Origin of the sequence: Saccharopolyspora shandongensis, from assembly GCF_900106995.1 — a bacterium.
GTDB classification, from domain to species: Bacteria; Actinomycetota; Actinomycetes; order Mycobacteriales; family Pseudonocardiaceae; genus Saccharopolyspora; species Saccharopolyspora shandongensis.
Genome location: NZ_FNOK01000002.1, coordinates 1 through 230686, shown reverse-complemented (window position 1 = coordinate 230686; position 230686 = coordinate 1). Strand labels below are relative to the sequence as shown.

At 70.2% G+C, this 230686-nt stretch carries 206 protein-coding genes, 4 tRNA genes and 4 pseudogenes; 115 read left to right on the top strand and 99 right to left on the bottom strand.

The features are described from left to right. Nucleotides 1–123 precede the first annotated feature (123 nt). Entirely contained in the window at nt 124–2049 is a 1926-nt protein-coding gene (locus BLW84_RS02805; RefSeq protein WP_093260880.1) for an acyl-CoA dehydrogenase family protein, read from the bottom strand. A 231-nt stretch (nt 2050–2280) separates the two neighbouring features. On the opposite strand from BLW84_RS02805, the gene BLW84_RS02800 reads away from it, so the two are divergent. After that, nucleotides 2281–2817: an ester cyclase gene (locus BLW84_RS02800; protein WP_093260879.1), complete on the top strand. Its 537-nt coding sequence runs from the start codon at nt 2281–2283 to the stop codon at nt 2815–2817. A 57-nt stretch (nt 2818–2874) separates the two neighbouring features. Here the strand turns inward: BLW84_RS02800 and leuS are convergent, their stop codons facing one another. Both leuS and BLW84_RS02790 read right to left on the bottom strand, forming a co-directional pair. Further along, nucleotides 2875–5763 (bottom strand): leucine--tRNA ligase, encoded by a 2889-nt coding sequence (gene leuS, locus BLW84_RS02795; RefSeq protein ID WP_093260877.1) that lies wholly within the window; start codon nt 5761–5763, stop codon nt 2875–2877. Nucleotides 5764–5956: 193 nt separating this feature from the next. Beyond that, on the bottom strand, nt 5957–7021 hold the full coding sequence (locus tag BLW84_RS02790) for an esterase-like activity of phytase family protein (protein ID WP_093260875.1): 1065 nt from the start codon (nt 7019–7021) through the stop codon (nt 5957–5959). A gap of 66 nt (nt 7022–7087) precedes the next feature. On the opposite strand from BLW84_RS02790, the gene BLW84_RS02785 reads away from it, so the two are divergent. Next, nucleotides 7088–7501: an SdpI family protein gene (locus tag BLW84_RS02785; RefSeq protein ID WP_245760887.1), complete on the top strand. Its 414-nt coding sequence runs from the start codon at nt 7088–7090 to the stop codon at nt 7499–7501. A 64-nt stretch (nt 7502–7565) separates the two neighbouring features. Next, complete coding sequence (locus BLW84_RS02780) at nt 7566–8531, top strand: magnesium and cobalt transport protein CorA (protein WP_143060844.1); 966 nt, start codon at nt 7566–7568, stop codon at nt 8529–8531. A 177-nt stretch (nt 8532–8708) separates the two neighbouring features. On the opposite strand, the gene BLW84_RS02775 is transcribed toward BLW84_RS02780, so the two are convergent. Further along, nucleotides 8709–9284 (bottom strand): YqgE/AlgH family protein, encoded by a 576-nt coding sequence (locus BLW84_RS02775; RefSeq protein ID WP_177226237.1) that lies wholly within the window; start codon nt 9282–9284, stop codon nt 8709–8711. A 206-nt stretch (nt 9285–9490) separates the two neighbouring features. Beyond that, nucleotides 9491–10939, bottom strand: coding sequence for a CCA tRNA nucleotidyltransferase (locus BLW84_RS02770; protein ID WP_093261118.1), 1449 nt, complete (start codon nt 10937–10939; stop codon nt 9491–9493). Nucleotides 10940–11200: 261 nt separating this feature from the next. On the opposite strand from BLW84_RS02770, the gene BLW84_RS02765 reads away from it, so the two are divergent. The 9 genes from BLW84_RS02765 (at nt 11201) to BLW84_RS02725 (ending at nt 22354) form a co-directional block, all read left to right on the top strand. Next, entirely contained in the window at nt 11201–11758 is a 558-nt protein-coding gene (locus BLW84_RS02765; RefSeq protein WP_093260869.1) for an NUDIX hydrolase, read from the top strand. Further along, nucleotides 11755–14016, top strand: coding sequence for a DUF6049 family protein (locus BLW84_RS02760; RefSeq protein WP_093260867.1), 2262 nt, complete (start codon nt 11755–11757; stop codon nt 14014–14016). Before BLW84_RS02765 ends, BLW84_RS02760 begins: the two co-directional genes overlap by 4 nt. Before the next feature lie 224 nt (nt 14017–14240). Continuing rightward, nucleotides 14241–15986, top strand: coding sequence for a murein biosynthesis integral membrane protein MurJ (gene murJ / locus BLW84_RS02755; RefSeq protein ID WP_093260865.1), 1746 nt, complete (start codon nt 14241–14243; stop codon nt 15984–15986). Nucleotides 15987–16083: 97 nt separating this feature from the next. Further along, on the top strand, nt 16084–17661 hold the full coding sequence (locus tag BLW84_RS02750) for a protein kinase family protein (protein ID WP_093260863.1): 1578 nt from the start codon (nt 16084–16086) through the stop codon (nt 17659–17661). A 350-nt stretch (nt 17662–18011) separates the two neighbouring features. Then, nucleotides 18012–18620, top strand: coding sequence for an RNA polymerase sigma factor SigM (gene sigM, locus BLW84_RS02745; RefSeq protein ID WP_093260861.1), 609 nt, complete (start codon nt 18012–18014; stop codon nt 18618–18620). Further along, nucleotides 18617–19417: an anti-sigma factor gene (locus BLW84_RS02740; RefSeq protein WP_177226236.1), complete on the top strand. Its 801-nt coding sequence runs from the start codon at nt 18617–18619 to the stop codon at nt 19415–19417. Before sigM ends, BLW84_RS02740 begins: the two co-directional genes overlap by 4 nt. Nucleotides 19418–19587: 170 nt before the next feature. After that, nucleotides 19588–20553 carry a thioredoxin-disulfide reductase gene (gene trxB / locus BLW84_RS02735; protein ID WP_093260859.1) on the top strand — a complete coding sequence of 322 codons (966 nt, stop codon included), beginning with the start codon at nt 19588–19590 and terminating at the stop codon, nt 20551–20553. A 34-nt stretch (nt 20554–20587) separates the two neighbouring features. Next, the gene (trxA, locus tag BLW84_RS02730) at nt 20588–20917 is read left to right on the top strand and encodes a thioredoxin (RefSeq protein WP_093260857.1); all 330 of its coding nucleotides are present in this window, start codon (nt 20588–20590) and stop codon (nt 20915–20917) included. 288 nt (nt 20918–21205) lie between these two features. Then, nucleotides 21206–22354: an N-acetylmuramoyl-L-alanine amidase gene (locus BLW84_RS02725; protein ID WP_093260854.1), complete on the top strand. Its 1149-nt coding sequence runs from the start codon at nt 21206–21208 to the stop codon at nt 22352–22354. Between the two features lie 313 nt (nt 22355–22667). On the opposite strand, the gene BLW84_RS02720 is transcribed toward BLW84_RS02725, so the two are convergent. Beyond that, the gene (locus BLW84_RS02720; RefSeq protein ID WP_093260852.1) at nt 22668–23294 is read right to left on the bottom strand and encodes a GNAT family N-acetyltransferase; all 627 of its coding nucleotides are present in this window, start codon (nt 23292–23294) and stop codon (nt 22668–22670) included. A 329-nt stretch (nt 23295–23623) separates the two neighbouring features. On the opposite strand from BLW84_RS02720, the gene BLW84_RS02715 reads away from it, so the two are divergent. Together BLW84_RS02715 and BLW84_RS02710 are read left to right on the top strand one after the other, a co-directional pair. Then, entirely contained in the window at nt 23624–24967 is a 1344-nt protein-coding gene (locus tag BLW84_RS02715; RefSeq protein WP_093260850.1) for an aminotransferase-like domain-containing protein, read from the top strand. 97 nt (nt 24968–25064) lie between these two features. Next, nucleotides 25065–26015, top strand: a complete 951-nt coding sequence (locus tag BLW84_RS02710; RefSeq protein ID WP_093260848.1) for a D-alanine--D-alanine ligase family protein — start codon at nt 25065–25067, stop codon at nt 26013–26015. Nucleotides 26016–26136: 121 nt separating this feature from the next. Here the strand turns inward: BLW84_RS02710 and BLW84_RS02705 are convergent, their stop codons facing one another. The 8 genes from BLW84_RS02705 to rpmH all read right to left on the bottom strand — a co-directional run bounded on the left by BLW84_RS02705 (nt 26137) and on the right by rpmH (nt 31528). Then, nucleotides 26137–27138, bottom strand: a complete 1002-nt coding sequence (locus tag BLW84_RS02705; protein ID WP_093260846.1) for a ParB/RepB/Spo0J family partition protein — start codon at nt 27136–27138, stop codon at nt 26137–26139. Further along, entirely contained in the window at nt 27135–28079 is a 945-nt protein-coding gene (locus tag BLW84_RS02700) for a ParA family protein (protein ID WP_425441664.1), read from the bottom strand. Before BLW84_RS02700 ends, BLW84_RS02705 begins: the two co-directional genes overlap by 4 nt. 53 nt (nt 28080–28132) lie before the next feature. Further along, complete coding sequence (gene rsmG / locus BLW84_RS02695; RefSeq protein ID WP_093260844.1) at nt 28133–28831, bottom strand: 16S rRNA (guanine(527)-N(7))-methyltransferase RsmG; 699 nt, start codon at nt 28829–28831, stop codon at nt 28133–28135. Nucleotides 28832–29080: 249 nt separating this feature from the next. Then, entirely contained in the window at nt 29081–29554 is a 474-nt protein-coding gene (locus BLW84_RS02690) for a Jag family protein (RefSeq protein ID WP_245760907.1), read from the bottom strand. Between the two features lie 107 nt (nt 29555–29661). Further along, a complete protein-coding gene (yidC, locus tag BLW84_RS02685) occupies nt 29662–30594 on the bottom strand; it encodes a membrane protein insertase YidC (RefSeq protein ID WP_093260840.1) in 933 nt (310 codons plus the stop codon). A 5-nt stretch (nt 30595–30599) separates the two neighbouring features. Next, nucleotides 30600–30926, bottom strand: a complete 327-nt coding sequence (gene yidD, locus BLW84_RS02680) for a membrane protein insertion efficiency factor YidD (protein ID WP_093260838.1) — start codon at nt 30924–30926, stop codon at nt 30600–30602. After that, on the bottom strand, nt 30926–31372 hold the full coding sequence (gene rnpA / locus BLW84_RS02675) for a ribonuclease P protein component (RefSeq protein WP_093260836.1): 447 nt from the start codon (nt 31370–31372) through the stop codon (nt 30926–30928). Before rnpA ends, yidD begins: the two co-directional genes overlap by 1 nt. Before the next feature lie 12 nt (nt 31373–31384). Next, on the bottom strand, nt 31385–31528 hold the full coding sequence (gene rpmH, locus BLW84_RS02670; RefSeq protein WP_083822226.1) for a 50S ribosomal protein L34: 144 nt from the start codon (nt 31526–31528) through the stop codon (nt 31385–31387). 608 nt (nt 31529–32136) lie between these two features. Between rpmH and dnaA the strand changes: the two genes are divergently transcribed. The 12 genes and pseudogenes from dnaA (at nt 32137) to BLW84_RS02615 (ending at nt 48106) form a co-directional block, all read left to right on the top strand. Beyond that, entirely contained in the window at nt 32137–33843 is a 1707-nt protein-coding gene (dnaA, locus tag BLW84_RS02665; RefSeq protein ID WP_093260834.1) for a chromosomal replication initiator protein DnaA, read from the top strand. A gap of 1486 nt (nt 33844–35329) precedes the next feature. After that, nucleotides 35330–36454 (top strand): DNA polymerase III subunit beta, encoded by a 1125-nt coding sequence (dnaN, locus tag BLW84_RS02660; protein ID WP_093260832.1) that lies wholly within the window; start codon nt 35330–35332, stop codon nt 36452–36454. 153 nt (nt 36455–36607) lie between these two features. Then, nucleotides 36608–37495 carry a phosphogluconate dehydrogenase (NAD(+)-dependent, decarboxylating) gene (gene gnd, locus BLW84_RS02655; protein ID WP_093261111.1) on the top strand — a complete coding sequence of 296 codons (888 nt, stop codon included), beginning with the start codon at nt 36608–36610 and terminating at the stop codon, nt 37493–37495. A gap of 403 nt (nt 37496–37898) precedes the next feature. Continuing rightward, entirely contained in the window at nt 37899–39071 is a 1173-nt protein-coding gene (gene recF, locus BLW84_RS02650; RefSeq protein ID WP_093260830.1) for a DNA replication/repair protein RecF, read from the top strand. Between the two features lie 94 nt (nt 39072–39165). Then, a complete protein-coding gene (locus tag BLW84_RS02645) occupies nt 39166–39714 on the top strand; it encodes a DciA family protein (RefSeq protein WP_093260828.1) in 549 nt (182 codons plus the stop codon). A 360-nt stretch (nt 39715–40074) separates the two neighbouring features. Then, nucleotides 40075–42048: a DNA topoisomerase (ATP-hydrolyzing) subunit B gene (gene gyrB, locus BLW84_RS02640; RefSeq protein ID WP_093260826.1), complete on the top strand. Its 1974-nt coding sequence runs from the start codon at nt 40075–40077 to the stop codon at nt 42046–42048. A gap of 49 nt (nt 42049–42097) precedes the next feature. Beyond that, nucleotides 42098–44593, top strand: a complete 2496-nt coding sequence (gene gyrA / locus BLW84_RS02635; RefSeq protein ID WP_093260824.1) for a DNA gyrase subunit A — start codon at nt 42098–42100, stop codon at nt 44591–44593. 54 nt (nt 44594–44647) lie between these two features. Then, nucleotides 44648–45427, top strand: a complete 780-nt coding sequence (locus BLW84_RS02630; RefSeq protein WP_093260822.1) for a DUF3566 domain-containing protein — start codon at nt 44648–44650, stop codon at nt 45425–45427. A gap of 116 nt (nt 45428–45543) precedes the next feature. After that, a tRNA-Ile gene (locus BLW84_RS02625) sits at nt 45544–45617 on the top strand. Between the two features lie 65 nt (nt 45618–45682). Then, nucleotides 45683–45790: pseudogene (locus BLW84_RS48305) on the top strand (DLW-39 family protein); the annotation flags it as partial. Between the two features lie 96 nt (nt 45791–45886). Beyond that, a tRNA-Ala gene (locus BLW84_RS02620) sits at nt 45887–45959 on the top strand. An 899-nt stretch (nt 45960–46858) separates the two neighbouring features. Then, nucleotides 46859–48106 (top strand): MFS transporter, encoded by a 1248-nt coding sequence (locus tag BLW84_RS02615; RefSeq protein WP_093260820.1) that lies wholly within the window; start codon nt 46859–46861, stop codon nt 48104–48106. Nucleotides 48107–48113: 7 nt separating this feature from the next. Here the strand turns inward: BLW84_RS02615 and BLW84_RS02610 are convergent, their stop codons facing one another. The 4 genes from BLW84_RS02610 to BLW84_RS02595 form a co-directional block, all read right to left on the bottom strand. After that, a complete protein-coding gene (locus BLW84_RS02610; RefSeq protein WP_143060843.1) occupies nt 48114–48659 on the bottom strand; it encodes a Clp protease N-terminal domain-containing protein in 546 nt (181 codons plus the stop codon). 2 nt (nt 48660–48661) lie between these two features. Beyond that, nucleotides 48662–48871: an HTH domain-containing protein gene (locus BLW84_RS02605; RefSeq protein ID WP_093260818.1), complete on the bottom strand. Its 210-nt coding sequence runs from the start codon at nt 48869–48871 to the stop codon at nt 48662–48664. 47 nt (nt 48872–48918) lie between these two features. Beyond that, nucleotides 48919–49413, bottom strand: coding sequence for an SRPBCC family protein (locus BLW84_RS02600; protein ID WP_093260816.1), 495 nt, complete (start codon nt 49411–49413; stop codon nt 48919–48921). Between the two features lie 104 nt (nt 49414–49517). Next, nucleotides 49518–50093 (bottom strand): hypothetical protein, encoded by a 576-nt coding sequence (locus BLW84_RS02595; protein WP_093260814.1) that lies wholly within the window; start codon nt 50091–50093, stop codon nt 49518–49520. 139 nt (nt 50094–50232) lie between these two features. Between BLW84_RS02595 and BLW84_RS02590 the strand changes: the two genes are divergently transcribed. Then, nucleotides 50233–50781 carry a peptidylprolyl isomerase gene (locus tag BLW84_RS02590; protein ID WP_177226235.1) on the top strand — a complete coding sequence of 183 codons (549 nt, stop codon included), beginning with the start codon at nt 50233–50235 and terminating at the stop codon, nt 50779–50781. A 387-nt stretch (nt 50782–51168) separates the two neighbouring features. Next, complete coding sequence (locus BLW84_RS02585) at nt 51169–51906, top strand: rhomboid family intramembrane serine protease (RefSeq protein WP_093260812.1); 738 nt, start codon at nt 51169–51171, stop codon at nt 51904–51906. A 4-nt stretch (nt 51907–51910) separates the two neighbouring features. Here BLW84_RS02585 and BLW84_RS02580 read toward each other — a convergent pair whose 3' ends face one another. Both BLW84_RS02580 and crgA read right to left on the bottom strand, forming a co-directional pair. Beyond that, nucleotides 51911–52318 carry a PH domain-containing protein gene (locus BLW84_RS02580; protein WP_093260810.1) on the bottom strand — a complete coding sequence of 136 codons (408 nt, stop codon included), beginning with the start codon at nt 52316–52318 and terminating at the stop codon, nt 51911–51913. Between the two features lie 167 nt (nt 52319–52485). After that, a complete protein-coding gene (gene crgA / locus BLW84_RS02575; RefSeq protein WP_093260808.1) occupies nt 52486–52752 on the bottom strand; it encodes a cell division protein CrgA in 267 nt (88 codons plus the stop codon). A 183-nt stretch (nt 52753–52935) separates the two neighbouring features. Between crgA and BLW84_RS02570 the strand changes: the two genes are divergently transcribed. Continuing rightward, a complete protein-coding gene (locus BLW84_RS02570) occupies nt 52936–53763 on the top strand; it encodes a class E sortase (RefSeq protein WP_093260806.1) in 828 nt (275 codons plus the stop codon). A gap of 231 nt (nt 53764–53994) precedes the next feature. Next, nucleotides 53995–54636 (top strand): aminodeoxychorismate/anthranilate synthase component II, encoded by a 642-nt coding sequence (locus tag BLW84_RS02565; RefSeq protein WP_093260805.1) that lies wholly within the window; start codon nt 53995–53997, stop codon nt 54634–54636. A gap of 6 nt (nt 54637–54642) precedes the next feature. Here BLW84_RS02565 and BLW84_RS47190 read toward each other — a convergent pair whose 3' ends face one another. Genes BLW84_RS47190 through BLW84_RS02530 form a run of 8 tightly spaced genes read right to left on the bottom strand, consistent with a single transcriptional unit; the run spans nt 54643 to nt 64266 of the window. Beyond that, the gene (locus tag BLW84_RS47190; protein ID WP_177226234.1) at nt 54643–54798 is read right to left on the bottom strand and encodes a hypothetical protein; all 156 of its coding nucleotides are present in this window, start codon (nt 54796–54798) and stop codon (nt 54643–54645) included. A gap of 41 nt (nt 54799–54839) precedes the next feature. Next, nucleotides 54840–56795 carry a Stk1 family PASTA domain-containing Ser/Thr kinase gene (gene pknB, locus BLW84_RS02560; RefSeq protein WP_093260803.1) on the bottom strand — a complete coding sequence of 652 codons (1956 nt, stop codon included), beginning with the start codon at nt 56793–56795 and terminating at the stop codon, nt 54840–54842. 37 nt (nt 56796–56832) lie between these two features. After that, the gene (locus BLW84_RS02555) at nt 56833–58140 is read right to left on the bottom strand and encodes a protein kinase domain-containing protein (RefSeq protein WP_093260801.1); all 1308 of its coding nucleotides are present in this window, start codon (nt 58138–58140) and stop codon (nt 56833–56835) included. 3 nt (nt 58141–58143) lie between these two features. Further along, a complete protein-coding gene (locus tag BLW84_RS02550) occupies nt 58144–59598 on the bottom strand; it encodes a peptidoglycan D,D-transpeptidase FtsI family protein (protein ID WP_093260799.1) in 1455 nt (484 codons plus the stop codon). Next, the gene (locus BLW84_RS02545; protein WP_093260797.1) at nt 59595–61004 is read right to left on the bottom strand and encodes an FtsW/RodA/SpoVE family cell cycle protein; all 1410 of its coding nucleotides are present in this window, start codon (nt 61002–61004) and stop codon (nt 59595–59597) included. Before BLW84_RS02545 ends, BLW84_RS02550 begins: the two co-directional genes overlap by 4 nt. Beyond that, complete coding sequence (locus BLW84_RS02540; protein WP_093260795.1) at nt 61004–62383, bottom strand: PP2C family protein-serine/threonine phosphatase; 1380 nt, start codon at nt 62381–62383, stop codon at nt 61004–61006. Before BLW84_RS02540 ends, BLW84_RS02545 begins: the two co-directional genes overlap by 1 nt. Further along, nucleotides 62380–62844, bottom strand: a complete 465-nt coding sequence (locus tag BLW84_RS02535; RefSeq protein WP_093260794.1) for an FHA domain-containing protein FhaB/FipA — start codon at nt 62842–62844, stop codon at nt 62380–62382. The genes BLW84_RS02540 and BLW84_RS02535 overlap by 4 nt, the downstream gene beginning before the upstream one ends. Nucleotides 62845–62889: 45 nt before the next feature. Further along, nucleotides 62890–64266: an FHA domain-containing protein gene (locus BLW84_RS02530; protein WP_093260793.1), complete on the bottom strand. Its 1377-nt coding sequence runs from the start codon at nt 64264–64266 to the stop codon at nt 62890–62892. A gap of 212 nt (nt 64267–64478) precedes the next feature. Between BLW84_RS02530 and BLW84_RS02525 the strand changes: the two genes are divergently transcribed. From BLW84_RS02525 to BLW84_RS02500, 6 genes are all read left to right on the top strand, one after another. Continuing rightward, nucleotides 64479–64561 (top strand) — tRNA-Leu (locus BLW84_RS02525). Between the two features lie 617 nt (nt 64562–65178). After that, nucleotides 65179–65625 carry an HD domain-containing protein gene (locus BLW84_RS02520; RefSeq protein ID WP_245760885.1) on the top strand — a complete coding sequence of 149 codons (447 nt, stop codon included), beginning with the start codon at nt 65179–65181 and terminating at the stop codon, nt 65623–65625. A gap of 16 nt (nt 65626–65641) precedes the next feature. Next, nucleotides 65642–66409, top strand: coding sequence for a 3-oxoadipate enol-lactonase (gene pcaD / locus BLW84_RS02515; RefSeq protein ID WP_245760884.1), 768 nt, complete (start codon nt 65642–65644; stop codon nt 66407–66409). A 211-nt stretch (nt 66410–66620) separates the two neighbouring features. Next, on the top strand, nt 66621–67409 hold the full coding sequence (locus BLW84_RS02510; protein WP_093260791.1) for an IclR family transcriptional regulator: 789 nt from the start codon (nt 66621–66623) through the stop codon (nt 67407–67409). 290 nt (nt 67410–67699) lie between these two features. Further along, nucleotides 67700–68332: a hypothetical protein gene (locus BLW84_RS02505; protein WP_177226233.1), complete on the top strand. Its 633-nt coding sequence runs from the start codon at nt 67700–67702 to the stop codon at nt 68330–68332. Between the two features lie 154 nt (nt 68333–68486). Then, a complete protein-coding gene (locus BLW84_RS02500; RefSeq protein WP_093260788.1) occupies nt 68487–69143 on the top strand; it encodes an SDR family oxidoreductase in 657 nt (218 codons plus the stop codon). A 59-nt stretch (nt 69144–69202) separates the two neighbouring features. Here BLW84_RS02500 and BLW84_RS02495 read toward each other — a convergent pair whose 3' ends face one another. After that, nucleotides 69203–70513: a D-arabinono-1,4-lactone oxidase gene (locus tag BLW84_RS02495; protein WP_093260786.1), complete on the bottom strand. Its 1311-nt coding sequence runs from the start codon at nt 70511–70513 to the stop codon at nt 69203–69205. An 85-nt stretch (nt 70514–70598) separates the two neighbouring features. Between BLW84_RS02495 and BLW84_RS02490 the strand changes: the two genes are divergently transcribed. Then, the gene (locus BLW84_RS02490; RefSeq protein WP_093260784.1) at nt 70599–71777 is read left to right on the top strand and encodes an amino acid deaminase/aldolase; all 1179 of its coding nucleotides are present in this window, start codon (nt 70599–70601) and stop codon (nt 71775–71777) included. On the opposite strand, the gene BLW84_RS02485 is transcribed toward BLW84_RS02490, so the two are convergent. After that, nucleotides 71747–72325 carry a TetR/AcrR family transcriptional regulator gene (locus BLW84_RS02485; RefSeq protein WP_093261101.1) on the bottom strand — a complete coding sequence of 193 codons (579 nt, stop codon included), beginning with the start codon at nt 72323–72325 and terminating at the stop codon, nt 71747–71749. The two genes, BLW84_RS02490 and BLW84_RS02485, sit on opposite strands and share 31 nt — an antisense overlap. 532 nt (nt 72326–72857) lie before the next feature. Between BLW84_RS02485 and BLW84_RS02480 the strand changes: the two genes are divergently transcribed. After that, entirely contained in the window at nt 72858–76331 is a 3474-nt protein-coding gene (locus BLW84_RS02480) for an L-tyrosine/L-tryptophan isonitrile synthase family protein (RefSeq protein WP_245760883.1), read from the top strand. 312 nt (nt 76332–76643) lie between these two features. On the opposite strand, the gene BLW84_RS02475 is transcribed toward BLW84_RS02480, so the two are convergent. Beyond that, the gene (locus BLW84_RS02475; RefSeq protein WP_093260782.1) at nt 76644–77066 is read right to left on the bottom strand and encodes a MarR family winged helix-turn-helix transcriptional regulator; all 423 of its coding nucleotides are present in this window, start codon (nt 77064–77066) and stop codon (nt 76644–76646) included. A 93-nt stretch (nt 77067–77159) separates the two neighbouring features. Between BLW84_RS02475 and BLW84_RS02470 the strand changes: the two genes are divergently transcribed. Continuing rightward, nucleotides 77160–77555 (top strand): RidA family protein, encoded by a 396-nt coding sequence (locus BLW84_RS02470; RefSeq protein ID WP_177226232.1) that lies wholly within the window; start codon nt 77160–77162, stop codon nt 77553–77555. 17 nt (nt 77556–77572) lie between these two features. Continuing rightward, entirely contained in the window at nt 77573–78670 is a 1098-nt protein-coding gene (locus BLW84_RS02465) for an alkene reductase (RefSeq protein WP_093260778.1), read from the top strand. 380 nt (nt 78671–79050) lie between these two features. Here BLW84_RS02465 and BLW84_RS02460 read toward each other — a convergent pair whose 3' ends face one another. Together BLW84_RS02460 and BLW84_RS02455 are read right to left on the bottom strand one after the other, a co-directional pair. Continuing rightward, nucleotides 79051–79389 carry a hypothetical protein gene (locus BLW84_RS02460; protein WP_093260776.1) on the bottom strand — a complete coding sequence of 113 codons (339 nt, stop codon included), beginning with the start codon at nt 79387–79389 and terminating at the stop codon, nt 79051–79053. A gap of 13 nt (nt 79390–79402) precedes the next feature. After that, nucleotides 79403–79648 (bottom strand): hypothetical protein, encoded by a 246-nt coding sequence (locus BLW84_RS02455; protein WP_093260774.1) that lies wholly within the window; start codon nt 79646–79648, stop codon nt 79403–79405. 221 nt (nt 79649–79869) lie between these two features. Here BLW84_RS02455 and BLW84_RS02450 point away from each other — a divergent pair, with 221 nt between their 5' ends. The 4 genes from BLW84_RS02450 to BLW84_RS02435 all read left to right on the top strand — a co-directional run bounded on the left by BLW84_RS02450 (nt 79870) and on the right by BLW84_RS02435 (nt 85592). Continuing rightward, complete coding sequence (locus BLW84_RS02450) at nt 79870–81240, top strand: helix-turn-helix domain-containing protein (RefSeq protein ID WP_093260772.1); 1371 nt, start codon at nt 79870–79872, stop codon at nt 81238–81240. Nucleotides 81241–81286: 46 nt separating this feature from the next. After that, nucleotides 81287–82192 carry a phosphotransferase enzyme family protein gene (locus BLW84_RS02445; protein ID WP_245760881.1) on the top strand — a complete coding sequence of 302 codons (906 nt, stop codon included), beginning with the start codon at nt 81287–81289 and terminating at the stop codon, nt 82190–82192. A gap of 144 nt (nt 82193–82336) precedes the next feature. Beyond that, a complete protein-coding gene (locus BLW84_RS02440) occupies nt 82337–82639 on the top strand; it encodes a hypothetical protein (protein WP_093260770.1) in 303 nt (100 codons plus the stop codon). A 301-nt stretch (nt 82640–82940) separates the two neighbouring features. Beyond that, on the top strand, nt 82941–85592 hold the full coding sequence (locus tag BLW84_RS02435; RefSeq protein WP_093260768.1) for an HAD family hydrolase: 2652 nt from the start codon (nt 82941–82943) through the stop codon (nt 85590–85592). Between the two features lie 364 nt (nt 85593–85956). On the opposite strand, the gene BLW84_RS02430 is transcribed toward BLW84_RS02435, so the two are convergent. The 3 genes from BLW84_RS02430 to BLW84_RS02420 form a co-directional block, all read right to left on the bottom strand. Beyond that, nucleotides 85957–86493 (bottom strand): copper resistance CopC family protein, encoded by a 537-nt coding sequence (locus tag BLW84_RS02430; protein ID WP_093260766.1) that lies wholly within the window; start codon nt 86491–86493, stop codon nt 85957–85959. Continuing rightward, on the bottom strand, nt 86490–87179 hold the full coding sequence (locus BLW84_RS02425) for a YcnI family copper-binding membrane protein (protein ID WP_093260764.1): 690 nt from the start codon (nt 87177–87179) through the stop codon (nt 86490–86492). Before BLW84_RS02425 ends, BLW84_RS02430 begins: the two co-directional genes overlap by 4 nt. Before the next feature lie 137 nt (nt 87180–87316). Then, nucleotides 87317–87901 (bottom strand): hypothetical protein, encoded by a 585-nt coding sequence (locus BLW84_RS02420; protein WP_143060841.1) that lies wholly within the window; start codon nt 87899–87901, stop codon nt 87317–87319. Nucleotides 87902–88153: 252 nt separating this feature from the next. Between BLW84_RS02420 and BLW84_RS02415 the strand changes: the two genes are divergently transcribed. Genes BLW84_RS02415 through BLW84_RS02395 form a run of 5 tightly spaced genes read left to right on the top strand, consistent with a single transcriptional unit; the run spans nt 88154 to nt 93455 of the window. Beyond that, entirely contained in the window at nt 88154–89851 is a 1698-nt protein-coding gene (locus tag BLW84_RS02415) for a BCCT family transporter (protein WP_093260760.1), read from the top strand. Between the two features lie 5 nt (nt 89852–89856). Next, the gene (locus tag BLW84_RS02410; protein WP_093260758.1) at nt 89857–90504 is read left to right on the top strand and encodes an ABC transporter permease; all 648 of its coding nucleotides are present in this window, start codon (nt 89857–89859) and stop codon (nt 90502–90504) included. Further along, nucleotides 90497–91681 carry an ABC transporter ATP-binding protein gene (locus tag BLW84_RS02405; protein ID WP_093260756.1) on the top strand — a complete coding sequence of 395 codons (1185 nt, stop codon included), beginning with the start codon at nt 90497–90499 and terminating at the stop codon, nt 91679–91681. The genes BLW84_RS02410 and BLW84_RS02405 overlap by 8 nt, the downstream gene beginning before the upstream one ends. Continuing rightward, entirely contained in the window at nt 91678–92445 is a 768-nt protein-coding gene (locus BLW84_RS02400; protein ID WP_093260755.1) for an ABC transporter permease, read from the top strand. The genes BLW84_RS02405 and BLW84_RS02400 overlap by 4 nt, the downstream gene beginning before the upstream one ends. After that, complete coding sequence (locus BLW84_RS02395) at nt 92442–93455, top strand: glycine betaine ABC transporter substrate-binding protein (protein ID WP_218157188.1); 1014 nt, start codon at nt 92442–92444, stop codon at nt 93453–93455. The genes BLW84_RS02400 and BLW84_RS02395 overlap by 4 nt, the downstream gene beginning before the upstream one ends. Before the next feature lie 384 nt (nt 93456–93839). Here the strand turns inward: BLW84_RS02395 and BLW84_RS02390 are convergent, their stop codons facing one another. After that, the gene (locus tag BLW84_RS02390; protein ID WP_245760880.1) at nt 93840–94409 is read right to left on the bottom strand and encodes a DUF6474 family protein; all 570 of its coding nucleotides are present in this window, start codon (nt 94407–94409) and stop codon (nt 93840–93842) included. A gap of 170 nt (nt 94410–94579) precedes the next feature. Here BLW84_RS02390 and BLW84_RS02385 point away from each other — a divergent pair, with 170 nt between their 5' ends. Further along, nucleotides 94580–96208: a TM0106 family RecB-like putative nuclease gene (locus tag BLW84_RS02385; protein ID WP_093260753.1), complete on the top strand. Its 1629-nt coding sequence runs from the start codon at nt 94580–94582 to the stop codon at nt 96206–96208. A gap of 159 nt (nt 96209–96367) precedes the next feature. Then, nucleotides 96368–98116 carry an N-acetylmuramoyl-L-alanine amidase gene (locus BLW84_RS02380; protein WP_245760879.1) on the top strand — a complete coding sequence of 583 codons (1749 nt, stop codon included), beginning with the start codon at nt 96368–96370 and terminating at the stop codon, nt 98114–98116. A 221-nt stretch (nt 98117–98337) separates the two neighbouring features. On the opposite strand, the gene BLW84_RS02375 is transcribed toward BLW84_RS02380, so the two are convergent. The 4 genes from BLW84_RS02375 to BLW84_RS02360 all read right to left on the bottom strand — a co-directional run bounded on the left by BLW84_RS02375 (nt 98338) and on the right by BLW84_RS02360 (nt 101748). Next, nucleotides 98338–99372, bottom strand: a complete 1035-nt coding sequence (locus BLW84_RS02375) for an NAD(P)-dependent alcohol dehydrogenase (RefSeq protein ID WP_093261091.1) — start codon at nt 99370–99372, stop codon at nt 98338–98340. A 180-nt stretch (nt 99373–99552) separates the two neighbouring features. Then, entirely contained in the window at nt 99553–100311 is a 759-nt protein-coding gene (locus BLW84_RS02370; RefSeq protein ID WP_093260749.1) for an SDR family NAD(P)-dependent oxidoreductase, read from the bottom strand. 104 nt (nt 100312–100415) lie between these two features. Continuing rightward, on the bottom strand, nt 100416–100538 hold the full coding sequence (locus BLW84_RS49795; protein ID WP_268951781.1) for a hypothetical protein: 123 nt from the start codon (nt 100536–100538) through the stop codon (nt 100416–100418). A gap of 247 nt (nt 100539–100785) precedes the next feature. Then, entirely contained in the window at nt 100786–101748 is a 963-nt protein-coding gene (locus tag BLW84_RS02360; protein ID WP_093260745.1) for an aldo/keto reductase, read from the bottom strand. A gap of 156 nt (nt 101749–101904) precedes the next feature. Between BLW84_RS02360 and BLW84_RS02355 the strand changes: the two genes are divergently transcribed. Then, the gene (locus BLW84_RS02355) at nt 101905–103230 is read left to right on the top strand and encodes a UDP-glucose dehydrogenase family protein (RefSeq protein WP_093260743.1); all 1326 of its coding nucleotides are present in this window, start codon (nt 101905–101907) and stop codon (nt 103228–103230) included. On the opposite strand, the gene ccsB is transcribed toward BLW84_RS02355, so the two are convergent. Continuing rightward, nucleotides 103212–104159, bottom strand: coding sequence for a c-type cytochrome biogenesis protein CcsB (ccsB, locus tag BLW84_RS02350; protein ID WP_093260741.1), 948 nt, complete (start codon nt 104157–104159; stop codon nt 103212–103214). The genes BLW84_RS02355 and ccsB overlap by 19 nt on opposite strands. A gap of 204 nt (nt 104160–104363) precedes the next feature. Between ccsB and BLW84_RS02345 the strand changes: the two genes are divergently transcribed. Next, nucleotides 104364–106172 (top strand): gamma-glutamyltransferase family protein, encoded by a 1809-nt coding sequence (locus BLW84_RS02345; protein WP_093260740.1) that lies wholly within the window; start codon nt 104364–104366, stop codon nt 106170–106172. A 319-nt stretch (nt 106173–106491) separates the two neighbouring features. On the opposite strand, the gene BLW84_RS02340 is transcribed toward BLW84_RS02345, so the two are convergent. The 3 genes from BLW84_RS02340 to BLW84_RS02330 all read right to left on the bottom strand — a co-directional run bounded on the left by BLW84_RS02340 (nt 106492) and on the right by BLW84_RS02330 (nt 110257). Next, nucleotides 106492–107637, bottom strand: coding sequence for a glycerate kinase family protein (locus tag BLW84_RS02340; RefSeq protein ID WP_177226229.1), 1146 nt, complete (start codon nt 107635–107637; stop codon nt 106492–106494). A gap of 25 nt (nt 107638–107662) precedes the next feature. Then, complete coding sequence (locus BLW84_RS02335) at nt 107663–109165, bottom strand: SLC13 family permease (RefSeq protein ID WP_245760877.1); 1503 nt, start codon at nt 109163–109165, stop codon at nt 107663–107665. Between the two features lie 192 nt (nt 109166–109357). Next, nucleotides 109358–110257, bottom strand: a complete 900-nt coding sequence (locus BLW84_RS02330; RefSeq protein WP_093260738.1) for a DMT family transporter — start codon at nt 110255–110257, stop codon at nt 109358–109360. A 324-nt stretch (nt 110258–110581) separates the two neighbouring features. Between BLW84_RS02330 and BLW84_RS02325 the strand changes: the two genes are divergently transcribed. Further along, a complete protein-coding gene (locus BLW84_RS02325; RefSeq protein ID WP_093260736.1) occupies nt 110582–111700 on the top strand; it encodes a baeRF11 domain-containing protein in 1119 nt (372 codons plus the stop codon). A gap of 231 nt (nt 111701–111931) precedes the next feature. Here BLW84_RS02325 and BLW84_RS02320 read toward each other — a convergent pair whose 3' ends face one another. From BLW84_RS02320 to BLW84_RS02310, 3 genes are read right to left on the bottom strand one after another with little or no spacing between them, the layout of a single operon-like run. Continuing rightward, nucleotides 111932–112594 carry a response regulator transcription factor gene (locus tag BLW84_RS02320; RefSeq protein ID WP_093260734.1) on the bottom strand — a complete coding sequence of 221 codons (663 nt, stop codon included), beginning with the start codon at nt 112592–112594 and terminating at the stop codon, nt 111932–111934. Then, nucleotides 112591–114081, bottom strand: a complete 1491-nt coding sequence (locus tag BLW84_RS02315; protein ID WP_093260732.1) for a sensor histidine kinase — start codon at nt 114079–114081, stop codon at nt 112591–112593. Before BLW84_RS02315 ends, BLW84_RS02320 begins: the two co-directional genes overlap by 4 nt. Next, nucleotides 114059–114307, bottom strand: a complete 249-nt coding sequence (locus BLW84_RS02310) for a hypothetical protein (protein ID WP_093260730.1) — start codon at nt 114305–114307, stop codon at nt 114059–114061. The genes BLW84_RS02315 and BLW84_RS02310 overlap by 23 nt, the downstream gene beginning before the upstream one ends. A gap of 462 nt (nt 114308–114769) precedes the next feature. On the opposite strand from BLW84_RS02310, the gene BLW84_RS02305 reads away from it, so the two are divergent. Beyond that, a complete protein-coding gene (locus tag BLW84_RS02305; RefSeq protein ID WP_093260728.1) occupies nt 114770–118012 on the top strand; it encodes a glycosyltransferase in 3243 nt (1080 codons plus the stop codon). A gap of 272 nt (nt 118013–118284) precedes the next feature. Here BLW84_RS02305 and BLW84_RS02300 read toward each other — a convergent pair whose 3' ends face one another. Continuing rightward, nucleotides 118285–119688: a hypothetical protein gene (locus BLW84_RS02300; RefSeq protein WP_093261085.1), complete on the bottom strand. Its 1404-nt coding sequence runs from the start codon at nt 119686–119688 to the stop codon at nt 118285–118287. Nucleotides 119689–119913: 225 nt separating this feature from the next. Here BLW84_RS02300 and BLW84_RS49790 point away from each other — a divergent pair, with 225 nt between their 5' ends. After that, nucleotides 119914–121707, top strand: coding sequence for an acyltransferase family protein (locus BLW84_RS49790; protein ID WP_281247352.1), 1794 nt, complete (start codon nt 119914–119916; stop codon nt 121705–121707). A 21-nt stretch (nt 121708–121728) separates the two neighbouring features. Then, complete coding sequence (msrA, locus tag BLW84_RS02290; RefSeq protein ID WP_093260723.1) at nt 121729–122397, top strand: peptide-methionine (S)-S-oxide reductase MsrA; 669 nt, start codon at nt 121729–121731, stop codon at nt 122395–122397. A gap of 50 nt (nt 122398–122447) precedes the next feature. Here the strand turns inward: msrA and BLW84_RS02285 are convergent, their stop codons facing one another. Further along, on the bottom strand, nt 122448–123494 hold the full coding sequence (locus tag BLW84_RS02285) for an alpha-hydroxy acid oxidase (protein WP_177226228.1): 1047 nt from the start codon (nt 123492–123494) through the stop codon (nt 122448–122450). A gap of 337 nt (nt 123495–123831) precedes the next feature. On the opposite strand from BLW84_RS02285, the gene BLW84_RS02280 reads away from it, so the two are divergent. Beyond that, the gene (locus tag BLW84_RS02280; RefSeq protein WP_093260719.1) at nt 123832–124041 is read left to right on the top strand and encodes a dodecin; all 210 of its coding nucleotides are present in this window, start codon (nt 123832–123834) and stop codon (nt 124039–124041) included. A 255-nt stretch (nt 124042–124296) separates the two neighbouring features. Here the strand turns inward: BLW84_RS02280 and BLW84_RS02275 are convergent. After that, a tRNA-Gly gene (locus BLW84_RS02275) sits at nt 124297–124369 on the bottom strand. Between the two features lie 71 nt (nt 124370–124440). Beyond that, complete coding sequence (locus BLW84_RS02270) at nt 124441–124851, bottom strand: PPOX class F420-dependent oxidoreductase (protein WP_093260717.1); 411 nt, start codon at nt 124849–124851, stop codon at nt 124441–124443. A 112-nt stretch (nt 124852–124963) separates the two neighbouring features. Between BLW84_RS02270 and BLW84_RS02265 the strand changes: the two genes are divergently transcribed. Together BLW84_RS02265 and BLW84_RS02260 are read left to right on the top strand one after the other, a co-directional pair. Then, nucleotides 124964–125563 carry an RNA polymerase sigma factor gene (locus BLW84_RS02265; protein ID WP_093261083.1) on the top strand — a complete coding sequence of 200 codons (600 nt, stop codon included), beginning with the start codon at nt 124964–124966 and terminating at the stop codon, nt 125561–125563. 184 nt (nt 125564–125747) lie between these two features. After that, nucleotides 125748–126185, top strand: coding sequence for a DUF983 domain-containing protein (locus BLW84_RS02260; protein WP_177226227.1), 438 nt, complete (start codon nt 125748–125750; stop codon nt 126183–126185). 130 nt (nt 126186–126315) lie between these two features. On the opposite strand, the gene BLW84_RS02255 is transcribed toward BLW84_RS02260, so the two are convergent. After that, on the bottom strand, nt 126316–126831 hold the full coding sequence (locus tag BLW84_RS02255) for a putative immunity protein (protein ID WP_093260712.1): 516 nt from the start codon (nt 126829–126831) through the stop codon (nt 126316–126318). Continuing rightward, a complete protein-coding gene (locus BLW84_RS02250) occupies nt 126828–127397 on the bottom strand; it encodes a putative immunity protein (RefSeq protein ID WP_093261081.1) in 570 nt (189 codons plus the stop codon). Before BLW84_RS02250 ends, BLW84_RS02255 begins: the two co-directional genes overlap by 4 nt. Nucleotides 127398–127709: 312 nt before the next feature. Between BLW84_RS02250 and BLW84_RS02245 the strand changes: the two genes are divergently transcribed. From BLW84_RS02245 to BLW84_RS02210, 8 genes and pseudogenes are all read left to right on the top strand, one after another. Next, complete coding sequence (locus BLW84_RS02245) at nt 127710–128561, top strand: Fpg/Nei family DNA glycosylase (RefSeq protein WP_093260710.1); 852 nt, start codon at nt 127710–127712, stop codon at nt 128559–128561. Nucleotides 128562–128719: 158 nt separating this feature from the next. Beyond that, nucleotides 128720–129985: a GAF domain-containing sensor histidine kinase gene (locus tag BLW84_RS02240; protein ID WP_425441671.1), complete on the top strand. Its 1266-nt coding sequence runs from the start codon at nt 128720–128722 to the stop codon at nt 129983–129985. A 9-nt stretch (nt 129986–129994) separates the two neighbouring features. Next, the gene (locus BLW84_RS02235) at nt 129995–130903 is read left to right on the top strand and encodes a S49 family peptidase (protein ID WP_093260708.1); all 909 of its coding nucleotides are present in this window, start codon (nt 129995–129997) and stop codon (nt 130901–130903) included. A gap of 389 nt (nt 130904–131292) precedes the next feature. Beyond that, nucleotides 131293–132120 carry a LytR/AlgR family response regulator transcription factor gene (locus BLW84_RS02230; RefSeq protein WP_093260706.1) on the top strand — a complete coding sequence of 276 codons (828 nt, stop codon included), beginning with the start codon at nt 131293–131295 and terminating at the stop codon, nt 132118–132120. A gap of 16 nt (nt 132121–132136) precedes the next feature. After that, nucleotides 132137–132544 carry a hypothetical protein gene (locus tag BLW84_RS02225; protein WP_093260704.1) on the top strand — a complete coding sequence of 136 codons (408 nt, stop codon included), beginning with the start codon at nt 132137–132139 and terminating at the stop codon, nt 132542–132544. A gap of 48 nt (nt 132545–132592) precedes the next feature. Beyond that, nucleotides 132593–134335 carry a sodium/solute symporter gene (locus BLW84_RS02220; RefSeq protein ID WP_093260702.1) on the top strand — a complete coding sequence of 581 codons (1743 nt, stop codon included), beginning with the start codon at nt 132593–132595 and terminating at the stop codon, nt 134333–134335. Between the two features lie 324 nt (nt 134336–134659). After that, nucleotides 134660–134986 (top strand): annotated as a pseudogene (locus tag BLW84_RS48845) (DUF485 domain-containing protein); the annotation flags it as partial. Nucleotides 134987–135402: 416 nt separating this feature from the next. Next, nucleotides 135403–136926, top strand: a complete 1524-nt coding sequence (locus BLW84_RS02210; RefSeq protein WP_245760903.1) for a solute symporter family protein — start codon at nt 135403–135405, stop codon at nt 136924–136926. A 79-nt stretch (nt 136927–137005) separates the two neighbouring features. Here the strand turns inward: BLW84_RS02210 and BLW84_RS02205 are convergent, their stop codons facing one another. Next, nucleotides 137006–137224 (bottom strand): hypothetical protein, encoded by a 219-nt coding sequence (locus tag BLW84_RS02205; RefSeq protein WP_093260698.1) that lies wholly within the window; start codon nt 137222–137224, stop codon nt 137006–137008. 276 nt (nt 137225–137500) lie between these two features. Between BLW84_RS02205 and BLW84_RS02200 the strand changes: the two genes are divergently transcribed. The 7 genes from BLW84_RS02200 to BLW84_RS02165 all read left to right on the top strand — a co-directional run bounded on the left by BLW84_RS02200 (nt 137501) and on the right by BLW84_RS02165 (nt 142509). Beyond that, a complete protein-coding gene (locus BLW84_RS02200) occupies nt 137501–137824 on the top strand; it encodes a rhodanese-like domain-containing protein (RefSeq protein ID WP_093260696.1) in 324 nt (107 codons plus the stop codon). Next, complete coding sequence (locus BLW84_RS02195) at nt 137821–138741, top strand: DUF4328 domain-containing protein (protein WP_245760876.1); 921 nt, start codon at nt 137821–137823, stop codon at nt 138739–138741. The genes BLW84_RS02200 and BLW84_RS02195 overlap by 4 nt, the downstream gene beginning before the upstream one ends. A 366-nt stretch (nt 138742–139107) precedes the next feature. After that, on the top strand, nt 139108–139959 hold the full coding sequence (locus tag BLW84_RS02190; RefSeq protein ID WP_177226226.1) for a glycerophosphodiester phosphodiesterase: 852 nt from the start codon (nt 139108–139110) through the stop codon (nt 139957–139959). Nucleotides 139960–139980: 21 nt separating this feature from the next. After that, a complete protein-coding gene (locus tag BLW84_RS02185; RefSeq protein ID WP_093260692.1) occupies nt 139981–140931 on the top strand; it encodes a DUF5926 family protein in 951 nt (316 codons plus the stop codon). 104 nt (nt 140932–141035) lie between these two features. After that, nucleotides 141036–141317 carry a hypothetical protein gene (locus tag BLW84_RS47185; RefSeq protein ID WP_177226225.1) on the top strand — a complete coding sequence of 94 codons (282 nt, stop codon included), beginning with the start codon at nt 141036–141038 and terminating at the stop codon, nt 141315–141317. Nucleotides 141318–141433: 116 nt separating this feature from the next. Then, nucleotides 141434–142012: a SigE family RNA polymerase sigma factor gene (locus BLW84_RS02170; protein WP_093260688.1), complete on the top strand. Its 579-nt coding sequence runs from the start codon at nt 141434–141436 to the stop codon at nt 142010–142012. After that, on the top strand, nt 142009–142509 hold the full coding sequence (locus BLW84_RS02165) for a hypothetical protein (RefSeq protein ID WP_143060840.1): 501 nt from the start codon (nt 142009–142011) through the stop codon (nt 142507–142509). The genes BLW84_RS02170 and BLW84_RS02165 overlap by 4 nt, the downstream gene beginning before the upstream one ends. Before the next feature lie 366 nt (nt 142510–142875). On the opposite strand, the gene BLW84_RS02155 is transcribed toward BLW84_RS02165, so the two are convergent. Next, nucleotides 142876–143079 (bottom strand): DUF397 domain-containing protein, encoded by a 204-nt coding sequence (locus BLW84_RS02155; protein WP_093260682.1) that lies wholly within the window; start codon nt 143077–143079, stop codon nt 142876–142878. Nucleotides 143080–143100: 21 nt separating this feature from the next. Continuing rightward, nucleotides 143101–143964: a helix-turn-helix domain-containing protein gene (locus tag BLW84_RS02150; RefSeq protein ID WP_093260680.1), complete on the bottom strand. Its 864-nt coding sequence runs from the start codon at nt 143962–143964 to the stop codon at nt 143101–143103. A 189-nt stretch (nt 143965–144153) separates the two neighbouring features. Here BLW84_RS02150 and BLW84_RS02145 point away from each other — a divergent pair, with 189 nt between their 5' ends. The 5 genes from BLW84_RS02145 (at nt 144154) to BLW84_RS02140 (ending at nt 146666) form a co-directional block, all read left to right on the top strand. After that, nucleotides 144154–144393, top strand: a complete 240-nt coding sequence (locus BLW84_RS02145) for an HC3 family zinc finger protein (protein WP_093260678.1) — start codon at nt 144154–144156, stop codon at nt 144391–144393. After that, nucleotides 144383–144703, top strand: a complete 321-nt coding sequence (locus BLW84_RS45980; protein WP_143060839.1) for a hypothetical protein — start codon at nt 144383–144385, stop codon at nt 144701–144703. Before BLW84_RS02145 ends, BLW84_RS45980 begins: the two co-directional genes overlap by 11 nt. 13 nt (nt 144704–144716) lie before the next feature. Continuing rightward, nucleotides 144717–144884, top strand: coding sequence for a hypothetical protein (locus BLW84_RS47180; RefSeq protein ID WP_177226224.1), 168 nt, complete (start codon nt 144717–144719; stop codon nt 144882–144884). Nucleotides 144885–144940: 56 nt separating this feature from the next. Further along, nucleotides 144941–145594, top strand: coding sequence for a hypothetical protein (locus BLW84_RS45975; protein WP_143060838.1), 654 nt, complete (start codon nt 144941–144943; stop codon nt 145592–145594). Nucleotides 145595–146000: 406 nt separating this feature from the next. Next, a complete protein-coding gene (locus tag BLW84_RS02140) occupies nt 146001–146666 on the top strand; it encodes a 3'-5' exonuclease (protein WP_143060837.1) in 666 nt (221 codons plus the stop codon). A 1-nt stretch (nt 146667) separates the two neighbouring features. Here the strand turns inward: BLW84_RS02140 and BLW84_RS02135 are convergent, their stop codons facing one another. The 4 genes from BLW84_RS02135 to BLW84_RS02120 form a co-directional block, all read right to left on the bottom strand. After that, entirely contained in the window at nt 146668–147228 is a 561-nt protein-coding gene (locus BLW84_RS02135; protein WP_093260674.1) for a ferritin, read from the bottom strand. A gap of 296 nt (nt 147229–147524) precedes the next feature. Continuing rightward, entirely contained in the window at nt 147525–148727 is a 1203-nt protein-coding gene (gene arcA / locus BLW84_RS02130; RefSeq protein ID WP_177226223.1) for an arginine deiminase, read from the bottom strand. A gap of 237 nt (nt 148728–148964) precedes the next feature. Continuing rightward, nucleotides 148965–150185, bottom strand: a complete 1221-nt coding sequence (locus tag BLW84_RS02125; protein ID WP_093260670.1) for a GNAT family N-acetyltransferase — start codon at nt 150183–150185, stop codon at nt 148965–148967. Between the two features lie 196 nt (nt 150186–150381). After that, nucleotides 150382–151305 carry a CPBP family intramembrane glutamic endopeptidase gene (locus tag BLW84_RS02120; protein WP_093260668.1) on the bottom strand — a complete coding sequence of 308 codons (924 nt, stop codon included), beginning with the start codon at nt 151303–151305 and terminating at the stop codon, nt 150382–150384. On the opposite strand from BLW84_RS02120, the gene BLW84_RS02115 reads away from it, so the two are divergent. Further along, nucleotides 151304–151663, top strand: coding sequence for a hypothetical protein (locus BLW84_RS02115; RefSeq protein ID WP_143060836.1), 360 nt, complete (start codon nt 151304–151306; stop codon nt 151661–151663). The two genes, BLW84_RS02120 and BLW84_RS02115, sit on opposite strands and share 2 nt — an antisense overlap. 75 nt (nt 151664–151738) lie before the next feature. Here the strand turns inward: BLW84_RS02115 and BLW84_RS02110 are convergent, their stop codons facing one another. Then, on the bottom strand, nt 151739–152518 hold the full coding sequence (locus BLW84_RS02110; RefSeq protein WP_093260664.1) for a DUF2470 domain-containing protein: 780 nt from the start codon (nt 152516–152518) through the stop codon (nt 151739–151741). Nucleotides 152519–152813: 295 nt separating this feature from the next. On the opposite strand from BLW84_RS02110, the gene BLW84_RS02105 reads away from it, so the two are divergent. From BLW84_RS02105 to BLW84_RS02090, 4 genes are all read left to right on the top strand, one after another. Beyond that, a complete protein-coding gene (locus BLW84_RS02105; protein ID WP_281247351.1) occupies nt 152814–153680 on the top strand; it encodes a hypothetical protein in 867 nt (288 codons plus the stop codon). Next, nucleotides 153677–154882 carry a fumarylacetoacetate hydrolase family protein gene (locus tag BLW84_RS02100; RefSeq protein ID WP_093260662.1) on the top strand — a complete coding sequence of 402 codons (1206 nt, stop codon included), beginning with the start codon at nt 153677–153679 and terminating at the stop codon, nt 154880–154882. Before BLW84_RS02105 ends, BLW84_RS02100 begins: the two co-directional genes overlap by 4 nt. Nucleotides 154883–154922: 40 nt before the next feature. Continuing rightward, nucleotides 154923–155579, top strand: a complete 657-nt coding sequence (locus BLW84_RS02095; protein WP_218157192.1) for an IclR family transcriptional regulator — start codon at nt 154923–154925, stop codon at nt 155577–155579. Nucleotides 155580–155953: 374 nt separating this feature from the next. Continuing rightward, nucleotides 155954–156658, top strand: coding sequence for a hypothetical protein (locus BLW84_RS02090; RefSeq protein ID WP_093260658.1), 705 nt, complete (start codon nt 155954–155956; stop codon nt 156656–156658). Between the two features lie 180 nt (nt 156659–156838). On the opposite strand, the gene BLW84_RS02085 is transcribed toward BLW84_RS02090, so the two are convergent. Next, nucleotides 156839–157999, bottom strand: coding sequence for a trans-sulfuration enzyme family protein (locus tag BLW84_RS02085; RefSeq protein WP_093260656.1), 1161 nt, complete (start codon nt 157997–157999; stop codon nt 156839–156841). A gap of 63 nt (nt 158000–158062) precedes the next feature. Between BLW84_RS02085 and BLW84_RS02080 the strand changes: the two genes are divergently transcribed. Then, nucleotides 158063–159499, top strand: a complete 1437-nt coding sequence (locus tag BLW84_RS02080; protein WP_093260654.1) for an aminotransferase-like domain-containing protein — start codon at nt 158063–158065, stop codon at nt 159497–159499. Here the strand turns inward: BLW84_RS02080 and BLW84_RS02075 are convergent. The 5 genes from BLW84_RS02075 to BLW84_RS02055 all read right to left on the bottom strand — a co-directional run bounded on the left by BLW84_RS02075 (nt 159451) and on the right by BLW84_RS02055 (nt 164473). Beyond that, nucleotides 159451–161004 carry an ArnT family glycosyltransferase gene (locus tag BLW84_RS02075; protein ID WP_245760875.1) on the bottom strand — a complete coding sequence of 518 codons (1554 nt, stop codon included), beginning with the start codon at nt 161002–161004 and terminating at the stop codon, nt 159451–159453. The two genes, BLW84_RS02080 and BLW84_RS02075, sit on opposite strands and share 49 nt — an antisense overlap. Before the next feature lie 197 nt (nt 161005–161201). After that, nucleotides 161202–162407, bottom strand: coding sequence for a hypothetical protein (locus BLW84_RS02070; protein ID WP_093260652.1), 1206 nt, complete (start codon nt 162405–162407; stop codon nt 161202–161204). Then, nucleotides 162404–163129 carry an ABC transporter ATP-binding protein gene (locus BLW84_RS02065; protein WP_093260650.1) on the bottom strand — a complete coding sequence of 242 codons (726 nt, stop codon included), beginning with the start codon at nt 163127–163129 and terminating at the stop codon, nt 162404–162406. Before BLW84_RS02065 ends, BLW84_RS02070 begins: the two co-directional genes overlap by 4 nt. A gap of 4 nt (nt 163130–163133) precedes the next feature. Then, the gene (locus tag BLW84_RS02060; RefSeq protein WP_093260648.1) at nt 163134–163937 is read right to left on the bottom strand and encodes a hypothetical protein; all 804 of its coding nucleotides are present in this window, start codon (nt 163935–163937) and stop codon (nt 163134–163136) included. Further along, entirely contained in the window at nt 163934–164473 is a 540-nt protein-coding gene (locus BLW84_RS02055) for an RNA polymerase sigma factor (RefSeq protein WP_093260646.1), read from the bottom strand. Before BLW84_RS02055 ends, BLW84_RS02060 begins: the two co-directional genes overlap by 4 nt. A 219-nt stretch (nt 164474–164692) precedes the next feature. Between BLW84_RS02055 and BLW84_RS02050 the strand changes: the two genes are divergently transcribed. The 4 genes from BLW84_RS02050 to BLW84_RS02035 all read left to right on the top strand — a co-directional run bounded on the left by BLW84_RS02050 (nt 164693) and on the right by BLW84_RS02035 (nt 172339). Then, on the top strand, nt 164693–166198 hold the full coding sequence (locus BLW84_RS02050) for a cytochrome ubiquinol oxidase subunit I (RefSeq protein ID WP_093260644.1): 1506 nt from the start codon (nt 164693–164695) through the stop codon (nt 166196–166198). 15 nt (nt 166199–166213) lie between these two features. Further along, nucleotides 166214–167227, top strand: a complete 1014-nt coding sequence (gene cydB, locus BLW84_RS02045; RefSeq protein WP_093260642.1) for a cytochrome d ubiquinol oxidase subunit II — start codon at nt 166214–166216, stop codon at nt 167225–167227. Nucleotides 167228–167324: 97 nt separating this feature from the next. Beyond that, nucleotides 167325–170894: a thiol reductant ABC exporter subunit CydD gene (cydD, locus tag BLW84_RS02040; protein WP_093260640.1), complete on the top strand. Its 3570-nt coding sequence runs from the start codon at nt 167325–167327 to the stop codon at nt 170892–170894. 287 nt (nt 170895–171181) lie between these two features. Beyond that, nucleotides 171182–172339: a GAF domain-containing sensor histidine kinase gene (locus tag BLW84_RS02035; RefSeq protein ID WP_093260638.1), complete on the top strand. Its 1158-nt coding sequence runs from the start codon at nt 171182–171184 to the stop codon at nt 172337–172339. 3 nt (nt 172340–172342) lie between these two features. Here BLW84_RS02035 and BLW84_RS02030 read toward each other — a convergent pair whose 3' ends face one another. The 5 genes from BLW84_RS02030 to BLW84_RS02010 form a co-directional block, all read right to left on the bottom strand. Beyond that, nucleotides 172343–173122: an NAD(P)-binding domain-containing protein gene (locus tag BLW84_RS02030; protein ID WP_093260636.1), complete on the bottom strand. Its 780-nt coding sequence runs from the start codon at nt 173120–173122 to the stop codon at nt 172343–172345. A gap of 52 nt (nt 173123–173174) precedes the next feature. Then, complete coding sequence (locus BLW84_RS02025; protein WP_093260634.1) at nt 173175–173393, bottom strand: hypothetical protein; 219 nt, start codon at nt 173391–173393, stop codon at nt 173175–173177. Between the two features lie 32 nt (nt 173394–173425). Beyond that, nucleotides 173426–174067 (bottom strand): response regulator, encoded by a 642-nt coding sequence (locus BLW84_RS02020; RefSeq protein WP_177226222.1) that lies wholly within the window; start codon nt 174065–174067, stop codon nt 173426–173428. Nucleotides 174068–174137: 70 nt separating this feature from the next. Beyond that, nucleotides 174138–174650, bottom strand: a complete 513-nt coding sequence (locus tag BLW84_RS02015) for a DoxX family protein (RefSeq protein WP_093260630.1) — start codon at nt 174648–174650, stop codon at nt 174138–174140. A gap of 104 nt (nt 174651–174754) precedes the next feature. Beyond that, complete coding sequence (locus BLW84_RS02010) at nt 174755–175366, bottom strand: macro domain-containing protein (RefSeq protein WP_093260628.1); 612 nt, start codon at nt 175364–175366, stop codon at nt 174755–174757. 217 nt (nt 175367–175583) lie between these two features. Between BLW84_RS02010 and pheA the strand changes: the two genes are divergently transcribed. Continuing rightward, the gene (gene pheA / locus BLW84_RS02005; RefSeq protein ID WP_093260626.1) at nt 175584–176507 is read left to right on the top strand and encodes a prephenate dehydratase; all 924 of its coding nucleotides are present in this window, start codon (nt 175584–175586) and stop codon (nt 176505–176507) included. Next, nucleotides 176504–177151: a histidine phosphatase family protein gene (locus BLW84_RS02000; protein WP_093260624.1), complete on the top strand. Its 648-nt coding sequence runs from the start codon at nt 176504–176506 to the stop codon at nt 177149–177151. Before pheA ends, BLW84_RS02000 begins: the two co-directional genes overlap by 4 nt. Before the next feature lie 81 nt (nt 177152–177232). Here BLW84_RS02000 and BLW84_RS01995 read toward each other — a convergent pair whose 3' ends face one another. Together BLW84_RS01995 and BLW84_RS01990 are read right to left on the bottom strand one after the other, a co-directional pair. After that, nucleotides 177233–177583: a metallopeptidase family protein gene (locus tag BLW84_RS01995; RefSeq protein WP_093260622.1), complete on the bottom strand. Its 351-nt coding sequence runs from the start codon at nt 177581–177583 to the stop codon at nt 177233–177235. Nucleotides 177584–177608: 25 nt separating this feature from the next. Further along, on the bottom strand, nt 177609–178610 hold the full coding sequence (locus BLW84_RS01990) for a septum formation family protein (protein WP_093260620.1): 1002 nt from the start codon (nt 178608–178610) through the stop codon (nt 177609–177611). 138 nt (nt 178611–178748) lie between these two features. Here BLW84_RS01990 and BLW84_RS01985 point away from each other — a divergent pair, with 138 nt between their 5' ends. The 3 genes from BLW84_RS01985 to serS all read left to right on the top strand — a co-directional run bounded on the left by BLW84_RS01985 (nt 178749) and on the right by serS (nt 182028). Further along, nucleotides 178749–179426, top strand: coding sequence for a hypothetical protein (locus BLW84_RS01985; protein WP_245760874.1), 678 nt, complete (start codon nt 178749–178751; stop codon nt 179424–179426). Nucleotides 179427–179429: 3 nt separating this feature from the next. Then, on the top strand, nt 179430–180599 hold the full coding sequence (locus tag BLW84_RS01980) for a glutathionylspermidine synthase family protein (protein ID WP_093260616.1): 1170 nt from the start codon (nt 179430–179432) through the stop codon (nt 180597–180599). Nucleotides 180600–180765: 166 nt separating this feature from the next. Next, the gene (serS, locus tag BLW84_RS01975; protein ID WP_093260614.1) at nt 180766–182028 is read left to right on the top strand and encodes a serine--tRNA ligase; all 1263 of its coding nucleotides are present in this window, start codon (nt 180766–180768) and stop codon (nt 182026–182028) included. A gap of 100 nt (nt 182029–182128) precedes the next feature. Here serS and BLW84_RS01970 read toward each other — a convergent pair whose 3' ends face one another. The 3 genes from BLW84_RS01970 to BLW84_RS01965 all read right to left on the bottom strand — a co-directional run bounded on the left by BLW84_RS01970 (nt 182129) and on the right by BLW84_RS01965 (nt 184138). After that, on the bottom strand, nt 182129–182764 hold the full coding sequence (locus tag BLW84_RS01970) for an endonuclease (protein ID WP_093261069.1): 636 nt from the start codon (nt 182762–182764) through the stop codon (nt 182129–182131). Nucleotides 182765–182790: 26 nt separating this feature from the next. Next, entirely contained in the window at nt 182791–182961 is a 171-nt protein-coding gene (locus BLW84_RS47175; RefSeq protein ID WP_177226221.1) for a hypothetical protein, read from the bottom strand. A 304-nt stretch (nt 182962–183265) separates the two neighbouring features. Beyond that, entirely contained in the window at nt 183266–184138 is an 873-nt protein-coding gene (locus BLW84_RS01965) for an LLM class flavin-dependent oxidoreductase (protein WP_093260612.1), read from the bottom strand. Nucleotides 184139–184264: 126 nt separating this feature from the next. Here BLW84_RS01965 and BLW84_RS01960 point away from each other — a divergent pair, with 126 nt between their 5' ends. Then, a complete protein-coding gene (locus BLW84_RS01960; protein WP_093260610.1) occupies nt 184265–185077 on the top strand; it encodes an HAD family hydrolase in 813 nt (270 codons plus the stop codon). Between the two features lie 55 nt (nt 185078–185132). Here BLW84_RS01960 and BLW84_RS01955 read toward each other — a convergent pair whose 3' ends face one another. Continuing rightward, nucleotides 185133–186176, bottom strand: a complete 1044-nt coding sequence (locus BLW84_RS01955) for a peptidoglycan recognition protein family protein (RefSeq protein WP_093260608.1) — start codon at nt 186174–186176, stop codon at nt 185133–185135. 305 nt (nt 186177–186481) lie between these two features. Beyond that, nucleotides 186482–187720, bottom strand: a complete 1239-nt coding sequence (locus BLW84_RS01950) for a glycosyltransferase 87 family protein (protein ID WP_177226220.1) — start codon at nt 187718–187720, stop codon at nt 186482–186484. Between the two features lie 284 nt (nt 187721–188004). Between BLW84_RS01950 and glf the strand changes: the two genes are divergently transcribed. The 6 genes from glf to BLW84_RS01920 all read left to right on the top strand — a co-directional run bounded on the left by glf (nt 188005) and on the right by BLW84_RS01920 (nt 195297). After that, nucleotides 188005–189195: a UDP-galactopyranose mutase gene (glf, locus tag BLW84_RS01945; protein ID WP_093260606.1), complete on the top strand. Its 1191-nt coding sequence runs from the start codon at nt 188005–188007 to the stop codon at nt 189193–189195. Between the two features lie 64 nt (nt 189196–189259). Then, on the top strand, nt 189260–191149 hold the full coding sequence (locus tag BLW84_RS01940) for a glycosyltransferase (RefSeq protein WP_177226251.1): 1890 nt from the start codon (nt 189260–189262) through the stop codon (nt 191147–191149). Between the two features lie 22 nt (nt 191150–191171). After that, nucleotides 191172–191741, top strand: coding sequence for a phosphatase PAP2 family protein (locus BLW84_RS01935; protein ID WP_177226219.1), 570 nt, complete (start codon nt 191172–191174; stop codon nt 191739–191741). Then, entirely contained in the window at nt 191734–192927 is a 1194-nt protein-coding gene (locus BLW84_RS01930) for a decaprenyl-phosphate phosphoribosyltransferase (protein WP_245760873.1), read from the top strand. The genes BLW84_RS01935 and BLW84_RS01930 overlap by 8 nt, the downstream gene beginning before the upstream one ends. A gap of 142 nt (nt 192928–193069) precedes the next feature. Then, nucleotides 193070–193627, top strand: coding sequence for a Uma2 family endonuclease (locus BLW84_RS01925; RefSeq protein ID WP_093260601.1), 558 nt, complete (start codon nt 193070–193072; stop codon nt 193625–193627). 83 nt (nt 193628–193710) lie between these two features. Beyond that, nucleotides 193711–195297, top strand: a complete 1587-nt coding sequence (locus tag BLW84_RS01920) for an alkaline phosphatase D family protein (RefSeq protein ID WP_177226218.1) — start codon at nt 193711–193713, stop codon at nt 195295–195297. Between the two features lie 44 nt (nt 195298–195341). Here the strand turns inward: BLW84_RS01920 and BLW84_RS01915 are convergent. Continuing rightward, nucleotides 195342–195527: pseudogene (locus BLW84_RS01915) on the bottom strand (MmyB family transcriptional regulator); the annotation flags it as partial. On the opposite strand from BLW84_RS01915, the pseudogene BLW84_RS48840 reads away from it, so the two are divergent. Next, nucleotides 195521–195610: pseudogene (locus tag BLW84_RS48840) on the top strand (oxidoreductase); the annotation flags it as partial. The pseudogenes BLW84_RS01915 and BLW84_RS48840 overlap by 7 nt on opposite strands. A 99-nt stretch (nt 195611–195709) precedes the next feature. Here BLW84_RS48840 and BLW84_RS01910 read toward each other — a convergent pair. The 4 genes from BLW84_RS01910 to BLW84_RS01895 all read right to left on the bottom strand — a co-directional run bounded on the left by BLW84_RS01910 (nt 195710) and on the right by BLW84_RS01895 (nt 201911). After that, the gene (locus tag BLW84_RS01910) at nt 195710–196978 is read right to left on the bottom strand and encodes an NAD(P)/FAD-dependent oxidoreductase (RefSeq protein WP_093260599.1); all 1269 of its coding nucleotides are present in this window, start codon (nt 196976–196978) and stop codon (nt 195710–195712) included. Continuing rightward, entirely contained in the window at nt 196975–197382 is a 408-nt protein-coding gene (locus BLW84_RS01905; protein WP_093260597.1) for a GtrA family protein, read from the bottom strand. The genes BLW84_RS01910 and BLW84_RS01905 overlap by 4 nt, the downstream gene beginning before the upstream one ends. Next, entirely contained in the window at nt 197369–198382 is a 1014-nt protein-coding gene (locus BLW84_RS01900; RefSeq protein ID WP_093260595.1) for a glycosyltransferase family 2 protein, read from the bottom strand. The genes BLW84_RS01905 and BLW84_RS01900 overlap by 14 nt, the downstream gene beginning before the upstream one ends. Nucleotides 198383–198737: 355 nt before the next feature. Further along, on the bottom strand, nt 198738–201911 hold the full coding sequence (locus BLW84_RS01895; RefSeq protein WP_093260593.1) for an arabinosyltransferase domain-containing protein: 3174 nt from the start codon (nt 201909–201911) through the stop codon (nt 198738–198740). A gap of 187 nt (nt 201912–202098) precedes the next feature. On the opposite strand from BLW84_RS01895, the gene BLW84_RS01890 reads away from it, so the two are divergent. After that, nucleotides 202099–203574, top strand: coding sequence for a hypothetical protein (locus BLW84_RS01890; protein WP_245760872.1), 1476 nt, complete (start codon nt 202099–202101; stop codon nt 203572–203574). Nucleotides 203575–203822: 248 nt separating this feature from the next. Then, nucleotides 203823–205940, top strand: a complete 2118-nt coding sequence (locus tag BLW84_RS01885; RefSeq protein WP_177226216.1) for an ATP-binding protein — start codon at nt 203823–203825, stop codon at nt 205938–205940. Nucleotides 205941–206011: 71 nt separating this feature from the next. Here BLW84_RS01885 and BLW84_RS01880 read toward each other — a convergent pair whose 3' ends face one another. Both BLW84_RS01880 and BLW84_RS01875 read right to left on the bottom strand, forming a co-directional pair. Continuing rightward, nucleotides 206012–206206 carry a DUF397 domain-containing protein gene (locus BLW84_RS01880; protein WP_093260590.1) on the bottom strand — a complete coding sequence of 65 codons (195 nt, stop codon included), beginning with the start codon at nt 206204–206206 and terminating at the stop codon, nt 206012–206014. Nucleotides 206207–206223: 17 nt separating this feature from the next. Further along, nucleotides 206224–207063, bottom strand: coding sequence for a helix-turn-helix domain-containing protein (locus tag BLW84_RS01875; RefSeq protein WP_093260588.1), 840 nt, complete (start codon nt 207061–207063; stop codon nt 206224–206226). A gap of 72 nt (nt 207064–207135) precedes the next feature. Between BLW84_RS01875 and BLW84_RS50255 the strand changes: the two genes are divergently transcribed. Further along, the gene (locus BLW84_RS50255; protein WP_425441662.1) at nt 207136–207516 is read left to right on the top strand and encodes an HC3 family zinc finger protein; all 381 of its coding nucleotides are present in this window, start codon (nt 207136–207138) and stop codon (nt 207514–207516) included. Then, nucleotides 207513–207854, top strand: a complete 342-nt coding sequence (locus BLW84_RS01870) for a hypothetical protein (protein WP_093260586.1) — start codon at nt 207513–207515, stop codon at nt 207852–207854. The genes BLW84_RS50255 and BLW84_RS01870 overlap by 4 nt, the downstream gene beginning before the upstream one ends. A gap of 44 nt (nt 207855–207898) precedes the next feature. On the opposite strand, the gene BLW84_RS01865 is transcribed toward BLW84_RS01870, so the two are convergent. The 4 genes from BLW84_RS01865 to dprE1 (BLW84_RS01850) form a co-directional block, all read right to left on the bottom strand. Further along, the gene (locus tag BLW84_RS01865; RefSeq protein ID WP_093260584.1) at nt 207899–209200 is read right to left on the bottom strand and encodes a hypothetical protein; all 1302 of its coding nucleotides are present in this window, start codon (nt 209198–209200) and stop codon (nt 207899–207901) included. Between the two features lie 418 nt (nt 209201–209618). Continuing rightward, the gene (gene dprE2 / locus BLW84_RS01860) at nt 209619–210380 is read right to left on the bottom strand and encodes a decaprenylphospho-beta-D-erythro-pentofuranosid-2-ulose 2-reductase (RefSeq protein WP_093260582.1); all 762 of its coding nucleotides are present in this window, start codon (nt 210378–210380) and stop codon (nt 209619–209621) included. Beyond that, entirely contained in the window at nt 210377–211738 is a 1362-nt protein-coding gene (gene dprE1, locus BLW84_RS01855) for a decaprenylphosphoryl-beta-D-ribose oxidase (RefSeq protein WP_093260580.1), read from the bottom strand. The genes dprE2 and dprE1 (BLW84_RS01855) overlap by 4 nt, the downstream gene beginning before the upstream one ends. Continuing rightward, nucleotides 211738–213102 (bottom strand): decaprenylphosphoryl-beta-D-ribose oxidase, encoded by a 1365-nt coding sequence (gene dprE1 / locus BLW84_RS01850; RefSeq protein ID WP_093260578.1) that lies wholly within the window; start codon nt 213100–213102, stop codon nt 211738–211740. The genes dprE1 (BLW84_RS01855) and dprE1 (BLW84_RS01850) overlap by 1 nt, the downstream gene beginning before the upstream one ends. A gap of 183 nt (nt 213103–213285) precedes the next feature. On the opposite strand from dprE1 (BLW84_RS01850), the gene BLW84_RS01845 reads away from it, so the two are divergent. Then, nucleotides 213286–213726: a GtrA family protein gene (locus tag BLW84_RS01845; RefSeq protein WP_093260576.1), complete on the top strand. Its 441-nt coding sequence runs from the start codon at nt 213286–213288 to the stop codon at nt 213724–213726. A gap of 188 nt (nt 213727–213914) precedes the next feature. Here BLW84_RS01845 and BLW84_RS01840 read toward each other — a convergent pair whose 3' ends face one another. Continuing rightward, entirely contained in the window at nt 213915–214175 is a 261-nt protein-coding gene (locus tag BLW84_RS01840) for a hypothetical protein (protein ID WP_093260574.1), read from the bottom strand. A 263-nt stretch (nt 214176–214438) separates the two neighbouring features. Between BLW84_RS01840 and BLW84_RS01835 the strand changes: the two genes are divergently transcribed. Further along, the gene (locus BLW84_RS01835; RefSeq protein WP_093260572.1) at nt 214439–214951 is read left to right on the top strand and encodes an LppP/LprE family lipoprotein; all 513 of its coding nucleotides are present in this window, start codon (nt 214439–214441) and stop codon (nt 214949–214951) included. 108 nt (nt 214952–215059) lie between these two features. Here the strand turns inward: BLW84_RS01835 and BLW84_RS01830 are convergent, their stop codons facing one another. From BLW84_RS01830 to BLW84_RS01810, 5 genes are all read right to left on the bottom strand, one after another. Next, nucleotides 215060–218362: an arabinosyltransferase domain-containing protein gene (locus tag BLW84_RS01830; protein ID WP_093260570.1), complete on the bottom strand. Its 3303-nt coding sequence runs from the start codon at nt 218360–218362 to the stop codon at nt 215060–215062. Nucleotides 218363–218529: 167 nt separating this feature from the next. Then, on the bottom strand, nt 218530–219444 hold the full coding sequence (gene glfT1 / locus BLW84_RS01825) for a galactofuranosyltransferase GlfT1 (protein WP_093260568.1): 915 nt from the start codon (nt 219442–219444) through the stop codon (nt 218530–218532). Continuing rightward, complete coding sequence (gene wzt, locus BLW84_RS01820) at nt 219441–220259, bottom strand: galactan export ABC transporter ATP-binding subunit Wzt/RfbE (protein WP_093260566.1); 819 nt, start codon at nt 220257–220259, stop codon at nt 219441–219443. Before wzt ends, glfT1 begins: the two co-directional genes overlap by 4 nt. A gap of 17 nt (nt 220260–220276) precedes the next feature. Beyond that, nucleotides 220277–221137 (bottom strand): galactan export ABC transporter permease subunit Wzm/RfbD, encoded by an 861-nt coding sequence (wzm, locus tag BLW84_RS01815; protein ID WP_093260564.1) that lies wholly within the window; start codon nt 221135–221137, stop codon nt 220277–220279. 100 nt (nt 221138–221237) lie between these two features. After that, entirely contained in the window at nt 221238–221768 is a 531-nt protein-coding gene (locus BLW84_RS01810) for a bacterial proteasome activator family protein (RefSeq protein WP_093260562.1), read from the bottom strand. 192 nt (nt 221769–221960) lie between these two features. On the opposite strand from BLW84_RS01810, the gene BLW84_RS01805 reads away from it, so the two are divergent. After that, the gene (locus tag BLW84_RS01805) at nt 221961–223160 is read left to right on the top strand and encodes a cysteine desulfurase-like protein (RefSeq protein WP_093260560.1); all 1200 of its coding nucleotides are present in this window, start codon (nt 221961–221963) and stop codon (nt 223158–223160) included. Between the two features lie 156 nt (nt 223161–223316). Here the strand turns inward: BLW84_RS01805 and BLW84_RS01800 are convergent, their stop codons facing one another. Beyond that, nucleotides 223317–224294, bottom strand: coding sequence for an NAD(P)H-quinone oxidoreductase (locus BLW84_RS01800; protein WP_093260558.1), 978 nt, complete (start codon nt 224292–224294; stop codon nt 223317–223319). Nucleotides 224295–224481: 187 nt separating this feature from the next. Here BLW84_RS01800 and BLW84_RS01795 point away from each other — a divergent pair, with 187 nt between their 5' ends. The 4 genes from BLW84_RS01795 to BLW84_RS01780 all read left to right on the top strand — a co-directional run bounded on the left by BLW84_RS01795 (nt 224482) and on the right by BLW84_RS01780 (nt 229520). Beyond that, nucleotides 224482–225993: a M28 family metallopeptidase gene (locus BLW84_RS01795; protein WP_093261055.1), complete on the top strand. Its 1512-nt coding sequence runs from the start codon at nt 224482–224484 to the stop codon at nt 225991–225993. 427 nt (nt 225994–226420) lie between these two features. Then, entirely contained in the window at nt 226421–227581 is a 1161-nt protein-coding gene (locus BLW84_RS01790) for an endonuclease/exonuclease/phosphatase family protein (RefSeq protein WP_093260556.1), read from the top strand. A 337-nt stretch (nt 227582–227918) separates the two neighbouring features. Continuing rightward, a complete protein-coding gene (locus BLW84_RS01785) occupies nt 227919–228716 on the top strand; it encodes an alpha/beta hydrolase family protein (RefSeq protein ID WP_342743084.1) in 798 nt (265 codons plus the stop codon). 273 nt (nt 228717–228989) lie between these two features. Next, nucleotides 228990–229520: an NADPH-dependent FMN reductase gene (locus BLW84_RS01780; protein WP_245760871.1), complete on the top strand. Its 531-nt coding sequence runs from the start codon at nt 228990–228992 to the stop codon at nt 229518–229520. A 61-nt stretch (nt 229521–229581) separates the two neighbouring features. Here the strand turns inward: BLW84_RS01780 and BLW84_RS01775 are convergent, their stop codons facing one another. Then, the gene (locus BLW84_RS01775; RefSeq protein ID WP_093260552.1) at nt 229582–230118 is read right to left on the bottom strand and encodes a DUF4352 domain-containing protein; all 537 of its coding nucleotides are present in this window, start codon (nt 230116–230118) and stop codon (nt 229582–229584) included. A 224-nt stretch (nt 230119–230342) separates the two neighbouring features. On the opposite strand from BLW84_RS01775, the gene BLW84_RS01770 reads away from it, so the two are divergent. Then, a partial coding sequence (locus BLW84_RS01770) for a helix-turn-helix domain-containing protein (protein WP_177226215.1) occupies nt 230343–230686 on the top strand: 344 nt, incomplete at its 3' end.

The window sequence follows — 230686 nt, the reverse complement described above, 5'->3', positions numbered from 1 at the left end:
CACATCGGACATTTGCCGGTCGATGTGTGAGGATCCCGGTCCCGCAGTGGGTGAAGGGCTCCCAATTTTAGGCAAAATTGGGAGCCCTCCGAGTGCCTGGCGGAGCCGGTCAGATCCGGGTGGTCATCGCGCGTCGTGGGCGCGCTGGGCGTCTTGGCGGTCGGCTTCCGCGCCCGTGGCGATCGGGGCCGTCAGCCACTGGCGCGGGATGCCGAAGGCCGCCACCAGGTCCACCGCGTGCGGGCGGATCTGGCCGCACAGCACGTTGACCGCCTCCGTGATCGCCTTCGACCGGCGCGGCGAGATCCGCTCGTGCTCCAGGAACCAGGCGCGGTCCGCCTCGATGTTGGACAGCACGTACAGGTCGCAGAGCTTGTTCAGCAGCGCGGCGGTGCGCCGGTCGCGGCAGCGCTCGATCGCCGCGACGAACGTCTCCAGCACGATGCGGTCCACGTGCACCTGAGCGGCGCGCAGCACGTGGTCCTGCGCGTTGTTGAAGACCTCGAACGCGTTGTCGCGGTTGGCCTTCCGCAGGCGGCGGCCCAGGCCGTCGAGCACGTGCCGCTCGCGGTCGTCGAACATCTTCAGCTGCCAGCCGCGGTCGAGGATGTCGTCCTTGCCGGAGCCGTCGATGATCCGCTGCACCAGGGAACGCGTCGCGGTCCGCTCGATCACCGCGCCCACGAACTGGTCGGCGACGAACCTGGCCATGCCGAGCGTGCCCAGGTCGTCGAACTGGTCCTTGTAGTTCGTCAGCAGGCCCTTGGCGACCAGCTGCAGCAGCACCGTGTTGTCGCCCTCGAACGTGGTGAACACGTCGGTGTCGGCCTTGAGCTGCGCCAGCTGGTTCTCCGCCAGGTAGCCCGCGCCGCCGCAGGCCTCGCGGCAGGTCTGGATGGTCTGCGTCGCGTGCCAGGTCGTGACCGCCTTCAGCCCCGCGGCGCGGGATTCCAGTTCGCGCTGCGCGCGCTCGCCGGTGGGCGCGTCGTGCAGGGTGGCCACCAGCTCTTCCTGCGCGAAGTGCAGGGCGAACGTCTTCGCCAGCGCGGGCAGGAGCTTCCGCTGGTGCGCCAGGTAGTCCAGCACCACGGCCTCCTCGCCGGTGCCGGGCCGCTCGAACTGGCGGCGGGCGTCGCCGTAGCGCAAGGCGATCTCCAGCGCCAGCTTGGTCGCGCCGCCCGCGGTGCCGGCGACCGAGATCCGGCCGCGGATCAGGGTGCCGAGCATGGTGAAGAACCGCTTGCCCTTGCTGCTGATCGGGCTGCGGTAGGTGCCGTCCGCTTCGACGTCGCCGTAGCGGTTGAGCAGCGCCTCGCGCTGCACCCGCACGTGGTCGAAGTACAGCCGGCCGTTGTCGACGCCGTTGAGCCCGGCCTTGCGGCCGCAGTCCTCGATCCGCACGCCGGGCGCGGGCTGCCCGGCCTCGTCCCGGATCGGCACCAGCAGCGCGTGCACGCCGTGGCTCTCGCCGCCGGTGATCAGCTGCGCGAAGACCACCGCCAGCCGCCCGTCCCGCGCGGCGTTGCCGATGTACTCCTTGCGCGCCGCCTCGTGCGGGGTGTGCACGACGAATTCCTGCGCCGCCGGGTCGTACGTGGCGATGGTGCGCAGGTTCTGCACGTCGGAGCCGTGGCCGGTCTCGGTCATCGCGAAGCAGCCCGGCAGGTCCAGGCTCATGATGTCGCGCAGGTAGCGCTCGTGGTGGCGCTCGGTGCCCAGCGCGACGACCGCGCCGCCGAACAGTCCCCATTGGACACCGGCCTTGACCATCAGGGACAGGTTGCCGGGCAGCATCTCCAGCGACACCACGGAACCGCCGGTGTCGCCGCGGCCGCCGTAGGCGACCGGGAAGCCGAGGTCGGTGATGCCGGACTTGGCCAGCAGGCGCAGCTGTTCGAGGGTCTGCGCGCGGTGGCTCTCGGTGTCGAGGCCGTCGGCCGGCTGCAGCGGGACGCCGTCGAGGGTGTCGCGGACCTGCTTGCGGACGTCGGCCCAGCGGCCGTCCAGCAGCGTCGCGAGCTCGCGTGCGTCGAATCCGGAGCAACACATCACGGCCTCCACTCCTCAGTACCGGCTACTCCGAGCGTAGTTACTGGTCAGTAACACCGCCATGTGAGCTAGCTCGCCGCGCCACCGAACCCGGTGAGCGTCTCGTTGGGGGAGTGCGGATCGGCCGGACGCGGCAGAAGATCACATGGGCGCCGGCACCGGCGGCCACCGCAATCACCCCGTTGCAGTACGACACCCGCTGTTCTCACGAGGTTCAGGAGGTGCAGTTGCATGAGCTCGTACCCCGGCAACACCGATCTCGGCGCGATCTTCGACGAGCACTTGGCCGACGAGTTCGTCATGAAGGACGTCGCCGCGACGATGGCGACGATGACCAAGAAACCCGTGGTCAACCACGTGCCCACCACGGCAGGTGGCGTCGGCCGGGCCGCCGTTTCCCGGTTCTACCGCGACCACTTCATCGGCCAGTGGCCCGACGACATCAACATCACCCGGTTGTCGCGGACCGCCGACGACGAGCGCGTGGTCGACGAAATGATCATCACCTTCACCCACGACCGGGTCATCGACGCGCTGCTGCCCGGCATCGCCCCGACCGGCCGCCGGGTGGAGATCGCCGCGGTGGCGGTGATCGGGTGCGCGAACGGCAAGGTGGCCTACGAGCACGTCTACTGGGACCAGGCATCGCTGCTGGTCCAGGTCGGGCTCCTCGACCGCGACGGCTTGCCGGTCACCGGTGCGGAGCAGGTCAAGGCCCTGCTCAACGACGGACCCCTGAACGTCCTGCAACCCGCGAAGAGCAGGTGAGCTCCGGCCGGCGGGCGCCCTCCCAGGTGCGGGCGGGCGCCCTCCGGCCGGGCGGGATCAGGCGACGACGTTGACCAGGCGGCCCGGAACGACGATGACCTTCCGCGGGTCCTTGCCGTCCAGCGCCGCGACGATCTTCTCGTCCGCCAGCGCCGCCGCCTTGACGGCGTCCTGGTCGGCCGACGCCGGCACCACGACGCGGGACCGCACCTTGCCGTTGACCTGGATCGGGTACTCCAGGGTGTCCTCGACCAGGTACTGCTCGTCGGCCACCGGGAACGGGCCGTGCGCCAGGCCGTCGCCGTGCCCCAACCGGGTCCACAGCTCCTCGGCCAGGTGCGGCGTCAGCGGCGCGACCATCAGCACCAGCGGCTCCACCACCGACCGCGGCGTGCCCGCCGCCGACGAGTACGCCTTGGTGATCCGGTTGTTGAACTCGATCAGCTTCGCCACCGCGGTGTTGAACCGCAGCGCCGAGTAGTCCTCCCGGACCCCGGCGATGGTCTTGTGCAGCGCGCGCAGCATCTCGGCGTCCGGCTGCTCGTCGGTCAGCCGCAGCTCACCGCTGTTCTCGTCGACGACGTTGCGCCACAGCCGCTGCAGGAACCGGTGTGAGCCGATGACGTCCTTGGTCGCCCACGGCCGCGACGCATCCAGCGGACCCATCGCCATCTCGTACAGCCGCAGCGTGTCCGCGCCGTAGGAGTCGGCCATCTCGTCCGGGGAGACGGAGTTCTTCAGGCTCTTGCCCATCTTCCCGAACTCGCGGTTGACCTCCTGGCCGTTGTGGAAGAACTTGCCGTCACGCTCCTCCACCTCCTCGGCCTGGACGTACACACCGCGCGAGTCGGTGTACGCGTAGGCCTGGATGTAGCCCTGGTTGTACAACCGCCGGTACGGCTCCTCGGACTGCAGGTAGCCCAGGTCGTGCAGCACCTTGTGCCAGAAGCGGGAGTACAGCAGGTGCAGCACCGCGTGCTCCATGCCGCCGATGTACAGGTCCACGCCGCCCGGGTCGTTGGGGCCGTGCAGCTCCGGGCGCTTGCCCATCCAGTACTGCTCGTTGGCCGGGTCGACGAACCGCTCCGAGTTGTCCGGGTCGATGTAGCGCAGCTGGTACCAGCAGGAACCGGCCCACTGCGGCATCACGTTGGTGTCCCGCTTGTAGTGCTTCAGGCCGTCGCCCAGGTCCAGCTCCACCTCGGCCCAGTCGGTGGCCTTGGCCAGCGGCGGCGCCGGCTCGCTGTCGGCGTCCTCCGGTTCGAAGGTGCGCGGTGAGTAGTCCTCCACCTCGGGCAGCTCGACCGGCAGCTGGTCCTCCGGCAGCCCGCGCGGGATGCCGTCCTCGCCGTAGACGATCGGGAACGGCTCGCCCCAGTAGCGCTGCCGCGCGAACAGCCAGTCGCGCAGCTTGTACTGGACGGTGCCCCGGCCGTGGCCGTGGTCCTCCAGCCAGGCGATGACCGTCTTCTTCGCATCGGCGATGTCCAGGCCGTCCAGGCTCAGCCCGGTGGTCTCCGAGGACGAGTTGATCGCCGGGCCGTCGCCGGTGAACGCGTCGCCGTCGAAGCCGTCCGACGGCTGCACTGTGCGGACGATCGGCAGGCCGAAAACGGACGCGAAGTCCCAGTCGCGCTGGTCCTGGCCGGGCACCGCCATGATCGCGCCGGTGCCGTAGCCCATCAGCACGTAGTCGGCGATGAACACCGGGATCTGGGTGCCGTTGACCGGGTTCGTCGCCCAGGCACCGGTGAAGACGCCAGTCTTCTCCTTGTTCTCCTGGCGGTCCAGGTCGGACTTCATCGACGCCGCGCGCCGGTACTGCGCGACCGCCTCCGCCGGGGTCGCCGCGCCGCCGGTCCAGCGGTCGTCGACCTCCGCGGGCCACGCGGTCGCGGTCAGCTCGTCGACCAGCGGGTGCTCCGGCGCCAGCACCATGTAGGTCACGCCGAACAGGGTGTCCGGGCGGGTGGTGAACACCTCGATGTGGTCGGCCGAGCCGTCCAGCGGGAACCGCACGTTGGCGCCCTGCGAGCGGCCGATCCAGTTCCGCTGCATGGTCTTGACCTTGTCCGACCAGTCCAGCCGGTCCAGGTCGTCGACCAGGCGGTCGGCGTAGGCGGTGATCCGCATCATCCACTGCTTGAGGTTGCGGCGGAACACCGGGAAGTTGCCGCGCTCGGTCAGCCCGTCGGCGGTGACCTCCTCGTTCGCGACCACGGTGCCCAGGCCGGGCGCCCAGTTCACCGGCGCCTCGGACAGGTAGGCCAGCCGGTACGAGTCGACGACCTGGCGCTGCTCACCGTCGGTCAGCTCGCCCCACGGGCGGCCGTCCGGGGTGGCGCGCTCACCGGTGGCGAACTGCTCGACCAGCTCGCCGATCGGCCGGGCGCGGCCCTTGCCGCCGTTCGCCTCGGTGTCGTACCAGGAGTTGAAGACCTGCAGGAAGATCCACTGCGTCCAGCGGTAGAACTCGATGTCGGTGGTCGCGACGCGGCGGCGCTCGTCGTGGCCCAGGCCCAGCCGGCGGATCTGCCCCAGGTAGCGCTCGATGTTCTGCTCGGTCGTGGTCCGCGGGTGCGTGCCGGTCTGCACCGCGTACTGCTCGGCGGGCAGGCCGAACGAGTCGAAGCCCATCGTGTGCAGCACGTTGCGGCCCAGCATCCGGTGGTAGCGGGCGTAGACGTCGGTGCCGATGAAGCCCAGCGGGTGGCCGACGTGCAGCCCGGCGCCGGAGGGGTAGGGGAACATGTCCTGGACGAACAGCTTGTCCTCGGGGACGTCGCCCTTGAGCGAGCCGACGGGGTTCGGCGCGTGGAACGTGCCGCGCTCCTCCCAGAGCCGCTGCCAACGCCGCTCGATCTCGGTCGCCGTGTCCGCCGTGTAGCGGAACTGCGGGACCTCTTCGGCAACCCCGGTCGTCGAGCCCTCTGCCTGGCCACTCATCGTGTTGCGTCCTTCCCTGCCTTCTCGCCCGAACGCGCGGGTCATGCGCTCTTAGTGTGCCGCCTCCCGAAAATGGAAAACCCCCCAGGCCCTGGTGGGCATGAGGGGTTGCCGCGTCGAAGCGTCGCTACCGGACGTTCAACGCGGCCTCGCAAGAAGCAGACGTGTGCTCACGAACCCAGGGTAACGCACCTCACCGCACGGACAGCGTGATGATCTGCGTGGTCTGGTTCGGGGCGAAGTTGTCGTCGCTGACCAGGACCAGGCTGCGGCGGCCGTCTGGCAGCCGCGGGCCCCAGGTCATGCCCTCGACGTTGTCGATCGTGCTCAGCCCCAGGTCGGCGAGGTCGGCCACCAGCTCCTTGCGGACCGGGCGCACCTTCGCGTCCTGCAGCGACGAGACGTGCTGCACGTCCGTCGCGCCGCGGGTGGTGATCCGGTAGATCCGGATCGAGTTGCCGACGCCCGTCACGAACGAGCGCTCCATCACCAGGTACCCGTCGCGGTCGGCCAGCAGCGCGGAGACGCCGTTGTTGGCGAAACCGCCGGTGGGGGACTCGGCGAACACCGGGTCCAGCGGGTAGGCGTACTGGCCCTGCACCCAGCCGGACCGGGACTGCACGGTGATCCGGGACAGCGCGCCGTGCTCGACGGTCGGCGACTCGCCGTCCTGCAGCAGCGGCCCCTCCATCGCGGTGACCACCCGGCTGCCGCCGGCGGCGAACGTCAGGCCCTCCAGCACCTCGTTCTGCTTCGGCCCGGCGGTCGGCTCCATCCGCAGGTTCGCCGGCAGCGGCAGCTCGTTGGAGAAGTGGCCGCCCGCGCCGACGCTGGAGATCGACGGGTCGATCAGCTGCGCGGCCCGCTCGCCCTCGCTGGTCCACCAGATCGTGCCGGACCACGGATCCCAGCGGACGTCCTCCGGATCCACGGTGCCCTTCGGGTAGGTCGTGCCGTCCGGCCGCAGCAGCGGCAAGGTGGCGGTCAGCTCGAACTCGCCGCCGTCGAAGCGCGCGGTGTAGAACCGCGCGGGCTGCCGATCGGAGCGGTCGTCGCTGATCAGCACCCATTCGCCGGTGCGCGGGTTGTAGTCGATGCCGGAGAGGCCGCCGACCGTGGTGCCGTCGAACTCCATCGCGTGCGGCAGGGTCAGCTCGCCCACCAGGGCGACCTCGTCGGTCTTCGCCGCCGCCGGTGCCGCAGCGGCGACCAGCAGTGCGACGGCCAGCAGACCGGCCGGGACAATCTTCTTCGCCATGTGGGTCAGCACACCTGACCCGGGTGTCCGGCAGGTAGCGATGAGATGGCGGCTTACGCTGTCGGGGTGTTCGCTGTTCAGGTGATCCTCTGCGCGCTCCTGGTCCTCGGCGGGGCGGCGCTGCTGTTCCTCGGTTTCCGCGGACTGCGGGGCCAACTGGTCCGCAACCGCTACGTCGGTGTCCGCACCCCTGCCGCCATGCGCAGCGAGGACGCTTTCGAGCTCGCCAACCGGGCCGCCGGGCCCGCGATGCTGGCGGGCGGCGCGATCGCGGTGCTCGCCGGTGCCTCGATGCCGATGCTGGCCGCCACTTCCAGCGTCGTGATGGTCGCGGTGTTCGGGCTGGTCGGCGCCTTCGCGCTGATGACCGTCGGCGGTGTGGTCGGCAACCGCGCCGCCGAGGCGATGCCCGCGCCGGCGGCTGTCGGCGGCTGCGGTGGCTGCGCGGGCGGCTGCTGCGGCGTGCCCAAGCAGAGCTGAATCGCCGGCGAGCACGGGCCACGGCTGTGCCGCGTCACGGCGAAGCCGTGGCAACGTGACCGGCATGCTGAGGTGCACCCGCTTCCGCAACGGCCGCCCCGAGGACATCCCGGGCGGCGAAACTCTCGACGCGCTCCGCGACATTCCGGAGGACGCCTTCGTCTGGCTTGAGGTGCCACCGGAGCGGTTCGACCTGCTGCACGAGGCGGCGCGGCTGCTGGAGCTGCCCGCGCTGGCCGTCGAGGACGCGGGGCGCCCCCACCATCGCGCCAAGCTCGAGCGGTACCCGGGCTGCGAGTTCATCGTCCTCAAGGTCCTCGGCTACGCCGAGGAGCGCTCGGCGGTCAGCACCTCGGAGCTGTTGATGTTCCTGACCGAGCGGGTGCTGATCACGGTGCGGCACGGCGGTCAAGATCCGGCCGCCGAGGCCCGTCGGCGAGCCGCCGACCGGCCGGACCTCGTCGCCCTGGGCACGCGGGCGATGGTGTACCTGCTCGCGGATTCGGTCGTGGACTCCTACCTGGTCATCGCGGCACAGCTCGGCGAGGACCTCGTCGAGCTGGAGCAGCGGGTGTTCGCCCCGAACCGGGACGACCCGACCGAGGACCTGTACTCGCTGAAGCGCGAGGTGCTGGAGTTCCGCGACGCCATCGAGCCGCTGCTGCCGGTGGCGCACCAGATGATCCGCCAGGACAACGGCGTGCCCGGACTGCTCGGCCAGCACTTCCGCAACGTGGCCGACCACGTGATCCGGGCCGAACGCCAGATCGTCTCCTGCGACGAGCTGCTCAACTCGGTGCTCGCCGCCCAGTTCTCCCGGGCCGGGCTGTGGCAGAACGAGGACATGCGCAAGATCTCCGCGTGGGCGGCGATCGCACTGATCCCGACCATCGTCGGCGCGATCTACGGGATGAACTTCGAGAACATGCCGGAGCTGCACTGGGCCTTCGGCTACCCGCTGGCGCTGCTGGTGATCATCGTCCTCTGCTGCGTCGTCTACGCGATGCTCCGCCGGAACCGCTGGCTCTGACTTGTCCACAGGAAGTTGTCCACAACTCTGTGGATAACTCCCAGTTCTGGGGATAACTCGCCCACCAGTCCACAACCCAAGTCCCCACCCGCGCCATTTGAGTGCGGCAGGCGGGTTGTCGTCTTTGAAGCGGCGCAGCCCACCCTCCACCACCCGAGGTGAGCCGGGACACCGAAGTCAGTTCAGCTTGACGTCGCCGGGGTGGGTGGCGAGGAAGGCCAGGGGTGGGCCTTGGCGGCGGAGGACCCGGCCCCAGAGCTCGGTGCCCGGGTCGGCGATGACGTCGTCCGGCAGGGCCGGGACGACGATCCAGTCGCCGCGGTCGATCTCCCCGGCGAGCTGGCCGGGCTCCCAGCCCGCGTAGCCGGCGAAGAACCGGAGGCCGCGAGCGCGGGGGACGAGTTCGGCGGGATCACCGTCGAGGTCGACCAGGCCGACCGGCCCGCGGACGCCGACCATGCCCGCGATCGCCCCGACGTCCTGGCCCGCGTGGAGCGTGGCCAGGCAGATCGCCGTGCGCTGCTCCACCGGCCCGCCGACGAACAGCGACTGCGGTTCGCTCGCGTGGTCGGCCCACTTCGGCAGCACGTCGTGCACCGCCACCTCACTCGGCCGGTTCAGCACGACGCCCAGGGTGCCCTCGGCGCGGTGGTGGATCACGTAGACCACCGTCCGCCGGAAGTTCCGGTCCAGCAGCTGTGGGGCAGCGACGAGCAGCGTCCCCGGTTCCACGTCCGCGTCTGATCCCACCATCGCATGATCTCACTGGTTGCCCGTGCACGAACCACCCTGACCGAAACCAGGCCCGCCAGCACCGCCCGGCGAGCCCGGATCCCGGCGCCGACGACTGATCAGCAGTCAGCGATCACAGGGAGATGTACTCTTCACTAATATTAAAACTCTCTGACCTGCGGAAATCTCTCCGCCTCCAGGCGAGCGGGGCCTGAGCCCCCGACGACTCAGGGAACCTCGATGCCCTGTTCGCGGGCCCAGTTCAGCAGCTCCTCGACGGCCTCGTCGTGGGACATCGGGCCGCGGTCCAGGCGTAGCTCTTTCAGGTGCTTCCAGGCCTGGCCCACGACCGGGCCGGGCTCGACGCCGAGCAGCCGGATGATCTCGTTGCCGTCCAGATCCGGGCGGACCTTCGCCAGGTCCTCCGCCGCGGCGATCCGGTCGATCCGCTCCTCCAGGTCGTCGTACGCCCGCTGCAGCGCCGACGCCTTGCGCTTGTTCCGGGTCGTGCAGTCCGCGCGCACCAGCTTGTGCAGCCGGGGCAGCAGCGGGCCGGCGTCGTTGACGTAGCGGCGCACCGCCGAGTCGGTCCACTGGCCGTCGCTGTAGCCGTGGAAGCGCAGGTGCAGGAACACCAGGTCGGCGACGTCCTTGATGACGTCCTTCGGGTACCGCAGCGCGCGCAGCCGCTTGCGGACCATCTTCGCGCCGACGACCTCGTGGTGGTGGAAGCTCACGCCGCCGCCCGACTCGAACCGGCGGGTGGCCGGCTTGCCGATGTCGTGCAGCAGCGCCGCCAGCCGCAGCACCAGGTCCGGCTCGCCGCCTGGGTCGGCCGCCTGCTCCAGGTCGATCGCCTGGTCCAGCACGGTCAGCGAGTGCCGGTAGACGTCCTTGTGCTGGTGGTGCTCGTCGATCTCCAGCTTCATGGCCGGCACCTCGGGCAGCACGTGGTCGGCCAGCCCGGTCTCCACCAGCAGCTCGATGCCGCGCCGCGGGTTCTCGCCGCACAGCAGCTTGGACAGCTCGACATGCACCCGCTCCGGGGTGATCCGGGTGATCTGGGTGGCCATGTCGGTCATCGCCGTCACCACCCGGTCGGCCGCGGTGAAGCCGAGCTGGGAGACGAAGCGGGCGGCGCGCAGCATTCGCAGCGGATCGTCGGCGAAGGAGTCCTCCGGCGCGGCCGGGGTGTCCAGTCGCCGCTCCGCCAGGTCGGCCATGCCGCCGTGCAGGTCGACGAACGTGCGCGCCGGCAGCTCGATGGCCATCGCGTTCACGGTGAAGTCGCGGCGCACCAGGTCGCCCTCGATGGTGTCGCCGAAGGTGACGTCGGGCTTGCGGCCGACCCCGTCGTAGGTGTCGGCGCGGAACGTCGTGATCTCCACGGTCGTGCCGTGCCGGTACGCGCCGAGCGTGCCGAACTGGATCCCGGTATCCCAGATCGTCTCCGCCCAGCCGGTCAGCAGCTCGCGGACCTGCTCCGGGTGCGCGTCGGTGGTGAAGTCCAGGTCGGTGCCCAGCCGGCCCAGCAGCGCATCCCGCACGCTGCCGCCGACCAGGTACAGCCGGTGACCCGCGGCGGCGAAGCGCTGCGCGAGCTCCTCGGCGATCGGCGCGACCTTCACCAGCTCCACGACGGCATTGCGCTGCGCTTGGCGCTCCCGAGCCTGCAGCTCGGCGGGCGTGGCGGAGTCGTGGTGCGGTGCGGAGGGGGACACGATGTACCAGGGTATCGGCTGCTCAGGAGGCCCCCACCGGCTACCTGCGGCATGCGCGCATGCGCACTCGGCCACTCCGGCGCCGGACGAGCGGAGCAGCCCGTTGACCCAGCCGTGCGAACGGGATCGCGGGAGGTCGCCGGGGGCGGCCGGCCACGGCCGTTCGCCGGACTACCAGCTCCACTCGGACGCGCTGATCGCACTACCATCGGCGGCATGCCCCCGTCGCCCGGCCGCTCCGGCGGTACTCAGCCGGGGCGTCGGAACCGGCGCCGACGGCGCAGGCTGCGGACCGTCGACGAGACCTCGGCCGGTGGGCTGGTGGTGAACGGCCCCGAAGGCCGCGCTGCGATCATCGGGAGGCTGGACCGCAAGGGACGACTGCTCTGGTCGCTGCCGAAGGGCCACATCGAGGCGGGCGAGACCGCGGAGCAGACCGCGGTGCGAGAGGTCGCCGAGGAGACCGGCATCATCGGCCGGGTGGTGGCCCCCATCGGCACGATCGACTACTGGTTCGTCGCGGGCAACCGGCGCATACACAAGACCGTGCACCACTTCCTGCTGGATGCGGTGGGCGGAGAGCTTTCCGACGAGGACGTGGAGGTCACCGAGGTGGCGTGGGTGCCGCTTGGTGAACTGGACGAGGTACTGGCCTACGCCGACGAACGTCGGCTGGTGCGCCGCGCGCTGAGCCTGCGCGACGGCGAAACGAACGAGGCGGGCGAGCGGCTCGGAGCCCGGCCGGCACGAGGTAGCGGAACGGAGCCGGGGTGAGGTTTCTGCTTACCGCGCTTGTCGCGGTGTTGCTGTGCGCGATGGTTCCGCTGGTCCCGGCGCCGCAGGCAGCCGCGCAAGGCGATCCACCGACCACGTTGGACGTGACCAAGATCACTCCTTCGGTGGTCGGTCCCGGTTCGCCGGGCGAGGTCGTCATCACCGGCCGGCTGACCAACACCAGCAATCAGCCGATCAACAACGTCGAGGCCCGCGTCCAGCGCGGCAACGCGACCACCACCGAACCCGCGGTCCAGCGGGCGTTGCGGGAAGACCCGGCCACCGTCACCGAGCCCGCGTTCACCTCGGTCACCGCCCGGCTCGCACCGGGGCAGCAGATCCCCGTCGAGCTCCGCATCCCGCTGACCGGCCCGAACTCCCTGCAGCTCAGCCAGCCCGGCGTGTACCCGCTGCTGGTCAACGTCAATGGCGCGCCCAACGGCGGCGGCCGTGCACGCATCGCCCAGGCCCAGTTCCTGCTGCCGGTGCTCGCCACCCCGGGCGGCGAGCCGGTGCGCCCGGAGCAGCCGACCGATACCAGCATGCTGGTGCCGATCGTGGACTTCCCGCGGCTGGAGCGGGAGGCCATCGGCGGCATGCGCGCGGTGCTGGTGGACGACCAGCTCTCCGCCTCGCTCGCGCCCGGCGGCCGGCTCTACGACCTGGTGCAGGCGGTGACCGACCGAGCCGGGCCCGGCTCGCCGGTGGGCAATGCCCTGTGCTTCGCGGTCGACCCGGACCTGCTGGTCACCGCCCGTGCGATGCAGCAGGGCTACCTGGTGCGCCAGCCCAACAACTCGCTGGTCGAGGGCATTGGCGCCGGCGCCGCCGGCCTGTGGCTGAGCAAGCTGCGCGAGGCCACCAAGGGGCGCTGCGTGACGGCGCTGCCCTACGCCGACACCGACATCGTGGCGCTGGGCCGCGCCGGACTGCCGGACGTGGTGAAGGGCGCGATGGACGGCACCGCCCTGGTGCGCGACATCCTGAACGTCGAACCGCGCAACCTGCTCTGGCCGATGGAGGGCGCGCTCGCCGATCCGGCCATCGGCGATCTGCCCCGCACCGAGCTGCTGGAGCCGCGGGCGCTGAACCTCCCGCCCGGATCGCTGTCGCCGGTCCGGGTGCGCGGCCAGGACATGGCCGCCGTCCCGCTCGACCCGCTGCTGACCAGCGCGCTCGACCCGCTGCACGACACGGAGATGAAGGTCACCGCGCTGTCGCCGCGGGAGAACGGGCTGCCGTCCGCCCAGAACGCGCTCGGCGCGCTGGCGTTCCGCGCGACGCAGGGCCGGGTGCCGGATGCCACCTCGGTGCTGGCTCCGCCGCGCCGCTGGAACCTCCGCGGCGATGACCTGCGCGCCCTGCTCGATGGCATGCAGCAGCTGAACGAGGCCGGGCTGATCCGGCTCGTCCCGGTGCCCGAGCCGGCCCCGGAGACGCTCCCGGAGGCCGACCTCGACTACCCGGTGGACGCCGGCTCGGCGGAGATCCCGCAGCCGGTGCTCGAACAGCTCGCCGCGCAGAACTTCAAGGTCGGCGACCTGTTCCGGTCCACCGCGAAGGACCCGGCCCGGCAGGTCTACCCGGCCGATGTCACCACGCCGCTGCTCAGCGGCCTGCTGCGCGGGGCCTCCAGCGCCTGGCGCGGCAACCCGGACGCGGCCCGCGAATGGGTCGACCGGGCGGGCGTCGCGATCGACGACGTGCTCGGGCAGGTCCGCGTCGAGCACTTCGAGGGCAAGGTCATGCGGTGGGATTCGGCCGACAGCCCGATCCCGGTGACCGTGGTCAACGACCTGCCGGTCACGGTGCACGTGGTGTTCCGGATCCCGCCGGTGCCCGGTGTCCAGATCCAGCAGGACTTCGGCGGCACGCTGTCCATCCCGGCCAACGGGCGGCGCCAGTTCCTGCTGCAGGCCAACGCGCAGCGAGCAGGCAAGTTCACCATCGACGTGACCACGACCACGCAGGCGGGCACCCAGCTCGGCACCACCAAGCGGCTGCAGATCGAATCCAGCAACTACGGCGCCCTGATCCCGATCCTCACCGGGATCGCGGCCGCGTTGCTGGTGCTGATGTCGGCGATGCGGATCATCAAGCGGGCCCTGGCCAGGCGTCGCCGGGCCGAGGCCGCCGCCGCGGCCGACGCCGCGGAGCCGGCGGAATCCACCGACGCGGCGGCGAACGGCGCGCCGCAGGACAGCACGTCCGAAGCCGCCCACATCGCCACCACCGACGGTGATCGGAACCGGAACTGAGATCCTGAGCGGGGTCACGCCCATCACTCGTAGGGGTGGACCTCGATCGAACGACAGGACCGGTGCGTGCACTCGGTGTGCCGAGGGGCGAAGGATTTGAGGCAGTGAACCGAGACAGGGATGCCGGGCGGATCGGCGGTAACCCCGGGCCGCCCAGGCCCGCGCCGCGCCCAGCGCCACGCCCCGACGCCCACCAGACCGCGCCGATCCGCCGCCCTGGCCCCATGCCCCAGGCGCCGGGAGTGCCGCGCGGCTGGCACGTCGCGGAGACCCAGCCGATCCCGGTGGTGCCGCCGGAGCCCGGCATCAACCAGGCCATGGAGCAGGCCGCCGAGCAGACGCAGGTGATCCGCCCGGTCTCGCCGGGCAAGCCGTCGCTGCTCAAGGCCAGCGGATCGATGGCCATCGCGACCCTGACCAGCCGGATCACCGGCTTCCTGTGGAAGCTGATGCTGGCCGGGGCGATCGGCTTCGCGGTCGAGAACGACTCGTTCAACGTGGCCAACACGATGCCGAACATGCTCTTCGAGCTGCTCATCGGCGGCGTGCTGACCAGCGTCGTGGTGCCGGTGCTGGTGCGGGCGAAGAAGTCCGACGCCGACGGCGGTGAGCGGTTCGTCCAGACGCTGATGACGCTGGCCACGGTGGTCCTGGCGCTCGGCACGCTGGTGGCGATGCTCTGCACGCCGATCCTGACCTGGGCGCTGGTCACCGATTCCGACGCCTCCAACCGGGATCTGGTCAGCGCCTTCGCGTACCTGCTGCTGCCGCAGATCTTCTTCTATGGCATCAGCGCGCTGGTCGGCGCGATCCTGCAGGCCAAGCAGATCTTCAGCCCGCCGGCCTGGGCGCCGGTGTTGAACAACCTGGTCGTGATCGTCACCATCGGCGTCTACGTGCTGCTGCCGGGGCGACTCTCGCTCGACCCGGTGTCGATGACCGACGCGCACCTGCTCGTGCTGGGCGTCGGCGTCACCCTCGGTGTGCTCTGCCAGGCCGCGGTGCAGGTGCCCGCGCTGCGCAAGACCGGGTTCCGGTTCCGCTGGCGGTGGGGCTGGGACCCGCGGCTGTCGGAGTTCGGCGGGCTCGCGCTGTGGATGCTCGGTTACGTGGCGGTCAGCCAGGTGGGGCTCTGGGCGCTCACCCGGGTGGCCACCGGTGCCGCCGGCGGCGCCCTGTCGACCTACAACTACGCGTGGATGCTGCTGCAGCTGCCCTACGGCGTGATCGGCTTCTCGATCATGACCGCGATCCTGCCACGGATGAGCGCCGCCGCCGCGGACGGCGACAACGCCAAGGTGATCGGCGACCTCTCGCTGGGCAACCGACTGTCCACTGTGACCTTGCTGCCGATCAGCGCGGTCATGACCGTGCTCGGTGTGCCGCTGGCGGTGGCCCTCTTCACGACGGTCAAGCCCGACCTGCTCGAACAGGCCAACACCCTCGGGCTCAGCCTGGCCGTCTCCGCGTTCGGCGTGCTGCCCTACGCGCTGACGATGATGCAGATGCGCACGTTCAACGCGTTCAACGACGCGCGCACCCCCACCCTGATCATGGTCGTGATGACCGTCGTGAAGGTGCTGATGGCCTTCGCACTGCCCGCGGTGCTCGCGCCCGAGAACGTGGTGTTCGGTCTGTGCTTCGTCAACTCGTTCACGTTCGTGGTCGGTTGGTTGGTCGGCGAAGCCTGGCTGCGGCACCGGCTCGGCCCGCTGGGCAGCCGGCGTTTCCTTGTCACACTGGCAAAAACGTTGACGGCCTCGGTGCTGGGTGGACTCGTCGCCTGGGCGAGCACGCTCGGCGTGGACGCGCTGATCCCCGGACCCGCCGGCGCGGGAACGGGATGGTTGCAGCTGTTCGTCGGCATGCTGGTCGGTTTCGCGGCGATCTTCGGCCTGATGTCCTTGCTGCGGGTGACGGAACTCCAGCCTGCGATCGGGCGGCTCACCGGTTTGCTGCGTCGTCGCTGACTTCCGCGTCACGTACCCTCGTTGGCGAAGTCTCCTTCCGTGGGGAATAGGGGTGGCACGCAACCCCTTGCGGACCGGGAGGAGCGGGAGAGGGAAGGTGACCAGCAAACCCACCGAGCAGATCGCGGCGGAACGCGACGAGTCCGGCGACGAGGGTTCGACCGAGCAGGCGCTGACCCCTGGCCGCGTACTGGATCATGGCCGATATCGGCTCCTTTCCCAGGCAGGCGTCGACGACCGGTGCAACGTGCAGCTGTGGCGGGCCAAGGACGGCGTGCTCGGGCGCGATGTCGCGCTCACGGTCCTGGTCGGCGACCGCTCGGATTCCGAGGCGGCGTCGAACGCGCGCCGGACCCTGGAACGCGCGATGCACGCGAGCACTTTTAACCACATCGGCGTCGCGCGGGTGCTCGACGTCGTCACGCAGTCGTCCAGCGATCCGACCGGCGTGCTCGGCATCGTGATCGCCGAGTGGACCCACGGCACCGACCTGCTCGACCTGGTCGCCGAGGGCCCGCTGCCGCCCGGCACCGCGGCCCGGCTGCTGCAGCCGCTGGCCGCCGCGGTCGAGGCGGCGCACCACGCCGGACTGGTGCTGGGTGCCGACCACCCGCAGCGGATCCGGGTCACGCCGGACGGCGAGATCCGGATGGCCTTCCCCGGCCCGATGGCGCAGGCCACGTCCAGCGACGACGTGCGCGGCCTCGGCTCCGCGCTGTACCTGCTGCTGACCGGCCGCTGGGCACTTGGGCCCGCGCCCGAGGGCCTGCCGGCCGCGCCGACCGGCCCCGACGGCAACCTGGTCGCGCCGCGCACGCTGCGCCCGACCGTGCCGCTGGAGCTGTCCACGGTCGCGGTGCGCGCGCTGGGCAACCCCGATTCCACGGGCACCACCGGCGGCGTCCGCACCGGTGCCGCCGTGCTCCGCGTGCTGGAGCAGCACGCGACCTTCGAAACCACCAGCTCGGTGGGGCAGAGCGGGCAGGCCACCGAGAGCAACGAGGTCTGGCGGCGCGAGGACCCGAAGCCGGACCAGGAGAAGCGCAAGAAGCTGATGATCAGCGTCGGCGTGCTCGCGGTGGCCACGCTGCTGGTGGTCGGCTGGATCGCGGCGTCCCTGATCGGCATGTTCACCGAGAACAACGCCAACCGAGGCACGGGCCAGGTCATCGGCGAATCCGGCAACCACCCCGAGGGCCAGCCGCCGCCCGGCCAGCCCTCGGCGAATCTGATCAAGATTCCGGTCAGCAGCGCAACGCAGTTCAGCGGCAACGGCTCGCCGGACAATCCTGGGCGGCTTCGCAACATCGTCGACGGCGACCCGGCCACCGACTGGGGAACCTCCCGCTACAACCAGCAGCTCGGCGCCGGCGGGATCAGCCCCGGAACGGGCGCCGTGCTGACCTTCCAGCACGCCGCAGTGCCGCAGGAAGTCCTGATCAACTCGTTGAGCGCCGGCACCGTCGTCGAAGTCCGGACGGTCGACGGGACTCCGAGCGCGGACGGCGGCACGCTGCTGGGATCGGCGACGCTCGGCAATGGCGACACCCCGATCAAGCTGAACGCAAGCTCCTCGATGCAGCAGATCCTGGTCGTGATCAAGCAGCTGATCCCCAAGGACGGCGGGTACGCCGCCCAGATCAACGAGATCACGGTCAACGGCACCGCAGGCTGAACGTGCTTCGTCCCCGCACGACGGCTGTGCGGGGACGAAGCAGCGATCGAACTACTGAATGCTCGCGCAGTATTCAGCGAACCAGCCGATGTCACTCGCCGCGAGACCCCAGTAACGCTGCGCAGCAGAGGGATTCTGACGGGGCCGAGGTTCCACAGCCAACCGCCGATCGCGTGTATCCAGGATCATCCGGACCGGCCTCCCCGCGTCGCCCGCCTCTGCGGGGCTGCACCGAATCACTCGATCCGAAGCCGACCCGGCCCATCGGCAACGACGTCTGAGCACGGGAGATCCGCCACTCGTCAGTGGGGCGGGTGTGCCGATTCACACGAACAGTAAAGTCCTGTTCCGTGTCTGTCCCCGTCAGCTCGGACGCCGAACTCATAGCGGCGCATACCAACGGAGATCCACATGCGTTCTCCGAGCTCTTCCGCCGACATCGGGATCGGCTGTGGGCGGTTGCGCTGCGGACCATGCGCGATCACGAAGACGCCGCGGATGCGCTTCAGGACGCGATGATCTCGGCCTTCCGAAACGCGTCGTCCTTCCGCGCCGAATCCCAGGTGACCACCTGGCTGCACCGGATCGTGGTGAACGCTTGCCTCGACCGGATCCGCCGCCGCCAGGCCCGTCCCACCGTCCCCCTTCCGGAAACCGGCCCCACCGAACCGGCGGTGCCGCGCGACGCGATCGCCGAACAGGACACCAGGATGGCCGTTCAGGAGGCGCTCGCCGAACTCCCCGAAGATCAACGCTCCGCGATCGTGCTGGTGGACGTGGAGGGATACTCCGTGGCGGAGACCGCGGTCATGCTGGGCGTTGCGGAGGGCACCGTCAAGAGCCGGTGCGCACGTGGTCGGGCCAAACTCGCCAAACTTCTGGGGCACCTGCGGAACCCAAGTGCAGATGCGAACGTCCCAGATGACGCGATGGCCATCCGTCGACGGGAGGGACGATGAGTGGTGAACAACGGCGCACGGGGGCGCCGCAGGGACCACCGTGGTCCCTGGACCTGCTGGCCGATCTGCACGCGGGGGTGCTGGACCAGCAGACCGCCGATCAACTGCGCGTCCAGGTCCAGGATGACCCGGAGGCACGGGAGATCCTGGCGGCGTTGGACGCCACCAGTTCCGATCTGGCGGCACTGCCGCCGCTGACGATCCCGGACGACGTCGCGGCACGCATCGACGCCGCGCTGGAGGACGAGGTCCGGGCCTGGGCCCAGGAGCAGAGCAGTGCTGCGGCACCGGCCGAGCCCGCACCAGCCGCCGAGCAAGGTGGTCAGGTGATCGACTTCGCGGCGGCCAAGCAGCGCCGCCGGCGGAAGATCACGCTGGGCGCCGGACTGGTCGGCGTGGCCGCGGCGGCCGCCGCGGTGGTGTTCTCGGTCCTGCCGGGCAACACGGACGCCGGCAGCAACCAGGCACAGCCCGGCACGACGACCGGCAGACCAGCACCGCTGGCGCTGCAGGGCGATCAGGTCACGCTGAACGGCGAGCAGTTCGGCGAGATCATGCAATCGGAGCAGTACAGCAGCGCGCTGGCCGATCCGCAGCGGCTCATCGGCTGCCTGCAGGCCAACGGCGTCACGGGCGGCAAGCCGCTCGGGGCTCGGGAGATCACGCTCAACGGGAACCCTGCCCAGCTGCTGATCCTGCCCGGAGGCGGCCTCGGCAAGTTCCGCCTCTTAGCGGTCGGACCGGACTGCGGCCCGGGCAACCCGGCCAAGATCTCGGATTCCACCTTCGGCGGCTGAGCCGCCGGAACGCAGCAGCGCCGGCTCCCGGTCCATGGGACGGGAGCCGGCTTCGCTGTGCCCTGACGCACGGCGTCTCCGTGATCGGGAACAGACCCGAATAGGATCGCGTTGAGCCGGGTACGGTCGCGCGCCGAGCGCGGCGGAGACGCTACGACGGAAGGGGCGCGGTGACTGACGACGTCCGCAACGTGATCATCGTGGGCTCTGGCCCTGCCGGGTACACCGCTGCGGTGTACGCCGCACGGGCGGAGCTCGAACCACTCGTCTTCGAGGGCACCCAGTTCGGTGGCGCGTTGATGACCACCACCGAAGTGGAGAACTTCCCGGGCTTCCGGGAGGGGATCATGGGTCCCGACCTGATGCAGGAGATGCGGTCCCAGGCCGAGCGCTTCGGCGCCGAGCTGCGGGCCGAGGACGTCGAACGCCTCGACCTGACCGGCCAGGTCAAGACCGTGCTGGCCAACGGCGTCGAGTACCGCGCGAAGGCCGTCATCCTGGCGATGGGCGCGGCCGCCCGCTACCTCGGCGTGCCAGGCGAGGAGCGGCTGCTCGGCCGCGGCGTCTCCGCCTGCGCCACCTGCGACGGGTTCTTCTTCCGCGACCAGGACATCGCCGTCATCGGCGGCGGTGACTCCGCGATGGAGGAGGCCACCTTCCTGACCCGCTTCGCGCGGTCGGTGACGATCATCCACCGCCGCGGAGAGTTCCGCGCCTCCAAGATCATGCTGGAGCGCGCGCGGGCCAACGAGAAGATCAAGTGGCTGACCAACAAGGCGGTCACCGAGGTCATCGGCGACACCACCGTCAGTGGCCTGAAACTGCGCGACACGGTCACCGGCGAGGTCTCCGAGCTGGACGTGAGCGGCATGTTCGTCGCCATCGGCCACGACCCGCGCAGCGAGCTGGTGCGCGACCAGGTCAGCGTGGACGACGAGGGCTACGTGCAGGTCCAGCAGCCCACCACGCACACCGGCCTCCCCGGCGTGTTCGCCGCGGGCGACCTGGTGGACCACACCTACCGGCAGGCGATCACCGCCGCGGGTTCCGGCTGCTCCGCGGCCATGGACGCCGAGCGCTGGCTCGCCGAGCACGACGTGCCGGCGGCCGAGCTCGTCGGCGGCTCGGCTAACTGAACTCCAGGCAGCACCAACCAAGAGGGAGAGGAACATGGCCGACACCAACACGGTGGTCGTCGACGAGAGCACGTTCAAGGAGAAGGTCCTGGACAGCGACAAGCCGGTCCTGGTCGACTTCTGGGCCACTTGGTGCGGCCCGTGCAAGATGGTCGCCCCGGTGCTCGAGCAGATCGCCGGCGAGCACAAGGACAAGATCACCGTCGCGAAGCTGGACATCGACGCGAACCCCAGCCTGCAGCGCGACTACCAGGTGATGTCCATCCCGACGCTGCTGCTGTTCGACAAGGGCCAGCCGGTCAAGCAGATCGTCGGCGCCAAGCCGAAGGCCGCGCTGGAGTCGGATCTGTCCGAATATCTGTGAAATCGGCCTCCATCTGACGCAACCGAATAACGCGGTCCCGCCGTCTCTCCGATAGGACAGTGACGGCGGGATCGTGTTTTCGCGCACTCAACGAGATCACCCACCCACGGACCGTTGTCGCACGTCCGCCCCGGTGGCCGTGGGCCGCAGCGCCGGGTCCCGGTACACAAGGCACAATGACCCGACGGGTCCGCCTTCCGGACCCGGCACGCAGAACAGGACCCCGGGTATCCCCGGCCATCCTTCGCGTCGGTGCCAAAGCCGGCGCCTGAATCGAGCGAGGAGTGCATGCAGCTGCTCCACCGCGGTGACGTCGGTCCGGCCGTTGCCGAGATCAAGAACACTCTTGCGGCGTTGGGTCTGCTTCCGTCCAACGGTCGGACGGGACCGGTGATCTACGACGAAGCGGTGGAACAAGCGGTCCGGGTCTTCCAGCAACAACGCGGGTTGATCACCGACGGCGTCGTCGGCCCGGCGACGTACCGGGCGCTGACGGACGCGCGCTGGCGGCTCGGCGACCGCTCGCTGGCCTTCCTGGTGTCCAAGCCGATCAGCGGCGACGACGTCTTCGCGCTGCAGGAGCGGCTGCTGGAGCTCGGCTTCGACGCGGGCCGCCCGGACGGCATCTTCGGCCGCGAGACCGAGCAGGCGCTGCGCAGCTTCCAGCGGGACTACGGGCTGAACCCGGACGGCATCTGCGGGCCGGGCACGCTGCGGGCGCTCAAGCAGCTCGCGCCGAAGGTACGCGGCGGCCGACCGGTGTTCCTGCGGGAGCAGGAGAAGGTCCGGCGTGCCGGTCCGCGGCTGCGGGGCAAGCGGATCGTGATCGATCCGGGGCACGGCGGCGCGGATCGCGGGGTCTGCCTGGGCAACGTGCACGAGGCCGACCTGACCTGGGACCTGGCCCGTCGGCTGGAAGGCCGGATGGTCGCCACCGGGATGGAAGCGCTGATCACCCGCGGCCCCAATGCGAGCCCGCCGGACGCCGACCGGGCCGGCTTCGCCAACGAGGCCGGCGCCGACATGTTCCTGTCGCTGCACATCGACGCCAACCGCTCGCCGCTGGCGGAGGGCGTGGCCAGCTTCCACTTCGGCACCGGCAACGGCACCACGTCTACCGTGGGCGAGGCCCTGGCGGGCTTCCTGCAGCGCGAGATCGTCGCCCGCACGGGGATGCGGGACTGCCACACCCACCCGAAGACCTGGGACGTGCTGCGGCTGACCCGGATGCCCGCGGTGCGGATGGAGATCGGCTACCTGACCAACGCCCGGGACCGCAGCCGGCTGCTGGACCCGGCGTTCCGGGACGTCGTGGCGGAGGGCCTGCTGGTCGCGGTGAAGCGGCTGTACCTGCTGGGCAAGGACGACCAGCCCACGGGCACCTTCACCTTCGACGACCTGCTGCGCCACGAGCTCGCCCGAGCCGAAGGCGCCTGACCACCCCTGGTCGACCGCATTTTCAATGAGGGTTTTTTCCTCGTTCTGCGTGGTGGTGCGGGTGGCGGAACCTCAGCGTCCGCCTGGACTGTGGGTGCCCAACCTGATGTATGTCCGATGCACGGCGGTGGGGCCGTCCTCGCCAGGCGAACGCTGAGAACCCGCGGCGGTGCGAGCTGCGTGGGTGGGCTATGCGACTGCCTGCGGCAAACGGAACTCGGGTTCTGCGATGCGGAAGTTCCGGTGGGGATTTGTCGACTTGGCGACTTGACCACTCCGGGCGGCCAGGGCGCCTCTGGAGGCGGGTCGCGGGTCAGGCGCCGCCGACCATCGGTTCCGCCGTCTTGATCGTCACCGAGCTCAGCAGCCGCTCCAGCGCCGCTTCCACGTCTTCCTTCCAGGAGATCGCGGTGCGCAGTTCCAGCCGCATCCGGGGCCACTTGGGGTGCTGGCGGACCGTCTTGAAACCCACCTGCTGCAGGAAGCCGGCCGGGATCACGCAGCCCGAGACCGAGCCCGTCAGGTCGCCGAACGCCTCCACGGCCCTCACGCCGCGCCGGGTGAGGTCCTTCGCCACGTTCTGCACCAGAATGCGCCCCAGCCCGCCGTGCTCGTACTCGGGCTGCACGCGCAGCGCCGTGAGCAGCACGGCATCGGCGCTCACCGGCGCGGTGGGGAAGGCTCCGGCCCGCGGCACGGCCGCGGGCGGGGCGTACATGGCGTAGCCCGCCGGAACCCCGTCCACGTAGATGATGCGGCCGCAGGAGCCCCACTCCAGCAGCACGCTGGAGACCCAAGCTTCCTTCTCCAGTTCGGTCTCGCCGAACTCCTCGGCCTGCTCCCGGACGTGCGGCGCCAACTCCCAGAAAACGCATCGGCGACACCGCTGGGGCAGGTGGTCGAGGTTGTCCAGCGTGACGCCGACGACGCGTCGCGACACCTGACCTCCTGGAAACCCGCACGAACCCGCGCACATCCGGCGGGAATGTCGCCAGGATAAGCCGACGCGGGCCGCGACCGGAAGCGCCAGCGCTGACCGTCAGCGACTCGATGGGGTGAGATGGGTTACCGCCCGGTCGGCACGGACCTGCGGACCAGCACCGTCGGCGCTCCGACGAGAAATTCGGCGCGGCCGCTCTCACCGCCGAAAGCCGCTCCAATTCCGAGGTACTGGTTACATGTCGCGGGGGTTGTGGCGATAGGACCTATAGAATCGCCCGATCGTCCCCACGGGATGACCAGAGCGCACAACCGAAACCGGAGCGCGATATGTCGGATCACGGAAGCCAGCCGGCCAAGCCGGAACAGCCCAGCTCGCCCGAGAAGCCCGCACGCAACCTGGACGCGTACCGGGCGCACTACGCCGAGCGGACCGCTGGGATGACCGCCTCCGAGATCCGAGCTCTCTTCGCCGTCGCCAGCCGCCCCGAGGTGGTATCCCTCGCCGGCGGAATGCCGAACCTCGCCGCCCTGCCGCTGGACTCGCTGGCCGCCGAGGTCGCCCGGCTGATCTCCGTCGACGGCCAGGTGGCGCTGCAGTACGGCTCCGCGCACGGCGTTCCGGAGCTGCGCGAGCAGATCTGCGACGTCATGGCGCTGGAGGGGATCTCCGCCCACCCGGACGACGTGATGGTCACCGCGGGCTCCCAGATGGCCCTGGACATGGTCACCCGGATCTTCTGCGACCCGGGCGACGTCATCCTCGCCGAGGGCCCGTCCTACGTCGGCGCGCTCGGCTCGTTCGCCGCCTACCAGGCCGAGGTCGTGCACGTCGCGATGGACGACGACGGCCTGCAGCCCGACGCGCTGCGCCAGGCCATCGCCAACGTCAACGCCCAGGGCAAGCGGATCAAGTTCCTCTACACGATCCCGAACTTCCACAACCCTGGCGGCATCACGCTGGCCCTGCCGCGGCGCGCCGAGATCCTGGAGATCTGCGCCCAGCACGGCATCCTCGTGGTGGAGGACAACCCGTACGGCCTGCTCGGCTTCGACGGCCAGCCGCACCCGGCGCTGCGCAGCATGGACGCGGACAACGTCGTGTACCTCGGTTCGTTCTCCAAGACCTTCGCCTCGGGCCTGCGGGTCGGCTGGGTGCTGGCGCCGCACGCGATCCGGGAGAAGCTGGTGCTGACCGCGGAGTCGGCCACGCTGTGCCCGCCCACGCTGAACCAGATGATCGTGTCCCGCTACCTGAGCACGCACGACTGGCAGGGGCAGATCAAGATCTTCCAGGAGCAGTACCGGGAGCGCCGCGACGCGATGCTCAGCGCGCTGGAGCAGTACATGCCCCCGGGCTGCACGTGGACGCGCCCGGACGGCGGCTTCTTCGTCTGGCTGACCGTGCCGGAGGGCGTGGACACCAAGGCGATGCTGCCGCGCGCGGTGACCCAGCGCGTCGCGTACGTGTCGGGTACCGGCTTCTACCACGACGGGTTCGGCAGCCGGCAGATGCGGCTGTCGTTCTGCTACCCGACGCCGGAGCGGATCCGCGAGGGCGTGCGGCGGCTGGCCAACACGCTGACCGAGGAGATGGAGCTGGTGCGAACCTTCGGCACGGTGCCGCAGCGCAGCGTGCAAGGTCCGCAGGCCCCGTCGCCCGACACCGCGTAGAGTTTTCGCCGAATCCTGGCCCGAAATCCAAACAGTCCACTGTGCACCAGGAGTCATCCTGGGCACAGTGGACTACTACTTTCCAGGGGTGTGCTGAGTGTCTGATCGCTGGGTTGCCGTGCTCGCCGGAGGGCTGTCGCACGAGCGCGAGGTGTCGTTGCGCTCCGGGCGTCGATTGTCCGCCGCGCTGCGCTCGGTCGGCGTGACCGTCGCAGAGTGGGATGCGGACGCCCGGCTGCTGTCCCGCATCGAGCAGGAGCGCCCCGATGCGGTCGTGGTCGCCCTCCACGGCGGGGAAGGGGAGAACGGCGCGGTTCAGGCCGTGCTGGACATGATCGGCGTCCCGTACGTCGGCACCGGCCCGCACGCGTGCCGCAGGGCGTGGGACAAGCCCACCGCCAAGGCCGAGCTGGCGCGTGCCGGACTGGCCACCCCGGACTGGGTCGCGCTGCCGCACGCCACCTTCCGCGAGCTCGGCGCGCAGGCGGTGCTGGACTCGCTCGTGGCGAAGCTGGGGCTGCCCTTGATGCTCAAGCCGGACCAGGGCGGGTCGGCGCTGGGCGCGCACGTGGTGCGTGACGCCGCGGAGCTCCCGTCGGCGATGGTGGGCGCACTGTCCTACGGAGACGCGGTGCTCGTCGAGCAGTTCGTGGAGGGCACCGAGGTGGCGATCACCGTCATCGACGGGCCGGACGGCCCGGAAGCCCTGCCCGCGGTGCAGATCGAACCGGCGGACGGGGTTTACGACTACACCGCCCGATACACCGCCGGGCTCACGAGCTACCGCGCTCCCGCCGAAGTCTCGCCGGAGGCCGCCGCCGCTGCGGGCGAGTTGGCGATCGCCGCGCACCGGCTGCTCGGCCTCCGCGACGTCTCCCGGACCGACGCGATCATCGACCGCGACGGGACGCCGCACTTCCTGGAAGTCAACGTGTCGCCCGGGCTGACCGAGACCTCACTGCTGCCGATGGCGGTCGAGGCCGCCGGCCGGTCGCTGGGGGAGGTCTTCGCGACTCTCGTCGAGCGGGCGATCGCGCGATCGCAATGATCCGCCGTTTCACGTGAAACAAGAGGGCCGGTCTCCGATGAGACCGGCCCTCTACTTTTGACCACCAACGGTGATTTTCAATCACTCAAAGTCATCGTCACCGTGACGAAAGACCCCGGTGTCATTGCTCATCGGCTCCAAGGGTCTGATCACCCAAGATCAACTCTGCAACCCGTTCAAGATCGTCCACGGAGCCGAACTCGACGACGATCCGCCCCTTCCGCCGGCCGCGCTCCACCTTGACGGTCGTGTCGAAGTGGTTGGACAGCCGGTCGGCCAGCCGCTCGAAGCCGGGGGCCTGGATCGGCTTCTTCGCCGCCGACTTCTCCTTCACGGGCGCCGCCGACTTCTGGAGCGTCACCGCTTCCTCCGTCGCACGGACCGACATGCCCTCCGCGACGATCCGCTTCGCGAGGTCCTCCTGGGCTCCGGCGTCCTCAAGGCTGAGCAGCGCGCGGGCGTGCCCGGCCGAGAGCACCCCGGCCGCCACTCGCCGCTGCACCGCCATCGGCAGCCGCAGCAGGCGGATGGTGTTGGAGATGACCGGGCGGCTGCGGCCGATCCGGTCGGCCAGCTCGTCGTGCGTCACGCCGAACTCCTCCAGCAGCTGCTGGTAGGCCGACGCCTCTTCGAGCGGGTTGAGCTGAACCCGGTGGATGTTCTCCAGCAGCGCGTCCCGGAGCAGCTCGTCGTCCTGCGTCTTGCGGACGATGGCCGGGATGAACTCCAGCCCGGCCAGCTGCGAGGCGCGCCACCGGCGCTCGCCCATGATCAGCTCGAACTGATCGGTCTCGAGCTCGCGGACCACGATGGGCTGCATCAGGCCGAACTCGCGGATGGAGTGCTGCAGCTCCTGCAGCGCCTCCTCGTCGAAGACCTGGCGCGGCTGCTTGGGGTTCGGCGTGATCGAGGAGATGGCGATCTCGCGGTAGACCGCGCCCGCCACGGTGCCGCCGGTTTCACGTGAAACCGGCTCCTCCACCGGCTTGACGCTCGGCGCGCCGCGGAGCACCGGGCTGCGCAGCGCGGCGCCGTCGGCTCCCGCCGGGGGAGCGCCGGCCGGGGGACCGCTGGGGATCAGCGCGGCGATGCCGCGGCCGAGACCACCTCGACGCTCGGTCATGCTGTCTTCCTCTCGGCCCCCCGCTCGGCGATCTCCCGAGCGGCGTCCAGGTAGCTCATCGACCCGCGCGAGCCCGGGTCGTACGTCAGCACCGTCTGGCCGAAGCCGGGCGCCTCGGAAATCTTCACGCTGCGCGGGATGACCGTCCGCAGCGCCAGGTCGCCGAAGTGCCCGCGCACCTCGGCGGTCACCTGATCCGCCAGCTTGGTGCGACCGTCGTACATCGTCAGCAGGATCGTCGACACCCAGAGCGCCGGGTTCAGGTGCGCCTGCACCAACTCGATGTTGCGGAGCAGCTGCCCCAGGCCCTCCAGTGCGTAGTACTCGCACTGGATCGGGATCAGCACCTCGTGCGCGGCGACCATCGCGTTCACCGTGAGCAGGCCCAGCGACGGCGGGCAGTCGATGAAGACGTAGTCGGGCGCGAGCTGCTCCACCGCCTCGGAGTTCAGCGCCTCCTTCAGCCGGCCCTCGCGCGCCACCATGGTCACGAGCTCGATCTCCGAGCCCGCCAGGTCGATCGTCGCCGGCACGCACCACAGGTTCTTCGACTGGGTGCTCTGCGCCGCCGCATCGGCGATGTTGATTTCACCGAGCAGCACCTCGTACACCGACGGCACGCCGGAGCGGTGCTCGACGCCCAGCGCGGTGCTCGCGTTGCCCTGCGGGTCGAGGTCGATGACCAACACCTTGAGCCCGTGCAGCGCGAGCCCGGCGGCGAGGTTCACCGTGCTCGTCGTCTTGCCGACGCCGCCCTTCTGGTTCGCCACGGTGATGACTCTCCGGCGAGTGGGGCGGGGGAGTTCCAGGGTCTCCGGGTGCAGCACCCGGGTCGCCCGCTGGGCCTCCTCCATGATCGGGGTCCAGCCGATGTCGTCCGTGCCGAAGTTGCTCGTCGACGGGTCGCTACCCGGCCCGGAGGGAAACCGCAGCCCGCCCATTGCACGTCCCTTCGTTTCACGTGAAACACGACCCGATCCGTTTGACTCCGGATTCACCGTCCACGATCCTTTCTCGTTCGACGTGCACCCTCACGACGCCGACCGGACGCATTTCGGGCCGCCGAGACCCGCTCCACCACGACGACGGTCGTCGGCACTTCGAGCACGCCGACGCCGCACGAAACCACCTCGCCGGGGCCGCCACCGACCGCGGCGATCGCCGCGGCGTCCCGTTCGAGTTCCTCCGCCGCGCTATCGCCCTTCATGGCGAGCAGCCGGCCGCCCGTCCGCAGCAGCGGGACGCACCACTTCGCAAGCCGTTCCATCGGTGCCACGGCGCGCGCGGTCACGGCGTCTTGATCGGCCAGCCGTTCGCGCACCGGGCCCTCCTCGGCACGTCCGCGCACCACTTCGACGGTGAGCTCCAACTCGGTGATGACTTCCTGCAACCACGTCACCCGTCGAGCCATCGGCTCCAACAGGGTCAGGCTGAGATCCGGGCGGGCGATCGCCAACGGGATGCCCGGCAACCCCGCCCCAGAGCCTACGTCCAACACCCGGCAATTCGGTGGCAGCAACTCCGCAATGACCGCAGAGTTCAACAAATGTCTTTCCCAGAGCCGGTCCAACTCGCGCGGACCGATCAATCCGCGGCGGATCCCGTGCTCCTGGAGCAAGTCGTAGAACCGTTCGGCCAACGCCACTCGGTCACCGAACACGACCTGCGCCGCCGCCGGCGCACCTTCGGTCAAAGCATTCACCCCGATGTTTCACGTGGAACCAGGTGTTTGACCTAAGCCTGCCGGATTGCGCTCCGCAGCCAAGCATCAACCCACGTTTCACGTGAAACACGCGTCGAGATTCGACTCGTCGTGGCTCGCGACGCTTCGCGGACTCTACAGCGGCATGACGGGGCCCGGCGTGCTTCACGTGGAACCCGACCCGAAGACGACGGTGCCCCCGTCGGTCCGAAGACCGCGGGGGCACCGGCGGGGTAGGGGTCAGCTCTTGAAGACGACGACCTTGCGGTTGGGCTCTTCGCCTTCGCTCTCGCTGTGAACGCCGTCGACGGCCGCGACCGCATCGTGGATGATCTTCCGCTCGAACGGGGTCATCGGGCGCAGCCGCGCCTCCTTGCCGCTCTCCAGCACGCCCTCGGCGGTCGACCGCCCGAGCTCCGTCAGCTCCTGCCGACGACCCGCCCGCCAGCCGGCGACGTCCAGCATCAGCCGGCTGCGGACGCCGGTCTCCTGCTGCACCGCGAGCCGCGTCAGCTCCTGCAGCGACTCCAGCACCTGCCCGCGACTGCCGACCAGCTTCTCCAGGTCTTCGCCGCCGTCGATGCTCACCACCGCACGGCCGGCCTCCACGTCGAGGTCGATGTCCCCGTCGTAGTCCAGCAGGTCGAGCAGCCGCTCCAGGTAGTCACCCGCGATGTCGCCCTCCTGCACCAGGAGCGCCTCGGTGTTCGACACCTCGGGCTTCTCGGCGGTCTCATCGTTCTGGGGCTCGGCCGCGGACGGGCTCGACTCCTGCACGGTTTCGGACACTGGGTGTCTCCTCTCCAGGGTTCGCGACGAATTCAGCGGGACTCGCCCGGCTTGTCCGCGTCACGAGAACGGTCTTCGATCACCCCGGGGATCTCACCGGGTTCGTCCTTGGCCACCGGGTCCGCGCTGTGCGTGGTGCCGGTCTCCACCGCGGTGGATTCGACGACCGCGGGCGCGCCGGCCAGCGCAGCCTCCTCGCGGTCGATCCGGCTGTACACCACTCGCTGCTGACCCAGCGTCCAGAAGTTGTTGGCCAGCCAGTAGATCAGAATGGCCAGCGGCAGGAACGGACCACCGATGATCGCGAACATCGGGAAGATCCACAACGTCATCCGGTTCATGATCGCCGTCTGCGGGTTGGCCGCGGCGTCCGCGGTCTGCCGCTGCACCGAGTGGCGCGCGGTGAAGTGCGTGGCGATCGCGGCGGCGATCATCAGCGGCACGCCGACCAGCATCATGTCCCAGCGGTCGGTGCCGAACGTCGCGAGCACCTCGGGGGCCTGGCTGATGGTGTTCGACAGCTTGGCGCCGAACAGGTCGGCCGCCACGAACGAGGCGACGTCGTCGGCGTTGAAGATGAAGTTCGAGGGCGCGCCCGGCTTGAACCCGTTGAGCACGTGGAAGAGCCCGATGAAGACCGGGACCTGGACCAGGATCGGCAGGCAGCCGCTGAGCGGGTTGAAGCCCCGCTCGGCCTGCAGCTTCTGCATCTCGGCGGCCAGCTTCTGCCGGTCGTCGCCGTACTTGGCCTGCAGCTCGCGGATCTGCGGCGCGAACTCCTGCATCTTCTTCATCGACCGCACCTGGTGCACGAACGGCTTGAACAGCAGTGCGCGCAGCGTGAAGACCAGGAAGATGACCGCCAGCGCCCAGGCGTAGCCGCTGGCCGGATCCAGCACGAAGCCGAACACCTTGTGCCAGAACCACAGGATGGCCGACACCGGGTAGTAGATGAAGTCCAGCACGCGGGCTACTCCTCGGCAGGTTTCTCGGGTACGCGGCCACCCGCCGCGGACCGCTCACGGGGCGGTGGGACCGGGTCCAGGCCTCCAGGGTGCCAGGGGCCGCAGCGCAGCAACCTGCGCAACGTCAACCAGCCGCCGCGGAACAGGCCATGCACGGTGAGCGCCTCGACCGCGTACGTGCTGCAGCTCGGGTAGAACCGGCACGAAGGCGGCAGCAGCGGCGAGATCACCTTGCGGTAGACGTGCACCGGACCGAGCAGCACCCAGGCGAGCGGGCTCGGGCGCCGAGCGGGGGCGCGGAGCCTGTCGTCCTGCTGCTCGTCCGGAGCCATCAACTGGAACCCGTCGCCGGAACATCGGGGGCGATGACGCGGAGCTTGCGCAGCGCCGCGTCGAGGTCCGCACCGAGTTCACGGCTGGACGCATCTGCTGCCGGTGGCAGGGCGCGGACCACCACCAGTGTGCCAGCGGGCAACGCGGGCAAGAGGTCGCGCATCAAGTGCCGGAGTCGGCGAGTGACCCGGTGCCGGATCACCGCCGTGCCCACAGCCTTGCTCACGACAAAACCCACCCGGGTCGTGATATCCGATTTCCGGGTGGGTGCCGTATTCGCCTCGGCTTCCGGTAAGGCCTCGCCGGTGCTATGCGGGCCGAGGTCCCGTGCCTGGTCCGCGCGCAACACGTGGACCACCAATCGGGACCGACCGGCCCGACGGCCACGACGGACCACCAGGCGGAACTCCTGGTTCTTGGTCAGCCGGGCTGCCGCGGGAAGCACGGCCGGACGCGATCAGGCAGTCAGCTGCGCGCGACCCCGGCGACGGCGCGAGGCCACGATGGCCCGGCCGGCCCGAGTGCGCATGCGCAGCCGGAACCCGTGCTTCCTGGCACGGCGGCGGTTGTTCGGCTGGAAAGTGCGCTTGCCCTTGCTCACGGTCGGATCTCCCGGTTACTACAGGCACCGATGGCCACGGTGAACCACGGTTCGGTCAAGGTGTCCCTGCCTCGCGAGCCGCAGTCGCCGGACGTGCGGCGATCGGCAACACCGAGCGGTGCACGGCGCCGGAATCTCGGCGCAGCGACGTGCCCGCTCAGGAAGCGGGGGACTGTTCGAGGGTACGCACTGGCGACGAGGAGCGCTTAACCGGGGTCGTCGAATAGAAGCGGGAGCCCGCGCGCTGACGGTCCACAGGCTGCCACATCGCGATCTTCCCGGCATCTCCGGGACTCGCTTGTAAGCGTGGCGTGACCTTGTTAGCGTGCCCCCCTGCGATTCGCGACCGGTGGATGGGAGCACCGGCCTCGGCGGGGATGCCCTGACCTGGATCGCAGCGGTACGACGGCCCCAGGGGGGATCACCGGACCGGCCTGCCGTACCTTCATACACAAGTTGTGGACAACTCTGTGGACACCTGCTCGAACAGGTGTCCACAAGAGTCTGGCCCCACCGTCCCGTGACACCGAACGCGCCCGAGCATCGTGGGAGCCAGGCCCCGGGACCGCAACCGGGGGCTGCGCGAGCGAGGGGAGGGGAGCAAGGCGGTGTCCGACCACCAAGCCGATCTCGGTCGAGTTTGGGAAGAGGTGGTGCAGGAGCTGTCCTCCGGCACCCTCTCACCACAGCAGCGCGCCTGGATGCGAGTGACCCGGCCGATCGGTCTGCTGGACGGTACCGCGCTGCTCGCCGCGCCCAGCGATTTCGCCAAGGAAGCCATCGAGCGCGCGCTGCGCGATCCGATCACCGACGCGCTGTCGCGCCGCCTCGGCCGCGCCGTGTCGCTCGCGGTGAAGGTGGACACCGCGGTTCCCGCGCCCACCCGCCCGGTCGCGGCGCCCGCGCCGGCCGACCCCTGGTCCGGCCGCGTCACCTCGCCCGGCGCCGATCAGCCCACGCCCGGTTACGCACCGGCGGCGAGCTTCGGCCGGGGCACCGACACCTTCGGCCACACCGCGCACACCGGCTCGATCCCGCCCGTCGAAGGGCGGCACGCCGCGCCGGACCCGGCACCGGAGATCGACTTCCCGACCGCCGAATTCAAGTGGCCGGGCGGCGAGGTCCCGCAGCCGCTGGAGGCCGACGAGGCGGATGCCGAGCCGGAGAGCGCGCCCGAGCCGGAAGCCGAGGAGAACGGCAACGAGATCTGGCCGACCTTCGGCCGGGGTGAGCCGCCGCAGGGCCAGCCGTTCACCGCGCCGAAGCACGCGCCGCCGACCTCGCAGACCAGGCTGAACGCGAAGTACACCTTCGACACGTTCGTCATCGGCTCCTCGAACCGGTTCGCGCACGCCGCCGCCGTCGCCGCGGCGGAAGCGCCGGCCCGCGCGTACAACCCGCTGTTCATCTGGGGCGAGTCCGGGCTCGGCAAGACGCACCTGCTGCACGCGGTCGGGCACTACACGCAGCGGCTGTTCCCCGGGATGCGCGTCCGCTACGTGTCCACCGAGGAATTCACCAACGACTTCATCAACTCGCTGCGCGACGACCGGCAGGTGGCGTTCCAGCGCCGGTACCGCGACGTCGACGTGCTGCTGGTGGACGACATCCAGTTCCTGGAGGGCAAGGAAGGCACCCAGGAGGAGTTCTTCCACACCTTCAACACCCTGCACAACTCGAACAAGCAGATCGTGGTGTCCTCGGACCGGCCGCCGAAGGGGCTGCGGACCCTGGAGGACCGCCTGCGCACCCGGTTCGAGTGGGGCCTGATCACCGACATCCAGCCGCCCGAGCTGGAGACGCGGATCGCGATCCTGCGCAAGAAGGCCGCCCAGGACCGGATGAACGCGCCGGCCGACGTGCTGGAGTTCATCGCGTCCCGGATCGAGCGCAACATCCGCGAGCTGGAGGGCGCGCTGATCCGGGTCACCGCGTTCGCGTCGCTGAACCGGCAGCCGGTCGACCTGCAGCTGGCCGAGATCGTGCTGCGCGACCTGATCCCGGACTCGCAGACCCCGGAGATCACGGCGCCGACGATCATGGCCGTGACCGCGGACTACTTCAGCGTGACCATCGACGACCTGTGCGGCCCAGGCAAGACCAAGGCGCTGGCGCAGGCCAGGCAGATCGCGATGTACCTGTGCCGGGAGCTGACCGACTCGTCGCTGCCGAAGATCGGCCAGTACTTCGGCGGCCGCGACCACACCACGGTGATGTACGCGGACAAGAAGATCCGCAAGGAGATGGCGGAGCGGCGCCGCGTGTACGAACACGTCCAGGAGCTCACCGCCCGCATCAAGCAGCAGTCCCGCTGATTCTTAGGAATCTGGGTTTTCTGCGTAGCGGTGCGGGTAGCGGAACCTCAGAAGCCTTCTCGACTCCGGGATCCCCGACTTGAGTATGTCCCTGAGAACCCGCGGCGGTGCGAGTTGCGAGGGTGGGCTAAGCGGCTTCGCCGCTTGCGGCAGCTCAGGTTCGTGTCACGTTGAGCTTCGCGGTGGCAGTCGCGTTTGCGGAAAAGCGGTAACGGGCCATCTTGGCCTGGCGCTTCGGCTTCTGCCCAGGTCAGAGGGGCCGACCCGCTCAGATGGCCTGTGCCGGGCTATCGCGCGGTCCCCGGTGTGATTCCCTTCGGCTCGCGCGGCGAATCTTTCTGCCACCCCACCCTGCCGCGAGCCACCCCCGCCAACAGAAAGCTCTCCGGTCGAGCGCCGTAGGGCATCGGTCCGGTGAGTCGCCGCCGAGCCCGCAGCGGGGCGGCGTTCGAGTGCGGATGGCAGCGCGCCCCTCGGGCCGCTTCGGGACTCGGGGGGTAATTCCGGAGTCCGCCGGGCGCGGCGAGATGTTTCTGTTGGGCCGCCCGGCTCGGATCAGGCCGCTCTCGCAGAAAAATTCGGGTTCCGCGCGGGGCTCCGAGGGCCGCCAACCGCGCGCATCGAGCCGTCGCTGGCCGCGCCGGGACAGCAAATCACCACGTTCCGAGGTCGATCAAGCGCGCTCCGCAGTTGTGGAAGGCGTTGGCGCGCCGAACTTTTCTGGGGACCAGGGTGGTCTTCGCCTCACCCCTCCGGGAAAAAAGTCCACCGGAGCGCTGGCTGTCCACAGATTTTCCATCCCAAGGCCTGACCTGGAGTTTTCCCCAATCCATCCACAAGCTGTGCACAAGCTGGAGCGGTCTGCCCACAGAGCGGAGCCGGGTTGACCACAACGCTCTCACAGCTTTGCCCACAGCCCGATCGGTGGAGGGGCCCAAAACCGGCAGGGGATGGGTACAACTGGGTCGACGACTGTGGATGGAACTGTGGACAACTGGCGATGGCTGTGGACGGATCGAGATGGGGCAGAAGTTGTCCACCACCCGGTTGCCGTAGTCCCCGGTTACATCCCGTGCTCATCCACACCCGACCACGCCACCCGACCAGCCCAAACGACACTTGTCCCCACAACTCACAGGCCCTATTACTACTGCGGTCATTTCTTCTCTTTGAAGAAAAAAGAAAAAGAGAAGAAGGCTCGGTGGATAAGTGGACAACTCCGCCCGGACCGCCAGGGCGGCCTGACGAACTGCTCGGACCCGGATGCGGAGATCGCGTCGCACGCTCTACGGTGGAACTCCCGCGGAGGCTGCCGGCGTGAACTCCGGGTCGAGCTCGAGCCGAGCTTCGCGTGCACGGCGCTCGTGGGGGATCGCTTCGCCCTCATTGCGGGGACACGAGGCACAACGACCCGATGAGCTGCTTCGCTCCAGCTCGACACACAGTTCTCGGCAGCCGAGCCACGGCTGGAACCGAAAGGACACCCATGAAGATCCGCGTGGAACGTGACGGTCTCGCCGACGCCGTCGCCTGGGTCGCGCGCAGCCTGCCGTCACGGCCACCGGTTCCGGTGCTGGGCGGGGTGCTGCTCGACGCGAGTTCCGGAGAGGCGCTGACCATCTCCGGGTTCGACTACGAGGTCTCGGCCCAGGTCACCATCGACGCCGCGATCGACAACAGCGGGCGCACCCTCGTTTCCGGGCGACTGCTGGCCGACATCACCAAGGCGCTCCCGGCCCGCCCGGTGGAGCTCACCGTCGACGGCTCCCGCGTCACCATCACCTGCGGCAGCTCCCGGTTCAGCCTGCCGACCATGCCGGTCGAGGACTACCCGGAACTGCCGGCGATGCCCGAGCACGCCGGTTCCGTCCCGGGCGACCTGTTCAGCGAAGCCGTCGGCCAGGTCGCGGTGGCGGCCGGCAAGGACGACACGCTGCCGATGCTCACCGGCATCCGGATGGAGATCAACAACGACAAGCTGACCATGGTCGCCACCGACCGGTTCCGCTTGGCGATGCGCGAGATCACCTGGGAGCCCGGCACCTCGATGGACGACACCGCGGTGCTCGTCCCGGCCAAGACGCTCGCCGACTCCGCGAAGACGCTGGGCTCCGGCGGCAGCAAGGTGGAGATCTCGCTGGCCTCCGGCGACGGCCTGCTCGGGCTGTCCGGGACCGCGCGCCGCAACACCACCCGGTTGCTCGACGCCGAGTTCCCGAAGTACCGCCAGCTGCTGCCCGCCGAGAGCGCGGTGACCGCCAACGTCGACGTCGCACCGCTGGTCGAGGCGATCAAGCGCGTGTCGCTGGTCGCCGAGCGCGGCACCCAGGTGCGCCTGGAGTTCTCCGACCGGCTGCTGCGGCTGACCGCTGGCGGCGACGACGAGGGCAGCGCCGAGGAAGAGCTCGCGATCGAGCTCTCCGGCGAGCCGCTGACCATCGCCTTCAACCCGGCCTACCTGCTCGACGGCCTGGGCGCGATGAAGACCGAGCGCGCCCAGCTGCAGTTCACCACCGCCAACCGCCCCGCGCTGGTCAAGCCGGTCGGCGAGGACGGCGAAGTGGCGGAGGGCTACCTCTACCTCCTGATGCCGGTCCGCCTGCCGGGCTGATCTGGGTCACATCCGGCGCACTGCCCGGCCGGAGCCGCTGCCGTCGATGGCTAGGCTCCGGTCGGATCGATTCAGCTGGTGAAGGTCCTCACCCCGCGGCCGGCCACCCGCGCCGACCAACCAGTCGATACACAGCTCGCAGAGGGAGATCCGGTGCAACTCGGACTTGTCGGTCTCGGCCGAATGGGTTTCAACATGCGTGAGCGGCTGCGCGCCGCCGGTCACGACGTCGTCGGTTACGACCGCAACCCGGACGTCAGCGATGTCGCGTCGATCGCGGAGCTGGTGCAGAAGCTGGCCGGCCCGCGGATCGTCTGGATCATGGTGCCGCACGGCGACCCGACGCGTCAGACGGTCGAGGAGCTGGCCGGGCTGCTGTCCGCCGGTGACCTGGTGATCGAGGGCGGGAACTCGAAGTTCACCGACGACCAGGCCAACGCGGCGCTGCTCGCCGAGCACGGCATCAAGTACCTCGACGTCGGCGTTTCCGGCGGGGTGTGGGGCGCCAAGAACGGCTACGGCCTGATGGCCGGTGGCGACGCCGAGGACGTCGAGCGCGCCATGCCGATCTTCGACGCGCTGCGCCCGGAGGGGCCGCGCGAGGAGGGCTTCGCGCACGCCGGCCCGGTGGGTGCCGGGCACTACGCGAAGATGGTGCACAACGGCATCGAGTACGGCCTGATGCAGGCCTACGCCGAGGGCTTCGAGCTGCTGTCCGCGTCGGGCGTGGTCACCAACGTGCCGGAGACGATCAAGGCGTGGAGCCGCGGCACCGTGGTCCGCTCCTGGCTGCTGGACCTGCTGGTCCGCGCGCTGGAGGAGGACCCGGAGCTGACCGAGCTGCGCGGCTACGTCAACGACTCCGGCGAGGGCCGGTGGACGGTCGAGGAGTCGATCAACAACGCCGTGCCGACCCCGGTGATCACCGCCTCGCTGTTCGCGCGGTTCGCCTCGCGGCAGGAGGACTCGCCGGCGATGAAGGCGGTCTCGGCGCTGCGCAACCAGTTCGGCGGCCACGCCGTGCAGACGACCGAGGACTGATCACGACCCTTCTCGGGCCCGGGTCGATTTGTCGACAAATCACCCCCAGGCCCGGAAGGGCACATGTCGCTAAGGCAATTTGTCGACTTGCCGACAGTGGATCGACGCGGTCGTTCACGCGGTCAGCGTCAGGCAAGCGGCGCAGCCGCTTTCGGTGGTAGTGCGTCTCCGCGACGCGCAACGTCGCGGAGACGGGAGCTGCCGCAAGCGGCGGAGCCGCTTAGCCCACCTGCGCAACCGGCACCGCCGCGGGTTCTCAGGGGTCTTCTCGCGAGGACAGCCCCGACGCGTCGTATTGGACATACGTGTGTCGGGGATCCCGGAGCCGAGAAGACCCCTGAGGTTCCGCTACTTGCACCGCTATGCAAATCTCCCGCTCTTCAGCGAAGTAAGTTGGATCGTCGTGTACGTCCGTCATTTGCAAGTGACCGACTTCCGGTCCTGGCCGCACGCCGACCTGGCCCTGGAGCCGGGCATCACCGTGCTGGTCGGGTCCAACGGACAGGGCAAGACGAACCTGGTCGAGGCGATCGGGTACGTCGCGACCCTCGGCTCGCACCGCGTCTCCACCGATGCGCCGCTGGTCCGCGACGGCGCGGCGCGCGCGGTGGTGCGGGCCGCCGTGGTCAACAGCGGGCGCGAGCTGCTGGTCGAACTGGAGATCACGCCGGGCAAGGCCAACCGCGCGCGGATCAACCGCGGTGCCGTCGCGAAGCCACGCGACGTGCTGGGCATCCTGCGCACCGTGCTGTTCGCGCCGGAGGACCTCGCGATCGTCCGCGGCGATCCGGGCGAGCGCCGCCGGTTCCTGGACGACCTGCTGGTCTCGCGGTCACCCCGGTACGCGGGCGTTCGCGCCGACTACGACCGGGTGCTCAAGCAGCGCAGCGCCCTGCTGAAGTCCGCGGGCGCGGCGCGGCGGGGCGGCGGTTCGGCGGACGTGCGGACGCTGGAGGTCTGGGACGGCCACCTGGCCCGCTGCGGCGCCGAGCTGCTGGCCGGCCGGCTCGACCTGGTCGCCGCCATCGCACCGCACGTGACCAGCGCATATGCCAACGTCGCGGCCACCGACGAGGCCACCTTGCCGTCCGGTCGGGTGGCCGACGTCCGCTACCGCAGCAGTCTCGGCGAGTCGCTTCCCGCCGGCTGCGGCGTGCCGCTGGGCAAGGCCGCCGACCCGGCCGAACTGGAATCGGCCCTGCTCACCGAGCTGGAGCGGGTCCGGCCGCAGGAGCTCGAGCGCGGCGTGTCGTTGGTCGGGCCGCACCGCGACGACCTGGAACTGCTGCTCGGCGACCTGCCCGCGAAGGGATACGCCAGCCACGGAGAATCTTGGTCCTTCGTGCTGGCGTTGCGGCTGGCTTCCTACCACCTGCTCACCGAGGATGGCGCGGAGCCGGTGTTGATCCTGGACGACGTCTTCGCCGAGCTCGACCGCCGCCGCCGGGCCCGGCTGGCCGATCTGGTCGCCGGCGCCGAGCAGGTGCTGGTGACCGCGGCGGTGGCGGAGGACGTGCCGCCGGAGCTCACCGGTGCCCGATTCGACGTCCGCGAAGGCGAGGTGCGACGTGTCTAGTAACCGTTCGCGGTCGTCAAGTGCACCCAGAGTGATCGAAGAGGCGGAAAAGGCCGTCGATTTGCCCACATCTGGGGATAACTCTGTGGATGGTGTGGATAACTCGGCGGCGTCAGCACAGGTCCCGGTCGGGTCCGACGGCGCCGCGCTGTCCGGGCCGGACCTCGCCCGGGCCGCCCTGCAGGCCGCTCGCGAGCAGTCCGCCGCCCGCCGCCGCGACGCCAAGAAGAAAGGTGGTGGCGTCCGGACGCGCCGCCGCCGTGGCTGGTCGGGGCCTCGCCCGGACGACCGCGACCCGCAGCCGTTGGGGCGGCTGGCCGCGCGGATCGCCAGCGAGCGCGGCTGGACCGAGCACCTCTCCGGCGGCCAGGTCTTCGCCAAGTGGGCCACCCTGGTCGGCAGCGACGTCGCCGAGCACACCAAGCCGGTGGCGCTGAAAGACGGCGAGCTCACCGTCCAGGCCCAGTCCACCGCGTGGGCCACCCAGCTGCGCCTGCTCCAGCGCCAGATCCTGAAGCGGATCAGCGACGGCGTCGGCAGCGACGTGGTGCGCCGGATCAAGGTGCAGGGCCCGGCGGCCCCCAGCTGGCGACACGGCCCCCGCCACATTTCCGGACGTGGCCCGCGGGACACCTACGGCTAGTAGCCTCGCGGTGCGTGCCGTCCTCAGGGCGCGCAGGTAACCGGCCGATCGCGGCAGAGATCCCCCGACAGCCGCCCGCGGCTCTCGGATGGTGGATTGATTCGAGTTCTCCGCTCTGTGAGGAAGTCAGGGGTGTCCTTGCCCTACTTCTGTCGCGGGGGACCAGTAGAATCGAAAAAGGGTGTGGCCGATGCCTTCGATCGCCGTGGTCGTCGAGGCGCAGGCGTCGGCACGCATCAGGGTGCGGCCCCGACGGACGGGTCGCCCCGAAGTGGTCCGCGGTGCGGTGCGGGGCGTGAACGAACCGGCACCGACCGATCACCCTGCCAGCACAGTCGGCTCAAGGAGAAATCGAGGCCCGTGGCACCGAAGAAGAGCGATTACAACGCTTCATCCATCACCGTTCTTGAGGGCCTTGAGGCCGTCCGCAAGCGTCCCGGCATGTACATCGGTTCCACCGGGGAACGCGGTCTGCACCACCTGATCCAGGAGGTCGTGGACAACTCGGTCGACGAGGCGATGGCCGGGTACGCCACCAGGGTCGAGGTCACCCTCCTCGCCGACGGCGGCGTGCGCGTCGTCGACGACGGCCGTGGCATCCCCGTCGGCATCCACCCGGTGGAGAAGAAGCCGACCCTCGAGGTCGTGCTCACCGTGCTGCACGCGGGTGGCAAGTTCGGCGGCGACTCCTACGCCGTCTCCGGTGGTCTGCACGGCGTCGGCGTGTCAGTCGTCAACGCGCTGTCCACCGGCCTGGAGGCGGAGATCCACCTCGACGGTCACGTGTGGCGCCAGCGCTACAAGGACTCCAAGCCGGTCTCCGACGTCGAGCGCGGTGAGGCCACCGACCGGACCGGCACCACCATCACCTTCTGGGCCGACCCGACGATCTTCGAGACCACCAGGTACAACGCCGAGACGGTGGCCCGTCGCCTCCAGGAGATGGCGTTCCTGAACAAGGGCCTGACGATCGTGCTCCGCGACGAGCGCGCCGCCGAGGAAGACGAGTCCGGTGAAGACGCGGCCGGCACCGCCGCGCGCGCCACCGAGCGCACCTTCCACTACCCGGGCGGCCTGGAGGACTTCGTCCGGCACATCAACGCCACCAAGGAGCCGATCCACAAGAAGGTGGTGTCCTTCAACGCGTCCGGCAGCGGCTCCGAGCTGGAGATCGCGATGCAGTGGAACTCCGGCTACAACCAGTCGGTCTACACCTTCGCGAACACCATCAACACCCACGAGGGCGGCACCCACGAGGAGGGCTTCCGCTCGGCGCTGACCCGCGTGGTCAACAGCTACGCCAAGGAGAAGAAGCTCCTCAAGGAGAAGGACGGCAGCCTCACCGGCGACGACGTCCGCGAGGGTCTCGCCGCGATCGTCTCGGTGAAGGTCCGCGAGCCGCAGTTCGAGGGTCAGACCAAGACCAAGCTGGGCAACACCGAGGTCAAGTCGTTCGTGCAGACCACCGCCTTCGAGTGGCTCACCGACTGGTTCGAGCGCAACCCCGCCGAGGCCAAGGTGATCGTCAACAAGGCGGTGTCCTCGGCGCAGGCGCGGATGGCCGCGCGCAAGGCCAAGGAGCTGGTGCGGCGCAAGAGCGCGATGGACATCGGCGGCCTGCCAGGCAAGCTGAAGGACTGCCAGTCCAACAACCCGGAGGAGTGCGAGCTCTACATCGTGGAGGGCGACTCCGCGGGCGGCTCCGCGAAGGAGGGCCGCGAGTCGCGGTTCCAGGCGATCCTGCCGCTGCGCGGCAAGATCATCAACGTGGAGAAGTCGCGGATCGACAAGGTCCTCAAGAACAACGAGGTCCAGGCGATCATCACCGCGCTGGGCACCGGCATCCACGACGAGTTCGACCTGTCCAAGCTGCGGTACCACAAGATCGTGCTGATGGCCGACGCCGACGTCGACGGCCAGCACATCCGCACCCTGCTGCTGACGCTGCTGTTCCGCTTCATGCGCCCGCTGATCGAGAACGGCCACGTGTTCCTCGCGCAGCCGCCGCTGTACAAGATCAAGTGGCCGCGCTCGGAGCCGGAGTACGCCTACAGCGACAAGGAGCGCAACGCGCTGCTGGAGCAGGGCGCCGCCGCGGGCCGCAAGCTGCCCAAGGACGACGGCATCCAGCGCTACAAGGGTCTCGGCGAGATGAACGCCGACGAGCTGTGGGAAACCACCATGAACCCGGAGACCCGGCTGCTGCTGCAGGTCTCGCTGGACGACGCGGCGACCGCGGACGAGCTGTTCAGCGTGCTGATGGGTGAGGACGTCGAGGCCCGGCGCTCGTTCATCACCCGCAACGCCAAGGACGTCCGCTTCCTCGACGTGTGATGCCACGCGCCGCTAAGCCCCCGAACTTCCCGGAAAGCGAAGGACGAGCATGACGGAAATCCTGCCGCCGGAACACGGCCGGATCGAGCCGGTCGACATCCAGCAGGAGATGCAGCGCTCCTACATCGACTACGCGATGAGCGTGATCGTGGCCCGCGCGCTGCCAGACGTGCGCGACGGCCTCAAGCCGGTGCACCGGCGCGTGCTGTACGCGATGTACGACTCGGGCTTCCGCCCGGACCGCGGTTACGTGAAGTGCTCCCGCGTCGTCGGCGACGTGATGGGCAACTACCACCCGCACGGCGACTCGGCGATCTACGACACCCTGGTCCGCCTGGCCCAGCCGTGGTCGATGCGCCACCCGCTGATCGACGGCCAGGGCAACTTCGGTTCGCCCGGCAACGACCCGGCCGCGGCGATGCGGTACACCGAGTCGCGGCTGGCCCCGTTGGCGATGCACATGCTCGCCGACATCGAAGAGGACACCGTCGACTTCTCCGACAACTACGACGGGCGCACCCAGGAACCCGACGTGTTGCCGTCGCGGTTCCCGAACCTGCTGGTCAACGGCGGTGGCGGGATCGCGGTCGGGATGGCCACCAACATCCCGCCGCACAACCTGCGCGAGGTCTCCGACGGCGTCGTCTGGGCGCTGGAGAACCCGGAGGCCACCGACGAGGAACTCCTCGAAGCGCTGATCGCGCGGATCAAGGGTCCGGACTTCCCGACCCGCGGCCTCATCCTCGGCACCACCGCGATCTCCGACGCCTACCGCACCGGCCGCGGCTCCATCAAGATGCGGGCCGTCGTCGACGTCGAAGAGGACAGCAAGGGACGCACCACGCTGGTCGTCAGCGAGCTGCCCTACCAGGTCAACCCGGACAACCTCATCGAGAACATCGCCTCGATGCACCGGGAGGGCAAGCTCACCGGCATCTCCGACATCGCCGACGAGTCCAACAGCCGGCGCGGCATGCGGATCGTGGTCACGCTCAAGCGCGACGCGATCCCGAAGGTCGTGCTGAACAACCTGTACAAGCACACCCAGCTGCAGACCACCTTCGGCGCCAACATGCTGTCCCTGGTCGACGGCGTGCCGCGCACCCTGCGGCTGGACCAGATCATCCGGTACTACGTCAAGCACCAGGTCGAGGTCATCGTCCGGCGCACCAAGTTCCGGCTGAAGAAGGCCGAGGAACGCGCCCACATCCTGCGCGGTCTGGTCAAGGCGCTGGACATGCTGGACGAGGTCATCGCGCTGATCCGCCGGTCGCCCACCGTCGACGACGCGCGCACCGGGCTGATCGAGCTGCTCGACGTCGACGAGATCCAGGCCAACGCGATCCTGGAGATGCAGCTGCGCCGCCTGGCCGCCCTGGAGCGGCAGAAGATCATCGACCAGTTGGCCGAGATCGAGCTGGAGATCGAGGACCTCAAGGACATCCTCGCCAAGCCGGAGCGGCAGCGGCAGATCATCCGCGACGAGCTGATGGAGATCGTCGACAAGTACGGCGAGGACCGGCGCACGAAGATCGTCCCGTTCGAGGGCGAGGTCTCCATGGAGGACCTCATCGCCGACGAGGACGTGGTCGTCACGATCACCCGCACCGGCTACGCGAAGCGGACCCGCACCGACCTGTACCGGGCGCAGAAGCGCGGCGGCAAGGGCGTGCAGGGCGCGCAGCTGAAGCAGGACGACATCGTGTCGCACTTCTTCGTGTGCTCCACGCACGACTGGATCCTGTTCTTCACCAACAAGGGCCGGGTCTACCGGGCGAAGGCCTACGAGCTGCCGGAGGCCAACCGCACCGCGCGCGGCCAGCACGTGGCGAACCTGCTGGCGTTCCAGCCGGACGAGCAGATCGCCCAGATCATGCAGATCAAGGACTACACCGCGGCGCCGTACCTGGTGCTGGCCACCCGGAACGGGCTGGTGAAGAAGTCCCGCCTGACCGACTTCGACTCCAACCGATCGGGTGGTCTGATCGGCGTCAACCTCAAGGACGACGACGAGCTGGTCGGCGCGGTGCTGTGCTCCGCCGAGGACGACCTGCTGCTGGTGTCCGCCGAGGGCCAGTCGATCCGGTTCCACGCCACCGACGAGGCACTGCGGCCGATGGGCCGGGCCACCTCGGGCGTGCTGGGCATGCGGTTCAACGAAGGCGACGAGCTGCTGGCGATGGGCGTGGTCCGGGAAGACCGGTACGTGCTGGTGGCGACCGACGGCGGCTACGCGAAGCGCACCCCGATCGATGACTACCCGGTGCAGGGCCGCGGCGGAAAGGGAGTGCTGACTCTCCAGTACGACAACAAGCGTGGCAGGCTGGTGGGGGCTCTCATCGTCGAGATCGACGACGAGCTCTATGCGATCACCTCGACCGGTGGGGTCATCCGGACCACCGCCAAGGAGGTGCGCAAGGCCGGCAGGCAGACGAAGGGGGTTCGTCTGATGAACCTGGACGACAGGTCCGCGCTGGTGGCGATCGCGCGCAACGCCGACGAGGCCGCCGACCCGGACGCTGCGGGGCCGGAGCAGCAGCAGTAAAACCGTGGGAGACCACGTCGCACAACGCCGCCGACGATCATCGAAGGATCGCTCGTGACACCTTCCGAGAAGCCGGAGCAGGCTGATCCGCAGCAGGATGCGGACGGGGCTTCGGTCAGCACCCAGACAGCCGACGACAGCACCGGGGGCGAGGGCACCGAGTCCGGCTCGGCCGCCGAACCGGACGCCGAAGGCAGCGGGGAGGCCCTGCACGGCACCGAGGCACCGCCACCGTGGCAACGCGCCTCGGCGACTGCGCCGGGCGAGGCCGGCACCCCGGTGGCGGCCGCCGCCCCGGTGCCGGACGTCGCCGACACGCAGAACATCCCGAAGCAGGTGCAGGACCAGGAGACGGTGCGCACCAAGGTGCCGCAGGCCGCGCGGACGACCGTGTCGTTCACCGGCGGCGCCACCGGTGCCGCCGGGGCCACCCGCACCTCGCCGACGGCTTCGGCGCGGCGGCCGAGCAGAGGCCCGCGGCGGGCCAGCCTGCAGGTGAAGCGGCTGGACCCGTGGTCGGTGCTGAAGCTCGCCCTGGTGCTCAGCGTCGCGCTGTTCTTCGTGTGGATGATCGCGGTCGCGGTGCTGTACGGCGTGCTCGACGGCATGGGCGTGTGGGACCAGCTCAACGGCACCTTCACCGAGCTGACCCAGCCCGACGACGCGGCCAGCGAGCCGCTGATCAGCGCCGGCCGGGTGTTCGGCGTCGCGTCCATCATCGGCGCGATCAACATCGTGCTGGTGACCGCGCTGGCGACGGTGGCCGCGTTCATCTACAACGTGGCGGCCGACTTCGCCGGTGGCGTCGAGGTCACCCTCTCCGAGCGGGAATGAGCCGCTGACGTGGCGATTCCGGTCTCCGACCGGGATCGCCACGTCCGGCGAGATCCCAACGGGGACCCCCCGTTTCGGGTGCCGGAAGGCGTCCTGTACTGTTTGAAGCACACCAAGGGCCTATAGCTCAGGCGGTTAGAGCGCTTCGCTGATAACGAAGAGGTCGAAGGTTCAAGTCCTTCTAGGCCCACTGGAAATTTTTTTCCCAGCTCCGAGAACTGCTCGGGCTGACGCCGTGCTAGGAGGCGACCGGAAGTGAAGAAGCTGCTCGCACTCGCTGCAGTTGCTGGAGTCGTGCTGTTCGTCATCCGGCGCAACCGGGCTGCCAAGGCCGAGGCCGACCTGTGGCGTGAAGCCACCGCCGAGGCCTGATCGCTTCTCCGGGCGCTTGAGCCGGCCGTCGAGCCGGCAGCCATCGCGCGTCACCGGTCAGCAGACCTGAGTGGGGCTGCGATAGCCGGGGACGTAGCTCAATTGGCAGAGCACCGCCTTTGCAAGGCGGGGGTTAGGGGTTCGATTCCCCTCGTCTCCACGCGTTAGTTCGGTGGAGTGTGCCCACGGAAAGCGTGGGCCTTGACTACCGCGTCATTATTTTGCGGGGGCCGAGCCCCCGCAGACCCCCACGGTGTGGGGGTCTTTTTTTGTTTGCTCCTCGCCTTGGGAGCGTTCCCGGCCTGCTCTCGGACCAGCCTTTTCGTGGTTTTCTCCAGCCTTCGGCTGTCGGGGTGCTTGGCCGGCTTCCTGTTGTGCCGTTTGAGCCGTTCTTCCTTGTTCGGCCTGGGTGGGCGTGGGGCAGCTTTCGTTCGTCCTGTTGCGGGCTTTTGGTCAGCCTTCGGCTGTGTTCGGGTATTGGCAGCCTTCGGCTGTCGGCCTTTTTCTGGTTGTTGGTCAGCCTTCGGCTGTGTTGTTCTGTGGTCAGCCTTCGGCTGTGTTGTTCTGTGGTCAGCCTTCGGCTGTGTCAGCTCGTGCTCGATGCTCGTGCTGGTTTTGTGCTGGTTGGCTGCTTCTGGTTCGGCTGCTGTGTCTCGTCGGCCATTGGGGGCTTCGCCTCCTCTGGCGGCTGCTCTCGACCTCTGCGTCTACCTCTGCCTCCGTCTCTGCCTCCGTCTCTGCCTCCGCGTTCGCCGCCTTTGCCACCTGCGTCTCCGCTGGGTCCGTCATCGGCCCGTGCTTTTTCTTCGCTCCGGTTTGGTTGTCCTCTTTGGACATTTGGTTTTCGTTGGTCTCGGTTTCGTTGCTGGTTTGGTCCTGGTTTCGTGGTGGTTTGGTTTTCGGGGGCGTTACCTGGGGATTCGTTGTTCTTCCTGGCTCGGGGGGGTGGGTGACGGTTTTGCTTCTATTCCGTCCAGTGGAAGACGTTGGCGTTGGTCGGGGGTTCTGAGCGGGGAGCATTCGCGCATTCCGGTTCTGTGACGGTGCAGTGGAGGTGGCATGTCGAGCCAGGTTGATGCCGGGCGGGCCCGTTGGGTTCTGCCCCTGTGCTGGACCGCCGTGTTGCTCGACGGGTTCGACCTGGTCGTGCTCGGCAGCGTGTTGCCCGTGCTGTTGGACGCCAAGGAGTGGGGGCTCACCGCCGCCAGCGCTTCCGTCGTTTCCACCGTCGGGCTCGCGGGCATGACCATCGGTGCCCTGGCCATCGGCACCATCACCGACGTCGTCGGCCGGCGGAAGGCGCTGATCTTCGCCGTCGCCAGCTTCTCCGTGTTCACCGCGCTGTGCGCGCTCGCGCCCTCGGTCTTCGTCTTCGGGTTGCTGCGGTTCCTCGCCGGGCTCGGGCTCGGCGGGTGCCTGCCGACCGCGATCGCGCTGGTCACCGAGTACGCCCGCGCGGGCAAGGGTGGCAGCGCCACCACCACGATCATGACCGGCTACCACGTCGGCGCCGTGCTCACCGCGCTCCTCGGCATCGCCGTGCTGCCGAGCCTCGGGTGGCGCGCGATGTTCGTGATCGGGGCCGCGCCCGCGCTCGTGCTCGTTCCGCTGATGCTGCGCTACCTTCCGGAATCGGCTTCGTTCCTGCGCGCCACCGCTCCGGAGCGCAAGCTCAGCGGCGGCGCCAGCGCGGTGGCCTCGCTGTTCCGCAGCGGTTTCACCCGCGCCACGCTCGCCTTCTGGGTCACCTCGTTCATGGGGTTGCTGCTGGTCTACGGGCTCAACACCTGGCTGCCGCAGATCATGAAGTCCGCCGGGTATCCGCTGGGCGCCGCGCTGGGTCTGCTGCTGACGCTGAACATCGGGGCCGTGATCGGGCTGGTCGTCGCCGGGGCGGTGGCCGACCGGGTGGGGCTGCGGCCGTCGACGATCGGCTGGTTCGCGGCCTCGGCCGTGTTCCTCGCCGCGCTGAGCATCAAGTTGCCCGGCATCGGCGTGTACGTGGCGGTGCTCATCGCGGGCTGCTTCGTGTTCAGCTCGCAGGTGCTCGTCTACGCCTACATCGGGCGCGTGTACCCGGCGGAGAACCGGGCGACCGGGCTCGGCTGGTCGGCGGGGATCGGGCGCATCGGGGCGATCTGCGGTCCGCTGCTCGGCGGCGCGATGCTCACCGCCGGCATCGCGTACCCGTGGGGCTTCTACGCCTTCGCGGTGGTCGGCGTGCTGGGTGCGATCGGCGCTGCCGCGGTCGGCCGCCCCGCCGCCGCGGAGGTGTTCGAGGCCGAACCGACTCGGCAGGCGTCGTAGCGCTCGTTCAGGCCGCGCTGCGCAGGGACGCGCGAACGCTTCGATAGCTCATGCCGTGGATTTCGAGCAGCTCCGCGGCGACTCCCTTGCCGAGCAGCAGCGCGAGCAAGAGGTGTTCGTCGCCGATGCGGCGGTCGCCGAGCTCGGTGGCCTCGCGCAGCGTGGCTTCGAGCAGGCGCTTGCCGGCGGTGCTGAACCGGATGTGCGACTTGAAGAAGCGCCGCCGTCGGCGCGGCCGGCGGGAGAGGGCGTCCGCGCCGAGGGAGCGCTCGATGCTGGCGACGACGTCGTGCACGTCGATGCCCAGTTCGCGGAGCGCTTCCGCATCGGACGTGCTCAGGCCGCCGAGCCGTCGTGCCTGCTGGTAGGCCGTCGTGACGGCATCGCGCTGCACCTCGTGCGCGGCGAGCAGGCGCCCGGCCGCGGTGGTCGGATCGTCGACGAGCGCGAGCAGCAGGTGCTCGTCGGTGATCTCCGGGGCGCTGTGCTGCTCGGCCTCGTGCACCGCGCGGACCACCGCCTGCCGGGTGGGCGGGGCGAACTTCTCGAACATGATCAGGACCTCCCGTGTTTCTTGTGCACGGCTTGCCGGGAAACGCCGAGCTCCGCGGCGATCTCCTGCCACGACCAGCCTTGGTTGCGGGCGTTGCGGACCTGGACCGATTCCAGTTGTTCGAGCAGCTTCCGCAGCGCCGCAACGGCTCGCAGGCCGATCCGCGGATCGCGGCTGCTCGCCGCGGAGGCGAGTTCCGTCGCTTCTGCCATGCTGTCAACGTATGTTGACAAACGGGAGGTGTCAACCCCGGTTGACGTCAGCGCTCGGCGGCGTCCCGGATCGCGTCGACGGTCTGCTGCATGGCCTGCTGCAGGCGCGACCGGCGGAACTCGAAGAAGGTGGCGGCCCGGTCGGCGGGCAGGCTCTCCTTGATCGACACCAGCCGGCTGGGCGGCTGCTTCATCTGGAAGCGCTGGGTCAGGGTGCAGCCGTCGCCGTCGGGTTCGATCTCGAAGGACCACACCGAGTTGTCGGGCGTCGGCTGGTAGCTCCGCACCGCCCAGGCGAACCGGCGGCCGGGCTCGGCCGCGGTCACCTCGCACTCGGTCGTCCAGACGTCGTCGCGGTGGCGGTTGTGCCCCTTGAAGGTGGCGCCGGCGGTGCCCGGTTCGCCGGACGCCCACTCGCCACCGATGCACTCCGGGCTCCACTCGCCCATCCGCGTGATGTCGCTGGCAACTCGGTAGACCTCGTCCGGCGTGGCGGACACGTGCGTCGAGGCGTGCAGGTCGTAACTGGTCGGTTCGCTCATGTCAGCATCGTGACCACCGAACCAGCCGGTCGGAACGTGACGTGCAACACGCTGAAAAAGCCGGGAGGCCGGGCCCGACGGCCCGGCCTCCCGCGCGTGCGAGGTCAGCGGGATCGCTCCGGCGCGATGTGCGACTGACCGTCGGTCTGGGCGGGCACGTCGGGGCGCTCCGCGCGGTGGCGGGCCGGGGTTTCCCGCCTGGGGAAGTCGTCGTTGGCCTCCGCGATCGGCATTTCCTCCGGGCGGCGGGAGAACGCCACCGCCACCGCTGCGCCGAGGCCGGCCAGCACCAGCAGCACCCACGGCCACTTGCGCCGCCGCTTCGGCTTGCCCGGGTCGATCATCGCGGCCAGCTCCTTGCGGGCCGCGGTGGTGTTCTTGGCGAGCTGCTTGCGGGACTTCTCGGTCTTCTTCTCCCACTCCTTGCGCGCCTTGCGGCCGCGCTTGGCGAGCTCCTTGCGGGACATCCCGGTGGTCGCCTGGGCGATGCGCTCCTGCAGCTCGTCGGCGGAGTAGCCGTGGTTGGCGAGTTCCTGCTCGGCGCGGGCGGCGGCCTGTTTGGACAGCGCCACCCCTACCTCGCCGGCGCGTTTCGCGCCGTGGCGGGCGGACTTCAAGCCCGTCCCGACCGCCTTGCCCACGCTTTCGCCAGCTCGGGCCATCGCCTTCACCTCGTCCATCGTGTGCCTCCTCGGCCCGGCGTTCGCCGGTCGACTAACTCGGCCCACGCCCGCGGCGTGGGCACCGCCCGGCAGGCGGCGATCAGCCCAATATGCACCCAGACACGGGGTTCGGCCTCTTCGATGGCAGGATGGTCTGGTGGCTGAAGACAACGGATCGCTCGTTGGGACGACGGTGACCGCGACCCTGCACACCTCGCAGGGCGACATCCGGATCAACCTGTTCCCCGACAAGGCGCCCAAGACAGTGGCCAATTTCGTGGGCCTCGCCGAAGGAACCAAGGAGTACACCGAACCCAACGCCAAGGGTGAGCGCTCCGGGCCGTTCTACGACGGGGTGATTTTCCACCGCGTCATCTCCGGCTTCATGATTCAGACCGGAGACCCGACCGGCACCGGCCGTGGTGGCCCGGGCTACCAGTTCGGCGACGAGTTCCACCCCGAGCTGCAGTTCACCAAGCCCTACCTGCTGGCGATGGCGAACGCCGGGCCGAACACCAACGGCTCGCAGTTCTTCGTCACCGTCGGCGCCACGGACTGGCTGAACTACAAGCACTCCATCTTCGGCGAGGTCGCCGACCAGGAGTCGCGCAACGTCGTCGACGCGATCGCCAACACCGCGACCGGTCGGCAGGACCGCCCGGTCAACGACGTCGTCATCGAGAAGGTCTCGATCGACCGCGGCTGAATCCCGGCCTACTAGGCTTGCTTTTGGAAGCGGCGCTAGCCGCTTGCGGCGTGGGGCTCGGCCCGTGCCGTCGCGGGTCCTCGGGCGTCGTACACCCGGTCGGGGCTGTCCCCGGCGAGACGATGCCCGAGGTTCCGCTGCCCGCGCCACCACCAGGGCCATTCGAAGCGGTCTCGACCGGAGAGCAGGTCTGACGTGACTGTTCCGCCCGGATCTCTGCCCGGATCGGACGGGGCTCCGCCGCAGCTGCCGACCTGCGTCCGGCACCCCGACCGCCCCACCGGGCTGCGTTGCACCCGGTGCGAGCGGCCGTCGTGCCCGGAATGCCTGCGCGATGCCGCCGTCGGCCAGCAATGTGTCGACTGTGTTGCGCAGGGACAGCGCGGCATGCGGCAGCCGGTGACGGTGGCCGGTGCCCGGCTGCCCGCGAAGCCGATCCTGGTGCCGGTGCTGATCGCGATCAACGTGGCGGTCTTCGCGCTCACCGCGGTGCAGGCCGGCAGCATCCCCGGGAACTCCGCCTCCGCGCTGTTCACCGACTTCGCGCTGTGGCCGATCCTGGTCGCGGGCGGTCAGTGGTGGCGCCTGATCACCGCCGGGTTCCTGCACATCGGGCTGATCCACCTGGCGATGAACATGATCGCGCTGTGGGTGATCGGCCGGGACCTGGAGCTCCTGCTGGGGCGGGTGCGGTTCGGCGCCGCCTACCTGTTGTCGCTGCTCGGCGGCAGTACCGCGGTGTTCCTGCTCGGCGATGAGCTGCAGCCGGTGGCCGGCGCGTCCGGCGCGGTGTACGGCCTGATGGGCGGCATCGCGATCGCCGCGCTGCGGCTGAAGGTCAGCCTGCGGCCGGTGCTGGTGGTGATCGCGCTCAACATCGCGGCCAGCGTGGTGATCCCGGGCATCTCCCTGCTGGGCCACATCGGCGGGCTCGTCGTCGGCGTGATCGCGACCGCCGCGCTCGTCTACGCCCCGCGCGAGCGGCAGGTGCTGATCCAGGCGGGTGCGCTGGCGGCGCTGCTGGTGGTGCTGGTCGCGATGGTGGTGACGCGCGACCTGCAGTTCGGCAACTTGGTGTGCTTCGGCTCCGGCGAGGAAACCCGCTGCGGCCGGCTGGGCGGCTGACGGGTCAGCGCCGCAGGCCACGGAGCTCGTCCGCGACATCCTGCGGGTCGGTACCCAGGTCGAGCCTGGTCAGCACGATCAGCTGCGGGTCCGCGTCGAGTTCCAGGGTCCGCACCGTGCGGCCGAGGCGGCGGTCCTGCCGGACCCGGATCGTCACCGCGGGCCAGGCCCAGTGCTGCCGGCCCAGCAACGTCCGCACCGTGATGCCCTCGACGTCCGCGTGCAGTCGCGGTCGGCAGATGCTGCCGTGCGCGGAGACCGCGGCCAGCGCCAGCACGAGCACGCCGATGAACAGCCGGTCCACCGCCTCCTCGGCGAGGAGCCACCACAGCGCCGCGGCCGCGGCGAGCACCCAGCCGCAGGCGATCAGCCCGATCGGCGTCGACCACTGCCGAGACCCGCTCGCATCCACCGTTATCCACCCGCTACCGATGAGTTATCCACAGGAGTTATCCCCACTGGGGATGAGTTACACCTGTGTTGTTCGCTGACCGAACGTCAAGAGGTCGATGAGATGAGTGAGGTCCGAAGGAATTAGCTCCTTCGGACCTCGACCACATTCCGCTCACGTGCTAGGGGTCAGCGCCAGCGCATCGTCATCAGCAGGCCGATGATCATGAACGCGAAACCGACGGCGAAGTTCCACCCGCCCAGGTCGACCATGAACGGGATCTTGTCGCCGGCGATGTAGTTGATCACCAGCCAGAGCAGGCCGATCACCATCATCCCCAACATCACGATGACGTAGATCGGGTGCGACGGGCCGACCGCCTTCGCCTTCACCGGCGTGCGGCGATCGGTCACCGGGGTGGGGGAGTCCTTCTTGCGGACCTTGGACTTCGGCATGGTGTCCTCGCCAGGTGGTGCGGCATCGTGCGCCGCGTGCTCGGGCGGTCACCGCACCCCGGGCTGCGGCGCCCGAGGGCGCGCGCAACTTGTCGCGATGCGGCTCGTTTTCCAGCTACCACGTTAACGTAATCACAGCGTTGATCTACCCCGTGGTCCAAGCCGTGACCGGAGAGGAACACCGTGGCTTCTTCGGAGCTGATGGTGGCACCACCGCCGGAGAGCCGGCCGGCTCGGCTGCGCACGGCGCTGCACGTCCTGGGCGAACTGCTGATCACCGCGGGGCTGGTGCTGCTGCTGTTCGTGTTCTACGCCGTGTACGTCACGGACTGGTTCACCGCGCAGAAGCAGGCCGAGGCCACCGATCGGCTGCAGGTCCAGTGGCAGCACCCGCCGCCGGTGGCGGAGCCGCCCGCGCCGGTCGCCGGCGCCGGGTTCGCGCAGCTGCACATCCCGGTGTTCGGCCCGGACTTCCGCTTCGCCGTGCTGGAGGGCACCGACGCGAAGACGCTGGCCGCCGGACCGGGGCACTACGCCGGCACGGCGTGGCCCGGCGAGCAGGGCAACTTCGCCGTCGCCGGGCACCGGATCGGCAAGGGCGCGCCGTTCAACGACCTCGACCAGCTGCGTTCCTGCGACGCGCTGGTCGTCGAGACCGCGACGCACTGGTACGTCTACCGCGTGCTCCCGATGGCCGACGAGGTCGCGGGCTGGAACGGGCGCGGGGCGGACCCGAGGTGCGCGGGCGTGGCGCCCATCGGAGGGCCGTACGAGCAGGTGGTCGGCCGGAGCATCGTCCGCCCGGAGCAGGGCGAGGTGATCTTCCCGGTGCCCGGGCAGCCGCCGGAGCTGCTGCCGCGCGACCAGCGGACGCGGCTGATCACCCTCACCACCTGCCACCCGGAGTTCTCCGCCAAGCAGCGGCTGATCGTGCACGGCGTGCTGGTCAAGCAGTACCCCAAGGACCCCGCGCATCCCGGGCTGCGACCGGCCGAGCTGGAGGAACGCTGATGTACGGGTGGATCTGGCGCCGCCTGCCGGGCGGCACCGCCGTGGGTTCACGGCGCCCACCCCTCCGGGGTTCTCCCAGCGAGGACAGCCCCGATGTGGTGAATTGGTCATTCATGATGTCGGGGATCCCACGGCGAGAAGGCGACAACAACTCCCGCAAGGGGCCGCTACCTGCACCGCGATGCAAGGTGAGTCTGGAAACGGTTTTTACCCTCCGCGTAGTCTGGCGGGGTGCGCGTACTCGTCGTCGACAACTACGACAGCTTCGTCTACAACCTCGTGCAGTACCTAGCGCAGTTGGGCGCGGACTGCGTCGTGCGCCGCAACGACGTCGTCACCGACGACGACGTTGCCGCCGCCGACGGCGTCCTGATCAGCCCGGGTCCGGGGACTCCGGATCGCGCCGGGCGCACGATGGAGCTGATCGAGCGCTGTGCCGCCGAGCGAAAGCCGGTGTTCGGCGTGTGCCTCGGGCACCAGGCCGTCGGCGCCGTGTGGGGCGGGGTCGTCGAGCGGGCGCCGGAGCTGCTGCACGGCAAGGTCAGCGAGATCCACCACTCCGGGACCGGCGTGTTCGCCGGGCTGGCGGAGCCGTTCATCGCGACCCGGTACCACTCGCTGATCGTCCGCGCGGACACCATCCCGGACGACTTCGAGATCACCGCGAAGACCGCGACCGGCATCGTGATGGGCATGCGGCACCGGGAGCTTCCGGTGGAGAGCGTCCAGTTCCACCCCGAGTCGGTGCTCACCGACGGCGGCCACCGGATGCTGGCGAACTGGATGGCCTCGGCCGGTCACCCGGTGGACGAGCACCTGGTCGGCGAGCTCGAACGCGGCATGCGCCAGGTCGCAGCCGCCGCCCGACGCTGACCCCAGTCACCCTGAGCGGGCGCGCTTGCGGTAGCCATCCAGGACGTCCTGCCCGAGCAGCGCGCCGAAGCCCGGGCGCAGCCCCAGCTGGGCTTCGTCGAGCCCCAGCTCGGCCGTAGTGCTCCTCAGGTCGGGATTTCCGCCGGGAATGCGGAAGGGCACCTGCGCCCGGTCGGCGGCAGGTGCCCTTCGCGTCGAAGCGGTCAGCCGAACGGTGGGAAGAGCCCGCCGTCGGCCGGCGTGCTGGTGGTCGGGCTCGTGGTGTAGTCGCCCACGTAGAGCGTCACCGCCTGGTCCTTGCCCAACTTCTGCCCGGCGGACGGCGACGAGCCGATCACCTTGCCGTCCATGTTCTTGTCCGTGGTCGACTGGTCGGACTCGACGATGCTGCCGTTCCAGCCGCGGCTCCGCAGGGCCTGCTCTGCCTGGCTCGGCGTCATGCCGACCAGCGACGGCATGCTGATCTGCCCGCCGTTGGACACCACCAGGACGACCTCGCTGTTCGGCTTCGCCTTGCTGCCTCCCGACGGGGACTGCTCCAGCACCGTGCCCGCGGGCTGGTCGGAGTCGCGGTCCTGCTTGCTGACCTTGAACCCGGAGCCGACCAGGTAGGCCTTCGCCTCGTCGAAGGGCAGGCCGACGACGTTGCGGACGTCGTTCATCCGGGGCTCCTGGCCGAGCACGACGGAGATCGTGGTGCCCTCGGCGACGGTCTCCCCCCGCTTGCTCCAGTCCATGATCTTGCCGACCTGCTTGGAGTCGTCGGTCTCGCGGTACTCCGGCGTGTACCCCAGCCTGAGCCCGACCGCCTCCAGCTTCTTCTGGGCGTCGTCGATGGCCAGACCGGTCAGGTCCGGCACCTGCACGCTCCCCGGCCCGGTCCCGGTGCAGAGCTTGATCGACTGGGCGTCCTTGAGGATCAGCGCGCCCGGCGCCGGGTTCTGCTGGACAACCTTGTCCTTGTCGTCGACGCTGGACGGGGCCAGGCACCACTCGACGCGCCACTGCTCGGATTCGGCCTTGACCCGCGCCGCCGCCTGGGTCATGGAGGCGAAGTTCGGCACCGCCTCCTTCTTCGGCTCCGAGGTGAAGGCCCACGTCGCCAGCCAGGCGGCGAGCGCGAACACGAGCACGCAGGCCGCCGTGACCAGCGCGATCATCCGGTGCTTGCGGCGCTTGCGGTCGCCTTCGGTGTCGACCTCCTCCGGCTCCCGCTCCACCGACCGATGGCGGCCCGGCGTCAGCAGCTCGGTCGCCGAGCTCTGCGTGAGCATCGCCGTCCGCTCGTCCTCGGACATGATCATCGGCGCCTTCGGGCGCTGCCCGGAGAGCACCCGCACCAGGTCGGCCCGCATCTCCGCGGCCGACTGGTAGCGGTTCGCCGGGTTCTTGCTCAGCGCCTTGAGCACCACGGCGTCCAGCGAGGCCGGCGTCGTCGGGTTGACGTCGGAGGGCTTGCGCGGTTCCTCCCGGACGTGCTGGTAGGCCACCGCGACCGGCGAGTCACCGGTGAACGGCGGCTCCCCGGTGAGCAGCTCGAACAGCACGCAGCCGGAGGCGTAGACGTCGCTTCGCGCGTCCACCGCCTCGCCGCGGGCCTGCTCTGGCGACAGGTACTGCGCGGTTCCGATCACCGCGGCGGTCTGCGTCACCGCGGCCTGCCCGTCGGCCAGCGCGCGGGCGATGCCGAAGTCCATCACCTTCACGGCGCCGCCGCGGGTGATCATGATGTTGGCGGGCTTGACGTCCCGGTGCACGATGCCGTGCCGGTGGCTGAAGTCCAGCGCGGCCGACGCGTCCGCCATGACCTCCATGGCCCGGCGCGGCGACAGCGGACCCTCGGTCTTGACGATGTCGCGCAGCGTCCGGCCGTCGACGTACTCCATCACGATGTACGGCAGCGGCCCGCTCTCGGCCTCGGTCTCGCCGGTGTCGTAGACGGCCACGATCGCGGGGTGGTTCAGCGCGGCGGCGTTCTGCGCCTCGCGGCGGAACCGCAGCTGGAACGTCGGGTCGCGGGCGAGGTCGGCGCGGAGGATCTTCACCGCCACGTCGCGGCTCAGCCGGGTGTCGCGGCCGCGGTGCACCTCGGACATACCGCCGTAGCCGAGAGTCTCACCGAGCTCGTAGCGGTTGGACAGAAGTCGAGGTGAACTCATCGAAGCGTCGTTCCGATCCTTGTCAACGATCGTCCCATCATGCCGAGTCGCCCAATCCCATCGGTATCGGCCGGGCGACCAGCGGTGTTCCCCCGAGTTCCGTGTCCGGCCACCCCGCCGGTGCCGCCCCGATCTCGGGCGCGAGCCGTAGCGAAGTCTGGCCCAAAGCAGCTGTCGAATCCAGGTTGTGCGTTGTCACATCGCCGGATCCGACCAACCCCTCGTCGAAGTTGACCACCCAGTACGTGGCCACGCCGACGGCGACGAGCAAGGCTATCGCGAGCACCGCCACCAGCAGCCAGACGATGATCTTGTTCGTGCGCGGTGCCGACGCCTGCGGAGGCGGCAGTTGTGGGGCCGGCGCCTGCGGCGGGATCAGCCCCGGCGGGTACGTGTTGCCCATCGGCGGCAGTTGCGCGGGCATCTGGTGGACGCCCGTGTTCGGCACGGCGACGTTGAGCTGCTGCCGCTGCTGCGGCACCACCAGCGAGGACGGCGTGGGCAGCGGCCGGCCCGCGCGCACTGCGGCGACGGCGTTGGCGAACTCGCCGCCGTCGGCGTAGCGCCGCCGCGGGTCCTTCGCCAGCGTCGCCTCGATCAGCGCCCGCACGCCCGGCGGCACGTCCGGCGGCAGCGGCGGCGCGATCTCGCGGATGTGCATCATCGCGACCGTCACCGCGTTGTCGGACAGGAACGGGCGGTGACCCATCAGGCACTCGTAGCCGACCACGGCCAGCGAGTACACGTCGCTGGACGGCGTGGCGTCGTCGCCGAGCGCCTGCTCCGGCGCGATGTAGTGCGCGGTGCCCATGACCATTCCCGAGCGGGTCACCGGTGCCGCGTCGGCCGCCTTCGCGATGCCGAAGTCGGTCACCTTCACCTTGCCCTCGGGCGTGATCAGGATGTTGCCCGGCTTGACGTCCCGGTGCACCAGGCCGCGTTCGTGCGCGGCCTGCAGCGCCCGGCCCGCCTGCTCCAGCATGTCCAGCGTGTGGTCGGTGTTGATCCGGCGCTCGCGGGCCAGGATCGCGGCCAGCGGCTCGCCCTCGACCAGCTCCATCACCAGGTACGCGGTGTCCTCCGGCCCGTCCGGGATCGCGGCGGTCTCACCGTAGTCGTGCACCGCGGCGATCCCCGGGTGGTTCAGCGACGCGGTGGTGCGGGCCTCGGTGCGGAAGCGGTGCAGGAACTCGGCGTCGCCGCACAGCTCCGCCTTGAGCACCTTGATGGCGACGGTCCGGTCCAGCCGGACGTCCACCGCCTGCCACACCTCGCCCATCCCGCCGACGGCGATCCGCTGGCCGAGCCGGTACCGGTCGGCGAGTAACTGGCCGGTGGTCAGCACGGGTCAGCCACCCCCCTGCAGACCGGCCCGGATGACCGCGCGGCCGATCGGGGCGGCGATGGAGCCACCCGTGGCCTCGGTGCCCTCGTCGCCGCCGTTCTCGACGATCACCGCGACGGCGATGGTCGGGTTCTCCGCGGGGGCGAACGCGACGTACCAGCCGTGCGGCTGGTCCTTGGCGTCGCCGTGCTGGGCGGTACCGGTCTTCGAGGCGATCTCGACGCCGGAGATCTTGCCTTCGCCCTTGGTGTTCTTCTCCGACTGGATCATCATGTCGCGCAGCATCGCGGCGACCTGCGGGGAGACGGCCTCGCTCATCTCCTCCGGCTGGAGGGTGTCCAGCTCCGACATGTCCGGCGCGCGGGTCGCCTTCACCAGCTGCGGCTGCATCAGCTTGCCGCCGTTGGCGATCGCGGCGACCATCATCGCGTTCTGCATCGGCGTGACGCGGACGTCGCGCTGGCCGATGCCGCTCTGGTACAGCGAGGCGGCGTCGGCCATCGGGCCGAGGTCCGACTTGGCGACGGTCATCGGGATCTGCAGGTCCTGACCGAAGCCGAACGCGGCGGCGGTCTTGCGCATCTTATCCGGCCCGAGATCACCGGCGATCTTGCCGAACGCGGTGTTGCAGGAGTGCGCCAGCGCCTTGGTCAGGGTGTTGCCCGCGCACTGCTTGCCGCCGTAGTTCGGCAGCTGCGTGCTGGTCTGCGGCAGCGTGATCGACGCGGCGTCCTCCACCGTGCTGTTCGGGTTGTACCCGTTCTGCAGCGCGGCGGCCGTGGTGATCAGCTTGAACGTCGAACCGGGCGGGTAGAGCTCGGACACCGACCGGTTCGCCATCGGCCGTTCCTTGTCGGCGTCCAGCTTGTTCCACTCCGCGGCGACGGCGTTGTTGTCCGCCGAGGCCAGCGGGTTCGGGTCGTAAGACGGCGCGTTGACCATCGACAGGATCTCGCCGGTCGACGGGTTCAGCGCTACCACGGAGCCCTGGAAGCCCTTCTTGGTCAGCTGCTCGTAGGCGACCTGCTGCATCGCCGGGTTGATGGTCAGCTCAACGCTGCCGCCGCGCGGCTCGCGCCCGGTGATCATGTCGGACAACCGGTCGAACGCCATGCTGTCGTCCGTGCCGTTGAGGATCTTGTCCTCGGCGCGCTCGATGCCGTTGGAGCCGTAGTAGAACGAGTAGAACCCGGTCACCGGCGCGTACAGCGGCCCGTTCGGGTAGCTGCGCAGGAACTTGAAGCGGTCGTGCTCGTTGGGGACTGAACTGGCCAGCGACTGGCCGCCGGCGGTGATCTGCCCGCGCTCCCGGGCGTACTCCTCGTACAGCGTGCGCTTGTTGAGCGGGTGATCGCGCAGCTCGTCGGCCTGGATGACCTGCACGTACGTCGCGTTGCCCATCAGCAGCACGACCATGACCATCATCGCCAGCGCCACCCGGCGCAGCGGCTTGTTCATCGGGGACGCTCCACCAACTCGGTATGTGCCTCCGCGATCGGGGCCTGCTTGGCCTTCGGCTTCGCGGGCGCCTGCGGGCGACGCGCGGCGTCGGAGACCCGCAGCAGCAGTGCGATCAGCATGTAGTTCGCCAGCATCGACGAACCGCCCGAGGCGAGGAACGGCGCCGTGAGACCGGTCATCGGGATGAGCCCGGTGGAACCTCCGGTGACCACGAACAGCTGCAGCGCCACGGTGAAGGACAGACCGCCGGCGAACAGCTTGCCGAACGAGTCGCGCACCGCCAGTGCGCTGCGCAGCCCGCGCATCATCAGCAGCAGGTACAGCATCAGCAGCGCCATCAGCCCGGTCAGGCCGAGCTCCTCGGCCAGCGACGGGATGATGAAGTCGCTGAACGACAGCGGCGTCAGGTTCGGCATGCCCGAGCCCAGCCCGGAGCCGCCGATCCCGCCGTTGGCCATGCCGAACAGGCCGGAGCGCAGCTGGTCGTTCGCCGCCCCCTCGGACAGCGGGTCCAGCCAGGTGTTCACCCGCGCCTGGACGTGGTCGAACAGGTTGAAGGCGATGACGCAGCCGAGCGCGAACATCGACAGGCCCAGGAAGACCCACACCGCGCGCTCGGTGGCGATGTAGATCATCACCAGCACGATGCCGAAGAACAGCAGGGACGTGCCCAGGTCCTTCTCCAGCACGACGATGCCGATGGACAGCAGCCACGCCGCGATCACCGGGGCCAGGTCCCGCGGACGCGGCCAGTCCACGCCGAGGAACCGCTTGCCGGCCGTGGTGAACAGCTCCCGCTTCGACACCAGGAACGACGCGAAGAACACCAGCAGCAGGAGCTTGGCGAACTCGTTCGGCTGGATGGACACGAAGCCCAGGTTGATCCACAGCTTCGCGCCGTTGGCCTCGGAGATGCTCGCCGGCAGCAGACCGGGCAGCGCCAGCAGCGCCAGCCCGACGAAACCGCAGGTGTAGCCGTACTGCGCCAGCGTCCGGTGGTCCTTGACGAACACCAGCACCAGGATGAACAGCACCACGCCCGCCGTGGTGAACACGATCTGCTTGGGCGTGTACGGGGCGCCGACCACCGGTGCCAGGTCGAGCCGGTGCAGCATCACCAGGCCCATCCCGTTGATCAGCGACACCAGCGGCAGGATCAGCGGGTCTGCGTACGGCGCCCAGCGGCGCACGCCGAAGTGCGCAGCGCCGTAGAGCGCGAGGAACGCGAACCCGTAGTAGAAGAGCTCTCGGGAGATCGTCTCCTCCTGCGCGAGCTCCACGAGGACCAGCGCGAAGGTGACGATCACAGCCGAGCAAACCAGCATGAACAGCTCGGTGCCCCGCCGAGTATCGACTCGGGGGGCCCCGCTGGCAGCTCCGGTCGTAGCGGCCGGTTGTGCCATCAACTCACCATCCGGCAGGTCACGCCCGGTTTCTGCTCCTCCGTCTGCAGCGGGGTGGCGTCCGGAGTGGACTCAGGCGGCTGCTGGGGCTGACCCTGCGCCGGAGGCGGCGGCTGCTGCGGCGGCTGCTGCGGGGCTTCCGGCTGCTGGCATTCCGGCAGCAGCGCCGTCATCCGGAGCCGCCGCATCGCGTCACGGGCCTCCTGCAGCCCGTTGACCTCGGTGATGCCGTTGCGGACGTCCGGCCGCTGGGCCTCCTGCAGGTCGGTGACCTTGACCGGCGTGCAGTCCTGCGCCGAGTCCACCGGGCAGGACGTCTCGACCTGCCAGTTCAGCGAAACACCGAGCACGTTGCCCTGCACGCCTTGGTAGATCACCACCTCGTCGGCGCGGTTCGCGCCGATGTAGTACTGGTTGAGCACCCACCAACGCCCGACCAGTGCGATTCCGGCCAACACGATGAGCACGCCGCACATCACCAGCAGCGAACGGAGCCAGCGGCGCTTGCGCGGCCGCTCCGCCGGAGGTGAGGTGGGCTCGAAACGCTGTGGCTGCGGCCGCGGCATGGTCACCGCGGATGCGCGCGCCGCCGACGAATCGGGTTGCGGATGCTCATCGCCATTTCCCGCCGCGCCCCCGACGATCGGGGCGTCGTCGCCGAACTCGACGTCGACGACGTCGGCGATGATCACGGTCACGTTGTCCGGACCACCGCCCTTGAGGGCGAGCTCGATCATCCGGTCCGCGCATTGCTGCGGGTCCGGGATGCGCAGCGCCTCCGCCATCGTCTCGGTGCTCACCGGCCCGGTCAGGCCGTCCGAGCAGAGCAGGTAGCGGTCGCCGGCGCGGGCTTCCCGGATCGCCAGGCTCGGCTCCACCTCGTGGCCGGTCAACGCGTGCAGCAGCAGCGAGCGCTGCGGGTGGTTGGCGGCCTCCTCCTCGGTGATCCGGCCTTCGTCGATCAGCGACTGCACGAAGGTGTCGTCGTGGGTTATCTGGGTCAGCTCGCCGCCGCGGACCAGATAGGCCCGGGAGTCGCCGATGTGCACCAAGCCCAGCTTGCTGCCTGCGAACAGCACAGCGGTGAGCGTGGTGCCCATCCCCTCCAGGTCCGGGTCGTTGGCCACCAGCTCGGCGATCGCACCGTTGCCGGCCAGCACCGCACCGCGGAGCTGCCCGAGCAGGTCGTCGCTGGGCTCGTCGTCGTCCAACGGCGCCAACGCCGCGATGACGACCTTGCTGGCGACCTCTCCGGCGGCATGTCCACCCATGCCGTCCGCGAGGGCGAGTAGTCGTGGGCCGGCATAGACCGAGTCCTGGTTGTTGGAGCGCACCAGGCCGCGGTCGCTGCGGGCTGCGTAGTGAAGGACGAGGGTCATGAGCGCAGCTCGATCACCGTCTTGCCGATTCTGATCGGAACGCCGAGCGGGACCTTGGTCGGCCCCGTGACCTTGTTCCGATCGAGGTATGTGCCGTTAGTGGAGCCTAGATCCTCCACGTACCAATCGGAGCCTCGAAGTGACAATCTCGCGTGTCGTGTCGACGCGTAGTCGTCGTCGAGGACCAACGTGGAGTCGTCGGCGCGGCCGATCAGGATCGGCCGGCCGTCCAGGGAGATGCGCGTGCCGGCGAGAGCGCCGTGCGTCACCACCATCTGGCGGGGCGCCTTGCTCTTGCCCCGGGCCTGCTTGCCCGGGAGCCGACTCGCACCTGGAATCGGGACCCGCATACCGGACGCCGAGTAGAGATCCGAGCGAACCACGCGAAGCGCAGCCAGCACGAACAACCAGAGCAGGGCGAGAAACCCTGCTCTGGTCAGCTGAATAACCAGCTCTGGCACTTGTTGTGAACGCTCCTACTCGTGTCCGGACGCGGATTTCCGCGCTCAGGCCTGCTGAGCCCGGAAGACCAGGGACGAGTGGCCCACCCTGATCACGTCGCCGTCTGCCAACTGCCAAGTCTGCACCGGCGTGCCGTTCACCGTGGTGCCATTCGTCGAACCGAGATCGGCCAACATCGCGCTCTGGCCGTCCCAGGTGATCTCGATGTGCTTGCGCGACACACCGGTGTCCGGCAGGCGGAACTGACCCTCCTGGCCCCGGCCGATGATGTTCGAGCCGTGCTGCAGCGTGTACGAGCGGTTCGAACCGTCGTCGAGGTGCAGCGTCGCGGTCATCTGCCCGCGCGGGCCGCCCGCGGCGAAGCCGCCGCTCTGCGGGAACGCGCCGCCGGGCTGCTGGCCGTAGCCGCCCTGGTCCGGGAAGCCACCGGACTGCGGGTACGCCCCACCAGGCTGCTGGCCGTAGCCCTGGTCGAAACCGGGCTGGCCGTAACCCTGGTCGTAGCCCTGCTGAGGCTGCTGGCCGTAACCCTGGTCATAGGCCTGAGGCTGCTGGCCGTAACCCTGGTCGTAGCCGCCGGGCTGGCCGTAGCCACCCTGGTCGTAGCCCTGCTGAGGCTGCTGGCCGTAACCCTGGTCGTAGCCCTGCTGAGGCTGCTGGCCGTAACCCTGGTCATAGCCCTGCTGAGGCTGCTGGCCGTAACCCTGGTCATAGCCCTGCTGAGGCTGCTGGCCGTAGCCCTGGTCGTAGCCCTGCTGAGGCTGCTGGCCATAGCCCTGGTCGTAACCCTGCTGCGGCTGCTGCTGGCCGTAACCGCCCTGGTCGTAACCGGGCTGCTGCTGGCCATAGCCCTGGTCGTACCCGGGCTGTTGCTGCTGCTGGCCGTAGCCGTAGTTGGGGTCTTGGCCTTGGCCTTGGCCTTGGCCGTAACCCTGGTCGTAGCCGTACTGCCCCTGCTGGTTGTACGGATCTCCCTGGGGGTAGTGGCCTGGTGGCTGGCTCATGGGTCGGTCTCCTGCGGTACGCGGTTGTGCCGGCCGTCGAGTCACGTCGGGGTCGACGGTCGAGCTGATTCGAAACTGTCCCGTGTGCAGCGTCTCAGAGCGCTCCAGGGAGACTACGACGTCACCATATGTGTCCCACCCCTGCTCGGTGAGATGCTCCTGAACGCAGTCGGCGAGGAGGTCGGTCACCCGGGCCTCATCACCGGTGAGCCGATCGTGATCGGACGGGCTCAGTTGCACCACGTAGTGGTTGCAAGCGAGCAACCGCCCCCCGGCGAGCTCCCGGACCTGCAGCTCGGCTTCCCGCTGCAGAGCCTGGGCGACCTCCTGGGGGACGACCTTTCCGCCGAACACGCGCGCAAAGCCGTTACCGACGATGCCTTCGAGTCGGCGCTCAAAGCGCTGCACGAGGCCCACGGCAAAATCCCTTCACGCGTACGACTCCTGGCGACCATCGTATCTGGGCCAACGGGTCAAGACACCGCCCTGTTCCCAACTCGTCCAACCCCCCGCCGAAGCCCCTCGTCAGCCCGTGCTAATCTTCTTCTCGCCAACAGGGCAGCGGGAAGCGAAAGCGACCCCGGTGCCCAGGCCCGGAAGAGAGCAAGGTAAGCTTCCAGGCAAGCCACGGGCGAGTGGCGGAATGGCAGACGCGCACGGTTCAGGTCCGTGTGTCCGAAAGGACGTGAGGGTTCAACTCCCTCCTCGCCCACGTAAGAGGCCCTCCCGGCTCATGCTTCGCCGGGAGGGCCTCTTCCTATATCTATACGGGGGCCGAGCCCCCGTAGGCCCCCACGGTGCGGTGGGCGCTTTTCGTGCTGCTCCTCACCTCTCGAGCGTTCCCGGCCTGCTCGCCGACCAGCCTGTGGGCTACGTCGCTCCTTCCTTCCTTCCTTCCTTCCTTCCTGGCCTTCTGCTGTCTCTTCTTCCTTCTGGCTTTGTGCCTGGTCGTTGCTTCGCTTCGTCGTCTCTCCGTGGCTTGGGTTCTCGGCCCTTCGGGCCTCGGGTGCTTGGCGGCCGATTTTTGTGGCCCTTCTTGCCTTTCCTGGAGTTCCGCTGGTTCTGCTGCGCCTGCTGGTTCTGGTCGTGCGTGTTTTGGGTTGCTGTGGCGCTCAATGTGCTTGTGGGGCCGTGACCAGCGGGAACCTTGGGGCTTCGCTTGGGGTGTGGCGAAGGTCGCTTTTCCTGTTCGTTTTTTGGTTTTCGTTGGTTCGGCCGCCTTTTGTGCGCGGTTTGGGCGGTTTGGGCGGTTTGGGGCTTTGCGGGCGGATTCTTCTTCAGCGGACAGCGAACAGGTTTCTGCTTCGCCGCCGGTTGTACGGTTTCGTTGTGATTGGTCCGTTTCTGGGGCTCGACGAGGTCGCTTCCATCGCCGCTCGCGCTCATCTCGGGCAGGTCGACAAGGCCGGGCGGCCCTACGTCGAGCACTTGGCCGCCGTCGCTTCCGGGGTTCGGGAGCGGGGCGGCAGCGATGCGCAGGTCGCCGCCGCCTGGTTGCACGACGCCGTCGAGGACGATGCCCTCTCCGAGGAGTGGCTGCAGGCCGCCGCGCTGCCGCCCGAGACCAAGGCGATCGTGCTGGCCGTGACGAAGCGGGCCGGTGAGGATCCCGCCGACTACGCCGCCCGGATCTCGGGAACTCCTGGAGCGTTGCTGGTGAAGGAGGCCGATCTGGCGCACAACGCCGATCCCGCGCGGCTGGCCGTGTTGGACGCGGCGACGCGGGAGCGGCTCGAACGGAAATACGCGCGGATGCGGGCACTGCTTGGTTTGTGAGCTGAGGGGGACTTCCGTGACTCGGTGGGAACGACTCGGCCTGGAGTGGCGGGAGACCGGGCATCCCGACGCTCCCGTTCTCGTGCTGTCCAACGCGCTCGGCTGCACCTGGGAGATGTGGGATCCGCAGGTCGACGCGCTCAACAGCGCGTACCGCGTGGTTCGGTACAACCAGCGCGGGCACGGCGAATCCCCGGCGCCGCCCGGCCCTTACACACCGGCCGATCTCGGTGCGGACGTCCTCGCGCTGCTGGACCACCTGGCGGTGCCGCGGGCTTCGTTCCTGGGCTCATCGCTCGGCGGGATGATCGGGTTGTGGCTGGGGGCGCACGCCGGCGACCGCATCGAGGCGTTGACCATCTGCTGCAGCTCCGCCTGGTTGGGGCAGGAGCAGGTTGAGCTCGACCGGGCCGCCGCCGTCCGCGAGCACGGCACGAACGAGCTGGTCTCGCCGACCATCGAGCGGTGGTTCACCGCGCACTTCCGCGAGTGGCACGCCGAAACCGCCGTCTACGCCGCGATGATCGCCAGCACCGACGACGAGGCGTACGCGCTGTGCTCGGAGCTGATCGGCCGTGTCGACCTGCGCGCCGACCTGCCCGCCATCACCGCGCCGACGCTGGTCGTCGCCGGGGCCGAAGATCCCGCCACCCCGCCGGAGCACGGCGCCGCGATCGTCGCCGGGATCGGCGCCAACGCCCGGCTGGAAGTGCTGCCGCACGCCGCGCACCTGGCCAACATCGAACAGGCCGAGGCGTTCACCGCCCTGCTCGGCCTCGCCTGATGCCCGCTCCGATACCTCGCCGGGGCGCGGTAAAACAGATCTTGGCGACAGCCGCGGACTGTGCTGGGCTTTGCGCATCGTCGGGGTCGACACTGGAGGCGGGCACGTGCATGTCCTCGCGGCGGCGCAGCCGCTCAGCCCGCCCTCGCAGCTTGCTCCGCTACCGGCACCGCTACGCAGAACAGTTCGAGCACCTGCACGGGAGGAAGTCATGGCGGGCAACAGCCGGGATCCTGGCCGCTCGGTCACGGCTCGGGCGCTCAGCGTCCTCACCGCCTTCGACATCGACCACACCCGGCTCACCCTCACCGCCATCGCCCGGCGTGCGGAGATCCCGCTGGCCACGGCGCACCGGCTGGTCCGCGAGCTGGAGATGTGGGGCGCGCTGGAGCGCGACGGCGACGGCCGCTACGAGATAGGGCTGCGGCTGTGGGAGATCGGGCTGCTGGCGCCGGTGAACAGCCGGCTCCGCGAGATCGCCCTGCCGTACATGCAGGAGCTGTGCCAGAGCACGCACGACAACGTCCACCTCGCGGTCCGCGACGGGCTGGAGGTCGTGTACGTCGAGAAGCTCACCACGCCGCGGGCCGTGCCGATCATCTCGCGCAGCGGCGGTCGGCTGCCACTGCACTCGACCGGCGTCGGCAAGGTGCTCCTCGCCCATGCGCCGAGCGCGGTGATGCACCAGTACTGCGAACGCGGGCTGCCCCGTTACACCGCCTACACCATCACCGAGCCCGGTCGGCTGGGACGCGAGCTGCAGACCGTGCGGAGTCGCGGATTCGCGCAGGCCAACGAGGAGATGACGCTCGGGAACTGCTCTGTCGCGGTCCCGGTGCACGACGGCGGCGGCACCGTCGTCGCGGCGCTCGGCGTGGTGGCGCACAGCGTCCGCGCGGAGGTTTCGAAGCTGGTCAAGCCGCTGATGCCGGCCGCGGAGGGCATCAGCCAGCGGCTCGTCGAGCAGGATCGGATCAACCTCGACCTGCTGTCCCACTGACCGCCCCACCGATGGTCGTTTTGCGAGACCTGCCGAATTCCGCTTGGGTGGTCGTGGAAAACCCGATTGGCAGGTGCCGTACCGGCATCACCTGAATGGCGGCATCGCTGGGCTGAAGTCCTGATGTCATTCGTCGACCAGTCACCGACCGATGCCCGCCGCCGGTCGCAGGGACCCCTGTTGAGCAGCGCAAAACCCGCTCCGAGCTGTTTAAGTCGACAGTGGCCCCGTTGTCGGAGGCCGCGGAGTGCAAGCGCAGTGCATGAGGGAGGCGGAACGCCGTGACCGGAATGCCGGGACGTGCATGGACCGAGGATGAGCTCCGAGCCTGCTCGACGACGCAGCTTCGGTCCCCGCTGGGGCTCGCCGCTTCCATGGGCCGGCTCGCCCAGCGGTCGGTGGACACGTTGGGTTGGGCGGGCAGCGTGCTGCCGCCCGTGAAGCTGCTCGGGCGGCAGATCATCACTACCGCCGAGCTGCTCCCCGACGCGCACGCCGAGCGCCTGTGCTTCGGCAGCGGGCCGGTGCTGGACCGCGCCGAGATCGCCACCTGGGTGTGGCCGGAGATGGACGGGCGCGTGCCGCCGCCCGCGGCCCGGGTCACCGGTGTCCTCGCCCCGGCCCGGCACTGGCGCAGCGCGCTGACCGCCGCGGTGCCGTTCGCCCGCTTCGCCAGCGCCGCCATCGTGGTGCCGCGCAACGTCGCGGTGGCCCCGGACTTCGCCTCGACCTGTCTGATCCGCGCCCGCCAGTTCGGCATCGCGGTGCTCAGCGCGGACGGCGACGACGTGCAGGTGGAGCTGGACGGGCGGTGCTTCGACGACGCCCCGCCGGTCGAGCACACCGCGGTGTCCCGCTGGGTGAACGAGGTCGTCTACCAGCAGCTGCTCGCGACGGAGGCCCCCGCCCCGTCGCGTCGTTGAACCCCGAAGCCAGCCCCTGGGGTCGGGTCGTGAGTGCGTAGCGCAATCGGGCGCGCCACCCGGCTGCGCACTCACGACCGACGGGCGAGTTGTCCACAGCCTGTGGTTAGTTGTCCACAGGCTGTGCGGGCGGGTGTGCCCTAGGTTGGGCGGCATGCGAATCGTGATTGCCGGGGCGCACGGGAAGATCGGGCGGCACCTGGGGGCGATGCTCGTCGAGCGCGGTGACGCCGTGCTCGGGCTGATCCGCAATCCCGACCACGCCGACGATCTCCGCGCCGATGGGGTGCAGCCGCGGCTGGCCGATCTGGAGCGGCTCGACGCCGCCGCGCTCGCCGATCTGCTGTCCGATGTGGACGCCGCGGTGTTCGCCGCCGGGGCCGGTCCGGGCAGCGGCGCGTCGCGGAAGGACACCGTGGACCGCGCGGCCTCCGCGCTGCTGGCGGACGCCTGCGAGCGGGCCGGAGTCCGCCGGTTCCTGCAGGTCAGCTCGATGGGGACGACGCGTCCGAACCCGCCGGACGTGGACCCGGTGTTCGGCGCGTACCTGGACGCCAAGCGCGCGGCGGAGCAGGACCTCCGGCCGCGATCGCTGGACTGGACGATCCTGCGGCCGGGTCGGCTGACCGACGATCCGCCCACCGGGCGCGTCGCGCTGGCGGCGTCGGTCGACCGGGCCGAGGTGACCCGCGCCGACGTCGCCGCGGTGCTGCTCGCCCTGCTCGACGAGCCGGCCGCGGCGAGGCGGGCGCTGGAGCTCGTCAACGGCGAGATCCCGATCCCCGAGGCCGTCCGCGCGGCCCTCCGCTGACCCGGCGGCCGCAATTTCAATGGAAATCGGACCGCTGACTTCCATTGAAATTGCGGGAGTTATCCACAGGCGCCGAGGACCCGGTCAAGGTAGGGGTTGCGGAAGACCCCGGTGGGGTCGACCTCGGCGCGCACCCGGCGGAAGTCGTCGAAGCGCGGGTAGCGCTCGCGCAGCGCCGCGGCGTCGAGCCGGTGCATCTTGCCCCAGTGCGGCCGCCCGCCGTGCGCACCGGCGATGTCCTCGAACGCGTCGAACCAGCGCCGGTGCGGCATGCCCCGGAACTGGTGGATCGCGATGTAGGCCGACGGCCGCTGGTACGCGGTCGACAGCCACACGTCGTCGGGGGCCGCGACCCGCACCTCCACCGGGAACATCACGGGATCGTCGAGCCGGCCGACCGCGGCCCGCAGCTCGTGGAGCACGTCACGCAGCGCCTCCCGCGGCACGGCGTACTCGCATTCGAGGAACCGGACGTTGCGCTGCGTCGTGAAGACCCGGTGCGAGCTGTCGCTGTAGGAACGCGCCGACCAGGTCGCGGCGCAGAACCGGTTGAGCGGCCGCACCGATGCCGGCACCGCGCGTCCCAGCCGGCAGACCGCGCCGAACAGCCGGTTCTCCAGCACCTCGTACTCCAGGAAGTGCCGGAGCGGGTGCAGCGGCTTCGGCGACTGCCCGGCGGGCAGCCGGTTGTTCCGCTTGACCAGCGTGTTCGAGGCGTGCGGGAACCAGTAGAACTCGACGTGGTCGTTGTCGGCGGCGAGCTGGTCGAAGTCGTCCAGCACGTCGTCCAGCCGCGCCGGTCTTTCGTCGGCGACCAGCGAGAACGCCGGCACGCAGCGCAGCGTCACGGTCGTGATCACGCCGAGCGCGCCGAGCCCGAGCCGGGCGGCGGCGAACAGCTCCGGGTTCTCCGCGGCCGAGCAGCGCTTCTCGGTGCCGTCGGCGAGCAGCAGTTCCAGCTCCTCGACCTGGGTCGCCAGGCCGCCGAGCCCGGCGCCGGTGCCGTGGGTGCCGGTCGAGATGGCGCCGGCGATGGTCTGCCGGTCGATGTCGCCGAGGTTCGCCATCGCCAGGCCGAGCCCGTCGAGCTCGGCGTTGAGGCGGTGCAGCGGCGTGCCGGCGCGCACCTTGACCAGCCCGGTGTGCGGGTCGGCGTGCACGATCCCGGACCAGTGCGAGAGGTCCAGGGCGCAGCCGGTGTCCGGCGAGCCGATGCCGGAGAACGAGTGTCCGGTGCCCAGCGGCCGGACGGTGCCGCCGCCGCGGGCCGCGTCGCGGATCGCCGCCGCGGCCTCGTCGGTGTCGCGCGGCGCCACCAGGGCGCTGGGGGTGGCGGTGGCAGTGCCCGCCCAGTTGGTCCAACGCTGCATCGCCAACCCTCCTTCGGGTGCCGTCGCGGAGAAATTATGTGAAGAAGATTCACATAACAAGAGTTTTCGGCCTACTGTTGTCGACGTGCGCCGGTTCGACGAGATCACCAGCGAGCTCGACCCCCCGTTCGCGGTGGTCGACCTCGACGCGTTCGACCACAACGCCGCCGACCTGGTGCGGCGGGCCGCCGGACGGCCGATCCGGGTGGCGACGAAGTCGGTGCGCTGCCGCGAGCTCCTGCATCGGGTGCTGCAGGTCCCGGGCTACGCCGGGCTGATGTGCTACAGCCTCGCCGAGGCGATCTGGCTGCACCGCGAAGGGCTCAGCGATGACATCCTCGTCGCCTACCCGACCGTCGACCGCTCGGCGCTGCGCGACCTCGCGGCCGACCCGGCCGCCGCCGCGTCGATCTCGCTCATGGTCGACTCCGTCGACCACCTCGACCTCATCGACGCCGCGCTCGGCCCCGACCGGCCCGCCATCCGGCTCTGCCTGGAGGTCGACGCGTCCTGGCGGCCGCTGCTCGGCCTGCACGTCGGCACCCGGCGCTCCCCGGTGCACACCGCCGCCCAGACTCGCCGGATCGCCGAATCCGTGTTGCGCCGCAAGGGTTTTCGGCTGGTCGGGCTGATGGCGTACGAGGGCCAGATCGCGGGGCTCGGCGACGCGCCGCACGGGCAGCCGCTGAAGGCCGCCGCGCTGCGCTGGATGCAGCGCCGGTCGGCCGCCGAGCTCGCCGAACGCCGGGCCGCCGTGGTGCGCGCGGTGCAGGCGTTGACGCCGCTGGAGTTCGTCAACGGCGGTGGCACCGGCAGCCTGGAGGGCACCGCCGTGGAACGAGCCGTCACCGAGGTCGCCGCCGGCTCCGGGCTGATCGGCCCGACGCTGTTCGACGGCTACCGCTCCTTCCGCCCGCGGCCCGCGGTGTTCTACGCGTTGCCCGTGGTGCACCGCCCCACCGCGCGGATCGCGACGTTGTTCGGCGGCGGGTACATCGCCTCCGGGCCGGTCGGGGCCGACCGGGCGCCGGTGCCGCACTCGCCGGGCGGCCTGCGGCTGCTCGCCACTGAGGGCGCCGGCGAGGTGCAGACGCCGGTGGCCGGGGCGGCGGCCGGGCGGCTCCGGCTCGGCGACCGGGTGTGGTTCCGGCACGCGAAGGCGGGCGAGCCCGCCGAGCGGTTCGCGCACTACCACCTGGTGGCGGCCGACCGGCTGACCGCCACCGTGCCCACCTACCGCGGCGAAGGCAGGTCCTTCGGCTGACCCTCGGGCATCCGGTTGGACAGGTAGCCGCGCACCAGTTCCTTCGCCTCCGCGAGGAGCGTCGGCTCGCCGGCGGGATCGCGCCGGAAAGCCAGGTGCAGCACCGCATCCGCCGCCTCGACCGCGACCGCCAGCGGTAGCAGCAGGTCCGCCGGGTCGAGCCGGAACTCCTCGGCGATCAGCCCGGTGAGCTTCTCCGCGATCACCGCGTTGTTGTCCTTGCTCGGATCCAGCAGCCGCAGGTCCACCACGTCGCCGAAGTGCAGCCGGCTGAAGGCCGGGACCTCCCGGTGCATCGTCAGGTAGACGTCGAAGACGGCGTCCACCGCGTCCCACCAGTGCGCCAGCTCCAGCTGGTCGAACCGGGCGGACACGGTGCGCACGAAGCGGTCCAGGTTGCGCAGCGTGAGTTCCTGCACCACGGCGCGCTTGTCCGGGAAGAACTGGTACAGCGAGCCGACTGCGACGCCGGCCCGCTCGGCGATGAGCGTGGTGGTTAAACCGTCATAGCCCACCTCGTCGATCAGCTCGGCGCAGGCCGAGAGCATCTTCTCCACTCGTTGTGCGCTGCGTTGCTGGACCGGCTTCCGGCGCAGCGGGGCTACTTCGGCAGGCAAGGCCACTCCTTGATCATGTTCACTGACCATCTTGCCGACCACGACCATGGATTCTCTTTCAGGGGAGCCCTGGGGGAGATGGTGCCGAGTTCGACTCGGCGGTCTGGTTCACCGGCTGGTTCCGGGGGTTTTCCCGGGTGTCGGCGATGTCCACAGTTTCCCGGCCCGCGGGCGGTCGTGCGCTCCGGACATGCCGGGGACGGTATCAGTCGTTCGGGTGATTTCTTTGTTGATAGCTTGACCAGACCCCGTTGGTTGGTCATTGGGTGCTTTCCGGGCGGGTCTCTGACCTGCGGATCTTGTCGCGTTACACCGTTGGCATATGCATTGAGTCATGTTGTCAGCGCACAAGGTCGCTATCTAGGGTGATCCGAGCCGTCATTCTCAGTGACAGAAAGGTCATCGTGGGTTACTGCCCGGCCGCCCCTCGTTTTCCCGCCGTGCCACGTGCTCTGCTTGCCGGGTGGACATCGACTGGGGGAAGAACCTGGTGCGGTGGCACACCTGCCGCCGGTACCCGTGCCTGTTCGGCTGCCACGCGCGCGACGCGCACCGCAGCCCCGTGACCGCGCGACTGTCCGCGGAGCTCGCCGCACCGGCGAGCCCGCCCGCCACGGCCGCGGACGTGCCGCCCGGGCTGTGGCACCCGCTGACCATCCCGGCCGCGAACGACCTGCTCTCCGCCGGTGGCTACGGCCTGCGGGTCGAGCGCTCGACCATGGGATCGCTGCAGCTCAGCGGCGTCGGGGCCGGGGCGGGGCTACCGCTGGGGGACGACCCGAACTGGTCCGATCTCTACCGCGCGCTGGTCCGGCTGCGCCGCACCCGCCGGGTGTTCGACCCGGCGTGGCTGCACCGGCTGACCCGGTCGCTGGCCGCGGACCGGGACACCGGCGGGTCGGTGCCGCTGCCCGCCGACCGCGCGGACCTGCTGACCTCGACCCGGCGCCAGCTCGCCGAGGACTGCTTCGCCGCGGTGCTCGGCCCCAACCGCAGCGTGCCGTTCCCCGCGGAGCGGATCACCGTCAGCGGGCCCGAGCGCACCGTGCAGCTGCAGGCCGCCGGTCCCCGCGAGCGCGCGCTGCGCCAGCTGCGCGGCTGGGAGCGGCTGTCGTCCATTGTGGAATCCGATCCGGACCTGCGGATGCACTGCGCCACGCAGCCGGTGCCCGCGGCCGTGGTGGACACCGGCACCGGTTCGGCCGCGCTGACCCGCATCGCCGAGCCCGCGCCCGCCCACCCGACGCATCCCGGCGGCACCATCGCGGCCGACCTGGCCATGCTGCTGCAACCGGTGGGCGACGGCACTCCGGGCCTGCTGCGCGTGGTGCTGGACAACCGCTTCGAGCGGCGCGAGGACGAGCTCGAGTACTTCCTGGAGCACTTCGTCCGCCCGCTGCTGCGCACCTTCCGGCTGGCCCTCGACGTGCACGGGATCGGGCTGTTCGCCTTGGGTGGCGGCGGAATCGCCTTCGAGCTCTCGCCGGAGCTGCAGGCCACCGGCCGGGTTGTGGTGACCGACTACCTGCGGGTGAGCCACGAGCCGACCCGCGCCGAGGTGTCGGCGGGAGCGCGCGCGCTGGTGGAGACCCTCGACGAGCTCAGCGCCGGGTTCAGCCGCCTCGAATCCGCGCGGCGGGAGAGCCGGGTGCGGCGGGCCATCGACCGGGTGATCGCCGAGGAACTGCGCTTCCTGGGGCCGCGCACCGCGGAGCTGCTCTCCGGTGAGCAACCGCTGCAGTGCTACGTCCACACCGTGCCGGAAGCGCAGGACGCGGTGCTGAAATCGGTGCTGGACCGGGTCCAGCAGCGCACCCGCCGGCGCCGCTGGGACGACCGGTTGCCGCAGCCCGCGGTCGTGATCGACGTCGACCTGTGCGGGCTCGTGCCGCTGCAGCGGATCCTGGACGCCGCCCGCTCGGTTTCGGGACCGCGGTCGGGCGCGCCGGGCGGGATCCTGGAGCTGGCCGGCCCCGGAACGCTGCCGGTGCTGCCGAACCACGCCCCCGCCACCTGGCACAACTTCGTGGCGCTCAGCGGGCTGCGCGAGCGCTACCCGTCCGTCGACTGGGAAGAGGTGCGCTCCGACTTCACCCGCGCGTTCCTGGCCCGGCCGCGGGAGAAGCTGCGCACCGACAGCGTGAACGCCGGGCTGGCCCGGTTCGTCTGGGACGTGCAGGACGCCGGCGGGCGGGTGGTGTTCTGCACCGGCCGGCGCGAGCGGTTCCGCGAGCACACCGAGGAAGTGCTGGCCGCCGCCGGGGTGCCGGACGCGACGTTGCTGTGCTTGGCCGAGGACGGCGGCCGACCGCCCTCCGAGCTGAAGGTGGAGAAGCTCCGCGAGCTCGGCGACGTCGACGTGGTGGCGGTCTTCGACGACGAGCTGGCGAATCGCATCGCCGTGACCAAGGAGTTCGGCGGGGCGCTCCCGGTCGCCGTCGAGATCCCCGGGCTGGCCGCCGAACGACTTCCGGTGCAGCCGGTGGCCGACGCCGCCGCGGTGATCGCCACCTTCGAGACCACGCCGCGCCCCGGCACGCGCAGCGGTCAGCGGCTGTCCAACACGCACTCGCTGGAAGAACTGCAGATCGGCGCGCTGCGCAAGAACCGCCAGGCGCAGCGCTGGGCCGTGCACCTGACCGAACAGGAATCGCTGTCCATCGTGGACTCGGTCGTGGCCGACGCGGACCGGTCGGCGGCGCGGACCGGGCGCAGCGCGGTGGCGAAGTTCGGCATCGACGAGCGCAGCGAGCCCGAGCAGGTGCTTGCGGCCCTGCACCACGTGTTCACCCGCAAGCAGTTCATCAAGGGTTCCCGCGCCAACTACCAACCCGCCGACCTGCGGCGCGACGCCGAACCGTTCGTGCGCCGCGGCGAGCCCATCGAGGTGGTGCTGCTCGGCTTCCCGGTCAAGCAGTGCCTGAACCGGCTCAAGGCCGGCGGCCCGCTGCCGGACTTCGCCGAACTCGGTGCCATGGCGCGACTTCGGGAGCTCCAGCAGGCGGTCAGCGCGGTGCACCGGCCCGGCCTGCACTTCAACATCCTCACCGACGGCAGGCACTTCCGGAGCCGCCCGCACGCGATCACCGACGCCTACCAGAAGAAGCTGCGCGAGTACGTCGACCTGGTCGGCATCGGCGACCGGACCACCGTCGAGGAGATCGACGCGGTCGCCGAGCAGCGGCTCGGCTTACCGGGGCTCAAGGCCGAGCACGCGGCGAGGGTCGCCCGCTACCGCCGGCTGCTCGCCGAGTCGCTGCGGTCCTTCGACATCGCCGACAACCCGCTGCGAACCCTGGAACTCGTGCACCTGCGCACCGCGCAGCTGAGCGAGTTCGCGCCGCACGTCATCGGGCTGTTCCGGGAAATCCTGATGTCGCTGGTGTATTCGGTGCCGGTCGTGGTGCCCGCGGGCACCGACCGGCTGGAGTGGTCCACGGCGGTCTACGCGGACATCTACAACGTGACCGACCAGACCGTGTCGGCCGAGGTGCGCCAAGCGCGCTGCGCGGTATTGCGCCGGGCGTGGCACACGGTGCTCCGCTACATGGCGACGATGCAGGTCGACGAGGAGTTCGGCTACGAGCGGATGTTCCCGAACCGGGTGCGGCTGACGCTCAGCGCGGTCCGCAAGGGCTGCCTCGGGTTCACCTACCTCGGCGGCTCCGGCCTGCTGCCCTGGCAGGGCACCGGGGTGCTCGACGACCGCGGCAACGTGGCGGTGGACTTCGCGATCTCGCTGCTGGACCAGGGCTTCGTGCCGGTGTACTCGCCGCTGCTCGGCCCCCGTCAGCCGTGGCTGATGGTCCCGTCCCAGCGAACCCACCTGACGGGCGCGATCGGCGCGCCGGTCCCGGCGCCGAGGGGATCGCGGACGCCACCGGGGATCCGGCTCGACCCGGACTTCGCGGCCAGGGCCCGCCTCCGCCGGCGGTAGCCGCCCAGGACCGGGCTGCTTCTTGTCGCTGTAGCGGCTGTTCGCGAACGCGCTGGCGCAGCGATGAGTCGTCGTTGGCTGGTGGAGTGAACGGCCTGTTCGCCTCGATAGGTGAGGTGGACGGTCCGTTCGCTGCAGCTGTCCGGCATCGGCTGGTGTGGAGTGAATGGCCCGTTTGTTCCGATAGGCGAGGTGAACAGGCCGTTCGCCGCACCACTTCGAAGCCACCAGCCGATCTACCGCAACCACATCCCGAACAGCCTCTGCAGCGGCAAGGAGTGCGCGAGAGGTCACTTCGCCGGGTGGGATGCCCTACCCGCGGAGTGTCTTGACGGTGGTGGCCAGGTCCGGGTCGGCGGCGGCTCGGTCCAGTGCGGTGGCCAGTGCTGCCAGATAGGTGGGCTGGGCCGCTGCGTGCAGGTCGCGTCCGGCTTCGGTGATGACGCTGTAGACGCCGCGGCGGTCGGCCGGGCAGTGGTCGCGGACGGTGAGCCCGGCGGATTCCAGCCTGGCGACCAGCCGGCTCGCCGAACTCTGGTTCAGCCCTACGGCGTCGGCGAGTTCCTGCATCCGCAGCTCGCCCTGGTCCGCGCACGCGAGGTGGCACAGCGCCCGGTATTCCGACAGGCCGAGCCGGTGCGTGCGCTGCAGGACCTTGGCCAGTTCGCTCTCCACCCGGCCGGACAACGTCACGACCCGGCTCCACAGCTGATCGTCGGCGGTGGTCTCGGCCATCGGGCCTCCCGGGTGCCGCGGCGGTGGTGGTTGACACCAAGGTACATGAATGCTCAAAATATGCATGCACATACAAATAAATGGAAGGATGTCATGACCGCCACCGACATCGAGCGAATCGCCACCACTCCCGACTGGTACGAGCCCTACCGGATCTCGCAGGCGATCAAGGCGGGCGGCTTCATCCACGTTTCCGGCCAGGCGGGCATCGACGAGCGCGGCCGCACCGTCGGCGACGACTTCAAGACCCAGGGCAGGCAGGCCTTCGCCAACGTCGAGCGGGTGCTCGCCGCGGCCGGAGCCACCCTCGCGGACGTCGTCAAGGTGACCATCCTGGTCCGCGACATGGCGGCGAACCTGCCGGCGGTCATCGAGCTGCGCGGCGAATTCCTCGCCGAGCCGTACCCCGCCGACACGCTGCTGGAAGTGTCCGCGCTGGCCCAGCCGGACTGGCAGATCGAAATCGACGCAATCGCCCTGGCCCGCTGAATCCGCAGGAGTCACGCATGACCACGATCGAGACCACCGGCCCGCTGCTGCAGCCGTACCGCGGCGCGCACCTGAGCCTGCCGAACCGGATCGCGATGGCCCCGATGACCAGGGGGCGAGCCGACGACCGAACCGGCGTGCCCGCCGCGATCACCGGCGACTACTACGCCCAGCGCGCCGCCGCCGGGCTGATCGTCAGCGAGGGGATCTGGCCGAACGGGCTCGGCAAGGGCGGGCCCGGGATCCCCGGCCTGGTCACCGATGAACAGGTCGCCGGCTGGCGGCAGGTCACCGACGCCGTGCACGTGAGCGGTGGCCGCATCTTCGCCCAGCTGTGGCACGTCGGCCGGATGAGCCACCCGCGGACGCTCGGCGAGCTGCCCGTCGCGCCATCGGCCCGCGCGGTTTCCGGCACGATCTTCACCGCCGACGGCTGGCTCGACCACGTCACGCCGCGTGCCATGGCCACCGCCGAGGTCGACGCCACGATCCGGGATTTCGCTGCTGCCGCGCGCAATGCGATCCGGGCGGGCTTCGACGGCGTGGAACTGCACGGCGCCAACGGCTACCTGATCCAGCAGTTCCTCGCGGAGAACACCAACTTGCGCAGCGACGGCTACGGCGGCTCCCGCAGCGGCCGCTTGCGCCTGGTGGTGGAGGCGGTCGAAGCGGTGGTCGCGGAGGTCGGCGCAGACCGAGTCGGCCTGCGGATCTCGCCGGACAACCCCGAGAACGACATCGCCGAACAGGACCCGGAAGGCACCTACCGGGCCTTGGTCGACGCCATCGAACCGCTCGGGCTCGCCTACCTGCACATCGTCGAACGCGGGAACTACCCGGCGCTGGCGGATCTGCGGCCCCGGTGGCCGGGCACGCTGATCGCGAACTTCAACGGCCCGGAACCCACCACGCAGCAGGCCGGCGAACGAGTCCTGCGATCCGGGCTCGCCGACGTGATGTCCTTCGGGCGGCTGTTCATCAGCAACCCCGACCTGCCGCGCCGGTTCGCCGGCGGTCATCCGCTCGCGCCGGTGAACGCCGACCACGTCTACGGCGGTGACGATCGGGGCTACACCGACTACCCGGCGGTCGAGGCCCTCTTCCGCCGAAGTTGACGTGCACCGCTTCTCGTTGCTGCGGCAATGAAAACAATGCACCCGGATATGGAAAGGCCCTGGGCTCGGTCGGGGAATCGAGCTCCAGGGCCTTTCCAGACTCCGGGGCCGTCCGGGGAAACGGCGTGACCGGAGTGGTTGGAGTCCGCGGACCGGCACCGGTCGGGGGGAGGGGAGTGCGTCAGCACCGGCCCGCGGAATTCTGGGCGACCGCGCTGGCGTGCCAGCCGGTCCGATGTGGAGTTTTCGCGGCGGCGGCCGATGATCGAGTGGTCGAGGTCGGGGAATCACGACCAGCCGCTCATCGACCGCCGCCTGGCGGTTTCTCGGTGACCCGGGTCGGGGAGGAGGTACTGCTGTCCGGGGCCGAGTCCGCCGGCTTACGGCACCGGCGCGGCCGGGCGCAAAGCGTGCGCCGGGCGCTGGTGCCGTGCGGGACGGGGTGCCAGGGCGCCTGCCACCAGGTGCTCGTAAGCCGTGCGCCACACCGAACACGGTGCTTTCTGCGGGCGCCAGCGGCTGGAGCACTCCGGGCAGTTGCCCTTTTCGTCGGCGTCGTGCGCGGTGAGCAGCGTCCGCCACCCCTCCGTGAGCCGGGGGAGTTCGGAACGCGCAACGGAGAGCAAGGAAGGAGCGTCCGCGCGGTTCGCCAGCTCGGTCAACACGTCGAGCCGCTCTCGCACCGCACTTCGCAGCACCTGTCCCAGGATCTCGTCCACCGAAACGTCACCGTCACTTTCTCGCCTGCACAGCGGCATCCCGCAACGCGACCGACAACTGGCCGAGGCCGTTGGCCGACAACACCGCGGAATGGCCGGGCGGTCCGACGAGCACCACCCTGTCCCGGTTGACCAGCACGTCCAGGAAGCGGTGCGAGTTCGCCACGTCTCGGCAGTCCACTCGCCACCACCGGCGGCGGTCCGCGGGTGCCGAGGGGAAGCCGGCCGACCGGCCGCTCCCGCTCTGTGCTTCCCGCATCTCGCTCACCGTTCCTGTTCGTGCTCGGTTGCCTGTGCTGACTAGATTGGAACGGGCCGGGCGTCGCGCATAGAGCGCAGGCGATAACCGGGCCAACGGCAACGACGAGCGGTCGGTGGACTTCACCGCCGCCGATCACCTCTACCGATACGCGCTTCACCGGGATGCAGCAGTGCCCTTACTCTGCGACCAACGCCCGAGCAGAGCGTCAGGGGGTCTAAATGAACATCATCGGTTCTGGCGGCTCTCCCGTTACACCCGACGTTTGGAACGAGCGGGAAATGCGGGATGCACTGGCCCGGCGGGACGTCAGTGAGATCTACCGGCAGCTTCGCCGGCACGGCGTTTCGCAGCGACAGATTGCAGCCTCGACGGGGCAGTCGCAATCCGAGGTGTCCGAGATCCTCAAGGGGCGGCAGGTCATGGCATATGACGTGCTCGCCCGGATCGCCGACGGGCTGGGTATCCCGCGGGGCTACATGGGCCTCGCGTACGACGGGGCGACCGCGATGCGGGTCGCGAAGGCGACCAACGCCCCCGACGCTGAGGAGGACGAGTCGGTGAAGCGCAGGAAGTTCCTGTCCCACGCCGCGGCGGTGACGATGGGCGCCGCGGTCTTCGGCACCGAAACCAGTTCCTGGTTGCCGGCCAACGCCCAGACCCCGGCGCCGGCCCGGATCGGCATGACCGACGTGCAGCAGATCCACGCCGCCACCAAGGCCTTGCGCGACCTCGACTACCGCTACGGCGGCGGAACCTGCCGTGACGCCGTGGTGGCCCAGCTGTCCTGGGCGCAGCAGCTGCTGGAGTCCAGCGCCGCCGAACCCGTGCGCAAGCAGCTCTTCGTGGCGCTGGCGGACATGCACAGCCTGGCCGGCTGGACCTCGTTCGACGTGGGCCTGCTCGACCCCGCCCGCGGCCACTTCGGCAAGGCGCTGGAGTTCGCGAAGCAGGCCGAGGACGACGGCCTGGTGGCCAGCGTGCTGTACCGGATGGGCCGCGTCTACCTGCACTACGAGGAGCCCAACGAGGCGCTGAAGCTGTTCCAGCTGGGCCAGATCGCCGCGCAGGACTCCGGTTCCGCGCTGACCGTGGCCGTGCTGTGCGCCAACGAGGCCTGGGCCTACGGCATGCTGAACAAGCCGGACCAGGTGCAGAAGATGGTCGGCCGCACCAAGGACGAGTTCGCCCGCGCCCGCGCCGACGAGGCGCCCGACTGGGTGCGCTTCTTCACCGAGAACGACCTGCACGGCATGATCGGCTCCGCGCACGACGCGCTGTCGGTGTTCGACCCCAAGAAGCACGCGTCGATCGCCGTCGCCGAGACCATCAAGTGCAATGAGGCCTACGGCTCGGACATGGCGCGCACCCACGTCTTCGGCCTGAGCCTGCAAGCCACCAACCACATCCGGGCCGGCGACCTGCAGGAGGGCGTCAAGGTCGGGCGCCGGGCGCTGGAGCACGGCGAGCGGGTCAAGTCCCAGCGCGTCGCCGACCGGCTCAAGCCGCTGGAACTCGAAGCGGGCAAGCACCGGATGAACTCCGACGTCCGCGACCTGTTCGAGGCCGTCCGGCGGTTCCGTCGGGTGTGAGCTCGACGCGCCGGGGCAGCGGTGCTGTCGGTCCGAAACGATGAGCATGAAGACACAACCACTGGAACAGGGTCGGTGCATCCCGCCGGAGCTGGAGCTGGCACTGACCGAGATCTGCGCCGCCGTCGGCCTCGACCCGACCGGCGCGCGGTTGCTCCGAATCGTCAACAACGGCGTTTTCCTGCTTCGAGATCAGCGCGTGGTCGTCCGCGTCGTGCTTTCCCCGTCGTTCACCTATCGAGCCTTCAACGCCGTGGAAGCCGCGCGCTGGCTGGCCGCGCACGGGGTTCCCGCCGTTCGCCTGCTGCCGGGTCTTGAGCAGCCGGTCCAGGTGGGCGAGCACCTGGCGACCTTCTGGGAGTACGTGCCCGAGACCGGGCCGATGCCCGGCGGCGCCGACCTCGGCGAGCTGTTGCGGCGGATGCACTCGAAGCCGCCGTCCCCGACCTTCCTGGACTGGCAGCCGATGGCCGACATCCGGCGCCGGCTGACCGACGCGGTGGACATCGATCCGGCCGATCACCAGTTCCTCGCGCAGCGCTGCGATGCGTTGGAAGAGCGCCTGGCGACGCTGCGGTTCCCGCTGGCGCGCAGCGTCATCCACGCGGACGCGCACCTCGGCAACGTGATCGGCGGCGCGGACGGGCCGCTGCTGTGCGACCTGGATTCGCTGTGCATGGGCCCGCCGGAGTGGGACCTGACGCCGATCGCGGTGGGGCGGCTGCGGATGGGGCACCCGCCGGGCTGGCACGACGACCTGGCGGAGGCCTACGGATTCGACATCACGCGCTGGGAAGGCTTTCCGGTGCTGCGCGAACTGCGCGAGCTGAAGATCACCACCGGGGTGCTCCCGATCCTGCGCAGCAATCCCGGGGTTCGCGAGCAACTGCACCAGCGGCTGCGCACGATCAGGGACGGAGATCTCTTCACGCAATGGGTGCCGTACAGCTGATCCGGTCTATTGCTAGGCCGAACGGGCGATGTTGGGGCGATCGTCGCGTTCGTTCGGCAATTTCTGCTGACGAGCGTTCGGTGGAAGGGGTAAACCATACGGGCGAACTGCTGCATCGGTGCGTTGCTACGGGACGGGCTGTCGATGAGGAACGCGAAGATCTTGCCGCGGATGCCGCGTTGGCGCCGGGCGCACGCGTTGCGCGCTGCGCAGGTGCTCGACGAAGTGGTGGACAGCCAGGCCGGTTCGCTGCCCCGGCTGCCCGAAGACCTCCGGCGCCGGCACGCCGATCACCTCGCGGAGCTAGTCCTGCTGGCCCAGGCATACCGCCATTACGCCGCAGGCTGGATCACCCGGCAGGAGCTGGAGCACTGCGGCCGGGTCGCGGTGCAGCGGTTGGAAGGCGACTGCTGCGTGCCGCTCGTGCAGCTCGCCGATGGTGAATGACCACTCGGCGACGGGTGCGTCATCGGCGGGCTCGTCGGGTATCTGAGTGTCGGCGCGCCGGTTGAACTGGGGGTTCGACGATCGGCGCAGGCCGGTTCGGTCCGGGCGAATTCGGTGTTTTCCCTGGTGATGGCCGCTGTTTTCGGCATCGCGAGCCGGTAGCGCCCGCGATCCCGCAGTTCTTCGCGTCCTGGTGCGTGCGCATGCCCGGGCGTGCTCGTTGATTTCTCCGCACTACCGCTCACGCAGGTGAGCGGGACTTCGTGGTGCGTGCGTTTTTTCCGGAATTGTTGGATGGGAGATGGTTTTGTGCGGTCCGGATGTCCGGTCGGAGCGGCTGGGGGAATTGCTGGACGAGGATCCGCTGCTGCGGCTCTACTGCGCGACGACGGTCGGCGAGCACCGGGCGGCGGGAGAGCTGTCCGCGGCGCGGAACGCGATCCCCCTGGGTGAGTTGGCGCGCTGGGAGTTCCCCGGCGATGTGCTGTGGTTGAAGCGGATCGTGGCCGGCCGGCCGCCGGCCTGGACGGCGCCGGAGCACCTCGCCGAGTTCGTGGTCCGGCCGCTGCTGATCACGTTCCGCGGGTTGGTGGCGCGGGGTTTCCTGCCGGTCGGCGAGCTCGGCGTCGAGCTGGACTCGGCGGCGACGGCCACCGGGCGCATCGTGCTCGGCGGGATTCGCCGCGCGCGGTCCGAGGTGCCGGGCGTTGTTGCCGCGCTGGACGAGAAGCTGGACCAGCTGGCGGCCGCGTGCATGCTCATCGGCGGCGACGAGCAGGACCGGGTCCGGGACGCTTTCGACCGCGTCATCGCGCAGGAATTGCGCCACTTGGCCGAGTCGACCGCGGCCGCGTTCGCCGGTGACCACCCGTGGCGCCGCTTCGTGCACGTCGTCGCGGCGGAGCAGCACGAGATCCTCAGCCGGGTCGTCCGGCTGGTCCGGGCGCGCAGCGCGCGGCGCCGGAACGAGCCGGGCCTGCCGCGGCCGCTGGTCGCCGTGGACCTCGACTTCTGCGCCTTGCACCCGAAGCACCGGGTCGGCGAGGCGTTGCGCCGGTTGGGCGAAGCGCACGGCATCGACGAGTTCGCCGACCCGGCGCGGCTCGACGTGCTGCCTGGGCTGTACCGGCCGGGTTGGCGCCCGTTCCTGGCGGCGAACGGGCTGCTGGCGCGTTTTCCCGAACTCGACTGGGACGCGTTGTACGCCGAGTACCGCCAGCACGTCGCGTGGCACCGGGAAGCCCTGCTGACCGACGACCCGGCGCCGGGACTGGTGGAATTCGTCCGGGACCTGGAACAAGCCGGTGCCCGGGTCGTCTGGTTGACCGGTCGCCGCCACCGCATGCGGGCCGCCACCGAAGAGGTCCTGAGCCGCCACGGACTCGGCCACCTCGACCTGCGCACCACCGATGACGGGCCGGTCGCGGGGCAGAAGGTCGCGGCGCTGCGCGACATGCCGGAGCACGAGCTCGTCGCCGCCTTCGACGACTCGGCCGACAACCGCGAAGCGCTGCGGGCGGCGTTCCCCGCCGCCTCGGTGGTGGCCGCGCGACCACCCGGGTTCACTGTGGACAGTGAAGGAACTCGTTGCGGGATAAGGACGTTCGAGTCGCTGCCGCAGCCGGTTCCGCTGGGGCGCGGGCACTCGGCCGACGCGCCGCAGCTGTCGCACGTGACGTCGCTGAGCAGACTGCGGATCGGGGACCTCAGCACCCGCCCCACGATCTGGTCGCACGGCGTGGAACTGACCGCGGCGGAGCAGTCGCGGATCGTCGAGTCGCTGGTCGCGACTGCGGTGGCCGACGGGCGGCGGCTCGGCCGCGAGGTCGGCGCTCGCGCCGATCCGGCGGCGACCTGCCGGGCGGTGTGGCGGGTCGTGACGGCGAAACCGTTCGGCGCGTCCAGGACGGCGTATCCGCCCGAGGCGGCCGAACGGGACATGCTCGCCTCGATCGAGGCCGGTGCACGCATCCCGTTCGTAGTGGTGGGGCCGTCGCTGAAGCAGGACGGCTCCCGGCTGAAGGCACTCGGCGGGCTCCCCGACCTCGCCGAGCTGGCCATGCTGATCCGGCTGCGGCAGCTCGACGAGGCCGTCCGGCAGATCCACCCGCCGGGCATCGCGGTGCGGGCGCTCACCGATGCCAGCCACTTCAGGTTCCGGGAGCCGCGCCGCTACGCGGGCTACCACCGGGAGCTGGTCGCGCAGGTGGCGAGCGCGGGGCTGCGGGACGTGGTGGCGGTCGAGGACTTCGACGACGCCGCCGACGCGCATCCGAGGTGTGGCGACCGCACGCAGCGGCCGGAGCTGCTGGCGAAGCACCGCGACCGGTACGCCACGGCGTTCGCCGGGCTGGACGTCCGCCGCGATCCGCGGGCGGCGCTGGAGGAAGCCGACGCCCGGGATCCGGCCGGGCCGGGGCGGCCGCGGTTCGCCGAGCTGTTCCGCTCCGTGCTGCAGGCCGTCGACATCCCCTGCCCCGGCGGCGATCCGTTCGCGTGGTCGCAGCGGATCTACGCGGATCCCTTCGACCTGACCGACCCGGCGGTGCCGGCCGAGGTCCGCCGGGCGCGCGGCGACCTGCTGGCGACGGCGTGGCGGGAAACGATCACCTACCTGGCGAACAAGCACGTCGACGAGGAACTCGACTACTCGGTGCTGTGGCGGGAGGGCTGCGTGCGGATGAGCCTGTCCATCCGCCCGGCACCGGGCCGGCTGCGGTTCGTCCCGCTCGGCGGCGCCGGGGTGATGCCGTGGCACGGCACGGCCGCCCTCAACGACCTCTGCGAGGTGTCGGTCGACTACGCGATCTCGCTGGTGGACCAGGGTTTCGTGCCGGTGCGCGCGGCGCGGGACAGCGCCCAGCCGTGGTTCATGGTCCAGGCCAGGGCCGTGGACCGCGCCGGGACGCTCGACCCGGCGGTCTTCGACCGCATCCGGCTGCGCAGCAAATGACCGGTGCTCCTGCGGGAGGGGCGGCGGTTTCGCGCGAAACCGCCAACCGTCCGCACGCGGATCGCCGTTTTCGCGCGAAACCGCCAGATACTCGACTGACCCGGCGCGAAGACGAGAGCGCCCCCGGCCGAATCGCTCGGCCGGGGGCGCCCCTGCACTGCCTTGGAGGTTGTTTCAGGATGCGGCGTCAGCCGCATGCGGTGTGGGACTCAGCTGGCACCGCCGCGGGTTCTCAGACGTCGTCTGGCGAGGACAGCCCCAGCGCCGCGTATTTGGTATACGCAAGTCGGGGATCCCGGAGTCCAGACGGCGTCTGAGGTTCCGCTACCCGCACCGCTATGCAAGCCCCATCCTGAAATGTTTTTTAGTTCTTCGGCTTGCCCAGGCGCAGGGCGAGGACCAGGCCGAGGGCGACCACGACCACCGCGCCCACGATCCACGGCCAGACCGGCATGCCGCCGGACTCCGCCGAGTCCGCCTGCTGGCCGGGCTGGTCCGCGTTCTGCGGAGCCGGGGCCGGGGTGCCCTTGCCCGGCGCGGTCAGCGTGAAGGTGACCTTGCCGGGCACCGGGTGGCCGTCGTTGGACAGCACCCGGTAGCCGACCGTGTAGACACCCGCCGGACCGAGCTCCCGGACCGGTACGACGACCGAGTTGCCCTCGACCCGCACCTCCCCGTCGGTCCAGTACGTGCCGTCCGGGCCGACCACGTTGACCGTGTTGTAGCCCTCGCCGGTGCGCACCGGCTGGTCGAAGGTCAGCCGGACCTCACGGGGCCCGGTGGCCAGCTGCGCGCCTTCCGGCGGGTCGCTGCTGACCAGCACGTTGTGCGCGAGCGCCGTGCCCGCGCCGCCGAGCAGCGCGACCAGCGCCAGCGCCGCGATCGCGAGCAACCGCTTCACGACTCGTCCTTCCCGGATTCCTGCTGCTTCGCAGCCTGTCCGGCGTTCCGGCTGCGCGCGAGGGCACCGGCGCCCACGCCCAGGCCGAGCGCGCCGACCAGCAGCCCGGCACCGCCCAGCCAACGGGCCGTGTCGTCACCGGCGCCGGTGGCCTGCTCGCCGGCCTCCTGGCCGTGCGAGCTCCCGCCGTGCGAGTGCCCCTCCTCGGCCTTCTCGACCAGCTTCAGCGTCGGGGCCGGGTGCTCCGGCTCCTCGCCGTTCGGCGGCGTCGGAGCGTCCCAGTTCACGACCTCGCCGTTGTCGTAGGTCTGGGTGGTGGGCAGCAGCAGTTCGTCGGTGTTGGTCGGCAGTGCGCCGAGCGTCGCCTCGAACTCGTTGAACTCGTTCGGCCCGATCCGGTTGCCCGGCTGCGCGGTCCACGTGATGCTGCGCACAGTTTCGGTGACCTGTGCGCCCGCCACCTCGACCGGCGCGATCGCGACCCGCTCCACCGCGACGGTCCAGCCCGGCATCGGCTTGGTGCGCACCGAGCTCAGCGGGTACTGCTCCGGCAGGGTCACCTTGACCTGCACGGTTCCGGCGTTCGGCCGCTCGTTCGGGACCCGGAAGGCGACCTTGGCGTAGCCTCCCTTGGCCGCCTCGCCGGGCTGTGCGGAAACGTGCGCGGACGCCGTCCCGGCGCCCATTAGCGCAACAATCCCGCAAGCGGCGGTCAGCGCCGCGGATCGAACCGCGAATCGATTTGTCGACATGTTCTTGAATCTCCTGCGTTTCGGACTATTCGCGCGCGCGGATACGCGACGAAATGGCGAAAGAGCAACGATCAGGTGGCGAATTCCACGTGATCGCCACCGGTGGCAAGAGATTCCGGCGGCCCGCGACGGGCATGAATGCGCTGGTAGATCAGCTGAGCCAGGGTACGCACCGTGACCACGGAGACGCACACCGTGCGCGGCTGCGCAACCACCGGTAGTGGGGTCGACTTGCGGGGCAGGATGGATCCGAGGAGGCGTGCGACTACGAAGAGTGCCCGCTCGGCGCGGGCCATAACGAGCCCGGTCAGCAGCACCACGGCGGCGTGCCCGAGCGTCATGACCAGCGGCGAGAACCGCATCCCGGTGTACCCGAGGCCGTCCTGGTGGGACGCCACGAGCTGGAGAAATACGTGAAGTGCCAGCTGGCTGGCGCTCAAAGCCCCTAGAATGCCCCACGACCCGCGCTTGCGATCAGCGAGTGCCACACCGGCACCGGCCAACAGGCCGGTGATCACCAAGGTTGTACCCGGATCGGGTAACGACCCCCCGGCGGCCGCATGTGCGGCCACGGACAGTGACGCCGACGTGGTGGCCAAACCGGCACCGCGCAGGACGCGCAACGCGCCCTGCGTAGGTCTGATTCCGGCTGCCACGGCGCCCAAGTCTAGGTGTCGGTTCGGCCACGCTGACCGCAGGTGAGCTTGCCTTGTTCACCCGATTGGGTCACGGTTTACGGGTTGCAGACGGTCCGGAGCTACCAGCTGCACATTTGCCGGCCACTTAGTTCCAGATCGTCGTAACCGACGACGGAGAGGAGGGGGCGTCGCCGAAAGTCGGCGCCGAAACCTGTGTCGACCGAAACAAAACAAAGTGGTGAGCCCACCGAGGGCCACCATACAACTGGATTGACAGGAAGCCCCGAGTTCCTCGGGAAACCGCGCACGGACTGGGTCGTGTTCGGAGTCACCGCGGCCATCATGTTCGCCGTGGTGCTCTGGGGTGCGGTGGGTACCGACTCGCTGAGCACCGCGTCGAAGGCGGCACTGAACTGGCTGCTGACCAACACGGGCTGGGGCTTCGTGCTCGCGGCTACCGCGTTCGTCATCTTCGCCCTGTACCTGGCCTTCAGTAAGTTCGGGCGGATCCCGCTCGGCAAGGACGGGGAGCAGCCGGAGTTCCGGACGATCTCCTGGATCGCCATGATGTTCAGCGCCGGTATGGGCATCGGTTTGATGTTCTTCGGCGTTAGCGAGCCGCTGGGGCACTTCGTCTCACCGCCGCCGGGGACGTCCCCCGCGGAGAGCGAAGAGGCCATCAAGACGGCCATGGCGACCTCGCTGTTCCACTGGACGCTGCACCCGTGGGCGATCTACGCCGTGGCGGGTCTGGCGATCGCCTACAGCACCTTCCGCCGCGGGCGCCGCCAGACGATCAGCGCCGTGTTCCTGCCGCTGATCGGCAAGCGCAACTCCGAGGGCCCGCTCGGCAAGGTGATCGACATCCTCGCGCTGTTCGCGACGCTGTTCGGTTCCGCGGCCTCGCTGGGCATCGGCACCCTGCAGATCCGCAGCGGTCTGGAGAGTGCGGGCTGGCTGGCCAAGGACTCGGCCGGCAGCACCGTCCTGGTGGCGATCATCGTCGTCCTGACGGTGTGCTTCATCCTGTCCGCGGTGTCGGGCGTGGAGAAGGGCATCCAGTGGCTGTCCAACATCAACATGGTGTTGGCGGGTGTGCTGGCGCTGTTCGTGTTCGTCGTCGGCCCGACGGTGTTCATCCTCGACCTGCTGCCCACCTCGGTGGGGTCCTACATCAGCGAGTTCGGCGAGATGGCCTCGCGCGCCGGCGCCACCGGCGGCGACGAGATGCAGAGCTGGCTGGCCAGCTGGACGATCTTCTACTGGGCGTGGTGGATCTCGTGGACGCCCTTCGTGGGCATGTTCATCGCCCGCATCAGCCGCGGCCGCACCATCCGGCAGTTCGTGGCCGGCGTGCTGTTGGTGCCCAGTGGCGTCAGCCTCATCTGGTTCGCGATCTTCGGCGGCGCTTCGATCGACGCCCAGAAGGCGGGTGCCAACGTCTACGGCGAGGGCTCCGCGGAGGCGCAGACCTTCGACGTGCTGGGGACCATGCCGTGGGCGACGGTCACCTCGGTGCTGGTGATGGTCCTGGTGGCGATCTTCTTCGTCTCCGGCGCCGACGCCGCGTCGATCGTGATGGGCACGCTGTCCCAGCGGGGCGCCATCGAGCCGAGCAAGTGGGTGGTGGTCTTCTGGGGTGCCGCGACCGGTGCCGTGGCCGCGATCATGCTGGTCATCGGCAGCGCAGGCGGTGATGAGGAGAAGGCGCTGGACGGCATCCAGAACCTGACCTTCATCGGGGCACTGCCCTTCGCCATCGTCATGGTGTTCATGTGCGTGGCCTTGCTCAAGGACCTGCGCAGGGACGACGTGACGTTGCGCGACGCCAAGGGCGCCGAGGTGCTCGAACAGGCGGTCATCGCCGGTACCGAGGAGCACGACGGCGAGTTCCAGCTGGTGACCACGCCGGCCGAGGCCGACGAGAGCGAGGCCACCGCGACGGCGCCTGCCGGCGGAAAAGAGTAAGAAGCGTGAACTTCCTGGACTACGTCGCATCCAGGTGGCAATCGCTGCTGGTGGATTCCTACCAGCACGCCAGCATGGTGGTGCAGTGCATCGTGCTGGCGACGATCGTCGGCGTCCTGGTCGGGGTTGCGGTCTACCGCAGCCCCGCCGGGGCGGCGATCGCCACCGCTCTCTCGAGCGCGATCCTGACCATCCCGTCGTTCGCCCTGTTCGGCCTGCTCATCCCCGTGCTGGGGCTGGGCGTCGCGCCGTCGGTGGTGACGCTGGTGCTGTACGCGCTGCTGCCGATCATCCGCAACACCATCGTCGGGTTGTCTACAGTCGACCAGCCGATCTTGGACGCGGCCCGCGGCATCGGCATGAGCCGGTTCGGCGTGCTGACCCGCGTCGAGCTGCGGCTGGCCTGGCCCGCGATCCTCGCGGGCATGCGGGTGAGCACCCAGATGCTGATGGGCATCGCCGCCATCGCGGCCTACGCCAAGGGCCCCGGCCTGGGCAACCTGATCTTCAGCGGCCTGAGCCAGCTGGGCGGCGCGAACGCGCTGAACATGGCCATCGCCGGCACCGTCGGCGTGATCATCCTGGCGCTGCTGCTGGACGCCCTCTTCGTGCTGTTCGGGCGGTTGACGACATCGAGAGGTATTCGTGGCTGACGACAACAACACCCCCGCCGGCGGGCACGGCGTCGAGATCTGCCTGGACGAGGTCTCCAAGCGCTACCCCGGGCAGAAGCTGTCCGCGGTGGAGTCGGTGACCATGACCATCCCGGCAGGCGAGACCGTGGTGCTGGTCGGGCCGTCCGGCAGCGGCAAGACCACCACCATGCGGATGATCAACCGGTTGATCGAGCCGACGTCCGGCAAGATCACCATCGGTGGGCAGGACGTCCTCGGCCTCGACCCGGACAAGCTGCGCCGCGAGATCGGCTACTCGATCCAGCAGGCCGGCCTGTTCCCGCACCTGACCGTCGGCGAGAACGTCGGCGTGGTGCCCGGCCTGGTCGGCTGGGACAAGAAACGCATCCGCGAGCGGGTCGACGAGATGCTCGACCTGGTCAACCTGGACCCGGGCGAGTTCCGCGACCGCTACCCGCGGCAGCTCTCCGGCGGTCAGCAGCAGCGCGTCGGCGTGGCGCGGGCGCTGGCGGCCAACCCGCCGGTGCTGCTGATGGACGAGCCCTTCGGAGCCGTGGACCCGATCACCCGCGGGGTCCTGCAGGACGAGCTGATGCGCCTGCAGGCCGAGCTGGGCAAGACGATCGTGTTCGTGACGCACGACTTCGACGAGGCGGTCAAGCTCGGCGACCGGATCGCGGTGCTCGGCGAGCGCTCCAAGATCCTGCAGTACGACACGCCGGAGGCCATCCTGGCCAACCCGGCGGACGACACCGTGGCCGGCTTCGTCGGCGCCGGTGCCGCGCTCAAGCAGCTCACCCTGCGGCGGGTCCGCGAGATCGAGGTGGGCCAGGTGCCGACGGCGACCATCGACGAGTCGCCCGCGGTGCTGAAGGAGCGCTTGGGCACCCGCCGCGGCGCGATCGGCCTGGTGCTGGACAAGCGCAACCGCCCGTTGCGCTGGGCGACCGCCCGCGAGGCCGGCGCCGTGTCCAGGTTGGACCGCGCCGGGCGGCCGGTGGAGGACAGCGTCGCGCTGGCCTCGACGCTGCAGGACGCGCTGGAAGCGATCCTCACCGACGACGACGGCGTCGCGGTGGTCACCGGTTCCCGCGGCGAGTACGTCGGCGTGGTCGACATCGACACGGTGATGAACACGATCAAGGCGCTGCGCGAGGAGCACGCCGAGGACGAACCGACCGAGGACCAGTCATGAGCAGCCAGTTCGCTTCGGACTCCGGGTCCCGCAGGGCGGAGCGGCTGCGGCTGCTGGCGCAGCCGATCGCGGTCGCGGCGCTGGTCGTCGGGGTGCTGGGCTGGGCGTTCAGCCAGGACAACGACGAGGTGACCGCGCGCAGCATCAACTCGACCACGATCCTCAGCCTGACCTGGACGCACTTCCTGCTCAGTCTCGCGGTCGCGGTGATCGTCGTCGCGGTGGCGGTGCCGCTGGGCGTGGTGCTCAGCCGCGGCTGGGCGCGGCGGGCGGTGCCGCTGGTCATCGGCCTGGCCAACATCGGCCAGGCCGCGCCCTCGGTGGGTCTGCTGGTGCTGTTCTTCCTGATCACCGGCGGCGCGACCGGGTTCTGGATCGCGGTGCTGCCGATCGCCTTCTACGCGCTGCTCCCGGTGCTGCGCAACACCATCGTCGGCCTGCAGCAGGTCGATCCCTCGCTGATCGACGCGGGCCGCGGCATCGGCATGTCGGCGACGGGCGTGCTGGCGCGCATCGAGCTGCCGCTGGCCGTGCCCTACATCCTGGCCGGCCTGCGCACTTCGCTGGTGCTGGCTGTCGGCACCGCGACGCTGGCGCTGTTCGTCGGCGCCGGCGGGCTCGGCGAGATGATCAACACCGGCTACAAGCTGAACGACTGGACAGTCATGGTCGTCGGCGCGGTGCTGGCGATGTCGCTGGCGCTGCTGGTCGACTGGCTGGGCGCGCTGGCCGAGACGTACCTGTCGCCGAGGGGGTTGCGATGAACCGGAAGATGTCGCGCCGCGGCGCGTTCAAGCTGGCCTCGGTGGCGATGACCGGCGTGCTGCTGACCGGCTGCGGGCTCAGCTCGGGCGGCTCGGTGCCGCTCGCGGTGGAACCGGGAACCATCCGGCCGGTGCCCGAACTGCAGGGCGTCACGATCACCGTCGGCTCCAAGGACTTCACGGAGCAGCTGGTGCTCGGCTACATCGCCGAGTTCGCGCTGTCCGCGGCCGGCGCCGAGGTCCGCGACCTGACCAGCATCGTCGGCTCGGCCAGCGCCCGGAAGGCGCTGGAGAGCAGCCAGATCGACATCCTGTGGGACTACACCGGGTCGTCCTGGATCAGCTACAACGGCAACACCGACCCGATCCCGGACGCCCGCGCCCAGTACGAGGCCGTCAAGAAGCTGGACCTGGAGCGCAACGGTGTCGCCTGGACGGCGATCACCTACGACGTGGACAACACGTACGCGTTCTCGGTCAACCAGGACGCGGCGCGGCGGCTGGGCGTGGAGAAGCTCTCCGACATCCCGAAGATCATCGCGGAGAAGCCGGACGAGGCCTCGTTCTGCATCGACAGCGAGTTCGCCAGCCGCAACGACGGCATGCCGGGGGTCGAGGAGGAGTACGGCTTCACCGCGGACCGGTCGAAGGTGAAGGTGCTCACCGAGGGCAGCATCTACCAGGCCACCCAGAACGGGACCTGCACCTTCGGCGAGGTGTTCACCACCGACGGGCGGATCCAGGCGCTGAACCTGAAGGTCCTGGCGGACGACCGCCAGTTCTTCCCCAGGTACAACCTCGGCATCACGACCCGCGACGAGCTCCTCAAGCGATACCCGCAGATCACGTCGGTCTTCGAGCCGGTGTCGGAGAAGCTGACGAACGCGGAACTGCTGAAGATGAACGCCCAGGTGGACGTCAACGGCCGGGACCCGGCGGACGTGGCGAGGGAGTGGATGGTCCAGCAGGGCCTGGTGAAACTCCCCGGCGGAGAAGCCGCAGGCCGCTGACCTGCCGCCGCCGGCCCCACCCACCGAGGACCACAGTTTCAATTGAAACTGTGGTCCTCGACGTTCCGTCCGCAGTTTCAATGAGGGTTTTTCATCCTGGTGAGCCCGCAGTCGCGGGTCGCAAAGCTGCACGTCGATGGGGTGTCGCATGCGCCGCAGGCGCATAACCCACCTACGACACTTGCACCGCCGCGGGTTCACGGTGCCCACCCCTTCGGGGTTCCCTCGGCGAGGACGGCCCCTCCGCCGCGTATTGGACATACATCAGGAGGGGCACCCACAGACCAGGGAGCCTCTGAGGTTCCGCCACCCGCACCGCCACGCGAACTGAGGTTGGAAAGACCTCAATTGAAACTGTGGACGAACCGCAGTGGTGGGCGTGTGTTACTTGGTGTGGCGGGTGGCGACGCCGAAGCGGCCGAGCAGGTCGTCCTCGATCCGCCCGAGCTCCGCGTCGACCGCGCGGTGCGCGGACTTCCGCCGCTGCGCGGGCATCCGCTCCGCGGCCCGCACCGCGCTCGTCAGCTGCGCCAGCCGCGCCGCCGTCCGCTCCGCGTACTGCTCCGCGACGGCCGCCTCCTCGCCGCTCGCCGACTGCTCGCGGAGCTCGCGCAGCGCTTCGCCGTCGCCGGCGATCCGCGCGTGCAGCGCCGCGCCGCGGCCGGTGAAGCTGCCCAGCTGGTCCACCGGCACGCCCAGCCGATGCGCGCGCATCCGCTCGTAGCGCTCGCGCGCCACCGACACCGCGTGGATCGCGAACGGCGCGACCACCGGGACGACCACCTTGGCCACTCCGATGATCTTCTTGGCGTTGCCCGGGGTGATGCGCCCGTGCTCGCCCTTCTGGATCGCCTTGGCGGCCTTCTTGTCCGCCTTCTTCGCCGCCTTGACGGCCTTGCGGGTGCCGTTCGTGCCCGCCTTCCGGACCCCGCATCGGGTCGTGCGCTTCCTCACCGCGGCCGACACCTCCCTGTCCTGCGGTTGCCATTGCGGTCACCTTAAGACCGGACCTGGGGTGGTACGACATCGAGCCGCGCCCGTTCGGGCACGGTGGGTAGTCGCGTCGCGGTCGTGTCACCGGGGTGATGGGCGCGTCTGTCGGAGCGACGGCATACGCTTCACACGTGAAGGAGAAGGTGCTGCTCGACGCGGGCGTCGTAACACGGTGCCGTCGACGCGTGCACCTCGAGAACGATCCGGCGCAGGACGAACCGCCGGCGCAGATGGATCTGGGCATCGAGCAGCGCATCGCCGATGCCGCGGAACACCGCCGGTACGTCGCGAAACTGCTGGGTAGCGCGTTCGGCGAGGACTGGGCGGAGATCCCGCGCGGGGCCGCGGCCGGCCGCGAGGAGCTGACGCTGGCCGCGATGCGCGCCGGCACGCCCTACATCTCGTCGGCCCAGCTGCCCGCCGACCCCACCGGCGGCCGGCGCGGTTCGGTCGACCTGCTGGTGCGCAGCGGCGACGGTTACGTTCCGGTGCTGGTGGTGCGCCACAAGATCACCGATCCGGGCAGCGGTGCCCGGGTGTCGCCGATCGGCCGGCCGGTGCCGGCGGCCGCCCGGATCGACCAGGCCCGCAAGGTGCGGGCGCAGCCCCGCGACCAGTTGCGCCTGGCGCACGCCCTGCGGCTGCTGGAGGCGTGCGGGATGAGCGCGGCGCCGAACCTCGGCGGCGTGATCGGCGTCGAGGCCGACGTGGTGGTCTGGCACTACCTGGACGTGCCGAACTGGCCCGGCGGCCGCACCGCGATCGCCGAGTACGAGGCGCGGTTCGCCGACCGCCTGGCGGTGGCCTCGGCCGCCGCCGAGGAGGCGGAGCCGCTCGCGCTGCCTTCGCGGATCAACGAGTGCAAGGGCTGCCCGTGGTGGCCGACCTGCGAATCCCAGCTGCGCGAGAACCGGGACGTCAGCCTGGTGGTGCGCGGCGAGGACGCGGTGGCGCTGCGCGACGTCGGTGTGTCCACAGTGGACGAGCTGGCCGCGATGCCGCTCGCGGAGGCGGAGTCGCTGCCGCTGACCGGGGTCCGCAACACCGACGCGATCCTGCTCGCCAAGGCGTGGCTGCGGAACCTGCCGCTGGTGCGGCGGGTCCGCGACCTGTCGGTGCCGCGCGCGGACGTCGAAGTCGACGTGGACATGGAGAGCTACGCCGACGCCGGGGCCTACCTGTGGGGCTGCTGGCTCTCCGGCGTGGACATCGGCGAGGAGCCCGGCTACCGGGCGTTCGTCAGCTGGGAGCCGCTGCCGTCCGACGACGAGGCGCGGTCCTTCGCGGACTTCTGGACGTGGTTCGGCTCGGTGCGCCGCCGCGCGTACGAGCGGGGCCTGAGCTTCCGCGCCTACTGCTACAACGAGCTCGCGGAGAACCGCTGGATGCTCGCCTCGGCCGAGCGGTTCGCCGGCAAGCCGGGCGTGCCATCGGTGGCCGAGGTGCGCGAGTTCATCGGCTCGGCCGAGTGGGTCGACCTGTTCGCATCGGTGCGGGAGCAGTTCCTGTGCCCGAACGGCAAGGGCCTGAAGGTGATCGCGCCGAGCGCCGGGTTCGGCTGGCGGGACGCCGAGGCCAGCGGCGAGAACTCGATGCGCTGGTACCGCGACGCGGTGGGCCTCGGCGGCGGAGTGCCGGTGCTCTCCCAGCGCGACCGGATCCTGGACTACAACGAGGACGACGTTCGGGCGACCTGGACGATCCGCCGCTGGATGACCTCCGAGGCGTCCAACGAGATCCCCTACGCCGCCGACCTCTGACGACTGCCCGGCGCGGCGAGCGGTGATCTCCGCTCGCCGCGGCGAGTTGGCACGATCAGTGACCATTGTGGACTAGCTTTTTCGTCTGATCGGGTTAATATCTCCGTGGTCGCCACTTCCCCTCGCGACCGTTCGTGATCGTTCGGTTAAGGGAGTAGCGTGATTCGTCGATGTCTTGCTGCGCTGATCGTGGTCCTGACCGCGGGTGTCGCGGCGCCGTCCGCAACCGCCGCGCCGCCGTCGAAGAAGGTGTCCGTCGAGCGCGTGCCGCTCGCCGACGCCGCACCTGAAGTCCCCGGCAAGGGACGGGAGATCCGCCGGTCCAAGCCGTTCGCGATGGCCGCCCTGCGGTGGAACGGCAAGAACCCGGACCTCGTCGAGGTGCAGGCGCAGCACCTCGACGGCACCTGGGGCGAGTGGCAGCGGCTGCCCGCCGTGGACGGCCAGGACCGCGGCCGGCCGGGCGGGAAGCAGGCGAGCGAAGCGGCCTGGCTCGGCGACTCGACCGCGATCCGGGTGCGCGCCGAGTCCGGCGGCGCCCCGGTCGACGCGAAAACCGTGTCCGTGCTGCTGATCGACCCCGGGGCCGCGCAGGCCGCGAGCACCGCGGCGAAGCCCACCGTGATCAGCCGCGCCGAATGGGGCGCCGACGAGTCGCTGCGCACCCAGTGCTTCCAGCAGCAGGCCGTCGGCGTCGAGTACGGCGACACGGTCCGGGCCGCGATCGTCCACCACACCGCGGGCACCAACGACTACACCGCGGCCGACTCCGCGCGCATCGTGCGCGGCATCTACGCCTACCACGCGAGCGAACTGCAGTGGTGCGACATCGGCTACAACGTGCTGGTCGACAAGTTCGGGCAGGTCTTCGAAGGGCGCTACGGCGGCCTGGAACTCCCGGTGTGGGGCGCGCACGCGCAGGGCTTCAACAAGGACACGGTGGGCGTGTCGATGCTCGGCGAGTTCACCTCGGTGGCGCCCAGCGCGACGCAGCTCGAATCCGTGGCGCAGGTCCTGGCGTGGAAGCTCGCCGGCAACTACCGCGATCCGTCCGGCGAGGTCACGATGGTGTCCGGCTACGGGGGATCGTCCGCGAAGTACCCGCTCGGGACCTCGGTGACCCTGCCGGTGATCCACGGCCACCGCGACGTCGGCTACACCGAGTGCCCCGGAAACCTGGCGTACCAGGAACTCCCGGCCCTGCGGCAGCGGGTGTCCGAGCTGATGGGCGACTGGACCGCCGGCGCGATCTACCGGAAGTGGCAGGCCACCGGCGCCGACGCGGGCCCGCTGGGCGGCGTGTACGAACTGGAGCGGGACGCCGCCGGCGGCGGGCGCCAGACCACGTTCGCCGCTGGTGCCAAGTCCGCGTACTGGTCCCCGGCCACCGAGGCGTCGCTGGTCGAGGGCATGATCCGGGACAAGTGGCGGGAGCTGAGCGCGGAGGCCGGCCCGCTGGGCTACCCGCGCACCGACGAACTGTCCACACCGGACGGATCCGGTCGCTACAACCACTTCGCCGGTGCCGACGGTTCGATCTACTGGACGCCGTGGACCGGGGCGCACGAGATCCGGGGCCTCATCAAGGCGAAGTGGGCGCAGCTCGGGTGGGAGAACAGCCCGCTGGGCTACCCGCGTACCGATGAGCTGGGCACGCCCGACGGGGTGGGGCGCTACAACCACTTCGACCGCTCGAACGGCTCGGTCTACTGGACGCCGGGCACCGGGGCGCACGAGATCCGCGGCGCGATCAAGGACCGCTGGGCACAGCTGGGCTGGGAGCGGTCGTACCTGGGCTACCCGACCAGCGACGAGTACTCGGTCCCGGGCGGCCGCCGCAGCGACTTCCAGGGTGGCTACGTCGTCTGGGACGCCGCGACCGGCAGCGTCACCGACCGGCGGTACTGACGCGCTACGCGCACGGGTGCCCCGAACCGAAAACGGTTCGGGGCACCCGCCTTTTCGGCCGCCGACCGGGTGCTTGCTTCGAGCGAGTTTCGCGCTTTTCCGCTCGCGCTCGACGATGGCCGGATCGGTTGATGTGAGGGCGCCGCTCTCGTATTGGCGCTGGTCAATGGCCGTGTGTGCTTTGTGCTGCTATAGCGACACAAAGCACACACGGCCACTGACTACGGGACGATGACTGCTCGGCCCTTGATCTGGCCGTGGTGGAAGCGCTCGTAGACCTCGGGCGTCTCGTCGAGGCCGAAGGTCTCCACGTGCGCCCGCAGCGCGCCCTGCCGCGCCAGGTCGAGGACCTCGATCAGCTCCGCGCGGGAGCCCCAGTACGGCGACGCCACCGAAACCTCGTGCGGCAGCAGGCCGAAACCGACCGGCAGCGGCGCTCCGGCGATCCCGACGATGGTGATGTCGCCTTCCACCGCGACCGACTGCGCCGCGATCTGCACCGTCGGCGCGATGCCGACGAAGTCCAGCACCACGTCCGCGCCCAACCCGCCGGTCAGCTCGCGCACGCGCTGCGCGGCGTTCTCGTCCGAGCGGGCCACGTCGTGCGCGCCGACCTCGCGGGCCAGCGCCAGCTTGTCGTCGGCCACGTCCAGCGCGATCACCCGCGCCCCGGTGGTGGCGCGCAGGATCTGCACCGCGAGGTGCCCGAGGCCGCCGGCGCCGATGACCACCGCGGTGCTGCCGCCGACCAGCTTCGGCAGCGAACGCTTGATCGCGTGGTACGGGGTGAGCCCGGCGTCGGTCAGCGGCGCGGCCTGCACCGGGTCCAGCCCGTCCAGCGGGACCAGGTGCCGGACGTCGTCCACCAGCAGGTACTCGGCCATCGCGCCGGGGCTGCCGAGGCCGGGCGGGCGGATGCCGAGCTCTGCGGCGCGGGTGCAGTAGTTCTCCTTGCCCTGCGCGCACTTCCAGCACACCCCGCAGCCCCACGGCCCGTACACCGCGACCGAGTCGCCCTCGGCGACGCCCCGCACGCCCGGCCCGAGCCCGGCGACGGTGCCGACGCCTTCGTGCCCGAGGGTGAGCGGCAGCTCGAACGGCAGCCTGTCGGCGGGCCAGCTCATCACGCCGATGTCGGAGTGGCACATCCCGGCGGCGGTCACCTTCAGCAGCACCTGCCCGGGACCCGGCTCGGGCTTCGGGACCTCGACGACCACCGGCGCCGCCCCGACCTGCTGGTACTGCACGGCTTTCATGACCCCGCCCATGCTCGAGCTCCCTTCGACGTTCACCTGAACAGGTGCTCATCCTCCGGCGGATCGGCCCCCAACGCACCTCCCGACCGTGTGGAGCGGGTGCCGTTTTCGCGCGAAAACGGCACCCGGCAGGCGTGGGGAGCGCCGTTTTCGCGCGAAAACGCCACAAGCACCCGGTCGTTACCGGGGTGCCATCCGCAGGGCGCCGTCCATCCGGATGACCTCGCCGTTGAGGTAGTCGTGCTCGACGATGTCCAGCGCGAGCTTCGCGAAGTCCTCCGGCGTGGCCAGCCGCTTCGGGAACGGCACGCTCTCGGCCAGCCCGGTGCGGAACTCCTCGCTGATGGTCGCCAGCATCGGCGTGTCCACGATGCCCGGCGCGATGGTCATCACCCGGATGCCCGACGACGCGAGGTCGCGCGCGGCCGGCAGCGTCAGGCTCGCCACGCCGCCCTTGGACGCCGAGTACGCGGCCTGGCCGATCTGCCCGTCGAAGGCGGCGACCGAGGCGGTGTTGATCACCACGCCGCGCTGGCCGTGCTCGCCGGGTTCGGTCTGGCCGATCGCCGCGGCGGCCAGCCGCAGCACGTTGAAGGTGCCGATCAGGTTGACCTCGATGACCTTGCGGAACAGGTCGAAGTCGTGCGGGCCCTTGCGGCCCACGATCCGCGCCGACGGCCCGATGCCCGCGCAGTTCACCACGATCCGCAGCGGAACCCCGGCCCCGGCGGCCTGGTCGACGGCGGTCTGCACCTGGTCCGCGTCGGTGACGTCGGCGGCCGCGTAGGTGACCCCGTCAACCACCGGCGCGTTGGCCACCGAGTCCGGCAAGTCCACCGCGAAGACCTGCGCGCCGCGCGATGCGAGCGCTCGTGCGGTGGCCGCGCCAAGGCCGGAAGCCCCGCCGGTGACGATCGCCGCGGTGTCGGTGATCAGCATCTGCTCGTTCCTTTGCGTTCGTTGCTGGTGTCCCGGCATGTCTAACACCTGGGAACGGTCGTGCCCAGCACCTGACGCGGAACGGACAGGCGGCGAACCGGCGCTCAGTGATGGCGGCGCACCCGCCGTTGCGAAGTCATCTCGACGAACGCCAGCAGCGCGACCAACGGCAGCGCGGCCAGCAACGCGAGGCCGGCGAACAGTGTGGCGATCCCGATCAGCTCCATGTTCAGAGCCTGGTCCGCCGCCCAGGGCCGCCGCGTCTGCCACCGGTGCGATTCTCCGGTCCGTCCGAGCGAAAGGCCGATCACCGAGGGTGCTCGGAAGCCCCGCGAATCCGTGGCGGGAGCGCGATTTCGCTGGAGATCGACGTTCACCCGGGTGGGTTCGGCCTTTCGTGAAGTCGGCCGCCAGCAGCGAAAACGAGGATGGCGGTGACGGAGAGCCACCACCATCCTCGCGGAATCGCCCCGCCTAGCGCTCGGTGGGCGGGCAGATCGCGTCGATGGCGTCCAGGTCGGCCTGGGTGGGGCGCCACGCACCCGCCACCGCGTTCGCCTGCACCTGCTCCGGCGTGGTGGCGCCGGTGATCACCGAGCCCACCACCTCCTGCGCCGCCAGCCAGCCGACCGCCACCGCGGTCATCGGGATGCCGCGCTCGTCGGCGAAGGCGCGCAGCTGCTCGATGCGCTCCCACGGGGCGTCGGCGAGCATCTGGTTCCGGTTCGCCAGCCGGCTGCCCGCCGGCGGCTCCTGGTCCTGCCGGTACTTGCCGGTGAGCAGCCCGTTGGCCAGCGGGAAGTACGGGATGATCCCGACGCCGAACCGCTTGCAGGCCGGCACGACCTCGAGCTCGGCCTCCCGCGCCAGCAGCGAGTAGTGGTTCTGCGCCGACACCGGCGCGGCCAGCCCGGCCGAGGACGCCGTCCACGACGTGTCGGCGAGCTCCCAGCCCGCGAGGTTGCAGTGCCCGACGTAGCGGATCTTGCCCTCGCGCACCAGGTCGTCCAGCACCGAGAGGGTTTCGTCGATCGGCGTCAGCCGGTCCGGCCGGTGCAGCTGGTACAGGTCGATCCAGTCGGTGCCCAGCCGCCGCAGCGACGACTCGACGGAGCGCCGCACGTAGCGGCGGGAACCGCGCGCCGCGAAGTCGGGCCCGTTGCCGCCCTGCATGTCCATGCCGAACTTGGTGGCGATGATCGCGTGCTCGCGGCGGCCGGACAGCGCCTGCCCGAGCAGCTCCTCGCTGCGCCCGCGGGGTGAGCCGTACACGTCGGCCACGTCGAAGAAGGTGATCCCGGCGTCGAGCGCGGCGTCCACCACGGCTCGAACGCCGGACAGGGATTCGGTGCCCGTGCCGGGGCGGCCGAGGTTGTTGCAACCCAGACCGACCGCGCTGACCACCAGACCGGATTCGCCCAAACGTCGCTGCTCCACGGCCGGTGAGCCTAAACGCCGGTTCACCGGCACGTCACGCAGGACGTACGGCGCGTGAACGTTTGGCGATCCAGGTTCCGCTGTGCGGGCGATGTGCCACGATGCCGAAGGGGCCCGCGACCGAACGGTCGTGCGAGGTGAAGGGGTGTGGGGACTGTGTTCGCCCGTCGAATCGTCGTTGTTGGCACCGGGTACGTCGGCCTGACGACCGGGGCGTGCCTGGCGTCGCTGGGGCACCGGGTGGTGTGCAGCGATGTGAACGCCGCGAAGGTCGAGCAGCTCTCCCGCGGCGAGGTGCGGATCCACGAGCCCGGACTGGCCGAGCTGGTGCAGGAGGGCATCGCGGCCGGGCGGCTGGAGTTCGTGGTCGGTTCGGCGGCCGCCGTCGCCGAGGCCGAGGTGGTCTTCCTGTGCGTGCCGACGCCGATGGGGGCCGGCGGCAAGGCGGACCTGGCCGTGGTGGAGGCGGTGGCGCACGAGGTGCGCGAGCTGCTGCCCGCGGGATGCGTGCTGGTCACGAAGTCGACGGTGCCGGTGGGCACGTCGGCGCGGCTGCGCGAGCTGGTCGGGCGCGGGGACGTCGCGGTGGTCAGCAACCCGGAGTTCCTGCGCGAGGGCTCGGCGGTGCACGACTTCCTGAACCCGGACCGCATCGTGGTCGGCTCGGACACCCAGGACGCGGCCGAGCGGGTGGCCGCCCTGTACTCACGGCTCGGCGCCCCGACGGTGCTCACGGACGCGGCGAGCGCGGAGATGGTGAAGTACGCGGCGAACTGCTTCCTGGCGACCAAGCTCTCGTACGTGAACGCGATCGCGGAGCTCTGCGAGCGGCTGGGCGCGGACATCTCGGACGTCACCGAGGGGATGGGCTACGACCGCCGGATCGGGCAGTCGTTCCTGCAGCCGGGGCCGGGCTGGGGCGGCTCGTGCCTGCCGAAGGACACCGCGGCGCTGCTGCAGGTGGCGGAGGCCGTGGACTTCGACTTCCCGCTGCTGCAGGCGACCATCTCGTCCAACACCCGGCAGCGCGAGCGGATGGTGGCGAAGGTCGTCGACGCCTGCGGCGGCTCCCTCGACGGGGTGCGGCTCGGGTTGCTGGGCCTGACGTTCAAGGCCGGCACCGACGACCTGCGCGATTCGCCGGCGCTGGAGGTGGCGCGGCTGCTGGCAGAGCGCGGCGCGGAGCTGGTCGCCTACGACCCGGGGCTGCGCGGCGACGAGCCGGCGCTGCCGCCGGAGGTGAACCTGGTGGACGACCCGTACCAGGCGGCGAAGGAAGCGGCGGCGCTGGTGCTGCTGACGGAGTGGCAGGAGTTCCGGACGCTGGACTGGAACCGAGTGGCCGAGGCGCTGCGGGGCCCGGTGGTGGTCGACACCCGGAACCACCTGGACCCGGACGTCCTGCGCCGCGCGGGCCTGTCCTGGCGAGGCGTCGGCCGAACCCCGGTGGGCGCGCGGATCGGTCAGCCGACGCCGGAGTAGGAGTGCAGGCTGTCGGCCGCGAGGTTGATGAACAGCAGGTTGAAGAGCATCATGATCATCCCGAGCACGTTCAGCACCGCCGCGCCCCGTTCCCGCCAGCCCGCCGTCGCCCGGGCGTGCAGGTAGGCGGCGTAGACCAGCCACGCGATGAACGAGGTGGCCTCCTTCGGGTCCCAGCCCCAGAACCGCCCCCAGGCCGCTTCGGCCCAGATGGCGCCGCAGATCACGGCGAAGGTGAACAGTGGGAAGCCGATGATCGTGGTGCGGTAGGCGACCCGGTCGAGGACGTCGGACGCTGGCAGCTTGGGTGCGACCCGGCGGAACCACTGCGGCCGCTTGTCGTGCGCGTCGCGCACCAGGTACCCGATGCTGGCGATGCCGGGCACCACCAGGGCGCCGGTGGCCCCCGCGGCCGTCGTCACGTGGATGACGAGCCAGTACGACTGCAGGGCGGGCTGCACCGGGGCTGCCAGCGCGTAGAACACCTTGCCGTCGAGCACCATCAGGGCGGCGACCGGCAACAGCACCCAGACCGCCATCTTCCGCACCGGGAATCGGGCCGCCACTGCGAGCCACGCGGCTACCGCGACGAGCGTGAGGAACATGATGTACTCGTAGAGGTTGCCCAGCGGCCAGCGCTGCACGGCCAGTCCCCGCAGCACCACCGCGGCAGCGTGCAGCACCAGCCCGAGCCAGGTGAGCGCCAGCCCCATCCGGCTGATGCGCTCGCCGGTCGTCGGCGGGGCGGAGCGGGCGGCCGGGGGTTCCGCGCCGCCGCCCACGGTGACCAGCTGCCGCGCGGCCACCGGTTTCGATGTGCGCCCAAGGGCCTGCGTCACCGCGGCGAAACCCATGGCCAGCAGGTAGATCGCGGTCGCCGAGACGAACGACCAGTCGCTGTAGGTGGATAGCTGGGCATCGATCCCCATGAACGCCCCTTCCGAAGCAACCCCCCGAAGCAAGAAGGTAGTCAGGGGGCGGGATATCTAGATCACCGGGGGTGCGCGGGTCGGCCGGGGGATGCCAGCGCTGGGGCTCGACGGCGCGAGCGCCACGGGGTGCGGCGCTCGCGAACTGGCCGGATGCGCTCCGGCTATCGCTCGGAAGGGTGGTAGAACCCTAAGGTAGTTGACGTGTTTACGACTCGCCCGGAACTTGCCGGCACGCACGGGATGGTCGCCTCCACGCACTGGCTCGCCTCCGCGGCGGGCATGGCGGTGCTGGAGGACGACGGGAACGCCTTCGACGCCGCGGTCGCCGCCGGGTTCGTCCTGCAGGTCGTGGAACCCCACCTCAACGGCCCGGGCGGCGAGGTCCCCGCGCTGTTCACCACCGCCGGCGACCCGCGCCCCCGCGCGCTCTGCGGCCAGGGCCCGGCGCCCGCCGCGGCGACCGTCGGCCACTACCGCGACGAGCTCGGCCTCGACCTGGTGCCCGGCACCGGATTCCTGGCCACCACCGTGCCGGGCGCCTGGGACGGCTGGCTGCTGTTGCTGCGCGATCACGGCACGAAGTCGCTGCGCGACGTGCTGAAGTACGCCATCGGCTACGCCCGTGACGGGTTCCCGATCGTGGAGCGGATCAGCACGACCATCGACACGGTCCGCGCGATGTTCACCGACCACTGGCCCACCTCGGCCCAGCTCTGGCTGACCGACGGAGCCGCGCCGAAGCCCGGCAGCGTGCTCAAGAACCCGGTGCTCGCCGACACGTGGGAGCGGCTGCTGGCCGAGGGCGAGGCGGCCGGGCCAGGCCGCGAGGCGCAGATCGACGCGGCCCGCCGCGCTTGGTCGCACGGCTTCGTCGCCGAGGCGGTCGAGAAGTTCGTGCGCACGCCGCACCGGGACAACTCCGGGCGGGACCACGCGGGCGTCATCACCGCGCAGGACATGGCCGAGTTCGAGGCGGGCTACGAAACCCCGCTGACCGTCGACCTCCCCGGCGACTGGACCCTGGCGAAGTTCGGCATCTGGTCCCAGGGCCCCGCGCTGGCGCAGCAGCTGCGCCTCCTGGAAGGACTGTCCGACCGGATCAACTACGTCGACGGCGTCGCCGACGCGGACACCGTGCACGTCGCGGTCGAGGCCGCCAAGCTCGCCTTCGCCGACCGCGAGGCCTGGTACGGCGACTCCGCCGACCCCGGCGTCCTCGCCGACCTGGTGTCCCGCGACTACGCCGCCGCCCGCCGAGCGCTGATCGGCGACCGCGCCTCGCTGGAGCTGCGCCCCGGCTCGCCGGGCGGTCGCGACGCGATCCTGGCCGCGCACGTCGCCGAGGGGCGCGGCGTGGACGGCGCGAAGGACCCGAGCGGTGTCGGCATCGGCGAGCCCACGGTGTCGCCGACCGGCGAAAGCCGCGGCGACACGGTGCACGTCGACGTGGTCGACCGGTGGGGGAACCTGATCTCGGCGACGCCGTCCGGCGGTTGGCTGCAGTCCTCGCCGACCATCCCCGAACTGGGCTTCTGCCTCGGCAGCCGGGCGCAGATGTTCTGGCTGGACGAGGGCCTGCCGAACTCGCTGGCGCCGGGCAAGCGGCCCCGGATCACGCTGAGCCCGTCGCTGGCGCTGCGCGGCGGCGTGCCGACCATGGCCTTCGGCACCCCGGGCGGCGACCAGCAGGACCAGTGGCAGCTGTGCTTCTGGCTGGCGCACGTCCACGGTGGACTGAACCTGCAGGCGGCGATCGACGCACCGGCCTGGCACACCGGCGCGTTCCCGGGCTCGTTCTACCCGCGCGCCTGGGAACCCGGCCGCGTCGTCGCGGAGTCGCGGCTCGGCGCCGACACGCTCGCCGAGCTCCGCCGCCGTGGCCACGACGTGCTCGACGCCGGGCCGTGGGCCCTCGGCCGCCTGTCGGCGGTCTCGCGGGACCCGGACTCCGGCCTGCTGCGCGCGGCGGCGAACGCCCGCGGGGCCCAGGGCTACGCCGCGGGCCGCTGACCTGCGCTGCAGTGAACGGCCTGTTCACCTCGCCCAATGAGGCGAACGGTCCGTTCGCTCCGTCCTTTCCTCATCCGGACGCCGCTTCCTCCGAGCACCTGGTCCACCGGCCGGTGCGTGCCTTGGGGATGGAGCGAACGGCCCGTTCACCCCGAAAAGTGAGGTGAACAGGCCATTCGCTCTGGCGCGGCTTGCGGATGGCGCCGCTGAGGTTGGGGATCCGTTGCCGAATGCGCGGGTTGGTTTTGGCGGACGGAGTCAACGGCCTGTTCACCTCGCCTGATGAGATAAACGGTCCGTTCGCTCCACTCGACCTCGGTCAGGCCGCGCGTAAGGTGCGGCCGACGAGGAGCATGCGGAGGGTTCGGGCGGTGGCGTCCGCGATGAGCTCCGGGGCGCGGGTGATCGCGTCCGCCAGGTCCACCGGTTCCGTCAGGATGCCGGTGATCGCGTCGATCCCGTGGTCGTAGCTGGTGTCCGCGCCGGGGCCGATGGTGCCGCACAGGGCGATCACCGGCTTGCCGTGCCGCTTCGCCCGCCGCGCCACCTCGGTCGGGATCTTGCCGAGCGCGGTGGACGCGTCGATCGCGCCTTCGGCCGTGATCACCAGGTCGGCGGCGCGCAGCCGCTGGTCCAGGTCGCTGCTTTCGAGGAACACGTCGAACCGCGAGGCCAGCCGCGCCCCGAGCACTGCCGCCAGCCCGGCGCCGAGCCCGCCCGAGGCACCGCCGCCGGGCAGGTCGGTGAACCTGGTTCCGCTGTGCCGGCGCAGGACTTCCGCCCAGACCTGCATGGCGGCGGCGAGCTGCTCGACGCGCTCCGGCGTGGCGCCCTTCTGCGGCCCGTAGCGGCGCGCGACGCCGTCCGGCCCGCACAGCACGTTCGTCGGGTTCACCGCGACCACGAGCTCCACTTCGGACAGTCGCGGGTCCAGCCCGGTCGCGTCGAGCCGCCGGGCGCGGACGAGTTCCGCGCCGCCGTCGCCGATCTCCGCCCTGTCGGCGTCCAGCACACGAACGCCGAGCGCACGCAGCGCGCCGGCGCCGCCGTCGCACGTCCCGGAGTCGCCGCAGCCGATGACGATCTTCTTCACGCCAGCGTCGAGCGCGGCGGTGATCAGCTCGCCGACGCCACGACTGGTCGTCGCGCCGGGATCGCGCCGGCCCGGCGGCACCAGGGAAAGCCCGGCTGCGGCGGCCATTTCCACGAAGCCGGTGTCGCCGTGCAGCGCGAAGTGCGACTCCACCGGTTCGCCGACCGGCCCGGTGGCGGTGACCGGCACCAGCTCGCCGTGGGTCGACCGGGCCAGCAGCCGCGCCGATCCCTCGCCGCCGTCGATCAGCGGGATCGTGTCGATGACCGCGGCGGGCACCACCCGGCGGATGCCGGTGCGGATCCCGTCGGCGACGGCCTCGGCGTCCAGGCATTCCTTGAACCCGCTCGGGGCGACGGCGAAGCGCAGCATGATGTTCTCCTCCACTGTGGACTTGTCAGGTGAGCGGCAGGCCGAGCGCCGGCCAGACGAACAGGGCGAACAGCACGACGAGCGCGCCCGTCGCGGGGCCGAGCAGGGCGGACAGCTTGAGCAGGTCGCGCGGGGCGTAGGTGTGGTCGAGCCGGGCGAACATCGCGACCGGCTTGGCGGAGGACGGCAGCGTGTGGCAGAAGCCCGCGGCGGCGGTCGAGGCGAAGGCCAGCGCGACCGGGTTCATGCCGACCGCGAGGGCGGCGGGCACGATCAGCGGGATCAGCACCGCCGATCGCGCGGACCGCGACTGCACCAACAGGTGCGCGGCGACGCTCAACGCGACGACGGCGATCAGCATGGCGCCGGCGCTGTCGCCGACGAGCGCGTTCGCGGCGACCCAGCCGGCGGCCCCGGACTCGGTCAGCGCCGCGCCGAGCGCCGTGGTGGCGGCCATGAAGAGCAGCAGAGACCAGGGAATTTCGGAGATCGCGGCGCCGATGAGCACCGTCCCGAATCGCGGCGAGGCGATCAGCAGCGCCCCGGCCAGCGCGATCAGCGCGGGCGACAGGCCGTGCAGCGCCTCGGTGCTCCAGAGCAGCACGACGGTGCCGAGCAGGCCGATGGCGCGGATCTCGGCTCGCCGCATCAGCGGCGGCACGTCGAGCTGCTCGCGCAGCGCGGCGGCGTCGACCCGCAGCCGCGCCCGGCGCTCCGCGCGCCCGGTGAACAGCAGCAGCACCAGCTCCGCCGCCAGGTGCGAGCTCACCACGGCGAACGGCACGCCCCACAGCAGCCACTGGCCGAAGCCGATGCCCGTGCCGACCGTGCTGTCCAGGACCTGGCTGGTGATCAGGTGCGCCCCGGCGCCGACCAGCGTCGCGATCGCGGACAGCAGCACGACGGTCGGGAACAGCACGGCGAGGGCCCGGACCAGGCGCGGCCGGTGCGCGAACGCGTCCGCCAGCGCGAGGAAGATGGGCAGCACCAGCGCCGCGCGGCCGCTCGTGCTCGGCACCAGCAGCGCGGTGATCACCAGGCCCGCGGTGATCAGGTGCGCCAGGCCGCGAGCCGATCGGGCGCGCCCGACCAGCACGATGGCCAGCCGGGCGGGCAGGCCGGTCCGGTTGATCCCGGCGGCCAGCACGAACGCCGCCACCAGCAGCCAGATCTGGTCCGCGCCGAGTGACTCGAACAGCTCCTCGGCGTCCAGCGCGCCCAGCACCACCAGCGCGGACGCGGCGGACAGCGCGACGAAGGTGTCGTCGAGCCGGTTGCTCATCCAACCGGCCACGGCGGCGGCGAACACCAGGATGGTGATCAGCCCGGACCGACCGAGTTGGTCGGCCCTAGCGTCCGCCGGCGCGGTCAGCACCGCCAGCAGCACGAGCGGGCCGAGCGCGCCGAGGGTGATTCCGACGGCCCAGCCGCGCCCGGCGCTCGGGTCGGACGCCACGCGGGCGGTGTGCACCGGGCTCGTGGCGAACTCGGTGCGCCCCAGCTGCGCGGTGTCCTCATGGCTGCCCACGTCGTCCACGATCTGTCCCGCCGCTGAACCGCGCGTGAACCGCCCATGAGGACCGCTTCATCTGTGCGGCGCAGTTGTCCACAGCCTTGTGGACAACTTTTTCAACAGGGTTCTCAGCTGCGAAAACACCTGGTCGGGCGACCGGCTTGTGCACAGCTGTGGACAAAGTTATCCACAGCTGTGCACAGGTTGTCAGCGGCGGGTGCTGACCAGCACCAATCCGATGCCGATGAGCGCGACGCCGCACCACGCCGCGACGCCCAGCCGTTCCCCGACGACGAGCACGCTCAGCAGCGCGGCCACCACCGGTTCCAGCAGGCTCAGCGTCGTCGCGACGCTGGCCGACGTGCGGCGCAGCCCGGCGCCGAACAGCAGGTACGCCAGGCCCATCGGGATCACCGAGAGGTAGCCCGCAACCAGCAGCCCGGACGGCGAGCTCAGCAGGGGACCGCCGGTCAACGCCAGGACCGGCAGCAGCACGACGGCGCCGGCCCCGAACATCGCGCCCATCACCGCGCGTGAGCCGTGGCCGCCGCGCATGATCCGCGCGGCCGCCCACGAGTAAACGACGTACGCGGCGCCGCCGAGCAAGCCGAGCAGGGCGCCCACGACGACGTCCGCGCCGACGCCGCTCTCGCCGCCCACGGTGATCAGCAGCAGGCCGAGCACCGAAACCGCGGCGGCCAGCGCCCACCGGCGATCCAGCCGGACGCCGTCGGCGACGCGTTCCAGGACCGCGGCGAACACGGGCGCCGAGCCGAGCGTGATGACGGTGCCGATGGCGACCCCGGCGAGCGCCATCGACGAGTAGAACGCCAGCGGGTAGACCGCTACGGCCAGGGCGCCCACGAGCAGCAGCCCGGTCCGGCCGGCCCGCAGCACGTCCAACGCGGACCGCCCGGCGATCACGAGCAGCAGCACGCCGCCTACGCCCATGGTGGCGGCGCCGATCGACAGCGGGCTCGCGGCTGCCGGGGCGAAGCTGGCGGCCGTTCCCGTGGTGCCCCACAGGAACGCCGCGAGCAGCACCGGCAGTGGACCGGCGACGAAGCTCCGGGCAGGAGCGGGTGCGGAGAGCAGTTGATCAGTCAAGGTGAACTCTTCCGTTCGAGAACCGTCAGGACTCGTCGAACGGGCGCGCGTCAACCCCGGTGGGTGCGTGCAGTTTCAATTGAAACTGCCACGAGGTCCGTCAGTTTCAATTGAAACTGCGCCTTCGGGGTGTGGGAGGTTCGCCGCCCGTCAGCGGGACGGGGGCGGCAGAACGCGGTGCCAGTGCGAGTTCACGCGCCCACCTTAACCGCAGGTCCGGGCCCGTTGGAACGGGTGAAGCCGGGTGAGCTCCGTCGCCCTGCCGACTCGCCGGTACCTCGGTAGCGTCGCTGGTGCCGGACGTTCCGCCCGGGGAGGCCACCGATGGCGATCCTGCACACCGACATTCCGACGCGGGCGCAGGTCGACGCGCTGCTGACCGCGCGCGAACCGATCAGCGTCTCGCTGTACCTGCCGACCAGCCCGGCCTCCGGCGGCGACGCCGAGCGCATCGAGCTGAAGAACCTCGCCGGGCAGGCGACCGACCAGCTCCGCCGGGCGGGTGCCGCGAAGGAGGACCTGGCCGGCATCACCGGGCAGCTGGCCGACCTGGCCGAGGACGAGGAGTTCTGGCGCTTCCAGGCCCGCAGCCTCGCGCTGTTCGCCACGCCGACCTCGCTGACCACCTTCCGGCTGCCCAACCGCCTGAACGCGGTGGTCGAGGTGTCCGACCGGTTCCACCTCAAGCCGCTGCTGCGCTCGATCACCTTCCCGCAGACCGCGCTGCTGCTGGCGCTCGCGCAGAACTCGGTGCGGCTGCTGGAGGTCGTGCCCGAGATGGACCCGGTCGTCGTCGACGTGCCGGGGATGCCCGCGGACGTGGAGAGTTCGGTGGGCAAGGAGTCGGTCACCGACCGCCTGCCGCGCCGCCGGTTCCAGGGCGGCGAGGGCCCGAAGCTCCGGATGGGCCAGTTCTCCCGCCAGGTCGACCGGGCGCTGCGGCCGGTCCTGCGCGGCGACGTGCCGCTGGTCCTGGCGGCGACCGAGCCGCTGGCGAGCATCTTCCGGTCGGTCAGCACCGCCTCGGAGCTCGCCGACGTCGGCCTGACCGGCAACCCGGAGGAGAGCAGCGACCGCGAGCTGGCGTCGGCGGCGCGCGAGGTCCTCGACGACCTGCACGCCGACCGGCTGCGCGAGCTGCGCGAGCTGCACGAGCTGCGCACCGGCCAGGGCCGGGCGGTCACGGACATCGCGGACGTGGCCCGGCACGCGACGATGGGCGCGGTCGACACGGTGTTCGTGGACATCGACAACGCGGTCCCGGGCTTCATCGACGAGGCGGGCGCGGTGACGTTCGAGCAGGCCGACGACGCGGTGTCCTACGGCGTGGTGGACGAGATCGCCCGCCGAGTCTGGCTCACCGGCGGCCGGGTCATGGCGGTGCGCCGCGAGGACATCCCGGGCGGCGGCGCGACCGCGGCGATCCTCCGCTACGCGCCATGACCGGAGCTGCCGGGCAGGGGCCCGGTCGCCGAGGGCGACTGCGGATCCTAGGAGTGCGGTAGGGCGGGTTGTTGTTCTTGAAGCGGCGCAGGGGTCTTCTCGCGAGGACAGCCCCGACGTGGTGAATTGGTCATTCATGAGGCCGGGGATCCCGCAGCGAGAAGGCGACAGCAACTCCCGCAGGGGGCCACCACCCGCACCGCCACGCAAAACGAGCCTGGAAACAGGTTTTCAGGCGCCCAACCGGTAGCCCATGCCTCGGACGGTGCTGATCCGCGTGGTGCCGATCTTGCGGCGCAGCGCGCGTACGTAGACGTCCACGACGTTGGAGCCCGGATCGAAGTCGTAGCCCCACACGTGCGACAGGATCTGCTCGCGGGAGAGCACCTGCCCGGAGTGCCGCAGGAACAGCTCCAGCATCGCGAACTCGCGCGCCGTCAGGTCGACCGTGCCCTCCGGCACCTGCGCGCGCCGCGTGCGCAGGTCCAGCGAGAGCTCGCCGTCGCGCAGCACCGTGATCTCCGGGACCCGGTCGACCGGCCGCAGCCGCAGCCGCACCCGCGCCAGCAGCTCCTCGAACCGGAACGGCTTGGTCATATAGTCGTCCGCGCCGCCCTCCAGCCCGGCGACCGTGTCGTGCACGCCGTCCCGCGCGGTCAGGATGATCACCGGCACGGTCACGTGCTGGGCCCGCACCGCCCGCAGCACCGAGAAGCCGTCCTTGCCGGGCAGCCCCAGATCGAGCACCACCAGGTCGAAGTCGCCGGTCAGCAGGTAGTCCTGGGCGGCGTCGCCGTCGCCGACGACGGTGGTGGTGAAGCCGTTGGCCCGCAATCCCTTCTCGATGAACGCCGCGATCCGCGCCTCGTCCTCGGCGATCAGGATCTTGCTCATGCGGGGGTCTCCTCGGTCGCGTTGTGGGGTGGGGCGGCGGGCAGTTCCAGGGCGAAGGTGGCGCCTTCGCCGGGCCGGGACACGACCCGCACCCGCCCGTGGTGCGCGTCCGCGATGGCCTTGACGATCGCCAGCCCGAGCCCGGCGCCGCCCTTGCCGTGGCTGCTGCCGTGGGTGAAGCGGTCGAAGATCTTCGACACCTCGGCTGGCTCGATGCCCGGGCCGTGGTCGGTCACCCACAGCCGCGCCGCGCCGTCGGCGAGGGAGGAGCCGATGCGGATCTCCGAACCCGGCTCGGTGTGCTGCACCGCGTTCTGCGCCAGCTGCACCATCGCCTGGGTGATCCGCTGCTCGTCGACCAGCGCCTCGCCCTCGCCGATGTCGTCGAGCACCCAGCGGCGGTCCGCCAGCGAACGCACCTTCGCCTCGATGTCGCTGGTCAGCTCGGCGAGCGAGACCGGCGCCGGGGTGACGAAGTCGGGCCGGTCGGCCTTGGCCAGCATCAGCAGGTCGTTGACGATGCGGGTCATCCGGTCCAGCTCGTCGGTGCACAGCCGCACCACTTCTTCGCGCTCCGCCGGGTCGTCGCCGAGCAGCTCCAGGTTGCCGCGCACGATCGTGATCGGCGTCCGCAGCTCGTGCCCGGCGTCGTCGACGAACTGGCGCTGGATCCGGAAGGCGCCCTCCAGCCGGTCGAGCATCGCGTTGAACTGGTCGGCCAGCGCGGCGATGTCATCCCGGCCCTCGACCGGGATGCGCCTGGTCAGGTCGTGCTCGCTGATCTCGGCCGCGGCCTGCCGCACGGCCCGCACCGGCGCCAGGATCAGCCCGGCCACCACCCACGACGACAGCGCCGCGATCACCACGCCGAGGCCGCTGACCAGCAGCAGCAGCTGCACGGTCCGGTCCGCGTCGGCCATCGCCGCCGCGGTGTAGCGCTCGACCACGAACCAGGCCCGGCCGCCCTGCTCGGACTCGGTCCGCACCTTGAGCCACTGCATCTGCCCGGCGGGTGTGTCGAGCCAGCCGTAGTTGTTCGGGTCGGCCACGATCTGGTGCAGCAACGCCTGGTCCTTGGCGAACCGGTCGATCTCGTCGTCCTGCTCCTGGGACAGCGGCCGCAGGCCGGTCGGCGTCTCCCACACCCCGATCAGGGCCTCGTCGCGGTCCGGGTACTGGCGAGACAGGTAGGAGTTGAACAGCTGCTCCGGCGCGGTGAACAGCTGCCCGGTGACGGGGTCGCGGCCCCGCTCGGCGAACGTGACGAACTCGTGCGCCTCCTGCTCCATCGACGCGGTGACCTGGTCGTTCGCGTCGTTGTACAGGAAGGAGTGGACGATCAGGATCACCGCCAGCAGCACCACGACCAGCACCAGCAGCAGCCAGCCCATGATCTGCGCGCGAGCCGGGATGCGGGTGCCGCGACGGCCCGGGAGCTTGGCGAACGACCTGGTCGCGGCGGGCTCAGTCGTCGTCGTGTTCGTCATCGTCGTCATCGTCGTCGGGGGCCGGCGGCGGGAGCTCGGTGGGCACGACGGTCGAGGCCGGTGGCCCCAGCTGACTGGGTTCGGGGCCCGGTGCGCTGCCGACCTGCACGGTGGCCGGCACCTGAGGGGTGCGCGGCCCGTCGGTGAGCGCGAAGCTCACCAGCACGGCGGCGATCGGCAGCGCCAGCGCCGCGATCAGCAGAACCGCCTTCGGAACCGACCTCATGGCACCACTCTCGCCGCCGGCCGGGAGCCGAGCATGAAGACAAGATGAGAGGCTTTTCATCTTCCGGCCCGCAGTTTCAATGAGTCTTTTTCAACCTGGTCGGCCCGCAGTCGCGGGTCGCAAAGGTGCACGTCGATGGGGTGTCGTATGCGCCGCAGGCGCATAGCCCACCTACGACACTTGCACCGCCGCGGGTTCACAGAGGTTCCCTCGTCGAGGACGGCCCTGACGCCGTGTATTGGACATACATCAGGAGGGGCATCCACAGACCAGGGAGCCTCTGAGGTTCCGCTACCCGCACCGCCACGCAAACTGAGGTTGGAAAAACCTCAATCTAAACCGCACGCAGGTGCCCAGTTTCAATTGAAACTGCCGGATGCACCGCAATGACCGAACCGGCGACGAGTTACCCGATCGGGGCGCTAGCCTGCTGTGGGACTCAATCACGTCGTAAGGGACCGGATGGACAAGCGGTTGATCGACTGGACCGGCGAGCGCTGCGTGCCGTGGACCGATGACGTCCAAGTCATCTACGAGCACTACCACCGCTACGCCCTCGCGGCCCGCTTCGTGCGCGGCAAGCGGGTGCTCGACCTCGCCTGCGGCGAGGGCTACGGCGCGGCGATGCTGGCCGCCGAAGGCGCCGAGGTGGTCGGCGTGGACATCGACCCGGAGACGGTCGAGCACGCCCGGCACAACTACGGCGGCCGCGACGTCAGCTTCCAGGTCGGCTCGATCACCGATCCCGAGCTGCTCGCCGACGCCAAGCCCTTCGACGTGATCGTCTGCTTCGAGGCGATCGAGCACGTCGAGGACCACGACGCGGTGCTGGGCCTGGTCCGGTCCCGGCTCGTCCAAGGTGGACTGTTCCTGAGCAGCACCCCGGACACGGCGGTCTACTCGCACGAGCACGGCAACGAAAACCCGTACCACGTCAAGGAACTCACCGCGGACCAGTACGAGAAGCTGCTGGAGGGCGCGTTCCGGCACGTGGCGGTGCTGAAGCAGAACGTCACCGTCGGATCGCTGCTCACCCCCGCCGACCACGGCGACCCGGACACCGCGATCGAAGGCGTCCGGCTGCAGACCATCCAGGGTCGCGACGGCGAGTGGTCGGTCCGGCAGGGCGTGCCGCACACCTACCTGCTCGGCATCGCCTCCGACAAGCACCTGCCGAAACTGCCCGCCGCGGCGCTGCTGACCGACGCCGACCTCACCCTCATCCGCCGCGGTGGCGACGTCGCGCCGATCATCGAACAACGCGACGTGGCGGTCGCGGACGTCGCCAAGCTCAACGAGCTCTACCAGCGCAACCGCGCCGAGGCCGAGGAGCTCAAGAACTCGATAACGCGGCTCGAAGAGCTGCGGAAGAAGGAAGAACAGCGCGCCGACCAGGGCGTCCGCGAGCAGGCGCAGCTGCGAGCCGAGCTGGACCGCATCGGCGGCGAGCTGCAGGAGACCCAGCAGAGCGCGGAGCGCGACTCGGCGCGCATCGAGTGGCTGCGCGAGACCGTCGCGCGGCTCGAAGGACGCGCAGCGGACGCCGAGCGGCAAGCGGCGGAACTCGGTGCCGCGAACGCGGAGCTCGCGGCGCAGAACTCCGCGCTGGTGCAGCGCGCGGTGACGAAGTACCGGAAGGTCATCGAGCGCGTGGCGCCGCGCGGCACCGCTCGGCGCGATGCGTACGAGATCGCGCTCGGCCGCAAGCCCGGCGTGCCGCAGGTCGACGAGGCCGTCGAGACCGGGCCGCTGCCGGTGCCGCACAGCGACAAACCGCTGGTCAGCGTGATCGTGCCGGTGCACGGCAAGTGGCCCTACACCCGGCAGTGCCTGCGGTTCCTCGGCGGGCACCTGGTGTCCGTGCCGTTCGAGGTGATCGTCGTCGACGACGCCTCGCCGGACGACAGCGCCGAGAAGCTCGCCGCCTGCGAGGGCGTCCGGCTGGTGCGCGCCGAGCGCAACCTCGGATTCATCGGCGCCTGCAACCTCGGCGCCGAGCACGCGCGCGGCGAGTACCTGTTCTTCCTGAACAACGACGCCGAGGTCACCGAGTCCTGGCTGGACATCCTGATGGACACCATCCGCGGTGACGAGCGCATCGGGCTGGTCGGGGCCAAGCTCGTCTACCCGGACGGCCGGCTGCAGGAGTGCGGCGGCATCGTGTGGGCCGACGGCAACGGCTGGAACTACGGCCGCAACACCGCCAACGGCGGCGCCGAGTTCGATGTCGTGCGCGACGTCGACTACTGCTCCGGCGCGGCGATCCTGGTCCGCACCGACGTGTTCCGGCAGGTCGGCGGCTTCGACACCCGGTACGCGCCCGCCTACTACGAGGACACCGACCTGGCGTTCGCGGTGCGCGCGGCCGGCTACCGCACCGTGGTGCAGCCGAAGGCCATCGTCGTGCACCACGAGGGCGTGTCCAACGGCACCGACCTGAACACCGGCGTGAAGAGGCACCAGGAGCTCAACCGCAAGGTGTTCGTGGAGAAGTGGGCCGAGACGCTCGCCGCCGAACACCTGCCGGAAGCCTCGCCGCGCAACCTCTGGCTCGCCCGGCAACGCGGCACCCGCGGCCACCACGGGCCGATCGTGCTGGTCAAGGACCACCAGGTGCCGCGCCCGGACTTCGACTCCGGCTCGGTGCGGATCCGCCGGGTGCTGGAGCAGTTCGTCCAGCTCGGCTGCCGGGTGGTGTTCTTCCCCGGCAACCACGCGCGCCTGGAGCCCTACACCACGCAGCTGCAGCAGCTCGGCGTCACGGTGCTGCCGGAACCCCAACTGCAGCAGGCTTTCCTGCACGAGGCGGGCTCGGAGATCTCGCTGGCCCTGCTGTCCCGCCCGCAGGTCGCGTGGAGCCTCGTCGAGGAGCTGCGCACCTGCGCGCCGCAGGCCGCGATCGCCTACGACACCGTCGACGTGCACTTCCTCCGGCTGGAGCGGCAGGCCGAGGTCGCCGAGCAGCAGGGCGATGCGGCGCGGGCGGAAGCGTTGCGGCGCAAGGCGTTCGCGTCGCGGCAGATGGAGCTCGGGCTGACCCGCGCCTGCGACGTCACGCTGGTGGTGTCCGAGGCGGAGCAGGCGCTGCTGCGCGAGCTGGTGCCGGACGCCGACGTGCGGGTGCTGTCCAACGTGCACGAGGTCGACTGGAGCCCGGCGAAGCCGGCGGGACGCAAGGACCTGCTGTTCGTCGGCAGCTTCGACCACCCGCCGAACGTCGACGCGGTGCGCTGGGCGGCGCGCGAGATCATGCCGCTGGTGCGGGAGAAGTGCCCGGACGCGGTGCTGCACGTCGTCGGCAGCAACCCGACCGACGAGGTTCGCGAGCTGGCCGGGCGTGGCGTGCAGGTGCACGGCTGGGTCGCGGAGCTGGAGCCGCAGTACGCGGCGAGCCGCGTGACCCTCGCGCCGCTGCGGTTCGGCGCCGGCGTCAAGGGCAAGGTCGGCGAGAGCCTCAGCCTCGGGGTGCCGGTGGTCGGCACGTCGGTGGCGACCGAGGGCATGCACCTGACGAACGGCCAGGACGTGCTGGTCGCCGACGACGCGGCGGGGCTCGCGGAGGCGGCGGTCCGGTTGCTCACCGACGACGACGCCTGGCAGCGGATGTCGGAGGCGGGCAAGAAGGGCATCGCGGCCCAGTTCGGCCCGGATGTCTCCCGGGCGGCCCTCGAAGGCCTCCTCACCACCACCGACTACGAAGCCTGACCCGGCGCGGAGGCCGTGAGTCCTTTAGGCAGCTGTAGCAGCTGTTTTGGATGTGGTGGGGTGCGGTAGGGCGGGTTTTGCCTTTTGCGGCGGCGCAGCCGCTTAGCCCACCAACGCCGCTTGCACCGCCGCGGGTTCTCAGGGGTCTTCTCGCGAGGACGGCCCCGACACGACGTATTGGTCATACGCGTGTCGGGGATCCCGGAGTCGAGAAGGCCCCTGAGATTCCGCTACCCGCACCGCTGTGCAAAACGAGTTCGGGAACAGGTTTTTCAGTCGCGGACGGTCGGGGGCAGGTGGTTGACCTGCTGGTCGAGAGTTGACTTGAACGACTGCTTGACCGCCGACTTCTGGTCCGACGGGCCGGTGGCGTCGATGATGATCGCCCAGTTGTGCGCGACGTAGGCGGTGCGGAAGACGCCGCCGGCGTTCACCACCTTGACGCCCTGGTACGACAGGTCGTCCACTTCGGACAGTCCCTGCTGGGCGCCCAGGTACTGGTCCACGACCTGCTTGGCGGCGTTCGCGTCGGGCAGCTGCAGCGCGAGCAGCGTCGTCTTCGGGGTGCCCTCGGCGCCGTTGAACCAGCCGTCGATCAGCCCGCGCTGGATCGCGGAGTCGAGCACCGCCTTCGGCTGCAGCAGACCGGCCTTGGCGCCCTGCAGGCTCGGCAGGTCGAGCGGCCCGGACCACGGGTGCGCCGGGCCGGGCGCGGCGACCAGCACCTCCTGCGGGCTGGCCGGGGGGTTCGGGTGCGCCGGCGGCGGCGCGGGCAGCTCCTGGGTCTGCACCGGGGGCGGCGGCGGAGCGGCGGTCGGCTCGGTCGGCGTGGTCCCGCCGCCGGAGGTGAAGTAGAAGATCCCGGCGACGATCAGGCCGACCAGCAGCACACCGCCGATGGACAGCCCGGCGATCAGCTTGCCCTTGCCGGGCTTGCTCGCCGTCTCGAACACTTCGGGGCCCTGCCGCATCCACGACGCGTCACCGTGCTCCGGCGTCCCCGGCAGGTCGTCGCCCCACGGCGTACCCGTGGTCTCGACGGGACCCCAGCCCTGCTGCGGGCCCCACTGCGGCTGCGGCGGGCCCCACTGCGGCTGCTGGCTGAGGCTGACCACCTGGGTGCTCTCGGAGTCCGACTGCGGCGGCACCTGCTGCTGTTGCTGCGCCTGCTGCTGGGGCTGAGCCTGCTGTGCCTGCTGCTGGGGCTGCGCTTGCTGCTGAGCCTGCTGCTGCGCGAGCGGGTTGGGCACGACCTGCGTGGCCTCGCTCAGAGACCCGCCCTGCTGCTGCGGCTGCTGCTGAGGAGCGGACTGGGCGGCGTCGCCCCAGCTGAACGCCGGGGGGAACGGGCTGGACTGCTGCTGTTGCTGCGGCGGCTGCTGCTGCGGGAACCCGCCCGACGACGGCCCCGCCTGCTGCGGGAATCCGCCGGACTGCGGTCCGGCCTGCGGGTCCTGCTGCGGGAATCCGCCGGAAGACGGTCCGGCCTGCGGCTGTTGCTGGGGGAAGCCACCGGAAGACGGGTTCTGCTGCGGGAATCCGCCGGACGCGGGTGCGCCCTGCCCGTTCTGGGCCCGACCTAGCACGGCGTCGCGCCGCTGGCGGTACTCCTCGGCGGAGATCCGCCCCGCCGCGAGTTCGGCGTCGAGATTTTGCAGCTCGTCTTGCCAGGTCACCGATGCGCCCTTTCCCAGAATTCGCTCGAACGCCCCCATTGCGATCGACCGCCATTCTGGCACCCGCAAGGGGGAACGCGGGGCACCGGCCGGATAACGATCCAATGGGTGGTCTGGCCCGACCGGGTCGTGAGGAGGTAATGGGTCCACAACCGTCAGGTCGCGGGCTAGGCTACGCAGCGTTGACCTTGGCGGCCGGGGACATGACTTGATGGGGTGATCTGGGTGGATGACGCGCGGGTCGTCCACACCCGCCCCGAGTGGTTCGCCGAGCCGCACCACGGGTTCGCCTGGATCCGCATGATCGGCGCGCTCGTGGTGATCTACGGGCACAGTTCACCGCTGGCCGGAACGGGCGACCTGTTCCCGTCGGACTGGCCGCTGCAGCCCGACGAGGGCGTCCTCATGGGCTTCTTCGCGATGAGCGGCTTCCAGATCACGGAGAGTTGGGTCCGCGATCCCCATCTGGGCAGATTCGCCGCGAAGCGGGTCCTGCGCCTGTGGCCGCCGATGCTCACGGTCTCGTTCGCCATGGCGCTGATCGTCGGCCCGATGATCACGACCCTGTCCGTCGGCGACTACTTCGCGGCCAACGGCACCTGGGGTTACGTCATCAACAACGCGGGCCTGCTCACGCTGAAGCACGAGCTGCCGGGCGTGTTCGTGGACAACCCGTGGCCGAACGCGGTCAACGGTTCGCTGTGGACGCTGCCGATGGAGCTGATCGCCTACGCGGGCCTCTACGCGCTGCTGCTGGTCGGCGCCGCGAAGCACCGCTACCGCTGGGTGATGGCGGTGGCGCTGATCGCGCTGATCGCGTGGGACCGGCACCTGGAGCAGCTGCCGGGTTCGGAGTCGGCGGGCTCGTTCTTCAGCGTGCCGGTCGAGTCGCTGGTGGCGTTCCTGGTCGCGTTCGCCTTCGGCGTGCTGCTCAACCTGTACCGGATCCCGCTGTCGCCGCTGGCGGCCGGCGCCGGGCTGGCGGTGCTGGTGCTGATGCCCAACAGCATCACCGGCTCGTTCTGGATGACCTTCGCGGTCAGCTACGCGGTGGTCGTGGCCGGGCACTTCTGGCCGTCGCGGCTGACGGTGCCGGGCGTGTGGGTCAACGGCAGCTACGGCGTGTACGTGTGGGGCTTCCCGATCCAGCAGCTGCTGGCGATGGCCGGGATCCACAACCAGTGGCTGATGCTGATCTGCGCCGCCCCGCTGGCCTACTGCATCGGCACGCTGTCCTGGAAGTTCATCGAAGAGCCGACGATGAAGTTGCGCCACTACTTAACCCCGGCGCCGAAGAAGAAGGAACCCGAGCCGGTCGAGGAAGATCTCGAAGACCTCGACGAGGTCGACGAGGACCCGGAAGACCTCGACGACCTGGACGACCTCGAACCGGAGGAGCCGGAGGCGGTCACGCCCGCGCACGAGGCGACGACGAAGCGCCGCCCGCTGCCGCGCCCACCGGCGCCCAGCCCGGAGCCACCCCGCGCCCGCCCCGGCCGCCCGGGAGGCAGGCCCGCGAGCGGCCCGTCGCGGCCGAGCACCCCACCTGGCGGCACGCCGCGCCCCGCCGGATCACCGGCCGATGTGGCACGTCCGGGCAGCGGCACCCCGCGTCCGGCCGGACCGCCGAGCGACGCCCCACGTCCGAACGGCGTCGACCGGCAGCGCCCCGGCACTCCGCCGAGCGGCACCCGGATCGACGGCGTGCCCAGACCGGACGGCGCACCCGCGCCTCGACCGGACGGCCCGCAGCGTGCCCGGCTCAACGGCCTGCCGATGAACGGCGCCCCGCTGCCGCCCGCGCGTACCCGCCGCTCGGCGGAGCAACGGCCGCCCCGCCTGCCCGCGCCGCCACCGGACGAATCGGTGCTGGCCAAGCGGCTGTCCGGGGACCTGGATGCCGGGCCGCCGCCGGCCCGCCGCCCCGGCGGTCGCCATGCCCGCCCCGAGCCTCCGCCGGCCCCGGCGGAGGAAACCCGGCCGGTCCGGCCGTATCCCAAGCGGCAGGACGGCCAGTGAGCAACGCGTACCCTCGGATGCATGGCGCTTTTCGGTGACAAGACCAGGCTGATCGACCCGGCCGAGGCCCTGCCGGGCCGGTCCACCCCGCTCCCGGTGGCGGCGGAGCACGCGGTGTTCCCGGACCGCCGGATCGTGCCGCCGTTCCCGGCGGGCTACGCCACCGCGGTGGTCGGCATGGGCTGCTTCTGGGGCGCGGAGCGAACCTTCTGGCGCACCGACGGCGTGTGGTCGACGGCGGTCGGCTACGCCGGCGGCTTCACGCCCAACCCGACGTACGAAGAGGTGTGCTCGGGCCTGACCGGCCACACCGAGGCGGTCCTGGTGGTGTTCGACCCGGCGGCGATCAGCTACCAGCAGGTCCTGAAGGTCTTCTGGGAGAACCACAACCCGACGCAGGGCATGCGCCAGGGCAACGACATCGGCACCCAGTACCGCTCGGCGATCTACTACGCCGACGTTGCCCAGAAGGCGGAAGCGGAAGCCAGCGCGGCGGCCTTCCAGCAGGCCCTGACGGCGGCGGGCCTCGGCGAGATCACCACGGAAATCGCCCCGCTCAAGGACTTCTACTACGCGGAGACCTATCACCAGCAGTACCTGAGCGACGCGAAGAACCCGAACGGCTACTGCGGCCTGGGAGGCACGGGGGTCTCCTGCCCGGTCGGCCTGAACGTCCCCAACGAGGCCTGATCGAGGCCGACGAGCGGTTCCGGACCCGCGCGGGTCCGGAACCGCTGTGATCAGGTGCCGATGACGTGCGGGTGGAGGTTGGCGGCTTCCGCCGGGGTCGTGCAGCCCGTCATCGTCAGGGTTTGGGCGAACTCCGCCGTTATCCGGCGCAGGACGTTCAGGACTCCCTGCATCCCGCCGCGGGCCAAGCCGTAGAGGACCTGGCGCCCGATCAGCACCGACGACGCCCCCAGGGCCAGCGCCCGGACCACGTCCGTGCCGGTCGTGATGCCGCTGTCGACCACCACGTCGAAGCCGCGGTCGGTCGCGTGCAGCGCGCGGTTCACGCGCGGCAGGGCCAACGCGGTCGGCAGCGCGCAATCCAGCTGCCGCCCGCCGTGGTTGGACACCACCACCCCGGCCGCGCCGGCGGCCTGGGCCCGCTGCGCGGCCTCGGGCGACAGGATTCCCTTGACGTACACGGGCAATCGCGTCGAAGCGATGAGCTCTTCGATGTCCGGCCAGCTCAGCGAGGGATCGATCTCGGCACTACCGGCCATGACCGGTTCGACGTCGACCCCGGGCCGGTAGCCGACGAACCGCTCCCGTTCCGAGCCCCGCTGAACGGGGGCGTCCACGGTGATCAGCAGCGCGATGCACCCGGCGTCCTCGGCGCGTGCGACCAACTGCCGCCGCAGGGCGGCGTCCCGCAGCCAGTAGAGCTGGAAAGCGCACCGGGCCCCGGACTTGGCGATGTCCTCGATCCGGGCGGAAGCCATGGTCGACACGGCGACGGGAATCCCGACCTCGGCGCAGGCGGCGGCGATCTCCAGGTCCCCGTGCGGCCAAACCTGAGCGGGCAGCCCCATCGGAGCAACGGCGATCGGAGCCTCCGAAGCAACCCCGAAGACGACGGAACCGCTGGACCGGCGCGAAACGTCGGCGGGCAACCGGTGTTCGAGGAAGACGCTGTCCCAGGCCCGCCGGTTGGCGAGCTTCGAGGTCTCCTCAGCCCCGGCGGCCCCGAAGACGAAGGCCCAGGTGGGCGCGCTGAGCACGGCGCGAGCGGCGGCCTCTTCGCCGGCAGGGGTGAAAGGCGCAGGTGGTTCCTCCGCCATCGCAACGACCTTTCTCCCACCAAAAAACCGACAAAACCATGATGAACCCCACCACCACGGGCAAAAAGAGTCCATTCAGCTGCTTGTCGAACAAAACCCGCCCGAACCCGACCGGGCAATCGGCCCAACCCGGAAACCAAAACCCGCACGGCCGAAGGCCGACAAACCCAGAACACGGCCGAAGGCCGCCCCCAACCACGACACGGCCGAAGGCCGACGACCCAAGACCATTCACCCCACGGCCGAAGGCCGACGACCCCACACCACTCGGCCGAAGGCCGACGACCAGCGCCAACATCGTCTTGCGAACGAGACCACCGGCCCCAACCATCGACCCATGACGGACCACGTATACCGAGTAACAGAAGTAGTGGGCTCTTCAAAGGAGGGAGTGGACGACGCAATAAGAAAAGCGGTGCACAGAGCATCCCAAACGCTGAGAAACGTGGACTGGTTCGAGGTGACGAACGTGAGAGGCCACGTGGAGAACAACGAACTGGGCCACTACCAGGTAACCCTGAAAATAGGCTTCCGCCTGGAAACCTGAAAAAAGCAACCGAGCAAAGCAAGGCGACACCCCAGAAGTACAAGGCACCAACGATGCCAAGGCAACGGTGAGGCGGGCCGCAGCGAAGCAAGGCAAGAAAAGCTGGTCCCTGACCAGGCCGGGAACGCTACCCCTCGCAAGGAGCGAGCAAGAGGTGGCCACCGCACCGTAGGGGGGTTTGGGGGGATTCGATCCCCCCAATGAAATGGCGAGGAGCCGAGGTCGAACGAAGTCGACACACGGCTCCCAGCTCCGAGCGGATGACGGGACTCGAACCCGCGACCCTCACCTTGGCAAGGTGATGCGCTACCAGCTGCGCTACATCCGCGTATTCAGCGCCCTGTTGGGCTGTTGGTGACTACTTTAGCTCATCGTTTCAACCCCGTTCACCGGGGGCCCTCAACGGCTCGGGGCGCTGGTCGCGCGGGTCGGGGTGATGCGCAGGAGGACGCGGTGTTCCTCCTGCATGGCCTGGCGGTAGGCGGCCCAGTCCTCGTGCTCGCCGGAGATGCTGCGGTAGTACTCCTCCAGGAGGGGGAGGGCGGCCGGGAGCGCGACGATCTCGACGGTGCCTTCGAGCTGGATCCAGCGGCCGAAGAACTGGTCGGGCAGGACGCAGAGCCAGGCGCGCGGGTCGCGGCGCAGGTTGCGCACTTTGGCGGCGCCAGCGACAGTGCTGACAGTGACGTGTCCGGCGCTGTCCGTGGTGGTCAGCACCGGTGTCATCTGGGGTGTGCCGTCGGCGCGGAGCGTGCTGAGCACGGCGCGGTGCTGGTTGCCGATCACTTCGCGGGCTTCGTCGAGATCCACTTCGACCTCCGTGCGGTGTCTGGTGACAGCCGTGGACTTGGGGGTCCACGGTAGCGATCGCGCTGGTCGCGCGCTGTCGCCGCGGCTGGTCGTTGGGGGGAAGTTCATGGGGATGCGTGACGATGTCGCCGGGGGTCTGCAGCCGGACGACCGGGTGCTGCTGGTGCGGTTGCGGGCGGGCGATGATCTCGCCTACGGCGATCTGTACCGGCGGCACGCGCCTGCGGTGCGGCGGTTCGCGTTGAGCATGCCGCGGCCCGGGATCGACGTCGACGACGTGGTCGCCGAGGTGTTCTTGCGCACATTGCGCGCGGTTCGGGGCGGCTGCGGGCCGCGGGATGCGATCCGCACCTACCTGTTCACGGTGGTGCGCCGGGTGCTGGGGGAGTGGGCGGCCGCCCGCCGGGACGAGCCGATGAACGCCGACGAGCTGGGCGAGCACGCGCCGCGGCAGCGCGATCACCAGTTCGTGCAAGCCGAGGGCGAGTTGCTGGCCCGCGCGTTCAACCGGTTGCCGGCGCGGTGGCGCGAGGTGCTGTGGCGGACCGAGGTGGAGGGGCATCGGCCCGCCAGCCTGGCCGATCAGCTGGGTTTGACGCCGAATGCGACGGCGGTGCTGGCGCACCGGGCGCGGCGCGGGTTGCGGGAGGCCTACGAGGAGGCGGCCGAGGTGCCCGGCCGCCGGGCTGCGGGGTGTTCGCGCCGCGGTTGATCGTTCGCGTTCGGGGTTGGCCGGGCGCCGCTCATGATCGACAATGGGCCTGGTTCGGGGACGACTATCACCCGTCGGGCCCATGACGTACGCGGTACCGTTGCTTCACCCTCGGTGACCGACGGGATTCGAGTGGCGAGACGATGTTCCGAAGCGACCAGCCCGGGTGGGCGGGGAGGCGACGATGAACCGGGTGGTGCGGGGTTCCGACGGCCGTGAGTGGACCATCAAGGCGAACCTGGAGTGGTCCAACCCGATCGCGGCGGACGAGTTCGAGCACGACGTGAACGGGGGCTCGGCACCGGCGATCCTGATGGGCGCGGTGTTCCTGTTCCTGGTCGTGATGTTCGTGGTGTGGACGCCGGACGAGGTGTACGTGCCGAGCTGGTTGATCTTGCTGCTGATCGCGGCCGTGCTGTTCTTCCCGGTCCGCTGGGTGCTGCGGCGCCCGTGGACGGTCACCGCGGCCACCCCGGGCGACGACGACGAGAACCCGCCGGAGACCTGGGTGGGCGTGGTGCGCGGCTTCTTCGACGTGCGCCAGGAGGTTTCGTCGGTGTCCCGGCACATCGAGCTGTACGCCGAGCCGGACATGAACGGCAGCCTGCAACCCGTCGAGTAGTCCCGCCCCCTTCAAGGGTCGCTGAGTCCGCCGCCGATGAGCAGCACGCGTAGCCGGGTTGGGCGCACTGCCAGGCGGCGGGGACTCTGACCGATCGGGCCGACGATGCGGGGCCGTGCGAGGTTCGGCTTCAGCAGTCGAACACCGACCAGCAGATGTCGTTGCGCAACCTCTGATCGTCGAGCACGAGCTCGCGGATCGCTTCCGGGAGCTGATCGCGCTGCCACAGGCACTCGAGTCGCCTCGCGGCCTCGCTCAGGCCTTCCGGCGCCGCTGCACGGGCGGCCTTGATCGCGTAGGCGGCCGCGCCGAGCTCGTGCGCGGCGACGTGGGCGACGGCTCCGGCCTGGCCGGCGGCGTACGCGGCATGCCGTGGCGCCCCACGCAGGTCTCTGGCTGCCCCCATCGCATGGCCGCCCGCCGCGCGCGCCTGCATCATCTTGACCTCGCCGCGCACCCAGGCCCGGGCATGCTCGATCGCCTGGCGCGGTCGCGGGTCCCCAGGCCGGGCCGACTCGAAGAGGTAAAGGATGTGCTCTGCGCACGAGGCAGCCCATAGCGCGAGGAGGCGGTGATCCGCATCGGTGAGAGTCCCACCGCGGCGGATCGTCACGAAGCGAGGGTCACGGACCTTCGGGAGGATCATGCCTCGCGCTCCCGCCTGCGCGCATCGGCGCGACTCCCCGCGGTGTGCCCCGGCGACCGGTCAGCCGCCTGGCGCAGGGAATGATCCAGAGCGCTCATCAGCCGGGCGACGCGATTTCTGCCGACTGTCGCGTGCGGGTAGCGGCGGAGCACGTCGATGAGTTCCGGTGTCGCCCGCTGCCGCGACCGTTCCAGCAGGGCATCCCCGATCGCGGGGTCACCGCCCGCCTCCATCTCCCCGATGCGTGCAGCGCTCGCGGAGGCTCGCAGGATGTGGCCGACTTGACTGGCCTGGGCGATGGGGTGCAGGTATGCGGCCGATGCGGCGTCACCGGCGGATCGCGCGGCCAGTTGCGCGGCTTCGGACGGCGCGGACCGGGCGGCTCGATGAGCGTCGAGGGAAGTGACGCGCTGCAGCTTCGTCCTGTTGGCACCGTTGATGAATGCCCAGGCCGCGTCGATCGCCGCACGGGGGCGCGGATCATCGGGAACAGCCTGCTCAAAGACCGGTAGGACGTCCTCTGCGTGCCGAACCACGTAACGCGCCACGACGCGCAGCTCGTCCATCGTCAGGTCGAAGTCTCCGGACACGGTGTGCGTGCTCTGTGCCATTCCCCTGAATCGTATCCTTGAAACGTCGGTTGAAACTCTGCGACGAATCCTCCACGCGCCTGCGTCGTAAACCCTCAAACGGGCCGCGAGGCCGGCGACATGAGTGGCGGGGTGGCCCCGGTACCCCGCGGGGCGGCCGGACCTATCACCCGCCATCGCACGCCGCTCACCCCCCATCGGAACCCGGCAGGGGCCCGTAGCTCCGCGACCGTCACGAGATGAGCGCGGGGACGAGCTTTTCGCGGGTTCGGTCTGCACACTGGACCGGTGCCGGAACTTCCCGAGGTGGAGGCGTTGGCCCAGCACCTCCGCGACAACGCCGTGGGCCGGACCGTCGAGCGCATCGACGTCGCGTCGATGAGCGTGCTGAAGACGGCGAGCCCGCCGTGGACCGAGCTGCACGGTCGCGCCGTCACCGATGCGGTGCGGCACGGCAAGTACCTGGATCTCGACTGCGGCGGGCTGCACCTGGTCTGCCACCTGGCGCGGGCCGGTTGGCTGCGCTGGTCGGACAGCCTGTCACCGGTGCCGCCGAAGCCTGGCCGGGGGCCGATCGCGCTGCGGGTGCACCTGGGCGGCGTGGGCTTCGACCTGACCGAGGCCGGCACCCAGAAGAAGCTGGCGGCGTGGGTCGTCGCGGCGCCGGCGGAGGTGCCGGGGATCGCGAAGCTGGGGCCGGACGCGCTGGGCCTGGACCTGGCCGGGCTGACCGAGGTCTTGGCCGGCCGCACCGAGCGGATCAAGACGCTGCTCACCGACCAGTCCGCGCTGGCCGGGATCGGCAACGCCTACTCCGACGAGATCCTGCACGCCGCGAAGCTGTCGCCGTTCGCGACGGCGGGCAAGCTCGACGCCGCCGCGGTCGAGCGGCTGCACGGCAGCATGCAGGAGATCTTGCAGGACGCCGTGGCGCGTTCGCTGAAGCAGGACGCGGCGCGGCTGAAGGCGGAGAAGCGGTCGGGGATGCGGGTGCACGCGCGCACCGGACTGCCGTGCCCGGTGTGCGGTGACGCGGTCCGGGAGGTGTCCTTCGCGGACCGGTCGATGCAGTACTGCCCGACCTGCCAGACCGGCGGCAAGCCGCTCGCCGATCGCCGGTTGTCCCGCTTGCTGAAGTAGTTGTCCACAGGCTGTGGACAGATCGGCCGGTTGTGCACAGGTCGTTGCCGCTGGTTGGACGTGTCCTTCCCGCTGAACGGAATAGTAAGGTACCGCTTACCGATGGAAACGGTGCACTGAGCGTAGCCGCCTTGATTCCAAGCGTGGCGGACGTGAAGATTGATGTTGTGCCGGAGATGTTGACTGAGCGGACGGTCCTGACCACGCTCGCCGCACTCGCCGTGCTCGGCATGTTCGTGCTGTTGTGCCGGGCGCGCCGGGTGAGCGCGTCGGTGGAGGACGCCACATTGGCGGCGCTGCACCGGGTGACCAGTGCGGCCCCGCACCTGCGGGCTGGGCTCACCCAGGAATCGGCCGACAAGACCGCGCCCCACCTGCGCGAGCTGCTGGCGTGCGTCGCCGTCGGCATCGTCGACGCCGACGGCACGCTGCTGAGCTGGGACGGCGAGGCGAACTACCACTACGCCGACCTGCGGACCAAGATCGAGCAGGTCCTGCGCACCGGCAAGCGCGAGTTCCTCGACCACGGCGACGTGACCTGCGACCACCGGCCCTGCCCGATGCGGCACGCCGTGGTGGTGCCGCTGGAGGTCGAGGGTGAGAACCGCGGCGCGCTGACCGTCATCGCCGGCGGCGACCGCAAGCGGCTGCTGCGCGCGGCCGCCGAGGTCGCCAACCACGTGTCGACCCAGCTGGAACTGGCCGAGCTGCAGGAGTCCAAGGAGCGGCTGGCCAAGGCCGAGGTGCGGGCGCTGCGGGCGCAGATCTCGCCGCACTTCATCTACAACGCGCTGAACACCATCGGCTCGCTGATCCGCACCGACCCGGAGCACGCGCGGGACCTGCTGCAGGAGTTCGCCGACTTCACCCGCTACTCGTTCCGCACCAGCGGGCTCTACACCACGCTGGCCGACGAGATCCGCAACATCGACCGCTACCTCACGCTGGAGAGCGCCCGCTTCGGCCCGGACCGGCTGAACGTGCAGCTCAAGATCGCCCCGGAGGTGCTGCCGGTGGTGGTGCCGTTCCTGGCGCTGCAGCCGCTGGTGGAGAACGCCGTCCGGCACGGCCTGGCGACCAAGCCCGGCGGCGGCACGGTGTCGGTGATCGCCGAGGACAACGGCACCGAGGCGCTGATCAGCGTGGACGACGACGGCATCGGGATGGATCCGGAGCTGCTCGACGCGGAGCTGGCCAACGCGCACCTGACCGGCGCGCACGTCGGCCTCGGCAACATCAACAACCGGATGCGGGCCACCTTCGGCAACGACTACGGGCTGGTCGTGGAGACCGAGAAGGGCGCGGGCATGAAGGTCATCATGCGGGTGCCGAAGTTCGCGCCGGGCGTGCGGCCGGTGCCGCCGCCGCCGTCGATCGACGAGCCGAGCGTCGGGTTGGCGGCTGGGCCGCAGCTCAGCCGGTAACGTCGAGGTATGAACGAGAAGGCGCCGCAGAAGTTCACCGACATGTTGACCGGGAAGCTGTCCGCGAAGCTGCCGGGCAAGCTGGCCGAGCGCGCCGAGCGCGGCCCGGTCGTCGCCGTGGTGAAGCTGCACGGCGTCATCACGCCGACGGCATCGCCGATGAGCCGGCCGACGATCTCTCTGCAGAACGTGGAATCCGCGCTGACGCGCGCGTTCGGGCACGACCGGCTCAGCGCCGTGGTGCTGTCGATCAACTCGCCGGGCGGCTCGCCGACCCAGTCGGCGCTGGTGGCGGACCGGATCCGGGGCCTGGCCGAGGAGAAGCAGGTGCCGGTGCTGGCGTTCTGCGAGGACGTCGCGGCCTCGGGCGGCTACTGGCTGGCCTGCGCGGCCGACGAGATCTACGCGCACTCGACGTCGCTGGTCGGTTCGGTCGGCGTGGTCAGCTCGGGCTTCGGGCTCACCGGGCTGCTGGAGAAGCTCGGCGTGGAGCGCCGGGTGCACACCGCGGGAACGCACAAGGTGCGGCTCGACCCGTTCAGCCCGGAGAAGGACGAGGACGTGCAGTGGCTGCGCGGCCTGCAGGACGAGCTGCACGAGCAGTTCCGCGCCTGGGTGCGCAAGCGCCGCGGCGAGAAGCTCGGCGGCGCCGACGACGACCTGTTCTCCGGCGAGATCTGGACCGGCGCGAAGGCCGAAGAGCTCGGGCTGGTAGACGGTTTGGGCACGCTGCGGGGCATCGTGAAGGACAAGTTCCCGGACGCGCACCTGCTGACGGTGGAGCCGCGGAAGCCGCTGCTGGCCCGCCTCGGCATGTCGTCCTCCGTCCGGCTCGGCGGCCGCAGCGGCGCGGACACCGTGCTCGCCGCGGTGGAGGCGCTGGAGCACCGCGCGATGTGGAACCGCTTCGGGCTCTGAGGATCCGGGCGAATTGTCGGTGAACACTTCGGGTCGCTGCGGCGGCCCGAAGTGGCCACCTGGATCCGGTGGAAGCGCTGCTCCACTCCGGCGAATCCCTTGCGAACGCTGGGTAATCGACGTGATCGCGCTGCGTAGATCACGACTTCGAGATGGTCACTCGTTCGGCCGCAGACGCTGGGCTGATCGGGCTAAAAGCCGTGCCGCTGAGCGGATTTCGGTGCTCTGCACCCCCTGGTGTCCAGCGCGCTCCGTTAGCAACTAGTTTGGTTGGCAGGCGTGACTGACCTCACTCGTCGGCTCGGGTGGCACGAGGCTGCGCCAGTGGGTGGGGGCCGACACTCGATCATGGACAGTGCGCCGTGGGCGCGGCAGGATATGGCGTTGCAGTGAGTACACGAGAGAATCCGGCGGGTCTGGTCGTTCTGGCCGTCGATGACGAGATGGCCGGGCTGGACGAGATGAAGTACCTGCTCGGCAACAACGCGCGGGTCGGACGGGTGTTGACGGCGTGCGACGCCTCTGAGGCGCTGCGGTTGCTGCGCAGCGACGATTCCGAGTTACTCGGCAGGCGCGACGAAGACGAGTCCATTGTGGACGCCGTGTTCGCGGACGTGTCGATGCCCGGGCTCAGCGGGATGGAGCTGGCCAGGGTGCTCACCGCCTTCCGCAATCCGCCTGCCCTGGTGTTCATCACCGGGCACGAGGAGAACGCGCTGGAGGCGTTCGAGGTCGGTGCGCTGGACTACATCATGAAGCCGGCCAACGCCGAGCGCGTCGACCGCGCGCTGCGCACCATCGAGAAGAACAAGGCCCAGGCGGCCAAGGGATCCCGCGCGCTGGAGGCGCCGGCGGCCGACGATGAGGTCATCCCGGTCGAACTCGCCGGCACCACCCGGATGATCCCGCGAAAGGACGTGCGCTGGGTCGAGGCGCAGGGCGACTACGCCCGGCTGCACACCGCCGAGGACTCGCACCTGGTGCGGATCCCGTTGGCGCAGCTGGAAGAACGCTGGGCGGAGGCCGGTTTCCTGCGCATCCACCGGTCGTTCCTGGTGTCGCTGCCGCTGGTCACCGAGCTGCGCATGTCGTCGTCCGGGTACTCGGTGGTGCTCGGCGGCGGGCCGTCGAAGGAGCTGCCGGTCAGCAGGCGGCACACCCGCGAGCTGAAGGACCGGCTGGTCCGGGCGCCACGGCAGGGCTGGGGCCAGCAATGAACCGCGGTTCGGTGGGATGAGCCCGGACCACGGCTTCGACATCCGCGCGCGGCTGGGCGATTCGAGGCCCCGCCCGCGCCGCAAGCGCGTCGTGCTCGCCGACCGCCGGACCCGGCAGGTCGCGCGCACCATCATGGAGCTGGAGGAGCAGACCAGCGTCGGCGAGGTGCTGGTCCGGCACCTGGTGAAGGTGCAGCTGCGCAGCGCGCTGGTGCTGACCGGCGTGGTCGCCGTCGTGCTGCTCGGGTTGCCGGTGCTGTTCTGGGCGGTGCCGTCGATCGGCGAGTTCGAGGTGCTCGGCTTCCGGCTGCCGTGGTTGCTGCTCGGCGTGCTGGTCTACCCGTTCCTGCTGCTGATCGGGTACCTGTGCACCCGCAGCGCGGAGCGGCACGAGCGGGACTTCATCCACATGGTGGAGCAGTGACCGCATGATCGACGACGGATTTCCACACCCCAGGAGCGGCGCGGTGCGATGGTTTCGAGTTCCTGGTCCCTGCTAGGGATCGTGCTGATCGTCGCGGCGACCCTGGGCATCGGAACCTGGGCTTCCCGGTCGGCGCGCACTACCTCCGACTTCTCCGCGGCGCGGCAGCTGGTGCGCGAAGAGCGCAACGCGGTGGCGATCTCCGGTGAGTACCTGTCGGCGGCGTCGTTCCTGGGCGTCGCGGGCCTGGTGCTCAAGGACGGCGTGGACGCGTTGTGGTACCCGATCGGCTTCGCGGCCGGATACCTGGCGCTGACGCTGTTCGTCGCCGCGCCGATGCGCCGCTCCGGCGCGTACACGCTGCCCGATTTCGCCGAGGCGCGGCTGGGTTCGCTGCGGTTGCGGACGCTGTGCACCGCGCTGGTGGTGTTGATCGGCTGGCTCTACCTGGTGCCGCAGCTGCAGGCCGCCGGGATGACGCTGGCGGCGATCGTCGGAGTGCACTACTGGGTCGGGGTTTTCACGGTCGCGGTGATCGTGCTGCTGACCGTGGCGACCGGCGCGCTGCGTGCGGTCACGTTGGTGCAGGGCTTCCAGTACTGGGTGAAGCTGTTCGCGATCACGGTGCCCGCGTTCGCGTTGTTCGTGGTCTTCGTCAACGCGCCGCCGCACCAGGCGCTCGACGAGCCGCTGCCGCCGGTCTTCCCGCGCGACACGACGGTGCACATCGACACCGACGTGCGGCTGCGGGTCAGCGAGCCGGTGTGGGCGGCCGAAGACACCAGCTCGATCTACCTGCAGCCCGGCGAGTACCCGATGCCGGCGGGCACCGACCTGCGGTTCCCGGCGGGCGCGGCGGTCCCGGTCGTCGCGGCGGCCGAGTCCGACAACGCGACCTGGCTGCGGCCGCACGGCGACGGCGTTTCCGGGCTGCTCGAAACGTATTCGGTGCTGATCGCGACGTTCCTCGGCACGATGGGCCTGCCGCACGTGCTCGCCCGCTTCTACACCAACCCGAGCGGGTCCGGCGCGCGCCGCACCACGTTGTTCGTGCTGGTGCTGCTCGGCGCGTTCTACCTGTTCCCGACGATCTTCGGGATGCTGTCGCGGCTGTACGTGCCGCAGCTGCTGGTCTCCGGCGAGACCGATGTGGCGGTTCTGCTGCTGCCGCAGGCGATGCTGGACAACTGGGTCGGCGGGCTGCTCGCGGCGATCACCGCGGCCGGTGCGTTCGCCGCGTTCCTGTCGACCTCCTCCGGCCTGGTGGTGAGCGTGGCCGGCGTGCTGTCCTCGCGCGACGCGCTCCGCGGCTGGACGCTCGACTTCCGGCTGGCGGCCGCGCTGGCCTGCCTGGTGCCGACGCTGCTGGCGCTGCCCGCGGACAGCCACGACATCGCGCGCAGCGTGGGGTTGGCGTTCGCGATGGCCGCTTCCACGTTCTGCCCGGTGCTGGTGCTCGGGATCTGGTGGCGCGGGCTCACCGCGGTGGGCGCCGCCAGCGGCATGGTGGCCGGCGGCGCCCTGGTGCTGATCGCGGTGGCGTGCACGCACTTCATCGAGGACGAGGCGGGCTGGTTCGCGACGTTGGCCGGGCAGCCCGCGCTGGTCACCGTGCCGATCGCGTTCGCGGTGACCGGCCTGGTCAGCGTGGCTACCCGGGCGCGGGTACCGGCCGGGGTGGGCCGGGTGATGCTGCGGCTGCACGCGCCGGACCGGCTCGGTTTCTTCGACGGCCGGCTCAGCGCGGAGCCCGCGGAGCCGGCGCCGACCGAGGGCCGCCACCAACGCTGAACGTGATCACGAGTAGTGGTCTTTGAACTTTTTGGGTGGATTCCCCGACGAATATAATCACCTTTCGTGTTTTGTGGTATAAACCAGTGAAAATCAATAGGCTGAACGGGTGAATTCGACCTGGTGAGAGGCAATTCGGAGCGTCCGCTTGGTCTCGAATAACTTCACTCGATCGTTAGCTTGCGTACTCCCAACGGGGCTTCACAGCGGTGGTCGAACTACGTAGCGTTCCCGCGTTGAACTGATTCAGCAGGCTCCCGTACCGGCGGCACCCGGGACGGAGCCTTTTCTTGTGGGAGGAACACCGTGAGCACCACGGACCAAATCGGGTCCGGGTCCGGTATCGACGCCGAAACCTGGGCCGCTGCCCATAGCAGCCCCGAATTCACCACCCTGCGACGCAGACTGCGCAACTTCGTCTTCCCGGTCTCGGCACTGTTCCTGGCCTGGTATCTGGTCTACGTGCTGCTCGCCGACTACGCACACGGCTTCATGAGCATCAAGCTGGTCGGCAACATCAACGTCGGCCTCGTGTTGGGCCTGCTGCAGTTCGTGTCCACGTTCGCCATCACGACCTGGTACGTGCGATTCGCCAACCGGGAGCTCGACCCGATCGCCGAGGGGATCCGCGAATCCCTCGAAGGCGGCGCGAGCGACAAGGTGGCGGACAACTCGGGCGACGAGGCGGCGGACACCGCTGAGGACTCGACTGACGACGCGCCTTCGAGCGACGACGCTCCTTCGGCCGACGAGGCCCCGGAGAAGTCCGCGGACGACAGTGCGGAGAAGGAAACCGCCGCCGATGACGGCGACGACGGCGACGGCGACGGCGCGAAGGACGACGGCGACGCCCCGGAGAAGTCCGCGGACGACAGTGCGGAGAAGGAAACCGCCGCCGATGACGGCGACGACGGCGACGGCGACGGCGCGAAGGACGACGGCGCGAAGAAGGACGACTCCGAGGGAGGCCAGAAGTGATCGCCGCATTTTCCCCGCTGGCCCAAAGCGGAACCGCGAACAACAGCGCGCTCAACATCGGCATCTTCGCGCTGTTCGTCGTGGTCACCATGGTCATCGTGTTCCGCGCCAGCCGGAACACCAAGACCGCGTCCGACTACTACGCCGGCGGCCGGGCGTTCACCGGCCCGCAGAACGGCATCGCCATCGCCGGTGACTACCTGTCGGCGGCGTCGTTCCTCGGCATCGCCGGGGCGATCGCGGTCTACGGCTACGACGGCTTCCTGTACTCGATCGGCTTCCTGGTGGCCTGGCTGGTGGCGCTGCTGCTGGTCGCGGAGCTGCTGCGGAACACCGGCAAGTACACGATGGGCGACGTGCTCAGCTTCCGGATGAAGGAACGTCCGGTGCGCACCGCCGCGTCGCTGTCCACCCTGGCCGTGACGTTCTTCTATCTGCTCGCGCAGATGGCCGGTGCCGGCGGCCTGGTCGCGCTGCTGCTGGGCATCACGAACAAGACCGGTCAGGCCGCGGTGATCTTCGTCGTCGGCGCGCTGATGATCGTGTACGTGCTGGTCGGCGGCATGAAGGGCACCACCTGGGTGCAGATCATCAAGGCGGTGCTGCTGATCGCGGGCGCCTTCGTGATGACGATCTGGGTGCTCGCCATGTACGGCTTCAACTTCTCGGGCCTGCTCGGCGCGGCCGCCGACGTGGCAGGCGACAAGGTGCTCAACCCGGGCGCCCAGTACGGCAAGACCGAGATCAGCAAGCTGGACTTCGTCTCGCTGGGCATCGCGCTGGTGCTCGGCACCGCGGGTCTGCCGCACGTGTTGATGCGCTTCTACACCGTGCCGACCGCCAAGGAAGCCCGCCGCTCGGTGGTCTGGGCGATCTGGCTGATCGGCCTGTTCTACCTGTTCACGCTGGTCCTGGGCTACGGCGCCGGGGCGCTGGTCGGCTCCGACGTGATCAAGAAGGCGCCGGGCGGCGTGAACTCGGCGGCGCCGCTGCTGGCGCTGGAGATCGGCGGCCCGCTGCTGCTGGGCTTCATCTCCGCGGTCGCGTTCGCGACGATCCTCGCGGTCGTCGCCGGCCTGACGATCACCGCGTCCGCCTCGTTCGCGCACGACATCTACGCGAACGTGATCAAGAAGGGCAAGGTGGACGACAAGGGCCAGGAGGTCAAGGTCGCCCGGATCACCGCGGTGGTCATCGGCATCGTGTCGATCCTGGGCGGCATCGCGGCCAACGGCCAGAACATCGCGTTCCTGGTGGCGCTGGCGTTCGCGGTCGCCGCTTCGGCGAACCTGCCGACGCTGCTGTACTCGCTGTTCTGGAAGCGGTTCAACACCAACGGCGCGCTGTGGAGCATCTACGGCGGTCTGGCGGTCACCATCGTGCTGATCGTCATCTCGCCCGCCGTCTCCGGCGCCGAGGACTCGATGTTCCCGTCGCTGAACTTCGCGCTGTTCCCGCTGAAGAACCCGGGCCTGGTGTCGATCCCGGTGTCCTTCCTGCTCGGCTACCTCGGCACGGTGCTGAGCAAGGACTCGGCCGACAAGGCCAAGCAGGCGGAGATGGAGGTCCGGTCGCTGACCGGCGCCGGTGCGGAGAAGGCCGTCTCGCACTGACGGGCTGAACCGCTCCACCCTCGAACGAGCGCCCCGTCCGGCCACGAGCCGGGCGGGGCGCTTTCGTCGGTCGTTCGGGTCAGGCGGCGCGCAGCTCGGATTCGGCGGCCGTGAAGTGCGCTTCCCACATGTCGCCGTCGGCTCGGCGGGGCGGGACGCGATCCAGCAGGGCCAGCACGCGCGGGTCGGTCATCCGCACGAATCCGGCGAACCGCGGCGCTCCGCCGTCGTCCGGAACCGTCGCTAGATGTCCCCAGTCGCTGCCGTTCGGCCAGCGGAGAATGGCTCGACGAGACATGGCTTTCCTTCCTGCCGGGCGGATTCCGCGAACGGACCTGAATCGAACAAGCACACTCTGGCACGGAGTCTCACGAAAACAGCGATTTCTTCGGGATCTCCGACCGAAAGCGTGATCAACTACGAAATGATCTCGTGTTATCGCAGGTGAGGGCAGGTTTCTCCGGGACGTGAGGCATTCGCCGGGGCGAAAGGCGAGTCTCTTACGCGGGCACCACGCATCGCGTGGCAGCATCGGGGTGTGACTACTCCAGTTCCTGGTCATCAGGTGCCCGGCGTGCAGCCTGAGGAGCTGCCCGCACAGCTGCCCGAGGGCAGCGTGCTGCTCGACGTGCGCGAGGCGAACGAATGGCAGGCCGGGCACGCGCCCGAGGCCGTGCACGTTCCGATGAGCGAGCTCGTGCAGCGGCTCGATGAGATCCCGGAGGCCGATCAGGTCTTCGTGATCTGCCGTTCCGGCGGCAGGTCGGCGAAGGTCGCCGCGTACCTCAACGCCAACGGCTGGGACGCGATCAACGTCGAGCGCGGCATGAACGGCTGGTCCGCGATCGGGCGGCCGCTGGTCTCCGACGACGCCGACGGCGAGCCGTACGTGCTGTGACGGCCAGACCTCCCGGCCCCGGGCGGCCGGGCGTGGAGTGGGTCGCCACCCCGCCCGGCGGCCCGCGGCGGATCCGGCCGCCGCGCCGACCGCGCCGCTACACCGGCCCGCCGGCCTACCCGGCCGTGCCGCGCTGGGGCTTCCCGCTGCTCGCGTGGCGGTGGCCGCTGGCGCTGCCGCTGCGGCCGCACGTCGATCCGATGCTGCGGGCGGTGTCCGCCGCCGGGACGGCGGTGGTGGCGCTGTGGATCACCGCAGGCGTGGCGGCGCTGGCCACCTTCGCGGAGTGCTGGCGGTACGTGCTGCTGCTGATCAGCCGCAGCCAGGCGCTTCCGCGCACGCCGCTGGCGATCTCCGACGTGCTGGTCGGCACGACCGGCACGATCCTCTGGGTGCTCGGCGTGCTCTCCGGTGTTTTCGTCGTCCTGTGGGGCCTGCGGGCGCGCGCTGCGGCCGCGGAGCGCATCGGGGTGCAGAGCGCCCGGCCCGACTGGCAGGTGGTCGTCGGCGTCCTGGTGCCGGGGCTGAACCTGTCCGTGCCGGGCTCGACGCTGGCCGAGCTGGAGCATTCCGTGCTCGTCGCGGAAGGCGTGCGCAGCCGGGGCGATCGGCCGTTCCCGACGCTGCGCGTCCGGTTCTGGTGGGCGGCGTGGGTGGGAACCCTGCTGCTCGGGTGGCTCTCGTTCGGCTGGGGATTCTTCGACAGCGTGCAGGCCCAGGCGGACGGCGTCGTGCTGCACGTGCTCAACAACGCCCTGGTCACGGCCCTGGCGATCACGACGGCGCTGATGATCAAGTACCTGATGCGGCTGCTCGCCCCGCTGGACCCGACGGAGCTCAAGCAACTCCGGGTCCGCGCGGTCCGCGCCGCCCCGCCCGCACCCCGGGCCACCCGCCCCACCAGCGCTCCGCGCTGACCCCGAGGTTCCGCGGTTTCCAACGAGGTTTTTTCATCCTCGTTTTGCGTGGCGGTGCGGGTGGCGGAACCTCAGCGTCCGCCTGGCTGTGGGTGCCCAACCTGATGTATGTCCAATACACGGCGGTTGGGCCGTCCTCGCCAGGCGAACGCTGAGAACCCGCGGCGGTGCGAGCTGCGTGGGTGGGTTATGCGCCTGCGGCGCATGCGACTGCTTCCGGGACACGGTCCGTTGGCTGTCGCGGCTGCGGTCACCAGCCAAGACGAAAACGCTCAATGGAAGTTGCGGCACCACGTGGGCGTGGAGTGGGTGTCTGCCGTTGCGGTGTGTCACAGATGCCGGAAGTGGATCTGAATCGCCCGCATAATGGGCGCCGTGCGGCAACCGACCCCCGACGTCGTCGCGCACCGAGGAGCCTCCGCGCATCGCGCCGAGCACACCCGCGGTGCCTACGAACTGGCCCTCGAACAGGGCGCCGACGCGCTCGAATGCGATATCCGCGTCAGCCGGGACGGCCACCTGGTGTGCGTGCACGACCGGCGCATCGACCGGACCTCCAGCGGCCGCGGCGTGGTCAGCGAGCTCACCGTCGCCGCGATGTCCGAAGTGGACTTCGGCGGCTGGCACCAGGAACCGCCTGAGTCGGCGGACGACCTGGTGCGCGGCCCGGCCGCGAACCCCGAGCACGGCGTGCTGCTGCTCGACGAACTCCTCGGCCTGGTGCGGGACACCTCGCGCCCGGTCCGGCTGTTCATCGAGACCAAGCACCCGGTGCGCTACGGCGGGCTGGTGGAGCGCAAGCTGGTCGCGCTGCTGGCCCGGCACGGCTTGGCGACGCCGGCGGACCGGGAGAACTCACCAGTGCTGATGATGTCGTTCGCGCAGTCCGCGGTGCGCCGGTTCCACGAGGCCGCGCCGGGCGTGCCGACGGTCCTGCTGTTCGACCGGTTCCGCGACCCGTTGCGCTCCGGCGTGCTCCCGCCGTGGGCGGACCTCGCCGGGCCGGGCATCCGGCTGCTGCGCGAGGACCCGGGATTCGTCGCGCGCGCGGCCGCGCTCGGCCGCGACACGTACTGCTGGACCGTCGACGACCCCGCGGACGTCGAGCTCTGCGCCCGCGCCGGAGTGCGCTTCGTGGCCACCAACGCGCCCGCGTCCACCCGCTTCCACCTGGCTGAATCGGACCTCGCGCAGTTCGGTAGCGTCACGGCGAAGTGACCATGAGCGAGGGGATCTGCAGTGTCGAAGCGAACCGCACCCAAGCCCCAGGCGGACACCGGGATCAAGCCGCGCCAGCCCTGCCCGTGCGGTTCCGGGAAGCGCTACAAGGCTTGCCACGGCGCCGCGGGCGGTGCCGCCGACGTGATCGTGACCAGGCCGTTCGAGGGCTTGGCCGCGGAATGCGAGCTGGTCGCGCTGCGCGAGTTCGTCCCGTCGGCGACGGCGAAGCTGCCGCTGCGCGGCGAGGGCGAGGTCACGCTCGCGACCGTGCTGCCGATGGCCGCCGCCGCGCTGCGTCGCAACGACGACAAGTCCTTCATCGGGCTCCAGGTGCAGACCCACTCCGGTGACATCAGCCGGGATCTCGCGCGGGCCGTCGAGTGGGTGCAGGCCGCCGAGGTCGGCAAGTCGCTGTCGGTGGTGGGCCCGGAGACGGCCGAGCCCGGCACCATTCCGGCCCGCCTGCAGGACCTGCTCGACCCGGCCGCGCCGCTGGACGTCGAGCTGCACGAGGACTTCGCCTGGTGGCTGCCCGGCGACGTGGAGCCGACCGGCGAGGTCGCGCTGTCCTTGGAGCGGGCGAACGCGGCGATCATGCCCACCGATCGGCTGACCGCCGAAGGCGTGGAATCCGCGTACTGGGTCGACGCGGGCGAGAAGGCCCACCTGCGCTGGGTGCGTCCGGAGCCGGAGGAGCAGCTGCTGGCGGCGCTCGCGCGGCTGTCCGCCCGGGGCGAGTTGGCGCTCGGCGAGGACAGCAAGTACGCGGGATCGTTCCGCGCGCACGGCCTGCTGGTGCCGGTCTGGGACCTCGACCGCGAGAAGCACGCACGCGAGTGGGACGAGCCCGCCGCAGAACTCGGGCGCCGGCTGGCCGACGCCCTCGGCTCGCTCGACTCGGAGCCGCTGGACGCGGCGGAGCGGCGCGCCCGCGACGGCCTCCGCGGCCGCCAGGTCACCATCCGCTGAGCCCGGTGTCGGGCGGTTCCGGCCGGAACCGCCCGACATGGCTCCACAGTGGACCGATGCGTCGGCCGCTGGAATCCCCTTTCTGGTCGCGGGGAATCCCTTCGATGCGAGCCATGTTCTGCTCGCCCCATTCCCCGAGCGGCATCAGCGCCTCGATGAGCGACCGGCCGAACTCCGTCAGCCCGTCCTCGGTGGTCGGCCTGTTCTACGCGGGCAGCGCCCACGGCGACGAGCTGGCGGCGGCGAACATCGACGTCAGTCGGCGCGAGCCGATGAACGACCTGCTGCGCCGGGCGGTCGCCGAGGGCCATGGCGAGCACAGCATCTCGGCGCTGGTCGAGCTGCTCCGGAAGCCCGGACCCGGTGCTGCTCGCAGTTTCAATTGAAACTGGTCCACCGTTCTCGTTGGGCCGAACGAGTGATCAACGCGTCGGTCGGGCAACGGATCGGCGCGTTGCGACGTGCCATCCACGGCGATACCCGACGTTTAGGGGGTGGAGGGTTGACCGCGCACCTGCCCGCAGTGCCGACCGCCACCGAGGCGTCCGGTGTCTATCGCGGGCGGGCACGTCGGGGGGACATGGCGGCGGCAGAAGATGATTTCGCGGAGTTCGTCCGGGTAGCACTACCCGGGCTGATGCGCTACGGCCACGCCTTGGCCGGCAACCCGCACGACGCCGCGGACCTGGTGCAGACCGTGCTGGAGAAGGTCGGCGCCCGCTGGTCGAAGATCAGCCGTAACTGCGCCGACCCCACCGCCTACGTGCGCAAGGCGATGGCGAACACGCACGTCAGCCGGTGGCGGCGGACGCGCCGGGAAACGCTGCTCGCGGATTTCCCGGACATCCCGGCAGCCATCCAGCAGGATCGCCTGGAGCACGAGCCGCTGTGGATCGCGCTGCGATCTCTGCCACCGAGGCAACGCGCGGTGGTCGTGCTTCGTTACTACGAGGGACTTTCCGAGCTGGAGATCGCCGATTCGCTCGGCATCAGCTGCGGAACGGTGAAGAGCCAGGCCAGCAAGGCGATGGCGACGTTGCGCAAGCGGCTCGGGCCGCTGGTGGGAGGAGGTGACGCGTGATGGATCTGGAGGACGAGCTGCGACGGGTCCTCCGGGACGACCGGCTGGACATCCCGGTGCGAACCGGGGCGGAGTGGTCGCTGGTGGCCGGCGCGCGTCGCCGCAGGCAGCGCAACGGCATGCTGGCTGCGGCGGGCAGCGCGCTCGCCGCGACCCTGCTGGTCGGCGGCGGGATCGCGCTGGTCGGCCACCAGGCGAACGAGCCGGTGCAGCCGGCGGTGCCGCCCGTCGTGCAACCGGAGCCGAACCCGGGCTCGACCGCGCCGCTGCAGCCGCCGCAGCCACCGCCGCCCGCTCCGCCGGTGCAGCCGCCGCCGGGCCAGGCGCCGCACCTGCCGAGCCTCACGACCCTGCCGACCAGGAAGCCGCTGCCGCCGGAGATCCTGCTGACGGCCACCTCGGAGCCCGACCCGACGACCTCGGCGACGCAGACCTCCAAGCCGAACCCGACGTCGTCCCAGGCGCCCGCCACCGAACCGGCCTCGCCCGGGCAGTGATCTCAAAGCAGCCTTGCGTGAACCTATTCCCTGGCCGAGCCGGTGTTCTGAAATGGCTGTGTGACGAGCCCCTTCCGGCACGATGCACTATGTGATCGGCTGGATACCACGAGGGATAGGGGGCGCGGGTTGGCCGACGAACAGGTGGACGGCTTTGCACCGGGAACGATCGTGGAAGTCCGTGATGAGGCGTGGATCATCCGGTCGGCGGAACGATTGAAGAACGACGCGTGGGCGGTGTCCTGCACCGGTGTGTCGGAGCTGGTGCGAGATACCGAACCTTCGCGCCCGGACGTGACCAGGTGCCCATGAGTGCTTTGGGGTGCTATGGCAAGTGTCACAGCGCTCCAAAGCACTCACGGGCACTCAGCGCTGCTTCAGGCTGGTGGTGAACGACGTCCACTGCTCGGGTGTGAACACGAGCGTGCCGCCGTCGCGGTCCTTCGTATCCCGCACGCCGACCGCTCCCGTCGCTACCGCGACCTCCACGCAGTGGGCGTTGTCCGCACTGCGGCTTGACTTCCGCCAGGTACAGCCTCGATGCAGCCCGGCCGTTTGGGTGCTGCTCATGTGCACAACTCTAGTCCGGTGCTACAGCTTGCTGGAAGCCTTTCTGATCAGCTCAAACGATTCTTCGCGGCTGAGCGATACCGACGTCGCGCCAGCAAGCGCGATGGAGTACTCGCGGATCGTTACGGCATCCGAGGTGAGCAGCGTCGAGGTGATCGATTCTTGCCAGAGGACGCTAGGAAGCTCCTCATCTGGAAACCCAAGCAGGAGGAAGGCCGAGCCTCCCAAGGCATCGTGTGCAGCCGCCTCGAACGGGACGATTCGCACCTCGATCGTCTCGGGATGCTCATCGATGAGCGTCGCCAGGTGTTCAAGTTGTCCCTTTAGGACTCGGGGTCCGCCGATCTGTTGCCTGATCACTGCTTCGCTCATGATCGAGCAGAATCGCACCGGATCGTCGTCGGTCAGACGGCGTTGCCGGAACAGGCGGCAGCGCAACCGCCGGTCCGTTTCGGCAAGCCGGAGGTTGGGGCTGCCGGATTCGATGATCGCCCGTGCGTACTCGTCTGTCTGGAGCATGCCGTTGACGATGTTGCACGCGAAGGCATGTATGCGCTCTGCTCCATGTTCCAGCCCGAAGAAGCGGATCAAGTCCGGGTTGGTGAACAGGGGCGAGTACTTGGTCCACCAGCCGCGCTCGGTTGCTTGTTCGCGAAACCTGCGCAGCTCCTCGGCTTCGCCGTCGTTGAACCCGTACACGTTGATCAGTGCGTCCAGCCGGTCCACGGCCAGGTTCTTCTTGCCGTGCTCGACCTCCGACAGGTAGGCACCGGCGATACCGATCTTCTTCGCGGCCTCGCCGCCGGTGAGCCCAACCTCCTCTCGCTTTTCGCGTAGCCGCAGGCCAAGTGCCCAGTTGGCGACGGTCGATGAGCTTGGCGCCACGCCTGACCTCCCATGTGTCGATCACTCGTCAGCATGATTGAGCTAGATAAATATCCCAGGAGCTTCTCCTTTGACTTCTGACGGTAACGGTATCAACACGGTCTGTTGCCGCGTGGCGGTGGCTCCGGTGTTGCCCCCCTTCCCGACCCGCCGGGGCCACCGCCTTCCCTTCGGCAGCAAGGAGAAGCGATGCACGACATCTTCCAGCCAGCGGGTTTGGTCGCGTACTGGCGGCCGGTTGACGGTGTGCGGCACGGGTTGTCGCCGGTCGAGCCGCCGTACCCCGGGCAGGAGCGGGAAACCCTGTGCGGCGCGACGGTGACCGTCGTCAAGACGACTGCGGTGGATTGGCTCGCGCCGACCTGCGGGGCCTGTTGGGACGAAGCCAAAGCACGCCGCGACGCAGCAGGGAAGGCGGATGCCCAGTGATGACACCGGTTCTCGCCGTGGTGCAGACCCGAGCAACGTGCTGGGCTTCCTCGGCGTCGTCGTGGCCGTATCCGTAGTAGCCGCACTGCTTCCGTTGCGCGGCGGGCATGGTCAGCATGCCAATGCCGGTCCGGGGTCGGTGATGGTGTGGCAACTCATCGATGTAATAGCCGCCGAAACCCGGCATCCCGAGCCGCCCGCCCGCCAACCGCCGGAACCCATCGACTGGCCGACTGAGGAGTACATCGGCCGCCACCGCCTAGTTTCGGACCGAACGCGCAGCAGCAACGCAAGTTCTCACGGGCGTTGACTGCGAGGAGGACATGACCCCTCAGCGCCACTTCAGGATCGCGGCGAACGACCAAGCGAAGCGGATCGACATCGGCAACCCGCAGCTGTCTGGGCATTCGGCAGGCGATGCGGCGGTCAACGTCGGCCCCTCCCAGCTGAAATTCCCCAATCTGCCGCACGTTCCCGACGACGCGCTCTAAAGTCAACGGAGCCGCGTCAACGTCCGCTCCGGTTCTTCCCAGAACGAGTAGGGGTCATGATTAGAAATTCCCACTGTGCCTGGAAGTGGCCGGTTATTGGTCTGCTGACCACGGCCCTGATGTTCACTGGCGGCTGCGGCGTTCCCAGCATTGAGCCGTACACGATGCCCACAACCAGCGATGACATGGCGACGATCAATCCGCCGCGACCGAGCGGTCCACCGCCGGGGCCGGTCAAGTATGCCTTCGCCGCCTTCAAAAGCTGCCAGGAGATCCAGCAGGCGGTTCCTGATCTGCCGCCACCGTTGAGGCCACAGCGTGGTGAGGAGCTAGGTCGGTTCTCGCAGACTTGTACTTTCACAACATCGAAAGATGACGGTAGTCCGTTTATCGCCTTCCGGGTCGAGCTCTTTGAAAACCGTCAAGACGATTTCGGATTCCATTCCGGGGCCGAGCTTGCAAAAACGGGTTTCAGCGTAAGTGTGTCGCCGGGTGACGAAAAGGACGGCCGTGTGGGAATCGGCTCGGAAGCCCAATGGGCGGATCCTGGAGCGGGCGTCAGCTGCAGCATCGAAGTCCTCGACGAGAACGCAGTGATGATCACGTCTTATAACTCTGGTGCTGGGCACGACGATCCGCGAAGCGAGCAGTGTCGCGAAGGTGCGCGCGAGGTCGCGAAAAAGATCTACGCTGCTGTGCAGCCACGGTGATCCCTGGGACATCCTCAGCGAATGTCAGCTCACCGCGCAGCTCGTGCCGCCCCCGCCGCGGGCGCACGAGGTGCGCGAGCTCCCTCGCCGCCGAGCCGATCCCCTGCAGCTGTTCCGCTGCCTCCAAGGCCAGCCGCACTTCCCGCCGAGAAGCTGGGCGAGCTCGGTCATCAAGTGTTTGACCAGGGCGAGCTCTTCGTCGATAGCCTGCAAGTCCCGGGACGTTCGGAGTGAGATCCCCGACCAGGCGCCTTCAGCAGCGCACACCGGGCAGGCGGCATGCTCACCCCGGGTAGTGGCCAGCAGTTGACGGATCGCGGCGATGGTCTCTCCCGGCGTTTCGCCGATCGGCGTGGCGTTTTCCACGCTGTTTCGCGCCCGGCGATAGCCGGCCATCGCATCGGCGGTGTCCGCGAACGCCTCGGTGAGCCTGGTCCGGAGGCCGGGGCGTAGGGGTGGGGAGATCGCCGGTATTCGCGTCGCTGAAGACCCGTGTGAACCAGTTCCCGACATCCGCGACCAGGTCTGGCAGTGCTACCGGCTCGGGCGGTTCCACGAGCGGATGCCGCTCGGTCAGTTCCATGTTGTGGTCGATGAGGCGCAGGATCTCAATCCAGCGCACTGGCGACTGTTGCGTGGCGTGGTTCCGGTGGGGCCCGATGATCTCTTTATCTGCGAGGACGCGCATCAGCGGATTTACGGCGACCGGGTCGCACTGAGCCGCTACCGGGACAAGTTCGCGCGGGCGCTTCGAGAAGCCGATATCCCCGCAGTGGTAGTCGAAGACGGTGACGCCTCCACACGGCGAGACGCCATCCACGTCGCCACGATGTATCGCGCCAAGGGGGTCGAGTACCAGCGGGTAGCGGTTGTCGGTGCCGACGCCGGCACCGTTCCCCTCAACTTCGTGCTGGACCAGAGCGCACCGGAAGAACAGGACGACGTCAGGCAGCGCGAACGCTGCCTGTTCTACGTCGCCTGCACACGTCCTCGCGACCAGCTCGTGGTCACTTGGACCGGAACTCCGACGCCGTTCTTGTCGTTCCTATCGGGAGCTCCGGCCACGGAGTGACTCAGAGGGCGCCGCCGGCGGTTCGGGGCGCCGTCGCGTCGGCGCCTGCGTCGCCGACCGTTTCGCGGGCCAGGTAGTTCTCCACGTCGAAGAGGTTGCCCTTGGAGCGGTCGACCACGTTCAGCAGCGTCGACATCGAGGAGACCTCCTCGACCTGCTCCTTCAGGAACCACTGCATGAACTGCTCGCCGAGGTAGTCGCCCTCCTCGCGGGCGGTCTTGGCCAGCGTCTCGATCTCGCGGGTGACCTCGCGCTCCTGCTCCAGGGCGAGCGCGACGAGCTCGCGGGTCTCGGTGAAGTCGTTGCGCACCTGCTCGATGGCGGGGATGGCCGGCTTGATGTTGTTGTCCATCAGGTACTGGACGATCATCATCGCGTGGTTGCGCTCTTCCAGCGCCTGGCGGTAGAAGTGCGCGGCCAGCCGCGGCAGGTCCTCGTTGTCGAACCAGACCGCGACGGCCATGTACTGATGCGAGGCGGTGAATTCATTGCGCACCTGTTCCTGCAGCAGGTGCTCGAAACGGGATTCCTTGTGCTGAATCTTCTTCGCGGTGACAGCCATGCCCTCAATATACTCTGGAATGAGTCCAGATACATTTCAGGTAAACCTAATAATCCTATGGTTAACCTTGGCTGATCACGTTTTAGCCAAGGCAATCCTCAGATAGCTGAGCCAAGCCAAACCTGTGCTGTTTCGGCTGGTGGCGGCGTCATCGTCGCTGGCGGTGGTGAATGTTTCGCGCCGTGTCACCAATTCGAGTGGCCATTGTTCGACGAAGGGGACCCGTGATCGGTTTTCCGGTTGAAACACCCTGCATTCATCACTCGATCAAGCGATGGAATGGGAATCGGTCGAGTTCACGGATTCAGCGGGGCGCGGGTGATGGGGCAGGACATGCACCGCGGTCCGCCCCGGCCGGAACCGAGTTCGGAACCGCTGATCCGCAGCACCTCGATACCGGCGTCCTCGAGTCGTGCGTTGGTCTCGGCATTGCGCTCGTAGGCCACCACGACGCCGGGCGCCAGGGCGAGCGTGTTGTTGCCGTCCTCCCACTGCTCGCGTTCCGCGGTCACCGGATCCAGGCCGGTGTCGATCGCCCGCAGGTGGTCGATGCCCATCGCCTCCGCCGCGGCGGTCAGGAACGGCGTCGGGCCCGACACCTTCAGCTCGCCGTCCAGCGGGCGCAGCGTGAAGGCCTCCAGCGAGTGCTGGATCGCCGGGTACATCACCACGGCGTCGCGGTCGACCATCGTGCACACCGTGTCCAGGTGCATCGAGGCGCGGGCCTGCTCGATCGGCACGGCCAGCACGGTGTGCGCCAGGTCGTCGGCGAACAGCGAGCGGGCGAGCGACTCCGCGCCGGCGGGCGTGGTGCGCTCGCCGACGCCGACGGCGACCACGCCCGGCGCGAGCAGCAGCACGTCGCCGCCCTCGACGGGCGCGGAATGCGCGCCGTAGGCGCGGGTGGAGTGCGAGAACCGCGGGTGGTAGGCGTAGATCAGGTCGGTGAGCGCGGATTCGCGGCGGCGCGCGGGCATCGCGAGGGCCGCGATCGCGACCCGGTCGCTGATCCACACCGACGAGTCCCGGGTGAACAGCAGGTTCGGCAGCGGGTCGATGGCGAAGTAGTGCGGCTGGTGCATCCGGCGCACCAGGGACTCGCCTTCCGCGGCGGGCAGCTCCTCGAACGTCATGCCGGCGATCAGGATCTCGGCCAGCACGGAATCGTCCACACTGGACAGATGAGAGCGCAGCGTGTCGGCGATCTCCGTGCCCACCCTGAGCTCGTCCACGCCCGCGAGCACGGCCGCGGCCCGGGCGCGGGGGTCGTGCAGCGCCTCGGTGAGCAGGTCGCGCAGCAGCAGCACCTCGACGCCCCGGTTGCGGAGCACCTCGGCGAACGCGTCGTGCTCCTCCTGGGCGCGATCGACCCATGGGATCGCGTCGAACAGGAGTTGGTCGCTGTTGCGCGGCGTGAGCCGCTTCAGCTCCGTGCCCGGCCGGTGCAGCAGTACCGCGTGCAGCGGGCCGACCTCGCTCTGGACGTGTGGTTCGCTCACGAGGAGCAGCCTAACCGCGACTAACGGAAACGTCTGTCATCGACGATGATTTCGATCAATCATTAACCGAAAAGCTCACTCGGCCATCAGATCATTGCGTAAAATGGACGATAGGTTCGCCGCCGAGCGGCTTCCGGTTTTGCTCGGTCAGCTGCATCATCTCCCGCTGGTTGATCGTGGCGCGTGGTGGCGACCGGCCCAGCCGACGTCCCCGCGTGAGGGTCGGCGTGGGCGCGGTCAGAACCAGTGCAGGCAGTGCGGGGAGCGCTCGGCGCGGAAGAGGGCGTCAGCGAGGATGGCCGCGCCGGGGCGGTGGGCCCGGATGTGCCCGGCGCGCACGAGCGTGCTCGGGGCGGTGCCGCCGAGGTAGACCGAGCCCAGGTCGCTCACGTCCAGGGACAGGTCGGGCTCCCGGTCCGTCGGGACGCAGTCGGCCTTGCCGTCCCGGACGGTCAGCAGGTAGCGGCCGTGCTCGCCGAGCAACGGATCGTCGACGTCGAGGACGAGCTCGCCATCCATGAACCAGCCGCGCGCGGTCAGCGCGCGCGGGACATCCAGCAGTCGAACCCAGAGCCAGTCGGTGTCGTCGCTCACCTGGCCGGCGCGGAAGTCCGCAAGCTGCCAGCGCAGCGGGTGCTCGGGCGGGAAGTGCTTGAACACGACCTGAGCGACCAGGTCATGTCCGAGCGCGAATCGGGCCAGGGCCGTGAAGACGGCGTCGTCGGTGGCGATGATCTCGTCGACCGTCAAGGTGCCGAGCTCGACGACCGAGTAGCTGGCGTACCCGTCCGGGACGCCGTCGGCGTCACGGTGGACGGCGACGTAGCGCGGCGCCGGAGAGACCGGGGGCTGCCCCGCGCCCGAGGCCCACCAGCGGTGCGGCCGGGACAGCGCGCCGGGCTGTGCACGGCGGTACCTGTCGTAAACCGCTTCCAGGATCTCGCCGCACTCGGCGCGCCGCAGCAGCTCGACCGAGCCGGGTGCTGGGGCGTCGGCCGTTCCGCGCGCCCGGGGAAGGGCGAGGGCGGCCTGGTGGCGCGGCACCGTCAGCCGCTGCGTGTAGGTCGCCGGTCCGTAGCCGAACCTGCGGTAGATCAGAGCCTCGGAAGCCAGCAGCACGGAGAGAAACTCCCCTCGGGCCCGCAGCTCGGTGAGCTGATGCCGCATCATCGCGCTGAGCACGCCCTGGCGTCGGTGCGAGGGCAGGACGCCGACGGCGGTCACCCCGGCGGCCGGGACGAGGATCTCGCCGGGGAGGGTGAGCTCGAAGGAGTACGCACCGGCGGTGCCGACGGGCTGCCCGTCTGCCGTCATGGCGAGCAGGTTTCGGTCCATTTCGAGCGCCGACCACCAGACCCCGCCGCCCTCGGTCGGGGTTTCCGGGAAGCGCCCGAACGCGGCGTGGAGTGTGTCGACGAAGACGTCGAGGTCCTGGTCGGTCGTGGGACGGATCTCCATCGCTGCCGCTGCCTCCCCGGGATACCGGCGCCACGAATCGTGGTGTCCCGCCACAGTGCAGCGTTGACCCGTGGCCAGATCAAGTGAATTACGGCCGGGACAGCGCGACGTTGACCTGACCCGGACAGGAGAGGCCGAACGGCACGTCCAAGCGCCCAGTCGGACAAGCCCGGAATCGGAAGCCGCCCGGGTCCGGTCAGGGCAGCCAGCCGACGCGGCCGCGCAGGGCGGCGTAGCCGACGAAGGCCACCACGTCGATCAGCGCGTGGCCGACGACCAGCGGCCACAGCCGGTTCGTGCGCTGCCAGGCGCGGCCGTAGACCAGGCCCATCACGACGTTGCCGACGAAGCCGCCGAAGCCCTGGTACAGGTGGTAGCTGCCGCGCAGCACCGCCGACACCCACAGCGCCCGGTTCTCCGACCAGCCCAGCTGCCGCAGCCGGGTCAGCAGGTAGGCCACCACCAGGACCTCTTCGGCGAAGGAGTTGCCGAACGCGGCCAGCGTCAGCACCGGCGCGCGCCACCACGCCGCGTCCAAAGTGGAGGGTTGGACGGTCAGGGCGAGGCCCAGGGAGTGCGCGACGAGGTACAGGCCCAGGCCGGGGATGCCGATCAGGGCCGCGAGGCCCAGCCCGCCCGCGAAGTCCCGCCCGGGGCGGGAGCGGTCCAGGCCCACCTGCCGCAGCGCCATCCCGCCGCGCCACAGCAGGTACAGCCCCAGGCCGCCCCAGGCGCACAGCCGCAGCACGTTCGTCAGCTGCGCGAGCATGTCGAGCAGCCCGAGCTCCGCCCGCGGCACGTTGATCGCGGCGTGCTGGTCGGCCAGCGGTTCCGGGCGCAGCAGGGCGTCCAGCAGCGACAGCAGGCTCTGCAGGCCGGAGAGCCCGAGCGTCACGGTGAAGACCACGAACAGCTCGATGACGATCGCCCTGCGCTCCGACCGGTCCGCGATCGTCGCGGGCTCGCCGGGCCGGGTCGGGGTCAGCCATGCGCGCAGGGTGCTCACGCGTCGAACCGTACCCGGATCGGTGACGCCGCCGTCCGGGCGTTCGAACGTCTGGAAATACCGGGAAAGCCGGGTGCGGAACTGGTCGCCGCCCCCGCCGCGTCGGATGGGCATGGACGTGTTCGTGTGGGGCGCGGCGGACACCGAACGCGCGGTGCGCGTGCTGCAGGCGCTGCGCCGCTTCGACGTGCTCGACGGGCCGCTCGGCTCGGCCGATCTGTTCGGCATCCGGGACGGTGTCCTGGTCGAGATGCGGCACAGCGATCCGGGCGGGCTGCTGGTGCGGTTCACCGACGGTCGGCGGCCCGGCCAATCGGAGATCGTGGCGCGCGCGTTCCTCTGGCTGATCACCCGCGGCGAGTCGGTGGAGGAGGCGATGCTGGTGGGCCCGGGCGCCGAGCCGCTGCGCTTCCGCGACGGCCGAATCCAGCGCCTGGCCCCCGAGAACTCCGAACGCTGCTCGGACGACTGACGTCGGGATCGGCGCGAACGGCCCCTTCACGTCGCCTACCGAGGTGAACGGTCCGTTCGCTCCGTTCCGGCGGCGTCAGCCCTGGCGTTGCTGGGCGAGGAAGGGGCAGCCGACGAGGCGGCGGAGCTCCGCGCCGAGGTGCTCGGTCGTGCTGACCGGGCGGGAGAACGCCAGCCGCACGTCGTGGTCGCCGTCGGCCGACTCCACTCGCAGTCGCAGGCCGTACTTGTCCAGCCCGAGCGGGCGGATGTGCCCGCCGCGCAGCTTCTCCGGCAGGTGCCGGGCGAGCAGCCCGACGACGTCGCGGTGCGACAGCTCCAGGTGCCGCAGCCACGCGTCTTCCTGCATGCAGAACGGATCCGGCGTGGCGGCCTGGAAATCCGCGGGATCCACCGAGCCGGTGCCCTCCGAATCCGCCAGTACCAGCGACGCGGATTCCAGCCGCAGGACGCTCGCGCCGTGCCCGGCGTCGAGCAGTCGCGGGTCCGGGCGCTCGTCGGCGACCGCGAGCACGGCGTCGCGGGCTTCCGCGCCGTCGAGCAGCCGCACCCAGCCGGTCAGCCACAGCAGCCCGCGCACCGGCTCGCGCAGCCGGACCGGCGTCGGGTCGGTGAGTTCCAGGACCGCGGCCAGTTCGGCGCGCGGGGCTTGCCACGCGGCAGCGATCAGCGGGTGCTCGTCCGCCAGCAGGACGGTTGCGGAGCCATCGGCGTGCACGTGGTGCAGCAACGGCGCGATGCGCGCCGAGTTCTCGTCGGCCGGCAGAAGCGCTGCGCGCCCGCCGCGTTTGGCGATGCTCCTGGCACGTTCGGCAGCGCTCGGCGTCGCCGGCCGGCGGATGGTCGTCTCACCCACTGCTCACCTCCAACTTAGGCAAGCCTAACTAAAATGTGTCGCGTGGGGAAGTCGCCTCATCGGGCTCCGCGCGGTCGCCGAAGCGGCCCCACTGCCCGCGCATCTTCTTAGTACCAGCTGGAACGCCCCCGTGGGGGGCCAACCGGAGTAGTGCCCCCAGGGGCGGTGCGAGCGCTGTCGGACCAGGGAGGATGATGATGTCCAAACCAGGCGAGGGAGGCATACATGACCCCGCCCGACGTCCGTTTATCGGGCACCTTTGTTCACTGGCCGGTACGGCATTAGCGTGTCAGCCGTGTCAAGCGCTGTTGAGCTTCGCGCGCCCGGTCCGCGCGGCATCCCGCCCCTGTTCGCCCGACTGGTTGACGATGCGGCGCTGTTCCCGCCTGGGACCGCCGCAGTGCCGCAGGCGGTGGCCGACCACCTGGAGGCGCGCGGCGGCGCGTTCACGGGTCTGCTCGGGCCGATGCTGTGCAAGGCGTCCCGGTTGGCCGAGCTGATCACCGAACTGGCGAAGGTGAAGCCGGCGTCGCCGGTGCCGCTCTCGCTGGTGTGCGACACCGGGCTCGGCGGCGTGCCCAAGGCCCTGTCGATCATCGAGGGCCGGCAGGAACTGCTGGCGCTGCGGATGGTCGAGATGCCCGCGCCGTCCGACGTCGACGACATCTGGCTGGAGCGCGTGTCGGAGTTCGTGCCGGAGGACATCATCCGGGTCGTCGAGCCGCGGCGCGGCGGCGACGGCTGGCTGGACGGCATCCGGCGGGTCGCCGAGCACGGCTGCTGGCCCAAGCTCCGCTGCGGCGGGCAGACCGCCGAATCGGTGCCGTCCATCGACGTGGTCACCGACTTCCTCGCGGTGGCGGGCACCCTCGACGTCCCGTTCAAGGCCACCACCGGGCTGCACGCCGCGGTGCGCGGCACCGACCCGGAAACCGGGTTCACCCACCATGGCTTCCTCAACGTCCTCGTCGCCACCGCGCGCTCGTTGTCCGGCAAGGACGTCCGGGCGGCGCTGGCCAGCACCGACGGCGCCGCGCTGGCCGAGGAGGCGCGCGCCCTGTCCGACGACGCGGCCAACGCGGTGCGCGACGTCTTCGCCTCCTACGGCTCGTGCTCGTTGCAGGACCCCGTCGCCGAACTCGAAGGATTGGGGCTGCTTTGACCTGGATCGAGGACCCCGAGTTCGCCCCGGACAAGCCGTTCGGCCCGCAGACGCTGCCCTACGGGGTGCTGGTGACCGGCAGCGGCCCGGTCATCGCGGTGCGGGTCGGGCGGCACGCGCTGCCGCTGCGCGGCATCGCCGGGGAACTCGGTCCTCGACTCGCCGAGCTGGTCTCCGGCGACTCGCTCGATCCGCTGCTGGCCGCGGGCCGCGACCGCTGGCGCGAGCTGCGGGAGCGGCTCACCGAGCTCGTCGCGGCCGATCGGGCGCCCGCGGGCGCGAGCCTGGTGCGCACCGACTGGCACACCCTGGTGCTGCCGTTCGCGGTCGCCGACTACGTCGACTTCTTCTCGTCGCGGCACCACGCCGAGAACGTCAGCCGCATCTTCCGCCGCACCGCCGAGCCGCTGCCGGAGAACTGGTCGCACCTGCCGGTGGCCTACCACGGCCGCGCGGGCACCGTGTACGTCTCCGGCACCGACATCCACCGCCCGAGCGGGCAGCGCAAGGCCGCCGGCGACCTGCAGCCCGCGTTCGGCCCGACGCGGCGGCTGGACTTCGAGGCGGAGGTCGGGTTCGTCTGCGGCGGCGAACCGGCCGACCGGGTGTCCACTTCGGACTTCGCCGAGCACGTGTTCGGGCTGGCGCTGGTCAACGACTGGTCGGCGCGGGACATCCAGGCCTGGGAGTCCAAGCCGCTGGGACCGTTCCTGGCCAAGTCGTTCGCCACCTCCGTCGCCGGGTGGATCACGCCGCTGGAGGCCTTCGAGCAGGCCAGGGTGCCGACTCCGGAGCCGGCGCACGCGCTGCAGCCCTACCTCGTCGAGAAGGAGCCGTGGGGGCTGGACCTGCGGCTGGAGGTGCGCTGCAACGAGACGCTGCTGGCCTCGCCGCGGTTCGAGCACATGAGCTGGTCGCCCGCGCAGCAGCTGGCGCACATGACGGTGAACGGCGCGCCGGTGCGCCCCGGCGACCTGTTCGCCTCCGGGACCGTGTCCGGGCCCGAGCCCGACCAGCGGGGCTGCCTGCTGGAGCTGACCTGGGGCGGAGCGGAGCCGATCACACTGCAGGACGGCGAGCAGCGGACCTTCCTCCAGGACGGGGACCGGGTGACACTGAGTGGCAGCGCGCCGGGGCCCGACGGTTCGGTGATCGGGCTCGGCGAGGTGACCGGCACGGTGCTGGCCGCCGCTCGGAGGTGACGCGATGGCCCAACCCAGCCCCGAGCCGCTCCGCGGCCCGATGGGCCTGCCACGCGAAGCCCAGCCGGGCACCAAGGAGAGCTCGCTGACGCTCGATCGCGGGCTCAGCCTGCTGCAGGCCGTGGCGGACGCCGAAAGCGAAGCGCCCACCATCAGCGACCTGGCGGCGACCGTCGGCGTCAGCCGTGCGGCCGTGTACCGGCTGCTCGGGCCGTTGCAGAGCCGCGGCCTGGTGCGCCGCGAGGGTTCGAAGGTGCGGCTCGGGCTCGGCGTGCTGTGGCTGGCCGGGCGGGTGCTGCCGCAGTTGCGCATCGCATCGCTGCCCGCCTTGCGGGCGCTGGCGGAGAAGGTCGGCGCGACGGTGCACCTGACCGTGGCCGACGGCAGCGAGGCGCAGGCCGTGGCGGTCGTCGAGCCGTCGTGGACCAGCTACCACGTGTCGTACCGGGTCGGCAGTCGTCATCCGGTGCAACGCGGCGCGGCCGGGCGGGCCGTGGACCTGCCGCCGGGCGGGCCGGCGTGGATCGCCAGCAGCGGCGACCTGCAGCCGGGCGCGTTCGCGGTGGCCGCGCCGGTGCGTGGGGTGCCGGGGCTGCGCGCCAGCGTCGGCGTGGTGGCCCTGCAGCCGTTGGCGCCGGAGGAGATCGGGCCGCTGGTGCTGGAGACGGCCGAGGCGGTCGCCGAAGCCCTGCGCTGACTTCGCGTCGCGTAACGCTGGCTCTGATTCAGCCGGTTCAGCCCCCGTGTTCGCCTCCACAGTTCCACTAACGTTCGGGAGGAACGAGCCCCTCGCCGCACGGCGGTGCTGGGAAGATGCATGATGACGCGTGCCGAGCGCCGGTGGCGGACGAACTTGGCCAGGAAATAAAAACCCCCGGCGCGTACCGAAGTACTGGCTAACCGGGGGACTTCGCGATCGACCATACCACAGGAAGTCACATCACATCGCGATGTGATGTGGAATCGGGCATATCGACATCGCCTGGCGATGTGCTGAATTGCTCGCGCCGGCGTTCCTCGCGGCTCAAGGTCACGTTCGGTGGCCGGTGATCATGGTGGTAGAACACCGCAGTGGGCTATGACACTGCGCCACCACCGGATGAGCTCGAACCGCTGCTGAGCGCCGAACGGCTGGGCACCTATCACCGGCATGCCCCGGCGTGGGGCGTCCCGCCGATCTCCCTGTACCTGCTCGGCGGCGAGCTCGCCGCCAGCTTTCACCGCGATCTCGGCGTCGCCGAGGTGGTACTGCGCAACGCGCTGAACGACCAGCTCACCGAGCGGTACGGCCCGCGTTGGTGGGCCGATGAGCAACTGCTCGACGATCGCGGCCAGGCCGCGATCGCCAAGGCATGGACCGATGCGCGGTGCAGCGAGGACGGCCCGTCCGGCCGCTTGGTCGCGCAGCTGGCGATGGGGTTCTGGGTGCACCTGCTTGAATCCGGCGGCTACGTCGGCAAGAAGCCGTTCCGGCGGCGTCGGTACTACGACGCGACGCTGTGGCGGCCGGCCTTGCGGTTTGCCTTCCCGAACTCGACAGGAATCCGCAGTGAGGTGCATGCGGTGGCGCATCGGGTCTATGCCCTGCGCAACAGGATCTCCCACTGCGAGCCGATCGTCGGTGGGGTCCGCATTCCCGGCACGACGATTCGGCGCAGCCCGGCTGAGATCCACGACGACATCGTGACGCTGGTTCGGTGGGTGTCCGCGCCGGTCGGCGACTGGCTCGCTGTTCGGTCCCACACCCCCGTGCTGCTCAGGGACGCGCCGAACTGATCTGGGCGGGAACGCCATGATCATGATGCGCAGCCGCGACGGCCGAGCCGGTCAGCGGCCGGGCCCGGGGCTTCGCCGAATGGGCTCGGGACCACGCCGCCGACTTCCGCCCGTAGCCCGGTGGGGGTCGTGAGTGGGAACGGCGGTTCTTGCCGCAACGACTACTCACGACCCATGCGCTCACGCGGGGAGGGCCTGGTCGAGGTCGGCCCAGATGTCGTCCGGGTCTTCGATGCCGATCGAGACGCGGATGACGCCTTCGCCGATGCCGACCGCGCGCAGCTGCTCGTCGGTGAGCTGGCGGTGCGAGGTGCTGGCCGGGTGCAGCGCCAGCGTCTCGACGCCGCCCAGCGACGGGCCGAGCGATGCCAGCCGGATCGCCTGCACGAACGCCAGCCCGGCCGCCCTGCTGCCCAGGTCGAAGGTCAGCACGCCGCCGTTGCCTGTCAGCAGCTTCCGCGCCAGTTCGTGGCCGGGGTGCGACGGCAGGCCCGGGTAGTGCACGGCGCGCACCGCCGGGTGCTCGGCGAGCCGTTCGGCGATGAACTGGGCGCTCTCGCAGTGCTGGCGCATCCGCAGCGCGAGCGTCTGCACGCCGCGCAGCGTCAGCCACGCCGCGAAGGGATCCGCCGACGCGCCGATCTCCACCAGCTCCGGCCACAGCTCGCGGTGCAGGTCGGCGTCCGCGAACACCGCGACCCCGCCCAGCACGTCGGAGTGGCCGCCGAGGTACTTCGTCGTCGAGTGCACGACGACGTCCGCGCCTTGCTCGATCGGGCGGCACAGCAGCGGGGTGGCGAAGGTGTTGTCCACGACGTTGATCAACCCCGCCTCGCGGCCCACCGCGAACATCCCGGGCAGGTCGGCGACCTCGACCATCGGGTTCGAGATCGTCTCGGCGTAGAGCAGCTTGGTGTTCGGCCGCAGCGCCTGCCGCGCCTCCGCCGGGCCCGACACGTAGCTGACCTCGATTCCCCAGCGGTGCGCCAGGTTCTCGAAGGACGCGAACGCGCCGCCGTAGAGGCTGCGCTGGGCGATCACGTGATCGCCGCTGCTCAGCAGCGTCAGCAGCACCGAGTTGATCGCGCCCATCCCGGAGCCGGTCGCGAAGCCGGCCTGCCCGCCCTCCAGCTCGGCGACGGTGTCCTCCAGCGCCCGCACGGTCGGGTTGCCCATCCGCGAGTAGACCGGCGCGCCGTCCGGGTTCGCCATGCCGTCGGCGAAGACCGCGGGATCGGTGAAGGCGAAGCCGGAGGTCTGGTAGAGCGGCGCGGTCAGCGGCCGCCCCGCGGGGACCTCCGGTGTCTTGACGTGGACGCAGCGGGTGTTCAAGTGGGTCATGGAACCAGGTTTCCCGCCGCGGCGGTCCGCGGGAAGCGCCAATCCCGATAGATTGGCCCCTTGATGGAACCAATTTCGCTCGATCGCGTCGTGGGATTGCTCGGCCGCTGGTCCGCGCAGCGCGGCGCGCTGCACGAGCTGCTCGCGGGTCGGCTGCGGCAGCTGATCGAGGACGGCAGCCTGCCGCCGGACACCGTGCTGCCGCCCGATCGCGCGCTCGCCGACGCGCTCGCGGTCGGCCGCAACACCGTCGTGGCCGCCTACCGGACGCTCCGTGAGGAGGGCCGGCTCGAACGCCGCCAGGGCAGCGGAACCCGGGTCACGTCGGCATGGCTCACCGCCGCCCGCAACGCCGCCGTCGAGTCGGTCGGCCCGATGTACCTGCACCTGCTCGAACCCGCGGACGGCGCGATCCAGCTGACCTGCGCGAGCCCGCTGGTGCCGCCGCCGGAACTCGCCGAGCTGCTGCCCGCGGTGACCGGTCGGCTCGCCGCCATCGGCCCCGACATGGGCTACCACCCGGCCGGCGTTCCCGAGCTCCGCCAGGCGATCGCCGACCGCTACGCGCAGCGCGGCGTGCCGACGCGCGCTGAGCAGATCCTCGTCACGAACGGGGCGCAGCAAGCCCTTTCGCTGCTGATCCGGCTGCTCGTCGCGCCCGGCGACGAGGTGCTGCTCGCCGCCCCGACCTATCCCGGTGCGTTCGAGCTGTCGCAGGAGGCCGGCGCCCGGATCCGTGCGGTGCGCGCCGACGACGGGCTGGACCTGGCCGAGTACCTGCGCGCGGTGGCGGATCGCCCGGCCTTGGCGTACGTGATCTCCGCCTTCCACAACCCGACCGGCGAACTGCTGCCGTCGTTGCAGCGCCGTCGGCTGGCGGAGACCTGCGAGCGGCACGGCGTCCCGCTGATCGATGACGAGGTGCTGGCCGAGCTCGACCTCGACGGCGCGGCCCCGAAGCCGCTGGACGGCACGGCCGTCATCAACGTGGGCTCGCTGAGCAAGCTGGTCTGGGGCGGCCTGCGGGTCGGCTGGGTGCGCGCGCCCGAGCCGCTGATCACGAGGCTGGCGAGGCTCCGCGCGGTGCACGATCTCGGCGGCCCGGTGCTGGACCAGTGGCTGGCCGCCGCGCTGCTGCCGCGGCTGGACGAGCTGCGCGAGCGGCGGATCACCGAGCTCCGCGCCCGGCGCGACCGCCTCTGCGCCGAACTCGACGCGAACCTGCCGTGGGCGTTCCGGACGCCTGCGGGCGGGCAGACGCTCTGGGCCACGCTGCCCTACGGCGACGCCAGCGCCTTCGCCCAGCACGCGCTGCGGTTCGGCGTCGCGGTGCTGCCGGGCCAGTCGCTGGATCCGCAGCGGCGCAGCGAGCGCTGCCTGCGCATCCCGTTCCACCACCCGCCGGACGACCTCGCCGAGGCGGTGCGGCGGATGGCGGAGGCGTGGCGTTCCTACGACGGCACGGCCGCGGTCGCCGCGGTGAACGCGCTGGTCGTCTGAGCGCCGGGCAGTTCGGTGCCGCTTCCGGTGGTGCCGTCGAAGATGCCCATGCGCCGGAACTGCGGCCACAGCTCGGCCCATGGCCGTCGCGGGCCGCTGGCGAGCCAGATCGTGGTGCCCTCGTAGTAGGTGCCGAGCCCAGTGTCCACTGTGGTCAGCGGGCGGACGTCGCGGAAGAACTGCAGCAGGTATTCGCGGTTGCCGCCCAGGTACACCACCTGTTCGGTGTCCTCCGGCGGCCGGCCGAGGTACCAGAAGCCCCGGCTTCCGCTGTACGCCTCGGGAATCCCGGCCGCGCTCCCGTAGTGGTGCAGCGCGCCGGCCGACCAGTAGTCGTGGGTGATGACGGCGGTCCGCGGGGGAGCGCGGTGGTAGGCGTCGGCCACGGCCGAGGTCAGCTGCGGCCGGCCGATGCTGCCCCGGCCGAACGTGTCGAACCGCTGGATCGACGACGCCGGGAGCACCGGCAGCGTCGCCAGCGCGAGGCAAGCGGAGACCGCGAAAGCCGCGCCGGTGAGCCGTAACTTCGGCGCCTCCACCGCGGCGACGGCGTAGAGCAGGCCGAACAGGCCCGCGACGTAGTAGGGGCGGCCGTCCGCGAGGAGGAAGATCGCCGTGGTTCCGATGGCGGCCCAGCCCAGGTAGCGGTACGGGCGCAGATTCGGGGAGCGCAGGAGCCGCCACGAGCCGTAGCAGACCGCGGCCCCACCGACGAGGCCCGCGCAGGCGACGGCCGTCGGGAGGAACAACCAGCCGTACCAGTTCTCGGCGGCGATCGCGGCGGGCATTTCCAGCTGCGGCCAGCCGTGGGCGTGCTGCCAGAGCAGCGTCGGAACCATGGTGAGCGCGGCGAAACCCGCCCCGCACCAGAGCATCGGGCGACGCAGCAGCTCGCGCGGCCCGGCCGCGAGGGCGGCGATGCCGACGCAGAGCCACCACACCGGGATCAGGAACTTGACCTGCAGCGCGACCGCGGTGATCACGCCTGCCCACAGCAGCAGGTGATCGCGACGGCAGCGCGTCCAGCGCACCACCAGCCAGCAGATCACCGTCCACAGGAATGGATCGAAGGACCAGGTCGCGAGCAGGTGCCCGGCGCTGGCGAACTGGACGGTGACCGCCCACGCCCCGGCGGCGAGCACCTGAGCGCGGCGGTCGCCGCCCAGTTCGCGCGCGATCAGCGCCGTCACGACGACTCCGGCGGCGGTGACCAGCATCGGCGGAACGCGCAGCGCCACCAGCGAATCCGGGAACAACGCGTCTAAAGTGGACGCTATCAGCGGGATCAGCGGCGGTTGGTCGGCGTAGCCCCAGGAGAGGTGGTGCCCCGCCGCGATGAAGTAGAGCTCGTCGGCGAAGTAGCCGTAACGCGGGCTGGCCATCAGCAATGCGATCGCGACGGCCGCGGCGATCAGCAGAACCGGTCGCACCGCCAGCGAGAACAGGTGCTCCCGGGCGATTCCTGCTGACTGCGCGGGCTTTCGGGGATGGATCGTCAACGTCACGGGTGGATCCCTTTCCGGGCGCGCGGAGGTACCGGCCGGAATGGGATTTCCGGCCGACGAGAGGTTTTTCGCGGTTTCGCCGGCATGTTCCGGACGAAACCCATGAGGTTCGGTTTGTGCTGGTCAGGTCCCGTGCGTGTTTTGTGCTGCCATAGCGACACAAAACGTGCACGGGTGCCTACCGGGCGAAACGTTCGCTAATCCAGCAGTGCCGAGGTCGCATCGGTGTCGCAACCTACGCGTGCCGCGTAATAGGCGGTCATCCATTCGCGATCCGGGACCCTGCCGTTCCCGAGCAGTCGCTTCGCGCCTTCCACGTCGTCGGCCAGCCAGGAACCAGCGACTGAGAAAGCCCGGTAGAAGGGTTCGCCGTCGCAGTGCGGGATCGTGCCGACCAACATGCCCGCCAGCAATTCGCGCTCGTGCACGGGATCCGCGAGCCGCCCGGTGGCGGTCGTGACGTAGTGGTACGAGGGCAGTTCCGGGTCCGCCGCGCTCCGGAACCGCAGTTCCTCGGGAGCACCTGGGATGCCGTGGAGCTTCTCCAGCATCGGCTGGGCGAGCTCGGCGAGCTGGTCGAGCACGTGCTCCTGGTAGCGCGCGACGCAGATCGTCGGCCCGCGCGTCGTGCACACCTCCTGCATCGCCACCGGATCGGCCACCACGTGCCGGTTCGGCGGGACCGACGCGATCAGCAGTGTCAGCGCGGCGACTAGTGCCACCGGCACCAGCACGAGCCACCGCCGACGTGACACGGCCAGGACGAGGAAAGTCGCCGCGATCGCCGCGAACCACATCGCCTGCAGCGCGCTCGACGGCACCGTGTACATCGACCCGCTGGAGACCTGTGCGGCGAGCAGCGAGTCGTACCCCACCATCCAACTCGCCCAGCTGGCCGTCGTGTACGCCAGAACTGCCAGCACCGGGGCCAGCAGGACGACCAGTCGCCACCGGACGAGCCGGCCCAGCGCCATGCCGAAGGCGGCTCCAGAGCCGTGCGCCGGGGCGCAGACCAGCAGCGCCGCGATCCAGCCGCCGCTGTCGGCGGTGGCGATCGGGAGGACGAAGATCGCCGCGATTCCCCACGCTGTCGCGATGCCGAGCACCGCGCCCAGCGTGAGCGCCGCCCACGACACGAGGAACGGTTGCCAACTCGGCCGGGGCACCGTCGCCAGGAGCTCCTCGGTGCCGCGCCGGATCTCCCTGCCCGCGGCCCACGCGCCGGCAGTCGCCACCAGCGGCCAGGTGAAGATCAGATCGGTGCGGACGACCACGGCGAGATCGTTCCAGCTACCCGCCCACCACGGTTGCAGGAACAGCGCCGCGACCAGCGATATCAGCATCGTCATCGCGAGCGGGCCCGCAGTGCCGCAGTAGAACTCGTTCCGGAAGGCCCTGTTCATGCCGCGCCCGCCCGGCTCGCACCCAGCACCGCGCGGTAGCCGTCCGCCAGCTTGCCACCGTCGGCCAGCTCTGCGGGCGTCCCCTGGAAGACCGGCCGACCCGCGTCCAGCACCAGCACCCGATCGCATGCCTCCGCATCGCCCATGAGGTGCGTGGCGAGCACGACGCACCGATCTCGTCCGAGCTCGCGCAGCAGCTCGCGGAACTCGTCCTGCTGCTCGGGATCGAGCCCGGCGGTCGGCTCGTCGAGCAGCAGGAGCCGGGGATCGTTGACGATGGCCTGCGCGATGCCGACGCGCCGCCGCATCCCGCCGGAGAGGCGCTTCAGCTTCTCGTCGGCGCGGTCGCCGAGCCCGACGCGCCGCAGCGACCGGTCCACGGCGGGCATCAGCTCGGCGGCCGGGACCTCCTTCAGCCACCCGAAGTGCTCCACGAACTCGCGCGCGGTGAACCTCGGGTACCAGCCGAATTCCTGCGGCAGGTAGCCGATTTCGCGCCGGAGCGGGCGCAGGTCGGCGTCGGACGACGGGTGGCCGAGCAGCCGGACCGAGCCGCCGGAGGGCGCGGTCAGCGTGGCCAGCACCCGCATCAGCGTCGACTTCCCGGCGCCGTTGGGCCCGAGCAGGCCGTGCACGCCGGTGCCGAAGTCCGCGGTGATCGCGTCGAGCGCGCGGCGGCGGCCGAATCGCACGGTCAGGTCCTGGATCTCGATGGCGGTCACCGTTTCAGCTCCTCGACGTGTGCCGGAAGTTCGTGCGGCGGAGGTAGAGCACCGCGGCGGACAGGACGATCAGCGACGACCACAGCAGCGGCAGCGGCCGGTCGAGCAGCACCGGCACCTGGTCGCGGACCAGCGGGCCGCCGGCGAGCACCAGCCAGCCGACGGCGACGGCGGCCGCCACCGGTTCGAGCCGGAACCGCGAACCGAGCGCCAGGGTCAGGCCGGTCAGCGCCAGGCACGGCAGCAGCCAGCCGGCGATCGATGTCCGGCCGGTGATCGCGCCGATCACCGCGCTCGCGGGCACGGTGGTCAGCAGGATCGACAGGGTGCGCCAGAGGAGCAGCGGCAACCCACCCAGCGCGGTGCCGGCGGTGATCTCGTAGGCCGGGTCGCCCAGCCTGCCGAAGCACAGCGCAACCCCGGCGACGGGCAGGATCGGCGCGATCAGCAGCAGCGCGGAGCCGTGCTGCGACCACCAGCCGCCGGGTTCGTCGATGGTGAGCAGGTCCATCCCGACGGCGCAGGCCAGCGCGACGAGCACGGCGAACAGCCAGGCGCCGCGCACCGCGGGGGCGGCGTTGAGCAGCACCCGCAGCCGGCGCCACCGGCTCGGCCGCGGGAACTGCGGGGGGAGCGTGGCGAGCCCGGCCTGCGCCTGCAACACCACCGGATCGCCGGACGCCGCTTCGTTGATCAGCCGTCGGCAGGCGGCGCAGTCGAGGGCGTGGTCCTCGACCTCGTCCGCCTCCGGCAGCAGGCCCGCGGCGTAGGCACGCAGGGTGGACGCGGGGAAGTGCTCGTGCGTCATGCGAGTGCCTCCTTCAGGATGTGGCGGGCTTTGCGCGCGCGGGTCTTGACCGTGCCCTCGGGGATGCCGAGCAGCTCGGCGGTCTCCCGCACGGTCCGGCCGTCGAGCACGGTGGCCTGCAGGACCGCCCGGAGTTCGGGGGAGAGCCGGTGCAGGGCGCGGGTCAGCTCGGGGCTGAGGGCCCGGGCCAGCACCTCGTCCTCCGCGGATTCCGCGGTGATCGCCGAATCGACCGGCTCTCCGACGGGCTGTATGCGGACGTTGCGGCGGCGGTGCGCGTCGATCAACCGGCTCGTCGCGATGGTCCACAGCCAGCCGGCGACGCTGCGCGACGGATCGAATCCGGCGGCCGAACGCCACGCCGTCAGGAAGCAGTCCTGCAGCACCTCGGCGGCCAGTTCGGGATCACCGCAGCGGCGGCGCAGCCGGACCGCCAGCCAGCCCGCGTTGCGCTCGTAGAGCTCGTCGAAGGCGGCCCGGTCGCCGCGCGCGACTCGCCTGAGCAACCGCTCGTCTTCCCGCTCTTGATCGCGCACACACCTCTAGACGCACGGGCGGCCGGAACGGTTTTCGGTCGGCGTTTTCACGCCGAGGTCTTTCGCGTCGCTCGATAGCTTGGTACAAGTAATCGATCCGGTGATTTCGGCTGCTCTACGTGACCGGGACCAAGGTCCCGTCCAGGACAGGACCCTCGACCGGGCGAGATAGGGCCCTTGCCTCTGCGCATTCGTTGCACGGGGCGGCAGGGTGGAGTCGTGGATCTGCTCGACATCGCCCGATGGCAGTTCGGGATCACTACCGTCTACCACTTCCTGATGGTGCCGCTGACCATCGGGCTGGCGATCTTGGTCGCCGGCATGCAGACCGCTTGGTACCGCACCGGCAAGCAGCGCTACCTGAAGATGACCAAGTTCTGGGGCAAGTTGATGCTGATCAACTTCGCCATGGGCGTGGTCACCGGCATCGTGCAGGAGTTCCAGTTCGGCATGGCCTGGAGCTCCTACTCGCGCTTCGTCGGCGACGTCTTCGGCGCGCCGCTGGCCATGGAGGGCCTGCTCGCGTTCTTCGTCGAGTCGACCTTCCTCGGCCTGTGGATCTTCGGCTGGGACCGGCTGTCCAAGGGCGTGCACCTGGCGTGCGCCTGGGCGTTCTCGCTGGCCACCGTGCTGTCCGCGTACTTCATCCTGGCCGCCAACTCGTGGATGCAGCACCCGGTCGGCATCGAGATGGTCGACGGCAGGCCCCGGCTGACCTCGATCTGGGCGGTGCTGGGCAACAACACCGTGCTCGCCGCGTTCCCGCACACCGTGTTCGGCTGCTTCGCGGTCGCCGGCTCGTTCCTGATCGGCATCGCCGCCTGGCAGATCGCCCGCCACCACCGCAAGTCCGGCCCGGACGACGAGGACCGCCGCGCCTGGCACGGCTCGCTGCGGCTGGGCGCGTGGGTCGCGGTGATCGCCTTCGCCGGGCTGGCGATCTCCGGTGACATCCAGGGCAAGCTGATGTTCCAGCAGCAGCCCATGAAGATGGCCTCCGCGGAGGCGCTGTGCCACAGCGAGGCACCCGCCAGCTTCTCGATCTTCGCGATCGGCGACGTCAGCCGGCCCGACTGCGAGAACGTCAAGAGCATCACGGTGCCCTACATCCTGTCCTACCTCGCCGAAGGCGACTTCTCCAGCGAGGTCAAGGGCGTGCAGGCGCTGATCCCGGAGTACCAGGCAAAGTACGGCACGCACTACCCGGACGACCCGCGGCTGGGCTCGTTCGCGGGGCAGCCGATCGACTACACGCCGAACCTGCCGGTGACCTACTGGGGCTTCCGGTTCATGATCGGCTTCGGCGGCCTGGCCGCGCTCGGCGCGGTGTTCGTGCTCTGGTTGACCCGCAAGCGGAAGTTCCCGCCGGGCAAGTGGTGGGCGCCGCTGGCGGTGCTGAGCATCGCGCTGCCGTTCGCCGGCAACATCGCCGGCTGGGTGTTCACCGAGATGGGCCGCCAGCCGTTCGTGGTGGTGCCCAACCCCGATGCGTCCGGCGTCGACGGCGTGTGGATGTTCACCGCGTCGGCCGTGTCGGCCGGGGTGCATCCCGGCGAGATGCTGACCTCGGTGATCGCCCTGACCGTGCTGTACGGGGTGCTCGCGGTCGTGGAGATCTTCCTGATCGTCCGCTACGTGCGCGGCGGCTTCGACGGGGTGATGCCGCCGAAACCGCCGGAGGGCGAGGAGAAGTCCGGCGACGAAGCCCTGTCCTTCGCGTACTGAGAGGCTGCACCTGCGATGGATCTGCCCACCTTCTGGTTCTGCTTGATCGCCCTGCTGTGGCTGGGCTACCTGTTCCTGGAGGGCTTCGACTTCGGCGTCGGCATGCTGCTGCCGGTGCTGGGCCGCCGCAACGAGGAGCGGCGGGTGCTGATCAACACGATCGGCCCGGTGTGGGACGGCAACGAGGTCTGGTTGATCGTCGCGGGCGGCGCGACGTTCGCCGCCTTCCCGGGCTGGTACGCGTCCCTGTTCAGCACGGCCTACCTGCCGTTCCTGCTGCTGCTGGTGGCGTTGATCGGGCGGGGCGTGGCGTTCGAGTACCGCGGCAAGGTGGACACCGTCCGCTGGCGGCGCAACTGGGACGTGGTGATCGTGCTCGCCTCGTGGATCTCGCCGCTGATCGTGGGGCTGGTGCTGTCCGCGAGCGTCTTCGGGCTGCCGCTGGACGCCAACGGCGACCGGGTCGGCGCCTGGTGGACGATCTTCACGGTGCCGAACGTGATCGGCGCCCTCGCGGTGTGCGGGTTCTCGCTGCTGCACGGCGCGGTGTTCCTGTCGCTCAAGACCGAGGGCGAGATCCGGGAGCGGGCGCGGCGGTTCGCGCTGATGGCCGGGGTGCCGCTGCTGCTGCCGGTGATCGCGCTGGTGTTCATCGCGCAACTCCGGGAGGGCGAGACCTGGACCTGGGTGCCGCTGGTGATCGCGCTGGTCGCGGCGCTGGCCGGGCTGGCCCGGCTGTACCAGTGGCGGGACGGCCAGGCGTTCGCGCTGCAGGGCGTGGCGCTGGCCGGCGTGGTGGTGACCCTGTTCGGCGCGCTGTGGCCGAACGTGATCCCGTCCACCCTGGACCCGGCGTGGTCGCTGTCCATCGCGGACACCGCGTCCAGCCCGTACACGCTGACCGTGATGACCTGGGTGGCTGCCTTCGGCACGCCGGCGGTGCTGATCTACCAGGGCTGGACGTACTGGGTGTTCCGCAAGCGCATCGGCACCAAGCACATCCCGCCGGTGCACGTGCCCAGTGCCTGACGGTTTCCGCTGGTCAGGTCCCGTGCGTGCTTTGTGTTGCCATAGCGACAGAAAGTACGCACGGCCCGTGACCTGGCGATTCGACTAGGAGTTCTTGATGGGTCCGCTGGGAGCTCTGCCCCGGCTTTCGGGGTCGGCTCGGCGCGCGCTCGTCGTGGCCGGGCTGCTCTCCGTCGGCAACGCGGCCGCGTTGATCGTGCAGGCCTGGGCGTTGGGCAGCGCGCTCGCGGCCGTCGTGACCAGGGCCGCCTCGCCGGCGGAGATCGGCGACTACCTGGTGGTGCTGGCCGGTGCGGTGGTGGCGCGGGCCGCGCTGGGCTGGGCGACCGAGTCGGTGTCGGCCCGGGCGGCGGCGGGCGCGAAGGAGGAGCTGCGCGGCCTGCTGCTGGATTCCGCGCTGCGGCGGGGCCCGGAGTGGATCCACCGGCGCGGCCCGGCCGAGCTGACCGCGCTCGCCACCAAGGGCCTCGACGCGCTCGACGCGTACTTCACCAAGTACCTGCCCGCGCTGGTGACCGCCGCGGTGGTGCCGCCGTTGGTGGGGGCCTGGATCCTGTTCTCCGACTGGGTTTCCGCGCTGGTCATCGTGATCACCGTGCCGCTGATCCCGCTGTTCGCGTGGCTCGTCGGCAAGTACACCGAGCAGCGCACCTCGCGCGCCGCCGATGCGGTGCAGCGCCTGTCCGGGCAACTGCTGGAGCTGATCCGGGCGCTGCCGGTGCTGACGGCGTTCGGGCGGGCGCGGGCGCAGGGCGAGGTGGTCCGCCGCGTCAGCGACTCGCACCGACGCACCACGATCGCGACGCTGCGCATCGCCTTCCTCTCCGCGCTGGTCCTGGAGCTGCTGTCGTCGCTGTCGGTGGCGATGGTGGCGGTCGGCATCGGCCTGCGGCTGGTCTCCGGCGACCTCGACCTGGCGACGGGCCTGCTGGTGCTGGTCCTCGCGCCGGAGTGCTACCTGCCGCTGCGCGCGGCGGGAGCGGCGCACCACGCGAGCGAAGACGGCGTCGAAGCGGTCCGCCGGGTCGACGAGATCGTGAGCGGCGGCGCTTCGCGCGGCGAGGCGAACGCCACGTCCGCATCGCTGGACGAGGCGAACGGTCCGTTCACCTCGCGCGGTCCGTTCGCCCCGAGTGGGGTGGGTTCGCGCGAACGGACCGTTGACCTCGTCTATCGGCGTGAACGGTCCGTTCGCTCCGACGGGCCTGCGACGGTGCGGGTGGCTGGGCTGCGCGTGCGGCGGCGGGACGGGTTCGCGCCGGACGGCCTGAGCTTCGTGGCGCGGCCCGGCGAGATCGTGCGGCTGGAGGGCTTCGACGGCATCGGGCCGAGCGGCAGCGGCAAGTCGACGACGATGTCGGTGCTGCTCGGCTTCGCCGCCCCGGAAAGCGGCACGATCACCTGCGACGGCGTGGACATCGCCGAGCTGGACCCGGCCGAGTGGCGGCGCCGCATCGCGTGGGTGCCGCAGCGCCCGACGTTCACCGGTGGCACCGTCGCCGACGAGCTCGCGGTCGCCACCGCCGACCAACCCGACTTGACGGCGCACATCGGCGAAGCGCTCGCCGACGCGGCCGCCGCCCACCTCCGCGACCGCCGCATCGACGAACTGTCCACAGGGGAACGTCAACGGGTCGCGGTGGCCCGCGCCCTGCTGAGGCTGCGCGGCGACGCGAAGATCCTGCTGCTCGACGAGCCGACCGCGCACCTGGACGCCGCGACGGCACACCAGGTCAACGAGGCCGTCCGGCGCGCCGCCGAAGCGGGCGCGACGGTCGTGCTCGCCAGCCACCGCCCGGAGGCGGCCGAAGCCGAACCCGAAGCGGCCACCGCAGCCCTTCAGACCGCCCCGCCCGACCTGCCGGCGGCGACCGGTCGCATCCACGACCTGATCACGCCGCGAACGCTCCTCGGCGTCGGCCTCGGCGCGCTCTCGCTGCTCTCCGGCCTCGCGCTGACCGCGACGTCGGCCTGGCTGATCGCCCGCGCTTCGCAGCAGCCGCCGATCCTCACGCTCTCCGTCGCTGTCGTCGGCGTGCGCACCTTCGCGCTGTCGCGCGCGGTGCTCCGCTACGCGGAGCGGCTCGTCACGCATGACGCCGCCTTCCGGCTCTCCGGCCGCCTCCGGCGGCAGCTGTGGGATGCCCTCGTGCGACTCGGGCCGGTGCGCACCGCCGGGCTCCGCCGCGGCGAGGGCGTCGCGCGCCTCGTCGACGACGTCGACTCCGTCCGCGACCTGGAGCCGCGCGTGATCCTCCCGCCGCTGGTCGCGGCGGTCGTCGTGGTCGCTGCGGTGGTGCTCCAAACGCTGGTGCTCCCCGAAGCGGGCGCGGTGCTCGCAGCTGCGCTGCTCGTCGCCTTCGTCGCGAGTCCGCTCGCCGCGCTCGCTGCGGAGCGCCGCGCGACCGCTGCCGTGGCGGAAGGGCGCCGTCGCGTCGCGGCTCGCGTCCTCGCGCTGCTCGACGGCTCGGCGGAACTGCTCGCCTTCGGCGCGCACGAGGAGCGTCGCGCCGAACTGGCCGCCGCCGACGAGCGCCTCGCTGCCCGCGCCCGTCGCGCCGCCTTCGGCGCGGGAGCCGCGACGGCTGTGAACACGCTCCTCGTCGGGATCGCGGTGCTCGGCGGAGCGTGGTTCGGGGCGGCGGCGGTCGCCGAAGGAAGGTTGGCGCCGGAGCTGGCTCCGCTGCTCGGGCTGGTTCCGCTCGCCGCGGCGGAAGCCGTCGCGTTGCTGCCGCCCGCTGCGCAGCAGTGGAAGTCCTTGCGTGCAGCGCAAGCTCGTCTGGCGCCCTTGCTGGCGGTCGGCTCTGGCGGTGGAGCCGTTGGTGCTTCGGCTGATCAGGCGGCGCGGCCCGGTGTCGAGCTGGTCGTTGGTGATGTCCAGCGGCAGGGCTCGGGTGGTGAACCTGCCGGTTCGGGGCGTCGCGCTGCTGATCGGGTGGCGCCGTCCGGTGTCGATGTCCAGCTGTCGGGTTCGGGCGGCGAACCTGCCGATCCGGAGCGCCGCGCAGCTGATCCGGCGGCAACGGCCGGCGTCGAGCTGACCGGCGTCGATGTCCGGTGGCCGGGTTCGGGCGGAATGGCCTTGCGGGGCGCGGACTTGCGGGTGCCCGCCGGGGCGCACGTCGCGGTGGTCGGGCCTTCCGGCGGCGGGAAGTCGACGATGTTGGCGCTGCTGCTGGGATTCCTGGAGGCGGAGCGGGGCGACGTGCGGGTGCCGCGGAAGGTCGCGTGGTGCCCGCAGGAGCCGCAGCTGGTATCGACGACGATCCGGGAGAACCTGCGGCTCGCCGCGCCGGAGGCGGACGACCGCGAGCTCGGCGAGGCGCTCCGGGTGGCGGGGCTGCCGGGCTGGGAGGAGCGGCTGGACGCGATGGTCGGCAGCGGCGGCACGGCGATGTCGGGCGGCGAGGCCCAGCGCCTCGCACTGGCCCGAGCCCTGCTGGCGGCGGATGCGGAACTGGTGCTGCTCGACGAGCCGACCGCGCACCTGGACGTGCCGACCGCGGAGGCGCTGCTCGCCCGCCTGCGCCACGCGTTGCGCGACCGCACCGTCATCCACGTGACGCACCGCTGGTCGGAGACCGAACACGCGGACATCGTCCTGCGCGTCGAGGCCGGCGAGATCGCGGTCGTCCGCGAGGCCCAGCGCGAAGGCGCCCTCCCGTGACCGCGTGCAGATGCTGTTCGAGATGTGGTGGCGTGGGGCCGTGCTAGGGCGCGTTCGGGTTCGAAGCGGTGCAGCGACCTGTCGACCGGAGCCAGTGAGGCGAACAGTCCGTTCACTCCGCACTGGTAGTGCGCACCGGCGTCGGGTGGACGAAGCGAACGGCCTGTTCACCTCGCTCACCGGGACGAACGGTCCGTTCACCTCGTCAACCGCGTCCCGGAAGGGCTGTGACCTGCGTCGTCCGGACCGGCCTTCGCGCTCGTGGGAGCTATAGCCTCGTGCATGACATGGATTCCACCCTCGCCAAGCGCATGCTGGCGGCGTCCACCGAGATCACCCGGCTGGCGCTGTCCGCCGAAGACCCGGAGGCCGTCCTCCCGCTGGTCGTCCGCCGCGCCGCGGAACTCGCGGAGGCCGACCTCGGCGTCGTCACCGTGCGAGCCGACGACGGCCGCCTGACCGTCGAGGCCGCCTACGGCGCGCCCACCGCGATCGGCCCGCTCGGCGACCCGGTCGGCACCGTCCTCTCGTCGCGTTCGGCCGCGGCGCGGGTCGCCCGCAGCGGCGTGCCGGTCGTCGTCGACGACCTGATCGACGACCCGCTCACCGCCCCTTACGTCCCCGCTGCGCTGCGGGTTTACGGCCCGTTCGCGGTCGCGCCGTTCGGCACCCGCGAGCGGCGGCTCGGCGCGCTCGCCGTGTACCGGCGGCGCGGCGCCAGCACCTTCACCCGGGTCGCGGTGGACGTGCTGACCTCGTTCGCGGCGCAGGCCGGGCTCGCGCTGGTGCTCGCGGAGGGCTCCACGGCGCGCCAGCGCATCGCCGTCTACCAGGAGCGGGAGCGCATCGCGCGCGACCTGCACGACGTGATCGTGCAGCGGCTCTACGCCACCGGTGTGCAGCTGGAGGTCCTGGAGCGGCGGCTGTCCGGCCGCCTCGACACCCCCGACGCCGCCCGCCTGTCCGAGACGATGGAGCAGATCGACCAGGCGATCGCCGAGGTCCGCGCCACCGCCCGCACGCTGCGCTCGGCGGACCCGGAGGACCCGGCGCACGCGCCCGCGCTCGACGATTCGATGCGCTCCGAGGTGCAGATCGCCGGGGAACTGCTGGGCTGGCCGCCGCGGCTGCAGATCGAAGGCGACCTCAGCGGCGTGCCGGTGCCGGTGGCCGACCACGCCCGGGCGGCGCTCCGCGAAGCGCTGTCCAACGTCGTCCGGCACGCCGGTGCGAAAACTGTGCTGGTGCGGGTCCGGCGCTCGGACTCGGGGCTGTTGCTGCAGGTGGTGGACGACGGCTGCGGCATTCCCCGCGACGTGAGCAAGCGCGGCCTGCGCAACCTCGAAGAGCGCGCGGTCGCGGCGGGCGGCCGCTGCGTGATCACGTCTTCGCCGGACAGCGGCACCACGGTCACCTGGGAGGTGCCGCTGACGGCGGCCACCTGAGGCTCAGCCCCGCGACGACTTGAAGTCGGCGAGGAGCGCGTCGAGCGCCTCGTTCAGCGCGCCCGCGTTCGCCGCGTCGAACCAGGCGGTGCGGATTCGCTGGTTGGTCCCGTTCGGCGTCTCGTGATCGGCCGCGATCCGGGGCAGCGGCCGCGACTCGTCGCCCAGCGCCCGGCCGACGGCCTGGAACAGGCCGCGGACGTACCGGTCCGCGTCATCCGCCGGAACTCCTTGCCGGGCAGCCCATTCCGTGATCGTGACCAGGTACCGGTAGTGCGAGGTGATGGTCGCCGTCATCGCGGAGAAGACGTTGAACGAATCCTCGTCCGTCGCCGGGAGCGCCCCGCCGAGCCGGTCGAAGAGCTCCGTCGCGACCGGGTGGGACGGGTAGATGACGGTGACCGACTTCCGCTCGCGCGCGGCGGGCAGCGGGATCGAGCGCACGACCGGCGCTTCGGTGCCGAGGATCCGGCGCACCTCGTCGACACCCACGCCCGCCATGGCGCTGACCACGACCTTGTCCGCGGCGACCGCCAGCCCGCCGAGGGCCTCGTCTCGGTCGGCGGGGCGGACCGCGACGATCACCACCGCGGCGCGGTCGACCACGTCTTGGTTGTCGGCGCACACCCGCACGCTGGAAAAGCGCCGGGACATCTCGGCGGCCGCGTTCGCGCCCCTGGGGGAGAGGAAGATCTCCGGCGGGTCGTCGACTCCCGCGCACAGGCCTTCCACGATGGCGCGGGCGATCTCGCCGACGCCGATGATCCCGACGCGATCGGTCATCGTGCCTCTCCACTTCGTTCGGTGGGCGGGAGTTCCTTCCGCGGAACAGCAGTCACACAACCAGGGCCGCCGCCGTCACCGCCAGGGCCGCGCACACCGCCACCCGCAGGCCGAAGCGCAGCAGGGCGTGCTCCGCGTCCTTCGCTCGGTCGCCCGCCACGGCCAGGACCGGCATGATCATCGGCAGCGAGGTGAAGACGGCGTGGCCCGCCGCGCTGCGGTGCACGCCCCGGCGGGTGAGCACCTGGCTGACGTAGACGCCGGGCAGCATGCCTCACAGCCGCGCGTGCTCCCCCTCCGCGGTCAGCTCTGGCCCTGGCGGCGGGCGACCCAGGCCGCGGCCTGGGTGCGGCGCTCCATGCCGAGCTTCGCCAGCACCGAGGTCACGTAGTTCTTCACCGTCTTCTCCGCCAGGAACAGCCGCTCGGCGATCTGCCGGTTCGTCAGCCCCTCGCCGATCAGCTCCAGGACCTTGCGCTCCCGCTCGGTCAGCGCCGCGAGCTCGTCCGGCTCGGGGGTGGTGGACTTGCGCAGCCTGTCCAGCACCCGGCCGGTGGTGACCGGATCCAGCAGCGACCGACCGGCCGCGACCTCGCGCACCGCGTTGACCAGGTCCTGCCCGCGCACCTGCTTCAGCAGGTAGCCGGACGCCCCGGCGTTGATCGCGCCGACCAGCGCACTCTCGTCGTCGAAGGCGGTGAGCACGAGGCAGTACGGCGGCTCGGGCAGGGCGCGCAGCTTGCGGCACAGTTCGAGGCCGTCGCCGTCGGGCAGCCGCATGTCGATGACCGCGACGTCCGGCCCGGTCGCCTGCGCGCGCACCAGGGCTTCGCCGACGCCGCCGGCCTCCGCCACGATCTCGACGTCGTCCTCGGTGTCCAGCAGGTCGCGGAGCCCGCGCCGGACCACCTCATGATCATCGACTAGCAGGACCCTCACTGGCACGCACCCCACGCTACGTACGTGCTCGGCGGGAGGTGAGCTGAGGGTTGCCTGACAAACCGCGAAATCGCGGCTACTTCTTGACCTTCTTCGCGCCCTTGATCGCGCCGACGGTCTGGTGGGTGTGCGCGGAGACCTTGCGCGCGCGGCGCTTCGCCCGGTAGCCGACGGACGGCTTGCCGCCGGTGTCGACCGCGGTGATCAGCAGCCCGCCGAGCAGCCCGATGTTCTTGAGGAAGTGGATCTGCTGGTTGGCGCGCTCCTGCGGGTCGTCGATCTCCCAGAACGCGTGCGCGGCCAGCGTCGTGGGCACGACGCTCCCGGCGAGCAGCAGCGCGGCCAGCCGGGGGAACCTGCCGATCGCCAGCATGGTCCCGGCGCCGATCTTCACCGCCCCGTCGATGCGCACCAGCGTTTCCGGGTCGGTCGGGAAATGCTCGGGGAGCGAGTCCTTGAGCGGTGCCGTCGTCTTCTCCAGCAGCGGCGCGGCCGCCTTCGCATGACTCGGCGCATCCCGCAGCGCCCCGATCCCGCCGTAGATGAAGATCGCGGCGAGCATCGGCCGGGCCAAACGGCGAATGAGCATCTGGGACCTCCTGGGTGGTCGGCCGGTGCGCCCGACGTTACTCACTCGGATCGCGCTCCGCCTGATCGTCCGCACCGCCGGGCGAACCACTGGGGAGCGGTTCGTCAGAGCTGCTCGACGCGGGCGAAGACCTCGTCCCACGCCGCGGCGACCTGCCGCGCGCACAGCTCCGGCGTCACCCCGCCGATGCCGGTGCCCAGGCCGGGCATCGCGACGGACCGGGCCACGTGCCGGACCGGCGTGCCGTTCTCCAGGACCGCGCTCGCCAAGAGCCGCAGCACGGCCCGCGCCGCGAGGTACGGGTGCACCGTGTCGGCGGGCAGCCGCTCGCCGGGTTCCCGCATGGTGGGAGCGCTGATCAGCCAGATCGGGTTCGGCGCGCCGGTGGGCACCAGCAACGCCTCGCCGACCGGCAGCTCGCCGCCGTGGTAGGCCAGCACCGCGCTGCGAACCTGCTCCTCCACATCGGGGAAGGCGCGGGCGTACACCGCGTCGATGCCGCCGCGCATCCAGCCGTAGGAGTTCGCCGGGCTCACCACGGCGTCGACCTGCAGGTCGAGGACCGAGCCCTGGTGGACGGAGAGGCCGGCTCGGCTGTCGGCGATGTCGTGCCAGGCGGCGGCCAGCGGCTCGTCCAGCGCGCAGAGGACGAGCTGCAGCTCCGGCTCCGCTCCATCCGCTGAGCGCCCCGAATCTGCGGTCACGCCCCACAGCATCGCAGGAATGCGCGGCGCGGTGGCATCGGGTAGGTCACACCTGGCGCCGATTCGCCGCGCGCCCGATCCGCCGGATGCCGCGGGCGCCGCGGGACTCGGAAGGCCGACGCAACCCGGCCGCGCATTCGGACCATTGCGACGTCCGTCTTCCGGGGGTCGTGGTTGCGCCACCGGCACCTGCCCGCGTGCCGGGTGCGTCCCCTCTTAGTCTGGGCGGGTGCCACAAATCGCGTATCTCGGCCCGCCGGGCACCTTCACGGAACAGGCCACCCGGCAGTTGACCGGTGGTTTCGAAGCCGAACTCGTGCCCTTCGAGACCGTGCCGCTGGCGCTGGCCGCCGTGCGCGCCGGTGACGTGCTGGCCGCCGGGGTGCCGGTGGAGAACTCCGTCGAAGGCTCGGTGCCGGCCACGCTGGACACGCTGACCACCGACGATCCGCTGGTCGCGGTGCAGGAGGCCGTGCTGCCGGTGCAGTTCGACCTGCTGGCCCGGCCCGGCCTCGCGCTGTCCGAGATCGGCACCGTCGCGAGCCACCCGCACGCGCTCGCCCAGGTCCGCGGCTGGCTGGCCGAGAACCTGCCGGGCGCCAGCGTCCACGCCGCCAGCTCCACCGCGGCCGGGGCGGCCGCGGCGGCCTCCGGCGAGTTCGACGCGGCGATCTCCGCGCCGGTGGCCATCGAGCACTACCCGTCGCTGGTGCGGCTCGCCGGCGGCGTCGCCGACGTCCGCGACGCGGTCACCCGCTTCCTGCTGGTCCGCCGCCCCGGCGCCCTGCCGGAGCCCACCGGCGCGGACCGCACGTCGGTGTGCGCGGTGATCAGCGACGAGGTCGGCACGCTGGCCGACCTGCTGGCCGAGCTGTCGCTGCGCGGCATCAACCTCAGCCGCATCGAGTCGCGGCCGCTGCGCGAGCGGTTCGGCGAGTACCGGTTCTTCCTCGACTTCGACGGGCACGTCGCGGACGCCCGGATCGGCGACGCGCTGACCGCGCTGCACCGCCGCTGCAGCACCGTCTGGTTCCTCGGTTCCTACCCGAAGGCGGACCGCTCGCCGGCCGGCGTCCGCCCGTCGGCCTCGGAGCAAGCGTTCGAGGTCGCGGCGAAGTGGCTCGACGACGTCCGGGCGGGGCGGCTGGCATGACCGGACCAATGCTGGAAGCGCCGACCGGATTGCACCTGATCCTCGCCCGCCACGGGCAAACGCCGGCCAACGTGGCGCACCTGCTCGACACACTGCCGCCGGGCCCCGGCCTGACCGAGCTCGGCCAGCAGCAGGCGGTCCGGCTCGCCGAGCGGCTGGCCGACGAGAAGATCGTCTCGGTGCACGCGAGCCGCGCGGTTCGCGCGCAGCAGACGGCGCAGCCCTTGGCGCAGCGGCACAAGCTGCCGCTGGAGGTCGTCGACGGAACGCACGAGGTCTACGTCGGCGACCTGGAAGGCCGCGGCGACCAGGAGGCGCTGCAGATCTTCGACGCCGTCTACGAGAGCTGGCACGCGGGGCGCCTCGACGTGCCGATGCCCGGCGGGGAAACGGGCCGTGAGGCGCTGACCCGGTTCGTCGGAGGGGCGCGCAGCGCCATCGACGGTGCCGGCGACGGCGCGGTGGCGCTGGTCAGCCACGGCGCGATGCTGCGGCTAGTGGCGAGCGTGCTGGCGTCGAACATCGACGGCGCCCATGCCAACGCGAGGTACCTGCCGAACACGGGCGTGATCGTCCTCGAAGCCGACCCGGACGCCCGAACGGGCTGGCGCTGCCTCTCCTGGGACGGCCTCGACGCGCCCTGACCCCAGTTTCAATTGAAACTGCGGTTTCCGGGGTCTCGGGTGTCCAGTTTCAATTGAAACTGGACACCATCGGTGGTGGGCTCAGCCCCAGCCGAGGGCGTGGAGCTTCTCGTCGTCGATGCCGAAGTGGTGCGCGATTTCGTGCACCACTGTCACGGCCACCTCGTCGACCACTTCTTCCTCGTCCGCGCACATGTCCAGCAGCGGTTCGCGGTAGATCGTGATCCGGTCCGGCAGCACGCCGCTGTAGGTGCTGTCCCGCTCCGTCAGCGCGATGCCCTCGTACAGCCCGAGCAGCGACGGGTCTTCGGGGTTGGCGTCCTCCACCAGCACCACGACGTTGTTCATCGCCGCCGCGAACTCCGCGGGCAGCAGGTCGAGGGCGTCGCCCACGAGCTCCTCGAAGCGAGCGCGGGTCATCTCCACCGGCATGACCCCGTTCTACCTCACCTCGGCGTCAGCGGGGCTCGGTCGCGGGCACGCCCGGCTCGATCGGCGCGGTGTCCTTCACTGCCGGCTCCTTGCCGACCTGCACCGGTCCCTTGACGCCGCCGGTCACCGGCGCGAGCCCGCTGCCGTCCGGCAGCTGTGCGCTGACCTTGCAGTTGACCTGCCGCGATCCGGCTTCCCAGCTCTCCGGCGCCAGCGTGTCCCAGTAGACGATCAGGCCCTTGTCCTTGGCGACGGCCGGGCCGCCCGCGTACTGACCGGTCAGCTCCTCGCACCTGGTCGCCAGGAAGTCGTCCTGCGGCTTCTCCTCCGGGTAGCCGCCGGGGAACTGTTCGCCGAGGTTGACCAGGCCGGTGATCTCCACCGCGTGCGGCCGGGCGCAGTCCACCGGGTCCCACACGGTGGTGCCGTTGATGCCCAGGCAGCGGCCGACCGGGTAGACGTTGGACTGGTCCATGTCCGCCGCGCTGCCGGTGATCGGGTAGAGCTTGCCGGACGGCCCGGGCTGCTGGATGCCGCAGTGCAGCTTCCGGTCGGCGTTGCCCCAGCCCTCCTCGCTCGGGGTGAACGCGCCCACGCTGAACCTGCCCTTCGGGTCGAACCGGTTGGACAGGAACTGCTTCGACACCTCGGTGCAGTGCTGCTGCTTGAGCTGCTGCCACTGCTCGGTGTTCGGGAACGGGGCGCCGGGGCCGAACTCGCGGTCCAGCTCCGCGCTGCCGGTGACCTGGAAGAGGTGGGGCTCGTTACACGTGACCTTGCGGATGTCGGCGGCGTCTGGCTCGGTCCAGTTCAGGCAGTCGCCCGCGGCGGCCTCGAAGACCACCTCCGGCGCCGGTGCCGAGCCGATCTTGCCGGACCCGCCGATGCCCGGTCCGCCGCCGGTCGGCCAGTTCAGCACCGCGCTGACCACCAATATCAGCAGGGCGCCAATGGCAGCCGAGATCATCACGAGCCGGGTGTTGGGCTTGTTCCGGCCGGGTTTGGGAGGAGAATCGGGCGCTGCCATCGATCACATGATGCCTCGCGGCGTGCCGGGGTGCGCGGCGCCATCGCAGATGTTCGGAACCGATTCGTTGCCGGACGCGTCGCCACGATAGGTAATGTTGCGTTCGGGAGTGGGGCTATGACGGAAGATGGCAAGCCAGTGGCAGACGACGACCGGCAGCAGTGGGGCGGGGGGAACCCGCCGGGCAACCCGGAGCAACCGGCCCAACCGGAGTCGCCCGAGTCGGCGGGGCGCGGCCGGATCCGGTACCAGGACGAGAACACGACGCCGCGCGAGCCGACGTTGGCGGAGCAGCGCGCCCGCATCGCCGCGGAGAAGCGCCGTGAGGAGCAGCACAGCGCCGAGCTGGCGGCTGCGGAGGCGAAGACGAAGCGGCGGCGCCGCATCATGATCGGCGGCGGCGCGACGGTCGGCGTCGTGGCGCTGGTGGCCGCGATGTACTCCGCGTCGGAGATCAGCAACGAGGCCAACGCCTCGCAGGAGTACTGCGCCACGGACCAGTCGGGCCAGCCCGGAGTCCGCGACCAGGACCAGTTCTGCAACGAGCAGTACGTGTCCTCGCACGGCGGCTACCACAGCGGCGGCATGTTTTTCATGCCGATCTTCCTGCCCGGCACCACGATTCCCAGCGGGCAGCACACCTCCTACCGGTACGCCTACACGCCCGCCGGTGTGTCGGCGCCGCCGGTCGGTTCGCCCGCGTCCGGTTCGTCGTTCACCAAGCCGTCCGGCTCGACGATCAAGGACAGCAGCGGCAAGACCATCCAGCGCGGTGGGTTCGGCATCAACAACAAGAGCGGCAGTAGCGGGAGCTGACGAGTGCGGCGCAGGACCACGGCACGACGACCGGACTGGCAGGCCAAGGTCGAGGAGCTCGGGCTCGTCTTCGGCACGCCCGCACGCGCGGCCGACGGCTCGGCGCGGCCCTACTGGGACGAGGGCGTGCACTACGAGTTCAGCCTCGACGAGGTGCTCTCGCTGGAGGCCGACGTCGAGCTGCTGCACTCGATGTGCCTGGACGCCGTCGACCACGTCATCATCACCGAGCGCTACAAGGACTTCGGCATCCCGGAGTGGGTCTGGCCGCACATCGCCGAGTCCTGGAAGCGCCACGATCCGCACCTGTACGGCCGGTTCGACCTGCGCTACGACGGCACCGGCCCGGCGAAGCTGCTGGAGTACAACGCCGACACCCCGACGTCGCTGCTGGAGGCGGCGGTCGTGCAGTGGCACTGGCTGACCGAGTGCCACGAGGGCGACGACCAGTGGAACTCCATCCACGAGAAGCTCGTCGAGCGCTGGGGTGAGATCAAGGACCAGCTGGCCACCAACGAGGCGCACTTCACCTGGTCGTCCGCCGACGTCACCGGTGAGGACAACATCACCGCGGCGTACCTGCAGGAGACCGCCGCGGAGGCCGGGCTGGACACCGTCGGCCTGCCCATCGAGGAGATCGGCTGGGACAGCCTGCTGGAGCGCTTCGTCGACCTCGAAGAAGCGCCGATGAACTCCGTCGTCAAGATCTACCCCTGGGAGTGGATGGTCGACGACGACTTCGGCAAGCACGCCGTCAAGACGCTGCCGGCCACGCAGTGGGTCGAACCGCTGTGGAAGATGCTGCTGTCCAACAAGGCGCTGCTGGCGATCCTGTGGGAGATGCACCCGGGGCACCCGAACCTGCTGCCGACGTTCCTGGACCAGCCCGGGCTGCTGACCGAGTACGTGCGCAAGCCGCGCCTGGGCCGCGAGGGCAACAACATCCAGGTCGTCGCGCCGGGCTGGGAGACCGAGACGAGCGGCGTGTACGGCGAGGAAGGCTACGTCTACCAGGCGTTCGACCCGCTGCCGGAGTTCGACGGGATGCGCCCGGCCCTCGGCGCCTGGGTGGTCGGCGACTCCTCGGCGGGCCTGGGCATCCGCGAGACGGCGGGCCTGATCACCGACGACGGGGCGGCCTTCGTCCCGCACCGCATCCCCGGCACCGCCTGACACCGCGGTCGGCTTCCGATCCGGCCCGGCACCCACGAGCCCCGCGACCCGATCGGCTTCCCGGTTTCGCCTGAAATCGGGTGGCTCGCGCCCGTGGGCGCAGGCGACGGCGTTGAGCGCACCCTGCGGGTCGGCACGTCGACGGCGCGGACTACGCTGACCAGCTGTGATCGACCTGAAGACGCTACGCGATGATCCGGAAGCCGTGCGCGCTTCGCAGCGCGCGCGAGGAGAAGACGCGTCCCTGGTGGATGCGCTGCTGTCCGCCGACGAGCGTCGCAGGTCCGCGGTGTCCCGGGCGGACAACCTGCGCGCGGAGCAGAAGCAGCTCGGCAAGCAGGTCGGCAAGGCCAAGGGCGAGGAGCGCGACGCGCTGCTGGCCCGCGCCAAGGAGCTCGCCGCTCAGGTCAAGGAGGCCGAGGCGGAGCAGTCGGCAGGCGACGAGGAGCTGCTGCGGGCGCAGAAGGCCGTCTCCAACATCGTCGAGCCCGATGTGCCGCCAGGCGGCGAGGACGACTACGCCGTGCTCAAGCACGTCGGCGTGCCGCGCGAGTTCGACTTCGAGATCAAGGACCACGTCGAGCTGGGCACCGGGATCGGCGCCTTCGACATGGAGCGCGGCGCGAAGGTCGCGGGCGCCCGGTTCTACTTCTTGACCGGCATCGGCGCGCAGTTGGAGCTGGCGCTGCTGAACATGGCCGCCGCGCAGGCCGCCGCCGCCGGTTTCACGCTGGTCGTGCCGCCGGTGCTGGTGCGCCCGGAGATCATGGAGGGCACCGGGTTCCTCGGCGCGCACTCCACCGAGGTGTACCGGCTGGAGGAGGACGACCTCTACCTGGTCGGCACCTCCGAGGTCCCGCTGGCCGGTTACCACTCGGGCGAGATCGTGGACTTCTCCGCCGGGCCGCTGCGCTACGCGGGCTGGTCGACGTGCTTCCGCCGGGAGGCCGGGTCCTACGGCCGCGACACCCGCGGCATCATCCGCGTGCACCAGTTCAACAAGCTGGAGATGTTCGTCTACTGCCGCGAGGACGAGGCCCGCGACGAGCACGAGCGGCTGCTGGCGTGGGAAGAGGAGATGCTCGCCAAGATCGAGGTGCCCTACCGGGTCATCGACACGGCGGCGGGAGACCTCGGTGCCAGCGCGGCCCGCAAGTACGACTGCGAGGCGTGGGTGCCGAGTCAGCAGACGTACCGCGAGCTGACCTCGACGTCGAACTGCACGACGTTCCAGGCGCGGCGGCTGAACACCCGCTACCGCGACGAGGACGGCCGTCCGCAGATCGCGGCCACCCTCAACGGCACGCTGGCGACGACCCGCTGGATCGTCGCGATCCTGGAGAACCACCAGCAGCCGGACGGTTCGGTGCGAGTGCCCGAAGCGCTGCGCCCGTTCCTCGGCGGCCGCGAGGTCATCGAACCCAAGTGACCGACCACGGGCAGGGCCGCAGTTTCAATTGAAACTGCGGCCCTGCCCGTGTCTGGTGCGCAGTTTCAATTGAAACTGCGGAAATCGGTGACCAGCGGGGTCATGCCGCCTTGGTGATCTCCGCGGCGAGGCCGCGGTCCAGCGTCGCTCGCACCAGGGCCGCCGCCAGGCGTGCGAGATCGTGCCCCTCGACGAGCTCCGCGAGCTCGTCCGGATCGGTCGGCAGGCCCAGCTTCTCCGCGCCCGCCAACGCCTTCTTGTCGAAGAACGGCCGCAGTTCCGGCCACACCAGCTGCACCTCGCGGCAGAAGATGTCCACGCCCACCGGGCCGAGCCGGGGCAGCTCGGTGAGCTTCTCCTGCAGCACGTCGATGTCTCCGTCCGCCTTCGCCTGGATCCGCCGGAGATCCCCGTGGTACTGGTCGATCAGCAGCTGCGCGCCCTTGCCGAGCGCCGTGGCGGTGCTCTCGTCGTACCGCGCGTAGTGCCCGCGGTCGAGCGCGTCGACGCGCTGCTGCCAGGTCGCGTCGCACATCTTCTGCGGCGTCCCGAACTCCGCGAGTTCCCGTGCGGCCGACACCGCCAGCTCGGCCTTGATCCTGGTGGACATCAGCACCGCCAGCACCAGCAGCCGGTACAGCGGGGCGGGCTTGTTCGCCAGCGAGATCCCGGCCTGGGCGGCGTAGGTGGTGCCCGCCTCGTCCAGCAGGCGTTGCACGACGTTCTCCGCCGACATCGTCACCACCTCCTGCCGCGCAAGGCCTACCCGGCGACCGCCGGGGGCACACCTGCGATCACGGCGAGCCCGCGGAGTTCCGGGGACAGGTGCAGCTGGTGGGTCTTCGGGTCGGCCGGGTCGGGTCCCAGGACCTTCCGGTCCTTCATCGCGTCCGGGCCCAGGTCCTCGTACGTGGCGGCCTTGAACTCCAGCATGTCGCTGTCGTAGTGACCGACCTGGGCGTAGAAGGTCGTGTTCGGGAAGCGCTTCTTCTGCGTCGGTCCGGCGGTCTCGCCCGCCGATTCGGTGGCCTGCGACCCGTTCTGCTCGGTGCCCGCCGCCGGCTGCGGCGCTGCTGCCGTGGTGCCGCCCGGAGCCTGCCCGCAGCCCGCGGTGACCAGCGCGGTCAGCGCGAGCGCGGCGAACGGCAGAACGGCGAATCGGCGATTACGTCACCACGTGGTGCTGTGCATGCCGCGTGAGATGCGCACGCATCGTGCTCGAGTTGTCGCGGGGATATCACAGTTCGGGGAGGACCTCCGAGGCGATCTCCTCGACGGTGGACTCCTTGCCCGCGTAGGGCTCGTCGGCCCGCGGCCAATGCGTGATGACGTCGGTGAAGCCGAGCTCCGCCGCCCGGCCGACCACGTCCCGGAAGTGATCCACACTGGACATCGAGTACACCGGGCCGGCGTCCACCTGCAGGTACTTGTCGACCTTCGCCGGGTCCCGGCCCTGCTCGGCGAGCACCTCGGCGAACCGCAGCGACAGCTCCGCGACCGACCGCCACCAGGCCTCCGGGTCGTCGGCCTCCCGCCCGGTGGTCACCCAGCCCTGGCCGTACCGGGCCGCCAGCCGCATCGACCGCGGCCCGTTGGCGGCGATCACGAACGGCATCCGGGGCAGCTGCACGCAGCCGGGCGCCCGGTGCGCCTCGACGGCGGTGTAGTACTCGCCGGAGTGGTCGGTGCTGTCGCGGGTGAGGATCTGGTCGAGCAGCTCGACGAACTCGGTGAACCGGTCGACGCGCTGCCCGGCGGTCAGCTCCGGGCGGCCCAGCACGTGCGCGTCGAAGCCGACGCCACCGGCGCCGATGCCCAGGGTGATGCGGCCGTCGGCGATGTCGTCCAGCGCGGTCAGCTCCCGCGCGAAGTGCGCGGGGTGCCGGAAGTTCGGCGACGCGACCAGGGTGCCCAGCCGGATCGTCGAGGTGACCGTGGCGGCCGCGGTCAGCGTCGGAACCGCGTCGAACCACGGCTTGTCCACGAGGGACCGCCAACCGAGGTGGTCGTAGGTCCACGCGTGGGCGAAGCCGTACTCCTCGGCCATCCGCCACAGCGGCTCAGCGGCCCACCACCGGTGTTCGGGCAAAATCACGATCCCAACTCGCACGCCGTTGACCGTACTTGTAGCGCCCCGCCCTTATCGACCCGATCAGGTGATGCGGAAACGTGGCGCGGGTCGCTGCGGCGGGTCCTCGGCTCCTGGGCCACGACCAGGACCAGGCAGGATGGCGTCGTGCGCAAACCCGGCCTGGTGGCATCCGACGTGGACGGAACCCTGCTCGACCCGATGGAGCGAGTGAGCCCTCGCACCGCGCGGACGGTGCAGCGGGTGGTCGCGTCGGGAACACCGTTCGTCCTGGTCACGGGGCGTCCGCCGCGCTGGGTGCCGATGGTGGTCGAGGGCCTGGGCGTGTCCGGGGTGACGGTGTGCGCGAACGGCGCGGTGCTCTACGACGCGGCCGCCGACCGGGTGCTGCAAAGCCACGTGATCGACCCGGTTCTGCTGCACGACGTGGCCCGCGAGCTGCGGCGCGAGCTGCCGGGCTGCGCCTTCGCGGTGGAGCGGACCACCGACGGGGCGCGGGACCGGCTGCACGAGCAGTTCCTCGCCGAGGCGGGCTTCCGCCGGGCGTGGCCGAATTCGGACATCCGGGTGGCCGGCACCGATGAGCTGACCGGCAAGCCGGCGGTGAAGTTGCTGGTCCTGCACGAGCACATGACCAGCGCGGAGATGGCCGCGGCGGCCGGCGAGGTGCTGGGCTCGCAGCTGCAGCTGACCTACTCGACCACGGCGGGCCTGATCGAGCTGTCGGCGGCGGGCGTGGACAAGGCGACCGGGCTGGCGGCGGTGGCCGCGGAGCTCGGCGTGGCCCGGGAGGACGTGATCGCCTTCGGCGACATGCCCAACGACGTGCCGATGCTGGAGTGGGCGGGCCACGGCGTGGCGATGCGCAACGCCCACCAGGAGGCCTTGGCGGCGGCCGACGAGGTCACGATCACCAACGCCGAGGACGGCGTGGCGCACGTCCTCGACCGCTGGTGGTGACCGCAGTTTCAATTGAAACTGCGGTCACTCCGGCACCGGGACCTCGGTCGCGGGGTTACGGCCGGTGGTCGCGTTGCAGGGCCGTCGCGCGGGCGCGGATCTCGTCGAGCTGCTCGTAGCCGCGCTGCCCCGGGCAGGCCGTCTTGCTGACGTCGCGGTGACCGAAGATCGTCGGTAGCGGGACCGCCGCACCGGCCGGGAAGTGCGAGTTGTCGGCGCGGCCCGCGATCAGCTCGGTGCGGCCGTCCGCGGCCACCTCGGCCGTGCCCAGCTTCCACGCGCTGATCGCCGCGACCGACTCGACGGTGTCGCGGGACGGCACGACGCCGTCGTAGTTGCCCATCATCGACACGCCGAACGTGCCCTGGTTGAAGCCCCGCGCGTGCCCGCCGACGATGTCGTCGCGCAGCCCGCCCGCGCGGCCCTCGAAGATCGTGCCGCACTTGTCGACCAGCGCGTGGTAGCCGATGTCGCCCCACTTCAGCTCGACGGCGTGGTAGCGGTAGATCGCCCGCACGAGGGCGGCCGACTCGCGGCAGGCGTAGTCGTTGGTCCCGGCGGTGTGGTGCACCGTGACGGCCTTGGTCTTGGTGCGTTCCGGCGGCCAGGTCATCTGGCTCTCGTCGGCGCCCCACTCCGCGCGGCCGACGACCGGCGGCTGGCCGGGAGCGCTCGATCGGGGCGCCGGGGCCGGTGCGGTGCCCGGGTCGATCGCGACGAGTTCCAGATCGCCCGTCACGTCGACGCCGCCCCGGCTGGCCCGCACTTGCGCGGAGTCGGAGCGGCCGGTCCACAGTGGTTCGCTGCCCTGCTGAGTGTCGCGTTCGGGAGCCGAGTCGATCGGTTCCAGCGCCGTCCACGGGGTCCAGCCGGAGCCGCTCCGGGTGCGCACCTCGATGCGGTCCGGCGCCGGGCCGCGCCAGGTCAGCCCGATCAGGCCGAAGGCGCGGTCGGCGTGCACCTCCCGCGTCGCGTCGCGGGTCAGCGGTGCGTCGCGCAACGCGATTCGGGTGCTGGTGGTTTCGGGGGGCTCCGCCGCGGCGGGCAGTGCGGTGGAGGCGAGCAGCAGTGCGATCGGAACGCTCAACCGGAGACGCATGGGCGATACCTCGTTTCCGCGCGGCGATCGGGGCTGTGCGAGGCGAGTATGCGGTGGGCGCCGATCATCCGCCGGTCCAACTGCTCTGGACGAGTGACCGCACCCGTTCGTCCCCTGTGGACAACATCCGCAATTTCAACGGAAATCGGATCTGGACATACATCAGGTTGGGCCCCCGCAGTCCAGGCGGGCGCTGAGATTCCGCCACCCGCACCGCCACGCAGAACGAGGATGAAAAACGCTCAATGGAAATTGCGGACCTCCGGCGTGTCGGGGCACGACACACCGGAGATTGCGGACAACTCCTACGGCTTCAGCGGAAACCCGGCCTTCGGTTCCACTGGGGACCCCGGGTCGTGCCGGGACCGGAAGCGGACGTGGGCGACCGCCCCGGCGATCAGGAAACCGATGCCGATCAGCGTGTACGCGTTGCCGACGACCTGCTGCGAGAACGTCCAGTCCAGCTCGCGGTCCTCGGTGTTGGGCAGGTACCACTGCGGGCCGGCGAGCACCGTCAGCGCGCACAACCCGACCGTGATCAGCACGGAGTACCAGCGGTGCCGCAGGGACATCGCGAACCACAGCGCCAGCGCCGGCCCGGCCCAGACCCAGTGGTGCGACCAGGAGATCGGCGAAACCAGCAGCACCAGCACGGCGTTGAGCACCAGCGCCAGCGGCACGTTGTCCATCCGCAGCGCGTACCGCATGCCGAGCACCGCCAGCACGAGCAGCAGCACCGATCCGAGCAGCCACAGCGAGTTCAGCTCGAACCCGGTCAGCGACTGCTTCGCCAGCAGGCTTCGCAACGTGAGGTTGCCCGCGTAGACGGTGCCGAACGAGTCCCCGGTGGACAGCATCCGGTCCAGCCACCAGTCGGCCGAGTCCTTCGGCGCGGCGATCCAGCCGATCAGCACGGTGGCGGCGAATGTGGCGCCGGTCACGGCCATCGCCCGGTGGTCCCGGCGCAGCAGGAACAGCAGCAGGAAACCCAGCGGCGTGAGCTTGATCGCCGCCGCGATGCCCACCAGCAGCCCGCGCGGCCACCGGGTGTGCGGCAGCAGGCAGTCGGCCGCGACCAGCGCCATCAGCACCAGGTTGATCTGCCCGTAGTTGATGGTCTCGCGGGACGGCTCGATCAGCGTGAACCACGACATCAGCACCGCCGTGGCCACCGCGACCTGCCCGGCGCGCGGCGCGAGGTAGCTGGACGAGCGGGCCAGCGAGTAGGCCGTGACGAGGATCGCGACGTGCGACAGCACCGCCACCAGCACCACCGCGCCGTCCACCGGCAGCCAGGTCAGCGGGATGAACAGCAGCGCCGCGAACGGCGGGTAGATGAACGGCAGCGTGCCGTAGTCCGGCGTCTCCGGCGTCAGGTCGTCGCCGTACACCGGGATGCCGTTCAGCCACGCGCGGGCACCGAGCCGGTAGATCTCGGTGTCCAGGTAGCCGCGGGTGTCGATCCAGTGCACGAACCAGATCGCGAGGATCTCGACGACCACCGCCGCGACCAGCAGGATCCGCCCATCACGTGCGCGTGCCAAAACCGATGCTCACCGCCCCCTGGGAATGCGGCGCGGCGCCCCGCGTCGCGCCGGCGCGATGTTATCGAAGGCACGACACACCGGCCGGGTCGCCTGACGAGTAATAACATTCGGGAATAGCTGCGAACGGTACTGCCTGAATCACCCGCTGTTGCGGAAAATGCCTGATCAAGAGCGAAAATGCGGCCCGCTGACGCGATATCAACACGCCGCGTAGCCATGCGTAGCCTGGAACGTCAACGCGGTTTCGGGCCGGTGGTTCGTCCCCGCTACCCTCGACGGCTGTGAGCTTCGCAGGCTATGACCTGATCGTTGTTGGTTCCGGATTCTTCGGCCTCACGATCGCAGAGCGCGCCGCCACCCAGCTGGACAAGCGGGTGCTGGTGCTGGACCGACGTGACCACATCGGCGGCAACGCCTACTCGGAGGCGGAGCCCGAAACGGGTATCGAGGTGCACCGCTACGGCGCGCACCTCTTCCACACCTCGAACAAACGCGTGTGGGACTACGTGAACCAGTTCACCGAGTTCACGGACTACCAGCACCGGGTGTTCACCAAGTACCAGGGGCAGATTTACTCGTTCCCGATGAACTTGGGCCTGTTGGGCCAGTTCTTCGGCCGCTCGTTCACCCCGGACGAGGCCAAGGCGCTGGTCGCCGAGCAGGCGTCCGAGATCGACACGGCGGACGCGCAGAACCTGGAGGAGAAGGCCATCTCGCTGATCGGCCGCCCGCTGTACGAGGCGTTCGTGCGCGGGTACACGGCCAAGCAGTGGCAGACCGACCCCAAGGAACTGCCCGCGGCCGTCATCAGCCGCCTGCCGGTCCGCTACAACTTCAACAACCGGTACTTCAACGACAGCTTCGAGGGTCTGCCGGTCGAGGGCTACACGGCCTGGCTGCAGAAGATGGCCGACCACCCGAACATCGAGGTCCGGGTGAACACCGACTTCTTCGACTTGCGCGCCGAGCTGCCGGCCGACGTGCCGGTCGTCTACACCGGCCCGCTGGACCGCTACTTCGACTTCGCCGAGGGCGAGCTGGGCTGGCGCACCCTGGACTTCGAGACCGAGGTCGTGCAGACCGGTGACTTCCAGGGCACGTCGGTGATGAACTACGCCGACCAGGAAGTCCCGTACACCCGGATCCACGAGTTCCGGCACTTCCACCCGGAGCGGGACTACTACCCGAAGGACAAGACGGTCGTCGTCCGCGAGTACTCGCGGGCCGCGGAGAGCGGCGACGAACCGTACTACCCGATCAACACCCCGGAGGACCGGCAGAAGCTGGAGGCCTACCGCGAGCTGGCCAAGAAGGAGGCCAAGGAGCGGAAGGTCGTCTTCGGCGGGCGGCTCGGGACCTACAAGTACCTGGACATGCACATGGCCATCGGTTCGGCCTTGAGCATGTTCGACAACAAGATCGCCCCGTACTTCACCGAGGGGCGCTCGCTGGACGGCTCGCTGGAGGACTGACGTGACCGACCGGACCCCCCGAGATGCCGCCGCGGGCGAGAGCAAGCTCAGCGACGTGACGTCGATGCGCGCCGGGACCGCCGATGCGGCGCCCGAGCAGGTGCTGCAGCGCGTCGTGTTCCCGCGCGGCGAAGACCCGCTGGACGTGCGCCCGCTGTACATCGACGAGCCCGCGGCGCTGAACAGTTCCGCGACCGTCGTGTCGCGCCGCCGCCTGCTGGTGCCCGCGAACAGCAAGATCTCCCTGGCCTCCTACTTCAACGCCTTCCCGGCCAGCTACTGGAAGCGTTGGACCAAGGTCGACGAGGTCGTGCTGCGGCTGAAGGTCAAGGGGGCCGGTCGGCTCGACGTCTACCGCTCGAAGGCCAACGGCGACAGCGTCCACCTGCAGGGCAGCCCGGTCGACAGCCCGGACTGGACGACGCTGGAGTTCCGGGTGGCGCTGACGCCGTTCGAGGACGGCGGCTGGATCTGGTTCGACCTGTTCACCAACGACGCCTCGCTGGAGATCGACGAGGCGGCGTGGACCACCGACGTGCCGCTGCCCAAGCAGAAGGTGCTGATCGGCACCACCACGATCCGGCCCGCCGACTGCGTGCTCGCCCTGCAGACGCTGGGCGAGGACCCCGACGTGATGGCGGTCGTGGAGCGGGTCGTGGTGGCCGACCAGGGCCCGCAGAAGATCCGCGACACCGAGGGCTTCGACGAGGCCGCCCGCCGGATCGGCGACAAGCTGCACGTCATCGAGCAGGACAACCTCGGCGGCTCCGGCGGCTTCACGCGGGTCATGTACGAGGGCGTGCACAACTCGGACGCCGAGCAGGTCATGGTCATCGACGACGACATCGCGCTGGAGCCCGACGGCGTGCTCCGTGCGAACGCGTTCGCGCGCGCGGCGTCGAACCCGGTGATCGTCGGCGGGCAGATGCTCAACCTGCAGGCCCGCTCGCGGCTGCACACCATGGGCGAGGTCGTCGACCTGGCGCAGGGCGTCTGGCGGGCCGCGCCGGGCGCGGTCACCGACCACGACTTCGCCAAGAAGACGCTGCGCAAGACGGCCAAGCTGCACCAGCGCATCCACTCCACCTACAACGGCTGGTGGATGTGCCTGTTCCCGCGCGAGGTCATCGAGCGCACCGGGCTGCCGCTGCCGCTGTTCATCAAGCACGACGACTCCGAGTACTCCCTGCGCGCGGGCGGGCACGGGTTCCCGACGGTGACGCTGCCGGGCGCGGCGATCTGGCACATGCCGTGGACCGACAAGAACGACGCCACGGACTGGACCGCGTACTTCCACACCCGCAACCGGCTGATCCTGGCCGCGCTGCACAGCCCGGAGGAAGTCAAGTCCAACATCGTCAAGCAGGGCCTCAAGCTCACGCTCCGGCACCTGCTGTCGATGGAGTACTCCACGGTCGCGGTGCAGCAGAAGGCGCTCGAGGACTTCATGGCCGGCCCGGACGGGCTGTTCGAGACGCTGCGCACGGCGCTGCCGGAGGTCCGCGAGCTGCGCAAGGACTACGACGACGCCAAGACGCTGCCGTCGGCCCGCGAGTTCCCGCCTCCGTCGGCGGACCCGATCATGGCCGAGGGCCTGCTCAAGCCGCCGGTGAACCCGGCGGTGATCGCGGCCCGCGCGTCCAAGGCGCTGCTGCACAACCTCAAGGAGCCGACGAGGGAGGCCTCCGACCGGCCCCAGCTGAACGTGCCCGCTGCCGCCGCCCGGTGGTTCCTGCTGGGCAACCTGGACAGCGCGACAGTGTCGAACGCCGACGGCAGCGGCGTGGCGTTCCGGCGCCGCGACCCGGAGGAGTTCCGCCGGCTCGGCGTGCGCGCGCTGGCGAACTACAAGCGGCTGGCGCAGGAGTGGGGTCGGCTGCGGTCGGTCTACCGCGCCGCGCTGCCCGAGCTGACCAGTGCGGAGTCCTGGAAACAGGTCTTCGACAAGAAGTGACCCCGACTCACCCGGAGACGATGTGGCAGAGCTGACGACGGCGACCGCCCCCGAAGAACTCGCTGAAGAGGCATCGGCGGCGGTCACCCCCGAGACCGTCGCGCTGCGCAAGGTGCAGGGCGCGCTGGCGAAGCCGGCGGTGGTGAAGACCGCGCGGGCGATGTCGCTGTTCGGCGAGCACGCCGGCGGCTGGCTGGCCATCGGCGCGGTCGGCGCGCTGGTGGACCGCGAGCGCCGCGGCGAGTGGCTGACCGCCGCCGCCGGGGTCGCCGCCGCGCACGCGGCGTCGATCGCGGTGAAGCGTGTGGTGCGGCGCCGGCGGCCCGCCGATCCCGAGGTGCAGGTGCTCGTGGGCACGCCGAGCAAGCTGAGCTTCCCGTCCTCGCACGCGACGTCCACGACGGCCGCCGCGGTGCTCTACGGCGGGATGACGGGCAAGAAGCTGACCCCGGTGCTGGTGCCGCCGATGATGGTCAGCCGGCTTGTCCTGGGGGTTCATTATCCGAGCGATGTGGTCGCCGGCTCGGCGCTCGGCGGTGCCGTGGCGTGGGGCGTGCGGCGATTCATGAGACGGCGGAGGAACCGTGGCTGACAAGAACGAAACCGAGGTCGACACCGGGAAGCCCGATGCCTCGGCCGAGGCCGAGGCGGAAGGCAGCAACGGTGCCGCCGTCGGCGACGCGGTGCTGACCGAAACCGAGAAGCCCGGCACCGACGAGTCCGACGACGAGTCGGGTGCCGATAAGGCCGTGAAGGCCAAGCTGGCCGAGATCGAGGCGGACGCGGAAGGCACGATCGGCGCCGAGTTCGGCGACGAGGTGCTGGAGGCCGCGCCGGTGAAGTCCGACGACATCAAGGACAAGTCCTCGGACGCCTACCACGCGAAGGTGACCGCGAAGGCGGGCACCACGGCGGGCCTGGTCACCGGCCTGATCAAGGAACTGCGCCCCAAGCAGTGGGTGAAGAACGTCCTGGTGCTGGCCGTGCCGTTCGCGGCGGGCCAGATCCTCAACCCGGGCGTGCTGTGGCACTCGGTCGTCGCGTTCATCGTGTTCTCGATGGCGGCGTCCGGCATCTACTTCGTCAACGACGCGATCGACGTTGAGGCGGACCGGCAGCACCCGACCAAGCGGAACCGCCCGATCGCCGCCGGCCTGATCCCGGTGCCGATCGCGTACGCGGTGTGCGTGCTGCTGCTCGGCGGCTCGCTGCTGATCTCGGCCGTGACCAGCATGCAGCTGTTCGCGGTGATGGCGGTCTACATCGTCGTGCAGCTGGGCTACTGCTTCGGCTTGAAGCACCAGCCGGTGATCGACCTGTGCATCGTGGCGTCCGGTTTCCTGCTGCGCGCCATCGCCGGTGGTGCCGCCGCGCACCTGGTCATCACGCAGTGGTTCTACCTGATCGTGGCGTTCGGCTCGCTGTTCATGGTGTCGGGCAAGCGCTACGCCGAGGTCAAGCTGGCGTCGGAGACCGGCGCGAAGATCCGCAAGTCGCTGAAGGCCTACTCGCCGTCGTACCTGCGGTTCGTGTGGGCGATCGCGGCGGCGATCACGATCATGTGCTACGCACTGTGGGCGTACGCGATCCAGGAGGACGAGGCGTCCCGCTGGGGCCTGATCTCGATCATCCCGATGGTGATCGCGATCCTGCGGTACGCGGTGGACATCGACAAGGGCGTGGCCGGGGAGCCGGAGGAAGTGGTCCTGAAGGACAAGGTCCTGATGGTCCTCGGCGTGATCCTCGCCGGCTGCCTCTTCCTGGCGTTCTACCTGTAAGAAGACGAACACAGCGGCGCCCCCGACCGAACCAGGCCGGGGGCGCCGCTGCATTTCGGCCCAACCCGCTGACCAGGGACACCACCGGGCGAGTAGGGCACAATGACCAAGTACCGGTACCTGGCCTGAGGAGGAGGGCGCGATGAGCGCTGCGGCGTGGCCGGACCATCTACTGTCCCTGGAAGATTGGGCCGCTCTTCCCGAGGACAACAGCCATCGCGTTGAACTCGTTGAAGGGAACCTCTCTGTGACTCCTCGGCCGGTGTCCTTCCACCAGTTGGCGCTGATGGAACTCGGCTACCAATTGCGGGCGCAGCTTCCCAAGTCCTTGGTTGCGTTGGCCGAGGTTGAAGTCGTGCTGTTCGAGCACTTGGCCACTGTGCGAGTTCCTGATCTCGTCGTCGTCCCGGCCGCATTGGCCAAGGAGAATCTCGCGCGGTACCAGGCTTCGGACGTGGTGCTGGCGGTCGAGGTGATTTCGCCAGGTTCGGGAAGAATCGACCGGGTTCTGAAGTTCGCCGAATACGCGGAGGCCGGGATCCCCAATTACTGGATCGTGGATCTTGAAAGCCCGACCAGTCTGGCCGCGTACGAGCTCAAGGACGGGCGGTACCTCCTGGTCTCGGAAAGCGCGACGACCATGCATCTGGAGTCTCCGTCTCAGCTGACCGTCGATCCCGCCGCGTTGTTGCTGCGGTGAGGCGTTGGTTGTTCATTTGCTGATCACCCGGTGGGCAGGGTGCCTTCATCGTTCGGGGTAAGAGTTGTGGCGTTTCCCGAACGATGGAGGTCGTCTTGTCTGAACCCACCGGCGTCTCGCGGCGCAGCGTGTTGCTCGGCGGCACCTTGGCGGGTGCCGCCGCACTGTCCACTGTGGCCGCATTGCCGGCGGTAGCGCAGCAGGGTGCCGGCGTCGCCCGCCGGGGCGAGGTCTTCGCGCTCGGCGTCGCGTCCGGCGATCCCGCGCCCGACGGCGTCGTGCTGTGGACCCGCCTGGCGGTGAACCCGCTGGCCGAGGACGGCATGGGCGGCATGCCGGACCGGACCTTCCCGGTGCAGTGGGAGGTCGCCGAGGACGAGAGTTTCAAGCGCGTCGTGCAGCGCGGCGAGGCGCAGGCCGCGCCGGAACTGGGGCACAGCGTGCACGTCGAGCTGTCCGGGCTGCGCCCGGACCGCGAGTACTTCTACCGCTTCCGCGCCGAGGGCTCGCTCTCGCCGACCGGCCGCACCCGCACCGCGCCACTGCCGGGCGCGCTGACCAGCCTCTCCATGGCGTTCGCGTCCTGCGCGCAGTACGAGCACGGCTACTTCACCGCCTACCGGCACCTCGCCGAGGAGCACCCGGACCTGGTGCTGCACCTCGGCGACTACCAGTACGAGTACAAGGCCGGGGTCTACGTCGCGCCGAGCGGCAACCCGCGCGACCACGCCGGGCCGGAGACCGAGACGCTGGCCAACTACCGCCAGCGGCACGCCCAGTACAAGGCCGACCCGGACCTGCAGCAGGCGCACGCGGTGGCCCCGTGGGTCGTGGTGTGGGACGACCACGAGGTGGACAACAACTGGGCGGACGAGATCCCCGAGAAGCCGGAGATCCCGCAGCCCAACTTCCTGGAGCGCCGCAAGGCCGCCTTCCAGGCCTACTACGAGAACATGCCGCTGCGCCGCGCGCAGATCCCGCACGGCATCGACCTGCGGCTGCACCGTCGCGTCCAATGGGGACGGTTGGCGACGTTCCACATGCTCGACACCCGGCAGTACCGCGACGACCAGGTCGGCGGGGACAAGTTCCCGACCCAGGACCCGGCCCGGCTGGACCCGAAGCGCAGCCTCACCGGCGCCGAGCAGGAGCGCTGGCTGCTGCACGGCCTGCGCAGCTCCAACGCCAAGTGGGACGTCCTCGGCCAGCAGGTCATGTTCGCCGAGATCGACTACCTCAACGGCCCGGACAAGGCCTACAACCCGGACTCCTGGGACGGCTACGTCGGTTCGCGGACCCGCGTCATCCAGGGCTGGGAGCAGGCGAAGACCCGGAACCCGGTGGTGCTCACCGGTGACGTGCACACCAACTGGGCCAACGATGTCCACGACGGCGACAAGATCGTCGGCACGGAGCTGACGACCACGTCGATCACCAGCGGCGGCGACGGCTCGCCGAACCTGACGAACAAGGAGAAGGGCTACCTGGCGGAGAACCCGCACGTCCGCCTGTACAACAACCAGCGGGGCTACATCCGGACGAAGTTCACGGCGGGCGAGCTGCGGGCGGACTACCGAGTGGTCCCGTACGTCTCGAAGCCGGGCGCCCCGGTGGAAACCCTGGCGTCGTTCGTGGTCGAAGACGGCAAGCCCGGCCTCAACAAGGCCTGATCCGGGGGCGGCGCGCAGCTCAACCGGGCTGCGCGCCGCCTTCGTCAGCCGCGCCGGGTGGCCGCGAGCGTGCCGAGCAGGGTGAGGGCTTCGCTGCTCGGCGAGCCCGAGTCGGCGTGGTACACGACGAGCTCCTGGCCGGGGCTGGACCGGACGTCGAAGGTTTGCGTGGTCAGCGCTCCGCCGTCGCGATGCTCGAAGCGCTTGCGCTCCAATGCCTTTCCGCGGCTTCCTGCACGGGATCGCCGCCGCCCTGCCGCACTTCACGGCTCAAGGGGCGGGCCACTTCGTGACGATCGCTTCATCACCGGCGCGCTCATCGCGGTGGACGGCGCATTCACCGCGCAGTGAGCGCCCCGCCGGTTTCGCGAGAAATCGACGTTCACCGGTCGATTTCTCGCGAAACTGCGCGTCAGGCGTGGTTGAGGCCGAGGCGGCGGGTTACGTCGTGGGCCATTGCTATGGCGTAGGACTGGCCCCGGTCCTGGGGGTAGATCTGGGACATCGTCGCCAGGGTCACTCCCGGCATCTTCGTTCGGTGGCCCGGGATCAGGGAGCGGTACTGCGGCGTCACGATCGGTTGGGCGAAGCCCGCCTTGGAGAAGTGCCAGTCCAGGATCCAGGAGCGGTCGAAGTCCGGATTCAGCTTGCGCAGCCACGGGATGTAGCGCTCCAGCAGCTCGGCCGGATCGGTGGTGAACCGCCAGTCCTCGCGCGGCACGTAGTTGCCGACGTACACGACGTGCCGGCCGCCGTACTCGCCGCGGTCGACCATGTTCGTGTGCTCGACGACCGCCAGGAACGGGAACGCGGTGTCGTTGATGTTCAGCCAGTAGTGCGGGATGACGCTGCGGTCGCACTCCAGGATGAAGCAGGTCGCGCCGAGGTACTGGTTCTGCCACAGCACATCGTCGTCGTCGATGCCCGCCGCCTTCGCGAACACCGGCTGCGGGACCGTCACGATCAGCCGGTCGAATTCGTAGCTGCTGCCGTCCCGGGCGCCCACCAGCACCGTCGCGCCAGGCTGGCGGATCGTCTCGACCGGCTTGCCGAACTCGACCTTCCCGCCGCGCTCGGTCACCGCGTCCAGCAGCGCCCGGTACACCTGCTCGAAACCGCCGTGCACGTAACCGAGTTCGAACGTGCGGTAGTGGATCCGCGCCCACAGCCAGGCCATCGAGATCTGCTCCGCGTGGCCACCGAACTTGCCGGTCAGCAGCGGTTCCCAGATCTTCTCGGTGACCCGCGGCCCGGCCCAGCGGCGCATCCAGTCCAGCGCCCGCACCGAGTTGAACCGCTGTCCATCTCGGACGAACTTCAGCGCCGCCGAGGACGCCCCGAAGCGGAACCGGTCCAGCAGCGAGAACTTCGGGAACCGCAGCATCTCCTGCGGCGTGCCGAAGTCGTGCAGCTCCCCGTCGACGTACACGCCGGTGCTGGGCCGGTGGAAGCGCAGCAGGTGCCCGAGACCGAGCTCCTCGACGAGCTCGATCATCGCCCGGTCGGTCCGGAAGCTGTGGTGGTAGAAGCGTTCCAGCGGCGTCCCGCCGACCTCGATCGACGCCGCCAGCCCGCCCAGCTCCGCCGACGCTTCCAGCACCGTCACTTCGTGCCCGTCCTTCACCGCGTCGAACGCCGCGGTCAGCCCGGTCGCGCCCGCCCCGACGATGCCCACTCTCATCCGAAGCTCCACTTCTTGTTGATCGAGTACTGGAAGATCAGCACCACCGGCAGCGAACCGGCCTTGACGAGGTTCGGGTCGATGCCCAGCCAGCCGGAGAACACCTGCAGCAGCACGAAGGTCAGGGCGATCCCGGCGACGCCGACGGCGTAGAACCGCAGGAACCGCACCGCGATCCGGTCCCGCTTGCGGAAGTTGAACAGCGTGTTGAGCACGAAGTTGTTGGTGATCCCGGCCGTCGTGCTGATCGCGTTCGCGAGCTGCTCGTGCAGCCCGGCCGCGTTGAACAGCAGCAGGAACAGCAGGTAGTCCAGCAGGACTCCGCTCGCGCCGATCACCGCGTACAGCAGCAGCGACCGGCTGATCAGCCGGTCGCGGGCCGCGACGTGCTCAGTCTTCGTCATGCGATATCACGTTCCGCACGATGTAGAGGGGGCGCTGCTGCACCTCGTGGTAGATCCGGCCGACGTAGCTGCCGATGACGCCCAGCGACAGCATCTGCAGCCCGCCGAGGAACAGCATCGCGACCATCAGCATGGTCCACCCCGAGACGGTGATCGCGGGGAAGAACAGCCGCAGCGCCACCGCGTAGACGATGCCGAGCATCGCCAGGACCAGGGTGATGAAGCCGATCCGGGTGATCAGCTTGAGCGGCACCGTGGAGAAGCTGGTGACCCCGTCGGCCGCCAGCCGCAGCATCTTGCGCATCGGGTACTTGGTCTCGCCCGCCACCCGCTCGTCGCGGTCGAACAGCACCTCCCGCTGCTCGAAGCCCATCGACGCGACCATGCCGCGGATGAACCGGCTGCGCTCCCGGAAGCCCCGCAGCTCCTCGGCGGCCCGCCGGTCGAGCAGCCGGAAATCGCCGGTGTCGACCGGGATGTCCACCTCGGCGCAGCGCCGCAGCACCCGGTAGTAGGTGTGCGCGGTGGCGCGCTTGAACGGCGTGTCGCGGCGGGTGCGCCGCCGGGCGGACACGATCTCCGCGCCGTCCAGCCACGCGTCGATCAGGTCCAGGCTGACCCGCGGCGGGTCCTGGAGGTCGGTGTCCATCACGATCACCGCGTCGCCGCTCGCGTGGTCCAGCCCGGCGGTGATGGCGATCTGGTGGCCGAAGTTGCGGGCGAAGTCCATCACCCGCACCCGCGGGTCGTTCTTGGCGACGTCCTTCAGGACGCCCAGCGAACCGTCCGAGGAGCCGTCGTTGACGTAGACGAACTCGTAGTCGAACTCGGCCCGGGTGGCGGTGGCCGCGGTGAGCTCCTCGTGGAACCGCTTGATGCCCGCGACCTCGTTGTAGACCGGCAGCACGTACGAGATCAGCGGCGGCGCGCCCTCGTCGATTGCTCTCCGCTGCTGTTGCGGGACCGGAACCCGGGCCTGCTGGCGCATCGTGTCGGCCATGGTCACTCCCCTCGCCAACCCCACCGTGGAACAGGAACGCACCGCGCGCCGGGGGCGTTGCCCGGCAACGGGTAATCCACCCCGATCAGGTGTTCTCGTTCGGCGTAGTGGGGGGCTTCCGGCCTCGAACGGCCCGATTGCGGGCGCTTGGGTGGAAACGCCGTCGGGCGGCCGGATCGACGAGCAGATCGAGATCGGCACCGCTACCCCCACTGCTCCTGCGTCGATCACGGTGCGGAAACCGCCGCCAGGGTAGCGACTCCGACACCGTCCGGCGCGCCGAAACGATGCGCCCGATCGGGCGGTGTCGATACCGTTGGAGTGATCGTGAGCGGTTGCTGACCAGCCGAAACGGTCAGTGCTTTTCGAAGGGGTACGCCGGGTCGCCTTCGGCGCCGCCGATGCGCTCGCGGTGCTGCGTCGTCGCGTACGCGTCGCGTTCGACCGGGTAGCGCGCGTAGAGGAGGTGGCCCCAGGTGTTGCCGGGGGCGTCGCGCAGGCGGCTGGGCAGCTCGTAGCGCTGGGAGAGCATCGGAACCCCGGCGAACACGCCGCCGATGTCCGGGCCGAACGCCATCGAGACTTCGCCCAGGGGCGGCGTGATCAGCATTCGCGGGGTGCCTGCGACGCCGTGCGACACCCGCGGGTAGTCGGTCAGGCAGGGGAACACGAAGCTCATCGTCCAGTCGGTCAGCGCCGGTTCCCGCTCCGCGAGCGCCTGCCGCAGCGACACCACGTCCCGCACCGCCGGGCCGCTGACCGTCAACCAGCCCTGCTGGTCGGTGGTGCGGTCCTCGGCGAGCACCCGGACCCGGTCGGCCCCGGCCGGGATCTGCCCGGGTTCGACGGTGAGCAGCCGCCAGTCGCGGAAGTTCCGCCAGTCGAGCGGCCTGCCGTGGCGCGGGTCGTCGAACGGCAGCTCGGTCGGCGGCGGATCGCGCAGCTCGCGCGTCGCCACCGGCCCCGCCGCGGTGCCGAACTCCAGGGCCAGCGAGTTGCCCTGCTCGGGCCGGCCGGACACCCACACCGACAGCGTCTGATCGCCGGTGAGCCCGGGCAGGCCGAACCAGGCCGAGGTCAGCGAGCCGGTCGTCTGCGGCCCGCCCGCCGTGCTGGTCCAGGCGAACTGGCTCGCCGCCGTCGTCGCCACCTCGTTCTCGGGGGCCTTCGGGTCGTCGGGCCGCTTCGCCAGCAGCGGCTCACCGGGGTGCTCTTCGCGCAGGTCGGGCTCCTGCGGCGGCCCGCCGGTCGGCGTGAAGCCGTCGAGGTCGGCGGTGCCGGCGATCGGCGCGAGCCGCTCGGCGATCGGCAGCGCCTCGATCTCGTTCTCCAGCCCGCAGTTGCTGCCCCGGATGCTCTGCGAGTTCATCCGCGCGATGGAGAAGCGGTCGCCCATCGTCTGCGGCGCGGCGATGAACGATCCGAGCAGCACTGCCACCGACGCCAGCGCCGCCGACCCGAGCACCGACATCGGCATGACCGTCCACATGAGACCGCCAGGGCCGGGCCGCGACAGCATCGCGCGGATCCGGATGACGCAGAAGGCGAGCGCGCCGGCCGCCGCGCCGGTGGCGAGCCAGAGCGCCGGGCTGTCCAGCGGCAGACCGGGCCGGACGGGCGTGTCGGACCACGGCACCGCCAGGTCGGACTGCATCGGCCACAGGTTCGGCCCCATGAACGCCAGGGCCGCGGCCACCGACGCGGCGATCCCGCCGAACACGCCGACCAGCCGCGCTTCGCGCTTGGCCCGCTCTATCCTGCCGACCCGCCCCAGCAGCACGACGGTCACCGCGAGCAGCGCCGAGCCCACACCGGCGAGCGCCCCGAAGTGGTGGGTCCACTTCGACGGCGTCAACCACAGCGCGACCAGGACCGCGACGGCGGAGCCGAGCATCATCGGCAGGTCGGGCAGCTCGGTCCAGCGGTGCACCTGGCGCATCGCGCACGCCGCCGCGATCAGCACGGCGGCCACCACGAGGAGCACGACCAGCCGCTTGGTGGCGGTGCCCCAGATGGTCGTGCCCAGCAGGTTCGCGTACCGGTCGATCTCCTGGTACCAGCCGAGGCTCGGCCCGAACTCGTCGTGGATCGCGGTCGCGCTCCGGACGCCGTTGAGCGTCGAATCGGCGAACATCGCCACCAGGCCGACCGAGCCCGCGCAGCCGAGCAGCGCGACGCGCATGGGCAGGCCGACCCACCGGGGCAGGGCGCCGCGCTGCGCCACCACCCGCCAGATGCGCGGCGCGAACACGAGCACGGTGAGCAGTGCGCTCACGCCGGTCGGCGTGACGGCCGTGGTCAGCCCGGCGATCAGCGCGGCGACGCCCAGCCAGAAGTGCGGCGCGCGCGTCCGGCCCATCTTCAGCAGCGCCGCGACCAGCGCGGACGTGCCCAGCGCGACGAACGGCTCCGGCCGGATGCCCAGCCCGAACGGCAGCCAGCAGGCCAGGAAGAACACCGCGGTGAGCAGGTGCAGCGGCAGGCGCCGCGTGCCCCGGCACACCGGCAGGACGATGCCGCGGCTGACGACGAGCCAGGTCAGCAGCCCGGCGATCGCGCTGGGCACGCGCAGCCAGGCGGGCGTGAGGCTCTCCTCCGACACCCACCGCATCAGGTGCTGGACCAGCGTGAACGGCGTTTCGGAGGCGTTGAACCAGCGGTAGTAGTTGCCGATGTCGTCGGCGTCGGCGTAGTTGCGGACGGTCATCATCGCGAAGCCGTCGTCGTCGGTGAGCGGCCCGATCACCAGCCAGCCCGCCAGCACCACGGCGACCAGCGCGTCGACCGGCAGGAGCAGCGGCGACACGCGGATCGCGCCGAGCGCGGGCGGGGCGTGGATGAACAGCAGGACCAGCGACACGAGCGCGAGCGCCAGCGCGGTCGTGATCAGGGTCCTCTTGATGTCGGTCGGCGAGGTGTCGAACCAGGAGAAGGTGCGCGCGGTGACCGAGATCCCGGCGAGCTGCTCGGGTTCGAGGTCGGTGGCGAAGGTGAAGATCTCCGGCGCCGCCATGCCGGGCAGCACGATCGGCGCGCGGCCGCCCGGGGTCACCACGGATCGCGTCGAGTCCGCGTGGATCGACAGGTCGCAGGTGCCCGGTGGCAGCGGGATCTGGTGCTGGTCGAGGACGAGCTGCGGTTCGCCGTCGCGGGTGGTCAGGATCAGGCCATCGCGGTCGTTGCCCGGCGGCAGGGTGGTCAGCACCGTCGTGCGTCCTGGCCGGTCGAGCGCGGCGCGCAGCACCGGGCATGGCACGGACGCGTCGAACGACGCGGGCCGGTAGGGCGCGAAGAACGCCGTGGTGGACCGGGCTTCGGCGGCCGGCCAGCTCACCTCGGTGCGATCCACCCAGACGGGCGCGAACGGCAGCGCGAGCGCGCAGCCGAGCCCGACGATGCCGATGCAGCACGCCAGCAGGTGCGCCACCCACAGGACGGCGCGGGATCGCCGCGGGCGGTCGGCACCGGTTCCGTCGGTCTGCGGCTCGGCCGGCGGATCGAGCTGCGCCGGACTGCTCAAGTACTTCACCGCGCTCCTCGCAGATCGGAATCTTGCTCGCCTGCTCAATCCTGGCCAACGCTGCGCGCGACGCACGGCGACGGCGCGCCGAATTCGTCCAGCCGATTGACGATCGGGGCGCCGCGCAGGTTGCCTGCGGATGGCAACCCGTCGCCCCGCTCCGGCGTGCACGTGTCGGACAGACAGGAGCGGGGACATGGTGGGCGTTGCGGAAATTGCGGTCGTGGAGGAGCAGGGGGAGCGGACTCGGTCCGCGGGCTCGTTCTGGATGCCGCTGGTGGTCGGCGCCGTCGCGGGCGCGCTGTTCTGGGTCGTCCACAGCGCACTCATCGACGACAGCTACATCACCTTGAGCTATGCCCGGAACCTGGCTTTCCACGGCCATTGGGGGCTGATCGGCGCCGAAGTCTCGAACTCCGCGACCGCGCCGCTGAACGTGCTGGTGCTCGCCGCGATCACGGCGGTGGTGCGGCAGCCGGTCGTGGCGCTGGGCGTGGTGTTCGTGCTGGCCAACGTCCTGCTCGCGGTGTCGCTCCGCAGCGCCGCGCGGACCAGCGGACTTCCCGGTTGGACGGGCGCCGTGGGTGCGCTGCTGGTGGCGGCGAACCCGCTGGTGCTCTCGACGGTGGGCCTGGAGATGACGCTCGCCTCGGCGCTGCTCGGCGTGCTGCTGCTCGCGGCGGTGCAGCGCCGACCGGTGCGGTTCGGTGTCGCCGCCGGGCTGCTCGCGCTGACGCGGCTGGACCTCGGCGTGTTCGTGCTGGTGGTGCTGATCGGCCGGCCGGGCCTGTGGCGCGGCTGGTGGCGCTGGTTATCGGCGGCCGCGGCGATCATGGTGCCGTGGTTCGCGTTCAGCTGGCTGTACTTCGGCTCGGCCGTGCCGGACACGCTGGTGATCAAGCAGCTCCAGAAGTCCTGGGGCGACTGGGACTTCAGCAACGGCCTGGAGCTCTACCACGGCGTTTTCCCGACGGCGGTGGTGGTTTCGCTGATCCCGGCCGCGCTCGGCCTGGTGTGCTTGCCGATCGCGTGCGTGCTGCGGGCGTTCCGCCGCGCTGTATCGCTGTGGCCGTGGGCGCTGATCGGACTCGGCGCGGTCGCGCACTACTACGTCTACACGCTCATGGGCGTTCCGCCGTACCACTGGTACTACGCGCCGAGCCTGATCGGGCTGTCGTTGTTGCTGGCAGGGGGCATCGGCGCGGTCGCGGCCCGGTGGTCGTTGGCGGGGTTGGCCGGGTGCGCGGTGCTCGTGGCGCAGCTCTGGTTCGCCGGTCAGCACGGCCTGCCGTGGCGCGAGGCGGCGATCACGACGAACTGGGCGACGGCGGCCGAGTACCAGCGGATCGGCACCGAACTCGGCCGCCTCGTCGGCGACCGCACGGTCACCAGCCCGGGCGAGATCGGCGCGCTCGCGTACTACTGCGACTGCGCGATCGTCGACACCTTCTCCGACCGCGGCTACCTGGCGCCCCAGATCGAACAGCGCCTGGCCGACGCGACGCCGTTCGTCCGCGCGCTGCTGGAGTTCAACTACCGCCACTTCGTCCCGACCGAACCGCGCCCGATCGACGTGGACCTCCGCCGCGAACCCGGCCCCGGCCCGGACCCGAACCGGGACATCGGCACGACCTGGGCGGAACCGGCCCACCTGGTCCTCGAACCCCGCTGACGCCGGTCACGGGCCGTGCGTGTTTTGTGCTGCTATAGCGACACCAAACACGCACGGGTCCGGACCTGCGGAAACGTCGCGCCGTGGGCGTCGGCCGCGGGCGACGGCCATGACGTGCGGGCTCGCGCCGAGGGGTCGGTGGAAGTACGTCAGCGTGAACAGATCGCGTGCTCCGGTTGTCGGTAGCGACGCCGGCTGCGACTCTGCCAGGCTGGGTCGTGTTGATCAATTCGGCTTTGGGGGAGTTCGTGGGTTCGGGCGACGGAGTGCGCAACGATTCGGCGGCCTCGGTAGGTGGCCACAGCGTGCAGGCCGGGCACATCCACGGTGATGTGCACTTCCACCGCGGAACCGAGGACAGGTTGGTGCCGCGACAACTACCGCTCGCGGCAAGGCATTTCGTCAACCGCGCGGTGGAGCAGGACGCGCTGACCACGCTGCTCGGGGGCGCGAAGACCGGGGGATTCGTGCTGATCTCGACCGTCGACGGCATCGCCGGGGTCGGCAAGTCGACGCTGGCGGTGCACTGGGCGCACGGCATGCGGGACCGCTTCCCGGACGGCGAGCTCTACGTGAACCTCCGCGGCTTCGACCCCGCCGCCGAGCCGGTGAAGCCCACCGAAGCACTGGCGGCTTTCCTGGCGGCACTTGGTGTTTCGGGCGAGCGGATGCCGCAGGACGCCGAGGCGCGCGCCGCGCTTTTCCGCAGTCTGGTGCACGGCAAGCGCATGCTGCTCCTGCTGGACAACGCCCGCACGGCCGAACAGGTCCGCCCGCTGCTGCCGAGCAGCCCGAGCTGCCTGGTGCTGGTCACCAGTCGAAACCGGTTGCACGAACTGGTGGTCCGGGAAGGCGCGACGCGGATCGCGCTCGAAGTGCTGACCGACGACGAGGCCGGGCAACTGCTGGCCCGCTACCTCGGCGACGAGCGGGTGGCGGCAGAACCGGAAGCGGTGCGCGAACTGGTCCGGCACTGCGCCGGACTGCCGCTGGCGCTCGGCATCGCAGCGGTGCGGGCGGCCGAGAACCCGGACTTCCCGCTGGACGAACTGGTGTCGGACCTCCAAGACGAACGGGACCGCCTCGACGCCCTCGACGCGGGAGGCGTGACGGGAGTCCGAGCGGTCTTCTCCTGGTCCTACCGCTCACTCCGTCCCGAAGCGGCCCGCATGTTCCGCCTGCTCGGCCTGCCGACCGGCCCGGACATCAGCCTCGCCGCAGCGGCAGACCTGGCCGGCATGGCGCCCCGCGAAGCCCGAGCCCTCCTCGCGGAGCTCGCCCGAGCCAACCTCGTCGACCAGCACAAACCAGGCCGCTACCAATTCCACGACCTCATCCGCGCCTACGCAGCCGAATGCGCAGCGGCGGACGAAGCCCCCACGGACCGCGAAGCAGCGATCCGCCGCCTCCTCGACCACTACCTCCGCACCAGCCACGCGATCCGGCAGAGCATTCGAGAGCATGAACGGATCTTCGTTTCGGAACTGCCGTCCTCGGATGTCGAGCCCCTGAGCTTCGGCGACGAAGCACAGAGGCTCGCTTGGTTGGACGCGGAACATCCGAACATCGTTGCTGCTATTCAACAGGCGTCTCGACAGGGCTTCCCGGTCCACGCATGGAGCTTGCCGGTCTCGTTGATGTACTTCTTCCGGCTCCGAGGGCATCTGGAGGTATGGATCGACACCTTCGGGCTCGCGGTGGACGCGACGCGCCGAATCGGAGATCGGCAAGCGGAAGCACGTGCGCTGTACGGCCTTGGCATCGGTCATCACCAGATGAAGCAGTTCGACGAGGGAATGCGCTACGGAGACCTGGCGCGTGAGCTGTTCGAGCAGGTCGGTGACCGCTATGCGCTCGGATTTGCCCTGTTGGCCGGTGCCGAAGGGTATACCCGAGTCCAACGGTTCGACGAGGCGCTTGAAATGGCGCGCCGAGGACTTGAACTTCAGGACGAGGTCGGAGATCTCAACAGCCAGGGGTACGGTCACTCAAGCCTTGGCGTGGTCTACATGGGCATGCGCGAGCACGATAAGGCACGCTCGCACTTCAAGGAGGCGCTGCCCCTTTACCGAGAAGCTGGAGAACAGTTCGGCGAAGCGTATGTTCTGAACGCCCTTGCCGGTCTGGATCTTGAAGACGGCGATGTCGATTCCGCCCTGGCCACGTACCAAGAGGCCCTCCAACTGCGCCAAGCCATCGGCTACCGGCGAGGTGAAGCCCAGAGCTTGCGTGGGATGGGCGGTGCGCTCAAGGCCGCAGGCGAGCTCGATGAGGCTCACGTCTGTTGGGGGCGGGCTCTTGAGATCTTCGATGAGATCGGTGATGCCGAGGCAGGCGATGTACAGGCAGAGCTGGACCGATCTTGAGCGCAGTTTGTGCTGGTCAGGGATCGTGAGTGAAAAAGTGGGTAAGAACCCCCTTTTTCACTCACGACCTACTAGCCGCGCGTGAGGCTTGTCAGGAAGGTGTGCCACTGGTCGGGAGCGAATGTCAGGGTGCCGCCGTTGCGGTCCTTGGTGTCGCGGACTCCCACGACTTCCGGTGTCACTGCAACTTCGACGCAGGCTCCGCCGTTGCCGTTGCTGCGGCTGGATTTGCGCCACGTTGCCCGAGATAAGTCGTAGTCCTGCACTCCGTACCACTCCCTCGCTACGTGAGGTCTTTGATCACCCTTTCGAGGGTAGCGGCAGTCTCAGTTTCCTGGGAAGAGGAAACCTGGAGCTGTTTGAACACCAGCGCGTACCGCTCGATCTGTGCGGCGTTGTCCACGTAGTCGCCGCTGGTCAGCGATTCGAGGTAGACCACGGTCGCCTTTGCGGGGCGTTGGATTTCGAGAACGTAGAACGATGAGCCCATCGCGGCGTGCGCTCCTGCGCTGAAGGGGAGGACCTGGAGCGTGACGTTCGGCAGCTCTGCGACCTCAAGTAGGTGCTTGAGCTGTTCGATCATGATCTCGGCACCGCCGACCGTACGACGCAGTGCCGCCTCGTTCAGCACTACTGAGAGTTGCACCGGGTTCTTGCCGCGAATCAGAGACTTGCGCTCCGTTCGGACCGCCGCCAGTCGTTCGACTTCGTCCTCGCTCCGTTCTGGGTCTGCCGCCTGCGTGATCGCTCGCGTGTAGTTCTCGGTCTGGATGAGCCCAGGGATGAGTTCAGGCTCGTAGACCTGTATCGAGGACGAGATGCTCTCCAAAGCGACATAGCGCTGGGCCCAGTCCGGAACGCGGGCGGTGCTGCGCTTTCGGGCTTCGCGCGCGAGTTGCGCGACTGTCTCGCCGGTGGCTTCGTCGGCACCGTAGAGGTCGATCAGCAGGCGGACGTCACCGGCGCTGATCGTGGCCTTGCCGGTTTCGATCTTGCTGATGCGGGGCTTCTGGCATTCGAGGATCTCGGCTGCTGCGTCCTGCGTCTTGCCTGACTTCTCGCGCAGCTTGCGCAGTAGCTGGCCTAGCTGAAGGCGGGCGACAGGCGGGCTGGTCGTCGGCATCGGTATGCCCTTTCGGCGGCGAATTTCCTTTCAAGTAGCAATTTTTCGGCAGTTTCTCGGCAGTTGGCAACCATGATCACCCAACTGTGTAAATGCGTACGAGAAACTGCAACTTCTATTGTTGACCTAGACGGCGGCCCGTGTGAGTTGTTGCTCCCTTCCCCCGGCCGGGCCGCCGTCTTTCCCCAATTTCGTTCACATTTTCCTTGGGAGGCAACCATGTTCGGAATTTCTTCGGTCGGGCCCGTTGTCTACTGGCGGCCCCATGGGGGTCGGCGGCATGCGCTGTGGCCTCCCGAGCTGCCTCGGGCCGGGCAGACCCGCGAGACCGTCTGCGGGGGCACCATCACATTGGCCGATCCGTCCGAAGTGGACTGGCTCGATCCGACCTGCGAGTTCTGCATGGCCAAGGCGCGAGAACTTCGCGATGCTCGGGAACGGGGGCCGGAATGATCGGCGCCGTCTGGATATCCGTGGCCGCGCTCGTGGTGCTGGCCGGGCTCGGGGTCATGCCGCTGCGCGGCGGGACCGGTCAGCACGCGCACTCCGGGCCCGGCACCTTGAGCGTCTGGCAGTTGCGCCAAAACGCAGGAGAGGAGTCGGAAGACATCGCGTGGCCGGCCGAGGACCCGGATCGGGGCCGTCACCACATGCGGAACATCGACGTGCTCTGCCACCGGTTGGCCCTCGCCGTCCTGGAACGCGGGGCGGCGCGGGCACCGGTGCCGATCGATGTGCGCCCGCCGAGGCGCGTTGGATCCCCAGGGGTATTGCCTCGGCGGGCACACTGACTGCGGTCACGCTGACTGCGGACGCCCGGCTCGGGCGCCCCTGCTCAGCCCTTCGGGACGTCGACGACCGCGCCGGAGTCGCGGTGCCACTCGATGAAGCCGTGCTCGAAATCGCTCGCCCGGCCCTTCGGGACGTCGTGCTCGCCCGTCACCGGGTAGCCCAGGTACGAGCGCTCCCAGCCGAGCTGCGACCAGCGGGCGCGGATGCCGCCGTACACCTCGTGCGCGCCGGTCTGCGGCGTCCAGTAGATCGACGCCCCGCCGGTGCCGGTGAAGTGGTTGAAGCGGCCCCGCCCGTCGGGCGTGCCGAGCTCATCGGTGGTCGGGTAGCCGAGCACGCCCGCCGGGCCGCTCAGCTCGATGTAGCGCTGCGCGATCACGCCCTGCACCGAGTGCGCGCCGGTCTGCGGGCTCCACACGATCCCGGCCGGGAAGCGGCCGTCGCCGTTGAACCGGTTGTAGCGCCCCACACCGTCCGGTGTGGACAGTTCGTCGGTGACCGGGAAGCCCAGCGGGCCGCGCTCCCAGCCGGTGGCCGCCCACTTCTCCCGGATCGCGCCCTGCACCGCGTTCGCGCCGGACGGCTGCGTCCAGTAGATCGACGCGTTCTCGTGCTGGGCGTTCGGCGTGAGGAAGTGGTTGTAGGCGCCGAAACCGTCCGGGGTGAGCCGCGTGTCGGTCGCCGGGTAGCCGAAGCGGGCGTCCTCGCCGAGCTCGCGGAAGTGCTCCAGGATCGGGCCGGTGACCAGGTGCCCGCCGGTGCGCGTCGACCAGTAGATGGCCGAGTGGATCACGCCGTCGCGGGTCAGGAAGTCGCTGTACCGGCCGCCCCCGCTGCTGGCCAGCTCGTCGGTGATCGGCACGCCCAGCCTGTCGTGCCCGCCGCGCTCCAGGAACCCCAGATAGATCATCCCGCGCACGACGGTCACGTCGGTGTCGGGAGTCCAGTAGAAGCGGGCGTGCTCGAAGTCCTGCCAGCGCAGGCCCTCGTCCTCGACGACCTCCTGCCCGGTGGGCGCGCCGACCTGCGCCTTCTCCTCGGCGGACATCGATTCGTAGCGCTGCTGGATCGCGCCCTCGCCCGGATCGGCCTCACCCGGCGCCGATGTCGTCGGCTCAGCAGGAGCCGATGTCGTCGGTTCGACGGGCGCTGATGTCGTCGGTTCGACCGGCGCTGATGTCGTCGGTTCGACCGGCGCCGAGGTGGTCGGTTCGCTCGGGATCTCGGCGGACGTGCTCGGCGCCGAGGTCGTCGGTTCGGTCTGTGCGACCGCCGGTGCGGCGGTGGCCAGCCCGATGATCGCTGCGGTGGCGGTCACGGCCGCCACGAGTCGTTTGACGTTCACTCGCAACCCTTTCGGTCAGGTCATCTGGTGATCGCCGGAAGACCCCCGCAGGTTGCCCGGGCTCGATGTTTTCCCCTGAACGGACCGACGGGCGGGAACAGAGCGTTCCGTGGGTCCTCCAGGCGTAATGGGCAGGTGGAGGACCCACGGACACGGGCACCCGATGAACCCCACTTCGCCGGGCATCCGCGCTTCCTCTGCGCGAAGCGCGTCGGGAAGTCACATATCGGACGGAACGCCTTAACGGCGTCGTCACATCGATGATCGCCGGAGAGCGTCGAAACGTTGCTTCCAAAGCGAAATTTCTGCGCCCATCTTTACCGCCCGGCCCGGCCGCGAGACCTGACCTGCGGATATGTGCCGAGGGAAGCAGAGCGGGGCCGCCGGAGACGACTCCGGCGGCCCCGCGGAAAACCGATCAGATCGGCAGGCGGCGGAAGATGGCGCGCGGCACGTGCCGCAGGATCGACATCACGAACCGGAACTGCGCGGGGGCGTACACCAGCGGGCTGCCCTTGCGGACGCCGTTCACGATCACCTCGGCGACGCTTTCCGGGGTGTTCGCCATCGGCGCGGCCTTCATGCCCTCGGTGAGCTTGGTGTGGGTGAAGTTCGGCCGCACGACGGTCACCTTGACGCCGTGTTCCTCCAGCGCGTAGCCCAGGCCGGAGAAGAACACGTCCAGGCCGGCCTTCGAGGAGCCGTAGACGAAGTTCGACCGCCGCGCGCGCTCACCGGCGGGGGAGGACATCACCGCGATGTTGCCGTGGCCCTGCTTGCGCAGCTTCGAGGCCAGCAGCACGCCCAGCGACACCGGGGCCGTGTAGTTGATGTCGGCCACCGCGCGGGCCGCCTCGACGTCGCTCCAGCCCTTCTCGTTGTCGCCCTGGATGCCGAAGGCGATCAGCGTGACGTCGACGTCTCCGTCGGCGAAGGCCTTGTCGATGACCTCGGCGTGCGTCTCCGGCTTGCGGGCGTCGAACGTCAGGATCGACACCGTGCTGCCGGTCTTGCGCAGCCGCTCGGCGGCCTGGTCCAAGCGCTCCTGCTCCTCCGGGCGGTCCGCGAGGATGATGCGCAACGGGCGCTGCTCGGCGTACTTCTGCGCCGTCGCCAAAGCGATGTCGGAGGTCCCGCCGAGGACGAGCAGGGACTGGGGGTTTCCAACGGCGTCGATCACAGCTCAAGCCTCCGGCTCATGTCTGAAGCGAAAATGCCTTCGGGGTCAACGGATTGGCGAATCTTGCGGAACTCGTCGACTCGCGGATACATCTTGTGGAACGTCTCCGCCGTGGTCCGCGAGTCCTTCGCGGTGTAGAGCCGACCGCCGATGCCGAGCACCATCTCGTCGAGATCGGCGCACAGCCGGGAGAGGCCCGGCTTGATCGGGAAGTCGACGCAGACCATCCAGCCGGGGTGCGGGAACGACAGCGGCGCCCGGTTGCCCTCGCCCATCTGCTTGAAGACGTTGAGGAACGAGTAGTGCCCGGAGTGCGCGATCCGCAGCAGGATCCGGCGCAGGTCCTCGTGCGCGTTCAGCGGCGTGCTGAACTGGTACTGGAGGAAGCCCTTGGAGCCGTAGGCCCGGTTCCACTCGCCGAACATGTCCAGCGGGTGGTAGAAGGCGGTCAGGTTCTCCACCACGCCGAGCTTGCGCTTGGGCGACTTGCGGAACCACGCCTCGCCGAGCGCGCTGAAGGTCAGCTTGTTGGCCAGCCCGTTGGGGAACACGTCGGGCAGCGTCGCCAGCTTGGGCGCGTCGAACTTCAGCGGGTCCGCGCGCAGCTTCGGCGGCAGCTCGTCCAGCTTGGCCAGCGAGCCGCGGCTGAACGCGGCGCGGCCCAGCTTGGGGCCGGTGGAGATGGCGTCGAACCAGCCCGAGGAGTACGTGTACTTGTCCTCGGAACCGTTGCTGACCAGCTCCAGCGTCTCGTCGAGGTTGTCGGTGCGCTCGAGGTCGGCCACGAAGTACGCGGTCTCGGTCCGGGTCATCTTGATCTTGGCCCGGACGATGATGCCGGTGAGGCCGATGCCCGCGACGGTCGCCCAGAACAGGTCCGACTCGTCGCCGTCCGGCGTCACGGTCCGGACCTGCCCGTCCGCGGTGAGCAGGTCCATCGACAGCACGTGGTTGCCGAAGCTGCCCGCGCTGTGGTGGTTCTTGCCGTGGATGTCGTTGGCGATGGCGCCGCCGATGGTCACCTGCCGGGTGCCCGGCAGCACCGGTACCCACAGGCCGTGCGGCAGCGCCGCCCTCATCAGCTGGTCCAGGCTGACACCGGCGTCCACGTCCACGACCGCGGTGTCCGGGTCGATGTCGTGGATCCGGTTCAGCCGGGTCATGTCGACGACCACACCGCCGGCGTTCTGCGCGACGTCGCCGTAGCTGCGGCCCAGTCCGCGGGCGAGGACGCCGCGCTCGTCGGCCTTGCGCACCGCCTCGACGATCTTCCCGACGTCGGGGGTGCTCAGCACGCGCGCCTGCGTCGGCGCGGTGCGGCCCCAGCCGAAGAGTTCCTTGGTTTTGAACGCGGTCATCAGAGACTGAGCCTCCGGGAGAGGTCGGAGCGGAAGATGCCCTCCGGGTCGACCGAGGCGCGGATCTTCCGCCACTCCTCGATCCGCGGGTACATCTGCTCGATCATCTCGGCCGATGTACGGGACTCCTTGGCCAGGTACAACCGGCCGCCCGCGCCCAGCACCATCTCGTCGAGCTCCTGGCACAGCCGGTCCAGGCCCGGCGTGATCGGGATGTCGACGGTCAGCGTCCAGCCCTTGCGCGGGAACGACATCGGCGCCTGGTTGCCCTCGCCGAAGGTCTTGAGCACGTTCAGGAACGACACGTGGCCGGACGAGCTGATCTTGTCGATCGAGCGGCGGAACATCGCCTCCTGCCCGAAGGGCACCATGAACTGGTACTGCAGGAAGCCGTTCGGGCCGTAGACCCGGTTCCACTCGCCGACGAGGTCCAGCGGGTGGAAGAACTGGGTGATGTTCTGCACGAGGCCGAACTTCGTCGGTGCCTTGCGGTACCAGACCTCGTTGAACGCGGTGATGGTGAGCTTGTTGACCAGGCCGTTGGGGAAGACCGGTGGGGCGGTCATCAGCTGCGGCGCGTTGAACTTCAGCGGATCCTTGCGCAGCTTCTTCGGCAGGTCCTCGATCCGGGCCGAGTTGCCGCGGGTCAGCAGCGCGCGGCCCAGCTTGTCGCCGCGGGCCAGCGAGTCGAACCAGGCGACCGAGTAGACGTAGTTGTCGTCCGAGCCGTCGGTGAAGTGCTCGATCAGCTCGTCGAGGTTCTTCGTCTGCACGTTGTCGACCAGGAAGTACGCGGTCTCGACGCGCTTGAGCTTGATCGTCGCCCTGGTGATGATGCCGGTCAGGCCCATGCCGCCGACCGTGGCCCAGAACAGCTCGGCGCCCTCGCCGTCCGGGGTCAGCGTGCGGACCTCGCCGTCGGCGGTGAGCAGGTCCAGCGACAGCACGTGGCTGCCGAACGAGCCCTGCGAGTGGTGGTTCTTGCCGTGGATGTCCGAGCCGATGGCGCCGCCGATGGTGACCTGGCGGGTGCCCGGCAGCACCGGGATCCACAGGCCGTGCGGCAGCAGCCGGCGCATCAGCGTGTCCAGCGACACGCCCGCGTCGACGACGACGATCGCGTTGTCGACGTCGATCTGGTGCACCCGGTCGAGGGCGGTCATGTCGATGACGGTGCCGCCCGCGTTCTGCGACGGGTCGCCGTAGCTGCGGCCCAGGCCGCGCGCGATGACGCCGCGCTCACCGGCCTCGCGGACCGCCTTGGCGATCGCCTCGACGTCCGGGGTGCTGACGACGTGCGCCCTGGTGGGCGCGGTGCGCCCCCAGCCGGTCAGCGTCTGAAGCTCGTCCTTTACCGATCCCACCCAGCCGAGTCTATCCGCGCTGGAGCGGCCGATACGGGCGGGTACATCCGGTCCCCGGCGGTGTGCGATACGTCATCGCTACACTCCTTCGGGACGTTCGTGGAGTTCGATCTCCCGCGTCCTCGGCGTCCAGCCGGGTGCCCAGGTACCGAATGCCCTGTCGTCGGATCCCGAGGTGAACCAGTGGCCGTGGCCGAACCCGCAGCCCAGACCGAACAGAAGCGCCTAGGCGTCTTCAACCAACTGTTCCGCTTCGTTCTGATCGGTGGCGTCTGCGCCATCATCGACTTCGGCACCTACTCGCTGATGCTGGGCGTGTTCGGTTGGCCGGTGTGGCTGTCCAGGGGAATCAGCTTCATCCTCGGCACTTCCACGTCGTACGTGATCAACCGCAAGCTCACGTTCCAGGGCGCGAACACCGGCAACACGAAGGCCAAGGCCGGTGCCTTCGCCCTCGTCTACATCGTCACGTTCTTCGTGAACTGGGGCACCAACCAGCTGCTGGTCGTGCTCACGGGCGCCGAAGGCACGCCGTGGATGATCACTGCGTGCTGGGTCGCGGGCCAGGGTCTGGGCACCCTGATCAACTTCGTGATGCTCAAGTGGGTCGTCTTCCGCGACTGACTCGTCGCGACACCTCGAAAAGCTCCGTTTCTGCTGGTGAAAGCCCGTGAGTACTTTGTGTCGCTATAGCAGCACAAAGTGCTCACGGCACCTGACCAGCGGAAACGGAGCTTTTGTCGGTGCAGGGCCTGGCACTGCGCGCTCGTGAGCGCTTCTACCGGTGGGAACCGGAGGTGCCGCTCACGAGGTCAGTTGCGGAAGCCGGTGCCGCGGGCCGGGGCGCCGTAGGCGTCGGAGCGGGTCGCTTCGATGTGCGCCGTGGCCACGTGCGCGAAGTTCACCGCGAAGCGGCCGCCGTCGGCAGTGGTGAGCGACTTCGTGCTGCCGTTGGTCATCAGGTCGGCGAGCACGTCGCGGAGCGCGTCGGCCTCGGCCGGGTCGAGCGCGATGTGCAGCGGCTGGCTGGCTCCGGCGAGGTGCAGCACGAGTCCGGGTCGTGTCTCGGGCATCGGATCTCCCAATCGCAGCCGCCCCGACGACCCGCCGAGGCGGAGTTTCCCCGCAGCGCGAGGGCTTCCACGCCCCAGCCGACCACGAATCCCCGTGCCCGAACACCCGATTTCACCCTGAGCGGACTCGAGAACCCGGTCCCACCGGCGCTTTTCGCTCACGGCGTACCCGCTTCGGCCGGGCGGAACCGATTTCAGGTGCCTGCGTCGAACGGGATAGGCGTGGGCGGTCGTTCGCCTGCGAACGTGGAGGTTCTTCTGTGATGCGTCGTCGTCTCGTCGGGGCGTTGCCCCTGCTCGCCGCTCTGCTCGTCGGGTGCGGTGCGCCGCCGTCGGCTCCGGCCGATCAGCCCGCACCGACCGCGCCGTCGACCCGGACGACAGCGCAGCCCGCCCCGGCGCCCGACCCCTTCGACCTCGCCGCGGCGCTGGCACTGATCGAGGGGCAGGGGTTCACCCCGGATCCGCCGGAAGGCCGGCTCAACGGGCCGATCCGGGCGATCCACGCGATCTGCACGGGCAGCGCCAACGGCCGCTGCCAGGCGGTCTTCTTCTTCGACGGGCAGCAGTTGGTGCACCGGGTGGACGTCGGCCTGGTGAACATCCTGTCGCAGGACGGCAAGGCGGTGCGGGTGGAGTTCCCGGTGTACGCCGCCGGCGATCCGAGCTGCTGCCCGAGCGGCACGCCGACGCAGCACACGATCACGGTGCAGAACGGGCGGCTCGACGCCCAGCCGCCGGTCGGCTTCGAACCGAACTACCCCGGTGACTACTGATCCCCCGGGCTGACGCCGGTCGGTTCACCCCGGAACCGGAAAGCACCAGCCTTCGGCGCGCGGCCGAAGGCTGGTGCTTCGCTCCAGGGACCCCGCACGGGGAAGCCCCTACTGCTCGGGTTCTTCCTCCGGGGGCTCGAATGCCTTCACGTCGTTGCGGTCGTCGCTGTTCGGGACGTCGCCCGGCAGGTGGACCGTCTTCGACAGCGGGCCCGGCGTCCAGGTTCCCCAATGGGTTTCCTGGTGCACGTCCATCGCCGCCTGCGCGGGCAGCGCGTCCGGCTCGTACGGGTCGACCGCGTACAGCGAGCCCCAGTCCCGGTGGATGTTGTTCTTCAGGTACGTCGGCAGCTCGCGCATGCTGGTCGACACGTTGAGCCAGCCGAACGGCCCGCCGGCGTCCGGCGACGACCAGCCCTGCCCGATGTCGCGCACCTCGGCCCCGGCCGCCACCCGGAACTTCGGGATCTCGGCGATGCCGTTGTGCACGCCCGGCAGCTGCAGGCACGGGTGCACCAGCGCGGCCGTCCACTCCACGAACGTCGGCTGGTCCCGGACGAAGTCGGTCATGTTCACCAGCTGCGGCGCCCGCGGCGCGCTCACCGCGACCCAGCCGTTCGGGCCCAGCGAGTTGTCGGTGGCCACCACGCGCATCTTGGTGGCGCCTTCGGACTTGCCGCCGATGGTGAACCGGAAGTCCCGCCACGCCGGGCCGGGCTGCTGCACCACGTACTTGCGCTCGGTGATCAGGAAACCGGCGTCGGTGTCGCGGCCGAACTCCAGCGCCACCGAGTTCGCGCCCAGCTCCGCGCCCGCCAGCGAGAGCACTACCGGCACCTCGCCGGTCTTCGCCCGCTCCGGCAGGTCGTACCACTGGGTGCGCAGCTCGCCGGTGCCGAGGCCGGCCGGGTCGTAGCTGCCCCACACCGGCGCGTTGTCGTTGCCGAACTGGTGCGGCGGCTTCCAGTCGGTTTCCTGCATGTCGGAGCCGTCGCCGGGCGGCAGGCCGGGCCGGTTGAAGCCGACCATCTTGGCCCGCATGTACTGGTCGGCGTCCTCCTTGCCCTCCAGCCGCTTCGGCGGGATGCCGATGTCCGCGTCCTCCGACGGCGCCGCGGTGCCCGGCTGCTCACCGGACACCCGCAGCATGCCGGACTGCGGGTTGGTCTCCACGTAGACGTAGTCGGACAGGCCGCAGCTGGAGCCGACGATCTGCTTGATGTTGTCCGAGCCGAGGCTGTAGCTGCCCCACTGCTTCTGGATGACCTTGCCGAAGTTGGCGAGCTCGAAGAGCACCAGCAGCGCGCACAGGATCGACAGCGGCGCGGTGCCTAGCCGCAGCGCCCGGCTGCGCTTCTCCTCGCGCCCGAAGCGCTCGTCGACGACCTTCGGGTTGTTCTCGTCGATGCGCAGGTGCTCTATGAACGCCACGATCAGCGCAATCCCGGCGACGACGAGGAAGATCGTGCTCAGCTTGTAGTCGCTGATCTCCGGCGGCATGTTGAACCACGGCACGCCCCAGCCGGAGACGTACCACCAGGCGTTCGGGCCGGTGGCCGTGAACGCCAGGATCACCATGAGCATCGCGAGGAAGCCCGCTCGGTTCCGGCGGGAGCGCAGCACGGTGCTGCTGGTGGCCAGCGCGGTCAGCGCCGCCAGGGCACCGCCGAAGGCGGCGAAGATGCCGAAGTGGTGCGACCACTTGGTGGGGGTCAGCACCAGCACCACGAAGGACAGCGCGGTGACCGCGAGCAGCCGTCGGCTCGGGCCGAGCGCCGCGCCCCGGATGCGGCCGCGCCGCAGCAGCACCACGGCGCAGGTGGCGAGGCAGAGCATCACCAGCAGCACCGGGAACCGGCGGGTCAGCGAGCCGTCCGGCGTCTGGCTGAACAGCAGGTTGTAGCGGCTGAGCTCCTCGTACCAGCTCTGGCTCGGGCCGAGTTCGGTGCGCAGCTTCGTGGCGTCCATGACCGACTGCCAGGTCTGGTCGGAGAACACCAGGGTCAGGATCACGAACCCGGAGGCCGCGATCGGCGCCAGCACCGGCAACCAGCCGAACTCCTGGGCCCGCTTGCGGACCAGCCGGAACAGCGGCTTCAGCGCCGCCACGAACGGCAGCACGGACACCATGCCGTGCGGGTTCGCCCCGACCGACAGGGCCGCGACGACCAGGCCCAGCGCGGCGGGCATCAGCCGACTGGTCGCCACGGCCCGCTCGACCGAGCACAGCGCCAGCAGCGAGAACAGCACCACGACCGGCTCGGGCCGCAGGCCGTTGTTGTAGGGCAGCCAGAACGCCAGGAACACTGCGGCGGCGGCCCAGCCGGCGGCGTTGCTGCGCCGCACCTGCTGGCCGAGTCGCGGCAGCACCTCGCGGCTGATCAGCAACCAGCTGACGATGCCCATCAGCAGCGCGGGCAGCCGCACCCACGGCGTCGCCGTCGAGATCTGCACCCACAGCGAGTACAGCTCGTAGAACCAGCCGAACGGCGCCTCCGGGACGCCGAACCAGCGGAAGTAGTTGCTGACGTAGCCGAAGCTCTCGCGCGCCCGCGCGATCGTCAGGATGTAGCCGTCGTCCGAGGTCATCGCGCCGATGACCCACCAGACGACGAGCGCGCCGATCACCGAGACGTCGCGGAACGTCGGCTTCCACCAACCGGCGGGGGCCCACTTCGGCGGGCGCCGGCCGGCGCGCACGTCCAGCCGCCGCAGGCAGACCACGGAGCCGATGAACGCCAGCACCGCGAGCGCGATCGCGACGCCCTTGATCGTGGTCGCCTGGCTCTCGTAGCGGTTGTCCACGCGGGCCTCGAAGGACAGGCCGTGCACGTCGTCGATGCCGTCGTTGAGCCCGGAGTAGATGCCGGTCAGCTGCGGGCGCTGGTCGCCGCGCAGGTTCGCCAGCGACTCGCCGCCGACGGTGGCCGTGGTGCCGTACGCGTCGGAGTGCAGCGAGAACGAGCAGTCGCCCGCGGGCAGCGGCACCGTGCCCACCTGCTGGCCCTTGGTCAGCATCGTCAGGTGGCCGTTGTCGACCTGCAGCGTCAGGCCGGTCAGCTTGCCGTAGTCCGACGTCGGCGGGTTCGTGCTCAGCACCGTGGCGGGACCGTTGGTGCGGGCGTCCAGGCTGCGCACGGCGGCGCACGGCACCTCGGCGTTCAACCACACCGGCGAGTAGCTCACCAGCGGCGCCGACACCGACTTGGTGCCTTCCGCCGTCGGCCACTTCAGGGTCGTGATGTTGTAGTTGACGGGGAGGAACGGCACCGCCAGCGCGAGCACCGTGCCGAGCAGCCCGAAGATCGACGCGAACAGCTTCAGCCGCCTGGCGGACGGTTGTCTGCGTTCGGTCTCGGATTGCGCCGAAGCATCGTCCGTTCGGCGGCTTTCTTCCTGGCCACTGAGCACGGGTGGAGGATAGTAGCCGCTGGTCCGAGCCTTTTCGCGGCATTCCGCCGGTGTGCAAACGACCACTCGGACCGGTGCCGTGAGCTGCGGTCTCAGGTAGCTCTCAGGCCAGTCTCAGGCTCCCGTAACCGTCCGGTGACCGCAGTTTCAATTGAAACTGACACGGATCAGCGGCGGTAGAACTTCTCCTGCTGGCCCTGGCGGAGCAGCCGCAGCCACTCCTTGAACGCCTTCGGGTCGCGCTTCTGACCGACGAAGTACATGCCGAAGCGGAGCACCTCCAGCGCGCCGATCTTCCGCATCCCCGGCTGCGACAGGAGGTAGCCGCGGTTGCGGTACGTGTAGTAGCGCTTCGCCGCGTCCGACGGGTCCTGGGCGTGGAACCGGCCGCCCAGCATCGGCTTGAACTCCGCCGAGCCGTCCGGGTGCAGGAACCGGGTCTTCAGCGTGGTGCCGAACGGCAGCCCGGAGCGGACCACCCTGCGGTGCACCTCCACCTCGTCGCCGCGGAAGAACAGCCGGTAGTCCGGCACGCCCACCACGTCCAGCGTCGATGCCCGGAACAGCGCGCCGTTGAACAGCGACGCGATGCCCGGCAGGAAGTCGTCGCCGCCGAGCTCGCTGACCCGGCGCTTCCAGGTCAGGCCGCGGCGCAGCGGGAACGCCAGCTTGTCCGGGGTGTCGATGTTCACCACGACGGGCGACACCGCGGCGAGCCGCCGCTTCTTCGCGACGTCCAGCAGCGTCGACAGCGCGTGCTCGTCGGCGGGCCGGCCGTCGTCGTCGCCCAGCCACACCCACTCCGCGCCGAGCGACAGCGCGTGCAGCATGCCGAGCGCGAAGCCGCCGGCGCCGCCGAGGTTGCGCTGCGAGACCAGGTAGGTCGACGGGATCGGGCAGTCCGCCACCACGTCCTGCGCGGGCTGGTCCGGTCCGTTGTCGACCACCACCAGGTGATCCGGGAGTCTGGTCTGACTCGCGATCACCTTCAGGGACTCCGCCAGCAGCTCGCGACGGTGCCTGGTGACGATCACCGCGACTACGGATCCGGCGGGCAGCTGCTGTGCGGAGTCGGTGCTCATGCGCCTTCTTTGCTCCCGATCGTGGCCGCGGATTCGCCGATCCGGGCCAGGGTTTCCTCGCTGAGGTGCTCGAAGGGGTCGTAGCCCTTGTAGTGCGTCAGCACTTCGCGGAGCGACCCCTGCTCCCGCATCCCGCCCTTGTCCATCCAGATCGCGGTGCTGCACAGCTCGATCAAGAACTCGTCGGAGTGCGAGGCGAAGACCAGGATGCCCGATCGCTTCACGAGGTCGTTGAGCCGGTCCCGCGCCTTCTCCAGGAACTCGGCGTCGACGGCGCCGATGCCCTCGTCCAGGATCAGGATCTCCGGGTCGATGGAGGTCACGACGCCCAGCGCGAGCCGCACGCGCATGCCGGTGGAGTAGGTGCGCAGCGGCATCGCCAGGTAGTCACCGAGCTCGGTGAACTCGGCGATCTCGTCGATCCGCTTCTCCATCTCCTTGCGGTTCATGCCGAGGAAGAGGCCGCGGATGATGATGTTCTCGTACCCGGAGATCTCCGGGTCCATGCCGACGCCGAGGTCGAACACCGGGGCGACCTTGCCGACCACCCGCGCGCTACCCCGGGTGGGCTCGTAGATGCCGCTGAGCAGGCGCAACAGAGTCGACTTGCCGGCGCCGTTGTGCCCCACCAGGGCGACGCGGTCGCCGTGCCGCAGCGACAGGTTGATGTCGTGCAGTGCCTCGATGATCGGCACTCGGCTGTCGGTGCCGATCTTGCCACCCGCCTTGCCGAGCACGGCCTTCTTCAGCGAGCGGGACTTCGCGTCGAAGATCGGGAAGTCGACCGCTGCGTTCCAGACGTCGATGCTGACCACAGTTCCTCAGCTCCCGATCAGACCCAGTAGGTGATGCGCGCGCGGTAGTTGCGCAGGACGACCAACGCGAGCGCCCATCCCACGACCGTGCAGGCGAGGACCACGATCCAGTGGTACAGCAACTGATCCTGCCCGATCAGCGGGTCGCGGATGATTTCGATGTAGTGGTAGAGCGGGTTCAGGTCCGCGAGGTTGGCGCGCCAGCCGAGTTCCGGTGCCTTCGCCTTCAGGATGTCGGCGTTCCAGACGATCGGGGTCATGAAGAACAGCAGCGTGGAGAGGCTGTTGATGACCGGCGGGATGTCCCGGAATCGGGTGGCGATGATGCCGAACACCAGCGCGACCCAGCCGCCGTTGAGCATCAGCAGCATGAAGGCCGGGATGGCCGCGATCACCGTCCAGCTGATCGGCATCTGGAAGATCGCCAGCACCACCAGGTAGACGATCATGTTGTGCGCGAACAGCAGCGACTGCCGCCACACCAGGCGCAGGACGTGCACGCTGATCGGCGAGGGCAGCTGCTTCATCAGGCCTTCGTTGGCGATGAAGACCTCGGTGCCCTCGGTCAGGCAGCCGAGGATGAAGTTCCAGACGATGAAGCCGACCGTCAGGTACGGCAGGAACGTCCGGATTTCCTGGCTGAACAGCTGCGAGTAGAGCAGGCCGAGCGCCGTCGCGGTCATGCCCATGCCGATGGTGATCCATAGCGGGCCGATGACCGAGCGCCGGTAGCGCTGCTTGATGTCCTGCCATCCGAGGTGCGCCCACAGCTGTCGCTGTTGGAGCCCGTCGTTGATGTCCTTGAACGCCTTGCGCCAAGTCCGCGACGACGTTTCGGGGGGCGCGGGGGGGCTGTCTACCGTGCTCGTGGACTGCACAGTGCGTCAGAGTACCGACCTCGGGTGTGCCCCTCCGGTGTGGGCATCACTCGACGGCGTAGCGCCCGTCTGACGGCGGGCGCACAGCCTCCACGGAGCGTCACAGGTACTGGCCGGTGCCTCGCTGGTGGCCGGGTTCGACCTCGCCGCCGCTGCCCGCCGGCAGGCCTCGGCGCATCTGCTCCAGCTGGGCCCGGGCCGCCATCTGCTGCGCGAACAGCGCCGTCTGCAGGCCGTGGAACAGGCCCTCCAGCCAGCCGACCAGCTGGGCCTGGGCGATCCGCAGCTCCGACTCGGACGGCGTCGACTCCTGGGCGAACGGCAGCGACAGGCGCTCCAGCTCCTCGATGAGCTCCGGGGCGAGGCCCTGCTCCAGCTCGCGGATCGACGACTGGTGGATCTCCTTGAGGCGGGTGCGGCTGGCCTCGTCCAGCGGTGCCGCCCGGACCTCCTCCAGCAGCTGCTTGATCATGGTGCCGATGCGCATCACCTTGGCCGGCTGTTCGACCAGGTCGTTGATGTCCTCGCCGCGCTCCGGCTGCTCGTCGGAGCTCAGGGCGGCCCCGATCGGCTTGCCGTCCTCGCCGACGACGAACACCTGCGGCCGGCCCTCACTCGGATCGTGGGTCATGTCTCCATCCTGGCTGGTCGACGTTGCTCGCGGAAATCCGGGGCGAGCGGCGTTCTCACGCGAAAACGCCGCCCGTCCGCACGCAGGATGCCGGTTTCACGCGAAAACGTCAGCAGCCCTGCCGGGCGCGAGTGATGCGATATCTGCCACCCGGCAGCGAGAACGCCGCGCCCCGTACGTAACGTGTTCCCCATGGCGTTCGACGTCGCGGCTGTTCGCGGGCTCTTCCCCGCACTGGGCGACGGGTGGGTGCACCTGGACGCCCCGGCGGGCATGCAGGTTCCTGAACAAGTGGCGACCGCGGCGTCCACCGCGCTGCGGGCCCCGGTATCCGGTCCGGGCGGGATCTTCCCCGCATCGCAGCGCGCCGAGGCGATCGTGGAGGCCGCCCGTCGCGCTTTTGCGGACCTGATCGGTGCCAACCCGGCCGGGGTGGTGCTCGGGCCGAACTCCGCCGTTCTGCTGCAACGACTCGCCGACGCGCTCGGCGACGGCTGGATGATCGGCGATGACGTCGTCGTCTCCCGGCTGGACCACCCGGCCAACGTCGCGCCGTGGCAGCGCGCGGCGCAGCGCTCCGGCACCACGGTCCGGTGGGCCGAGGTCGACATCGAGACTTGCGAGCTGCCCACCTGGCAGTACAAGGAGCTGGTCACCCCGCGCACGAAGGTCGTCGCGATCACGGCGGCGTCGGGCGCGGTCGGCTCCCGGCCGGACGTGCGGCAGGCCGCGGACGCCGCGGCCGAGCAGGGCGCGCTGGTGGTGGTCGACGCTTCCTCGGCGGCGCCGTTCGTGCCGTTGGACATCACCGCGATGGGCGCGGACGTGGTGGCGGTGAACGCCTCGGCGTGGGGCGGGCCGCCGGTCGGGGCGCTGGTGTTCAAGAACCCGGCGATGCTCGACCAGCTGCCGTCGGTGGCGCTGGAGCCCGGCGCGCGCGGCCCGGAGCGGCTGGAGCTCGGCCCGCACGCCCATCCGCTGCTGGCCGGGCTGGTGGCCTCGGTGGACTACCTGGCAGAGCTGGACGATTCGGCGGTCGGGCCGCGCCGGGAGCGCCTGCTGACGTCGCTGGGCTCGGTGAAGTCGTACCAGGCCGGCCTGCTGGCGAACCTGACCAACGGGCTGCGGAAGCTGCGGCACGTGATGGTGATCGGCGACGCGATGCGCCGGGTGCCGTCGATGGCGTTCACGGTGAACGGGGTCAAGGCGGAGGACGCGGTGGAGCACCTCGCGGATCGGGGCGTCTGCGCGTTCGCGGATCCGGGCACGCACGGGGTGTTCGCGGTGCTGGGCGTCGGCGAGGTCGGCGGTGCGGTCCGGGTGGGCCTGGCGCACTACACGAACGCCTCCGAAGTGGACCAGCTGGTCCGGGCCGTCGCCGAACTCAGCTGAAGTTCCCAGGCGGGTTGCGAGTCAACGGCCTGTTCGCCTGCTCTATCGGCGCAAACGGTCCGTTCGCTCCAACGGCCTGCGCGGGCCCCGGGTCGTGAGTGCTTTGGAGCGCTACAGCAGTCCAAACCACTCACGAGCCCTGACCGGCGCGAATGGTCAGCGGACGAGCAGGATCTTGCCGCGGACGTCGCCCGCTTCCAGCATCGCGTGCGCTCGCGCCGCCTCCCGCAGCGGCACTCGCTCGTGCACCAGCGTCCGCACCTCGCCCGCCTCGACCAGCGGCCACAGCCGCTCCCGCACGTCGGCGACGATCGCCGCCTTGCCCTGCGGCCCTTCCACCGGCCGCCCGCGGAGCCCGAGCACCGACAGGTGCAGCCGCTTGACCAGCATCTTCCCCAGGTCCAGCTCGGCCTTCCGGCCGCCCTGCATGCCGATCACGGCCAGGTGCCCGTCGGGCGCCAGCGCGGACAGGTTGCGGTCCAAATAGGACGCTCCCATGTTGTCCAGGATGACGTCCGCGCCGCCGAGTTCCTTGACGATCGCGACGAAGTCCTCGTTGCGGTAGTCGATGACCGGGGCCGCGCCGAGGTCGGCGCACAGCTGCCGGCTCTCGGCGGATCCGGCGGTCGCCGCCACGCGCGCGCCGAGCGCCTTGGCGATCTGGATCGCGCTGGTGCCGATGCCGCCGGCGCCGCCGTGCACGAGCAGCAGCTGTCCGCTCCGGAGTCCGGCCTCCATCACCACGTTCGACCACACGGTGCAGTTGACCTCGGGCAATCCGGCGGCTTCGACGAGGTCCACACCGGCCGGCTTGGGCAGCACCTGCGCGGCGGGCACCGCGACCCGCTCGGCGTAGCCGCCGCCGGCGAGCAGCGCGCACACCTCGTCGCCGACCTGCCAGCCGGTCACGCCTTCGCCTATTTCGGCGATGGTTCCGGCGCATTCCAGCCCGAGGATGGTGCTGGCGCCCTTCGGCGGCGGGTAGTTGCCCTGCCGCTGGCTCAGGTCGGCGCGGTTGACCGCGCTCGCCACGACGTCGATGAGCACCTCGCCCGGGCCTGGCCGCGGGTCGGGGTGTTCGGTCCATTCCAACACGTCCGGTGCGCCCGGCTCGCGGATCGAGATCGCGTACATACTCTGAACGGTAGTCGCGGTGGACGGTTCGCAGCGCGTGGTGCGGCGAGTCCGAAGTCGACCGGACAAGTCGGGAAAAATGGGAAATAGTCCCTGCTTCTTAACTCTTCCCGGCGCAGGCTTGACTTCGTTGAGTGATCCTCTCAAGGCTAGCCAACACAAAAGTCCACCCGAAGCGGGGAGCATGATGAGTTCGCGAACCATCACACCCAAGCGCTCGGCGGCGGCTCTGGCCGCGACGTGCGCGGCCGCGTTGCTGACCGTCACCCCGGCCAGCGCGGCGCCGGCCGACCTCGGCTCGACCATCAACGGCAACGCCGTGAACCGTCACCTGATCGCGTTCCAGCGGATCGCCGACCAGAACGGCGGCAACCGCGCGTCCGGTCAGCCGGGCTACGAGGCCAGCGTCGACTACGTGGCGGGCAAGCTCCGCGGCGCGGGTTTCGACGTCACCACGCCGGAGTTCACCTACCAGGCCTACTTCCTGGACTCGTTCAGCCTGGCGGTGGCCGGTCAGCCGGTCGAGGGTGACGTGCTCGAGTACTCGCCGGCCACCCCGCAGGGCGGCGTCACCGCGCCGCTGGCCGTCGCCCCGGTCGACGACACGCCGGGGTGCTCCGCCAGCGACTACGACGGGCAGGACATCACCGGCAAGGTCGTCCTGATCAAGCGCGGCGCTTGCACCTTCGGGGAGAAGGCGAAGTTCGCGGGCGAGCGCGGGGCAGTGGGCACGATCATCTACAACAACGTGGACGGTGCGCTCAACGGCACGCTCGGCGACCCGGACATCTCGAAGATCCCGGCCGCCGGTGTCACCAAGCAGGTCGGCGAGGCGCTCGCCGGGCAGGCCGGCGCCGAGGTGAAGCTGGACGTCCAGGCGCGCCTGGAGACCGTCACCACCCGAAACATCGTGGCGCAGACCCGCACCGGTCGCACCGACAACGTCGTGATGGCCGGCGCGCACCTGGACAGCGTTCCCGAGGGCCCGGGCATCAACGACAACGGCACCGGCAGCGCGGGTCTGCTGGAGGCGGCGTTGAAGCTGGGCGGCAGCCCGAAGGTCAACAACGCGGTCCGGTTCGCGTTCTGGGGCGCGGAGGAGTCCGGCCTGGTCGGGTCGACGCAGTACGTGCAGGGCCTGAGCTTCGAGCAGCAGCTCGACATCGCGCTGTACCTGAACTTCGACATGATCGGTTCGCCGAACGCCGGCTACTTCGTCTACGACGGCGACGGCTCCACCGGCGGCCCGACGGGCCCGCACGGCTCGGGTCAGATCGAGCAGGACTTCGTCGCCGCGATGGCCAAGCAGGGCGTCGAGGTGGAGGGCGACGAGTTCGACGGCCGTTCCGACTACGGCGAGTTCATCGCGGTCGGCATCCCGGCGGGCGGCCTGAACACCGGCGTCGAGACGCTCAAGACCGAGGAGCAGGCGGCGAAGTGGGGCGGCACCGCGGGCGTCGCCTTCGACCCGAACTACCACGCGCCCGGTGACAATCTGTCCAATGTGGACCGGGTCGCGCTGGAGCGGAACGCCAAGGCGCTGGCCGCGGTGGTCGACGGCTACTCGAAGAGCACCGAGGCGGTCAACGGGATGCAGACCCGCGCCGAGCGCGCGCAGCTGCGTGCCGCGCGGGTCTCCCTGATGGCGCAGCACGACGCCCCGGTGATGACCAAGGCCGGTCACCACAACCTGGCCTGATCGACACCTGCGGGAAAACTCGCAGCAGCGCACGGGGCATTTCCGGCGGCTAGCCCGCCGGAAGTGCCCCGCCCCGCTCCCGGTGGTCCGCAATTTCAATGAGGTTTTTTCACCGTCGTTTTGCGTGGCGGTGCGGGTGGCGGAACCTCAGAGGCTCCCTGGTCTGTGGGTGCCCTGACTTATGTATGTCCAATACACGGCGTCAGGGCCGTCCTCGCCGAGGGAACCCCGGAGGGGTGGGCACCGTGAACCCGCGGCGGTGCAAGTGTCGTAGGTGGGTTATGCGCCTGCGGCGCATGCGACACCCCATCGACGTGCACCTTTGCGACCCGCGACTGCGGGCCGACCAGGATGAAAAACGCTCATTGAAATTGCGGAGGAAGTCACCCGGCGGGGTGGTTGTCGCAGTCTGAACGAAGGGGATGTCGTGAAACGTGCCGTTCTCGCGGTCGCCGCGGTCGCCGCGGCTCTGGTGGCGCCCGCCGCCGATGCGGCGCAGCCGGTGCGCTTCGCGACGTTCAACGCCTCCCTCAACCGCGCCGCCGAGGGCGAGCTGGTCGCGGATCTGTCCACACCGGACGATCCGCAGGCCCGGAAGGTGGCCGAGGTGGTGCAGCGGGCCCGCCCGGACGTGCTGCTGCTCAACGAGTTCGACTACGTCGAGGGCGGCGCGGCGGTCGACGCCTTCCGCGCCAACTACCTGGCGCACGGCCAGGGCGGCGCCGACTCGATCGACTACCCGTACGCCTACACCGCCCCGGTGAACACGGGCGTGCAGACCGGGATGGACCTGGACAAGGACGGCACCGTCGGCGGCCCGGGCGACGCCTACGGCTTCGGCGTCTTCCCCGGCCAGTACGGCATGGTGGTGCTGTCGAAGTACCCGATCGGCGAGGCCCGCACGTTCCAGCGGTTCCGGTGGGTGGACATGCCGGGCGCGCAGCTGCCGGACGACCCGGCGACGCCGCAGCCCGGCGACTGGTACTCGCCGGAGCAGCTGGCGGCCCTGCGGCTGTCGTCGAAGTCGCACTGGGACCTGCCGATCGAGGTCGGCGGGCGGACCGTGCACTTCCTGACCTCGCACCCGACGCCGCCGGCCTTCGACGGCCCGGAGAAGCGCAACGCCCTGCGCAACCACGACGAGATCCGCTTCTGGGCGGACTACGTCAGCCCGGGCAGGGGTCGCTACATCTACGACGACGCGGGCGTCTCCGGCGGTCTCGCGCCCGGCGCCCGGTTCATGATCGCGGGCGACCAGAACTCCGATCCGGTCGACGGCGACAGCAACGGCGCCCGCCAGATCCTGAGCGCCCCGCGCGTCATCGACCCGCTGCCGGGCAGCGCCGGAGCGGTCGAGGCGAGCCTGGCGCAGGGCGGCGCGAACGCGGATCAGCGCGGCAACCCGTACTTCGACACCGGCGACTTCAACGACAAGGCGCCCGGCAACCTCCGCGTGGACTACGTCCTGCCGTCGGCGCCGCTGATCCCGTTGCGCGCCGGGGTTTTCTGGCCGGCGTCGAACGACGAGCTCGCCCGCCTCAACGACGCCTCGGACCACCACCTCGTCTGGGCCGACCTGCTGAACTGATCGGGGACGAATCGGGGGCTCACCGGATTCGCCGGGCACGGCCGCCGTTCGAGGCTTGGCGGCATGAAAACCCTGATAGCCGCAGTGGCGGCAAGCGTGCTGCTGGCCCCGGTTGCGGCGGCCGAGCCCACGCGCCTCGCACTCCCCGAACCGACCGGCCCGCTCGCGGTCGGCAAGACCACGCTGCACCTGGTCGACCACGACCGCCCCGATCCGTGGGTGCCAGAGGAGAACCGCGAGCTGATGGTGTCGCTGTTCTACCCGACCGAGGACCGCGAGGGGCCGCGCCGAGTACGTCACGCCCGAGGAGTCGCGCCTGATCCTGGCGGGCCTGCGGGTGACCGGGGTTCCCGAGGAGATCCTGAGCACGACCCGCACCCATGCGGTGGCGGATGCGGAGCCGCTGGACCGGAAACTGCCGCTGGTGGTGCTTTCGCCCGGGCACAGCTTCTCGCGCTCGTCGCTGACCGGGCTGGCCGAGGACCTCGCCAGCCGCGGCTACGCCGTCGCGGCCGTGGACCACACCTACGAGGCGAGCGCGATCACGTTCCCGGACGGCCGGATCACCGAATGCCTGATCTGCGAAACGAAACCGGACGGGCCGACCATCGCGCGTAGCCGCGCGATCGACGTCTCGTTCGTGATCGACGAGCTGACCGGATCGGGCCTGATCGACGCGGACCGCATCGCGATGGCCGGCCATTCCCTGGGCGGCGCTGCCGCGGCGCACGCGGTGCGGGAAGATCCGCGGATCCGCGCCGGGGTCAACATGGACGGCACCTTCCAGCCGGAACTGACCGAAGATCTCGACCGCCCGTTCCTGATGCTGGGCGCGGACAAGCACGGCCGGCCGGGCGCGGACGAAACCTGGGACGCCAGCTGGCCGCACCTGACGGGCTGGAAGCGCTGGCTTTCCGTTGCGGGCACGGCACATTCGTCGTTCACGGACTACTCGATCCTGGCGGAGCAGCTGGGAATCGACGTGGGAGGCGAGCCGATGACCGGCGATCGCACGGCGCAGATAACCAGGGCCTACGTCGCCGCGTTCGTGGACCTGCACCTGCGGGACCGGCCGCAGCACCTGCTGGACCGCCCGTCCCCGCGCTACCCCGAGGTCCGCTTCGAGAACCCGTGACGTCGGGAAGAGCACCAGGGCTTCGCGGCGTTGGGGATCACTTTCCGGAGGGCTCGGGCAAGCTCGCCTCGGAGGCGCCGGATGGCTGGCGGGTTGGCGATTTCGCGCGAAATCGCCGCCCTGAGTTCCAGGCGGTCGGGCCTCGCTCGTGCCCGCGTCCCGTTCTGGAACGGCCCCTTGGGCAGAATCGGGAGGACGTTGCGGAACGCCGGTCGAAGGCTCGGCAAGATCGGGAGGTCGCCCGGCGAGTGCCGGGCTGGAAGAGGTGGGGCAGTGGTCGATATCTTGCTGGTCACGGGCAGCACGCGGAGCGGTTCGACGAACACCGCCGCGCTGCGCACCGCGCTGGCGGCCGCGCCGGACGGCGTGACGGTCGCGCTCTACGAGGGGCTGGCCGAGCTTCCGGCGTTCAACCCCGACCAGGACACCGATTCGCTGCCCGCACCTGCCGCCGATCTGCGCGGCCGGATCGCCTCGGCGGACGCGTTGCTGTTCTGCACGCCGGAATACGCGGGCACGCTGCCCGGCAGCTTCAAGAACCTGCTCGACTGGACCGTCGGCGGCCCGGAGATGCACGAGAAGCCGGTGGCCTGGGTCAACGTCGCTCCGGAGGGGCGCGGGAACGGCGCGTCCGAAACGCTCAGGACGGTCCTGGGCTACCTGAGCACCGACATCATCGAGGCGGCCTGCATCCGCCTGACCGTTCCGCGCGGCGCCGTCGGGCCTGACGAGACGATCGAGGATCCGCAGGTCCGCGAGGGACTGCGGGATGTTCTCCGCACGATCGCGAAGCACGTGGGATGACCGAAAACGGGCGTCGGTTCCGGGACGTGAACCGACGCCCGCCCCGATCGCCGCTGGCGCGTCAGCGCCAGGTGGCGATGGCCTCGGTCGCCCCGATCGGCTGGTACTTCAGCACGAAACCGGTCGTGTCGGCGGGGACGTCGAACACGACCTTGCCGCTTCCGCTGTCGCCCTTGGAGAGCAGCGTCGCGAACAGCATCCCGTCCATGTTGGTGCCGTTGGGCGCGGCGTTGGGGTACTCGGTGCCGGAGGCGTCGGCCAGCATGAACGACGTCGCCGCGACGGCCCCGCCGTCACCGCCGAGGAGTTCCGCCTGGACTTCGACGACGACGTACTTGCCTTCCACCGGGGCTTCCGAGAATTCGGTGAAGTCCTTCGGTGTGCTGGCGGTGATCGCGAATTCGCTGCCGTCGTTGGCCGCGCCGGCCTTTTCCCCGAATGCGGCCTCCCGCGGCAGCTGCTCCGCGGGTTGCTGGGGCTCCGCGGCCGCCTCGACGGTGCTTTCAGCAGGAGCAGCCGCGTCGCGGGTCTCCCCGTTTCCGCAGCCGACCAGGCCCATCAGCAGCAATGCGGAAATCGGGGCGATCAGTTTCTGCACTTTTCCTCATCAGCTCAAACGAATGCGAACGTTGGCATGGTGCCAGTCGCGGGCACCCGCAACAACAAGATCAACTAACTGATCCGGAATTCATTGAGGCTTTTCCAACCTCGTTTTGCGTGGCGGTGCGGGTGGCGGAACCTCAGAGGCTCCCTGGTCTGTGGGTGCCCTGACTTATTGATGGGTAACTCAAATGTGGCGTGGTCGTTGGTTATGGTGTGAAGGTGACGGTGTTTGATGTCAAGCGGCTTTCGCCTGCCTCGCAAGAGGATTTGCGGCGGCGGGTGGTCGCGGCGGTCGAGTCCGGGCGGACGCAGGCGGAGGTCGCGGAGACCTTCGGTGTGGGGCTGCGGTCGGTGTCGCGTTGGGTGAATGCGTTTCACCGTGCGGGAAACCGGGCCTTGGACGCGCGGAAACGTGGCCGGCGTCCCGAGGAGCAGAAGGCGCTGACCGCACGGCAGCAGGCCCGGGTGAAGCGGGCGGTGGTAGGCAAGTTTCCCGATCAGCTGGCGCTGCCGGGGCTGGTGTGGACCCGGGGGCAGGTCACGGAGCTGATCGAGCGCTGGTT

What these genes read in the sequence shown, in the direction of transcription:
- BLW84_RS02450 (WP_093260772.1), top strand. Translation starts at nt 79,870, where the DNA reads ATGAACATCATCGGTTCTGGCGGCTCTCCCGTTACACCCGACGTTTGG.
- BLW84_RS47175 (WP_177226221.1), bottom strand. Translation starts at nt 182,961, where the DNA reads ATGCTGGAGTTCAAGGCCGCCACGTACGAGGACCTGGGCCCGGACGCG.
- BLW84_RS02370 (WP_093260749.1), bottom strand. Translation starts at nt 100,311, where the DNA reads ATGCTGATCACCGACACCGCGGCGATCGTCACCGGCGGGGCTTCCGGC.
- BLW84_RS02615 (WP_093260820.1), top strand. Translation starts at nt 46,859, where the DNA reads ATGTCGAGCCAGGTTGATGCCGGGCGGGCCCGTTGGGTTCTGCCCCTG.
- BLW84_RS47185 (WP_177226225.1), top strand. Translation starts at nt 141,036, where the DNA reads ATGCGAGCCATGTTCTGCTCGCCCCATTCCCCGAGCGGCATCAGCGCC.
- BLW84_RS45980 (WP_143060839.1), top strand. Translation starts at nt 144,383, where the DNA reads ATGCCCAGTGATGACACCGGTTCTCGCCGTGGTGCAGACCCGAGCAAC.
- BLW84_RS02025 (WP_093260634.1), bottom strand. Translation starts at nt 173,393, where the DNA reads ATGCTGCCCGGCGTCTACGTCAGCCAGGTGCTCACCCGCCGGGGCGTG.
- BLW84_RS02485 (WP_093261101.1), bottom strand. Translation starts at nt 72,325, where the DNA reads ATGCTCTCGGCCTGCGCCGAGCTGATCGACGAGGTGGGCTATGACGGT.
- BLW84_RS02425 (WP_093260764.1), bottom strand. Translation starts at nt 87,179, where the DNA reads ATGGGCGCCGGGACGGCGTCCGCGCACGTTTCCGCACAGCCCGGCGAG.
- BLW84_RS02035 (WP_093260638.1), top strand. Translation starts at nt 171,182, where the DNA reads ATGGATTCCACCCTCGCCAAGCGCATGCTGGCGGCGTCCACCGAGATC.
- BLW84_RS02700 (WP_425441664.1), bottom strand. Translation starts at nt 28,079, where the DNA reads ATGGGCGGGCTGCGGTTTCCCTCCGGGCCGGGTAGCGACCCGTCGACG.
- BLW84_RS02250 (WP_093261081.1), bottom strand. Translation starts at nt 127,397, where the DNA reads ATGGACGAGCTGCGCGTCGTGGCGCGTTACGTGGTTCGGCACGCAGAG.
- BLW84_RS01810 (WP_093260562.1), bottom strand. Translation starts at nt 221,768, where the DNA reads ATGACCCACGATCCGAGTGAGGGCCGGCCGCAGGTGTTCGTCGTCGGC.
- BLW84_RS02605 (WP_093260818.1), bottom strand. Translation starts at nt 48,871, where the DNA reads ATGGCAGAAGCGACGGAACTCGCCTCCGCGGCGAGCAGCCGCGATCCG.
- BLW84_RS02155 (WP_093260682.1), bottom strand. Translation starts at nt 143,079, where the DNA reads ATGAGCAGCACCCAAACGGCCGGGCTGCATCGAGGCTGTACCTGGCGG.
- BLW84_RS02010 (WP_093260628.1), bottom strand. Translation starts at nt 175,366, where the DNA reads ATGCTGTGGGGCGTGACCGCAGATTCGGGGCGCTCAGCGGATGGAGCG.
- BLW84_RS02190 (WP_177226226.1), top strand. Translation starts at nt 139,108, where the DNA reads ATGGGCGCCGTGCGGCAACCGACCCCCGACGTCGTCGCGCACCGAGGA.
- BLW84_RS02465 (WP_093260778.1), top strand. Translation starts at nt 77,573, where the DNA reads ATGACCACGATCGAGACCACCGGCCCGCTGCTGCAGCCGTACCGCGGC.
- BLW84_RS01835 (WP_093260572.1), top strand. Translation starts at nt 214,439, where the DNA reads ATGCGTCGTCGTCTCGTCGGGGCGTTGCCCCTGCTCGCCGCTCTGCTC.
- BLW84_RS49795 (WP_268951781.1), bottom strand. Translation starts at nt 100,538, where the DNA reads ATGGAGCTGATCGGGATCGCCACACTGTTCGCCGGCCTCGCGTTGCTG.
- BLW84_RS02440 (WP_093260770.1), top strand. Translation starts at nt 82,337, where the DNA reads ATGAGGAACGCGAAGATCTTGCCGCGGATGCCGCGTTGGCGCCGGGCG.
- BLW84_RS02205 (WP_093260698.1), bottom strand. Translation starts at nt 137,224, where the DNA reads ATGTCTCGTCGAGCCATTCTCCGCTGGCCGAACGGCAGCGACTGGGGA.
- crgA (WP_093260808.1), bottom strand. Translation starts at nt 52,752, where the DNA reads ATGCCGAAGTCCAAGGTCCGCAAGAAGGACTCCCCCACCCCGGTGACC.
- BLW84_RS02510 (WP_093260791.1), top strand. Translation starts at nt 66,621, where the DNA reads ATGGCGGGCAACAGCCGGGATCCTGGCCGCTCGGTCACGGCTCGGGCG.
- BLW84_RS01795 (WP_093261055.1), top strand. Translation starts at nt 224,482, where the DNA reads ATGAGTTCGCGAACCATCACACCCAAGCGCTCGGCGGCGGCTCTGGCC.
- cydB (WP_093260642.1), top strand. Translation starts at nt 166,214, where the DNA reads ATGGATCTGCCCACCTTCTGGTTCTGCTTGATCGCCCTGCTGTGGCTG.
- BLW84_RS02445 (WP_245760881.1), top strand. Translation starts at nt 81,287, where the DNA reads ATGAAGACACAACCACTGGAACAGGGTCGGTGCATCCCGCCGGAGCTG.
- pknB (WP_093260803.1), bottom strand. Translation starts at nt 56,795, where the DNA reads ATGAGTTCACCTCGACTTCTGTCCAACCGCTACGAGCTCGGTGAGACT.
- BLW84_RS02435 (WP_093260768.1), top strand. Translation starts at nt 82,941, where the DNA reads ATGGTTTTGTGCGGTCCGGATGTCCGGTCGGAGCGGCTGGGGGAATTG.
- BLW84_RS02015 (WP_093260630.1), bottom strand. Translation starts at nt 174,650, where the DNA reads ATGCTCATTCGCCGTTTGGCCCGGCCGATGCTCGCCGCGATCTTCATC.
- BLW84_RS02600 (WP_093260816.1), bottom strand. Translation starts at nt 49,413, where the DNA reads ATGAGCGAACCGACCAGTTACGACCTGCACGCCTCGACGCACGTGTCC.
- BLW84_RS02500 (WP_093260788.1), top strand. Translation starts at nt 68,487, where the DNA reads ATGCGAATCGTGATTGCCGGGGCGCACGGGAAGATCGGGCGGCACCTG.
- BLW84_RS02305 (WP_093260728.1), top strand. Translation starts at nt 114,770, where the DNA reads ATGGACAAGCGGTTGATCGACTGGACCGGCGAGCGCTGCGTGCCGTGG.
- BLW84_RS02325 (WP_093260736.1), top strand. Translation starts at nt 110,582, where the DNA reads ATGGCGATCCTGCACACCGACATTCCGACGCGGGCGCAGGTCGACGCG.
- BLW84_RS02310 (WP_093260730.1), bottom strand. Translation starts at nt 114,307, where the DNA reads ATGAGGTCGGTTCCGAAGGCGGTTCTGCTGATCGCGGCGCTGGCGCTG.
- BLW84_RS02225 (WP_093260704.1), top strand. Translation starts at nt 132,137, where the DNA reads ATGAGCCCGGACCACGGCTTCGACATCCGCGCGCGGCTGGGCGATTCG.
- BLW84_RS01875 (WP_093260588.1), bottom strand. Translation starts at nt 207,063, where the DNA reads ATGCCGACGACCAGCCCGCCTGTCGCCCGCCTTCAGCTAGGCCAGCTA.
- BLW84_RS02265 (WP_093261083.1), top strand. Translation starts at nt 124,964, where the DNA reads ATGCGTGACGATGTCGCCGGGGGTCTGCAGCCGGACGACCGGGTGCTG.
- BLW84_RS01870 (WP_093260586.1), top strand. Translation starts at nt 207,513, where the DNA reads ATGATCGGCGCCGTCTGGATATCCGTGGCCGCGCTCGTGGTGCTGGCC.
- BLW84_RS02085 (WP_093260656.1), bottom strand. Translation starts at nt 157,999, where the DNA reads ATGACCCACTTGAACACCCGCTGCGTCCACGTCAAGACACCGGAGGTC.
- BLW84_RS02775 (WP_177226237.1), bottom strand. Translation starts at nt 9,284, where the DNA reads ATGGTGGGATCAGACGCGGACGTGGAACCGGGGACGCTGCTCGTCGCT.
- BLW84_RS50255 (WP_425441662.1), top strand. Translation starts at nt 207,136, where the DNA reads ATGATCACCCAACTGTGTAAATGCGTACGAGAAACTGCAACTTCTATT.
- murJ (WP_093260865.1), top strand. Translation starts at nt 14,241, where the DNA reads ATGCCCCAGGCGCCGGGAGTGCCGCGCGGCTGGCACGTCGCGGAGACC.
- BLW84_RS01970 (WP_093261069.1), bottom strand. Translation starts at nt 182,764, where the DNA reads ATGTCGGCGGAGAACGTCGTGCAACGCCTGCTGGACGAGGCGGGCACC.
- cydD (WP_093260640.1), top strand. Translation starts at nt 167,325, where the DNA reads ATGGGTCCGCTGGGAGCTCTGCCCCGGCTTTCGGGGTCGGCTCGGCGC.
- BLW84_RS02120 (WP_093260668.1), bottom strand. Translation starts at nt 151,305, where the DNA reads ATGCCCATCCGACGCGGCGGGGGCGGCGACCAGTTCCGCACCCGGCTT.
- BLW84_RS45975 (WP_143060838.1), top strand. Translation starts at nt 144,941, where the DNA reads ATGATTAGAAATTCCCACTGTGCCTGGAAGTGGCCGGTTATTGGTCTG.
- BLW84_RS01900 (WP_093260595.1), bottom strand. Translation starts at nt 198,382, where the DNA reads ATGGCCGACACGATGCGCCAGCAGGCCCGGGTTCCGGTCCCGCAACAG.
- dprE1 (WP_093260580.1), bottom strand. Translation starts at nt 211,738, where the DNA reads ATGACCGCGTTCAAAACCAAGGAACTCTTCGGCTGGGGCCGCACCGCG.
- BLW84_RS02320 (WP_093260734.1), bottom strand. Translation starts at nt 112,594, where the DNA reads ATGAGCAAGATCCTGATCGCCGAGGACGAGGCGCGGATCGCGGCGTTC.
- BLW84_RS02000 (WP_093260624.1), top strand. Translation starts at nt 176,504, where the DNA reads ATGACCGGACCAATGCTGGAAGCGCCGACCGGATTGCACCTGATCCTC.
- yidD (WP_093260838.1), bottom strand. Translation starts at nt 30,926, where the DNA reads ATGGCTCCGGACGAGCAGCAGGACGACAGGCTCCGCGCCCCCGCTCGG.
- BLW84_RS02595 (WP_093260814.1), bottom strand. Translation starts at nt 50,093, where the DNA reads ATGGACGAGGTGAAGGCGATGGCCCGAGCTGGCGAAAGCGTGGGCAAG.
- BLW84_RS02805 (WP_093260880.1), bottom strand. Translation starts at nt 2,049, where the DNA reads ATGTGTTGCTCCGGATTCGACGCACGCGAGCTCGCGACGCTGCTGGAC.
- BLW84_RS02400 (WP_093260755.1), top strand. Translation starts at nt 91,678, where the DNA reads ATGAGCAGCCAGTTCGCTTCGGACTCCGGGTCCCGCAGGGCGGAGCGG.
- trxA (WP_093260857.1), top strand. Translation starts at nt 20,588, where the DNA reads ATGGCCGACACCAACACGGTGGTCGTCGACGAGAGCACGTTCAAGGAG.
- BLW84_RS01805 (WP_093260560.1), top strand. Translation starts at nt 221,961, where the DNA reads ATGGCGTTCGACGTCGCGGCTGTTCGCGGGCTCTTCCCCGCACTGGGC.
- BLW84_RS02800 (WP_093260879.1), top strand. Translation starts at nt 2,281, where the DNA reads ATGAGCTCGTACCCCGGCAACACCGATCTCGGCGCGATCTTCGACGAG.
- BLW84_RS01955 (WP_093260608.1), bottom strand. Translation starts at nt 186,176, where the DNA reads ATGCGTCTCCGGTTGAGCGTTCCGATCGCACTGCTGCTCGCCTCCACC.
- BLW84_RS02505 (WP_177226233.1), top strand. Translation starts at nt 67,700, where the DNA reads ATGCCGGGACGTGCATGGACCGAGGATGAGCTCCGAGCCTGCTCGACG.
- BLW84_RS01940 (WP_177226251.1), top strand. Translation starts at nt 189,260, where the DNA reads ATGCGCGCCGGGACCGCCGATGCGGCGCCCGAGCAGGTGCTGCAGCGC.
- BLW84_RS02540 (WP_093260795.1), bottom strand. Translation starts at nt 62,383, where the DNA reads ATGACCCTCGTCCTTCACTACGCAGCCCGCAGCGACCGCGGCCTGGTG.
- BLW84_RS02715 (WP_093260850.1), top strand. Translation starts at nt 23,624, where the DNA reads ATGTCGGATCACGGAAGCCAGCCGGCCAAGCCGGAACAGCCCAGCTCG.
- BLW84_RS01800 (WP_093260558.1), bottom strand. Translation starts at nt 224,294, where the DNA reads ATGTACGCGATCTCGATCCGCGAGCCGGGCGCACCGGACGTGTTGGAA.
- BLW84_RS02470 (WP_177226232.1), top strand. Translation starts at nt 77,160, where the DNA reads ATGACCGCCACCGACATCGAGCGAATCGCCACCACTCCCGACTGGTAC.
- BLW84_RS02475 (WP_093260782.1), bottom strand. Translation starts at nt 77,066, where the DNA reads ATGGCCGAGACCACCGCCGACGATCAGCTGTGGAGCCGGGTCGTGACG.
- BLW84_RS02260 (WP_177226227.1), top strand. Translation starts at nt 125,748, where the DNA reads ATGAACCGGGTGGTGCGGGGTTCCGACGGCCGTGAGTGGACCATCAAG.
- glfT1 (WP_093260568.1), bottom strand. Translation starts at nt 219,444, where the DNA reads ATGAGCACCGACTCCGCACAGCAGCTGCCCGCCGGATCCGTAGTCGCG.
- BLW84_RS01925 (WP_093260601.1), top strand. Translation starts at nt 193,070, where the DNA reads ATGAGCGCTGCGGCGTGGCCGGACCATCTACTGTCCCTGGAAGATTGG.
- BLW84_RS02115 (WP_143060836.1), top strand. Translation starts at nt 151,304, where the DNA reads ATGGACGTGTTCGTGTGGGGCGCGGCGGACACCGAACGCGCGGTGCGC.
- BLW84_RS02455 (WP_093260774.1), bottom strand. Translation starts at nt 79,648, where the DNA reads ATGCGGGAAGCACAGAGCGGGAGCGGCCGGTCGGCCGGCTTCCCCTCG.
- BLW84_RS02765 (WP_093260869.1), top strand. Translation starts at nt 11,201, where the DNA reads ATGCCCCCGTCGCCCGGCCGCTCCGGCGGTACTCAGCCGGGGCGTCGG.
- gyrA (WP_093260824.1), top strand. Translation starts at nt 42,098, where the DNA reads ATGACGGAAATCCTGCCGCCGGAACACGGCCGGATCGAGCCGGTCGAC.
- BLW84_RS01890 (WP_245760872.1), top strand. Translation starts at nt 202,099, where the DNA reads ATGGTGGGCGTTGCGGAAATTGCGGTCGTGGAGGAGCAGGGGGAGCGG.
- BLW84_RS02280 (WP_093260719.1), top strand. Translation starts at nt 123,832, where the DNA reads ATGACGGACCACGTATACCGAGTAACAGAAGTAGTGGGCTCTTCAAAG.
- BLW84_RS02780 (WP_143060844.1), top strand. Translation starts at nt 7,566, where the DNA reads ATGCTGAGGTGCACCCGCTTCCGCAACGGCCGCCCCGAGGACATCCCG.
- BLW84_RS02550 (WP_093260799.1), bottom strand. Translation starts at nt 59,598, where the DNA reads ATGAACAAGCCGCTGCGCCGGGTGGCGCTGGCGATGATGGTCATGGTC.
- BLW84_RS02285 (WP_177226228.1), bottom strand. Translation starts at nt 123,494, where the DNA reads ATGGCGGAGGAACCACCTGCGCCTTTCACCCCTGCCGGCGAAGAGGCC.
- ccsB (WP_093260741.1), bottom strand. Translation starts at nt 104,159, where the DNA reads ATGGGGATCGATGCCCAGCTATCCACCTACAGCGACTGGTCGTTCGTC.
- BLW84_RS02135 (WP_093260674.1), bottom strand. Translation starts at nt 147,228, where the DNA reads ATGGCTGTCACCGCGAAGAAGATTCAGCACAAGGAATCCCGTTTCGAG.
- BLW84_RS02610 (WP_143060843.1), bottom strand. Translation starts at nt 48,659, where the DNA reads ATGTTCGAGAAGTTCGCCCCGCCCACCCGGCAGGCGGTGGTCCGCGCG.
- BLW84_RS02740 (WP_177226236.1), top strand. Translation starts at nt 18,617, where the DNA reads ATGAGTGGTGAACAACGGCGCACGGGGGCGCCGCAGGGACCACCGTGG.
- BLW84_RS01840 (WP_093260574.1), bottom strand. Translation starts at nt 214,175, where the DNA reads ATGCCCGAGACACGACCCGGACTCGTGCTGCACCTCGCCGGAGCCAGC.
- BLW84_RS02235 (WP_093260708.1), top strand. Translation starts at nt 129,995, where the DNA reads ATGAACGAGAAGGCGCCGCAGAAGTTCACCGACATGTTGACCGGGAAG.
- BLW84_RS47180 (WP_177226224.1), top strand. Translation starts at nt 144,717, where the DNA reads ATGACCCCTCAGCGCCACTTCAGGATCGCGGCGAACGACCAAGCGAAG.
- BLW84_RS02790 (WP_093260875.1), bottom strand. Translation starts at nt 7,021, where the DNA reads ATGGCGAAGAAGATTGTCCCGGCCGGTCTGCTGGCCGTCGCACTGCTG.
- BLW84_RS02495 (WP_093260786.1), bottom strand. Translation starts at nt 70,513, where the DNA reads ATGCAGCGTTGGACCAACTGGGCGGGCACTGCCACCGCCACCCCCAGC.
- leuS (WP_093260877.1), bottom strand. Translation starts at nt 5,763, where the DNA reads ATGAGTGGCCAGGCAGAGGGCTCGACGACCGGGGTTGCCGAAGAGGTC.
- BLW84_RS02030 (WP_093260636.1), bottom strand. Translation starts at nt 173,122, where the DNA reads ATGACCGATCGCGTCGGGATCATCGGCGTCGGCGAGATCGCCCGCGCC.
- BLW84_RS02080 (WP_093260654.1), top strand. Translation starts at nt 158,063, where the DNA reads ATGGAACCAATTTCGCTCGATCGCGTCGTGGGATTGCTCGGCCGCTGG.
- BLW84_RS02395 (WP_218157188.1), top strand. Translation starts at nt 92,442, where the DNA reads ATGAACCGGAAGATGTCGCGCCGCGGCGCGTTCAAGCTGGCCTCGGTG.
- BLW84_RS02585 (WP_093260812.1), top strand. Translation starts at nt 51,169, where the DNA reads ATGCGGCAGCCGGTGACGGTGGCCGGTGCCCGGCTGCCCGCGAAGCCG.
- BLW84_RS02315 (WP_093260732.1), bottom strand. Translation starts at nt 114,081, where the DNA reads ATGACGAACACGACGACGACTGAGCCCGCCGCGACCAGGTCGTTCGCC.
- BLW84_RS01920 (WP_177226218.1), top strand. Translation starts at nt 193,711, where the DNA reads ATGGAGGTCGTCTTGTCTGAACCCACCGGCGTCTCGCGGCGCAGCGTG.
- BLW84_RS02255 (WP_093260712.1), bottom strand. Translation starts at nt 126,831, where the DNA reads ATGATCCTCCCGAAGGTCCGTGACCCTCGCTTCGTGACGATCCGCCGC.
- dnaN (WP_093260832.1), top strand. Translation starts at nt 35,330, where the DNA reads ATGAAGATCCGCGTGGAACGTGACGGTCTCGCCGACGCCGTCGCCTGG.
- BLW84_RS01910 (WP_093260599.1), bottom strand. Translation starts at nt 196,978, where the DNA reads ATGAGAGTGGGCATCGTCGGGGCGGGCGCGACCGGGCTGACCGCGGCG.
- BLW84_RS01905 (WP_093260597.1), bottom strand. Translation starts at nt 197,382, where the DNA reads ATGACGAAGACTGAGCACGTCGCGGCCCGCGACCGGCTGATCAGCCGG.
- BLW84_RS02210 (WP_245760903.1), top strand. Translation starts at nt 135,403, where the DNA reads ATGGTCATCGTGTTCCGCGCCAGCCGGAACACCAAGACCGCGTCCGAC.
- BLW84_RS02070 (WP_093260652.1), bottom strand. Translation starts at nt 162,407, where the DNA reads ATGAACAGGGCCTTCCGGAACGAGTTCTACTGCGGCACTGCGGGCCCG.
- BLW84_RS02340 (WP_177226229.1), bottom strand. Translation starts at nt 107,637, where the DNA reads ATGCTGCGCTTCGCCGTCGCCCCGAGCGGGTTCAAGGAATGCCTGGAC.
- BLW84_RS02375 (WP_093261091.1), bottom strand. Translation starts at nt 99,372, where the DNA reads ATGAAAGCCGTGCAGTACCAGCAGGTCGGGGCGGCGCCGGTGGTCGTC.
- BLW84_RS02125 (WP_093260670.1), bottom strand. Translation starts at nt 150,185, where the DNA reads ATGGAGATCCGTCCCACGACCGACCAGGACCTCGACGTCTTCGTCGAC.
- BLW84_RS02060 (WP_093260648.1), bottom strand. Translation starts at nt 163,937, where the DNA reads ATGACGCACGAGCACTTCCCCGCGTCCACCCTGCGTGCCTACGCCGCG.
- BLW84_RS02705 (WP_093260846.1), bottom strand. Translation starts at nt 27,138, where the DNA reads ATGACCGAGCGTCGAGGTGGTCTCGGCCGCGGCATCGCCGCGCTGATC.
- BLW84_RS02220 (WP_093260702.1), top strand. Translation starts at nt 132,593, where the DNA reads ATGGTTTCGAGTTCCTGGTCCCTGCTAGGGATCGTGCTGATCGTCGCG.
- BLW84_RS02145 (WP_093260678.1), top strand. Translation starts at nt 144,154, where the DNA reads ATGCACGACATCTTCCAGCCAGCGGGTTTGGTCGCGTACTGGCGGCCG.
- BLW84_RS02095 (WP_218157192.1), top strand. Translation starts at nt 154,923, where the DNA reads ATGGGCCTGCCACGCGAAGCCCAGCCGGGCACCAAGGAGAGCTCGCTG.
- BLW84_RS02545 (WP_093260797.1), bottom strand. Translation starts at nt 61,004, where the DNA reads ATGGCACAACCGGCCGCTACGACCGGAGCTGCCAGCGGGGCCCCCCGA.
- BLW84_RS01990 (WP_093260620.1), bottom strand. Translation starts at nt 178,610, where the DNA reads ATGGCAGCGCCCGATTCTCCTCCCAAACCCGGCCGGAACAAGCCCAAC.
- msrA (WP_093260723.1), top strand. Translation starts at nt 121,729, where the DNA reads ATGGCGCTTTTCGGTGACAAGACCAGGCTGATCGACCCGGCCGAGGCC.
- BLW84_RS02725 (WP_093260854.1), top strand. Translation starts at nt 21,206, where the DNA reads ATGCAGCTGCTCCACCGCGGTGACGTCGGTCCGGCCGTTGCCGAGATC.
- BLW84_RS01995 (WP_093260622.1), bottom strand. Translation starts at nt 177,583, where the DNA reads ATGCCGGTGGAGATGACCCGCGCTCGCTTCGAGGAGCTCGTGGGCGAC.